Raw genomic sequence first — 222506 nt, forward strand, 5'->3', positions numbered from 1 at the left:
CAGGACGTGTTCGGCGCCACCACCGTCCAGGCGACCGGCGACGTGAACGTGACCGTTTGCCACGGCATCGACCACGGCCTGTGCCGGCGCTCGCCGGGTGCCCGGATGGACGGGCCGAACTCGCGGGGGCACCCAGCTCGTGGTCAACCAGCTCGCCGGGAACGGCACGGTCTGCCACACCAACACCAACGGCGCGCTGCCCGGCACGACCGTCACCAACACGATCCACCACTACAAGAGCAACACGTGGCTGACCGGCGTGCCCGTGGTCGCGGCTGCTCCCGCGACTTCGTCGCCTGCACCAGGGTCACCGCCAACGCCGCGCACAACTCCTTCCTGATCGAGGCGAACGACCAGAGCGTGGGCGCCGCCTTCGTGCTCTGAGTCAGCCCATCGGGCGGCCGGTCCACCGGTTGCCGGGGACCTCCGGGTCGGTGCTGGTCCAGAAGCCCCGCAGGCGCCGACGAACTCCGCCGGGGTGAGGTGGCCGTCGGCGTCGGTGTTGGCCAGGAAGGCTTCCGCCAGCGCGCCGATGGTTTCGCGCGCGGCCCGCGGATCGTCGGCCAGCGAACCGGTGGAGGCGACGAACTGCTCCCGTGTGATGGCGTCGCCACCCCCGGGGAGGTGCGGCTGGTGCAGCTCGCGTCGGATGCGGAATTTGATCTTGACTTGGAGCAGCTCGCTGAGCGCCACAAATTCCTCCGTGCACTGGGAAACCGGCCGTCAGCGGAAGATCGCCAGCGCCCACATCTTGAGCATGCCGTCCTCCTCGTCCCACGCCTCGACCTTGCCGAGCACGCGGGCCGGGAACGGCGCCTTGCCCTCCGGCAGCGCGTCCTGCTCGCGCAGCCAGCCTCGGCTGATCTTGACGCGGACGTGGGCTTCGCCGGACGGGTAGGGCGCACGCAGGCGCAGGTAGTGCTCGTCCGAGCCGTCGAGTTCCTCGTACTCGTGGAAGTACCCGTCCACCGACAGGAACATCCGGCTGTCGCTGAGCTTGGCGTGCCCGGCGGCGGCACCGGCCAGGCTGCGGTGCGCGTGCACCTGGCCCTGGTGGAAGTCCGCGTACACGATGGCGTCGGCCTTCTCCAGTGCCCGCACCACCCGGCGGATCGCGGTGATCGGCCGTTCCTCGGCGTCGTACGCCTCCGACTTCGCGCCTTCCCGCAGCCTCGCCCCGGCGAAGCCGAACCAGCGGGCCTTCACCTCACCGCGCCCTTCCGCGGTTTCCCTGGTGTACTCCTCGACCCGCCGCTTGAGCGCGGTCACGTCACCCCGGTACTGGAGGATGTCCATCACCAGGCTTTCGTTGAGGTAGACCAGGACTTCGTGGTCACCGATGAGCGCGGGTTCGTCGCGGCGCCTGCCCCGCAGGTACCGCACCAGCGCGGCGGCGGCGAGCAGCACGCCGGTCCCCATCAGGACCCAGAACCAGGGATTATCGACAGCCACGGATCTCCTTGAACGCCTCGGACAGCGAGGTCGCGTTCGCGTCCACCATGCGGCCGCCGGTGGCGCTCGCGGCCTGGCTCAGCTCGGCGGGATCGGCCTCGCCGAAGCGGATGGTGTAGGTGTGCACGGCTTTCGCCGCGGGTGGCAGGGCCGCGTGCGCGCTCAGGAACTCCGGCAGCCCGAGGCCGGCGTTGTTCTCGCCGTCGGTCATCAGCATGATGGTGACCGGCTGCCCGGGGTCGTCGCGGGTGAGCGCCGCGGCCTTGTCGTAGGCGGCGTCCAGCGCGGACCACACCCCGGTGGCCTGGGCGGCCGGTTCGGTGGCCAGGTGGTCGCGGATGGCGTCGAGCACGGGCTGCCCGGTGATGGTGAAGTCCCGCTCGTCCAGCACCGCACCGCCGAACCGCAGGATGGACAGCCGTTCCCCCTGGTAGAACCGCAGGAACTTGCCCGCTGGGGAGGTGTCCGCGCCGCCGAACCCGGCGAAGGCCGAGCGCAGGTCGCTGATCCGCTGCCCCCGCATCGACGCGGAGAAGTCCAGCACGAAGATCAGGTGCGCGGGCCGGTGCGACCGCGGATCGGCGTATTCGGCGGTGAGCCGGTCGACGGTTTCCTTGCGTTCCGGGAAGTACAGCGTGTTCGTGCCGAAGTCGGCGAACCGCGGGTCGCGCGGCACCTCGGCGGACAACGGCCGGCGCAGCGTCCGTTCCATCAGCTTGCGTTGCGCGGGCTCGGACTTGAACCAGTTCAGCACGGTGTCGAAGCTGTCGCGCTTCGCCGGGTCGAGCATCAGCAACGGGTAGTCGGCGAGCACGATGCCGTCGCGCGGGTACAGGACCTCCAGCGGCTCGGCCAGTTTTCCGCCGGCGTTCAGCGAAAGCAGCACGGACTCGTAGTTGATCAGGGCGTCCGCGCCGTCCTGCCGGGCGGCGTAGGAATCGGCGAGCAGCTGGGAGGTGTTCCCGGTGAGCGTGCGCCCGGCGAAGAAACCGCGGAGGCGGTCGCAGGTGATGTCCTGCTCGCGCAGGGCGCCGCCGGTGCCCGCGGCCGCGGTGGCGACGCCGATCAACGCGGACAGGCCGCTGCCGGCGTGCCGCGGATCGGCCATGCCGAAGCGCACCTGGCCCGCCGCCGAGCGATCGGCCAGATCCGCCCAGGACAGCTGCTGGTCCGCGGTGGCGCTCCGGAGCAGCTGCGCCACCCGCGGTTTCACGCCGATGGCCAGCGGCGAGAACATGAACCGGCCGCTGATCGGCCGTTCCCCGGTGTACCCCTGCTGCTTCAGCTTCAGCTCGAAGAACCGGTCGGTGGACAGCCAGGCGAGGTCGTGCTGGTAGCGCCCCGGTTCCAGGGCGTTGGTCGCGTCGATCGTGCCACGCAGGTCCAGCACCAGTTCGATGCCGGTCTCGCGGCGCAGGTCCGCCAGCAGCGGCTGCATGTCGGCGAGTTCGTCGGAAGCGAGCACCCGCAGGGTGGTGTGCGGTGGCGGCGGCTCCGGGGTGCAGGCCGCGAGCAGGCCCAGCACCACGCAGAGCACGGCGAGCTTCCCGGCACCGGAGCGCATCACGCGCAACCGCCGATCGTGGTGATCAGCTGCTCGAACAGGTCGACCTGCGGCAGGTAGGCGCGGGTGTGGTCGTTGTCCGGTGACGGCGCCTCGAGCTGCCGGTCGGTGAGCAGGCGGCTCAGCTGCGGGCTCGCGGTGTCCTGCTCGGCGTCGAGCACCCGGAACCCGAGTTCCACCGCCCGCGTCCGCAGTTCCGGATCGGTGCGCAGCAACTGGGCCAGCTTGCGGCCGGTGTCGTTGAGCGCGATGAACGCGGGCTGGGTTTCGAAGTGGTCGGCGGGGTAGAGCAGCACCCGCTCCTCGTCCGGCCGCCCCGGCGGCTGCCGCAGCTGGTGGGCCAGGTACTGGTGCTCGTAGATGACCACGATGGGAGCGATCCGCCTGCCCTCCGGGGACAGGTAGTAGGGCACCCGGTCGGGGGTGGGCGCACCCTGGGCCCGGTACAGCGGTTTCAGCGTGCCGGCGAGCGCGGCCACCTCGCCGTCGGTGGCCGGGATCCGGCTGTCGTTCCTGGCGTAGGCGATCAGGCCCTGGTAGGTGCCGCCGGAGTTGGACAGGCACACGTCGGAGGTGTGGGCCAGCACCAGGTTGTTGTTCTGGATGCCGTGCTCGCCGATGCCGATGTCGTTCCAGCGCTTGCCCTGTTCGGTGAGCCCGACGAACTTGCTGATGTCGACCTCGTAGTACAGCGGGTTCGCGCGATCGGCGTTCATCGGCGTGGCGATACCGGCGTCGCGCAGGGCGAGCGCGTACGGGCGGTAGGTGGCGAGCACGATCGGGCTGACGAACGGGACGTAGGCCTGGGCCTCCTTGCCGCTGTTCAGCCTGCTGGACATGATCAGGTCCGCGGCGGGCTGGCCGGAGGGGAACACGAAGTCGTAGCGGTCGATGTCGTGCGTGGCGACCTCACGGGAGCCGGAGTTGTCCACCACCACGTCGAACTGCTTGCGCCGCAGGATTTCCTGGACCTTCGGATCGCGGAAGTAGTCGACCTTGGAGCCCATCTTGCCGCGCACCACGGTGAGCACCGGCGCCGGTGGCGCCGAGCGCACCAGCATCGGCGTGAGCACCAGCACCAGCAACCCGGCCAGGCCGAGGGCCAGCACCGGGGTCAGCGGCGCCCTGGCCGGCGGTTGCCTGATCTGCAGAAGCGGCTCCGCGGCCACGTCCCCTCCCGTTCCCCCACGGTGTGCGAGTCCACGGTTACGCCTGCCCGGTGAACGGCACCGGACAGCGGGGTAACGCTTCTGGTTCAGTGCGTTACCCGCTGGGGTGCTTCCGCCGCCGACGACGGCCTGGCCGCGAGCACAGCGAGCACGACCATGGCCAGGACCACCGAGGTGACCCACTCACCCGGCAGCTCGGTCATCGGCTCGCCGTTCTGGGGGAAGCTGTCGTAGCCGGGCATCGCGGTCAGCTGCGAGAGCAGGGCCGCGATCAGCGCGGCGGCCCAGCCGGCGAGCACCTTGGCCGCGGTCTTGCCCGGGGCGAGCAGCGTGACCACGGCGACCAGGCCGGTCAGCACCCAGCGCCGCCGCAGCGGCCCGCGCACGACCCGGATCGCGGCGATCACCGCGGCCGTGGTCCGCTGCGGTCCCGGCAGGCACAACGGGATTCCGGCGACGAGCACCAAGGCGGCCACCAGGCCGGTGAGCAACGGGGCCAGGGAGAGGAAGCCCAATGGGCAGAACACCCCGGAGACGGTTCGGCGAGCATGTCCGGCAGCAGCTGCCCGACCTCGGGCCCGGCGTGCACGGGGGCGGGTGGCGGTTCGGCCAGCACGGCGGCCAGGGCGGCGCGGACCGGCCCTGGATCTGCTCGGGTGCCGTGCAGGCGGGGGAGAACCGACCGCCCGACGCGGTGGACGCCGAATCGCCGTCGAGGCGGGCGCAGCCCCGGGCCGGCCGCCTCCGACGGCGACAACGGCCCTTCCCCGGCGATCCGGTCCCGCGCCGGAGTGGTTGAGGCGCGCGGCCGGCCTCGCCTCGCGCGGCACCGCCGCCCGCGTTTCCGGCTGGGTGTCGAGCGATGGCGGGAGGCTGACCTCCTTGATCGCGACGAACCGGTCGAGCATCTCCTTCAGCACGAACCGATCGCCGACCCGTCGCGGGGTCCCCGCACGCCCTCCCCCGAGAACCGAAGTCAGCCGGAACGCCACCGCCCGTTCCGACGCGCCGTCACCCACCCGGCTCTGGTGCGCGCCCGGCGATGCCGCGGTGGACGAAGTCGGTGAGCAGGTCGATCGCCTCGTCGTCGGCGATGCCCTCGCCTCCCCCGGTCACCAGCCAGTCGTAGGCGAACTGGTCCATCAGCGCGGTCATCACCGAGGTGACCAGTTCCGGCCTGCCCGGCAGGTCCGCGAGGTGCGCCAGGTGCCCGACGAGGTGCCGCTGATCGGCGGCGGTCAGCTGCCGCAGCCGCTTGCCCAGCTCGGCGTTGACCATGGCGGCCTGGCGCAGCGCCACCATCTCCGGCAGGTGCGCGCGGTAGAACCGCCAGAAGCTCGCCACGTGCCAGCGCACCGCGGACCGCTTGGAGAAGTCCGGGTCGTGCCCCGGCGCGGTCACGTCCTCGTCCGCTTCGGCGAACATGTCCACCAGCAGCGCTTCGAGCAGTTCCTCCTTGCCCGCGAAGTGGTTGTAGAACGAGCCCGCGGCGCGTCCCGCCTCGGCGGTGATGTCGGTGATCTTGGTGTTCAGGTAACCCCGCCTGGCGAACACGCGCCGCGCGGCGGCCTTGAGCGCCGCCTCGGTTTCCGCCGCCTTCTGCTTGCGGCTGCTCACACCGGTCACCGCCACCTCCTCGTCCCTCGAACGCTAGCAGCGGCACCGCCCCGATCCGGTGACCGGCCGGATTGCCGCGGGCCCGGTGGTGCGGGATGGTGCCCATCGGAGGTCCACATGCGCACACCCGCCCACCGCCCGAGGCTGTTCAGCCGGGGGTCCTGGCCCGAAACGCAGCGGATCACCGACATCCTGCGCAAGGAGACCATCGGCGGCGCACTGCTGCTGGCGGCCGCGGTGGTCGGCGTGGCGCTGGCCAACTCCCCGCTCCACCAGCGCTACGAAGACGTCCGCGGCTTCACCGTCGGACCGGCCGCGCTGCACCTGGACCTGCCGCTGTCGGCCTGGGCGGCCGACGGCCTGCTGGCGATCTTCTTCTTCGTCGCCGGGCTCGAGCTCAAACGCGAGTTCGTCGCCGGTGACCTGCGCGAGCCCCGGCGGGCGGTGGTGCCGGTGGCCGCCGCCTGCGGTGGTGTGGCGCTGCCCGCGCTGATCTTCACGGTGGTCAACGCCGGTGACCCCGAGGCGGTGCGGGGCTGGGCGATCCCGACGGCCACCGACATCGCCTTCGCCCTCGCCGTGCTGGCCGTGGTCGGGCGGTGCCTGCCCTCGGCGTTGCGCACCTTCCTGCTCACCCTCGCCGTGGTCGACGACCTGCTCGCCATCCTGATCATCGCCTTGTGCTACACCGACGAACTGCGGTTGCTGCCGCTGTTGCTGGCGCTGGTTCCGCTGGCGGTGTTCACCGTGCTGGTCCAGCGGCGGGTGCGCTCGTGGTACCTGCTGCTGCCGCTGGCGCTGCTGACCTGGGTGCTGGTCCACCGCTCCGGGGTGCACGCCACCGTCGCCGGGGTGCTGCTGGCGTTCGCGGTGCCGGTGGTGCGCAGCGAACAGGCGGGCGGCCCGGCGGCCGGGCCGGGACTGGCCGAGCACTTCGAACACCGGTTCCGGCCGCTGTCCGCCGCCGTGGCCGTGCCGGTGTTCGCCCTGCTCGCCACCGGGGTGCCGCTGGGCGGCTGGACCGGGCTGACCAGCGCGCTCACCGACCCCGTCGCCCTCGGCATCATCGGCGGGCTGGTGGTGGGCAAAACCGCGGGCATCTTCGGTGCCACCTGGCTGGTGGCCCGCTTCACCAGGGCGGACCTCGACGAAGGTCTCGCCTGGGTCGACGTGCTGGGCCTGGCGATGCTCGGGGGCATCGGCTTCACCGTCTCGCTGCTCATCGGCGAACTGGCCTTCGGTGCCGGCACCACCGAAGGCGACCACGCCAGGGTCGCCATCCTCGCCGGCTCGGTGCTCGCCGCGCTGCTGGCCACCACCGTGCTGCGCGCGCGGAACCGGACCCACCGCCGGATCCACGCCACCGAATCCACCGACACCGACGCCGACGGCGTCCCGGACGTCTACCAGTGATCGAGGCCGGACTCGGCACCGGGCCGCCGACGGGGCCGCCGCCCGCGATGAGTACCGGGACGTCTTTGACGGTCACGCGGTCCAGCCTGCAAGCCCGGCCTTGAGCCGCTCGCGGGAACCGCTGGTCAGACCTCGCGGGTGCACTCCCAGGTGACGTGCGCTTCGAACACCAGGACCACCTTTTTCCGTCTCCGCGCACTGCTGGTGGGTGAAGCCGTCGGCCAGTGCCTGCTGGTAGGCGTGTCCCCGGGCGTAGTGGTAGGCGAAACCGCGGTCCGCGGGAGGAAAAATGAGCGAGGCCGCGCCCGTCGTCCTGGTACCCGGGTTCTGGCACGGCAGCTGGTGCCCGGTGGCCGAGCACCTCGCCGCCCGCGGGATCCGGTCGGTGGCGCTCGACCTCGACGGGCACGGGCTGCGGGGCGCCACCCCGCGGACCCGCTGGGCGCGGCCGTTCGACGCGGGGGCGTTCGCCACCGTACCGTCACCGGTCGCGGACGTCACCGCTTCGTCCGCGGCCTCCGGGCTCGCCGATCGGATCCGCGCGATCGCCGATGGCCCGTGCCTGGTGGTCGCGCACAGCATGGGTGGCGTGGTCGCGACCGCGCTGGCCGAACACGCGCCGGAACTCGTCGGCGGGCTGCTCTACGTGGCCGCGTACGCTCCGGTGAGCGGGCGGCCGGGCATCTTCTACAGCACGTGCCCGGAGAACGCCGGTGAGAAACTGCTGCGGCTGCTGGTCGCCGACCCGGCGACGATCGGCGCGAGCAGGTCAAGGAGACCTTCTACGCCGACGACGAGGAGCTCACCGTGACCCGGCAGCGCTACGGTCGCGTCCCGCACTGGTACGTGACCTGCACCCGGGACCACGCCGTGCCGCCCGCGCTGCAACACCGCTTCACCCGGGAGATCGACGCGGTCTCGGCGGCCGGGACCACGGTGGCCGAACTCCCGTCCTCGCACTCGCCGTTCCTGTCCCGGCCCGCCGCGCTCGCCGGAATGATCGCCGAGGCCGCGGGGGGTGTTCGAGGACAACGCGATCCGATCGCACATTTCACTGGCACGAATTCTCACGCGCTCGGGGGACCACGAATCGGATACTGCTTTTCTGGGGCCCATTTGTTGCATCGCCGTTCGCGACCGTTTTCACCGCGGCTGTGCTGGTGCCCGGAATCGCTTCGGCGCAGGGCGGCACCACTGGCGGGGAGATGGCGGCAACGCGGGATCGGTGGCCCGGCCGGCCGACGGCCGCAGCCTGAGCACGGCCGCCGGCCAGAAAGCCGCGCTCGACTCCTGGACATCGGAGAGGATGCGGGCGTCCGTTTCCGCCGACCAGCCCGACGGCTACGGGCTCGGGTTCAAGTCCCTCCACGACTTGGCGGAGGCGAATGCCGGATCCCGGCCGTGGTGGGGCGGGCCGCCTTGCCGGGGGCAGGAGCGGGTTCGCCGGGCTACCGTGCCCGCCACCACCGCGCGGATCACCGTCACCCTGTTCGACGCGGCCGGCCGGGTGGTGACCCGGGGCACGGTGGAGGCGGCACCCGCACCGGCGGCGGCGGGCTGCTCGGCCGGTGGACGGCAGCGCTCCGTCGCGGTGACCGCTTCCGGCGTGGCCGTGGTGTGCCACGGCCGCGACTCACAAACCGCCCACCTGCACCGGGAACTTGTCGATGGTGGCGACCACCGTGTCCGGGTCGTCCGGCAGGACCAGTTCGACCGGGTTCTTCAGCTGGAGGACATCGCCGTCCGGCGGGAACTTGGCCACGGTTCCGGTCAGCGTCATCGGGTTCTTGGTGACCAGCACCAGCGGCTGCGCGCGGCTCGCCGGCCGGTCGACGGTCACCTTGAGGTTGAGCACCATGGTCTGGTCGAACTTCGGCGGCACGGACTTGGTCAGCTTCAGCAGGCTCTCGGCATCGGAGTCGTCGGGTTCGATGGTGATCCTGCCGCCCTGCCGGGACGGCAGATCGGCGGTCAGCAGGGTGTTGATCGTGCGCAGCCGCACGGAGTTCGCCGGATCGTCGGGGTTGTTTTCCACCCGGACCGTGGATTTGCCGCGGAACTCCGCTTCGACCGGCTGGGCTTCGATGGTCATCGAGGCGCCTTTGACGACCAGGTCGGCGGTGACCTCGGAACCGGCGGCAGGCAGGCTGAGCTGCCTGGTGGCCTCGGCGGGCAGGGTGCTGAGCAGGCCGCTGACCACCAGGCCGGCGACCGCCGCGGCAGCACCTTTCAGAAACCTCCGGCGCTGGGCACCGGTGTGCACTTCATCCGCATTCATCGCTTTCCTCCGATTTGCTGGGGTCCTTCGAAATTAAGGCGATGATCACGAAGCGAGGAAGAGCGGGCGGCGTCAGTCCACTCGCCCGGGCGAGCGGTCGCCCCCGTTCGTGCCCGCAGAATTGCGGAACGGGGGAAGTTGTGCGCCACCGACGCCGATTTCATTGCGTCGGGGGTTTTCCGGCGGTGAATTGACCGCCGTCAGCTCCCCGTGGCACGGGAAAGCGTGACGGCGTGCCGGGAGGTCCCGCTGCGGGCCAGCGGCAGGCAGAGCTGGTCGGCGGTGCCGCGCCGCACTTCCCGGTGAACGGCGGTGGCCCGCCGGGCCCCGCGTACGGGAACGCGGGAACCGGCCGCAGATACCGATTACCCCGTTCTGTGCCACCCCGGCTCCCGCCGCCTGGCGACCGCTCTTTCCCGGCGCAGCCCACAACAAGGAAGGAAATCCACTGCGATCGCCTCCTCCGCCGCGCTGCTGACCGCGACCGCCGGCACCGGGCAGGCTTCCGGCTGGGCGGGTTCGGACAACCTGGACGGCACCTTCGCGCCCGGCGGCTGGAGCTTCACCCACAGCGGCGACGGCACCGGCGGCTTCTCGAACCTGCAGACGCACTCGGGCAACCGCTCGCTCTTCCTGGACATGCGCGGTCCCGGCTTCTCGTCGGCGGCCAAGCAGGTGCACCTGCAGCCGGTCGGCACCGGGCACGTGGCCGACCGCGCCATGTCCATCCGGATCAATCCCAGCCCGGGCGCCCGCGATCAACGTCGAAGTGATCAACCCGGCCGACGTGCTGACGCGGGTGTCGATCGCCGGTCCGGCAGGCACCCCGCACGCCTCGGCCTGGATCGACGACCTCGGTTACCCTGCTCCTTCCAGGAGCGTGCTCCCGGCCGGAATCGAAGCTACGCTGTTCCATGAACCTGTGGAAGGTAGGTCGATGAGCCGAGCGGACGCCGAGCAGTTGCAGTCCACCCTGTTCGAGGAGCTGGCCCGGGTGGCCAAGGCACTGGGCAACGGCAAGCGCCTGGCCATCATCGACCTGCTGGTGCAGCGGCCGCGCGGGGTGGTGGAGCTGGCCGAGGCGGCCAAGCTCAACGTCACCACCGCCTCGGCCCACCTCCAGGTCCTCAAGCAGGTCGGGCTGGTCACCACCGAGCGCGACGGCACCACGGTGCGCCACCACATCGGCAGCGAGGACGTCGCCGCGCTGTACAGCCAGCTGCTCGCGGTGGGCGCCGCCCAGTCGGCCGGGGTGGACACCGCGGCCCGGCGGGCGCTGGGCGCGGACGACGTCGGCGAGATCGACCGCGCGGAGCTGCAACGGCGGGTCGACGCCGGGCAGGCCGTCGTGGTCGATGTGCGCCCCGAGGTGGAGTTCCGCGCGGGCCACATCCCCGGCGCGGTGTCCATCCCGATGGACGAGCTGCCCCGGCGGCTCGGCGAGCTGCCCGGCGAACACGAGATCGTGGTGTACTGCCGCGGCGCGTACTGCGGCTTCTCCCACGACGCCGTCCGGTTGCTGACCTCCCGCGGCTACCGGGCCGTCCGGCTCGTCGACGGCATCCTCGAATGGCGGGTGGCCGGCGAACCGCTGTCCGTGGGTGCTTAGCCACCGCGGTTCACGAAGCAGCCGGTTTCCAGCCGGGGTCGCGGCCGAGGAAGGCCATCAGCTTGTCCTGCGCGGGAGCGTCGTCGGCCACGGGCATCGCGGCCCCGAACTGCCCGCTCCCGCGCAGCACCTCCTCCATCGGCGTCATACCGGCCAGCGCGGCGGCGCTGCGCTCCTCGCCGAGTTCGGGTTCGCGGCCGAGCGCCTTGGCCAGGTCCCAGGAGTGCAGCCAGACGTCCGCGGTGTAGAACCGGTCGATCGCCTCGTCGACCGGGTTGTCACCGGTGTGCGGATTGCGGTGCACCCGCCCGGCGGGGTCGTCGAGAACGGCCTGGATGTCGGCGACGTGCTGCTTCCAGGCCGCGACCGGATCGGCTGCGACGTCCAGGGCCGGGAGTTCGATCCCGGCACCGGTGAGGAATTCGCGCGGCCATTCGACCAGGTGCTGCACCACGTCGAGGGCCGTCCACTCGGCGACCGGGCTGGGCCGCGCCCAGTCGCCCGGCGAAGCCGATTCGACCAGTTCGGTGAACCGGGCCGCGTCGAAGGCGTGCTGCTGGGCCGGGCCCTTGGGGTCGAGCGACATCTTCAGTTCCCCTTCGCGAGCAGCTCGTCGAGTTTGGCGTAACCCTCGTTGACCCCGACGTCCATGCCGCTGGCCAGCATTCCGTCGCGCGTCTCGAAGTCCTTGACCACGCTCAGGATCTTCAGGCGCGTGCGCCCGCCGCCGAGCTCCTCGAAGGTCAGCGTTTCCAGCGCCACCGAGTCGGGCTCGCCTTCGTAGGTGAAGGTCCACACGATCCGCTCGTCCGGGCGCACGTCGTGGAAGCTGCCGTAGAAGGAGGCGATCTCCTCGCCGTCGCGGTCGTTGGCGAAGGCCCACTCGCCGCCCGTGCGGGCGTCCCACCGGAGCACCCGCGTGGTCACCGAGCGCGGCCCGATCCACTGCACGTACAGGTCGGGGTCGACGTGCGCGCGGAACACCCGGGCGGGCGCCGCGTCGAACTCTCGGGTGATTTCGATCGTGGGGACCTTCTCGTCGGCCACGATGCTGGTCTCGGTCATGATGCGTCCTTCTTCCGGGGTCCGGTCTGCTCTTCGGTCTCCGCCATGCGGCCGAGCAGGGCGTCGAGGCGCTGGTAGCGCTCCTCGGCCTGCCGCCGGTAGCGCTCGATCCACTTGGTCATCAGGTCGAACACCTCCGCGTCCAGGTGGACCGGCCGGCGCTGGGCGTCCTTGCTGCGGGTGACCAGCCCGGCGTCCTCCAGCACCTTCACGTGCTTGGAGATCGCCTGCAGGCTCATCTCGTACGGTTCCGCCAGCTCGCCGACGGTCGCGTCCGCGGTGGCCAGCCTGGCCACCAGGTCGCGCCGGGTCGGGTCGGCCAGTGCCGCGAACACCCGGTTCAGCCGCTCCGCGCTCTCATCCATCGGCTTCCTCAACTCTTTGGTTGAATAAGAGCCTAGAGCGCCTTCTTCCGCTTTGTCAACCAACTAGTTGAGAACGAAGTTGACCGTTTCACCGGGCGGCGCCCGGCCGGTTCGGGCGTCGCCCACCTCGGGGTCCCCGTAGCCGATCGACAGGCCGCAGAACAGGACCAGCCCGCCCGGGGGCGACCACTGGGGTCCGCCTCCGCCGCCAGGTCCGGTGGCGCCCGGTGCACCGCATACGCCGACACCCGCGGGTACAGCTCGCGGTAGATCGCGCTTCCGCTGCGCCGGGCTCCTACCTAGTACTGTCGCGGGCCCCGCGATTCTTGCGTCGCGGCGGTGGGCAGTACCTCTTCGGAGATCGCGAGCACCTTTTCCAGTGCCGGGTCGGCCTCGCCGGTTCGCCACAGGAGGTAGCCGTGGATGGGCGGCAGGGGGTCTTCGACGGGCACCACCCGTACCCCGTCGAGGGGCAGCTGGTCCAGGGCCGAGTCGGTGGTGAAGTGGAGGCCGACGCCGGCCGCGACCAGGGCGATGCAGGTCCACGTGTCCGGAGCGGTCTGCACGATCTCCGGCGTGAACCCGGCCGCGTGGCAGCGGGCGACGAACTGGGCCCGCACCACCGAGCCGAACGCCTCCGGCAGGGTGATGAACGGTTCGTGCCGCAGCTCGGCCACGGAGACCCCGGCCGCGGCCGGGTGGTCCGAAGGCACGGCGAGCACCCCGCGTTCACGGACCAGGGCACGGCTGCGCACCCCCGCCGGTGGGTGTTCGAACCGCGCGATGGCCAGGTCCGTTTCGCCGTCGAGCAGCTCGCGCACCGCGACCGGGCCGTACCGGCCGGGCCGCACGGCCAGGTCGATGCGCTGGTGCCGCTCCCGCACCGTCCGCGCCAGCCGGGCCACCATGGCCTGCGAGGACGGGCCGGCGAAGCTGAACCGGACGCGCCCGCTGTCCCCGCGGTGCGCGGCCTCGACCTCCGCCCGCGCCCGCTCCCCCGCCCGCAGGATCGCCGCCGCCGGTTCCCGCAGCGCCCGTCCCGCCGGGGTCAGCTCGACCCGCCGGGTGGTCCGGTCGAACAACGGCGCGCCCAGCTCCGCTTCCAGCGCCCGGATGGTCCGGCTGAGGTACGGCTGCGCCAGGTGCAGGCGCTTCGCGGCGCGGCCGAAGTGCAGCTCGTCGGCCACCGCGAGGAAGACCTCGAGCTGGGTGAAGTCCACGCCGGGATTATATCGTCAGGCGAAACAAATCGGCTGCTATTGGTATTGGACACGCATCAGCGGAAGGATCGAGAATCCATGGCCATGAGCGACAAGGTCGGTGACGAGGACTTCGCGGACATCCTGGCCCAGGTCCGCCGCTTCGTCCGCGACGACGTCGTGCCGCGGGAGAACGAGATCATGGCCGCCGATCGCATCCCCGACGACCTGCGTGCCACCGCCGCCGGAATGGGCCTGTTCGGCTACGCCATCCCCGCCGAATGGGGCGGGCTCGGGCTGGACCTGCGGCAGGACGTCGAACTGGCGATGGAGTTCGGCTACACCACGCTGGCGCTGCGGTCGATGTTCGGCACCAACAACGGCATCGCCGGGCAGGTGCTGGTCAACTTCGGCACCGACGGGCAGAAGCGGCAGTGGCTGGAGCGCATCGCCTCCGGTGACGTGGTCGCCTCCTTCGCGCTCACCGAACCCGGTGCCGGTTCGAATCCGGCCGGGCTGCGCACCCGCGCCCGCCGCGTCGGCGACGACTGGGTGCTCGACGGGCAGAAGCGCTTCATCACCAACGCCCCGGTGGCCGATCTGTTCCTGGTGTTCGCGCGCACCCGCGAGGCGGAGCCGAAGGACCCGGGCATCGCCGTGTTCCTGGTGCCCGCCGACGCACCGGGGGTGAGCGTCGGCCCGAAGGACGCCAAGATGGGCCAGGAGGGCGCCTGGACCGCCGACGTGCACTTCGACTCGGTGCGGGTGCCGGAGGCCGCGCTGGTCGGCGGTTCCGAACAGGTCGGCTACCGCGCCGCGATGACCTCGCTGGCCCGCGGCCGGGTGCACATCGCGGCTCTCGCGGTCGGCAGTGCCCAGCGCGCGCTGGACGAATCCGTCGCCTACGCGGCCACCAGCACCCAGGGCGGTGTGCCCGTCGGTGACCACCAGCTGGTGCAGGCGATGCTCGCCGACCAGTACACCGGCGTCGCCGCCGGCCGCGCGCTCGTCCGCGAAGCCGCGGCGGCCTACGACAGCGGCGAGGACCGGCGGATCGCGCCGTCGGCGGTGAAGCTGTTCTGCACCGAGATGGCCGGGCGGGTGGCCGATCTGGCGGTGCAGGTGCACGGCGGCACCGGCTACATGCGTGAGGTGCCGGTCGAGCGGATCTACCGCGAGGTCCGGCTGCTGCGCCTCTACGAGGGCACCAGCGAAATCCAGCGGCTGATCATCGGCGGTGCGCTGGTCAAGGCCGCGAAGCCCCGGTGATCGCGGTGGTGGTCCGCCCGCGCCGCGGAGCAGCCAGGCGTCGATCACCCCGGACAACGGGGCCGGCCCGGGCCACCAGCTGGCGAGAGCGTCACGCCGCTCAGCCTGGGAAGCACGGGATCAGGAGTAGCTGACCGAGAAGTTGCTGGTGCGGAAGTCCAGGCCACCACTCGACGAGGTGATCTCGTAGCCGAACTGGACCCGGCTCAGCGTCACGTCACCGAACCAGCCACGCGCCCGGATCCAGTTCATCACCGCCAGGACGTCGATCGTGCCGGAGTTGGTGTTCGACCGGCGGAGGAACGAGAACACCTGCGCCGAGCCGTTGGACCCGCGGTAGACCGCCCAGTCGTGCCCGCCGACGGCCGCGTTGGCCTGGAAGGAGCCGATCGGGCCGACCGGGCCGGTCTGGTTCACCCACAGCATGATCTCGTAGGCGTGGTCGTCGGCCCAGATGTCGTAGGTGCTGGTGTGGGCACCGCTGCCGGGCACGGTGACGTCGAAGCTGCTGGACACGCCGGCCAGCGAGCTGAGCCGCCGGTTCACCTGCCGGGTGGCGTTCGGGTACGACTTCACCCCGCCGGTGTCGGGGTGGTTCGCCCACACCCCCCAGTTCCGGTACGAGTCGGCCCAGATGGTCTGCGGGCCACCACCCTGCCCCCAGACGTTGTTGTAGAGCGTGTAACCGCCGTTCTCCCACGTCCCCCAGCGGTCGGCCGAGCTCCAGGCGGCGGCCAGCGCGGGGGCCGGGACGGCGCTGAGCCCCAGTGCCAGTACCAGTGCCGGGATCGCGGTGCGCACGAAGCTGAACATGGCCGAACTCCTTTGCCGCGGCGGGCCGTCGACGGTAGTGGCCGGCGGTGCCGCGGCAAAGGTCAGAGGCGCAGTTCGGCGGCGGTGTAGTCGTACAACCGGCAGCCCCGGCGGCGCTTGGCGTCCAGCGTGCCGTACCCGTAGGACAACTGCGCGATGCCCTTGGCCGGAGCCAGCTCGGCCGGCTGGTAGAACATGCAGGAGAAGTAGCCGTAGTCCGAATTCGGCTCCCCGTAGGCGGTTCCGGTGAGCATCACCGTCCACTCGGGACCGTCCTGGATGAACAGGCTGTAGCTGACCAGCCGGTCGCCGTCGTGCACGGTGAAGATCGTGATGTCCTCGGGGGCGACGTGCTCGCGGATCATGTCGATGATCGCCGCCTGCGCGGCCTCGTTGACCGACCCGTCGTACTTCGCGATGAGCCGGCACCGCAGGTCCAGCAGTTCGGGCTCGTCGTCGGCTAGCCCCACCCGGGTGCCGGTGACCAGGCCGCGCTCACGCATCCGGTTCAGCTCGCGCTTGACCTCGTCACGATGCTTCTTGGGCAGCGACTTCAGATAACCCGGGAAGTCCGCCCAGGTCACCGGCATGTCGCAGCGCTGCCCCATGTGCGCGGTGGCGAAACCGGCCTCGCCCAGCGCGGCGACCAGCGGATCGGCGTTCGGCATCAGGTACAGCGCGGTGATCGAGGCGACGCCTTCGGCTTTCGCCCAGGCCACCAGCTGCTCGGTGTACTCCCGCAACGCACCCGGCTCGGCGGCTTCCGCGCCGACCGGGAACGCGCCGTAGTACGGGTACATCAGCATCAGGCACGGGTAGACCGCGCCCGGGTCCAGCTCCCGCGGCCACGGGTGGTCGTCCGGGGTGAACAGGCCGAGGTCGGTGGTGCGGCCGGTGAGGATGTGCCACGGGTCCCGCCTCGGCACCTCGGCCGGGGCGGGCAGCACGGCACCGCCCATCGCGACCCGGCACCTGCCGTCCGCGTCCCGCAGCGCGAAGGTGTGGTACGGCCCGGGGAACCACGACTGGCCGAAGTTGATCCACCGGGCCCGGCCGATCGCCGGGGCGTTCCCGGCCGCGGTGTCCCAGTCCCCGGGCAGGCCGGGGGTGACCTCGAAACCCATCAGGCGTTCACCACGTACGCGCTCAGGTCCTGCGGCACCAGGCCGTGGCGCATCTTGAACTCGCCGTTGCGCCTGCCCGCCTCCAGCACGGGCATGCCGAGTTCGTAGCCGAGGCGCATGAACGAGCCCCACATCAGGTAGTACGGGCTGAACGACAGCTTGGTCTCGCGGTCGTAACCGAGGGCCCACGCGTGCAGCCGGGTCGAGTCGGTGAACAGGATGGCGAAGCCGAGCAGCTTGTCTTCCAGGGTGATCTCGATGATCCGCGCGTTCGGCGTCTCGGCGAGGAACTTGGCCAGCTTCTCGGCGTCGTAGTAGCCCGCCGAACCGACCCGCACCATGGTGACCTCGAGCAGGTTCAGCTTCTCGACGTCCTCGTTCGGTGAAGCCATCCGGTGCACGATCTTCACGCCCGCCTCGGTGGCGCGGCGCCAGTGCCGGTTGTACTCCCGCCGGTCGGCGGACTTGATCGAATCGAGCACCCCCTGCTCGCTGCCGTACTTGGCCAGGTCGAGCCAGTACCGCGTGTCCAGGTGGACGCCTTCGACCCCGGCCGCGGTCAGCGCCTCGGCGCTGGGGGAACCGTTGGCCACGTTGATGAACCCCGTGCGGCTGAGGTTCAGCGAGCGCGCCACCTCCCGCATCGCGTCGAGCAGTTCGGTGGCGATCTCCGGCGTCACCTGCTTCGCCGCCAGCCGGGCGTCGGAGCAGTGCCAGACGTTGCTCAGCAGGGCGAACTCGCCCTTGGGCAGGCCGAGCGCACCCAGCGGGTCGCCCTGGACGAAGCAGGGCGCGAACGCCACCACCTCGTCGTCCCCGTCGAGCAGTTCGATGTAGTGGCAACCGTGCACCGGCTGGATCGGGAACCGCTCGTAGGCGCGCATGAACTCGATCGAGTAGTTCACGTTCGCCCCGGAGGCCGCCACCACGGCCTCGGTGCCCGCGCTCAGGTCGTCGACGCTGCGCACGACCCGCCGTCGGTAGCGGTCAGAAGGTGCCGAAGTACTCACGGTGCTCCCATTCGGTTACCACGTCTTCCTGGGTGGGTTCCACCTTAGCCAGCCACTGCACGAAGCGTGTCCACTCGCTCGCTTTCAGCGCCAGCAGGCAGCGGTGCAGTTCCGGGCCGAGCGCGGAACGGTAGAACTCGCTGTCGGCGAAGGCCGCCATCGCCTCGCCGAGATCGGCCGGGAGGGCGTCGGCGGCGGGGCCGTGCGGGTCGGCCGCCCGCGGGCCGGGGTCGAGGCCGCGGTCGAGGCCGTCGATCCCCGCGCTCACCTGCGCGGTCAGGTAGAGGTACGGATTGGCCGTCGGTTCCCCGATGCGGTTCTCGATGTGGCTGCCCGGATCGCCGGGGGCGCCGAGCACCCGCAGGAAGGCACCGCGGTTCTCGGTGCACCAGGCGACGCGGTCCGGGGAGAGCGAGAAGCCGTCCTGCATGCGCCGGTAACCGTTGACCGTCGGCACGCACAGCAGGCTGGCCGCCTTGGCGTGGTCGAGCAGGCCGCCCAGGTAGGCCATGCCCGACGGCGAAAGCGGGGCACCACCCGGTTCGGCGGCGAACAGGTTCTCCCCGGTGGAGCGCCGGGCGAGCGACTGGTGCAGGTGCCAGCCGCTGGGGTCGAACCCGGGCAGCGCGGGCAGCGCCATGAACGAGGCGTGGTAACCCGCGCGGGCCAGCACCTGCTTGGTGACCGTGCGCAGCAGCAGCATCGCGTCGGCGGCGGCGAGGCCGGGCATCGGGTTCAGGGTCAGCTCGATCTGCCCCGGGCCCGACTCGTGTTCGATCCCGCGCAGCGGCAGGCCCAGCGCGGACAGCGCGCCGAGGACCGGGTCGAGCACCGGCATCACCGAGTCCAGCAGGAAGTCGGAGTTGAACTGGTAGCCGCCGTTGACCGCCTCCACCGTGAACGGCTCGCCCTGGACGCCGAAGCCGCCGACCCGCACCGGCCTGCCGCCGTCGGCGTGCCGGGTCAGGTACCACTCGACCTCCAGGCCGACCACGAACTCCAGGTCCCTGGCGGCCAGCGCGTCGAGTTGCCGTCGCAGCGCGGCCCGGCTCGACAGCGGGTGCGGGGTGCCGTCGCGCAGGTACTCGTCCCCGATCACCCAGCCGGTCGGCCTGCCGGTGTGCGGCAGCACCCGGAAGGTCGCCGGGTCGGGCACCACGATGAAGTCACCGGCCCCGGTCAGCTCGCCGACCCCGATGCCACCGCCCTCGGCGAAGAAGTCGATCGCCACCGCGTGCCCGGTGTCGAAGACGAACGGGCCGGGGCTGAAGTCCATGCCGTTGCGCAGCACCGAGGCGAACGCCGCGGCGCTGAGCACCTTGGACCGGGTGATGCCGTGCGGGTCGCCGTAGACCACCCGCACGAACTCCAGGTTCTTCAGCAGGGCCAGCACCTCGGCCGCGGCGGCGCGCTGGTCGTCGGTCCACAGGCCGTGGCGCTCGACGAAGTCGGCGCTACCGGTTGTCGAATTCACCAGTGTTTCGGTCACCGTCGCACCGCGTCCTTTCGGGGGCCACGGTCCCGCCATGGCCGGGTTTGCTCGAACAGTTCGGCCACGCGCAGCAGTTCGCCGTCGGCACCGTGCCGCGCGACGAGCTGCAGCCCGACCGGGTACCCCGCCGTCGTGGTGCCCGCCGGCACGGAGACCGCCGGGTGCCCGGTGAGGTTGAACGGGTAGGCGGCCCGGCACCAGGCCAGCCAGCCCAGGTCGTCACCGCCGGGATCGGGCCGCCACGCGTCGACGGGGAACGGCTCGATCCACACCGTGGGCATGGCCAGCACGTCGTACTCGGCGAACAACGCGTCGATCGCCTGGCGCAGCAGGGCCCGCCGGGACAACGCCGCCGCGAGCTCGGCCGCGGTCAGCGACCGGCCGTGCTCGACCACGCGCAACCGGTGCGGGTCGGACAACGCGTCGTCCGCGGGCGCCTGGCCCGCGTCGAACGCGGCGAGGATGGTGACCAGGTCCGGGTACGGATCGGCGAACGGTATGTCCACTTCGGACACGTCACCGAGGGCGGCGGCCGCCGCCCTGGCCACGCCCTCGGGTTCGGTGCCGCCGTCCGGCCAGCGCAGCCACGCCACCCTCGGCCGGTCCCCGAACGCGGGGCACGGCGGCAGGGGGGCCGACAGCGGGTCGGCCGGGTGCGGGCCGCTGATCACCTCGGCCACCAGGCGCGCCGTGGCCACGTCCCGGGTGATCGGCCCGATGTGCGACAGGCCCTCGGGGCTGACGGGGGCGTACGGCGCGCGGCCGAAGGTCGGCTTGAACCCGGCCACCCCGCAGAAGGCGGCCGGGACGCGGATCGAGCCCGCGCCGTCGGTGCCCAGCGCGGCGACGCCGATCCCGGCGGCGATCGAGGCCGCCGCTCCCCCGCTGGACCCACCGGCGCTGCGCCCGGGGTCCCACGGGTTGGCCGCGGGCGGCCCGAGCGGGTTGACCGTGCCCGCGCTCCAGCCGCCCTCGGAGGTCGTCGTCTTGCCGATCAGCACCGCACCCGCGCCCCGCAGCCGGGCGACCGCGGGAGCGTCCACCTCGGGCACCCAGTCCGCGGTGCGGACCGAACCGCGGGTGGTGCGCACCCCCGCCGTCGGCGTCAGGTCCTTGACCGACACGGGTACCCCGAGCAGCGGGCAGCCGTCCCAGGCGGCCGCGCCGAACTCGCGGATGCGGCGCTCGGCCGCGCGGGCCCGGTCCATGGCCAGCTCGGCGGTGACGGTCACGAACGCGTGCAACGACGCCGATTCCGCCTGCAACGCCAGCGTCGCCTCGGTGAACTCCGTCGGCCGGAGTTCACCTGTGGCGTACCACGCCCTGATCTCGGCCGCCGTGGCCCGCCGCAGCACCTCATCCATAGACGCGCCGGTACCAGTCCCTGCCGAAGTCGGTCACCACGGGCTCGTGGACCGACATGGCCTGGTAGAAACCACGCAGCACCTCACCGGCGGCGATGGCGCGGCGCAGGTCCGCCACGGTGAAGGTCGGCGCGCTGGCCCGCAGCAACCGCAGGTCGTAGATCCCGGGCAGCGCGCGGCCGTCGTAGGTGATGCCGAACGGGACGCGGATGGCGTAGCGCACGCCGAAGGCCACGTGCCCGGTGTGGTGCTGGTCCGACCACTGGGTCACGTCCGGCATCGTCGGGGCGAAGAACCAGTCGTCGCGGCCGGGTTCCCGCTCCACGATGCCGAGCGTGTGCGGCAGGTAGTGCCAGGTGTTGAACCGCATCCTGGCGCTGTAGGCGGCCAGCGTCTTCGACAGGTCCGCCGGCTCGTCGGTGAACCGGTCGACGAACGCCTTGCGCGGGGTGACGCAGCAGTAGAAGTCGCCGGTGCCGAGGTCGAGCGGGTCGGCGGAGCCGTGGTCGATCCGCAGCGGGTCGAACCGCTCGGGGCCGCGGCTCATCGACACGTCGGCGTAGAACGCCTCCGCGATCGCGGTGAGCAGCGCGTGCAGCGCGCCCTCGAACGCCGTGGTGTACGGCTCCGTGGCCGGGGCACCGAGCAGGCCCGACGCGTACTCCGTCCACAGTGGAGCGAGTTCGTCGATGTGCTCGGGCAGCTCGGCGCCGAGCACGTCGGCGAGGTGGCCGCGCAACCCGCGCGGCACGTCGGTGAGCAGCACCGGGGCCTCGGTCAGGTGCTCCACCTTGTGCAGGTTCAGCCCGTTGATCACGCGGTACGGCCGCAGGCCCGCGCTGGTCGCCTTGTCCCGCAGCCGCTGGCACTCCTGGGCCCGCGACTCCAGTTCCGCCAGGCTCGCCGCCGGCGCCTCCGGCACCGCCCCGCCGTAGGCCGCGATCCGCGAGGACAGGAAGTGGTCCACTGTGGATGGCGTGAGCTGGGCGCCGTTGAACTCCTCGGCGCGCACCGGCGGCCCGGAGGAGAGCACCGCGGTCAGGCACGCGACGAAGCAGGCGTCCTCCGGGGACCACTCGGCCACCTCGGTGGCGCGCAACTGGTTCAGCAGCGACTTCGGGTGCCCCGCGCCCATGGACTTGCCGGGCAGGTTGCCCTTGCCGAGGTTGGAGTACACCCGGTCGTTGGCGTGGATCAGCACGGGCGCCATGTGCAGCAGGCAGTACTCGATGTGGTCGACGCGTTCGAGCACCTGTTCCCGCGGCAGCGCCACGAGTTCGCGGTGCAGGCGGGCCAGGTCGGCGGCCGTGGCCGCGGCTTCGGCCGCCACCGCGGCCTTCACCCCGGCCTCGTCGACCCCGTCCCACCGCAGCGCACCGAGCCGGTGCAGGTCCACGGGGTGGGTGAGGCCGTCGAGCCGCACGGTCACCCGGCCGGTGCCGGTCAGCACCACCCGGTCCGGGCCGTCGGCGCCGACGTCCACGGTCAGCGATCCGGCGCGCACCAGGTCGAGCACGATCCGGTCGGCCGGGGTGACCGCCAGCAGCCCGACGTTCTCCTCGACTCGGCCGTCCAGGGTGAGGGCGGCTTCGACGAGCTTGCTGCCGTCGTTCGCCATGCGCGCGCGGTCGGCGGCGTCGGCGACGAGATCGGCGAATCCTTCGGATCTCAGGGAGGGCATGGGAGTCCTCTCGAAAGGGGGGTAGGGGAGGTGCGGATCAGCCGGGGTTGCCGCCGACCCGGGTGAGGAAGGAGATCCCGGCGACGGCGCGCTGGGCCGCCGCCAGCGCTTCGTCGGCGTTGCCCGCGGTGCACCGCGCGGACGCGGGCCGCGAATAGGAACTGATCAGGCCGTCGAACACCGTTCCGGGCTGGACGGCGATGCCGATCACGGCCCCGGTGTCCGGCGGCTGGGTGACCTCCACCAGTTCGCCACCCGGCGGCGGGGTGGCGAACCAGATCGCCGCGGCCTTCCCCGGCCGCGGCTCGGCCAGGGTGGACCGGACGCCCGGCAGCACCTTCTGGCCGATGGACTGGCGCAGCTGGACGTCGATCAGGTCGACGCCGACCGCTTCGTGGACGAGCTCCCAGATCTCGTCCCCGCCCATCCGCACGTGGGTTTCCACGACCCGCGGGCCGTCCCCGGTGAGGATGAGTTCGGTGTGCGTCGCCCCGGTCCGCACGCCGATCGCGTCGAGCACCCGCACGGTGAGTTCGGCGCACCGCCGCCGGACGTCCTCGGGCAGCGGGGCCGGGACCACGTGCCCGAGTTCGACGCGGGTGACCGGATCGGTGACCTTGGCGGTCACCGCGAGCACCACGTGCTCGCCGTCCTCGGACAGCGCCTCGACGCTGTACTCGGGGCCGTCCAGGTACGCCTCGGCGAACACCCCGAGGCGGCGCAGCCACCCGTGCTCGGAGGCGGTGTCCGCCCGGGTGAACGCGGCCTCGAGCCCGGCTTCTTCGTGCACGACGGTCACCCCGAAGCTGGCCAGGCCGCCGACCGGCTTGACCACGACCGGGAAGCCGTGCCGCTTGGCGAAGTTCAGCAGCGCGTCGACGTCCGGCACCACTTCCGCGGGGGTTTCGTCGATCCCCGCCTCGGCCAGGCGGCGGCGCATCGCGTCCTTGTGGTGGGCCAGCCGCACGGTTTCCACGCTGTGCGTGGCCACGCCCAGCGCCTCGCCGACGGCCGCCGCCCGGTCCTGGTCGTGCTCGCCGAGGGTGGCGATGTGGGTGACCGGGTCGGCGCGGTGCACCACCTCGGCCAGCCCCACGCACTCCTCGGTGCTCAGCTCGGCACCGAGCACCAGCAGGCGGGTGTGGTGCTCCGGCTCGACGAGCCGGTGCAGGTGGTCGGGCCGGCACACCAGCGTGGTGCGCACCCCTTCTTCGAGGGCGCGGATGCGGCCGGGCAGATCGCCGTTCCCGCTGCCGAAAACCATGACGTGCTTGGTCATGCCGGTGCCTTCTCGTCTTCCGGTTGGTGGGCGTACCCGCGTACCGCGACCGACGTGGCCACGGCCGCCAGGACGAACAGCGCGGTGATCACCAGCACGCCCGGCAGCCCCCACGGCAGCACGAGCGCGGTCATCAGCACCGGGCCCGCGATCTGCTGGCCGGTGTAGCCGAGGCTGAACAGGCTCAGGTACTGAGCGCGCTTCTCGGGGTCGGACAACAGGAACGACAGCTCCCAGCCGGCGACCGCGTGCAGGTTCTCGCCCACGGTCAGCAGCACCACCGCGGCGGCGAGCAGGGCGATCAGCTGCCACTTGGCGCCGTCGTCGGCGACGCCGAGCAGCACGCCGGCGACCGCCAGCGCCACCACCGACCACCGCAGCATCCGCATCGCGCTGCGCACGCCCCTGACGTACTTGGACACGTGCACCTGCAGCAGCACGGTGATCACGGTGTTGAGCACCAGCAGGATGGAGCTGGCCGTCGGGGAGAGCCCGGCTCGCTTGACCACCCACAGCGGGATGAGGATGAACAACATCGAGTCGTGCATCATCAGCACCGCGTTGGCCACCGCGACGGTGATGAAGCGCCCGTCCCGGTACACCGACTTGGCGCGCTTCTCCCGGACCGGGGCCGCGGCGTCCTTGTTCACCGCTCCCCTGGTCGCGCGGACGGTGACCACGGCGGCGAGGGCGAAAGCCGCCCCGCAGACCACGAACAGCGCCAGGTACCCGGCCTGCTTCTGCAGCAGCTGCACCACGCTGGCGACCAGGAAGCCCAGCGCCAGGCCGATGTTGTTCACCGTCCGCATCGACGCCATGGTCCGGGTGCGGTCCTGCTCGCCCTCCAGCTGCCCGATCAGCACCTGCAGCAGCGGCAGCGCGGCCCGGCTGGCCATGGTGAACACGCAGGTGACCACCAGGTAGCGCCAGTAGCCGTCGGCCAGCGCGTAGGCGGCCACCCCCGCACCGCGCACGGCGAGCAGCACGATGTACACCCGCGTCACGCCGAGCCGCCGCGTCAGCCGCGCCACCGGCATCGGGACCAGCAGCCCGCACACGTTCGCGACCGCCAGCGCCACCCCGACCGAGGTCTCCGGGATGTGGATGTACTGGACGAAGTACAGCGTCGCGACCGCCAGGTACACCCCGGTGGCCACGGCGTCGATGAGCGCGCCCAGCGCCAGCACCCGGCCGCGGTGGCTGTGCGGCAGCAGCGCCTTCAGCATCGCGCACCGGCCGCGTGGACGAAGGCTTTGAACAATGCCGAATCCTCGCCCGCCTCGGGGTGCCACTGCACGCCGACGACGAACTCGTGCCCTTCGTGCAGCAGGCTCTCCACGCCGCCGTCGCGGCACCAGCCGGTGGCGGTCAGGCCCGCACCCAGCCGGTCGACGCCCTGGTGGTGGTAGCAGCGCACCTCGGCCGAGCCGCCCAGCACGCTGCCGGGCAGCCGCTCCGGGTCCAGCTCGACCGGCACCGGGCCGAACCGGCTGCCCTCTGGCTGGTGCTCGGCGCGGCCGATGTCCTGCTGCAGGGTGCCGCCGCAGACCACGTTCAGCAGCTGCATCCCCCGGCAGACGCCGAGGAAGGGCACCTCGGCTTCGAGCGCGGCACGGGTCAGCGCGATCTCCCACTCGTCACGGCGGGGTTCCGCCTCCCCGGCACCCGCCCGGCCGGCCCCGTAGTGCGCCGGGTCGATGTCCGGGCCGCCGACCAGCAGCAGGCCGTCGAGCCACGCCACGAGGTCGCGGGCCTCGGCTTCGCCGCCGTCGGGCGGCAGCAGCACCGGGAGCCCGCCCGCGACCGCGATCGGGTCGAGGAAACCCCGCGGCACCAGGGAAGCGCGCCGGTGCCACCCGCGCCAGGAAGCCTGCTCCTGGTAGGTGGTGACGCCGATCCGCGGGGCCCGCCGGGCCGGTACTCCGGCGCTCATCGGATCAGCGCGTCCAGGGTCCAGGCGGAGTTGTGCTGGGTGAACCCGATGTGCGGGTAGTAGTCCACCGCCGCGGGCGCCGAGAGCAGCACGAGCTTGGCACGCGGGTGGGCGTGCCGGGTGGCCTCGATCAGGTCCCGGCCGATGCCCTGCCGCTGGAACTCCACGTCCACCGCGATGTCCGAGAGGTAGGTGACGTACGCGCCGTCGGTGATCGACCTGGCGATGCCGACCATCCGGTCCTCGACCCTGGCCACCACCACGAGGTTGGCGTTGCGGACCATGTCGGTGAACCGCTCGGTGTCCTCGATCGGCCGGCGCTCGCCGAGGGTGGACGCCCGGTAGAGCGCGGTCACCTCGTCGACGTCGAGGGTTTTGCCGTCGACGATTTCACACTTCCACATCGAACTTCTTCTCCAATCGTTCCCGCAGCAGGTGCGCCCGGGTGAGGAACCGTTCCGGCCGGAACTGGTCGTCGGTGGTGGGCACGGCACGGGCGGCGAGCGTCTCGCGCAGGTGCGTGCCGGTCTCGGCGGTCTCGGTCGCGGCGGCCTGCACCACGCGGTACGCCTGCTCCCGGTCCATTCCGCCTTCGACGAGGTCGAGCAGGACGTCGGCGCTGTAGATCAGCCCCCGCGTGGATTCGAGGTTGGCCAGCATCCGGTCCGGGTGCACGACCAGGCCGTCGACGATCTCCGCGGCCTTGGTCACCTGGTAGTGCGCGATGGTGAACGCGTCCGGGAACACCACGCGCTCGACCGGTGAATGCGCCAGGTCCCGTTCGTGCCAGAGGGCCACGCTTTCGTAAGCGGCGTCGGCGTAGGCACGCAGCAGCCGGGCCAGGCCGCAGATCCGTTCGCTGGAGGTCGGATTGCGCTTGTGCGGCATCGCGCTCGACCCCTGGTACGCACTCGTCCTCGGCTCCTCGACCTCACGGACTTCGGTGCGCTGCAGCAACCTCAGTTCCAGGCCGAGTTGTTCGACCACCGCACCGAGCACGGCGAGCGCGCTGAGCAGTTCGGCGTGCCGGTCCCTGGCCACCACCTGGCTGGGGATCGGCTCGATGCCCAGGCCCAGTTCGGCGCACACCATCTCCTCGACCCGGGGATCGATCTTGGAGTAGGTGCCGACGGGCCCGGAGATCGTGCCCACCGCCACCGAGGCACGGGCCGCGGTCAGCCGGGTCAGGCACCGGTCCACCGCACTGGCGTGCAGGGCCAGCTTCTGGCCGAAGGTGGTCGGCTCGGCGTGGATGCCGTGCGTGCGCGCGACGCACACCGAGTCCCAGTGCTCCGCCGACCGGCGGACCAGCGCGTCCCGCAGGCCCGTCGCGGCTTCGAGCACCAGGTCGCACGACCGGGCCATGGTGTGCCCGAGCGCGGTGTCGACCAGGTCGTAACTGGTCATCCCGTGGTGCACCCACCGGCCGTGCCCGCCGGGGATGGTTTCGGTGTAGGCCTCCAGGAACGCCAGGATCTCGTGGTCCCTGGTCGCTTCGCACTCGCGCACCCGCTCCGGGGTGGGCACGGTGCCCTGTTCGATGGCGGCGAGCGCCTCGCGCGGCACCACGCCGATGGCGGCCTGCGCGCGGCTCGCCAGGACCTCCACGTGCACCCACGAGGCGAACTTGGCCTCGTCGGTCCACAGGTCCCGCATCGGGGGCAGGCTGTAGCGCTCGATCATTCGGGTCGACGCCCCCACAGCACCAGGCTGCGCAGGTTCCCGGTCAGCGGGCCGCGGGCCAGGTCGGCGTCGAGCGCGGCGAGACCGGAGGTGAATTCCTCGTCGCTGATCAGGTGCAGGCAGGAATAGGACTTGTCCCGGAACCGGCTCGATTCAGTCAATTCGTATTCGCTTTCGACGACCCGCTCGTAGAGGTCGGCGAACCCGGCCAGGGCGAGATCACCCGCCAGTCGCGGGATCGGGTGGTAGCGGCCCGCTTCCGCGTCGATGATGCCGGGGAAGTACTTGGCGATCGGGAACCGGTTCCGGATGATCCAGTCGGAATCGGTCACCGTGACGAAGTAACCCCCCGGCTTGAGCGCGGTGAACGCGCGCTTGAAGTATTCGAGCGGTTCGGTGACGTAGTGGATCATGTCCACGGACATCACCAGGTCGAAGGTGCCCGCCGGGAAATCCAGTTCCTGCGCGTACCCCTGGCGCAGGTCCAGGTTCGCGGGCTGGGTCCTGGCCACCGCCAGCATCTCCTCCGACGGCTCCACGCCGTGGCCCCGCGCGCCGGTCTGGCGGCAGAGCTCGGTGATGTGGTTCGCGGTCCCACAGCCCACTTCCAGCACCGAGTGGTCGGCGGTGACGCCCGCGCGGTGCACGATGTGCTCGACCAGACCGGGGTAGGTGCGGCGGTGGCGCGCGTACTCGGTCGCGAGGTCGTCGTAGTTGAGCGTGGTCACGAGTCCTTCTTTCCGGTTGAAACGCCGTCTGACAGAACAGTTCGTGCTTGTTCGACGTACCAGCACACGTAGGTGAACGTGGCCAGCCAGGCCTGCGGGGTGCGCAGGGAGCGCGGGTACTTGAGCCACCCCAGCAGCGCGGAGGCGGCACCGAGGAGGAGCCGGGCGGTGGTGCGGGTCCGCGGCTCGGGGTGCGGGAGGTCGCGCAGCATCCGCTCGGTGAGCGCGCGCACGTTTTCCGGCAGGGACAGGGGAAGGCGCAGCGAGGTCAGGTCGAGCACCCCGCCGGCGGGCCGGATTCCGGCGTCCACCAGCGTTTCCGTGGTCCCGGTTTCGAGGGCGCGCAGGATCGCGGCCATCGGGAACACCCCGTGCAGCAGGGTGGAGAAGTCGTACACCGGGTCGCCGTAACCGACGTCGGGCCGGTCCCGGTCCTCCCACACCGTGCGCGGGTCGATCAGCAGCGGGCTGCCGTCGGCCCGCAGGAGCATGTTGGCGGCGTAGATGTCGCCGTGCACGGCGCTTCCGCCGCCGGGCAGCAGGTCCGGGACGTGGCGGTCCAGCCAGGACACCGCGGCGTCGAACCCGGGCAGCCGCGTGCCGTCCGGCAGGTCGATCGCGGCGGCGAGCACGTCGGCCAGCGGCACCTCCGGGAACAGCGCGCCGAAGGTGCCGGTGAAGTCGGCCCGCTCACGCAGCACGTGGTACCGCTCGCGGTAGAGGTAGTCGGCCACGGTCGGCCGCTGCGTCTTGGCGGTCAGCCGGTACCAGGCGCTCACCTGGTCCAGGTGCGGTTCGAGCAGGTCGAGCGCCTTCGCGTCCAGGGTGGTCCTGGCGTCGTCGGTGAACAGCGAGGCCAGCGGCATCGGCGTGCCCGCCTCCATCAGGCTCACCGCCTGCGTGCCCTCCCGGTGCAGCCCGAGCACTTCGGGGAACAGGGCGCGCCTGCCTTCCCCGGCCAGCAAGGCGTTCACCGAGCAGGCGAAGTCGACCTCCCCCGTGATCGCCGCCGCGTCACCGATCTTGGCGACCACCTCGGCACCGTCCACAGTGAACTGGACGACACCGCGTGAGTCCGACCCCGGTTTGTGCATGGTGGTGAATTCGGGACGTGCCACGGCTCCCGACCACTCGCGCAGGCGCGACTGCTCCACCCGGGTGAGGACCACGGCCACGTGCTCCGCCGGATTCCCGTTGAGCGGCAACCAGGTGCCGTGCGCGCTTCCACCGAGCAGCAGCGTCCCGGTGCCGGTGGCGTGGTCGCGGACCAGCACCGCGCAGCCGAAGCGGCGCAGGCGTTCGGCCTGCTCGGGCGCGGGTTCGACACCGCGGAAAACCACCGCCGGGACCGCGGGGTCCAGTTCGGGCTCGGTTCTCGCGAGTTCCGCGTACACCTCGGCCAGTTCACCGGCACCGAGCCGGCGTGAATGAGCGCGCACTTCACCTTCGACGATTGTCATGGACCCCAGTAACTCCCGACCCCGGCGGCCGCCCGCCCTGCTCGTGCGCCCGCCTCCAGGCACGGGCGCGCCAGTGCCGTTCATCGGCACTTAACCCCAGTGTCGCCAGTATGACGTTTTCAGTTACGCCAACGGACCAAGTTCCACCGAATCGCCCTGCACATGACTCCGATCGGCCGTACCGGATTCGCGTGGTTCCCCCGAACGGATTACGGTACGAGTGCGGATGGGCCGAATTCGGACATGATGTTCGAACTGGACCTGCTCTACCGTACAGCGGTCGAATGCGAAAGCTCTGATCGTATGAAATCGATCAAAGGGGCGATTTTCAGCCGCGTGCCTCCGGAAGACCCCGCTCCGCCCAGACCGCTTTCGTAGGCGAAAATGACCAACTGTGCCCTCGAACGCGGTCGAAGCCAGTGCTGGTACCGGGCCCGGTCGGCGTCCAGCGGTTCCGGCTCCTCCGCGGCCACCGCGGTGAGCAGGTCGCGGACCGCCGCCACCGCGTCCGGCGTGACCCACCGCGGCACCCCGGCTCGGAGGCGGGCTCGTGCCACCGCGGCCGCGGCGCATCGATCCGGTCCGCGGCCAGGGCGAGGTACCTGGCGAAGGAAGCCCCGTCCGCCAGCCCGCGGAGCATCGACGGCCAGGACCACCGGTTGGCCGGCCGGTAGCGGTTCAGCAGCCCGAGGCTGCCGAACGGCCGGGCCCCGGCCGGCGACCAGGCGTTGACCGGGATCCGGCCGAACAGCTCGTCGCCGCCGAAACCGGTCAGGTGCACGGTGGCGCCCTCGGCCACCGCCCGGCGGGCGAGGTCGTGGACGTGGGCGAGACCGCCGGCGGCCTGGTAGCCGAAGCCGAACAGGGTCTCCCCGCGGTCCGTGGGCAGGGTGTGGTGCCCGGCTCCGGGGAGGTGCGCGGCAGCCCGGTGCGCCCACGCGGTGTCCTCGTTGGCCGCGTCCGGTGGAGCCGCGTGGCGGGTGACGAGATCGGCTCCGGTGGCCGCGGCGAGGAAGCACAGGCCGGTGGAGTCCAGGCCGCCGGACAGGCCGCGCCCAGCGTCCGGCCGGGTCCGCCCCGGGTGGCCAGCGACTCGGCGAGCGCAGACCGCAGGGCCGCCGCTCCTTCGGCCGGCGAACGGGTTTCCGGCGGGAGTTCCCACCAGCGCACCCGGTTCGCCCGGCCGTCGGCGGTCGGGCGGAGCCAGTACCCGGTCCGCAGCGGGGTGATGCCCCGGCGCACCGGGAGCTCGGCGTCAGGGCCGCAGCCCGCATCCCCCTCGAGATCGGCGACGCCTCCGGATTCAAGTCCTCCGGCCACCTCGCCGCCTACGCCGGCATCGCTCCGGTCACTGACCGTTCCGGCACCTCGATCAAGGGCGAGCACCCCGCACGCACCGGCAACCGGAAACTCGAACGCGTTCTTCCTCGCCGCGCTCGCCGCCCTGCACGACCCCACCAGCCACACCTACTACGACCGCGAACGAACCGAAGGCAAGGAGCACCACGCCGCCCTCATTGACAAGATCCAGGCCCCCCGCCACCCGCCCGCCGGGACCGTGGCCGCCGAGGCCGTTGCGGACCGGCGGCGGAGGCTCTACGGTAGGCAAAACTAGAACAGGTTGCAGTTTTGCCCGGCGGGCCGGATCGAGGAGCGCAGATGGCGAAGAGGGCACCGCGCGGCGTCGAGGCCGACTACCTGGTCGTCGGGTCCGGCAGCTCGGGAGCGGCGATCGCGGGCCGCCTGGCGCAGTCGGGGGCGACCGTCATCGTGCTCGAAGCCGGCCGCACCGATGAGAAGCTGATGGTCCGCAAGCCGGGGCTGGTCGGCCCCATGCACGCGGTGCCCCAGCTCAAGAAACCCTTCGACTGGGGCTTCTACTCGGTCCCGCAGAAGCACGCGCTGGACCGGAGGATGCCGGTGCCGCGCGGCAGGGTGGTCGGCGGCTCCAGCTCGATCAACGGCATGGTCTACGTCCGCGGCAACCGGGCCAACTTCGACTCCTGGGCCGCCGAGGGCAACGCCGGCTGGGACGCCGACAGCGTCAACGCCGCGTACAAGCGGATGGAGGACTTCGAGGACGGCGAGAACGCGTTCCGGGGCGCGGGCGGGCCGATCCGGATCACCCGGAACAAGGCCCCGCAGGAGGGTTCGCTGCGCTTCGTGCAGGCCACCGCGGACACCATCGGCTGCCGGGTCCTCGACGACTACAACGCCGAGTCGCAGGAGGGCGTCAGCCGGATGCAGCAGAACGCCGCCGGCGGCCTGCGCTACAGCGCGTCACGCGGGTACCTCCACCACCTCGCTCCCCCGACGCTGGAACTGCAGTCCGGGGTGCTGGTGCGGAAGGTGCTCATCGAGCACGGGCGCGCGGCCGGGGTCGAGGTGACCGACGCCGACGGCACCCGGCGGACGCTGCGGGCGGGCAAGGAGGTCATCCTCTCCGCCGGATTCGTCGGTTCCGCGCAGCTGCTCATGCTGTCCGGCATCGGCCACGCCGAGCACCTGCGGGGCCACGGCATCGACGTGGTCGCGGACCTGCCGGTCGGCGACAACCTGCACGACCACATGTTCCACGCGCTGACCTTCCACGCCACCTCCAGCCGCAACACCGGCACGCCGCCGTACTTCGCCCGCGGCCTGGCCAGGGAACTGCTCCGGCCCGGCACCACCTTCCTGGCGAACTCGGTGTTCGAGGCGGTCGCCTTCCTCCGCACCTCCCAGGCCGGCGCGGTGCCCGACCTGCAACTGCACCTGCTGCCGTGGGCCTACGTCTCCCCCAACCAGGACGCGCCGATCCGGCACGACGTGGACAAGCGGACCGCGCTCACCGTGCTGGCCACGCTGATCTACCCGAAGAGCCGCGGCACGCTGCGGCTCGCCTCGGCGGACCCGGCGGCGCCCCCGCTGATCGACCCGCAGTACCTGGCCGATCCGGCCGACCTCGAGGTGCTCGCCGAGGGCTCGGAGATGGTGCGCGAGATCTTCGCCTCCGGTGCGTTCGGGGGCACGATCAAGGAGGAGATCCACCCGGGTGAGCGCCTGCGCGGCCAGGACCTGCGCGACGCCATCCTCAACCGCGCCACCTCGGTGTACCACGGCGTCGGCACCTGCCGGATGGGCGTGGACGAACTCGCCGTCGTCGGCCCCGACCTGAAGGTCCGCGGCGTCGAGGGGCTGCGGGTCTGCGACGCCTCGATCATGCCGTCGATCACCGGCGGCAACACCAACGCGCCCTGCATCATGATCGGCGAGATGGGCGCGCAGCTCGTGCTCGCCGGCGACCACTGACCGGGAGAGGACCATGACCGCCACCCCGCTCGCGCTCACCCGCCCGGCGTCGGCCACCGAAGCGCTGCTGCGGCAACTCGTCGCCAGGGTGCCCGGTTCGACCGGGGCCACCTGGCAGCTCACCGAGGTCTACACCGGTGAAACGCTGGTCGAGCTGCCGCAGTCGGCACCGGCCGACATCGAGCAGGCGTTCACCGTGGCGCGGGCCGCGCAGCGGAAGTGGGCGGCCACCCCGCTCAAGCAGCGGCTGGCGGTGTTCAAGCGGGCCCACGGGCTCTTCGTCGACCGCGCGCCGGTCGTGGCCGACCTCATCCAGGTCGAGAGCGGCAAGAACCGGCGGATGGCCATCGAGGAGACCTGCGACCCGGCCATGGTGATGAGCCACTACCTGCGCCGGGCGGCCAAGCTGCTGGCCCCGGTCCGGCGCGGCGGGCCGGTGCCGCTGCTGACCAGCTCGACCGAGATCCGGCAGCCCAAGGGCGTGGTCGGCATCATCGCGCCGTGGAACTTCCCGTTCGCCACCGGCATCTCCGACGCGGTGCCCGCGTTGATGGCAGGCAACGCGGTCGTGCTCAAACCCGACAACAAGACCGCGCTGTCCCCGCTCTACGGCATCGAGCTGCTGGAAGAGGCCGGGCTGCCGGGGGGTCTGTTCCAGGTGGTCTGCGGGGAGGGCCCGGATGTCGGCCCGACGCTGATCGACCAGGCCGACTACGTGATGTTCACCGGGTCCACCGCCACCGGCCGGGTGATCGGCGAACGCGCGGGCCGCAACCTCATCGGCTGCTGCCTCGAACTCGGCGGCAAGAACCCGATGATCGTGCTCGACGACGCCGATCTGGCCGAAGCGGTGGAGGGCGCCGTTTTCGGGGCGTTCGGCAACACCGGGCAGATCTGCATGCACATCGAGCGGATCTATCTGCCGGAATCGCGGTACGACGAGTTCAAAAACGCGTTCGTGGCCCGAACCCGCTCGCTCGACGTGCGTGCCGCGTATGATTTCGGGCCGGATATGGGTTCACTGGTTTCGGTCGACCACCTGAACCGCGTCAGATCACACGTCGAGGACGCCGTCGCCCGGGGCGCCACGGTGCTCTGCGGGGGCAAAGCCCGGCCCGACCTCGGCCCGGCTTTTTTCGAACCGACCATTCTCGAAGGCGTCACGAAGGACATGCTCTGCGGGGTCACCGAAACGTTCGGGCCGGTGGTCGCCCTGCACGGGTACCGGACCGTCGACGAGGCGATCGAGTTGGCCAACGACACCGACTACGGCCTCAACGCCTCGGTGTGGAGCGGTGATCTGCGCGCCGCCTCCGCCGTCGCCGACCGGCTGGAATCCGGCAACGTCAACATCAACGACATCCTGGCCACCGCCTACGCCGCCAAGGGCACCCCGTCGGGTGGGGTGAAGAACTCCGGCGTCGGTGCCCGGCACGGTGACCAGGGCCTGCTGAAGTACACCGACGTGCAGAACCGGGCGGTGCTCAAGAAGCAGGTGATGGGCGCGAAACCGGGACAGGACTACGAAAAGTACGTCAAGGGCATGCTGTCGGGGTTGAAGCTGATGCGGAAACTGCGCGTTCGCTGAGCACCGGTGCGATACTGGCGCCCGTGACCTGGTCGGCTTTCGGCGGCTTCCTGCTCGCGATCACCGTGGGCGCGATGGTGCCCGGCCCCACGACCGCGCTGGTGATCCGGCGCGCGGCCATCGGCGGGGCCCGCGCCGTGCTCCCGGTGGTGCTCGGCATCGAAGCGGGCCTGCTGGCCTGGGCGCTGGCCGCCGCCGCGGGCGTGGCCGCGCTGGTGGCGGCCAGTGAAGCCGCGTACACCGTGCTGCGGGTCGCCGGGGCCGTCGTGCTGCTGGTGCTGGGGGTGCAGGCCTGGCTGGCCTCCCGGCGCACCGCCGGCGCCCTGCCGGTGGACGAGGCCGCGGTACGGCAGGACTGGCGCCGGGCCGCGGTTTCGGGGCTGCTGACCAATCTGGTGAACCCGAAGGTCGCGGTGTTCATGTTCGCCTTCTACCCGCAGTTCATCCCGCCCGGTGCCGACGTGCTGGCGGCGACGCTGCCGCTGGCCCTGCTCCAGGTCCTCATCGACGGTGGGTGGTACCTGCTGATCGCCACCTTCGTGGGCATGGCGCGGAAGTTCTTCGCCCGTGACCGGGTGCGGCGGAACCTGGAACGGGTGACCGGCACCGTCCTCATCGCGTTGGGCCTGCGCCTGGCCTTCGAACGAGCCTGACCCCGAGCGGCGTTCACCCCGGCCGGCGACTCGCCCTCGGCGAACCCCTCCAGCCAGGCACGGCGCGGTCCGGTCGGCAGCGAAGCCGAACGGCCCCGTGACACTCAGCGGAAAGCCGGTTCCACCAGCCGAACCGGCGCCCCGCCCACCATCCGCGCCACCCCCGCCGGGCTCGGGTCCTCCAGCAACCGTTCCACGTCGACCCGAACACCGAATTGCCGTTCCGTCCCAGCCAGCAGCGCCGCCAGCGCCAGCGAATCACCGCCCTCGGCGAAGAAGTCCGAATCGGCCTTCACCGCGGCGGCCGGAACCCGCAGGCACTCGGCGAAGAGGTGGATCAGCCAGTCGACCGCATCCGTGGATTCGACCGGCCGCGCCGGGGCAACGGTCTCCGCGGCGGACCGGTCGAATCGCCGCTTGCCGGTGCCGGTGCGCGGGAGTTCGGCGACCACGGTGAGCCGGGCGGGCACCATGGCCGAGTGCAGGTGCGCGGCCAGGTGTTCCCGCACCGCCCGCTCGGTGAAGTCGTGGCCGGCCGGGACGACCAGCGCCGCCAGGCGGCCGTCTTCGGCGATCACCACGGCCTCGGCCACCCCGGGCGCGGCACCCAGCGTCCGCTCGATCTCGTCCAGTTCCACGCGCTGGCCCCGGATCTTCACCTGCCGGTCGGTCCGGCCGAGGAACTCCAGCGAGCCCGACGGCTGCCACCGCCCGACGTCACCGGTCCGGTAGAGCAGTTCACCCGGCCGCCCGAACGGGTCCGGCGCGAACTTGGCCTCCATCAGCTCGGGACGGGACAGGTACCGGCCCACGCCGGCCCCGCCGACGCAGATCTCCCCCGGCACGCCGACGCCGACCGGCCGCAGCCGCTCGTCGAGCACGTAGACGCGCTTGTTCGGGATCGGCCGCCCGATCGGCGGCGTCTCGCCGGGCACGCATTCGTGCCAGGTCGCCCACACCGCGGTCTCGGCGGGACCGTAGAGGTTCAGGAACCGGCGGCCCGGCCGGTGCCAGCGGGTGACCGTGGCGGCGGGCAGCCGCTCCCCCGCGGCCATCGCCAGCCGCAGGTGCGGCAGGTCGGCGCCGGGCAGCGCGGCCCACACCGACGGGGTCAGCTGCACCGCGGTGATCTGGCGGTCGCGCAGCAGCCGGAGCAGCGGTGGCCCCACGGTCAGTTCGGGTCCGCGTGCCAATTCCAGGGTGGCGCCGGCGGTCAGCGCCATCACCAGGTCGGACACGCAGCCGTCGAAGTTGGGCGAGAAGAACTGCAGCAGCCGGTCGGCCGGGGTCAGGCGCAGCACCCGCCGCTGGGCCAGGTGCAGGTTGACCACGGCCAGGTGCGGGATCAGGATGCCCTTCGGCCGCCCGGTGGTGCCGCTGGTGAACACGGCGTACGCGGTGTTGCCACCGGTGGTGCCGGTGACCGGGGGCAGCGGGGACCGCCCGGTGGTGTCCGGGACCAGCACCGGCGTGGACAGCCCGGCCCCGTGCAACCGGGTGGCCGTCCGCGCGTCGGCGAGCACCAGTTCCGCCGAGGCCTCGTGCAGCGTGTGCCGCAGCCGCTCGATCGGCGAATCGGGGGCGGCGAGCAGGAAGGCGCCACCCGCCTTGGCCACCGCCAGCACCGAGACGACGAACCCGGCCGAGCGCTCCATCACCACCGCGACCACGGACTCCGGCTGCACGTGGTGCGTGCGCAGGGTCCTGGCCAGCGCGTTGGCCCGCTCGTCCAGTTCGGCGTAACCGCACTCGCCGTCGCTGTCGCGCACGGCGACCGCGTTCGGCGTGGTCCGGGCCCACCGCTCGACGGGCTGGTGCCAGCAAGCGAACTCGCTCGCCGGGGTTTCGTTGTCGTCGACGCGTGCCAACAGCAGCGTGCTGTCCACTTCGGACTGTTCCGGGCGCTCGCCGGAGGACACGCGCAGGCGCACCTTCGACGGCGCCCTGGTGTTGGCGTGCGTGCCCCACACCACCGCGTCGGGCCCCGGCGCGGTTTCGTAGTGCGGATAGCGCTCCAGGAAGCCGAGGACGGCCCAGCGGGCGGCCTGCTCGGCGTACGGCGCGCCGGCGCAGTAGTGCCTGCCGAAACCGAAGCCGAGGTGCCGCGCACCGCGGCGGGTGATGTCCAGGGTGTGCGGCTCGTCGAACACCGCCGGGTCGAGGTTCGCCGCGCCCAGGTGCACCAGCACGCTCTGGCCCGCCCGCAGCCGCGCTCCGGCCAGTTCGACGTCGGCGGTGACCTGCCGGGCGACGTACTGGCTGGACCCGTCGAGCCGCATGAACTCGTCGATCGCCGAATCGATCAGCCCGGGGTCCTCGCGCAGGGCCCGCTGCTGCTCGGGATACCGCTCCAGCAGCAGGAGGCCGCCTGCCACCAGCTGGGTCAGCGTCTGGTAACCACCACCGGCCAGCACCACGCAGTTCGCCGCCAGGACGTGCAGCCGCCGGTCGAGTTCGGCGTCGTCGAGGTCGAGGCCCGCCAGCGGTCCGGCCAGTGCGCCGATCAGGTCGTCGGCAGGCTCGGCCAGCCGGGCCCGGAGCTGCGCGGTGAACACCGCCATCGCTTCCCGCAGCACCGGCACCACCGCGCCGTCGCGGACGTCGGGCAGCGAGGACAGGCTGCCCAGCAGGCGTTCGTAGCCTTCGGCCCACTGCCCGAGCCGTTCCCGCTCCCCCGGCAGGCCGAGCAGGTGGGCCACCAGCGCCGCGGGCAGCGGGCCGGCCAGCCCGGCGACCAGGTCGATCTCCCCCTGCTCCGGCAACTGGCCGAGGATGCCGTGCACCAGCTCGCGGACCTCGTCGTCGCGGGCGCGGACCTTGGCCGCGGTGAACTGCTCGCGCAGCGGTGCACGCAGTCCGGTGTGCGAGGGCGGATCGGCGAACAGCATCTGCTCGGCGACCATGGCCGCGAGTTCGGCACCCGGCCCGAGGCCGCGTTCGGCGAGTTCACCGCGCTGCCGCCCGCGCGCGGAGGAAAAATGCCGGAAATCGCCGAGTATCTGCGCGGCCTCGCGATAACCGGAACACACCCAGAGCTGACCCACTTCGTCGAAGAAGAGCGGACCGAGTTCGCGGATCGCCTCAACGTACCCGCGTGGATCGGCGATCGTTGCGGGCCGGTCGAGCTGGTGGATTCCGTGCCTTCTCCGGTCGTAGTCGCTCATCGGCTCGCTGGTCCTCCTGGTTCCGGCGCGTGGTGGGGCGGAAGGGAGTTCCGGGACCGGCAACGCTGACAGGAGCGGCACGGATCAGCGGCCGTGATGCCAAAGGGGCAAACCGAAATTCGTCCCCAGCTGCTGTCCCCCCGGACGGCCGCGGCCGCCGCTTCCCCCTGATCGACCTGCGGTGCCCAGTCTAGGCGACGGCCACCGCAAAATGTCAACCTCGGAATACAATTGTCCCGGAAACGCTCCGCGAATATTCGACGATTCCACATCGGCCGAACCCGCCATTCCGCCGAAAGTAGCCCGAGTGCGACTTTTTTCGCGCCTCACCACCCGGCGGAGTGCTCCACCGGGCGGAGCACCGCGCTGGCGTAGGTGCCTCCCCAACCGGCGGCGGTCACCAGCACCGACCGGGTGGCCGCGTCCGTCCCCGGTTCGAGATAGCCCGTCACCTCGGGCAGCGGATCGCACAGGCCGGTCAGCCGCGGCACCCAGCCGGTCCGGACGGTCTCCAGCGCGCAGATCGCGGACAGCACCGCCGTGGTGCTGTGCAGGTGACCGGCCTGCGCGCCGACGTTGGCCAGGGTGACCTCGCCGGGCCGCCACACCCGCCCCAGCGCCCGCGCTTCGGCCAGGTCGAGCACCGCGGTGCCCCGCGCGTCGCCGTAGACCGCGGTGATGTCGGCGAGAGCGAGCCCGCCGTCCGCCACGGCCCGGCGGAAGCTTTCCGACCACGCCTGCCCGTCCGGCTCGTTGCCCGCCACCCGGTGCGCGTCCGAGGTCACCGCGTGGCCGGCGACCTCGGCGAGGGCGGTCGCGCCCCGGGCGCGCGCGTGGTCCAGGCTTTCCAGCACCAGCGCCGCGCCGGCGGCACCGAGCACGCAGCCGGTGCTCTCCCGTTCGTAGGGACGAGCGGCGCCGGTGGCGAGCAGGCCGAGCCGGTCGTAGCCGAAGCGCAGCATCGGGGTGAGCTCGTCGGCGCTCACCGCGAGCACGACGTCGGCTTCACCCCGGCGGATCAGGTCGGTGGCGTAACCGAGGCCGAGCACCCCGGCGGCGCAGCCGGTGGCCAGGGTCGACAGCGGGCCCTTGAGCTGCAGGCTCAGGCAGGCGTGCCCGGCCGCGGCGTTCGCCACCGAATTCGGGAACAGCCGGGGGTGGACCCGGTGCGGACCTTCCCGACCGATGGTCTCGGTCAGCTTGGCCACCGTCTCCAGCGGGCCGGTGCCGGTGCCGAAGACCAGGCCGACCCGCTCGTTGTTCGCCCTGGTGACGGTGAACCCGCTGTCCCGCAACGCCATTCGCGTCGCGGACAGCACCAGCAGGCCGAGCTGGTCGAGCCGGCGGGCGTAGGCGGGGTCGACGTGGTGGCGGAAGCGGACGGTGTCCACGGCCCCGGTGCCCACGGCTCCGGACCGGATGGCGGCGACGAACTCCCGTTGCCCGATGCCCAACGGCGACACCACCCCGGCGCCGGTGACGACCACCCGGCGGTGCGCCAGCTCGGGCACGGGACCGGCAGCGCGGCCCAGCACCAGCGCGCAGTTGTTGCCGCCGAACGCGGAGGAGTTCGACAGGATCACCTCCGGCTCCGCCGCGCGGGCGGCCGACGGCACGAGATCGCGGTCCACCGGCACCGCCGGGTCCACGCCGACCGTCGGCGGCAGCAACCGGTCGCGCAACGCCAGCACGCACACCGCGGCCTCGACCGCACCCGCGGCCCCGAGCAGGTGTCCCACCTGCGACTTGGTGCTGCTCATCGGCGGCGGAACCGAGCCGAACAACGCGTCGACCGCCTTGCTTTCGGCGGCGTCCTCGGCCGGGACGCCGGAGCCGTGGCCGTTGACGTAGTCGACGTCGCCCGGCTCCAGTCCGCACCGCGCCAGCGCCTCGGCCATGGCCCGGCGCATGCCGTCACCGACCGGATCGGGGGCCGTGGCGTGGTGGGCGTCGCTGGTCAGCGCGTACCCGCGGAGGTAACCCAGCACGGCGGCACCGCGTCCGGCCGCCACGCTCTCCGCCTCCAGCACGAGTATGGCGGCGCCTTCACCGAGGTTGAGCCCCGAACCACGCGAAAACGGCGCACACGGCTGGGCATCGAGCGCCTTGAGGCTGTGAAACCCCGCGAACGAAACGATGTCGAGCAGGTCGACCCCACCGGCCAGCATCACGTCGGCCCGGCCCGCGCGGACCACGTCGGCCGCGTACCCGATGGCGTTCGCGCCCGCGGCACCGGCGTTGGCGAACACCGCCTTCGGCCCCTTCAGCCCGAAGGTCGCGCTGACCGCGTCCGCCGCGGTGTGGGGCGGGCAGACCAGCAGGTGGTGCCGCCGCGCGGCCTCCGGCCCGTCGTGCAGCAGCTGCCAGTGGAACCGCTCGCCCTCCGCCAGCCCACCGGCCGAGGTGCCGAGCGCGATCCCCACCCGGTACGGGTCGGCTTCCGCCGGGTGCAGGCCGGCCTGCCCGATCGCCTCCGCCGCCGTGGTGAGCGCCAGTTCGCTCGCCCGGTCCAGCCTGCCCTTCGGCCGCCGCACCGGGGCGGGCACCACGCCGAGTTCACCGGCGCGGTGGCAGGACAGCGTCGACACGTCGAGGCGCCGGACCGGCCGGATCCCGCTGTCGCCACGGACGATCGCCCGCCACACCTGATCGGTGTGCGCGCCGAGGGCGCAGTTGAGCGCCACCCCGGTGATCACGACCCGCTCTGGCCGCCGTGCCATTCACGTGCTCCTCGTCAGCCGACCGGAACGCCGGAACTCGTGGGCACCAGGAACGGCGCCGAGGTGGTGCGGATGCGGTGCCCCGGCCCGCCGAGCGCGAAGTCCAGGCCGGACGCGGCCACCGCCCGGTCCACCCGCGCGACGCCGATGGCCAGCCCGAGCGACGGCGAGAACACCGCGTGCACCACGGTTCCGACCTCGTGCTCGCCGATCCGCACCGGTGTGCCCGCCGCGGGCACGGCGGTCAGTTCCTGCCGCGCCACCCAGCACACCGGCCGCCGCAGGGTGGCCTCGGCACGCCGGGTCAGCAGCGCGGCCTTGCCGACGAAGGTCCGGTCGAAGTCGACCATCCACTGCAGACCCAGTTCGAGCGGATCGCTGCCCTCGCCGGACGCCTCGCGCTCGAGGTTGGCGGAGCGGTTCTCCATCCGGCAGATGTCCAGTGCCGCGCTGCCGCACGGCACCGCGCCGGAGTCGGCCAGCCGCTGCCGCACCTCGTCCGCCGCGTCGGCGGGCACGTGCAGGACGCAGCCGTGTTCGCCGGTGACCCCGCTCCGGCGGGCCACCACCGTCCCGGCCGGGAACGGCCCGGACTTCTGCGTGACGAGAGGGGTTTCCGGGCCTTCCAGCGCGAACACGCGGTACCGGTCGCTGACGTCGGTGAGCACCACGTCGTCGCGTGCCGAGGCCAGTCCGGCGAGGTGCTCGCGCACGGCACCGGCCTGCGCGGGCCACACCTCGACCAGGTACCCCTCACCCGTGGCGTGGATCAGCACCTCCGCGACCACGGTGGCGTCCTCGCGCAGCAGCAACGCCGCGCAGACCCGGCCGTCCTGCAGGAAGTCCACGCTCCGGGTGGCGGTGTGGCCGAGGAACGCGGTCGCGCCGGGACCGGCCGCGGTGAACAGGCCCGCGCCCGCGTGGTCCAGCAGCCCGCAGCCGCCGCGCAGCGCCCAGTACTCCGGCGCCGTGCCGGTGTGCACCTTCTCCATCAACGGTTTTCCTTCTCCCGCGCGATGTGGTCGACGAGCCGGTTGAGCGAGAGCAGGCTCCCGGTGTCGCCGTCGGTGATCACCACCCCGTACCGCTCCTCGACGGCCATCGCCAGTTCGAGGGTGTCGATGGCGTCCAGCTCCAGCCCCCCGCCGAGCAACGGCTGGTCGTCCCCGATCAGTTCGGGCTCGACGTCGAGTTCGAGCCGTTCCACCAGCAACCGCTTCACCTCGTCGCACAGCCGTTGCCTGGCTTCGGCGGCGGCGCGGGTTTCGGCCGGGGTCAGCACCTCCGCCTCACCCGCACAGCGCGTCGCCGGGCGTCCGGCGGCGGAGTTCGTCGGCGAACCCGGCCCAGCCCTCGGCGCACTCGTTCGCCAGTTCGGCGGTGAGCGCGGTGCAGTGCAGGGGCACCGCGCCGACGAGGGCGTCCCACCGGTCGATCTCGGTCGTGTGCGCGGACAGCCAGCGCTGCAGCGCCCGGCCCTCCTCGGTGAAGCCGAGAGCCGGGCTCCGCCCCAGCGTCCGCCGGATCCCGGCCCGGTCCCGCACCCCGCGCTCGACCACCCGGCGGACCGCGGCGCCGCAGTCCGCGCCGTCCGTGCGCAGCTTCAGCGGCACCGGGTCCTGCCCGCGCCGCACCCGGTCGCGGACGTCCCGCGCGGTGCCGGTCGACAGGCCCGTGCGCCCGGCGATCCGCCGCGGTGAGGCGTCCGGCTCGCTCTCCACGATCTTCGCCGCCGCCCGGCGGCCGTCGATCGTGCTGAACGGGCGCACGCGGCCCGCCAAGGCCGCCCGCGCGAGCTTCGCCTCCACGACCAGCGCGCCGGAAACGCACGCCGCGAATCCACGCACCTTCCGCCGCAGCGACGCGGCGCCCCGGTTCACCGCGTCGATGAACCGGGTGGTGCGGCGGTGGACCAGGACCATCGAGATCAGCGCCACGGCAACTCCCCCTGCACTGGTGTTCCGTGGTACCGACCTTCGCAGGACCCCCTTGCAGTTCCCTTACAACTGGGCCGGTCGTGGCATTCGCGCGCCCACCCTGCCACCCCGTTGAAGCGTCGCTGCGGCATTACGCCAGGCGTGTAACGTGACAGTCACGGTGAATACCGGTTCGAGAGTGCCAGGAGCCGCAGTGGAGTTTCGGATTCTCGGCCCCGTCGAGGTGCACGGCGCGACCGCGCGAGCCCGGCTGGGCGGCGCCAAGCAACTGGCGCTGCTGGCCACGCTCACCGTGCACGCCAACCACCTGACCACCACCGAGCAGCTGATCGACTCCATCTGGGCGGACGCGCCGCCGTCGGGCGCGGTGGCCGCCGTGCACACCTACGTCTCCCGGCTCCGGCGCTCCTTCGACGCGGTGGAACAGGACGGCGGCAAGCGGATCGTGACCCGGCCGACCGGGTACGCGCTCAACCTGGCGCCCGGCGAACTCGACCTGGAGAAGTTCCGCGAGCACGTGAACCGCGGACGGCACGCGGCCGACGCCGGCCGGTTCACCGACGCCTCCGCCGAACTCGGGGTGGCGCTGGCGCTGTGGCGCGGACCGGCACTGGTCGACGTCTCCTCCGAGGTGCTGCAACGCGTCGAGGTGCCGCGGCTGACCGAGGAGTGGCACAGCGCGGTGGAACGCCGGGTCGCCGCGGACCTGGAACTGGGCAGGCACGCCGATCTGATCGGGGAACTCCGCGCGCTGACCTCCGCGCACCCGCTGCGCGACCAGTACTGGCGCCAGCTGATGCTCGCGCTGTACCGCAGCAACCGGCAGGCCGAGGCGCTGGCCGTCTACGAAGAGGTCCGGAAGCTGCACGCCGAGGAGATCGGCATCGATCCCGGGCACGAACTCCAGCAACTGCACGTGGCGATCCTCGCCGACGCCCCGTCGCTGAGCGAACCCGCCGCTCCTGCCCCGCCGCCCGCTCCCGCGCCGCGGAAGCTGCCGACCCCGGCCCAGCTGCCCGCCGACATCGCCGGGCTGATCGGGCGTGAATCCGTCGCGGAAAGCGTTTCGGCGTTGCTCAAGGCGGGACCGGAACGGCACGCGACCCCGATCGCGGTGCTGGCCGGCTTACCGGGGGTCGGCAAGACCGCGCTGGCCACCCACGTCGCGCACCGGCTGCGGCCGCGGTTCCCCGACGGGCAGCTGTACGTCAACCTGCGTGGGTACGCGCTCGCCGAGCCGGTGCTGCCCGCCGACGTGCTGGCCAGGTTCCTGCGTGCGCTCGGCCTGCCGTCGGACCTGGTGCCGCTGGACACCGACGAGCGGGTGGCGATGTACCGCTCCCTGCTGGCGGACAAGCGGGTGCTGATCGTGCTGGACAACGCCAACGCGGCCGAGCAGGTGCGCCCGCTGCTGCCCGCGGAACCGGGCTGCGCGGTGCTGATCACCAGCCGGGACCTGCTGTCCGGGCTGACCGCGCGCGACGGCGCCGACCGGTTCACCCTCGACGTGCTCACCCCGGCCGACGCGATGTCGTTGCTGGGCACCGTGCTCGGTGAGGCCCAGGTGCGCGCCGAGCCCGAAGCCGCCGGGGAACTCGCCGAACTGTGCGGGTACCTGCCGCTGGCGCTGCGGATCGCCGCGGCCAACCTGTCCACCCGCCGCCACAGCGGGGTGCGCGAGTACGTGGAGCGGCTGCGCGCGGGCAACCGGCTGGCCGCGCTGGCGGTGGAGAACGACGAGCAGACCGGGGTGCGGGCCGCGTTCAACCTGTCCTACGCGTCGCTGACCACCGACGCGGCACGGCTGTTCCGCAGCCTGGCGCTGGTGCCGGGCCCGGACTTCGACACCTACGCCGCGGCCGCCCTGCTGAACACCGACCTGCCCCGCGCCGGGCAGCTGCTCGGCGCGCTCGCCGACGCCAGCCTGGTCCAGGACGCCGGTCCCGGCCGCCACCAGCTGCACGACCTGGTGCGGCAGTACGCGCTGTACCGCGGCCGGTTCGAGGACGACGCGGCGATCCGCGACAGCACCCTTGGCCGCCTCTACTCCTATTACTTCCAGACCACCAAGGCGGCGTCCGGGCTGATCGAACCGACGCGCGAGCCGCCGGAGCCCCCCGAGCACCTGCCGCGGGTCCGGGTGCCGGAGTTCGCCGACCGCGCGGCGGCGGCCGCCTGGTTCGACCAGGAGGACCCCAACCTGCGGGCCGCGGTGAACCACGCCGCCGAGCACGGCCCCCGGCCCTACGCCTGGTACCTGGCCGACGCGATGACCTCACCGCTGGCGCTGGCCCCCCGGTTCGCCGACTGGGTGACCGTGGCCCAGATCGGGCACCGGGCCGCGGCCGCGGCGGGTGACCTGGCGGGTGAGGCGATCATGCTGCTCAGCCTCGGCCACGCCTACAACACCACCGGCAGGCTGGTGCTGGCCATCGACGCGCTCCGGCGGGCGCTGGAGCTGTACCGGCAGCTGGACCGCTCGATCTACCAGATCCCCTGCCACCACACGCTCGGGGTGTCCCTGCTGTGGACCGGGCAGCTGACCGAGGCCGTCGAGCACCTGACCACCACGCTGGAGCTGTGCGAGCAGAACCCCTTCCCGAACCACGACGGGTACGCGGGTGGCGCGCGGCACGGACTCGGCGTGGCCTACCGCTACCTCGGCAGGCTGCCCGAATCGCTGGAGCTGCTGACCCGCTGCTGCGAAACCCTGCCCGAGGGCGTCAGCCGGTACGTGCTGGCGTCGTGGCGCTTCAGCCTCGCCCTGACCTACCGCGACCTCGGCCGGTTCGACGAGGCCATCGGCGAACTGACCGAAACGCTGGAGGTCTACGAGCAGCTGGGCAACGCGTTCGGCATCAGCCGCTGCCTGGTGGCGCTGGCCAGCACCTACGCCCAGACCGGGCAGCACAGCGCCGCGGCCAGCAGCTGCACGCGCGGGCTTTCCCTGGCCCGGCAGGTGAAGCACCGCCGGACCGAGGTCGACGCGCTCAACGTGCTGGGCAGGCTCTTCGAGGAAGAGGGCGACCTGGGCAAGGCGGCCACGCACCACGCGCGGGCGCAGAGCATCGCCGACGGCATGGGGCCGTACCTGTTCGGCCGGATCGAAGCCAAGATCGGGCTGGCCTCGGTGGCCGAACGCGAGGGGGACACCCACACCGCGCGGCTGCACGCGGAGGCCGCGCTGGACTCGATCCGGGACACCGGTTTCCTGTTGCACGAGCCCCCCGCCCGGCTGGTGCTGGCCAGGATCGACCGGGCGGCGGGGGACGAGCCAGCCGCCGCCCGCCACGGCAACCTGGCCCTCGCCGCGGCCCGCCGGGCCGGGCAGCGCGCCTGGGAAACCCGGGCCACGCGCCAGCTCCACCGCTTCGCCCACCGGATCCTCGCCGGCGAGCAGCCCGCGAACGACTGGATCGGAGATCCATGAGCACGGACACCGTCGCGCTGGACGGCGAGTACCTCCAGGACCGGCACGCACTGTACGAGCGGTTGCGGCAGGAGCGGCCGGTCTGCCCGGCGGTGCTGCCGGACGGGTTGCGGGTGTGGCTGGTGACCCGGTACGCCGACGCCCGTGAGGCGCTGGCGAGTCCGTTGCTGAGCAAGGATTCCCGGCGGGCCGCACCGCTGCACGACCAGCAGGAGCAGGAGGGCGTGCGGCGCACCTTCCTGGCCGAGGTGCTCCAGTCGCACATGCTGAACCTGGACCCGCCCGAGCACACCCGGCTGCGCAAGCTGCTCAGCGGGGAGTTCACCCCGCGCCGCGTGGAGTTGCTGCGCCCGTGGGTCGAAGAGGTGGTGGACGGGCTGCTGGACCGGATGGCCGGCCGCGAGCGGGTGGAGCTGCTGACCGACTTCGCCTTCCCGCTGACCGTGACCGTGATCGGCGAGCTGTTCGGGGTGCCCGCCGCCGAACGCGACCGGTTCCGGGAGATGTCCAACGGCATCGCCTTCGCCACCAGCCCGGAGTCCGCCGGGCGGGCTTCGGCGGAGATGGCGGGCTACCTGGCCGACCTGGTCGGGCGCAAGCGCACCGGGGACGACACCGACCTGCTGGCCGACCTCGCCCGCGGCGGCCGGCTCGACGAGGTCGAACTGGTGTCCATGGCCTTCCTGATGCTGACCGCCGGCTACGAGTCGACCGGCCACCTGATCGGCAACGGCATCGTCAACCTGCTGGCCAATCCCGAGCAGCTGGCGGCCCTGCGGCGCGATCCCGAGCTGCTGCCCTCGGTGGTCGAGGAGCTGCTCCGCTACGACGGCACCGCCGCGACCACCACGCTGCGCTTCACCACCGCCCCGCTGCGCCTGGGCGACGTGGAGATCCCGCAGGGCGAGTTCGTGCTGGTGATGCTCGGTTCGGTGAACCGGGACCCGGACCAGTTCGCCGAACCGGACCGGCTGGACGTGACCAGGAAACCCAACCGGCACCTGGCTTTCGGCTACGGCGTGCACCACTGCCTCGGTGCGCCGCTGGCCCGGCTGGAGGGTCAGGTCGCGATCGGCAGGCTGCTGGCGCGGTTCCCGGAGCTGACGCTGGCCGTGGCACCGGAAGAGTTGCGCTGGCGGGAAAACCTCCTGTTCCGGGGGCTGGAATTGGTGCCGTTGCACCCTTCCCCGTCCGGTCACGACGAGTAGCCTGGACCGCACCAAGCGTCCGGCCGCAGTGGAGGAGTCCCGTGAGCACGCCCCTGACCCCGGATGAGCGATTCGCGAAGGCGGCCACGGCGGAGGCGGTCGACCGCGCCGCGGAAGCCGCGCGGGCGAACGGCCTGACCGTCGAAATCGCCGCCACCGTGCCCGACGCGCGGAAACTGGTGACCGGATTGCTTCCGCCGGGCAGAACCGTCTTCACCACCGGGAGCGAAACCCTGCGCCTGTCCGGCATCGCCGAGGACATCGACGAATCCGGCCGGTTCGACTCGCTGCGGGCCCGGCTCGCCGAGGAGAACGTGCTGCTCGACCCGGAACAGGCGCGGCTGCGCACCACCACCCCGGACGTGGTGGTCGGCAGCGTGCACGCGGTCACCGAGCACGGCCAGTTGCTCACCGCCTCGGCCAGCGGCAGCCAGCTGAGCCCGTACGCCTTCGGCGCGGCCCAGGTGATCTGGGTGGCGGGGGCGCAGAAGGTGGTGCCGGACCTGGAAACCGGGCTCCAGCGGATCCGGGCCTACGCGTATCCGCTGGAGCACGAACGCTGCATGAGGGTCTACGGGCAGCCCAGTTTCCTGTCCAAGATCCTCATCCTGGAACGGGAGGTCTTCCCCGGCCGGGGGACGCTGGTGCTGATCCGCGAACCCATCGGCTTCTGATTCAGGAGAGGTGCTCCCGGCCCGCCGGTGCCGACCAGTCGAGGTCCGGACCCAGCGGCACCAGCCCGGACGGGTTGATCCAGGTGTGCGTCAGGAAGTAGTGCCGTTTCGTCTGCGCCAGATCAGTGGTCCCCCGGAACTCCTCCCGCTGGTAGAGATCCCGGGTGTACCCCCACAGGTTCGGATAGTCCACGAGACGCCGCAAACCGGCTTTGAAGTGCACGGCGTAGACCGAGTCGAAACGCACCAACGTCACCCAAAGCCGGATGTCGGCATCGGTGAGCCGGGCGCCGAACAGGTAGCGCCGGGTCGACAGCCGCTCCTCCAGTTCGTCCAGCGCCCCGAACAACGAGCGCACCTCCCGCTCGTAGTCCGCCTGCGCCGGCGCGAAACCGCACCGGTAGGGTCCATTGTGGACCCGCTCGAAGAGGAACTCGTTGAGCTCGTCGATCTGCGGGCGAAGCCGCTGCGGGTACAGGTCGATGTCCTTGGTGGCCCACTCGTCGAACGCCGTGCCGACGTCGGTGCTCAGGTGCCGGAAGTCGTTGCTGGCGATCTTGCCCCCGGCCTTGTCCCACAGCACCGGAGCCGAGTAGTGCCCCTCGAAACCGGGCTTGGTCGCCTGGTACGCCTCGCTGAGCAACGCGAACCCGTTCACCTCGTCCACGCCGTGCCCCTCGCCTTCGCGGAAGGCCCAGCCCCGGCCGTCCCGCATCGGGTCCAGGTACGACACCGAGATGACCTCCTCCAGCCCCTTCAACGCCCGGGTGATCGTCACCCGGTGGCAGAACGGGCAGGGTTTGGCGGCGTACAGGTGGTAACGCCCCGGCTCGGCCCGGTAGCCGCTGGAGCCGTCGGCGGTGATCCGGTTCGGGAACACGGGACCCGGCCGCGCGGGCTTCTCCCCGGGCGGGGTTTTCGGGGGTTTCGGCGCGTACGGGCCGTACGCCTCGAAGTCCACCGGGCTGGCGACTCGCGGTTCGCTGCTCATGTGGGGTCGGATTCCTTCCGGGGGAACAGGGGCATCGCGGACAGCAGTGCCCGGGTGTGGGGGTGGCTCGGGGCGACCAGTACCTCGTCCGCGGGCCCGGTTTCGACGATACGGCCCGCACGCAGCACGGCCACCCGATCGGCGACCTGGCGGATCACCCCGAGGTCGTGCGAGATGAACAGCATGCTCAGCCCCAGTTCCTCCTGCAGCCCGGCCAGCAGGCGCAGCACCTGCGCCTGCACCGAGACGTCCAGCGAGGAGGCCGGTTCGTCGCAGACCAGCAGGTCCGGCCGCGGGCCGAGGGCCCTGGCGATCGCCACCCGCTGGCACTGACCGCCGGACAGCTCACCGGGGCGCCGCCGGAGCAGCGCCGAGGGCAGCGCCACCTGGTCCATCAGCTCCCGCACCCGGGCCGCCCGGTCGCCGATGCCGAACGCCCGCAGCGGCTCGGCGATCAGCTCGGCCGTGGTGAACCGGGGATCGAGGCAGCTGAACGGGTCCTGGAAGACCAATTGGACCCGCCGCCGGAACCGCCGCAGCCCGGTTCCCCGCAACGCGGCGAGATCGGTGCCGTCGAACAGGATCCGGCCCGCCGTCGGGGTGAGCAGCCGGACGAGCAGGCCGCCGACGGTGGACTTGCCCGCCCCGGATTCCCCGACCAGGCCGAGGGTTTCCCCGCGGCCGACGGAGAAGCTGAGCTCGTCCACGGCGACCGTGCGCCGGCCGCGGGACCGGAAGACCTTGGTCAGGCCGTCGACCTCCAGCAGGGGCCGCACCGGAGCGACCCGGGGGGCGAGCAGGCGCCCGGTGTGCGCGGCGGACACCAGTGCCGCGGTCCGCGGGTGCGCCGGCGCGCCGAGGAGCCGCCGGGGCGGGCCCTGCTCGGCCACCTTCCCGTCGGCCAGCACGACCACGTGCCCGGCGCGTTCGGCGACGATGCCGAGGTCGTGGGTGATCAGCACCAGCGCGGTGCCCGTCCGTTCGGTGAGCGCGGTGAAGTGGTCGAGGATCCGCGCCTGCACGGTGGCGTCGAGCGCGCTCGTCGGTTCGTCGGCGATGACCAGTTCCGGCCGCCCGGCCAGGGCCGCCGCGATGAGCACGCGTTGCCGCATCCCGCCGGACAGCTCGTGCGGGTACTGCCGGAAGCACCGGCCGGCCTCGGGCAGTCCGGCGGTCTCCAGCAGCTCGACCGCCCGCCGCCGGGCTCCGGCGCGCCCGGCGAGTCCGTGGATGCGCAGCGTCTCGGCCACCTGCACGCCGATCGGCACCACCGGGTTCAACGCGGCCATCGGGTCCTGGGGCACCAGCGCGATCGACCGGCCGCGCAGCGCCCGCAGCTCCCGCTCCCCCAGGCCGAGCAGTGACCTGCCCGCGAAGTCGATCCGCCCGCGCACCACCGCCGACGCGGGCAGCAGGCCGGTGATCGCCCGGGCCAGCGTGCTCTTGCCCGAGCCGGACTCACCGACCACCGCGACCGTCTGCCCGTGTTCGACGGTCAGCTCCGCCCCCGCCAGGGCGGGCACCTCACCGGTCCGCCCGGCGTAGGCGACGTGGAGGTCGCGCACCGACAGCACCGGGCTCACCGCCGCGCCCGGTACAGGGCGGTGACCGCCAGGACGGTGCACACCACGGCGAGGCCGGGGAAGGTGGTCAGCCACCACGCGGTGCCGACGTGGTCCCGGCCGGCGGCGGCCAGCGTGCCCCAGTCCGCCGCCGGTGGCCGCGGCCCGAAGCCGAGGAAGCTCAGCGAGGACGAGACCAGCATGGCCACCCCGAGTCCCATCAGGCAGAGCAGCAGCACGGGCCCGGCCGCGTTCGGGACGACGTGCCGGAACAGGGTGGTCACCGGGCGGACACCGCTCACCGTGGCCGCGGCGACGAACGGCCGCGCCCGCACGTGCAGCACCTGGGCCCGCACCACCCGGCACAGCGGGGCGGTGCTGGAGATCGCCACGGCAATGGTCACGTTGACCACCGATCCGCCGAGGATCCCGATGACGGCCAGGGCGAGCAGCAGCGACGGAAAGGCCAGCAGCACGTCGACCACCCGCATCAGCACCGCGTCGAGCCAGCCGCCGAAGTACCCCGCGGTCAGCCCGACCACCGACGCGACCAGCAGCGACGCCGTCACGCCGAGCAACGCGACCAGCACCGACGGGCGGGCGCTGTGCACCACCCGGCTGAACACGTCCCGGCCGAGCTGGTCGGTGCCGAAGAGGTGACCGGTGCTCGGCGGCAGCAGCACGTGTTCCGGATCGACGGCGTCCGGGGCCACCGAGGTGACCAGCCCGGGCGCCAGCACGCACACCGCGATGGCGACCAGCACCACCGTCGCGAGGACGGGCCCGACCCGGACGCGCATGGCTCAGTCCCTCCGCCGCTGCAGGCTGACCCGGGGGTCGACGCCCACGTAGACCAGGTCCACCACCAGGTTCACCACGACGTAGAGCAGCCCGAGCAGTCCGACCATGCCCTGGAGCACGGGGAGGTCGTGGCTGGTGATCGCGGAGACCGTCAGCCGCCCGAGCCCCGGCCTGCCGAACACCGTCTCGGCGACCACGGCGGCGGCCACCAGGTTCCCGACGGTGGTGCCGACCACGGTGATCGTCGGGATGGACGCGTTGCGCAGCGCGTGCCGCAGCTGCACCCGCCGGGGACCGGCGCCCTTGGCCCGGGCGGTGACGATGTAGCTCTCCGCGCGAGCCGCGGCCAGGCCGTCCCCGAGCACCTGCCCGATCACCCCCGCCGCCGGCAGCGCCATCGCGAAGGCGGGCAGGACCAGGTGTTCGAAACCGTCGTCGCCGGTGGCCGGGAACAGGCCGAGGCGGAACGAGAACACCTCGATCAGCAGCAGGCCGACCCAGTAACCCGGCATCGACATGCCCAGCACCGGCAGCGCGTTGCACACCGCGCGCAGCGGCGCGAACCGCGTCACGCTGCCCAGCAGGGCGACGCCGACCCCCAGCGCCAGGCCGAACACCAGTGCGACACCCGCCAGCCCGGCACTGGGTGGCACGGCCGCGCCGATCACCTCGGTGACGGGTTCCCCGGTCTGGATCGACCGGCCGAAGTCACCGGTCAGCGCGTCACCGAGAAAGCCCAGGTACTGCTCGGGCAGGGGCCGGTCCAGGCCCAGTTCGTGGCGCAGCGCCGCTTCCTGCTCCGGCGTCGGCGGTGCACCCGCCCCGGACAGCAGCAGCTGCACCGGGTCGCCCGGCACCAGCTGCACCATGGCGAAGGCCAGGGTGAGCACGACCAGCAGCACCGGCAGCGCCGCCAGGAACCGCCGGAGGACGAACCCGCGTACCCGGCCGATCAGCGCACGACCCACGTTTCGTGGAACGACGGCAGGCCCTGGGGGTCGAAGGCCAGCCCGTGCACGGCCTGGTCCGCGGCCAGCAGGTAGGTCGGGTCGTACACCGGGACGGAGGTGGCCCCGTCGACGATCAGCCGCTGGGCCCGCTCGTAGTTGGCCGCGCGCTTGACGTCGTCGACGGTGGCCGCCGCCTCCGAGAGCAGGGCGGGCACCTCGGGCACCACCGCGGCCGGGGTGCCGCCCCTCGGCGCGGTGAGCACCGTGCGCAGCACGTCGCCGTCGGCCCGGACGAAGCTGATGTCGGACAGCTGCCAGTCACCCCTGGCCGTGCGGCTGAGCACCTCCCCCAGCGGCAGCGGGGTCAGCTTCACTTCGATGCCGACCGCGCCGAGCTGCTGCTGGACCAGCTGCGCGAGCAGGTCCCGCTGCTCGCGGGCGGGTGAGACGTACACCCATTCCAGGCTCAGCCGCTGACCGTCCTTGCTCCGCGCGCCGGTGCCGTCTCTGGGCCAGCCGGCCTGGTCGAGCAGCCGCTCGGCGGCGGCCACGTCGAACTGGCCGGTGCCGAGCACCGGGGCGTGGCCTGGGGTGGCCGGGGTGAGCACGCTCGTGGCCCGCGGGTACTTGCCCTGGTACAGGGTGTTCACCAGCTGCTCGGTGTCCACCGCCTTGGCGATCGCCTGGCGCAGGGTCACGTCGGTCAGCGGCGCCCGGCTGCCGTTGAGGTTGATCGAGTAGGCGATGCCCGGCTGCGACTTGGTGAGCAGCTGGAACTCCGATTTCAGCCCGTCGGCCTCCTTCGGCGGCACGTTGGCGATCGCGTCCACCTGGTGGCTGCGCAGGCTGCCCATCCGCACGCCGTTCTCCGGTACGACGTCGATCCGCACCGCGTCGAGGTAGGCGGTGCCGCGGTGCTTGGCGGCCTCGCTCCCCCAGTTGTACCCGTCCCGCCTGGCCAGCGTGATCTTCTGGTTGGCCACCCGTTCCGAGACCACGAACGGCCCGCTGCCGACCGGTTTCTGGCACAGCGCCTGCGGTCCGCCCGCGAACGCCGCGGGTGACTGCATGCCGAGGAAGGCGGTGCTCACCGCCTGCAGGAAGGCGGCGTTGGGCGCGGAGAACGCCACGGTGACCGTCTTCGGGTCGACCACGGTGGTGCCGGTGTAACCCGCCATCAGGCTCGCCGCGAGCAGCGACTTGGTCGCCGGGTCGACGATGCGGTCGAAGTTGGCCTTGACCGCGTCGGCGGTCAGCGGGGTGCCGTCGCTGAAGCTCACGCCGTCGCGCAGCACGAAGGTGAACCCGGTGGCGTCCGGGGTCACCTGCCAGGATTCGGCCAGCCACGGCCGGATGGTCAGGTTCTGCGGGTCCTGGGCGACCAGCGAGTCCACCACGCCCCGGCTGACCAGCTGGGAGGCCGCGGTCGGCGACTGGTGCGGGTCGAGGCAGCCGGGATCCGCGTCGGTGGCGAACTTCAGCTCACCACCGGCCCTCGGCTGCTCGCCGGTGCCCGGCCCGGGATCGGCCCCCGGTCCGCCGCACGCCGCCGTGCCGAAGGCGACGGCCAGTGCCAGTGCCAGAACCCGTCTCGCGTTCATCGTTCTCCCCGTGTGGTCGCGCCGGTTTCGCGCAGCAGCGCGGCTTCGCGCGAACTGATCGGTGGTGCGGCGTTCGTCAGGCCGCCGCGCCGGGTGGCGAGCACCTTCAGCGCCGTGCCGGGTCGCAGCAGGCCGGACAGCGGTGCGCTGAGGGTGTAGGCGTCCAGCAGTGCGGTGGCCACCTCGGGCCGCACCGCCGCGGCCCGGCCGACCCGGTCGGCGTACCAGGTGCGGACCGCGCTCAACCGGCCGGCCGGGGGCGCGGCGGTGGCCGGGTACCGGGTGTCCTGGCCGACCGACAGCGCCCACGCGTCGGCGGTGGCCCGGCCGACCGCCCGGCCGACGGCTTTGGCGAGACCGGCCCCCAGCCCACGGCGGCGCAGTTCGCCGCGCAACGCCAGCGCGTGCACCGCCGCCACGCTCATGCCGTGCCCGTAGACCGGGTTCAGCACGCAGACCGCGTCACCGAGCGCCACGAATCCCTCGGGTAGCCGGGGAAACCGGCGCAGGCGGTCCGGCGGCGCCGCGAAACCGCGGATCGGGTCCAGCGGCTCGGCGGTGTTGATCAGGTCGGCGATCAGCCGGTGCCGCAGCCCGGCCGCGAAGGCGAGGAAATCCGGTTCACCGGTCGGCGGCACGTGACCGCGCATCCCGGCGAGGCTGACGATCCACGAGCCGTCCTCGGTGGGCAGCAGCACGCCGCCGTGCCCGGCACCGGCCGGATCGGGCTGCACGCACACGGCCGGGAAGGCCCCCGCGAGGTCGGCGGGCGGGCGGTAGGTCCGGGTGGCGTAGCGGATCCCGCCGTCGACGACCTGCTCGCGCACGGCGGGCACGCCCAGCTCGGACAGCCACCGGTCCGCCCGCGAGCCCGCGCCGGTCGCGTCGACGACCAGGTCGCCGTCGATCCGCCTCGGCTGCCGGGAACCCCGTTCGCGGACCAGCACCGAAGTGACCCGGGCCGGGCCGCCCGCGAGGCCGGCGGCTTCGGTGCCCGCCCGGACGGTGATCCGGGCGTGACGCAGAACCCGTTGGCGCAGCACCGTTTCCAGCAGCGTGCGGCGGCAGCTGATCAGGTACTGGGTGTGGTCGACGCGGGGCAGCCAGCCGAACGGGGTGAACGTCATGAGGTCGCCGGGCATGCCGAGCCGGTGCGCGCCCTCGGCCAGCAGCGCGTCGACGGTGCCGGGCACCAGTTCGTCGATCGCCTCGGCGCCGCGGGCGAGCAGCAGGTGCGCGTGGCGTGCCTGGGGCACACCCCCGCGCGGCCCGCCGCCGTCGAAGCGATCGCGCTCGACCACGGTGACCGCGTCGGCCGCACCGGCGAGCGCGGCGGCGGCGAGCAGCCCCGCCACACCGCCGCCGAGCACCACACCGTGCGTTCCCACGTCAGACCTTCCGCCAGGCACGGACACCTTCGGCGGCGAACTGCCGCCGGAGCAGCACCAGGTAAACCACGTCCAGCACCAGTTCGGCAACGACCATCTGCAGCAACAACCACCGGTCGGGGTACAGGGCGATGAGCCCGACCCCGCCCGCCGCGTCGACCACCGTCTTCAGCAGCGCGATGTACATCGTCTGCCCGGCTGTGGACCGGCGGGCCCGCAGCATCACGATGAACAGGGCTTCCATCAGCACCACCACAAAAACCGTGGTGTACACGCCGAGGCGGTCGTCGAATTCGCGGGTGGCGAGCAGGAGGAACGAGAAGGCGAAGACGAACCAGCCGCCCACCATCCAGCCGAAGCCAGCCCGCGAGAGGTCGCGGAAGTCCTTGCGGCCGTAGCGGATCGCCTGGAACAGCAGCACCAGGTTCAGCGGCAACCAGCAGTACAGGACGATCCGCAGCGGGTATTCGACGGGGTAGAGGAAGGCGTAGATGAACTCCCAGGACACGTTCGCGCAGGCGGCGAACACCGGCAGCGTGGAGTACCCGTCCAGGAACCCGCGGCGGATGGCCATCAGGTAGATGACGAAGGTGACCACCCCGACCACCGCGGACGCGGTGGCGGGCAGGGCCGCCGGAACGGACGCCCGCTCATCCAGCACGGGAGGAGTCACCCAACCACCTCCCCGCGGCAACGGCGCACTGGCGACCAGCACACCCGACACCGGAGGACTCATCGAACCGCCTTCCCGACGCCACGCGACCAAACCGCGCCGGCCAACACACCAGCGCGCCACACCGCCGAAGCTGAAATCCGCGCACCCAGCACCGGAGGAATCACCGAACCGCCTCCCCGGCCGCGCCAGCGGGCCACACCACCGAAACAAAAGCCCGCTCATCCGACACGTGAGGACTTGCCGAACCGCCTCCGCCACACCGCGCCAACGACCAACACCGCCGAACCGAAGCCCACTCACCCAGCAACGGAGGAGTCACCCAGCCACCTCCCCGACGCCACGCCACCGAACCGCGCCACCCAACACGGCCGGCACACCAGCTGGCCGCAGCGCCGAAACCAAAGCCCGCGCACCGAACACCGGAGAAGTCATCGGACCGCCTCCTCCACATCCCGTCGCCGGAGGGCGTCCTTCACCTGGACCGCACCGGCCAGACCCAGGTACAGCAGGAAAACCAGCACGCACGCCCACACCGACCCGGTCATCCCGTGCTCGATCCCGGCCGTGACGAGCAGGCCCAGCACCGCGAAGATGCCGGTGGACGCGGCGTGCACGGTGCCGAGCAGGGCGGTGGTGGTCGCCCGCTCCGGGGCCTCCGCCGAAGGCGGATCGCCGAGCACCCGCCGGCACAGCAGGTACCCGACCGGCGCGGTGAGCACCAGCGCCACCCCGGCGGGCACCGGCAGCACCCCCGCCGCGGTCACCCCGACCACGATCAGGTAAGCCGCCGCGTGCAGTCCGGCCACCAGCAGCCCGGCCCGCCGCGGCCCCAGCCGATTCGGCAGGGTGTGCTTGCCCGCCAGCAGGTCCGAGTCGCGGTCGCAGAAGTTCATCACCGTCATCCGCGCGGTCATGCACAGCAACAGCGGCACGCAGACCGCGGCCAGCAGCGGCGACACCGCACCGGACAGGGAGAAGCTCATCAGCAGCGGGCACAGCACGGTCAGCGAAGCAGCCGTGGTCACCTCACCGAGGGCCCGGTAGTTCAGCCGCACCGGCGGCGCGGTGTAGAACCAGGCGAGCGCGATGGCGACCACGGCGATCACCCGCTGCGGGGTCTGTGGCATCAGCATGGCCAGCGACACCACCACGAACAGCAACACGAACGCCGCCGCCAGGCTCACCTCCGGCCGCAGCGCGCCCCGCACCAGCACCTGGCTGCCGCCGGTCCACCGGTTCGGCGCGGTGTGCGCGCTGTCGGCCTCCAGGTCGAAGTACTCGTTGCAGTAGTGGGTCATCAGGTGGGTCAGCACGATGGTCGACTGCACCAGCACCCACGTGCCCAGCTGGAACTCGTGGCCGAGGTGCACCGCCGCGGTCAGTCCGAGCGTGGCCGTGAGCAGGCTCTCGACCAGGAACCTCGGCCTGCTCAACCGCACGAACGCGAGCACCGGTTCCCGCATCCGGCACCTACCGGTTCCGCCACGGCGATTCGGGCTGGTACAGCCGCGTCGGGGTGTCCCGCTCGAACGGGGCGCCGGGCGGCAGGTTGATCAGCTCCAGCTGCATGCCCCACGGGGTGAGGAAGTACACCCACCGGTCCCCCGCGATCGGCCCGTCCTCGATGGTTTCCGGCTCGCCGAGCACCCGCACCCCCGGCTGCCCGGCCAGGTAGGCGGCCGCGGCGTCCACGTCGTCCACGTGGATCGCCAGGTGGTGCCCGCCCCAGTCGCTGTTGCGCGGCAGGGTCCGGCGCTGGTCCGGGGCCGAGTACTCGAACAGCTCCAGATTGGTCACCGGGCCCAGCCGCAGCATGGCGATCCGCGCCGAGGCCGCGGCGTCCACGCCGAGCTTGCGCGTCATCCAGTCACCGCCGGGGTCCTCGACCGGGCCCAGCCGGTAGGCCAGTTCCGCGCCGAGCACGTCGACGAAGAACGCCACCGCCTGGTCGAGGTCGGGCACGGTGTAGGCGACGTGGTGCACGGCCCGCGCACCGGGGATACCGCTCATCGACGCTCCGCCTTTCCGGCGTATGCCTGGTTCGGGATCGCGCTCATCAGCATCAGCCCGCCGTCGATCGGCACCGACACGCCGGTCAGGTAGGCCGCCTCGGCGCTGGCCAGGTGCGCGATCAACGCGGCCACCTCACCGGCCCGGCCCGGACGGCCCACCGGGATCATCGGCCGGTCGAGTTCCGCGGCGTCCACACCGTCCGGCACGTGGTTCATCGGGGTCGCCGTCTCGCCGGGGCTGACCGCGTTGACGGTGATCCCGTACCCGGCCAGTTCGAGCGCCATCACCTTGGTCAGCATCAGCAGCCCGCCCTTGGCCGCGCAGTAGGCGGCGCCGCCGTCGATCGGGATCTGGTCGTGCACCGAGCTGACGTTGACGATCCGGCCGCCGCGCCCCTGCGCCACCATCAGCCGCGCCACCGCCTGGGCGCAGGCGAACGGCCCGGTCAGGTCGACCGCGAGCAGCCGTTCCCAGTCGGCCAGCGATTCGGTGAGGAACTCGCCGCGGCGGTTGACCCCGGCGTTGTTCACGAAGACGTCCACCCCGCCCAGTTCCCCGGCCGCGCGCTCGACCGCGGCGGCCGCCCCGGCGGGGTCGGCGTGGTCCAGCCGGAACGGCAGCGCGTCCCCGCAGGCCGACGCCACCCGCCGCGCACCGTCCTCATCGGACCGGTAGCCGACGGCCACGGCGAAGCCCTGCTCGGCCAGCAGCAGCGCGGTGGCCTTGCCGATGCCCGAACTGGCCCCGGTGACGATGGCGGTGCGCCTGCCCATCAGTTGCCACCGCCGAGTTCGTAGCCCGCCTCGGCCAGGCTGCTCGCGCCGAGGTAACCGTAGAGCGCGGTGGTGATCGTGCCCGGATCGGTGCGGAAGCCGTGCCACTCACCCGCCGGGATCTGCACCAGGTCCCCCGGTCCCAGCCGGACCGGCCGCGGTGCGGTCAGGTGGTAACCGCCGCCTTCGAGCACGAAGAAGAACTCGTCCGCGTTCGGGTGCCGGTGCTCACCGTGGTGCCCGGCGGGCTCGAAGATCGAGGTGGCCACCACGATCCCGGTGCTGCCCACGGTGTCGGCGGTGGCGAGCCAGCGCACGCCCATGCCGGTGAAGCCGCCGGTGGTCGCCAGCGGGCCGTCCGTGCCCGGGCCCGCCACCTCGAACTGCCAGGCAGTGGCTTTTCCCGCCACGGCACGGTGTTCGCTGTGCAGCACGAGCAGCTCGGCGTCGACGACGGTGGTGAGGCGGCAGGCGCCGTACACGCCGTCGCCCCGGTACAGGTCGCCGCCGTCCCAGCGCACGGCACCGCGCAGGACCACCACGGCCCGCTCTCGGCCCGTGTGGTCCTCGGGAAGGACGTCGCCCGTCTGCAGCGAAACCCGTTCGATCGTGCCGGTCATGCCACTCCCAGTTCGAGGATCACCTTCGGTCGCCCAGCACGCCCGTGTGCCACCAGCTCGAACGCCCGCGCGGCCTCCGCCACCGGCACCACCTCCGCGACCAGGCATTCGCCGTTCAGCACGCCCTCGGCGAACAGGCGCACGGTCTGCTCGTAGTGGTCCAGCCCGTGCCGGATGCCGTGCACGGTGATCCCCCGCAGCGCGAGGTCACCCGGGACCAGTCCGCCGTCGGGGTCGTTCGACACCCCGACCAGCGCCACCCGGCCACCGTCCTCGGCCAGCCCGACCGCGCTCGTCAGCGTCCCGGCCGCCCCGGACGCCTCCACCACCAGCGAGTAGCCGCCGAGCGGGGCGGCACCGGCGAGGTGGGTGGCTCCGGCACCGAGCCGGGCCGCGAGTTCGAGCCCGCCGGGGTCCACGCCGATCGCCTCGACCCGGCCGGCCTGCCGCCGGGCGAGCTGGACGGCGAGCAGGCCGATCGTTCCGGTGCCGAGCACGGCCACCCGGTCGCCGAGCCCGCACCCCGCGCGCCGCAACGCTTCCACCACGGTCACCGCGGGTTCGACGAGCACCGCCCACGGCACCGCCAGCGACGCGGGCAGCCGGGTCAGCGCGGACGCGGGCAGCCGGACGTACTCGGCGGCGGCCCCCTGCTGGTGGTACAGCCCGACCTCGGTCAGGCGGCGGCACAACTGCCTGCGGCCACGGCGGCAGGCCGAGCACAGTCCACAAGGGACCATCGTGTGCCCGACCACCGGTTCGCCCACCGCGAAGTCCGGGCTGCCGGTGGCGACCACCTCGCCCCACCACTCGTGCCCGAACACGTGCGGGTGGCGTGCCCGGCCGTCGCGGAAGTAGGCCGCCGTGCCGTGCAGCAGTTCCAGGTCGGTGCCGCAGATCCCGACGTAGCGGGGCCGCACCAGCACCTGGCCGGGAGCGGGCCCGGGAATCGGCAGTTCGCCGTGCACCAGCCGGTGCGGCCCGGCGATCATCACCGCCTTCATCGTGCCGGACGGCCAGCCGGCCGCCACGGCGTGCTGGGCCCGGACGGCCGTCACGGCGCGACTGGCTTCCGCACGGGCAGCACCCGCGACACCTCGGCGGGCAGCACCTGGACCCACAGCAGCACCAGGCCACCGGAGCCGGCCCGGAACCGCGCCGGAGCAGCGGCGGGCGCCAGCACCAGCGCGCCGGGCGAAAGCGGCGTACCGGCGTCGACCAGGACCCCGTCGCCGCCGAGCACGAACCACGCCGACTCGGTGCCTTCGACGCCGCCCGGGGCGAATTCCTCGTGCGCGGGGACCGACACGTGGTCGATGGCTTCGCACTCGCTGTGCAACATGCCGCGGCGGGCCAGGCACCGCCAGGACACCGGCGTCCGGCCGGCTTCGACCGTCCGGGATGGACTCTCGGTGGTGGTGACGATCATCCGGCCCCCCGGTCCGGCACGTCCAGCTCGACCAGGAAGTACTCGACCCCGTCCGGCCCCGCGGCCAGGCGCAGCGCGGTGCCCAGCGGGGCGGTCACCGAAACCCCTTCCCGCAACGGGACTTCGGTCGAATCGGTGCTCGCGGTGCCCTCACCGGAGAGCACGAAGAAGCTGAACTCGGCACCGTTCGCCGTCAGCGCGACGACTTCACCGGGATCGAGCCGCACCCGCCGGATCCCGGTCAGCGGGCCGGTGAACACCGAGCTCGGATCGACCTCGCCGGGCTCACCGAGCCGGAACACCGCGGCGTTCGGCCCTTCGCGCCCGGTCATGCGCCCACCCCGCGCAACACCGCCGCGGTCGCCGGAGCGGAGACCTCGATCACCAGCCACGTCACCCCTTCGTCGGGAGCGGCCCGCAGGCCGTGCTTGGCGCCGAGGCCGGTCAGCACCACGTCACCGGGACCGATCGGGGTGGCCACCCCGTCGAGCAGCATCTCGCCGTGGCCGGACAGGATGAAGTAGACCTCCTCCGTGCGGCTGTGCACGTGTTCCCCGCTCACCCCGCCGGGCGGGACGCGGGCCCATTCCACGGCTTCCCAATCGCCCCGGAGCCCGGCTCGCCGGGCGAAGCACTTCCATTCCGAACTGCCCGCCGCGCCGTGCACGCCCCGCACCACCGATGGCGCTCGCGTGTCCCCGACGATCAGGCCGGCCATCACAACTCCCCGAGTTCCTTGGCGGCCAGCACCAGTTCCCCGTCGGTCACGTCGTGGTGGAACTCGACCGAGCCGATACCGGTCAGCAGCGGCATCCGCTGCTTGCCACCGCGGTGCCGGGTGGTCTCGGCGAGCGCTTCCCGCAGCACCGAGGGGGTCAGCAGTTCGTGCTCGGTCGGCAGGCCGAGGTCACGCATCAGCCGCACGACGCGGTTCCGGTCCTCGGTGCGCAGCAGGCCGCGGCGGCAGGAAACCGTGGCGAACAACGCCATGTCGATGGCGACCGCCTCACCGTGCAGCAACTGCGGCAGCGCACGCATTTCGATGGCCGGGCTGATCGAGTGGCCGAAGTCGACGCGCCGTTCCAGCTGCTTCTCCCGCAGGTTCGGGCCGAGTTCGGCGAGCATTCCGGTGACCGCGCGCTCGAGCACCTCGGCGCCGCCGTGCTGGAACCGGTCACGCACCAGCTCGGGGCCGGTGCCGTCGAGCAGTTCGAACAGTTCGGGGTCGAGCACCAGTGCGATCTTCAGGATCTCCGCGATGCCGTCGGCCACCCGCCGTTCGGGCAGGGTGGCCAGCAGCCGCCGGTCCAGCAGCGCGGCCACCGGCGGGTGGTAGGCACCCAGCCGGTTCTTGTGCCGCCCGTGGTTGACCGCCGTCTTCACCCCGACGCCCGCGTCGACCAGGCCGACCAGCGTGGTGGGCACCCGGAGGTACGGCGTGCTGCGGCGGTAGATGCCCGCGGTCACGCCCACCACGTCCAGCAGCACCCCGCCGCCGATGGCGATGACCGGTTCGTGGCGGTCGAGGCCGAATTCGTCGATCGCGTCGACCAGCCGCAGGACCGTGTCCATGGTCTTGCGCTCCTCCGACACCGCGACCGGCACCACCCGGGGTTCGATCCCGTGGCCCTCGAAGTAGCCGCGGATGCGCTCGCCATAGAGGCGGTCCACGGTGCCGTCGACAAAAACCAGCCGGCGCACCGCCGGATCGGCGGCGCCCGCGGCGAACCGGGCCAGCGCCGGATTCCCGCCGTCGAAGACGTCGTCGACCAGCACGACCTCGTACCGGTCCTCGCAGTCCGCCGAAACAGCCCAGCGTCGCAGGCCGAGCCCGCGGCTTTCACGCATCCGTTCCCCCCGGTTCGGATTCGCCGGGCGAAGGGCGGATCCAGGAGCCCGACAGGTGTTGGCGAGCCTAACCAGGGCCACCGGGGCGGGAAACGGCCAAACGGGTGGTCAAACGATCAATCCACGGCGGTGGAGTTCAGGAAAGGGAATCGAGCAGCGCCAGGTCGGGTGGCACCAGCGTGGTGGACAGGATCAGCTCGCGGAGCAGGTTGTCGTTGAGCGTGTTGCCCACCGGTTCCCCGACCTCCTCCCGCAGCAGGCCGTGCACCCCGGCCGCGGACAGGCGCAGGCGGACGTCGGAAACCAGGTGCTCCACCCGTTTCACGCTCCAGTTCGCCTCCGGCTGCAGTTCGGCGAGCAGCAGGGCGGCCTGCTGGCGGGAGATCGGCTGCGGATTGGCGTCGTGGTACAGGTAGCGCTGGCCGAGCACCACCAGCAGCAACCGCTCGTCGGGGCTCAGCGGCCACTGCCGGGGCTGGTGGGTGACCGCGTCGTAGCGGGCCGCGGGCTGGCCGCCCTCCTCACCGGAGATGTAGAGCTCGACCAGGTGCTCGCGGTCGCGGGAACCGCGGATGAACATCGGGGTGTACCCGGTGGGCAGCGGAACCGGTTGCTCACCGGGGAACAGCCACTTCGTCTCCGGCAGCCGGATGGGCAGCCGCCCGGTGTTGCTGACCCACCAGTGGTCCTCCCGCCGCACCAGCAGCCCGTGCCTGCGGCTGACCCGGGGATCGGTCTCGCCGACCGACAGGTCGACCTCGGTGCGGTTGCGGCCGAAGCGGATGGTGCGCCCCTCCACCGGACCGGCGGTGATCCGGCCGGTGACGGTCAGCGCGACGACGGTGCTCGCGGCGGACGGGGGAATGCCGCGAGCGAGGCTTTCGTGGCCCATGGCTGCCTCCTTGCTTCGGCCGTGCGAGCTGAGTATGAACGGTGTTCGCGGGACCCCTCCCGGTCACCGGGGCAACCGGGACGCCGCCGCCTCGGCGAGCTCGACCGCCCGCGGGCAGTACTGGGCATCCGGGCGGGGTCCGGCGACGGTGAGCATCAGCACGTCGATCGTGGGCCCGGACGGCCTGCCGGGTGGCCGGTGCACCACGTGCACGGTGCACTTCTCGGCCTTGGGATCGATGTGGGCTTCGTGGTTTCCGAAGGCGATCCGCTCGCCTTCGATCGGCGAGGTGCTGGAGTGCTGGTCGTACCGCACCTGGACGTCGATCTGGTCGGCGGTGCCGAACCACCGGCAGCGCCAGCCGCCGTAACCGCGGGCGCCGGCGGTGGCGTCGATCGAGGGGTAGACGGCCAGCGCGGCGGCGTCGAGCAGGCCGCAGGCGTCCACGTGCGCCAGCGAACCGGGGGGCAGCGGTTCCTCGCGGCGCGGGATCGGGCCGTGCTCCAGCACGGCGCGCACCTGCTCCACGGCCACGTCGGCGGTGGCGCAGAGCCGGTCCTGGGGGTGTGCCCCCTTCGCCGCCACCTGGATGCCGTAGCGGTCGTCCAGCAGCACCGGCCGGGCGCATTCGTCGTCCTCCTGCGGCCCCTCGTCCTCGAACAGCTGGCCGACCACGGGGTGCTGCTTGAGCCGGAGCAACTGCACCTCGACGTCCACCGCGATCGCCGGATCCGCGCCGGGGGACAGGATGACGTCGCAGCGGTTGAAGTTGCCCATCGCCCGGTGCAGTCGCGCGGGTACCCCGAAGTGCGCGCCGAGGGCGCCGGGATCGAGCAGGGCGCACGGCGACGCGGTGTGCTCGTCCCCCACCGGGTCCGCGACCGGATCGGCGTGCCACAGCACCGGCACCAGAACCGCGGCGGCCACGACCACCACGAGCCCGGCCGCGAGCAGGACCGGGCGGCGACGCGAACGCACGCGCTCGGCGGTGGCGGCGGACGGGACCGGCCGGTCGGGTCCGGCGATCTCCTCCAGCCGCTGCCGAGCCTGGTCGACGCCCGGCCGCCGCTCGGGCCGCACCGCCATCATCTCGCCGAGCAGCGGCGCCAGCGCGCCCGTGCCGGACAGGTCCGGAATTTCCCCCCGCCGGGCGCGGTCGAGCACGTCGACCGGTTCACCGGTGCCGAACGGCGGCGTTCCGGTCAGCGCGGTGTAGAGCGTCGCGCCGAGGGAGAACACGTCCGCGGCTTCCGAGGCGGGGTGCCCGGCGGCCACCTCGGGTGCGACGTAGGCGGGGGTGCCGCTGATCGTGCCGTCGTGGGTCCAGGTCTGCTCCCGCCACACGGAGATGCCGAAGTCGGTCAGCTTGGCCAGACCGTCTTCGGTGACCAGCACGTTGCCCGGCTTCACGTCGCGGTGCACGATCCCGCGTTCGTGCAGGGCGGCCAGTGCGGCCGCGATCTGCGCCCCCACCCCGGCCACCCACCGGACCGGGCGCGGCCCGCGTTCGGCCAGCACCCGGTCCAGGCTGTCGGCGGGCAGGTACTCCATCACCAGCCAGCACCCGTCCGCTTCGACGGTGTCGAAGATGGCGATGGTGTTGGGGTGGTGCACCTGGGCGGCCGTTTCGGCTTCGCGGTGGAACTGGATGCGGTCGGCCTCGCTGACCATCGCGTGGGGGCGCTTGAGCGCCACCTTGCGCTTGAGCTTGCGGTCGAAGGCCGTCCAGACCAGCCCACCGGCCCCGCCGCCGGTCACGTCCTCCAGCTGGTAACGCCCGTCGACCACATCTCCCGTGCGCACGGGACGTAGTGTATCCAGGCCGTTTGCGCTACCTCACCGATGCGTCACGGTCAGCCCGTGGATCACCACCTCGCCGTAGTTGCCCGCCTCGCAGGGCGTGGACCGCTGGCAGTTGGCCTGGGTGTAGGCCCCGGCCTTGAAGTAGGCGCCGGGGAAGGTGGCGGGCAGCGTCACCTTGTGCACCCCGTTGTAGTAGGCGTCGATCCGCCCCTCGTGCACCTCGAACTTGGCTTCGAAGCGGGTCCCGAGCACGTAGTCGTCGTCGATCAGCGCGTAGTTCGGGTCGTCCCCGTTGGTGACGTAGAGCTTCGACCCCTCCAGCCGGAACACGGTGACGTCGTCGCTGCCGTCGTGGATCTGGCCGGCCACCACGTGCGGTTTGTCGTTGGGCAGGTGGGTGATCGCCTGGTCGATGACCATGGTGTGGGTGCCCGAGTCCGGCGGCCAGCTGATGTGCTCGGTGCCCCCGCGGGTCATCTCGTGCAGTTCGGACCGCGGGTAGCTGCTGTTGGGCGTGGTCACCCCGGTCACCGCGCTGCGGAAGCGCACCCCGTCGCAGTCCGCCGTCGGCACGAACCACGGGTCCACGCGGTATCCGCGCAGCCGGGGCTGGCGCACCTCCAGCGGTTGCGGGCCCGCCTGGGCCGGGTCGTCGACCGGCAGGGTGATCTTCCAGTTCCGCAGGTCGAGCACCTGCGCGGGCCGCGTGCACCGGCCGGGGTCCCCGTCCGCGGCCAGCGCGCCGGGGACCACCACCATTCCCAGTGAGAACGCGCAGGCGGCTACGCCTGCGGTCAGTCTGATCGGCCGCATCCTTCTCCCATCAGGTCGGAGTTCGCCCCGGAAGCCTGCCGAGCCGCCGCGGGGACCGGTCCCCCGGTGCTGCGCCACCTTGGTCGCATGGCGGCTGAGAAAACACCGGTCAACCTAAGTGAGGTCCGATGAGACGAACTCTTGGCGTGGTGCTGGCCGTGGTGGTGGCCGGGGTGCCCGGCGCGTTCACCGCCGCCGGCGCGACCACCGCCGCGGCGGGGCCCCCGCTCCAGGTGGCGGGGGTGTCGGCCAGCCCGGACGACGGCAACGTGCCTGCCAACACCCTCGACGGCGACCTGAACACCCGGTGGTCCTCCGAGGGCGACGGGGCGTGGATCCGGTACGACCTCGGCACCGCGCAGACCGTCGGCTCGGTGTCGCTGGCCTGGCACAAGGGGGACACCCGCAAGGACACCTTCGACGTCCAGCTCTCCGCCGACGGCTCCTCGTGGCAGACCGTGCTGGCGGGCAGGACCACCAGCGGCACCACGCTCGCGGCGCAGAACTTCGACTTCGCCGACGCCTCCGCCAGGTACCTGCGCGTGGTCGGGCACGGCAACACGGTCAACGAGTGGACCAGCATCGCCGAAACGACCGTCCACGGGGCCGACGGCGGCGGTGGCGGTGGCGGTGACTGCACCCATCCGGCGGACGTGCTGGACCTGCGGAACTTCTACCTCGGGTTGCCGATCGGCGAGGAGGAGAAGCCGAAGAACGTCAAGCAGCCCGAACTCGCCACGTACTCGATCGACCCGTGGTTCACCACCACGCCGGGGTGCGACGGGGTGCGGTTCCGCGCCGCGGTCAACGGGGTGACCACGAGCGGCTCGAACTACCCGCGGTCGGAACTGCGGGAGATGACCGACAACGGCCAGGAGAACGCGGCCTGGTCGGCCACCAAGGGCACGCACACGATGACCATCGACCAGGCCATCACCGCGGTCCCGAACGACAAGCCGCACGTCGTGGCCGGGCAGATCCACGACAGCAGCGACGACGTCTCGGTGTTCCGCCTGGAGGGCAGCAAGCTCTACGTCACCGACGGCGACACCTCGGACCACCAGCTGGTCGACGGCGACTACCAGCTCGGCGAGCGGTTCCAGGCGAAGTTCGTGGTGAGCGGCGGGAAGATCAAGGCCTACTACAACGGGGTGCTCAAGACCACGCTCTCGGCGGACTTCTCCGGCGGGTACTTCAAGGCGGGTGCCTACACGCAGGCCAACTGCGGCAAGTCGAAGCCGTGCTCCGGCGACAACTACGGTGAAGTGGAGATCTACGGCCTCCAGATCACCCACGGCTAGCGCAGGAAGGAGCCACCCGGGCCCGGGTGGCTCCTTCCTGCGCGGCTCAGACGAACGCGCTGCGCCCGGTGATCGCCTTGCCGACGATCAGGGTGTTCATCTCCCGGGTGCCCTCGAAGGAGTAGATCGCCTCGGCGTCGGCGAAGAAGCGGGCGATGTCGTTGTCCAGCAGGATCCCGTTGCCGCCGAAGATCTCGCGGCCCCAGGCGACGACCTCGCGCATCCGCGAGGTGACGAACGCCTTGGCCAGCGACGAGTGCTCGTCGCGGAAGACACCGGCGTCCTGCAGCCTGGCCAGCTGCACCAGCATGCCCCACGACGCGGTGATGTTGCCGAGGCTCTTCACCAGCAGGTCCTGCACCAGCTGGAAGCCCGCGATGGGACGGCCGAACTGCTCGCGCCGCCCGGCGTAGTCCAGCGCGGCCTCGTAGGCGCCGATCATCACGCCGAGCGCCTGCCAGGCGACACCCCCGCGGGTGGCCCGCAGGATCTCCGCGACATCGCGGAAGGAATTGATGTTCTGCAACCGGTTCGCCTCCGGCACCCGGACGCCGGTCAGGGTGATCTCGGCGTTCTCCACGATCCGGAAGGCGATCTTGCCCTCGATCTTCACCGGCTCGAACCCCGGCGTGCCCTTCTCCACGACAAAACCCTTGACGTGGTTGTCGTCGACGTCACGCGCCCACACCACGACGTAGTCGGCGAAGGTCGCGTTGCCGATCCACTTCTTGGCGCCGTCGAGGACCCAGGTGCCGCCTTCGCGCCGGGCGGTGGTGCGCATACCGCCCGCGACGTCGGACCCGCCGAGCGGTTCGGTCATCGCGAACGCGCCGATCTTGTCCATCGCCGCCATGGCGGGCAGCCACCGGTCCCGCTGCTCCTGGCTGCCACCGGAGTGGATGGAGTACATCGCGAGTCCGTTGTGGACACCGAAGAAGGTGGCCACCGAGGCGTCGACGCGGGTCATCTCCATCGCCAGCATGCCGTTGAGCAGGTGGCTGACCGCACCCGGGTGCTCGCCGTAGCCCTCGTAGGGCAGCCCGGCGAGACCGCTTTCGCGGAACCGGCCGATCAGCTCCTCCGGGAACTCACCCCGGCCCCAGTTCTCGTTCACCAGCGGCTTGACCTCGCGGCGCAGGAACTCCCTGGCCTGGCGGAGGATCTTGTGCTCGTCCTCCGGCAGCAGCGCTTCGTAGCCGTAGAAGTCGGCGGTCAGCTGGTCTTCGACCTTTTCGTCGTGCATCTTCCCTACTCCTTCCCCGTACCGTCCAAAGCGGACAGCACGGCGAGCTGCCTGCGGTCGCGCGCCTCGGCCAGTTCCGAGTACGCGGCGGAGCCGTAAGCCCGTTCCACGGCTTCGATGAGCCGTTCCTGTTCCCGTTCGTCCTGCGACGGCCTGCCGAGATCGGCCCACATCCGCTTCATCGACCGGCCGATGTGCTCGGCCAGGTGCCGGTAACCCCCCGGCCCGCCGCCCAGGTGCGAGCCGAGGAACGGCCCGACGGCGGCCCAGCGCAGGCCGAGCGAGTTCGTCACCACCCGGTCCAGTTCCTCCGGCGTCACCACGCCCTGCTCGACCAGGTAGATCGCTTCGCGGCTGAGGGCGTTCTGCAGGCGGTTGCCGACGAAACCGGGGATCTCCTTGCGTTCCACCACCGGGGTGCGCCCCACGCGGGTGTAGAACTCCACCGCGTCGCGCACCGACTCCTCGCTCGTGCGCTCCCCGGGCACCACTTCGACCAGCGGCATCAGGTGGGGCGGGTTGAACGGGTGCCCGATCAGCACGCGCCCCGCCTCGTCGAGGTCGCCGGTGAAGGCGCTCGACGGAATGGCCGAGGACGAACTCAGCAGCAGCGCGTGCGCCGGTGCCTCGCGGACCAGGGTGGCGAACAGGTCCTTCTTGAACTCGACGTCCTCGGGTCCGTTCTCCTGCACCACGTCCGCGTCGCGGACGGCCGCGGCGGCGGCGTCGTCGGCGTCGTCGGCGAGCTGCACCCGGTCCGCCAGCCCATCGGTGTCCAGCCCCTGCGCGGCCAGGTGCGGGGTGAACGCCTCCAGTGCGGCGGCCACGGCTTCGGCGAGGTCGGGGCGCGGATCGCTGACCCGCACGGTCAGGCCGTGCCCGGCGAACAACGCCGTCCACGAAAGTCCGATGGTGCCCGCGCCGATCACCGCGGCGGTGCGGAATTCCCGGCTCATCACCGTTCTCCTTCCAGGTAGTCGAAGACCGGCGTGACCGGGGCCAGCGTCAGGTCGGTCCGGATGTGGCTGGCCTCGACCACCTCGAGCACCGGCAGGTCGGCCAGCGGCGCGAGCACGTGCTGGAACAGCTGCAGCCGCGCGGGCCCGGTGTGGGCCTCCTTGACCACCACGTCGGTGATCTGCGTGCGGACCAGCTCCTGCACCCGTGGGGTGCCGTCGTAGCCCGGGATGGTCTTGAGCATGAACGTCGGCACGGTGATCTGCGCCTCGGCGGCCGCGGGCTCGAGTTCGCGGTGCTTGTAACCCATGGTCGCGGTGGCCACCCGCAGCGTGCCGTAGTCGAGGGTGCCCACCAGCACGCCGTGCTCGACGTGCAGCGCGGGCGAGCCCACGGTCTTCGGGTACGCGCTGACCTCGCGGCCGGACGCGGTCGCCGGGAAGTTGTCGAGGTACATCGCGTGCAGGTACTCCCCCCGCTCGCCCTCGAAGCTGACCGGGATCGCCTGGCCCGCCTCGGTGTACGGGCCGTAACCGCTGACGTCGCCCATCTTCATCACTTCGAACCGCACCAGCGGCTCGTCGATCCGCAGCGGCTCCGGGACCACCGCGCGCAGCGCGTCGGCGTCGGTGCGGTAGACGATGTTGAGGTACTCGCGGTCGGTGAACCTGGGCACCACCGGCGCGAACGCCGGGCTGGTCAGCGGCGTGGTGACCCGGCGCCGCACTTCGTCGATCTTCATCTCACTCCCCCGTCCACCGCGGGGCGCGGCGTTCGGCGAACGCCGTCATGCCCTCGCGGACGTCTGCCGAAGCCATCAGCTCGCCCAGCACCTCGCGTTGCGTGGCGAACGCTTCGGGTTCGGGCAGGTCACCGGCCGCCCGCACGCCCTTCTTCACCGCGGCGAGGGCGAGCGGCGCGTGCTCCGCCAGCCGCTCGGCCAGCTGCAGCGCGACGGCGGCGGCCTCACCGGCGGCGGTGACCCGGTTGACCAGGCCCAGCTCACCGGCCCGCCGGCCGGTGACCGGCTCGCCGAGCAGCAGCAACTCCATCGCGATGTGGTGCGGGATCCGCCGGGGCAACCGGATCACCCCGCCGCCCGCGGCGATCAGGCCGCGCCGGACCTCGGGCAGGCCGAACTCCGCGTTCTCGGCGGCGACGACCAGGTCGCAGGCCAGCGCCAGTTCGAACCCGCCACCCATGGCCCAGCCCTCCACCGCGGCGATCAGCGGTTTCGACGGCGGGGCCTCGGTCAGCCCGCCGAACCCGCGCCCGGCGATCTGGGGCGACTCGCCGCGCAGCGCGGCCTTGAAGTCCATGCCGGCGCTGAAGCTGCCCTCGGCGCCGGTCAGCACCCCGGCCCGGAGCGCGGGACCGGCGTCGAGCTCGTCCAGCGCGGCGGCCAGGCCGGTGGCGACCGCGGCGTTCACCGCGTTGCGCGCCGCCGGGCGGTCGATGGTGATCAGCAGGGTGCTGCCGATCCGTTCCGTGCGCACGCTCATGGCTTCCTCCTCAGCGGGTGGCCAGCTCGGCGAGGACCTCGTCGGTGTCCTGGCCGGGCACCGGGGCCAGGCGGCGGATCGAGCCGGGGGTGGCGGAGAACCGCACCGGGATGCCGACCGTGCGGATCGGGCCCTCGGTGGGGTGCTCGACGGTGTCGAGCAGGTGGCCGTCCCGGACGTAGTCGTCCTCGGCGGCGTGGTCGAGTTCCAGCACCGGGGCCATCGGAATGCTGTGCTCGGCGCACACCTCGGTCCATTCGGCCGTGGTCAGCGCCGGGGCGCATTCGTCGATCAGCTCCGCGAGCGCCTCGTGGTCGTCGCCGTCGATGGCTTCGCCGTTGACGCGCGGGTCCTCGGCCAGGTCGGGCCGCCCGGCGGCGGCGAAGAAGTCGCGGAAGTTGCGCGGGTTGTACGGGATCACGCAGGCCAGGCCGTCGGCCGTGCGCACCGCCCGGTGCCCCTTGTTCATCGACAGGCCGAAGCCGGTCGCCCAACCGGCGGGCTCGTACACGTGCCCGGCCAGGTGCTCGACCAGGTTGAACGCGAGCAGCGTGTCGGTCATCGGGATCTCGACCAGCTGACCCCGCCGGGTGCGCTCGCGGTGCAGCAGCGCGGCGAGCACGCTGTAGACGATGGTCAGCGAGGAGACCTTGTCGCCGAGGATGGTCGGCAGGTAGGCCGGGGTGCCCAGCGCCCGGTTGGTGATGTCGACCAGGCCGGACGCGGCCTGCACGGTCTCGTCGTAGGCGGCGTGGCCCGCGCGGTCCGAATCACCGCGGAAGCCCTGGGCGTGGGCGTAGACCAGGCCGGGATTGGTTCCGGCGAGGTCGTCGTAGGTCAGGCCGAGGCGTTCGAGCGCGCCGGGGCGCATGTTGGTGATCAGCACGTCCGCGGTGCCGACCAGCTCGAGCGCCCGCTCGCGCTCGGCCGGGTCCTTCAGGTTCAGCGCCACACTGCGCTTGTTGCGGTTGACGTTGAGGTTCAGCGGGGTCATGCCCGGCGTGGTCCGGTACCTGCCCACCCGCACGGTGTCCGCGGGCGACTCGATCTTGATCACGTCGGCGCCCAGGTCACCGAGGATCTGGGCGGCGTAGGGGCCCATCACCACGGTCGAGAGATCGATCACCCGGATCCCGTCCAGCGGGCCGTTCGACTGCGTCATCTCCAGTCCTTTCGCGCCTCGTTCCGAATTGCTCCACCCACCAAGCTAGGCGCGTTCGACCAGAATGGGAATGATCAAATCGAGAACAATGGTATGACCGCAGCGGTCATACCATTTTATGGGGTCAACGACAGAGAATTCCGTCGAAGACACCCCTGGCCGCGGCGACCAGTTCGCCCAGGTCACCGCCGACCGCGCGGTCACGGAGCCAGACCAGGCCGGTGTCCAGCCGAGGCTGGAAATCGGTGAACGGCAGCACGGTCACGTTCTCCAGCCGGTAACCGCTCATCGGGCTTTCCGGCGCCAGCATGGAAATGGAGAATGCCGATCCGCTGGAAATTATTTCGGATGCACCACCGTAACCGGTGTCGGCCAGTTTGATGCGTTTACGGATACCGCGTTCGCGCAGTTCCCGGTCGAGCTGGTCGAAATAGGCCGGGGTGATCTCCGCCGGGGTGGCGACGTAGGACAGGTCGGCGAGTTCGGCCAGCGCGACCGCGTCCCGGCCGGCGAACTGGTCCGCCGGGACCACCGCGCCGAGCCGTTCCGACATCACCGTCACCTGGTCGAGCGCCGGATCACCGACCGGCAGCCGGGCCAGTGCCAGCGCCAGCTTGCCCTCGCGCACCGCGGCGACCAGCGCCTGGGTGGTGCCGGGCCAGCGCTTCAGCTCGATCCGCTCGCGCACGCGCTCGGCCAGCTCGTTGACCCGCGCCCGCAGGTCCGGGTGCACCCCGGCGGGCATGCCGAGGAACATCGTGGCGCGCCGCCCGCCGGTGGCCTCGCGCAGCCGCCACGGAATGGAGTTGACCCGGTCCAGCACGTCACGGGCGATCGGCAGCAGCGCCGCCCCGGCTGGGGTGAGCGTGACGTGGTGCGTGCTGCGGTCGAACAGCCGCTCGCCCAGCTCGTGCTCGAGGTCCTTGATCCGCTGGCTGAGCGGCGACGGCGCCAGGTGCAGGCGCCGGGCCGCGGCGGAGAAGTTCAGCTCCTCGGCCACCGCGACGAAGTAACGCAGGTGCAGCATCTCCACCGGAACGACCCTACGCGCGGGTGTAGCGGAGGATGCGGTACCGCAGGCCGGTCGCCGAAGTCCGCCAGCCGGGGTCCTCGGCGACCCGCCAGTCCGCGTCCGGGGTGGGGGCGTAGGTGTCGCCGTCCACCGCCGAGTCCACCTCGGTCACCGACAACGTGGTGGCGTGCGCCAGGGCGGCGCGGTAGATCTCCCCGCCGCCGATCACCCACACCGAACCGGCGTCACCGGCCAGCCGCAGGGCCTCGGGCACGGACCCGGCCCGGTCCGCCCCTCCGGCGCTCCACCCCGGGTTCCGCGTCACCACGATGTTGCGCCTGCCGGGCAGCGGGCGGAACCGCGGCGGCAGCGAATCCCAGGTCCGCCTGCCCATCACCACCGGGTGCCCGAGCGTGGTCGCCTTGAAGTGCGCCACGTCCTCGGGCAGCCGCCACGGGATCCCGTTGTCCGCGCCGATCACCCCGTTGCGGGCCTGCGCCCAGATCAGGCCGACGTTCACACCGCCACCGGGGCCTTGATGGCCGGGTGGTGCCGGTAGTCCAGCACCGCCACGTCGCCGTAGGCGTAGTCGAACAGCGAATCGGCCCGGCGCAGGTCCAGCCGGGGGAACTCGAACGGGGTGCGCGAGAGCTGCTCGGTCACCTGCTCGACGTGGTTGTCGTAGATGTGGCAGTCGCCACCGGTCCAGACGAAGTCACCCGGCGCCAGCCCGGCCTGCTGCGCCACCATGTGCGTGAGCAGGGCGTACCCGGCGATGTTGAACGGGACGCCGAGGAACAGGTCGGCGCTGCGCTGGTACAGCTGGCAGGACAGCCTGCCGTCGGCGACGTAGAACTGGAACAGCGCGTGGCACGGCGCCAGCGCCATGTTCTCCAGCTCGGAGACGTTCCAGGCGGACACGATCATCCGGCGCGAGTCCGGGTCGCTGCGCAGGGTGTCGAGCACCGCGCTGATCTGGTCGACGTGCCTGCCGTCCGGGGTCGGCCACGAGCGCCACTGCGCGCCGTAGACCGGGCCGAGGTCGCCGTTGGCGTCGGCCCACTCGTCCCAGATGGTGACCCCGTGCTCGTTCAGCCAGCCGACGTTCGAGTCACCGCGCAGGAACCACAGCAGTTCGTAGACGATGGACTTCAGGTGCACCTTCTTGGTGGTGACCAAGGGGAAACCCCGCGAGAGGTCGTAACGCAGCTGGTGCCCGAAAACACTCCGGGTGCCGGTGCCCGTCCGGTCGGCCTTGGCCGTCCCCTTCGTGAGCACCAGCCGCAACAGGTCTTCGTACTGGGTGTCCGCCACGGCCGCCGAGCTTACTGGCCGGTCCGGCACGGGCGAGCGCCCCCGTCGTACCGGTTCCCGAAGCTGCGGAGGACGACCGGACGTTCCGGGTGATGGGCCGGCGACGGGGATCACCGGGCGGCTCGCCGGTCCCACCCGGACACTGGAGGGATGAGCACGCCGCTGATCTCCCCCACCCGCATCTACGTGGAGCCCGCCGCCGCGGAGCTGCCACGGGGTCGCGACGTGCTCGCGCGGTTCCCGGACGCGGAGCGCGTCGAAGTGGACAGCCACTGGCGCATCCCCGAGCTGCACGGTGACGAGGCCAACGCCAAGCGCTGGGTGCGCATCAAGCGGGAGGCGCTGGTGCTGGGGGTGAAGAAGTCGCTGAGCGCCAGGATCAACGGGCGCTCGGCCCACTTCATCGCGCCGTCCACCGCCAACGGCTGCGCGATGGCCTGCGCCTACTGCTACGTGCCGCGGCGCAAGGGCTACTCCAACCCGATCACCGTGTTCGCCAACATCGACCGGATCACCGGCTACCTGGCCCGGCACGCCGCCCGCCAGGGGCCGATGACCGAGCCGGGGCAGATCGACGACCGGGCGTGGGTCTACGACATCGGGGAGAACTCCGACTGCTCGGTGGACGCCCTGGTCAGCGACAACGTGCGGGACCTGGTCGAGCTGTTCGGCGGCCTGCCGAACGCCAAGGCCTCGTTCGCCACCAAGTACGTCAACCGCGACCTGCTGGACTGGGACCCGCGGGGCGGCACGCGGGTGCGGTTCTCGCTGATGCCCGAGCGCACCGCGAAGCTGCTCGACATCCGCACCAGCCCGATCAGCGAACGCCTGGCCGTCCTGGACGAGTTCCACGCCGCCGGGTACGAGGTGCACGTCAACCTCAGCCCGGTCGTCGTGCACGAGGGCTGGCTGGACGACTGGCGCGAACTGCTGGACGCCCTCGGTGACGCGACCTCCGCCGCCACCAAGGACCAGCTGGCCGCCGAGGTGATCATGCTCACCCACAACCGCGCGCTGCACGACGTGAACCTGCGCTGGCACCCCCGTGCCGAAGAACTGCTGTGGCGCCCCGGCCTGCAGGAGGTCAAGCGCAGCCAGGGCGGCGGGGTGAACGTCCGCTACCGGCACGGCCTCAAGCGCGAACTGCTGGACGAGCTGCTGAACCTCATCCACGCGCACGCCCCCTACCTGCGTGTGCGCTACGCCTTCTGACGCCTCCAGCCGGCGAGTGGTCAGCAGGTCGGCCCAGTTCGCCGGCGCGGCCTGTGCCGTGGATCGGCGACCGCCACCCCGTCGCGGCTGGCGTACCGGCTCCGCCGGCGGCGCCCTCCCAGAACCCGGCCACTCAATCCAGCCCGATCGGCTGCGGCACCGCGGCGGCGGCCGAACCGGACAGCTCCTCGAATTCGACGATGCCGTCGAGGTCCTGGCCCATCGCGATGTTGCCGAAGGCCAGGTCGACCTGGTAGTCCATGGCGAACGCGCGCTGGGCCTGGCGGATCAGCCCGAGGTAGGAGTTGTTCACCAGCACGTGGCTGCAGGGCAGGTGGAACCGGGCGCCGACGGCGAGTTCCTCGATCATGAACTGGAAGTCGTAGTCGCCGGACAAGGCGACCACGGTGGCCTCCGGCTCGGCCACGCACACGCCCAGCGTGGCGGGCACCGTCCAGCCCAGCGGCCCGGCCTGCCCGCAGTTGAGCCAGTGCCGCGGGTGGTAGACGCGCAGGAACCGCCCGCCGGCGATCTGCGACAGCCCGATCGTGGACACATACCGCACATCGCGCCCGAAGACCGCGTTCATCTCGCGGTAGACCCGCTGCGGTTTGACCGGCACCTCGGCGAAGCCCGTCCGGCGGGGCAGGGTGCGCTTGCGGTCACCGCAGGCCCCGGCCCAGTCCGCCCACGGCGGCAGCTTCCCGGCCGCACGACGATCACCGGCCGCCGCCTGTAGCTGTTCGAGCGCCGCCTTGGCGTCCGAGACGGCACCGTAGTCCGGCGCGAACACCCGGCCGATCTGCGTCGGCTCGATGTCGATGTGCACGAACCGCCGTCCGGCGGTGTAGGTGTCCAGGCCACCGGTGTGCCGGTTCGCCCAGCGGTTGCCGATGCCCAGCACGAAGTCCGAGGCGAGCAGGGTGGCGTTGCCGTGGCGGTGCGCGGTCTGCAACCCGGCCATGCCCGCCATCAGCCGGTGGTCGTCCGGGATCGAGCCCCAGCCCATCAGCGCCGGGATCACCGGCACGCCGAGCAGTTCGGCCAGCTGGACCAGTTCCGCGCCGGCGTCGGCGTCGATGACCCCGCCACCGGCGACGATGAGCCGGCGTTCGGCGGTGACCAGCAGGTCGAGCACGCTGCTGTCCCCCGTCCTGCCGCCGGGTTGCCGGTTCACGCCCAGTTGCAGCGCCTACGCCCAGCAGGCGCTCACCCGGCACGGCGCCGTCCGCGGCAGCTACCTCGCCCTGCGACGGCTCACCCGGTGCCGCCCGCACGGCCGGTCCGGCAGCGACCCGGTGCCCGAGGTCTTCACCTGGCGGCACCGCGGAGCGCAGTAGCTCCCGCCAGTCGCCGAGATGGGTTTCGCGTTCGTACAGGTCCACCTCGACCCCGCGTTCGACGAGGCCGGCCGCCGCCGGGTGGCGGATCCGGCGGCGGCCGTGGCTCAGTCTTCGACGGCGGGCCGGATCGTGCCGGTGACTTCACCGAAGCCGATTCGGCCGCCGTTCGGGGAGGGGGCTGTGGCGGTGATGGTGACCTCGTCGCCGTCGAGGAGGAAGGTGCGGTCTTCGCCCTTGACGGTGACCGGTTCGCGACCGCCCCAGCTGAGTTCGATGAACGCTCCGCGCTGGTGCTTCTCCGGCCCGGAGATGGTGCCCGAGGCGAACAGGTCACCGGTGCGCGCCGAGGCGCCGTTGACGGTCAGGTGCGCCAGCATCTGCGCGGGCGACCAGTACATCTCCCGGTACGGCGGGCGGCTGACCGTCTCCCCGTTCCACACCACGGCCAAGTCGATGTCCAGGCCCCAGTCCGCGCCCCGCAGGTACGGCAGCGGTTCCGGGTCCTGGCCGGGCAGCGGCACGCGGGCGGCGTCGAGCGCGGCCAGCGGGACCACCCACGGCGAGATCGAGGTGGCGAAGCTCTTGCCCAGGTGCGGGCCGAGCGGCACGTACTCCCACGCCTGCAGGTCACGGGCGGACCAGTCGTTCACCAGCACCGCGCCGAATACGTGCTCGTCGAACTCCTCGACGCCGACGCGGGCACCGAGCGGGGAACCGGTGCCGACGACAAAACCCAGCTCGGCTTCGATGTCCAGCCGCCGGCTCGGGCCGTACGTCGGGGCGGGCTCGTCCGGCGCCTTGCGCTGGCCGCACGGCCGGACGACGTCGGTGCCGGAGACCACCACGGTGCCCGCCCGGCCGTGGTACCCGACCGGCAGGTGCTTCCAGTTCGGCATCAGCGGCTCGGAATCCGGCCGGAACAGCCTGCCGAGATTGCTGGCGTGGTGCTCGCAGGCGTAGAAGTCCACGTAGTCCGCGACCTCGAACGGCAGGTGCAGCTCCACCTCACCGACCGGGTGGACCGCGGCGTCGGGCACGTCGCCCGCCAGCAGCTCACCGATCCGGGCACGGACCTCGGTCCACCGGGCCCGGCCCTGGGCGAGGAACGGGTTGAGCGATCCGGTGGCGAACACGTCGTCGCCGAGCAGGGGCGCCAGGTCCACCACACGGTCGCCGAGCCGGACGCCGACGCGCCGCGAAGACGCCGGTTCGCCCGCGCGGGAGAACACCCCGTACGGCAGGTTGTCGTGGCCGAACGGCGAATCGTCCGGGATCTCGATGACGGTCATGCGGTTGTTCCTTCCGTACCGGCGCCGGATCGCGGCGCGGTGACCAGGCCCAGCTCCACCAGTTCGGTGAGCGGGTCGGTGATGCTGCAGGTGCCGAACGAGGTGAAGGCCGCGCGGGCCGCGGCGGTGCGCTGCGGGCCGAGCGCGGTGAGCGTACCGGCGATCTTGGCGCCGTCGCGCTCGGCCAGCGCCGCGGCGGCCGCTTCGGCCGGCCCGCCGGTGAGCAGGACGTCCGTGGCGAGCAGCAGGTTGAGGAAACCGTGCTGCTCGAAGCCGGTCTCCGGGTCGGTGTTGCGGATGGCGTGGTGCAGCCCGGCGGTGGCCTTGAACGGCACCCCCGCCGCGACCACCGCGGCGATCGCATCGGCCAGTTCGGTCTCGTCGGGGTACAGGTCCGCCCGCACTCCCCCGGTCCGGAACTTCGCCCGGAACCGCCCGGCGATCGCGGCGACGATCTCGGCCCGGCGTTCGTCACGCGGGATCTCGACGTACACCTCCACCTCGGGCACGTCGCTGAGCTGGGCCAGCAGTTGCTCGCCGGACATGCCGCCGGGTACCGCGACCTCGATCGACCGCAGCTCGACCGGCAGCCGGTCGAGCGCCGCCAGCGCACCGGGCAACCCGGCCGGGCCCTCGGGCAGGGTCATCGACAGCGGCAGCCGCGCGCCGTCGCCGGGCAGGAGCGCGCCGAGTTCGGGCAACGCCGAAGCCGCCAGCACGAGCGGGCCGACCAGGTCCACGTACCAGGCATCGGCCCGGTCGCGGTAGGCGCGGACCGCGTCCGGCAGCGGGGCGAGCCCCGGCGGGAACACCGCGGCGTCGTCGCAGAGACGGGTGACCAAAGCGGGGATCTGGCCGCTCATACCGGTTTCCTTCCTGCCCCGCTCGGTTGCGGGGACCCACTGTAGCGAGGTGAGCCGAGTGCCCGCCGGAGCGCGGCACCGAGCTCGGCGGGGTCGGTGAGCACGGCGGCGATGTGGGCGTCCGGGCGGATCAGCCACAGCTCGTCGGGCCGGGCGCCCAGGGCAGCGGTGAGCGCACCGCCGGGATCGATCTCGTCCAGCCGGAGCACCGGGACCCCGGCCACGGGATCGGTGACGGAACCGGCCAGCACCAGGAACCCGTCCCTGGCCAGGGCCCGCACCCGCGTCCGGCCGATTCCCGGCACCTCCACGGGTGCGTCCGGCAGCAGCACCCCGGGCGCGGCGGGCGGTACCTCTCCGCGGGGCGGCCGTCCGGCGAACGGACGGCGTGGATCCGGGGTGGTCAACGGGGAATCGACGTACCAGAACGGTTCGGCCAGCCGTCCGGAGTCGACCTCCGCCCGGGCGGCCGGGTCGGTGGCCGCCCGGGCCAGCACCTCGTCCCGCCGCCTGGCCCGGGTTTCGTCCGGTGACACCAGGAAATCCATCGTCGCGGTGGTGACGGCGATGTTCTCCAGCGCCGCCGCGTGCCGTTCGTCGTGGTAGCTCTCGAGCAGTTCCGCCGGCGCCCAGCCGTACCCGGCATACGCGAGCTTCCACGCCGCGTTCTCCGCGTCACCGACCCCGGAGTTCAATCCACGCGCACCGAACGGCGAGACCAGGTGCGCGGCGTCCCCGGCGAGCAGCACGCGGCCGAGGCGCATCCGGTCGGCCACGCGTGCTTGGAAGCGGTACACCGACTTCCAGACGATTTCGTACGGGTGGTCGCCGATGATCCGGCGGATCCGGGCGTCCAGCGCACCGGAGGCGGCTTCGGCGTCGAGGTCGTAGTCTGCGGCCACCTGCCAGTCGATCCGGAAGGTCGAATCCGGGCACGGGTGGATGAGCACCTGGCGCCCGGGGTTCCACTCCGGGTCGAAGTGGAACCGCCGTTCGGTGGCCCAGCCGGGCAGGTCCGTGCGGATGTCGCAGATCAGGAACCGGTCGTCGAAGGACTGGCCGTCGAAGCGCACACCGAGCCACCGCCGCAGTTCGTCGCTGCGTGCCCCGGTGCAGGCGACCAGGTACGACCCGGCCAGCGACCGGCCGCCGGTCAGGCGCACCGACACCCCGTCCGCGTCCTGGTCGACCCCGGTCACCTCGTGCCCCCAGCGCAGGTCGGCCAGCGGTTCGGCGGCGATCCGCTCGTCGAGCACGGCTTCGGTGCGGGTCTGCGAGACGTTCACGAACGGCGGGAACGCCGGCTCTCCCGGTTCGGCGAACTCGTAGCTGAACAGTTCGGTGCCGCGGTGGAAGGTGCGGGCGGTGGTCCAGGTGACGCCCTCCTCGGCGATCCGGCGGCCCGCGCCGACCGCCTCCCACACGTCGAGCACGTCACGCTGCTGGCAGATCGCCTTGGAGCCGACCGGATCACGGGCGGGCCGCCGGTCGAGCACGATCGACGGCACGCCCCACCGCGCCAGCAGCAGGGCCGTGGTCTGGCCGACCGGACCCGCGCCGAGCACGAGCACCGGGGCGTGCGGCCATGGTTCGGTGGACATGGGACTCCCCTCCGCTCAGCCCTGCAACTGCGCCCACACTTCGCGATCGCGCTCGGCGGTCCAGATGACCGGCCGCTCGACGCCGGACAACTCGTCCCACAGGCGGGACACGTCGAAGGGCAGGCAGTGCTCGAAGATCGGCCAGTGGCCGTAGTCTCCGGCCAGCGCGGCGTGCGTGGCCTCGAACGCCTCCTTGAGCGTGCCGCCGCGTTCCCGCACGGCGCCGACCTCGCGGATCATCACCCGCAGGAAGCCGCGTGTCTGCTCGATCGCGGCGTCGACGGCCTCGCGGCCCCGGCTGACCGCGCCGCGCCCGCCGACCAGTTGCTCGGCACCGAGCGCCTGGACCGCGTCCAGGGTGCCGCTCGCCCATTCGCGGTGGAACGCGTCGCCGGTGTACAACGCGGCTTCGGCTTCCACCAGGTCACCGGCGAACAGGATCCGGTGCCGCGGCAGCCACGCGGTGATGTCGCCTTCGGTGTGCCCGCGGCCGTGCCACCGCAGCACGAGTTCACCGCGGTCACCGCCGAGGTCGATGGTGAGGCGGTCGGCGAAGGTGAGCGTGGGCCAGGTCAGGCCGGGCACCGAGTCGGCGGCCTCGGCCAGCCGTGGCATGCGCGCGAACTCGCTCTCCCAGTCCTGCTCCCCCCGCTCGGCGATCAACGCGGCGGTGTTCTCGTGCGCGACGACCGTCTGGGCGCCGAACGCGCTGGCACCGAGCACCCGCACGGCGTGGTAGTGGCTCAGCACCAGGTAGCGCACCGGTTTGTCGGTGTGCTCGCGCAGCCTCGCCAGCCACTTGCGGGCGGCCACCGGTGTGGCGAGCGCCTCGAAACAGACGACGAAGTCCTCGCCTTCGATCGCGCCGATGTTCGGGTCGCCCTCGGCGGTCAGCGCGTAGACGCCGTCGGCGAGCACCTCCAGGGTCTGCTCCTTCGCCTCGGTGTCGGCGGACGAGGCGAACGGCTTGGCCATGTGCTTTTCCCTTCTGCGGTAGGAAGTTATCCATCGGTCGCCAGGACGAACGCCTCCCGCTCGGCGGCGGGTCGTTCCCGCAGGGCGAGCACGGCGGCGAGGGTCACCAGGCAGGCGAGCATCATGTACGCCGACACCGACAAAGACGAACCGGTGACGCCGATCAGCCAGGTCCCGGCCAACGGCGCGAACCCACCCCCGAGAATGGCACCGAAGGCGTAGGCGAAGGAAACCCCGCTGTAGCGGACCGAGGCCGGGAACAGCTCGGCGTACGCCGCGGCCTGCGGTCCGTAGGTCAGGCCGAGCCCGAACGCCAGCACGACCACCGAAAGCAGCATCAGCGGCATCGACCCGGTGTCGAAGAGCAGGAAGAACGGGAAGGTCCACGCCGCCATCGCCAGCGTGCCGGCCAGATAGGTGCGGCGGCGGCCCCAGCGGTCGGACCACCGTCCGGAAAGGACGGTGAACACGCCCCACGCGACGGCCCCGGCCATGCCGACGAGCAGCATCGACGAACTCGGCAGGTGCAGGGTGCGGGTGCCGTAGGAGTTGATGAACGCGATCAGGAGGTAACCGACCATGTTGTTGGCGATGAACAGCCCGATCGCGACCACCAGCTCGCGGCGGCTGCCGCGGAAGAGCTGCCGCAGCGGTGCCGACCGCCGGGCCCGCCGATCACGCAGCTCGGTGAACACCGGGCTCTCGGAAACCTTGGCGCGCACGAAGAACCCGACGCCGATGAGCACCACCGAGAGCAGGAACGGGATGCGCCACCCCCACGCCTGGAACTGCGCGTCGTTGGTGGCGGACGAAACGGTGAAGAAGACCAGGTTCGCCAGCAGCAGCCCGACCGGCACGCCGATCTGCGGGAACGAGCCGAAGAAACCACGCCGCCCCGGTGGTGCGTGCTCCACCGACATCAGCGCCGCCCCGCCCCATTCCCCACCGGCCGAAAGCCCCTGCAGGAGCCGGAGAACGACGAGCAGCACCGGTGCGGCGACGCCGATTTCGGCGTAGGGGGGCAGCACGCCTACACCGACGGTGGAGATGCCCATCAGCAACAGAGTCGCCACCAGCACGGCCTTGCGCCCGTACCGGTCCCCGAGGTGGCCGGCGACGATGCCGCCGATGGGCCGGGCGACGAAGCTGACGCCGAGCGTGGCGAACGAGGCCAGCAGCGCCGCCGTGCCGTCCAGCGCGGGGAAGAACTGCGTGCCGAACACCAGACCGGCGGCGGAGGCGTAGATGAAGAAGTCGTACCACTCGATGGTGGTGCCGACCAGGCTCGCACCGACGACGCGCCGCAGTTGTGCGGTGCCGGCGGAACCGGCGAGCGGAGGGCTGTGCGTCATCGGCAGTCCCTTTCCCCGGCGAAGAGGTAATCAAAGGTTTGATTACCGGGGAACGTACGGGACGCGGATCGCTGACGCCAGTGAGCCAGGTCACAAAACTCAGAACCGCAGGTTGACCCAGTCCTCGGTGTGCGCGGCGGTGGCGAGCTTGGTCAGGATGCGGTTGAGCGCCTCGAGTTCGGCGGGTTCGAGCAGCCCGGCCCACGCCGCTTCGCGCTGGTTGTGGCGGCGGAAGGTCTCCTCCAGGCGCTCCCGGCCGGGGTCGGTGAGGGCCAGCAGCACCGTGCGGCGGTCCCGCTCGTCGGGCACCCGGTCGAGCACCCCGGCGGTGGTCAGCGTCTTGGCCAGGCTGGACACCGCGGCCCGGCTCATCCCGGTCAGCTCGGCGGCGCGACTGGGTTCCTGCGGGCCGGACACCCACAGCGTGAACACCAGCCGGAAGGCCGACCAGCTCCACCCGGCCGGCCGGTGCACGGTCGACTCGAGGTCGTAGACGAGCGCGTTCGCCACCCGGTGGGTCAGCAGCACCATCGACATCGCCGCGCGATCGGTCCCGGGCAGCCGATCCCGGGTCCGGTCCAGCGCGACCTCCACAAAGGACAGGAAGTCGGACCGGGGGTCGAGGGGCTCTGCCACGGGTCGATGGTAGGCCGTCACGTCGGTCCCGCCGAGATCGAGTCGAGGGCGCGCTGGATGAGCACGGGCAGTTCGCCACCGTGGGTGACCCAGTCGTCGAGCGAGATGCGGACCGCGGCCATGCCGAGAGCCGCGAGCAACCGCGGTCGGGGATCGGGTTCGGCGAGGTCGCTGAACCGCGGGGTGAGCAGTTCGGCGATGACCTCTTCGTAGCGCTGGTACGCCCGCACGGTCCAGGCGGCCAGAGCCGGTGACGAGCGGGTGAGGCGGGCGAGTTCGCAGATCTGGTCGCGGTGCGCCGGGAACTGCCCGGCGAGCCCGCCGAAGGCCGCCACCAGCGCGTCCCAGGCGGGCAGGTGCGCCGGCTGGTTCGCCAGCGCCTCGGTGACCAGGGTGAGCCACGGGCCGGTGATGCCCTCGGCGACCGCGCTCTCCTTGGTGTCGAAGTAGCGGAAGAAGGTGGCCCGCGCGACCTCGGCGTCGGCCGCGATCCGGTCCACCGTGGTGCCGCCGACCCCCTGCGCACCGGCGAGCCGGGCGGCCGAAGCGGCGATCCGGGCCCGCGTCGCCCGCCTCTTGCGGACGGCCAGGCTGTCCGGTTCACTCTGAGACACAGTCTCATTCTGGATTGTGTCTCACCGAAAGGCCAACGCATGGGTACGAACCAGCGCGCACAGGTGGTGATGTCCGGCGAGGAGGTCACCGAGTTCCTGGTGCAGCAGCGCGTCGCGACGCTGGCCACGGTGGGCCCGTCGGGCCAGCCCCACCTCACCGCCATGTGGTACGCGGTGCTCGGCGGCGTGCTGTGGTTCGAGACCAAGGCGAAGTCGCAGAAGGCGGTGAACCTGCGGCGCGACGGCCGGGTGACGGTGATGGTCGAGACCGGCCACACCTACGACCAGCTGCGCGGGGTGGCGCTGGAGGGCCACGCCACGATCGTGGACGACCCGGACGCGCTGTGGGCGGTCGGGGTCAGCGTGTGGGAGCGCTACCACGGGCCCTACAGCGAAGAGGTCCGGCCGATGGTGGAGTTCATGCTCGCCAAGCGGGTCGCGGTGCGGCTCGACGTGACGCGGACCCGGTCGTGGGACCACCGCAAGCTCGGCCTGCCCGAGCTGCCGCTCGGGGGCAGCACCGCCGCCTACCTCTGAGCCGGTCGGATGCCCGGCCACCGGCCTTCGGCAGCCAGTTCCCCGGTCACCTCGACGATGCCCTCGCGCACCGCGGCGACGGTGTCCCGCGGCTCGTACAGTTCGGCCGACGCGCGCAGCGCGACGTGCCGCCGCAGCACCGGGTCGACGATCCGCCGCACCCCCAGCTCGGCGTGGGCGCCGTGGCCGGCGACCACGGACAGCGGCAGGATCGTGCACGCCTCGCCGCCCCCGGCGCTGCGCACCATGGTGCCCAGCGATTCGACGTCGGCGACGACCGTCGGCACGAGCCCGCGCGCGGCGAAGGCGCGGTCGATCAGCGTGCGCAGATTGCTGCGGCCACCCGGGGTGACCAGCGGCACCGCACGCAGGTCGGCCAGGGACACCTCGGCGGCGGACGGCGGCCGCGGTTCCGGTTGGCCGGCCAGGTAGAGCTCCTCGGAGTACAGCGGGGTCTCCCCCGGCCGCGGCCGGTCCTGTTCCGGGTAGACCACCGCCAGGTCGAGCCGTCCGACCAGCAGCAGTTCGTGCAGGTACCCGCTCATCGACTCGAACAGCTGCAGGTGGATCCCCGGGTGCCGGGACCTGGCCCAGGAGAACAACGCGGGCGCCAGCTGGGTGGCCACCGTCGTCGGCAGGCCGACCGCGACCGGGCCGTGCAGGTGGTGGCTGCCCTTGGCGGCGGTCTCGGCGAGCCGGTCGAACTGCCGGACGAGTTCCTGGGCGTCGCGGTAGAGGGCGCGGCCCGCCGTGGTCGGCACCACGCCGCGCGGGCCGCGGTCCAGCAGGCGCACCCCGAGGTGGGCTTCGAGCTGGGCCATCCGCTGGCTGCTCGCCGGTTGCGAGACGTGCAGCCGGCCGGCGGCGCGGGACGGGCTGCCCGACTCGACCACGGCGATCAGGTCGCGCAGGTGGGCAGGGCCAGCACGGCCATCCGCGACCCCCTTTCAGGCCCGGCCCGCCTCCCGGGTGATCCGCCGGGCGCGTTCGACGACCGGGCGATCGATCATCTCACCGTCCACCGCCGACGCACCGCCGTGGTCGGCGGCCAGCACCCGCCGGGCCCAGTCCACTTCGGCCGCCGTCGGCGCGAAAGCCGCGTGGACCAGCGGAACCTGCACCGGGTGGAGGCACAGCTTGCCGCCGAAGCCCCAGCCCTTCGCCCGCGCGGCGTCCCGGCTGACCGCCTCGGTGTCGCGGATGGCCGTGCTGACCCCGTCCACCGGGGCGGGCAGCGAACGCACCACCGACCAGCGCACCAGGTCGCTCCGGGACGCGTCCAGCGCCGCGTCCGCGGTCACCCCGAGGTCGAGGGCCAGGTCGATGCTGCCGAACAGCAGCCGCACCACCGGTTCGGCGGCGGCGATCCCGGCCAGGTTCACCAGGCCCCGCGCCGACTCGACCAACGGCAGCACCGGGACCCCGGCCGCGTCCGCCGCAGCCCGGACGCCGGCGGCCGTTTCCGCCTTGGGCAGCACCACGGCGGCCGGTGACAGCGCCCGGCACGCGGCCAAGTCCTCCTCGGCTTCGGCCGTGCCGATGGCGTTGACGCGCACCACCACCGGCACCGGGGAATCGGCGGGCCAGGCGTCGCGCAGGGCTTCGCGCGCGCTCGCCTTGTCCTCGGCGGCCACGGCGTCTTCGAGATCGATGATCACCACGTCGGCGCCGCTGCCGGTGGCCTTGGTGAACCGCTCCGGCCGGGTGGCCGGGACGAACAGCCAGCTGACCGCGTTCGCCGGGGTCATGCCACGCCCTCCGCCACCAGTTCGTCGATTTCGCCGCCGCTCAGCCCCAGTTCACCCAGGATGGCGCGGGTGTGCTCGCCGAGTTCCGGTACCGGGTCCATCCGCGGCTGCCCGGTCACCAGGCCCGGCAGCGCCAGCGACGGGACCGGACCCGCCGGGGTGCCGACCTCGTGCCAGCGGTCCCGTGCGGCGAGCTGCGGGTGGTGCCAGACCTCGGCCATCGTGTTGACCCTGGCGTGCGCGACCGGGATCGCGGCGAGCAGTTCCATCGCCTCGGCGGCGGTCAACGCGGCGAACCGCGCCGAGATGAGCGCGCCGAGCGCCTCGCGGTGGGTGTTCCGGCCGGCGTTGGTGGCGTAGTCGGGATCGGCCGCCAGTTCGGGACGGCCGAGGAACTCCTCGCAGAACGCGTGCCACTCGCGTTCGTTCTGGATGCTCATCATCACCACGTTCCCGTCCCCGGCCTCGAACGGGCCGTACGGGTAGATCGTCGCGTGCGCCGCCCCCGCGCGCACCGGCGGCGGCGCGCCGTCATAGGCGTAGTAGAGCGGAAAACCCATCCACTCCACGGTGGCTTCCAGCATCGAGACGTCGATGTGCGTGCCTTCGCCGGTCCGCCCGCGTTCGAGCAGCGCGGCGAGGACGGAGCTGTAGGCGTACATGCCCGCGGCGATGTCGGACACCGAAATGCCCGCCTTGGCCAGGTCGTCACCGGTACCGGTGACCGAGAGCAGTCCGGCTTCGCTCTGCACCATCAGGTCGTACGCCTTCATCGTCTCGTACGGACCCGGGGTGCCGTAGCCGGAGATGTCGCAGACGATCAGCCGCGGGTGCGCGGCCCGCAGTTCGGCGGCACCGAGTCCGGCGCGGGCCGCGGCACCCGGAGCGAGGTTCTGGATGAACACGTCGGCGTCGGCCAGCAGCCGCCGCAGTATCTCCTTCCCCCGCGCCTCCTTGATGTCGAGGGTGAGCGATTCCTTGTTCCGGTTCACCCAGACGAAGTGCGAGCTCAGGCCATTGACCCGCGTGTCGTAGGCACGCGCGAAGTCGCCGGCGCCCGGGCGTTCGACCTTGATCACCCTGGCGCCGAGATCGGCGAGGTGGCGGCTGGCGTAGGGAGCGGCGATCGCCTGCTCCAGGGAAACGACGGTCACTCCGCGGAGGGGCTGCATATCCTTCTTTCCTGTCCGGACGGTGGTCACACCACGAAGCTGAGGGCCGAAACGAGCACCAGGGAACCACCGAAGCCCGCGCCGTGACGAAGGTGAGCGCCTTCAGCGCCCCCCGGGTGGTCACCCCGAGCAGGCTGTGGAACATCCAGAAGAAGTTGCTGTTCACGCGCAGCGCGAACAACGCCCCGGAGCCGATGGCCAGGCCGAGCACGGCGGGCGGCACGTCGAGCCCGCCCATGATCGGCACCAGGATGCCCGCCGCGGTGATCGCGGCCACCGAGATCGAGCCGATGGCCAGGTGCAGCACGGCGGCGACCAGCCAGGCCAGCAGGATCGTCACCACCACCGGCACCCCGGCGTCGGCGGCGAAGAAGCCGCCGAGCACGTCCGCCAGGCCGGTTTTGCCGATGACCGCGCCCAGCGAGCCGCCCACCCCGGTGATCAGCAGCAGGAGCTGGCCGGTGGAGTTGAACCCCTTGGCCATCGACTCGCCGGTGCGTTCCCGGCCGAGCACGCGGCGGGCCAGCAGGTAGACCCAGGATGAGCAGCACCACCACGGCGATGGCGACCGCCGTGTGCAACACGATCAACTTCCGGAGTCCTTCCCCGCCCGGCCGGGCCCGCACCGTTGCGGACGGGGCCGTGCTCCCGGAGCAGAACACAGCGGGCAGCACGCCGGTAGGCGGCGGTTCCCAAGACCGCCATAAGGGGAGCTGACAGCTCAGGGCTCGACCATCCGGCCGACCGCGTCGGTGGTGGTCTCGATCAGCCGCCGCATCGCCCTGGCCGCCGCGGTGGGCTTGCGGCCGCGCACGGCGAGCAGCACCGCGCGGTGCAGCGGCAGCGTGGCCGCCACCCCGCCGGGGGCGTGCGAACTGGCCGCCAGCCCGTGCCGCAGGCTGGTTTCCAGCAGGCGGCCGAGCTGCTCGATGAGCTGGTTCCCGCTGGCCCGCAACAGGGTCAGGTGGAAGGTCAGGTCGGCGTCTACAAAGGACTGTTCGTGCGCGGGCAGGCCGGGTGCGAACTCGGCCATCGCGGCGTAGGCGGCTTCGAGCGCGGCCAGCTGTTCCCCGGTGGCGCGCTCGGCGGCCAGCTGGGCCGCTCCCGGCTCCACCATCAGGCGCAGCTCCAGCAGGTCGTCCAGGAACTCCGGCGCGGCGACCTGGCCGTGCCAGTCGATCACCTCGCGGTCCATCAGGTTCCACTCGCTGCGCGGGCGCACCCGGGTGCCGATCCGGGGCCGCGCGTCGACCATTCCCTTGGCAGCCAGGGCTTTCACCGCTTCGCGCACGCCACCGCGGCTCACCTTGAGCTGGGCGGCGAGCTCGGCTTCGTTCGGCAGCCTGCTGCCGTCGGACAGCTCACCGGAGACGATGCGCCGCCCGATCCACTCCACCACCTGCCCGTGAATGGTCCGGTGCCTGCCCAGTGGACCGGCCGCTGAACTGCTGCTCTCCACGCCAAGGATCATCGGCGGGGCCGCTGCCGAAGTCAAACCGGCAGCCCTTGACTCCACCGGCGAATCATCGAATGATTCACCCAATGCCGCCGAGACGGATGCGGGGTCGAACGTTGAGGTTCGAAAATTCCGACAGGCCGGAACAGGGCACCACCTCGCGCCGGAGGGCGTTGAGCTACCTGGGCGCCGGTGGTGGGGTGCTGGCCGCCGGCGCGCTGCTGTCCGCGTGCACCGGGGTCCAGGAAGGCCAGGACGAAGGCGGCGGGGCCGGCAGCTTCCCGGACACACCGGACTGGCGCTTCGTTTTTGTCAACCACGTCACCACGAACTCCTTCTTCGTGCCGACCCGCACCGGGCTGGCCGACGCCGCCGCCCTGCTCGGCCTGCCCGAACCGCAGTGGACCGGTTCGGAGAACGGCAACGTGGCGCAGATGGCCAGTGCGATGGAGACCGCGATCACCAGCAAGGCCGACGGGATCGCGGTGGCGCTGACCGACAACAACGCCTTCGTCGAGCCGACCAAGCGGGCACTGGCCGCGGGCATCCCGGTGCTCGCCTACAACGCGAACGCGGCGGGCAACTACCCGCTCACCTACGTCGGCCAGGACCTCTACCTGTCCGGGTTCCGGATGGGCGAGCGCATCGCCACCGAGGTGACCTCCGGCGAAATCCTGGTCGGCATCTCCCAGCCGGGCGGCAACAACGTGCAACCTCGGCTCGACGGCATCATCGACGCGCTCAAGCAGGCCGCGCCCGGGGTGACCGTGCGGTCGGTGAACACCGGCGCCGAGCAGGCGGGCGAACTCAACGCGATGACCGCCGCCTACACCGGGAATCCCGGTGTTCAAGGCATCTACGCCGTCGACGCGGGCAGCACGGCGGCCTGCGCGCGGGTGATCACCGAGCGGGGCCTGCAGGGCAAGCTCGGCGGGGGCGGGTTCGACCTGCTCGACGACACCGTGCAGGGGGTGAGCAGCGGCGCGCTGGACTTCACCATCGACCAGTCGCCGTACCTGCAGGGCTTCCTGTCCGTGCTCTACCTCTACCTGTACCGGCTCTCCGGCACGCTGGTCGCGCCGCCGGTCACCGACACCGGGCTGACCTTCGTGACCAAGGAGAACGTCGGCCCGTACGCGTCGGCGGGCAGCAAGTTCGAGGGCGGGCCGAACAACGCGCTGGTCCAGATGCCGCCGTCGATCCCGCTGCCGCCGCCCTCGGTGCTGACCCGGTGACCGGACGGGCCGCCCTGCTCGGCGTGCTGCGGATCAGGGAACTGAGCATCCTCCTGGTCACCATCGCCGCCGCGGGCTACTTCACCGCCACCACCGACGCGTTCAACTCCGCGGAGAACTACCAGACGATCGCGCAGTACGTGGCGCCGTGGGCGATCATCGCCGCCGGGCAGGTGATGCTGCTCATCTGCGGGGAGATAGACCTGTCCGCCGGGTTCGTGTTCACCCTGGCGCCGTTCGTGCTGGTGCTGTTCTCGGTCAACGGTGCGCCGCTGTGGCTGGCGCTGCTCGGCGCGGTGCTGGTGAGCACGCTGATCGGGGTGGTCAACGGACTGATCCGGACCGTGCTGAACCTCCCGTCGTTCATCACCACCCTCGGCATGGCGTTCCTGCTCCAGGGCCTGGTGCTGATCATCTCCGAGGCCCGCCCGGTCGCCGCCCCGCGCGACGGCTGGCTGGTGGCGGTGTTCGGCGGGGCGCGGTGGTCGGAGTTCGCCTGGGCGCTGGTGGTCGTCGCGGTGGTGCAGACGGTGCTGTCGGCGACCCGGTTCGGCATCCACACCCGGGCGGCGGGCGGCAACCCGGTCGGTGCCGCGGAATCCGGCATCCCGGTGCCGCGGATCAAGGTGGTCAACTTCGCGGTGACCAGCACGCTGGCCGGGCTGGCCGGCATCCTGCAGGGCACCAGGGTCGGCTCCTACGACCCGACCAACGGCGGGTTCACCATGATGTTCTTCGCGGTCGCCTCCGCGGTCATCGGCGGCACGGCGCTGCTCGGCGGCTCCGGCACGGTGGTCGGCGCCTTCCTCGGCGCCCTGCTGCTGGGCATCGTGTTCGACGGGTTCAACCTGACCGGGGTCAGCGCGAACGCGTTCAACGTGGTGCTCGGCGCGGCCATCCTGATCGCCATGGTGCTCAACGTGTCGTTGTTGCTGCTGCGCGAACGCCTCGGGACACGGGAGCCGGCATGAGCGAAGTGATCAGAGCCGAGCACGTCAGCAAGCGGTTCGGGCCGGTGAGCGCGCTGACCGGCGTCAACCTGCACGTGCGCCGGGGCGAGATCCTCGGGCTGATCGGGGACAACGGCGCGGGCAAGTCCACCCTGCTCAAGATCCTCACCGGTTACCACCAGCCGGACGGCGGGCGCCTGCTGTTCGACGGCGAGCCGGTCACGCTGAAGTCGGTGGTGCACGCGCGCTCGCTGGGCATCGAAACGGTGTTCCAGGACCTCGCCATGGTCAACGACCTGCCGGTCTACCTCAACCTGCACCTGAACAAGGAACTGGTGCACCGGCCGTTCCCGTTCCTGCGGCGCCGGGAGATGCGGCGGCGGGCCAGGGAGGCGCTGGATTCGATCGGCATCAGCATCCCGTCGGTCACCGCCGAGGTCGGCATGCTTTCGGGCGGGCAACGGCAGGCCATCGCCGTGGCGCGCTCGGTGTACTCCAACGCGAAACTGCTGCTGCTCGACGAACCGCTCGCCGCCATGGGCGCCAAGGAAAGCGGCTTGATCCTGCGGCTGCTGAACGACCTGAAGCAACGCGGCGACCTGGCGATCATCCTGATCGCGCACAACTACGGCCAGGTCGTCGACGTCTGCGACCGGGTGAACCTGCTGCAGCACGGGGAAATCACCTTCGACCGCCCCTCCGCCGAGACCTCGGTGGCCGAACTGCTGGACCTGGTCCACGCCGACTACCGCCTACCCCGCTCCTGAACTCACCGCCGGAAGGGTTTGCCAGCCGGTCGGGGTGACGGTGCACGGGCCGCCTTGGTGGGCGTACAGGCGGCCGGCGGCCAGGTCGAGGCTGAGCGTGGCCAGGCTTTCCCAGCGCAGGTGGGCGGGCCGGGTGAAATCGGGGTGGGCGCACAGCGGGGCGCCTTCGCCCGAATGGGAGTGCAGGGCCCGCGCGCGCTCGGTGCGGTCCTCGGTGTCCAGTGCCGCGACCCGCTCCCGCAGGCCGGGCAGCCGGTCGAAGGTGCTCGACACGGCGTTCGTGGTCTGCTCCCCCTCGGCCAGCTCCGCGTCGAGGAAGTGGTTGGTGTGCAACAGCACCCCGTCGGCGCCCACCGGCAGTTCACCGACCCGCCGCGGGCAGAGCTCGAGGCTGACGGCATCACCGCGCGAGCCGTCGTAGGTGACCACGGTGAGCACCGTGGACGCCGACAGCCGCGCCGACCGGGCCAGCGCCACGGCCTCGGCGACGGTGCTCGCCTCGTCCAGGATCCGGCGGGCGACCACGTGCACCGGCACCCCGATGCCCTGGTGGTCCGAAGCGTGCCGCAGCACGTTGAAGTGCAGGCCGAGGCCGTCGCTGTTGACCCCGATCTTGCCGACCACCCCGAATTCGGTGAACGTCCGCACCCGGCGGCCCGGCCGCGGTTCCAGCGACCACAGCAGCATGCCGTCGCGGAAGGTGTCGTGCCAGTCCCAGGTCTGCACGGTCCGCGGCGCCCCGGACGGGGGCAGCAGGACCGCCGCCGAGCACTCCCCTTCCCCGGTGACCGCCAGCGCGGCCAGGATTTCGGTGCGGCCGTTCAAGGCCCCCAGCTGCCACGGTTCGAGACCGGCACCTTCGGCCATGCCGGTCATCTCGGCGGCCAGCCCCGGCGCCCAGTCCGCCGTTTCCGCCAGCGCCCGCGCACCCCATTCCGCCACCTGCCCCGGTTCCCCGCCTTCCGCCTGGAAAAGCTCGGCGTAGCGGGCGAAGGAGGCGTGCAGTTCGGCACGCCGGGCCCGGCCCAGTGCCCGGCCGCGTGCGGCCGGTTCGGATTCCGGCGAGTGGTGGGTGGCGATCGGCATCCTCACCCCGTCACGGTAACCGCCCCGGCGAGCAGTTCGTACGAACGCCGCCGATCCGCGTGGTGGAACACCGGCGTGGTGATCATCAGTTCGCTCGTCCCGGTTTCGGCCACGATCGCCCGCAGCCGGCCGGCCACCGTGTCCGGGCTCCCGACGACCACGGCACCCACTTCCGCGGCGATCGCGGCGCGGTCGCCGTCGGTCCAGGGGTAGACCGCCGCGTCTTCCGGACTGGGCAATTGGATCCGCTTCCCCCGAAGCCGGCTGAGCACCTTCAGCCGGGTGGATCCGGCCAGCCATTCGGCGCGTGCGTCGGTCTCGGCCACGATGACGGACACGCTGACCAGCAGCTCCGGCGTCGCGGCCCGGTCACGGTAGACCCGCGTGGCGGCGGCAGCCCGAGCGGGGTTGAGGTGGTGCGCGAAGGCGTAGGGCAGCCCGAGTTCCGCGGCGAGCCCGGCGCTGTCGGCCGACGACCCGAGCAACCACACCGGCGGGCGTTGCCGCCGAGCACGGGGATCGCCTTGACCGGGGCGTCCCCGGCCGGATCGAGGTACGCCAGCAGTTCGCCGAGCTGCTGCCGGAACGGCCGCTCGGCCCGGCCGCCCCGCACGACGTCCGCAACGGACGGTGGACCGCCGGGAGCCCGCCCGATGCCGAGATCGATCCGCCCGGGGTGGAGGGCGGCGAGCGTGCCGAACTGCTCGGCCACCACCAGCGGGGCGTGGTTGGGCAGCAGCACCCCGCCCGCACCGAGGCGGAGGCGGCGCGTCAGCCCCGCGAGGTGGCCGATGAGCACGGCGGGCGCGGAACTGGCGACCCCGCGCATGTTGTGGTGCTCGGGCACCCAGTACCGGTGGTAACCCAGCTCGTCGGCCAGCAGCGCCAGGTCGGCCGTCTGGTGCAGCGCCCGCCTCGGGGTCGACCCCCGCACGATCGGCGAGGTGTCCAGCACGGACAGGCGCAGCACGTCAGCTCAGCCCGGCGAGCAGCCCGATGGTCAGCGCGGTGCGGTGCGGGATGTGCTCCGCCAGCACGTGTTCGTGGCGCGCGTGGGCCCCGCCGCCGACCGCACCCATGCCGTCCAGCACCGGACGGCCCAGCGCCGACACGAAGTTCCCGTCGCTGGCGCCGCCGACGGTGGCCTCCTCCAGGGACCAGCCGAGGTCCTGGGCCACCGAACGCGCCCGCGCGAACAGCGCCCGCGACGGCTCGTTCGGCGTCATCGGCGGGCGGTTCCACTCCCCCGCCACCGACACGGTCACCCGCGGATCGCTGGCGCGCAAGGCCGCGAAGCTCTCGTCGATCCGCTTCATTTCGGCCGCTTCGGCGACACGCACGTCGATCCCGCAGACCGCTTGCCCCGCCGTGACGTTGCGACCCGTGCCGCCGCTGATCGTGCCGACGTTCACCGTGGTCCCGTGCTCCCGCGAACCGGTGGCGGCGATCTGCGTGACCACCTCGGCCAGTCCGTGGACGGCACTGGCGCCCTTGTCCGGGTCGAGGCCCGCGTGCGCCTCGACACCGGTGACGGTCACGTCGAACAGGCCGACGCCCTTGCGCGCCGTTTTGACCTTGCCGTCCAGTGACGCCTCGAAGACCAGGTTCGCCAGGGTGCCGTCACTGGCGGCTTCGATGAGCGGCCGGGAGAACGGGCTGCCGATCTCCTCGTCGCCGTTGAACAGGTACTTCACCGACGGGTGCGGCAGGCCCAGTTCCCGCAGCCCGCGCAGCGCCCACACCGACTGCACCAGCCCGAGCTTCATGTCGAACGCACCCGGCCCGCTGATCCGCCCGTCCTCGATGGTGAACGGCCAGCCGTCGAGCGTGCCGGTCGGCCACACGGTGTCGTAGTGGCTCATCAGCAGCACCTCGCCCGGAGCGGTGCCCTCGTAGGTCAGTTCGAGCACGTCGCCGCGCACCGCGTCGGTGTGCCGCACCTCGTGGCGCGGTTCGCCGAGCCGCTCGCCGATCCAGGTGCGGATGGTGTCGAGGCCGCGGTCGAGCATGGCCTTGTCGTAGCTGTGGGTCTCCAGTTCGACGATCGCCTTGAGGTCGTCGAGCATCGCGGGCAGGGCCTGCTTCGACCAGGGGGAGGGGGACACGGGAATCCTTTCTAGCGGACGGGCGCGCCGGGGCCGAGCGGGATGCCGAACACCCAGAACACGAAGAACAGCAGCGTCCACACGACCAGCAGGGTCAGCGACAACGGGATCGTCATGGACAGCAGCGTGCCGATGCCCGCCGAGCGGCGGTACCGCTGGAGGAAGCCCAGCGCCATGACGAAGTACGGGCTCATCGGCGTGATGGCGTTGGTGCAGGAGTCGGCGATGCGGTAGAGCGCCTGGGTGGTCTCCGGCGGGATGTCCAGCAGCATCAGCATCGGCACGAACACCGGGCCGACCAGCGCCCACTGCGCCGAACCGCTGGTCACCACCAGGTTGATCACGGTGACCACGAGCAGGATGCCGAGCAGGATCACCGGCCCGGACACCCCGGCCGACTTGAGCGCCTCGGCGCCGTGGATGGCGGTGATCTCACCGATGCCGGTCCACTTGAAGTAGGCCAGGAACTGGGAAATGGCGAAGAACAGCACCAGGATCGGCGCCATCTCCCGGAACCCGTGCGCCATGAACCCCGGGATGTCCCGGCTGCCGGTCACCGTGCCCGCCGCCTTGCCGTAGGCCCAGCCCGCGGCCAGGAAGCCCAGTGCGAGGAAGATCGCGATCGAGGTGAGCAGCGGCGACTCCACGATGCTGCCGCCTTCGCCGCGCAGCGGTGAGGAACCGGGCAGCACCGCCAGCACCAGCGCGACGAGGAACACCGCCAGCGCGATGAGCGCCGCCCGCAGGCCGCGCTTCTCCGGCGTGCTCAGCTTCAGCGAGCCGAGGTCGTCCTGCCCGGCGGCCGCGTCGTCCACCGGCATCGACTCCGCGCGCTTGGCCAGCACCTTCTCCGTCACCAGGGTGATCACCGCGGCCAGCACGACCGAGGACGCCAGCGAGAAGAAGTAGTTGGCCAGCGGGGTGACCACGTACGAGGGGTCGATCGTGTGCGCCGCCGCGGTGGTCAGCCCGGAGAGGATGGCGTCGGACGGGGTGATCAGCGGGCTGGCGTCGTAACCGGCCGAGATGGACACGAACGCCACCACGATGCCGAGGATCGGGCTGCGGCCGACGGCGCGGAAAGCCATCGCGCCCAGCGGGATCAGCACCACGTAGGCGGCGTCGGAGGCGACGTGGGCGACCATGCCGGTGAACGCCAGCGCGAAGGTCACCCAGCGCGGGGACACCTTCGAGACCCCGGAGCGGAGCACCGCGGCGAGCAACCCGGACCGCTCGGCGACGGCCACCCCGAGCATCACCACCAGGATCGTGCCCAGCGGCGGGAACGACGTGTAGTTCTTCACCACGTCTTCGACCATCATCCGCACGCCGTCGGCGGAGAGCAGGTTCTTCGCGACCACGGTCTTGTCCGTCGCCGGGTTCACCGCCGAAGCACCGGCCGCGGACAGACCCCAGCTGGCCAGCGCCAGCACCCCGCTGAGGAGGACGAACAGCCAGAACGGGTGCGGCAGCTTGTTGCCGAGGCGCTCGACGCCGTCCAGGGCGCGCAGCAGCACGTTCAGCAACCGCGACGCCGGCTTGGCTTCCCTGGTGCTCATCGGCCCATTACAAGCGCAAGTGGCCGAATAGTGCAAGCACAAACCGTGAATCGCAGGATTCAGTCACCAATGAGGTCGATCTGGGTGATACAGTCAGCCGGTGCTGACCGAGGCCGATCTCGACCTGGTGGCCGCCCTGCAGGTGGCCCCGCGCGCGTCCGTGGCCGTGCTGGCCGACGCGCTCGGCCGGTCCGCCAGCACGGTGGGGCGCCACCTGGCCCGTCTGGAGGAACAGCGGATCCTGCGGGTGATCGGGCAGGTCGAGTGGTCGGCTCGGGCCGACGGTCACCCCCGGCACGTCTGGGTGACCACGCAGCCGGGGGCCGCGGGGCGGGTGGCGCGGGCGCTGGCGCGGCTGCCGGAGGCGCAGCTGGTCGCGGAAACCTCCGGCCGGTCCGACGTCTACCTGGCCGTGCACCAGACCGATCGCACGCAGGCCCGCGAGCTGCTGACCGAGCGCATCCCCGGCGTGCCTGGCGTCGCCGGTACCCACTCCGAACTGGTGCTGCGGGCGCTGACCAGGGCGGATTCCTGGCGTCTCCACCGGCTCGGCGAGGCCCAGCTGGCCGCGCTGTCGCAGCCGGAGGAACCCGTCGAACCACCGGCGGGTGCGCCCGGTGAAGACGAGCAGCGGGTGATCGGGCTGCTGCGGGAGAACGGGCGCGTCACCGCCGCGGAAGCCGGGCGGGTGCTGGACCTGAGCCAGTCCACCGCCTACCGGCTGATCCAGTCGGTCCTGCGGCGCGGGGTGATCCGGCCGCGGGTCGAGGTGGAACCCGCGTTGCTCGGGTACGGCCTGGAGGTGGTCATCGCGCTGACCATCTCCCCCGGCGCCATCCAGGCGGTCGCCGAGGAACTGGCCCGCCACCCGTCCGCCCGCTACGTCTCGATCGTCGCGGGCACGACCTCGGTCATCCACCAGGGCGTGTTCCGGAACGAGGACGAGATGGCCGACTTCCTCACCCGCGACCTGGCGCCGCTGCCCGGGATCAACGCCCTGCAGGTCTCCGTGGTGCTGCGGATGCTGCGGCGGTACTGGCTCCACCGCGAGGACGGCCGCTTCGCCTGATCACCGCTCCCGGCAGCGGACCTCCGGAGTCGCGAGGGTTGCGTCCGGCGCGGTCACCGTCATGCCCACTTCGACGGCCGCCCCGGCGGGGATCGAGGCGTTGTAGTCGGCGTTGGTGACGGTCACCGCGTCGCCGTCCTGGGCGAACCGGCCGTTCCACAGGTTGGCGATCCGGTGGCCGCCGGGCAGGGTCCAGCTCAGCTCCCAGCCGGTGACCTGCCGCGTGCTCCCGTTGCGCACGGCCACCTCGGCCTGGTAGCCACCCGGCCAGGCGCCGGACACGGTGAACCGCGCCGTGCAGGACGGCGCTGCCGCGGACGAGGTGGGCGCCGCGATCGGCGCACCGGCCGAGTCGGGCCCGTTGATCAGCACGCCGACCACCACCCCGGCCGCCACCAGCGCGGCACCGGCCACCCCGGCGGCGACGGTCCGCCGGGACAGCCACCGCCGGGCGGGCAGCAGCAGCGTCGGCGTCCGCGGTGACGGCGGCGCCACCGGGCGGCCCGCCGCGGCCGCCGCCAGCACCTCCCGCGCGGCCCGCATCGACGGGCGCGCGTCCGGGTCCCGGTGCAGCAGCCACAGCAGCGCGCCGGTCAGCTCCCCCGCCCGGCGCGGCGGTTCCACCGTGCCGCCGGCGACCTTGTGCAGCATCGCGATGGCGTTGTCTTCGACACCGAACGGCGGACCGCCTTCGAGCACCGCGTAGAGCGTCGCGCCGAGCGAGTACACGTCCGAGCGGCTGTCGGCTGCTGCACCGCGTGCCACTTCCGGTGCCAGGTAGGCGGGAGTGCCCGCCAGCACGCCGGTCGCGGTCACCGAGGCGTCGCCGATCGCCCGTGAGATGCCGAAGTCGGTGATCTTCGCCGTGCCGTCTTCGGTGAGCAGCACGTTGTCGGGCTTGATGTCGCGGTGCACGATGCCGGCTTCGTGGGCCGCTGCCAGCGCGTCCGCCAGCTGCGCGCCGATCGCGGCCACTTCGCGCGGTGCCAGGCCCACGGCGGTGGCCAGGCTCTTCGACGGCAGGTACTCCAGGACCAGGCAGGGGCGGCCGTCGTGCTCGACCACGTCGTGCACCGCGACCGCGTTCGGGTGCCGCAGCCGCCCGGCGTTGCGGCCTTCGCGCACGGCCCGTGCCTTGGCGTCTTCGGAGTCCAGCACCAGCTGCTTGACCGCGACGCGGCGGTCCAGGCGGTCGTCGTGCGCCAGCCACACCACGCCCATGGCCCCACGGCCGATCAACGAAACCAGCCGGTACCGACCGGCGACCACCTCACCCGGTTCCACCGCACAACCCTAGTCGAGCGCCTCGGCGGCGGAGCGCAGCCGCAGCGTGCCGCCCGGGTGCACGGCCTGGCTGAGGATCCGGTTGTGCCGGTCGACGACCTGCTCGGCGGTCAGTCCGGCGCCGGGATCGCCCTCGGCGCCCGGCGCGTGCCCGTCGCTGACGAGCACCACGTCGAAACCGTGGCTCTGCGCGGATCTCGCGGTCGCGTCGACGCAGAAGTCGGTGGCGACCCCGGTCAGCACCACGGTGTCGATTCCCCAGCCGGTCAGCAACGCCGCGAGTTCGGTGCGGTAGAACGCGTCGGTCGCCGTCTTGCGGATGACCACGTCGGGCGGTTCCAGTTCCAGCAGTGCACTGAGCTGGGCTCCGGGTGACTCCGGGTCGAACGGGGTGCCGGCGGCGCCGACCTGCCGCACCGCGACCACCGGGGTGCCCGCCTCCCGGCACCTGCGGGCGAGCGCGGCGATCCGGCCCGCCAGTTCCGGCCCGCGCCAGACCAGCGGGACCAGCATCTCCTGCACGTCGACGATCACCAGGGCGGCCTTCACACCGATGCAGGCTAGCGTGTCGGCCATGCGGACGGATGAGGAAATCGCGGTGGTCACCGGGGTCGGCGGCATGGGGCTGGCGATCGCGCGGCGGGTGGGCAGCGGGCGGAAACTGGTGCTGGCCGACGTGGACGGAACCAGGCTCGGCGAAGCCGCCGAACTGTTGCGCGGCGAGGGACACGACGTGGTCGAGCAGGTCACCGATGTCGCCGATGCCGACGCGGTGACCTCACTCGCGAACACCGCCGACGGACTCGGCCGCGTCACGCACCTCGCGCACACCGCGGGGCTTTCGCCCGCGCAGGCTTCGACGGAGGCGATCCTGCGGGTCGACCTGCTGGGCGTGGCCGTGGTGCTGGACCGGTTCGCCGGGGTCGTCGCCGCCGGCGGGGCCGGGGTGGTCATCGCCAGCATGGCCGGGCACCTGCCGAACGGGCTCACCGAGGCACAGGAACAGGCGCTCGCCACCACGCCCGTGGCCGAACTGCTCGCGTTGCCGTTCCTGGCGCCCGCGAACCCGGGTACCGCTTACAGCATCGCCAAGCGCGCCAACGCGTTGCGCGTGCGCGCCGCGGCCGCCGGTGCCTGGGGTGACCGCGGTGCCCGGGTCAACTCGATCAGCCCCGGCATCATCTCGACCTCGATGGCACAACAGGAACTCGCCGCCGAGGGTGGCGAGCAGATGCGGGCGATGGTGGCCATGTCACCGGCGCGCCGCCTGGGCACCCCGGACGACGTCGCCGCCGCCGCGGCCTTCCTGCTCGACCCGGCGGCCGGCTTCGTCACCGGCACCGACCTCCTGGTCGACGGCGGTGTCGTCGCCGCCGTGCACGCGGCTTCCACCGGGTGATGACGCGGTCGCGCGACACGCCGCACCGGCAAGGTTCTGCGGCCTGAACTTTCTTTCCCCGTGCCATCACCGGCATCGATCCGGGCGGTGGATCCCAGCCGACCGCTTCATCAGCGCGTCTTCATATGTGATTGCCGTCTTCACATGTGAACAACCAAGGTTTAGGCTGCCCCCGTGTCGAAGCCCGAGTCCCATCGCGTACGGGAAGTGCGCATCACCCCGGTGGCCTTCGCTGACTTGCCGTTGCTCAACGCGGTCGGGGTGCACGAGCCGTTCGCGTTGCGGGCGGTCGTCGAGGTGGTCACCGACTCGGGAATGACCGGGCTCGGCGAGACCTACGGCGACGCCGGGCACCTCGACCGGCTCCGGCGCGTTGCGGCCGAGTTGACCGGGGTGGACGTCTGGCACACCCAGGAGATCGCCCGCCGGGTTCGGGGGGTGCTCGCCGCGGACCGCGGGACCGGTGGCCACGGGATGAGCGGCATGGTCACCGGCAGCAGCACCGCCGACCGCGTGCTCTCCCCGTGCGAGGTGGCCTGCCTCGACCTGCGGGGCAAGGTCATCGGCCGCCCGGTCAGCGACCTGCTCGGCGGCGCGGTGCGCGAACGCGTCGACTACAGCGCCTACCTCTTCTACAAGTGGCCCGGGCACCCCGGTGCCGATGACGACGCCTGGGGCCCGGCGCTCGACCCCGGCCAGCTGGTCGCCCAGGCCCAGCGGATGATCGGCGAGTTCGGCTTCGGCGCGATCAAGCTCAAGGCCGGGGTGTTCGCCCCGGACGCCGAGGTCGAGGCGATCCGGGAACTGCGCGGGGCCTTCCCCGATCATCCACTGAGGATCGATCCGAACGGCGCGTGGAGCGTGCCGACCTCGATCCGGGTCGGCCGCGAACTCGACGGCTTGCTCGAATACCTGGAGGACCCGACCACCGGTATCGACGGCATGGCGGCGGTGGCGCGGGAGGTGCCGATGCCGCTGGCCACCAACATGTGCGTGGTCGCCTTCGACCAGGTCAAGCCCGCCGTGAAGGCGGACGCGGTGCAGGTCGTCCTGTCCGACCACCACTTCTGGGGCGGCCTGGACCGGTCCCGCACGCTGGCTGGGCTGTGCGACACCTTCGGCCTCGGGCTGTCCATGCACTCCAACTCCCACCTCGGCATCAGCCTCGCCGCGATGACCCACCTCGCCGCGGCCACGCCGAACCTGACCTACGCCTGCGACACGCACTGGCCGTGGAAGGACCCGGCGGACGACGTCGTCGTGCCCGGTGCGCTCGCCTTCGAGAACGGGTCGGTCGCGGTGCCCACCGGACCCGGCCTCGGCGTCGAACTGGACCGCGACGCGCTGGCGCGCCTGCACGAGCAATACCTGTCCTGCGGCATCCGGGAGCGCGACGACACCGGCTACTTCCGCCGCTTCGAGCCGGGTTTCGACCCGGCCGCACCGCGCTGGTGACACACCGTCCTCAGTGGACGTACGGCCAACCGGCGGCGTCCCAGCCCAGCCAGTTGATGCCGAGCAGGGCCGCGCCGCTGTTCGAGTAGTAGTGGTACACCAGGAGGTCGTGGTCCGAATCGGCCAGCACCGCCGGGTGGCCGGGGCCGTGCACGGAACCGTGCCCGGCGAGTATTTCCGTGCCACCGCCCGAAGTCATCGCGACGCCCGCGCGATCGGTGAACGGCCCGGTCGGGCCGGCCGACCGCCCCACCAGCACGCGGTAGGTGCTCGCCGCGCCCTGGCAGCACCGGTCGAACGAAACGAAGAGGTAGTAGAGCGAACCACGCTGGAACACCACCGGTGCCTCGATCGCACCACCACCGCGGCCGGCGACGTGCCGCAGCACCGCGTCCGACCGCTTGCCGGTCGCCGGATCGAGCGCGACCACCTTGATCCCCGACCAGAACGAGCCGAAGCTGAGCCACCAGCGCCCCTGCCCGTCCACCAGCAGGCTGGGGTCGATGGCGTTGAAGTCGTCCGAGGTCCGCGATTCGACCACCAGCCCCTGGTGCACCCAGCTGCCGGAGGCACCGGTGGTACTGGTGGCCAGGAAGATCGCCGAACGGTTGGCGCCGAAGGTCGAAGCCGAGTAGTACAGGTGGTAGCGGCCGTTGTGGTGGGAGATGTCCGGCGCCCACAGGTTCCGGCTGCCGCCGGTGTACGCGGTGGTCCACGGGGCACCACCGGGAAACGCGGAGCCTTCGTCGCGGAAGGCGACGCGATCGGCCGAGGACTTGAGCGCGACGCCGTCGCCGGTGTGCGCGACCAGGTAACCACCACCCGGCCGCTTCACCACCGACGGATCGTGCACGCCGACGTCCCCGGTGACCGGACCGGGATCCGGATAGGCCGCCACCGCGGTCGGGGCGGTGGCGATCAGCACGGCGAGCACGGCGAACACGATCTTCCGCAAGGCAGGCAAGGGAATCCCCGATCCGGAGTCGACGGGAGCGTTCCGGGAGAAGCTAGCCCCGCGGCCTGCCGGACCACAAGACGGGTGCTGAGCGACCGGCGATCCTGCCGTTAGCGTTAACAGCTTCTCACCCGTGCAGCGTCGCAGGGAGGAACCACGCGCAGGCTCGCCCTCGTCCTCGCCGTGCTCGTCGTCCTGCTCGGCGGCGGGGTCACCGCACCCCGTCCGGCCACGGCCGCGACGGTGTCCCCGAACGCCACGTATGTGCTGGTGAACCGGCACAGCGGCAAGGCGCTCGACGTCTACGACCTGGCCACCCACGACGGCGCCCGGATCGCCCAGTGGACCCGCAACGACGGGGCGTGGCAGCAGTGGCAGTTCGTCGACTCCGGCGGCGGCTACTACCGGCTCAGGTCGCGGCACAGCGGGAAGGTGCTCGACTTCGCCGGCTCCTCGATGTCCGACGGAGCGGACCTCGTGCAGTGGGCGGACGAAAACCGCCCCAGTCAGCAGTTCCGGCTCGCCGACTCGCCCGACGGCCACGTGCGGCTGCTCAACCGCAACAGCGGCAAGGCGCTCGACGTCCACGACTTCTCCACCGAGAACGGTGCCAGGGTGGTGCAGTGGCCCGATCTCGGTGGCACCAACCAGCAGTGGCAGCTGGTCGAACTGGGCGCGGGCACGTTCACCAATCCGGTCAAGGCCAACGGCCCGGACCCGTGGCTGGTCTTCCACGACGGTTACCACCACCTGGCGACCACCACCTGGACCTCGAAGATCACCATGCGCCGGTCCCGCACGCTGGCCGGGCTGGCGAACGCGCCGGAGACCGTGGTGTTCGACCTGGCAGGCCGCCCGAACGGCTGCTGCAACCTGTGGGCGCCGGAGTTCCACCTGCTCGACGGGCGCTGGTACCTCTACTACGTGGCCGGGCAGGATGTGGCCGACTACGTGCCCACGCAACGGCTGCACGTGCTCGAAAGCGACGGCACCGACCCGATGGGCCCGTACCACTTCAAGGCCGATCTCGGGAACACCTGGGAACTCGACCCGAGCGTGCTGCAAGCGGGCGGGAAGCTGTACCTGCTCGGCAGCGCGATGGACGGCACGCAGAGCCTGACCATCACCCCGCTGTCCAATCCGTACACGATCAGCGGCGCGCGCCGGACGATCAGCCAGCCCACCCTGCCGTGGGAACAGCAGACCGCTCCGGTGAACGAAGGCGCGGAACCGCTGTACCACAACGGGAAGACCATGATCGTGTACTCGGCCAGCGCGTGCTGGGGACCGGACTGCAAACTGGGCCTGCTCACCTTCACCGGCACCGACCCGCTCAACCGCGCGCACTGGACGAAGGCGCCGGACCCGGTGTTCCAGCGCAACGACGCCCACGGGGTGTTCGCACCGGGGCACAACGGCTTCTTCAAGTCACCGGACGGCACCGAGGACTGGATCGTCTACCACGCGAACAACTCGGCGAGCGGTGGCTGCGACATGAACCGGTCCGCACGGGCGCAGAAGTTCACCTGGAACCCCGACGGCACCCCGGACTTCCGCACCCCCGTGCCACTCGGCGTCCAACTGCCCGCGCCCTCGGGGGAAGCCGACACCCACCTGGCCGAACTGGACCCGGTGGACCGGGTGCGCAACCGCTAGCGCAGCAGTGACCGGGTCCTGGCCGGGGCCGTCGGCGGAATCCCGGCCAGGATGTCGGCGAGGCTGACCCCGGCCAGGCTGCCGCGCCACGCTTCGTGCGCCTCGGCCATCTTCGCCGCCAGGATGCAGGTGTCGCGGCAGTCCTCGGCGGGCAGGGCACCACGGCCCCGCTGGCGGATCTCCCGGCATTCGTACGGCGGCGAGGTGCCGTCGACCGCCTCGACCACTTGGAGCATCGAGATCTCGGCGGCCGGGCGGGCGAGGCGGAAGCCCCCGCGCGGCCCGGTGGTCGCGGACAGCACGCCCGCGCGGACGAGCGCCTGCAGCTGCTTGGCCAGGTACGGCGCCGGCAGGTCGTAGTACTGAGCCAGCTGGGCCGTCGAAGCCGAGGTCCCCGGGTCCAGCTGCGCCAGCGTGGTGGCGCAGTGCAGGACCCATTCGGTGCTCGCGGGCAGTTTCACGGGGGCCAGTCTATCTTAGATATTGCGGATCTGTTTAGTCTGCAATAGGTTGGCCGCACCCGCCCAGAGAGGAAGATCGTCATGCGGATCGCCATCGCCGGGGCCACCGGCAACATCGGCGCGCTCACCAGCGCGGCCCTCCTCCGGAACGGGCACGAGGTGGTGCCCATCAGCCGCGAGCAAGGCGTCGACCTGACCACCGGCGACGGCCTGGACGACGCGCTGACCGGGGTCGACGCGGTCGTCGACGTCACGAACGCCCCGCCCGCCGGCGAAGCCGAAACGGTGGCCTACTTCGGCACCACCACGCGGAACCTGCTCGCGGCCGAAGCGAGAGCCGGGGTGCGGCACCACGTGCTGCTGTCGATCGTCGGCATCGACCGGGTCGGCGGCAACGCGCACTACGCCGGCAAGCGGGAGCAGGAACGGCTGGTCAGCGCGGGTCCGGTGCCGTGGACGATCGTGCCGGCCACCCAGTTCCACGACTTCGCCGAGATGGTCGCGGGCTGGACCGAACAGGACGGGGTCGCCACCATCGCGCCGCTGCTCGTGCAGCCGATCGCGCCCGCCGACGTGGCCGCGGTCCTCGCCGGCCTCGTCACGGGTGAACCGCGTGGCCGCCACGCCGACCTGGCCGGGCCGGAACCGCAGGACCTGGTCGACCTGGCACGCCGCACGCACCAGGCCCGTGGGCGCACGGTGAAACTGGTGCCCACGTGGTCGGGCGTCTTCGGCCCCGCCATGGCAGGCGACGTCCTCCTCCCCGGCGACGGCGCCCACCTCGCCCCCACCACCTTCGACGAGTGGCTGGCGAACCTGTCCCGCTGACCAGGAGGCGCGACTGCCTCAACAGCTCGTGCCCCCGTAGTCCCAGGCGTGGTTGGGATATCCGGGTGAATGCGGGGATCCGCGCTCCTTCGCTACGGCCAGATCACCGAGGAGGCGAGGGGAACCCACTGGTCGCGCAGGCTCAGTCGCAGACCACCGGAGTGACCGGGCCGGGATCGCGGAGTCGGCGGTGGACCTGGCCGACGGCGTGTCCGACGATTCCTGGGCACCCCGCGAAACGGCGTACCGATCGACTTCTTCGGCCGCCGGGTGCTTGCCGGGGCGGTGGCCCACGCTTCGACGAAACCCGGCGGCTAATCCTCTTCGTCGCGGGGGCGGGAAGCACGCAGCGAACCCGGGTGGGCCTTGGCCCCCGGGTCCCGCTTCGTCTTCAGCAGGCTGGCCACGGTGACCACCAGCAGGATGCCGATGATCACGCCGAGGCTGAGGGGGGTCGGGATCTCCGGCACGCTTTCGTCGATGTCCACGTGCGCCCAGTGCAGGATCAGCTTCACCCCGATGAACGCCAGGATCAGCGCCAGCCCGGCGGACAGGTACACCAGCCGGTCCAGCAGGCCCTTCACCAGGAAGAACAACGCCCGCAACCCCAGCAGGGCGAAGGCGTTGGCGGCGAAGACGACGTAGGGCTCCTCGGTCACGCCGAACACCGCCGGGATGGAGTCCAGGGCGAACAGCAGGTCGACACCGCCGATGGCCACCAGCACCACGAACAGCGGGGTGACCATCCGGCGGCCGTCCACCTTCGTGACGAGCTTGCCGCCGACGTACTGGTCGGTGGTCGGCAGCAGCCGCCGCGCGGCCCTGACCACGACGTTGCTCTCCACGTCCGGGTCCTCGTCGCGGTGCCGGAACAGCTGCACCGCGGTGAAGATCAGGATCAGCCCGAAGACCAGGAACATGAACGAGAACAGCGAGAGCAGCGTCGCGCCGACGGCGATGAACAGCGCCCGCATCAGCAGCGCCAGCACGATGCCGAAGGTGAGCACCTTGTGCTGGTGCTCCTCCGGCACGGCGAAGGTGGTCATGATGATCACGAAGACGAACAGGTTGTCGACCGACAGGCTCTTCTCGACGATGTAGCCGGCGAAGTACTCGGTCCCGGCCTCACCGCCATAGGCCAGCATGAACCAGACGCCGAAGCCGATCGCAACCAGCACGTAGAACACCGACCACGCGGTCGCTTCGGCGAACCCGACCCGGTGCGGGCGCACGGCGGCCAGCACCAGGTCGACCGCCAGCAGGGCGAGCACCAGGCCCACGGTCACCAGCCAGGTGGCAACGCTGATCTCGAGCATGACTACACCCTACGGGCCGATCCGCACTCCGCCACTCAGTCCACTGCGGACGGTCCGCGGTAGTCGAAGGCCAGCCGCCCGGCCAGTTCACGCAGGCACTGCTCGAAGACCGGTTCGAGGTCCGAGTACGCGGAATCCAGCTGGTGCAGCACTTCCATGCACGGCAGGCCGTAGAGCCGGATCCAGCAGTCCAGGAAGACGTAGGCCGCCCCGGGGGGCAGGAGTCCGCCGAGCCCCGCGGCGCAGGCGCTGACCTGAGCACGCAGCGAGGCGGGCAACTCGGCCAGGCCGGGCACGGGGAACGGCCGCTCGGCCCACAGTTCGGCGGTCAACTCCAGCAGCACCCGTTCGAACCGGTCCCCCGCCTCGTGCCGCACCGAATCCGGCTGCCGGTCCGGCGGGGCGATCGGGCTGGCGAAGATCCAGCCGAACTCGGCGCGGTGGGTCACCGCCCAGCCGCGCAGCGCCCGGCAGGCGGCCAGCAGCCGGGCACCGGCCGGGTCGGCGTCCCTCGCCGCCTCCAGCACCGCGGTGACCTCGCGGAAGAAGCCGGTGGTGACCGCGCCGACGAGTTCCTCGTGACCGGCGTAGCAGTGGTACAGCGCCGGGCCGCTCATACCCATTTTCCTGGCCACCGCGTTGATCGCCACCGCGGCGGGGCCCTTGTCCACCAGCAGCCGCCGCACCGTCGCGTGGATCTCCGCCAGCGTCGCCTGCCGCTGCTTCTCCCGTCGCCCCGCCATCCGGGCTCACCGCGGCCGTGGCCTTCCACCAGCGCGGCTGGACCGTGGAGGTGCTCGAACGGACCCCGGAGTCCACCGAGGCGGGGGCCGGGCTGGCGATCCAGCCCAACGGCCTGCACGCACTGGACCCGCTGGGACTGGGCACCGCCCTGCGCACGGACACCGCGGGCGGACCGCCGGAGGGCGTCCGGAGCCGGAGCGGCCGGTGGCTGATCCGCAACGACGTCGCCGACCTGAGGCAGCGGTTCGGGCAGTGGGTGACCGTGCACCGCGCGGACCTGGTGGACCTGTTGCGCGCCGCCGTTCCCCGGGACTCGCTGCGGCCGGGGACCGACGTGCACGAGGTGCGGGCCGCGGTGCTCGGCCTGCGCGGACAGGTGTTCCTGGCGCTGGTGCCGCTCACCCTGCGGGAAAGGCGACCTTCGTGAGTTCCTCGGACCTCCGCCACAGTTCCTCCTGCAGTTCCACGTCGTGCGCCCGGGCACTGGCCCGGACCCGGTCCGGGAAGCCGCGGATCTCGAAGAGGCCGTCGGGTCCGAAGTAGTCACCACCCCGGACGGCGGGATCGGTGGCGGCCCGCAGGGTGGGCAGCGCACCCAACGCCGGTGTCCGGCCGAAGAGGCGGGCGATGGCCAGGTTCGCCCAGCGGAAAGCCGGCGACGAGTACCGGAACACCTCGGTGCCGGCACCGCCCGGATGCGCCGCCACGGCGATGGTGCCCGCGTTCGCCCGGTCCAGACGGCGTTGCAGCGCGAAGGTGAACAGCAGATTGGCCAGTTTGGACTTCGCGTAGGCGCCGCCGCGGTCGAGCCGCCCGAACCGGTGCCCGATGCTCGACACCGTGACCACCCGCGAGCCGTCCGGCATCCGGTCGAGCAGCAAGCCGGTGAACGCGAAGTGGCCCAGGTGGTTGATGCCGAACTGGATCTCGAAGCCGTCCTCCGTGTGCCCGGACAACCCGGTCACCCCGGCGTTGTTCACCAGGAGGCCGACGGATTCGTGGCGGGCGCGGATCTCGTCGGCCGCCGCCCGCACCGAGGCGAGCGAGGCGAGGTCCAGCCGCACCACCTCGGTGGCGCCGTCGATCCGGTCGGCCGCCGCCTCGGCCCGATCCGGGTCACGGCAGGCGAGCACCACCACCGCGCCGTGCTCGGCCAGCGCCCTGGCCGTCTCGAAGCCGAGGCCGGTGTTGGCGCCGGTGACCACCGCCACCCGGCCCCGCTGGTCGGGAATGTCCACTTCGGACCAGTTGCTCATCTCCGCGCTCCTAACCTGAACCGTGCGTTCATGTTGTATTATGAACCACAGGTTCAGGTTTTCCGCGAGGAAGGAGCTGCCGTTGGCCACCCAGAAGGGGTTGCGCGCGGACGCGGCCCGCAACCGGGCGGCGATCCTCGCCGCCGCCCGCACGCTGATCGCCGCCCGGGGCACCGAAGCGGGCATGGACCAGATCGCCGCCGAGGCCGGGGTCGCGGTCGGCACGCTCTACCGGCACTTCCCCACCAAGGACGACCTGGTGCGGGCGATCGTGGCCGACCTGGGCGCCACCATCACCGGCACGCTCGACGCGGCCCTGGCGCGGGTGGAAGACGGGCACAGCACGGCCCTCGGCGAGATCCGGGGGCTGCTGCACCGCGTTGTGGTGACCATGGGCCAGGAACGACTGCTGCGCGATGCCCTCGCCGGGGCCGACGGGACTTCGTTGCGCGCGGTGCAGGAGGGCGCCAGGGATTCGCTGGGTCGCCTGGTCGCGGCGGCACACCGGGACCGGGCGCTGCGACCGGACGTCACGGTGGAGGACGTCGCGTTGCTGCTGGCCACTTCTCCGGGGGAACAGGTGCCCCGGGCGGCGCGGGAGCGGTGGGTGGAACTGGCCCAGCACGCCCTCGTTCCGTAGCCCACCGGGAACCAACAGCCACCGGAACCACCTCGCCGCTGCCAGTTCGCGGGCGGGGTCGTCGCGGGATCAGCTCGGGTTCCGGTCCAGCGCGCGGCCGATGACCCGGGTGGCGTCCGGGAAGCGGCCGGGGTCGGGGCCGGTGTAGTTCAGGCGGATGTAGCGGCCGGACGGCTCGGCGGGGAACCACTCCCCGCCCGCCCCGATCAGCACGCCGTCGGACTCGCAGTCCCGGACGAGGTGGTCGAGGTTCGTTTCGTCGGGGAGGCGGGCCCACAGGTGCAGGCCGCCGCGGGGCAGGTGCTCCAGGTGCGCCTGCGGGACGTGCTCGGCCAGGCAACCGGCCAGCAGGTCCCGCCGCGCCCGGAGTTGCTGGCGCAGGCCGCGCAGGTGCGTGCGCCAGCCCGGCTGGGTGACCACGTCCAGCGCGGCGGCCTGCAGCAGGCCGCTGACGTACATCGATTCCGCACCCCGGTCGGCCAGGATCCGGTCGCGGATGGGCCCGCGTGCGATAACCGCCGCCACCCGCACCGACGGCGACACGCTCTTGGTCAGCGACCGCAGGTAGACCACGTGACCGGCGTCGTCGTGCGCGGCCAGCGGGCGGGCCGTGGTGTCGATGCCGAAGTCGTGGGCCCAGTCGTCCTCGACCAGGAAGGCCCCACGCGCCCGCACCAGGTCGAGGATCTGCTCACCGCGTTCGGCCGGCCACTGCGCCCCGGTGGGATTGGCGAAGTTCGGCTGCGCGTAGAACACCCGGGCCCCGGTTTCGTCGAACGCCCGCGCCAGTTCGCCGGGGTCGGGGCCGGCGGGACCGCTGGGCACCGGCACCACGTGCGTCCCGGCCTGCGCGGCGGCGAGGATGGCACCCCAGTAGGTCGGCGATTCGAGCAGCACCGGCTGCCCGAAACCGACCAGCGCGCGGAAGATCGAGCTCAGGCCGCTCTGGCTGCCGGGCAGGACCACCACGTCGCGGGCGGTCGGCGGGGTGTGCCCGGCGGGGGTGACCTCGGCGAGTTCCTGGGCGAACCAGGCCCGCAGCGCGGGCAGTCCGGCGGTGTACGGGCGGGCCACCGCCGATTCGTCCCTGGCCGCGCGGCCCAGCGCCGCCCGCACCAGCCGTTCCGGGAGCAGTGCCCGGTCGGGATAACCGGCGTGCAGGCCGATCGCGTCGGGTGCGCTGCTGCGCAACGGTGTCGACAGCGCGGGGATGCGTGCCTGCGGCGAGCGCAGGGCGGCGGTCTGCCAGCCGAAGTCGAGCGGCCGGGCGGTGCGCACGGTCCGCACGAACGTGCCGACCCCGGGACGGCTCTCGATCAGCCCGAGCGCACCGAGCGCCCGCATCGCCTTCTGCACGGTGATCGGGCTGGCGCCGTACTCGGCCACCAGCGCCCGGTTGGACGGTACGCGCGCCCCCGGCGGGGCTTGGGCGATCCACGCACGCAGGCCGTCCACGATGCGAGCGGTGCTATCGTTGACCATGTCGGGACAGAGTAGCGTTATCCAGAATCCGGTTGCAACGTTATCGTCGCGGGCCGGGCTGGCCTGGGGCTTGCTGGGGGTGGCGGCGTTTTCGCTGACGGTGCCGTTCACCCGCGTGGCCGTCGGTGGCCTCTCGCCGTTGTTCATCGGCGCGGCCAGGGCGGTCGTCGCCGCGCTGCTCGCCGTCGCCGCGCTGGCCTGGACCAGGCAGCGCCTGCCACGCGGGCGGCAGTGGCTCCGGCTGGCCGTGGTCGCCGGTGGCGTGGTGGTCGGCTTCCCGATGCTGACCTCGTACGCGCTGACCACCGCCCCGGCCAGTCACGGCGCCGTGGTGATCGCGCTGCTCCCCGCGGCGACCGCCGTGCTGGCCGTGCTCCGCGGCAAGGAACGCCCACCGCGGTCGTTCTGGGTGATGGCCGGCATCGGTGCGCTGGCGGCGCTGGGGTTCGCTTCCCTGCAGGGCGGCGGTTTCGGCCGGTTGCACTGGTCGGACCTGCTGCTCTTCGGCGCGGTGCTGGCCGCCGCCGCGGGGTACGCCGAGGGCGGCCTGCTCGCCCGCGAACTCGGTTCCTGGCAGACGGTCTCGTGGGCGCTGGTGGTGGCTTCACCGCTGATGCTGGCGCTGACCGCCGTTTCGCTGACCCAGCAGGCGCAGACGGGCACGGCGGTGCACTGGGCCGCCTTCGCCTACCTCGCCGCGGTCAGCATGTTCCTCGGCTTCTTCGCCTGGTACCGCGGGCTGGCCATCGGCCCGATGGCGCAGGTCAGCCAGGTGCAGCTGGTCCAGCCGGTGCTGACCATCGGCTGGGCGGCACTGCTGCTCGGCGAGGACCTGACCTGGCCCACCGTGCTCGGCGGCCTCGCCGTCCTCGTCTGCGCCGGGATCGCCGTGCGCATCCGTCTCGACCGCACCGCCAACTAGGAGGAATTCCGTTGTTCACCGGACTCAGCGCCTTCCCGCTCACCCCGCTCACCGACGACGGGATCGACGAAGACGCTTATGAACGCCTGGTCGGGCGGCTCGCGGACGCCGGTGCCGACTCCATCGGCGCACTCGGCTCGACCGGCAGCTACGCCTACCTGGACCGGGGTGAACGGGCGCGGGCGGTCCGGCTGGCCGTGCGCGCCGCCGGTGCGGTGCCGGTGATCGCCGGGGTCGGCGCGCTGCGCACGCGTGACGTGCTCGCCCACGTCGAAGACGCCCAGGAAGCGGGTGCCGCCGCCGTGCTGCTCGCCCCGATGACCTACCAGCCCCTCACCGACGACGAGGTGTTCGGGTTGTACGAGGAGGTCACGGCGGAGCTGTCGGTGCCGCTGGTGGTCTACGACAACCCGGGCACGACGCACGTCACGTTCACCGACGAACTGCACGGCCGCATCGCGCACCTGCCCCGGGTCGCGTCGATCAAGCTCCCACCCGGAGCCCAGGCCGGGGTGGGCGGGCTGCGCCGGCTCATCCCGGACACCGTCACCCTCGGCATCAGCGGTGACCCGGTCGCCGCCGACGGCCTGCTGGCGGGCTGCGACGCCTGGTACAGCGTGCTCGGCGGGCTGTTCCCGGAACCGTGCCTCGCCGTCCTCGCGGCCGCCGCCTCCGGTGACGCCGCCCGCGCCCACGCCCTGAGCGCGCAGTTGCAGCCGTTGTGGGACCTGTTCGCGCGCTACGGCAGCTACCGCGTGGTTTCGGCCATCGCCGTCGAACTCGGCCTGCTCCGGGAACCGAACCTCCCCCGGCCCGTCCGGCCCCTCGGCGAGACGGGCCGGGAAGAAGCACGCAAGGCCGTCGTGGCGGCGGGGCTCTCCCTACACTGAGGCGTCGTGACGAATCCGCTGACCGGCTCCCACATCGAAGCCCGCCTGCCCGCGCAGGACCTCGACCGCGCCCGCCGCTGGTACGCCGGGAAACTCGGCCTCGAACCCGCCGAGGAACGCGAAGGCGGCTTGCGGTACGTCGGCGCGTCCGGCGTGTTCTGCCTGTTCGCCTCCGCCGGCGCATCCGACGGCTCGTTCACGCAACTGAGCTTCTACGTCGAGGACCTGGAAGCCGCGGTGACCGAGTTGCAGGCCCGCGGGGTGCGGTTCGAGGAGTACGGGATCGTCGACATCGACGGCAACTACCCCAGCAAGGGCCGCGGGGAACGGGCCGCCTGGTTCCGCGACAGCGAGGGCAACCTGCTCGGCATCGGGCAGGTCCTGCCCTGAGCGCGGTGTAGCTGGCTACACCCCGGTTCCGGGGTCGCGCGTCACTGTGCCCGGGCGTGCACGCCCATAGCGTCGTTCCCGACGGAGATCGGAAAGGGAACGACGATGACGACGACAGTCGCGGACGGCCTCACCAGTGCGGTGCGGTTGGAATCGGTCAGCAAGACCTACGGCAGCGGGGCGGCGGCCGTGCGCGCACTGGACGGGGTGAGCATCAGCCTGCGGCCGGGCAGCTTCACCGCGCTGATGGGGCCGTCCGGTTCGGGCAAGAGCACCTTCCTGCACTGCGCCGCCGGACTGGACCGGCCGACCTCGGGCCGGGTGCTGCTCGGCGGCACCGAGCTGACCGGGCAGCGGGAGGCCGCGCTCACCGAACTGCGCCGTTCGCGGATCGGTTTTGTGTTCCAGGCGTACAACCTGATGGACGCGCTGACCGTGGCGGAGAACATCCTGCTGCCGCTGCGCCTGTCCGGGCGGGCGGTGGAGCCGGGGTTCCTCGCCGAGGTGGTGCGCTCGGTGGAGCTGGACGTGCCGCTGGACCGGCGGCCCAGCAAGCTTTCCGGCGGCCAGCAGCAGCGGGTGGCGATCGCCCGCGCGCTGGTCACCCGGCCCGACGTGATGTTCCTCGACGAGCCGACGGGCGCGCTGGACACCCGGACCGCCCGCCAGGTGCTGGCCACCCTGCGCCAGGCGGTGGACCGCTGGGGCCAGACCGCGCTGATGGTCACCCACGACCCGGTCGCCGCCTCCTACGCCGACGCGGTGGTGTTCCTGGCCGACGGGCGGATCGCCGGCGAGCTGGCGCACACCACCCCGGACCGGATCGCCGAGCGCATGACCCACCTCGGGGAGTGGTGAGATGTTCGCCCTTGCCCGCAAGACGATCCGGGCGCGGCGCGGTTCCTTCGCCGCCGCGTTCGTCGCGGTGTTCTTCGGTTCCGCGTTGATCACCGCCAGCGGCGTGCTGCTCGAATCCGGGTTGCGCGCGGGGGTGCCGCCCCAGCGCTACGCCACCGCGCCGGTGGTGGTGACCGCCGAGCAGTCGGTGCCCACCCCGGACGGGCTGAGCCAGCGGTTCACCGAACGCGTCCCGCTCCGGGACGAACTCGTCGACACCGTCGCCCGGGTGCCGGGGGTGCGGGCAGCGGTGGGTGACGTCACCGTCCGGACCGCGCTGCGCACCAGCGGCGGTACCGTCCCGCTGCTCGCGCACGGCTGGTCCTCGGCCCAGCTGGGCCCGGTCACCCTCCAGAGTGGACGGTTCCCCACCGCGGCGGACGAGGTGGTGCTCGACGGTGCGCTGGGGTTGCGCCCCGGCGACCGGGCCGAACTGGAGATCGGTGCGGTCGGCACCGCTCACCGGGTGGTCGGCACCACCGCCACCACACCGGGGCAGCCCGCCGCGTTCCTCACCGACGAGCGGGCGCGGCTGCTGTCCGGCCGCCCGGACCAGGTCGACGCGGTGGCCGTGCTCGCCGAACCCGGGACCGGCGCCGGCGAACTCGCCACCCGCATCCGGCAGGCGGTGCCCGGGGTGGTCACCGCCGTCGGCGACGACCGCGCGGAGGCGGAGTTCCTCGACGTCGGGGCCGCGCGGCAGTTCCTGGTGGTGCTGGCCGGCGCGTTCGGCGGCACCATGCTGATGATCGTGCTGCTGGTGGTGGCCAGCACGCTGGGCCTGTCGATCCAGCAGCGGCGGCGGGAGTTCGCCCTGCTGCGGGCGGTCGCGGCCACCCCGCGGCAGGTCTACCGGCTGATCGCCGCCGAATCGGTGCTGGTGGCCGCGGTGGCCGCGGTGCTCGGCACGCTGCCGGGCTTCGCGCTGAGCTGGTGGCTGCGTGACGCACTGGCCGGGTACGGCGCCGTGCCAGCCGAGTTCCAGTTCGTCACCGGGCCGCTGCCCGCGGTGGCCTCGGTGCTGACCTGCCTGCTGACCGCACTGGGCGCGGGGTTGATCGCGGGCCGCCGGGCCGCGCGGATCAGCCCGGCCGCGGCACTGGGTGAGGCCGCGGCCGAACCACCGCGCCTGAGCCGTGGCCGCCTGGTCACCGGCTGGGCGCTGGCCGCGGCCGGGGTGAGCGCCGCGCTGGCGCTGCCGGTGGCGGTCTCCGGTGAAGCGGCGCTCGCGGGTTCGGCCAGTTCGGCCCTGCTGCTGGTGATCGCCGTGGCACTGCTCGGGCCGAAGCTGCTCACCGCCACCGCCGCCGTGCTCGGCAAGCTCGGCCTGCACCGGTCGGCCCCCGGTTACCTGGCGGGCGCCAACACCCGGGCGCGGTCGCGGCGGCTCGCCTCGGCGGCCACACCGCTGATCATGGGCGTCGCGCTGGCGTCGGTGCAGATCTTCACCGCCACCACCACGGCCGCCGCGGCGAAGGAGCAGGCGGAGCAGGGCATCCGCGCCGACCACGTGGTCGTGGCGAGCGGTGGCATCGCGCCCGCCGTCGTGGACGAGGTGCGGCAGCTCCCCGGGGTCGAATCGGTGACGCCGGTGGCCCGCACCTCGGTGCTGGTGAGCTACCGGGAACTCGCGGAGACGGTGACGAAGTCCTTCCCGGCGCAGGGCGTCGGTGCGGACCGGCTCGGTGCGGTGATGGACCTCGACGTCCGTGCCGGTGACCTGGCCGGGCTCACCGGGAACACCGTGGCGTTGAGCCAGACCGCCGCGGACGGCTTCGGCGTCGCCGTCGGCTCGCCGCTGACCATGCGGCTCGGCGACGGCACGTCCCACACGGCTCAGGTGGTCGCGGTGTACGGCAGCGGGCTGGGCTTCGGCGACGTGACGCTGCCGAACGACGTGGTGCTCGCGCACACCAGCAGCCGGCTGAACGACGAACTGCTGCTCGCCACCGCACCCGGCACCGATCCGGCGGCCCTGCGGGAAGCGCTGCGGCCCGGGTTGGAACTGTCGTCGTCCACCGCGGCGGAGCACACCGAAGCGGCCGCGCAGTCGGCGGTCAACCTGCTGCCGAACCTGCTGCTGCTCGGCTTCATCGCGATCGCCGTGGTGAACATCCTGGTGCTGGCCACCGCGGCGCGGGTGCGGGAGTTCGCGCTGCTGCGGCTGGTCGGCGCGAAACCCCGGCAGGTGCGGTCGATGGTGCGCGGGGAGGCGGCGGTGGTCGTGCTGGCCGCCGTGGTGCTCGGTTCGCTGGCCGCGCTGCCGCCGCTGGCCGGGTTCAGCCTCGGCCTGACCGGTTCCGTGGTGCCGACCGTGCCGCCGCTGGTCTACCTGGGCGTGGTCGCCGCCGCGGCGGCGTTCGGCTGGGGCTCGATCGCCCTCCCGGCCCGGATCGCCATGCGCCCGGCCCCGGCCGCCGCGATGCGCGTGGCGGACTGAGCTGAGCACCCATCGCGGGCCCCCTCCCTGTGCCCGCGATGGGTGTCTTCATCTCAGTTGACGAAGCGCGGGCAAGCATAAGCAGAAATGGGATACCGGTCAATCGCCTACACTGCGCGCCATGGCGGGAGACGGGGGCGCCCTGGCGGCGAAGGTGGACCACCTCTTCCGCACCGTGCGCCCGCGCGAAGGCGGCGAGTACACCTTCGAGGAGGTCGCCGAAGCGCTGCGCGCCCGCGGTGGGCCGACCATTTCGGCGACCTATCTCTGGCAGCTGCGCAAGGGCATCCGCGACAACCCGACCAAGCGCCACCTCGAAGCGCTCGCCGGTTTCTTCGGGGTGCCCGCCGCGTACTTCTTCGACGACGCGGAAACCCGGCGCATCGACGCCGAACTCGCGTTGCTCACCGCGTTGCGCGACGCGCCGGTGCGGCAGATCGCCCTGCGGGCCAGCGGCCTGTCGCCGAAGAGCCTGGAAGCCATCGCGGAGGTGGTCGACCGGGTGCGGGAGCTGGAAGGGCTGCCGCACCCGGACCCGCCGGCCACCGAGCCGTGAGCCGGGTGCGCCGGCGGCACGCCGCCCTGCTGCGCGAACTGCCGCTGCCCGTGCCGTTCGACGTCCAGGTGCTGTGCGAGCAGGTGGCCGCGCGCCGCGGCAGGCCGATCCGGCTGCTGCCGGTGCGCGGGCTGACCGGGGTCTGCGGCCTCTGGATCGCCACCGACCGGGCCGACCTGATCTTCCACGAGAGCGAAACCACGCCCCCGCACCGCGAGCACATCGTCCTGCACGAACTGGCGCACCTGCTGCGCGACCACTACCCGGTTTCGCTGGACCCCGCCGAGCGGGCCGGGCTGCTGCTGCCCGGCCTGGACCCGGCGGTGGTGCGCCGGGTGCTGGGGCGGGCCGGGTACTCCTCCGCCGAGGAACGCGAAGCCGAACTGCTCGCTTCCCTGATCCGGCAACGGGCCGCGCCCGGCCCGACCCTCACCGGACGGCTGCGCGACGCGCTGGACGGCGATGGCTGAGGCACTGCGGGAATGGGGTCCGGCGCTGCTCGCCTGGGCGGTGCTGCTCGGCCGCGGCCGCGGTGGCGGGGTGGCCCGCCGCCGGGTCCGGTGGGTGCTGCTCGGCCTGGCCTGCTCGCTGACCGCCCAGCTCCCGGTGGTCTACGCGGCACTGGGCGACGGTCACCTGGCCCGCCTGCTCAGCCACACCGGCATGGTGTTCGCCGCGTGGGCCGGGCAGGAACTCATGGCCGGGCTGACCGGGCGGCCGCGTGGGGCGCGGTGGCAGGCGTGGTGGGCCGGGAGCGCGTTCGCGTCGATGTGCCTGCTGTTCGCGCTGCTGCCGGACATCCGCCCGGAATCGCCGTGGGTGATGGAGTACTGCCTCGTCTACGCCGCCGCGCAGCTGCCCGCCCTGGGCACGGTGATCCGGCTCGGCTCGCGCCACGCCCGCGAAACCGGCGACGCGGTGCTCCGGACCGCACTGCGGCTGGTCGTGGCCGGCACCGCGCTGAGCCTGCTCTACCTGCTGAACAAGTCGATCCTGGCGGTGGTGCCCCGGCTGGACACCAGCTTCCCCTTCGGCCGGACGGTGCTGCCGAGCAAGGTCCTGCCGACCTCGGCGTACCTGCTGGTGCTCGCCGGCGCGGTGCTGCCCGCCGTCACCGGGTGGCACCGCCGCCGCCTGCTGTTCCGCCGCCTTGGTCCACTGTGGACGGCGCTGTACCGGGCCGATCCGGCCATCGCGCTCGACCCGCCGAGGGTGCCGGACGCACTGGTCGTGCGCGACCTGCGGCTGCGGCTCTACCGCCGGGTGATCGAGGTCCGCGACGGCTTGCTGACCCTGCAGCCGTACCGGGATCCCGCGAGCACCACGGGCACCGCGGCGGGTGAAGCCGCCGTGGTGGCCGCGGCCCTGCGGGCCAGGGAGGCGGGCGACGAACCCGGGCACCGGCACGCCGGTGTCCCCGGCGGGACGGACCTCGCCGAGGACACCGCCTTCCTGGCCGAGGTGTCCGACGCCTACCGGCGGCTCAGCCGAAGCGCTCGACCAGGTCGGTGATCAGCAGGAACAGGAACAACGCCGACGCCGCGCCGAGCAGGGTGTTCGACAGCCAGCCGGACCGGCCGTCGCGGGCGATGCGCCGGGAGTTCAGCAGCAGCATCAGCGTGATGGCCAGGAACGGCATGAACACCGAGCCCAGCACGCCGTAGACCAGGGTGAGCCCGAACGGCTTGTCCAGGAACAGCAGGATCATCGGCGGGAAGGTCAGCCACAGCAGGTAACCGCGGAACGGCAGCGACTTCTCCACCGCGGTGGCGCGGTAGGCGGTTTCCGCCGCGGGCTGCTCCTCACCGGGCACCACGGCCGCGACCGGTTCGGCGCGGCGGCCGTGCGGCAGCCGGATGCTGCGGGTCCAGTCGGCGAACAGCAGGCTGACCCCGTTCCACACCCCGAGCAGCGAGGTGCTGGTCACCGCGAGGAAGCCGATCAGGAACATGATCCTGGCCCACTGCCCGTACCGCTCCCCCAGTTCGTTGCCGAGGACCAGCAGGCCGCTGTCGGACTGGGTCAGCTTCTGCCCGAACAGGATGGTCGAGCCGACGATCAGCATGGCCACCACGAAAACGCCGGTCATCAGGTAGCCGACCGCGTTGTCCAGCCGCATCATCGACAGCCAGCCGGTGCCCTTCCAGCCCTTGGCGAACATCCAGTAGCCGTAGGCGGCCATGGTGATGGTGCCGCCGACCCCGCCGATCAGGCCGAGCACGTACACCATGGACCCGGCGGGCAGCTGGAAGGTCAGGCCCTCGGCCAGCGCGGCCAGGTCGGGGGTGACCAGCACCGCCACCGCGACCACGGTGGCGAACTTGATCAGCACCAGCACGGTCATGAACTTCTCGAAGAAGTGGTAGCGCTGCGCCCACACCAGCGCCAGCCCGACCACGCCGGCGATCATCGCCCAGCCGCGCACCGGCAGCCCGCCGAACAAGGCGTTGAGCGGCAGGCCCACCGCCGACATCGCGGTGGCGCCGTAGACGAAGCCCCAGATCACGATGTAGAGCCCGAAGAAGCCGGTGGCCCAGCGGCCGAGCCGGCGCCACCCGTCGAGCAGGGTGGTGCCCGAGGCCAGGTGCCAGCGGCCGACGCCCTCCCCCAGCGCCAGCTTGAGCACGGTGCCGACGAGCGCCGCCCACAGCAGCAGGGTGCCGTACTGGGCGCCGGCGACCATGGTGGCGACGAGGTCGCCCGCCCCGACCCCGGTGGCCGCGGCCAGCAGGCCCGGACCCAGTCCGCGGAAGCGCGCCCGGCCCGTCGGCGGGGTCGGCTGGGGTTCGGTCTCGGTGGCGGAAGTGCTCATGGCTCCTGCTCCTCGTTGCGCCGGAGATGTGTGCCGACGACCGTAGGAACGCGGACCGGCCCCGGCCGCCCGTCTTCACCGTTTCTTAGGACGATTACCGGTAACGAATCGGACTCGCCTACTCGCCCAGCCGGTAGCCGAACCCCCGCACGGTGCTCAGCAGGCCGGGCCGGTTCAGCTTGCCGCGCAGGGTCACCACGTGCGCGTCGAGCGAACGGGAGGCGGTGGCCGCGCCCCACACCCGCTCGGTCAGCGCCTGCCTGCTCACCGCGGTGCCCGCCGCCGCGGCGAGCACCGCGAGGATGTCGAACTCCTTGGCGGTCAGGGCGAGCTCGGTGCCACCGGCGGTGACCCGGCCCGCCGCCAGGTCGATCCGGACGTCCCCGAGTTCGACCACTTCGGGGGCCGACCTGGCGCGGGGCCGCCGGCGCGCGACCGCGTCGATGCGCGCCAGCAGCTCGGGCAGCCGGACCGGTTTGACGAGGTAGTCGTCGGCGCCGAGGCGCAGGGTCCGCACCACGTCCCGTTCCGCCGAGCGGGCCGTCACCACCAGCACCGGGAGGTCACCGGCGCGGCGGAGGTCCCGGAGCACGGCCAGCCCGTCGGCGTCGGGCAGGCCGAGGTCGAGCAGCACCAGGTCGGCGTCCTGGCGCAGGTGCGGCACCTCGGCGGCGAGGCGGGCGCGCACCGCCCCGTGCCCGGCGGTGACCAGGGCGTCGACCACGGCCGCGGCCACACCGTCGTCGTCCTCGACCACCAGGATGCGCACCGGCCGAGCTTACGACGCCTGCTTGGTCGGCATGATCGTCAGCTGCTGGAAGTTCACGCGGGCGGGCTGCCCGGCCAGGAAGCCGACCGCCTCGGCGATGTCCTCGGGGGCCAGCCAGTCGATCTCCGCCTTCGACCCGTCCAGCCATTCCCGCGCGCCGTCGTCGGTGACGTGGCTCTGCAGCTCGGTGCCGACGATGCCCGGCTCGATGGCGCTGACGCGCACGCCCTTGGCCCCGAGTTCCGCGCGCAGGGTGCGCGAAAGGTGGGTCACGTACGCTTTCGTGCCGGAGTACACCGCGAAGTTCGGGAAGATGTTCCGCGCGGCGATCGACGAGGTGTTGACCAGGTCGGCCACCCCGCGGTCCGCCGCCGACTCGATCAGCTGGGGCACGAACGCGCCGATCGCGTTCATCAGCCCGGTCACGTTGAGGTCGATCTGGCGCCGCCACTGCTCGAACGGCAGTTCGTCGACCGGCGCGGGCAGCATCACCCCGGCGTTGTTGAACAGCAGGCAGGCCGGGCCCAGTTCGGCGCGGACCCGCTCGGCGGCGGTGCCGACGGCCGCCGGGTCGGTCACGTCCACGGCCAGCGCCAGCGCCGTGCCACCGGCCTGCTCGATCCCCTTGGCCAGCCGCTCCAGCCGGTCGGCCCGGCGGGCGAGGACGGCGACCTTCGCGCCGGAGGCCGCCAGCCGCTGGGCGGTGGCCTCGCCGATCCCGCTCGACGCACCGGTCACCACGGCGACGCGGCCGGTCAGTTCGGCGGAGTTGTGGTCGGTCATCGGTTCGCTCTCCTTCGTCACGTTCACGGCGGTTCCGCCGCGAGTTCGAGACAACCACCGGAAAAGGGCGCTGTGCGGGCCGAATCGCGCCCCCTCGAACCCCGGTCCGCCGAACCTGGGTCCAGCAGACCGAGGTTCGGCCGCCACACCGCGGGCGGTTCGCGCAAGACTGTTCCGGTGAGCCACAACGCCGAGCTGAAGGAGTTCCTGCGCACGCGCCGCGCGCGCCTGAGCATCGCCGACGTCGAGATCGGCGGGACCGGTGGGGTGCGGCGGGTGCCCGGACTGCGCCGGGAGGAGGTCGCCCAGCTCGCCGGGGTGAGCGTGGACTACTACAGCAGGCTGGAGCAGGGCCGCCACCTCAACGTCTCCGACGAGGTGCTCGACGCGATCGCCAGGGCGCTGCGCCTGGACGAGGTGGAACGGTCCTACCTGTTCCAGATCGCGCGCGGCGGGTCCCGGCGCCCGCGCCGCCGGTCACCGGCCAGGGTGCAGCGGGTCCGGCCGGGCGTGCGCCGCCTGCTGGAGACCCTCGACGACGTCACCCCGGCGTTCGTCTTCGGCAGGCGGATGGACGTGCTCGCGGCCAACCGGCTGGCCGCGGCGCTGATGACCGACTTCGAGTCGCTGCCACCGCGTGATCGCAATATGCTCCGCTACACCTTCCTCGACGAGTCCTCTCGCGAGCTGTACACCGACTGGGAAGAGGTGGCCAGGGACAACGTGGCGATCCTCCGACTCGACGCCGGCCGTCACCCGGACGACCCGCTGCTCGCCGACCTCGTCGGTGAGCTGGCGGTGAAGAGCCCGGAGTTCCGCCGCTGGTGGGCCGACCACCACGTCCGCGAACGCAGCCACGGCACCAAGCGCTACCACCACCCGCTGGTCGGCGCGCTCACCCTCGACTACGAATGCGTGGTGCTGCCCGGCGACGCCGACCAGACGCTGTGCGTCTACACCGCCGAGGCCGGCTCCCCCGCCGAGCACGCGGTGCGCCTGCTGGCGGGGAGCGCGGCGCAGTTTGTGTAGTGATCAGCCGCCGTGGGCACCCCCGGGCGGTCTGTCGAGTGTGGAGGTTCGCCGGTGGCACGAGCCGCGCCGATCGATTTCGCCCGTGCCGAACTCGACGCCGCCGGGATCACCGGCTCCGGGCTGCGCCACGCCTACCGCCGGTGCCGCGAGCTGAACGCCCGCCACGGCCGCACCTACTTCCTCGCCACGCGCCTGCTCCGGGCGGGCAGGCGCCCGGCGGTGCACGCGCTCTACGGCTTCGCGCGCTGGGTCGACGACCTGGTCGACGAGCCCGCCCCCGGAACCACCACCGCGGCCCTGACCGCACGGCTCGATCGGGTGGAAGCCGGGTTCACCGAGGCGCTGGCGGGTGGCCGGGCCACCGAGCCGGTGCTGGTCGCGGTGGCCGACACGATCCGGCGGCTGGCGCTGGACCCGGCGTTGTTCACCGCCTTCCTCCGGTCGATGCGGATGGACCTCACCGTCCGGGGTTATCCCACCCGGGCCGAACTGGCGGTCTACGTCCACGGTTCGGCGGAGGTGATCGGCCTGCAGATGCTGCCGGTGCTGGGCACGGTCACCGGGCGGGAGGAGGCCGCCGGGCCCGCGGCCGCGCTCGGCCGGGCCTTCCAGCTGACCAACTTCCTGCGTGACGTCGCCGAAGACCTCGATCGCGGCCGCGTGTACCTGCCGGCCGACGAACTCGCCGCCACCGGGGTGGACCGCGACCGGCTGTCCTGGTGCGTGCGGCAGCGGCGCACCGACGCGGCGGTGCGCGACGCGCTGGCGGCGCAGGTCGCGCACACCCGGGGCGTCTACCGCGAAGCGTGGCCCGGCGTGGCCATGCTGCAACCGGCTTCGAGGCCGTGCATCACCACGGCCTTCGACCTCTACTCCCGCATCCTGGACGAGATCGAGGCCGCGGACTACAACGTGTTCGCCCGGCGCGCCACGGTTTCGCGCCCGCGGCGGGCGGCGGTGGCGAGCGCGGCGGTGGCCAAGGTGGCGCGGGTGCGCCTGCGGGAGGCGCTGCCGGGAGGGCGGCGATGAGCCAGTTCGACTACCTCGCCGTGCTCGGCGCGTGCCTGCTCGTCACGCTGCCGCTGGAGTGGCTCGGGCCCCCGGTCTACCGCCGCCCGGTCCGGCTGGCGCGGGCGGTGCTGCCGGTGGCCGCGGTGTTCCTGGTGTGGGACCTGATCGCCATCGCGGGCGGGGTCTGGGGCTTCAACCCCGAGTTCACCACCGGCGTGGTGCTGCCGTTCTCCCTGCCCGTCGAGGAGTTGCTGTTCTTCCTGGTGATCCCGGTCTGCGGACTGCTCACCTTCGAGGCGGTCACGGGCACGCTCGCCTGGGTCCGCCGCCGGAGACGCCGATGATGGGCTACACCGTGCCCGCCGTGCTGTCGGTCCCCGTGGTGGTGGCGCTGGAACTGCTGGTGCTGCGGACCGGGTTGTTCCGGCGGCCCGCCTACTGGCTGACGATGGCGATCGTGACCGGGTTCCAGATCCCGGTGGACGGCTGGCTGACCAAGCTCAGCGCGCCGATCGTGACCTACGCACCCGAGCACTTCAGCGGGCTGCGGTTCCCGTGGGACATCCCGGTGGAGGACTTCCTCTTCGGTTTCTCCCTGGTGACCGCGGTGCTGCTGCTCTGGGTGCGGCAACAGCGGAAGGAGACGACGTGAAGGTGGGTCCCCGGGGGCTGGCGCGGGCGAAGGTGCCCGCCGCGTTCGACCGCGGCGCCGCGGCCTACGACCGGCTGGTCGGCGCCAATCCCGGCTACCACGAGCACCTGCGGTTGTCGGCGCGGCGGATGCGGCTGCCGGACGGCGGGGCCGGGCTGACCCTGCTGGACGCGGGGTGCGGTACCGGGGCGTCGACGGCGGCCCTGCTCTCGGTGGCGCCGAAGGCGAGCATCGTGGCCATCGACGCGTCCGCGGAAATGCTGCGCCAGGCCCGTGCGAAGGCGTGGCCCGCGTCGGTCCGCTTCGTGCACACGCGGGTCGAAGAGCTGGACGAAGGCCCGTTCGACGGCGTCCTCGCCGCCTACCTGCTGCGCAACCTCGACGATCCCGACGCGCAGTTGCGGCGGTTCGCCGAGTTGCTGCGGCCGGGCGCCCCGCTGGCCGTGCACGAGTACTCGGTGGCGGATTCGCTCCGGGCCCGGCTCGTCTGGCACGCCGTGTGCTGGTCGATCATCATCCCGGCCGGCCGGCTGGCCACCGGGGACGCCACGCTCTACCGCCACCTGTGGCACAGCGTGCGCACCTTCGACGGGGCGAACGCGTTCGAGGACCGGTTGCGGCGCAACGGTTTCACCCGGGTGCACCGGGAAACCGTGCCGGGCTGGCAGAACGGGGTGGTGCACACCTTCCTCGGTGACGCCGCATGACCGACCGGCGGCGGGCCGAGTACCCAGCGCCCCCCGGGCTCGACGACGCCGGGGCGTTGCAGCACCGGCCCCGGGCGGCGGTGGTCGGCGGCGGGATCGCCGGGCTGACCGCCGCGACCGCGCTCGCCGAACGCGGGGTTTCCGTGGACCTCTACGAGCGCGAGCCCCATCTCGGCGGTCGCGCGGGCGGCTGGGCGACCAGTCTGCCGGACGGCACACCCGTCACCATGAGCCGCGGTTTCCACGCCTTCTTCCGCCAGTACTACAACCTGCGCGCCCTGCTGCGGCGGGCCGATCCCGGGCTCGACCGGCTCACCCCGGTCGCGGACTACCCGCTGCTCGACGCGGCCGGGCGCACCGACTCCTTCCGCGGCCTGCCCCGCACCCCGCTGCTGAACGCGCTGGTGTTCGCCTTGCGCAGCCCGACCTTCCGGCTGCGCGACCTCACCCGGCTGAAGCCGGCACCCGCCCTGCCGCTGGCCACCGTGCGGGTGCCCGACGTCTACGAACAACTCGACGAGACCGACGCGGCCACCTACCTCGACCGGCTCGGCTTCCCGCCCGAGGCGCGGCACCTGGCGTTCGAGGTGTTCTCCCGCAGCTTCTTCGCCGCGCCGTCGGAGCTGTCGGCCGCCGAGCTGGCGACGATGTTCCACCTGTACTTCCTCGGTTCCTCCGAGGGGCTCGTCTTCGACGTGCCGACCGGCACCCATCCGGCCGCGCTGTGGCAGCCGCTCGCCGAGTACCTGCGTGGCCTCGGCGTGCGCCTCCACCTGGGCACGCCGATCGAGTCGGTGGGTCCCGGCTTCCGGCTCGCCGCTTCCGCCGGGGCCGCGGATTCCACGGTGGACGCGGTGGTGCTGGCGCTGGACGTGCCGGGCTTGAAGTCCGTGGTCGCGGCCTCCCCGGACCTGGGCACCCGAGCCTGGCGTGACCGGATTTCCGGGCTGCGGGTGGCCCCGCCGTTCCACGTGCGCCGCCTCTGGCTGGACCGGCCGGTGCGGGCGGACCGGCCCGCGTTCCTCGGCACCGGCAGCCTGCCCCCGCTGGACAACATCAGCGTGCTCGACCGGTTCGAGGACGAAGCCGGGGCCTGGGCGGCGCGGACCGGCGGCTCGGTGGTGGAACTGCACGCCTACGCCGTCGAAGGCGGCACCGGGGACCTCCCGCGGCGGCTGCTGGCCCGGTTGCACGAGGTCTACCCGGAGACCGCCGACGCCGTGGTGCTCGGGGACCTCGGTGAATGGCGGCAGGACTGCCCGCTGCCCGGCCTCGGTGACTTCGCCCGGCGCCCCGGGGTCGAGACGCCGGTGCCCGGCCTGGTGCTGGCCGGGGACGGGATCCGGGTCGACCTGCCGGTGGCGCTGATGGAACGCGCCGCCACCACCGGCTGGCACGCGGCCAACCGGTTGCTCGCCGGGTGGGGCTTGCGCGGGCACCCGACCTGGTCCGTGCCGAACGAGGGCCGCCTGGCGGTGTTCCGCGCCCTGGCCCGTCAACGCAGGAAGGACGTGACCCCGTGGGGTTGACCTGGCCGAGCCACTGGCCGCTGCAGCCCATCCCGCCCGAGCGGTGGGCCGCCCAGCAGCCCACCTTCGCCGACGCCAGGGCGACGGTGATCGAATCGGCGCTCAGCCGGGCGCTGGACCGGCCGTCCGGGAACTGGTTCGTGCTGGCGGCCAGCCGGTCGGTCCGCGCCGACCGGCCGTTCGGCGCCACCGTGGCCGGGCGGGAACTGGTGGCGTGGCGGGACCCCACCGGAACCGTCCACATCGGACCGGGCGCCTGCCCGCACCTCGGCGCGCCGCTGAGCGACGCCCGGCTGGACTGCGGGGCGCTGGTGTGCCGCTGGCACGGGCTGAAGGTGCCCGGCGAGGGCGGTTACGGCTGGCGGCCGTACCCCGCCTTCGACGACGGGGTGCTGACCTGGGTCCGGCTGGACGACCTCGGCGGTGAAGAGCCGCTGGACCGTCCCGTGCTGCCCGAACGCCCCGCGGACGGCCTTGACGCCGTGGCCGTGCTGGAAGGCGTGTGCGAGCCGGAGGACATCGTGGCCAACCGCCTCGACCCGTGGCACGGCGCGTGGTTCCACCCGTACTCGTTCGCCCGGCTCACCGTGGTCGGGACCCCGCGGGCCGACGACGACCGCTTCCTGGTCGACGTGACCTTCCGCGTCGCAGGCCGGCTGGGCGTGCCGGTGCGGGCGGAGTTCACCTGCCCGGAGCCGCGCACCGTGGTGATGCGCATCGTCGACGGGGAAGGCGAGGGCAGCGTGGTGGAGACCCACGCCACCCCGCTGGGCCCGGGCCCGGACGGCCGTCCCCGCACGGCGGTGGTCGAAGCGACCGTGGCCGGTTCGCCGCGGCCGGGGTTCGCCTTCGCCCACAAGGCCGCTCCGGTGGTGCGGCCGCTGATGAAGTGGACCGCGGCCAGGCTCTGGCGGGACGACCTCGCCTACGCCGAACGCCGCTACGCCATCCGCACCCGGGCGGTCGAATTCCCGCCGCCCCGACCGGCGACGCGCACCGACTGACGGGGTTGAGGCCGGCAACTGCGGCAGCACCGTGGTGGTGAACGCCGGGCCGGGCGCAGCGCGGTCCCGCCGCTGCTGGTGGCGGGCAGCGCGAAGTTCGGCCGCTTCGCCCGTACCGGGTGCTGCGGCTGGACGAGATCGACCGGATCATCACCGACGACGGGCTCGACGACGAGGCGGCCGAGCAGATCGCCGGCACGGGCACGTCGTCGGTGCGGGCGGGTGGTTCAGACACGGCTTGAGAGCACCGCGCTCACCGCGGCCGAAGCGTCGAGCAGCGCCCGCGACCGGGCGGTGATCGCCGCTTCCCTCGCGACGAGCGCGGTTTTGACGTCCTCGGCCCGGTTCCCGGCACGCACGTGCGGCATCAGGGCCCGCAGTGCGCCGATGCGGTGGCCGGCCCCGCGCAGCTGGTGCACGATCCGCGCGTCCCGGACCTGGACGGGCGAGTACCGGCGCCGCGCTCCCCTGGCCTCGTCGCGGTCCGGCACGACCAGGCCCTCGGCGTCCCAGTGCCGCAGGGTCGACGGGCGGACGCCCAGCGCGGTGGCGAGTTCGGACACGCTCATCGAATCCGCCGGAGCCACGTCGTGGATCGGCTCGGCGGAGATCGCTTCGGCGGCCCGTTCGGCGAGGCGGAGATCGGTGCGCTCGGTGTGCAGGTGCGCGTGGGCCGCGTCGAGCATCGCCAGCGCCCGCGACGGCGGCCCGTCGTTGACCGCCCGCATGATCCGCTTGGCCTCCACCGGGCCGGTTCCGGCGGCCAGTGCCCGGTAGGCCAGAGCGCACTGCACGTGCACCTCGCCGTAGACCCGGTAGCCCGAGGCGGTGCGCTCCGCCGGGGGCAGCACGCCGTCCCGTTCGAGGTTGCGCACCTGCTGCACCGAGTACCCGGCACGCCGGGCCACTTCGGCGGTTTTGAGGGTTGGCACCTGTCGACCTTACGTTCAGCGGCTCGAAGTCTCCACAAGCACTTCAATGAAACGCTGGAACACATGCAGACAGAGGAGATCATCGGCGTGGTGGACGGCCTCGACGGCGTGCTGACCGTGCGACCCGGCCCCGGTGACGGTTCACCGGAGTTGACCTGGGGCGACACGTTCTTCTTCTACGCCCCCGACGGCGTCATGCCGACGAACACCCAGCCGTTCGCCACCATCGTGACCAAGAACTACCCCGAAGACGAGAAGTCGCGTTTGGACCGTCCGGACACCTTCCGGGTCAACGTGAACGCGGGCAAGGAAAACTTCCGCAAGTGGGCGGGCCACGCCCCGCGCGAGGCACCCGCCGAGGAGGTCGACCACAGCGCCGCCGACACGCTGTTCGCGCACCCGGTCTACGGTGCGGTCGGCTGGCTCGCCGTGGTGAACCCCGGCCCGCGGACCGAGGCCGTGCTCCGGGAACTGCTGCACACCGCCTACGAACAGGCCAGGTCCCGGTACGAACGCCGCGCGGGCTGACCGGCGTTAGGCTCGGTCCGTGCCGAAGGATGCCATCGACCAGATGGTCGACGAGTGGACCGCTCACGAAACCGGGCTCGACGTCAGCGCGCTGCACGTGGTCGGCAGGCTGTTCCGCTGCGCCGGCCACGGGCAGGCCGCGGTGGTGGCCGCGCTGCGCCCGCTCGGGCTGAGCTACGGCGATTTCGACGTGCTGAACACGCTCCGCCGGCGCGCCGATCCCGAGGGCACGCATCCGCGGGAACTGGCCGAAACCGCGTTGATCACCTCCGGCGCGATGACCGCGCGCCTGGACCGGCTGGAGCGCGCCGGCCTGGTGGCCCGCGACCCCGACCCGGACGACCGGCGCGCGGTGCGCATCCGGCTCACCGGGGCCGGGGCCGAACTGGCGGCGAAGGCACTCGACGCGGTGCTGGCCGCCGATGCGGAGTTCCTCGCCCCACTCGGTGCGGCACAACGGGAAACGCTGGCCGCGCTGCTCAAGGAACTCCTGCTGCACGCGGAGGCGGCCCGCTGATCAGGCGTGCTCGGCGTCGAACTCCGCCTTGAACGCGGCGGCTCGTTCGATCGAGTCGAACGGCCAGCTGACCAAGCTCACCGGCACCCGCCCGGCGAGCGCCGCGGACACGTCGCGCGCGGCGGTCAGCGACGCCCCGCCGCAGACCTCGATCAGCTCCGCGCCGCGGTCCGCCAGTTCCCGCGCGACCGCGACGGCGGTGGCGGCATCCGGCGCCGCGACCGCGGTGGTCCGCCTGCCGCCGCCGTGCTCGCGGACCACGCGGTGCACGGCCGGATCGGCGCTGGGGTGGCCGACGAAGACGGTGACCGTGTCGGCGACCGGCCCGGTGGGCGCACCGCCGAGGCCGAACCCGGCCACGCCGACCGCCGCACGGCCGTCCACCGCCTCGATCACCTCCGCGGCTTCCGCCAGGCCGAAGCCGCGGTACAGCTCGATCAGCTTCACCCCGGCCGCCGCCTGCTCGGCGGCCACCCGCGCGGCGGCGGCCCCGTCCGGCACCCAGACCAGCAGCGACTCGCTGTCCCCGAAGTTCTGGACCAGCCGGTCGTGCTCGGGATCGGTGCCGGGTTCGAGGAAGAGGAACATCTCGTTCATCGCGGGCCTCCAATTAGCTTGCCATTGAACTACTTGATGCCAAGCTTAACCGGGACGGGTGCCCGGGTATTCCCGCGTGCGTTGCCGGGTAGCCGGGCGGCATGAACCTCCCAGCACCGACAGCGGCCGACACGGCCCAGCCCCGCACCGCGATCGTCACCGGCTCGGACTCCGGGATCGGCCGGGCCATCGCGGTCGCCCTGGCCGGCGGTGGCCTCGACGTCGGCATCACCTACCACTCCGATGCCGGCGGCGCTGAGGACACCGCCTCGGAAGTGCGTTCGCACGGCGTCACCGCGCACGTCCGGCAGCTGGACCTGACCCGGCTGCCCGGTGAGGCCGACGTCATCGACGCGCTCGCGCAGGACCTCGGCGGGGTCGACGTCCTGGTCAACTGCTCCGGCACGGGCAGCACCGAACTCGCCGTCGACATGGACTTCGCCAAGTGGCGCGAAGTGGTCGCGGTCGACCTCGACGGGCCGTTCGCCTGCTCCCAGCGGGCGGCCAGGCACATGATCGCCGCCGGGCGCGGCGGCCGGATCATCACCATCACCAGCGTGCACGAGCACGCCCCGCGGGTCGGCGCGGCACCCTACTGCGCGGCGAAGGCGGGTGCGGGCGCGCTCACCAAGGTGCTGGCCATCGAACTCGCGCGGCACGGCATCACGGTGAACTCGGTGGCGCCGGGTGAGATCTCCACCCCGATGACCGGCCAGACCGATGTGGACCCGCGCGCGCAGGAACGCCCCGGCGTACCACTCGGCCGCACCGGCGACGCCCGCGAGGTCGCCGCCGCCGTCGCCTTCCTGGCCACGCCCGCCGCCGCCTACATCACCGGTGCCTCCCTGGTGGTCGACGGCGGCATGCTGCTGATGGGCCCGCAGGCGTCGAGCGAACTGGGCTCACACGACTGGCGGGCGCCCTGACTCACCGGCGGAACCGGCGCACCGCCGCTTCGACGGAGTCCACCCGCGTCCTGAGCCGGTTGACCGCCCGGCGCACCCGCTGCCGGGCGGCTTCGCCGTTGTGCTGCTCGGGGCTCACGGCCGGGGTGGGGATTTCGGGGTGCTCCGGGCTGACGGCCTGGTGGGGCACCTCCACTTCAGGCCGCGCATGTGCGGGTCGGCTGGCGCTTTCCTCCTGACGGGGAGCGGCCTGCGTGACCGGCAACGCTTCGTCCGCAGCGGACGGCTCTTGCCGCTGGGGAGCAACCTCGGCGAAGGACTCCTCCTGTTGGGGCGCGACCCCGGCGAACGGCTCCTCTCGCTGAGGCGTCACTTCGGCACGCGACCCCTCCCGCTGGGGCGCGGCCTCAGCAAACGGCTCCTCCCGCTGAGGCGAGGCAGCGGAAAGTGGCTCCTCCCGCTGAGACGCCACCCCAGCAAGCGACCCCTCCCGCGAGGACGCGACCCCAGCAAACGGCTCCTCCCGCTGAGGCGAGGCAGCGGAAAGTGGCTCCTCCCGCTGAGACGCCACCCCAGCGAACGACTCCTCCCGCTGGGGCGCGGTTTCAGCGACGGCGATCGGCTCGCGCTGAGGCATGACCTCGGTAGCGGCGAACGACTCCCGCTGAGGCACATCAGCCACCGGCAGCGACTCCCCGCGCTGGGATGCTCCGATGCTCTCGGCCCCAGCGGTGGGCGGCTCCCATTGGGCCGCAGCCCCACCAACGGGAAGCGAATCCTCCCGCTGAGGCGCGGCCTCAGCCGCCGCAAGCGGCTCCTCACGTGGAGGCGCGACCTCGGCAGCGGCAAGCGACTCCCGCTGGGGCGCATCAGCAACGGGAAGCGGCTCCTCGCGGTTCGGCCGGGTGGAGGCGGGGTCCGCGACTTCGCCCTGGGGTGGCTGGGCGAGTTCTTCCCAGCTCAACTGGGCCGCCTGCGGAACCGGCTGTTCGGTGGCCGTGTGCTGCCCACTGGTCCACGGGTTCACCGGACCGGCCTGCCCGTGGGTCGACGGCCCGGCACCCGACCACGCCTGCGCAGCTGCCGGCTCTGCCTGATCCGACTGCGCGGGAACTGTCGGCTCCGCGGCGAAATCCGCCCCGGCGGGCGCACTCGACCACTCGTCGGCCGGGATGCGTTCTTCCTGCGCTCCCAAGGGTTCCGTCTCGGCGGGTTGGGGGGCGCTCGACCAGGTGCCGACCGAAGGTCCAGCCGGGGCCGGGCCCGCCAGGGCCGGTTCCTCCCAGGCCGAGCGCGCGGGAGCCGCGGGCTCAACCGCCGAGCCCGCTCGAACCGGCTCTTCCCAAGCCGCCGGCTCCGGCTGCACTCCCGCCGGCTCCCGTTCCCGGCCATCCGCCTGGACCGGGATCTCCACGTCCTCCACCGGCCCCGCCATGCTCACCGGGCGCCGGGAGAACTCGTCCTGGTAGGCGGGGATGTCTTCGGCCACCGGCGAGACATCGTCCTCGTGAACCGGGACGTAGCGCGCCGATTCGTACGCCCGTGCGTTCTGCTCCCGGCTCACCGTCCGGACGGGCACATCGTCGACCGAACGCCGGTGCCTGCCTTCGGTGCTTTCCACCCCACCCCGCGCCGCCAGGGAGGCTTCGGCGCTGACCGGCAGGTCCGGCTGCCGCATCGGCTGGGTGGGCACCAGGTTCACGCCCGAACCGTCGTGCGGCGCCACCCCCTCCGCCACCTCGTCCGCCTTGACCGGCAGGTCCTCCTGCCGTAGCGGCTGGGTGTGCAGCAGCACCCCACCCGGGTCCTGGTCGTCGAGGTTGCCTTCGAACACGCCGGTCGCGGTCTTCTTCTCCGCCCGCGGCACCTGGTCCGGCGACAGCCCCGCCATCTCCGGGGTGATCACCGGCAGCATCAGCGGCGTGTGCGCGTTGTCGGCGTTCGGCACGCAGCGTTCCTTCGCGAACGGGTACTCCGCCAGCGGATCGGCGGCGTTCCGGGCCGGCGGCCGACGGCGTCCCCGCGCCAAGCCAGCCAAACCCACCAAACCCAGCAGCCCACCGAGCCCCGCGAGTCCCCACCAAAGCGCGTTCATCTTTCACCACTCTCCTCGTCCGTCGACCACGACCGGCGTACCCGGACCGGGGTGGACTACCGCACCTGCCCCCGAACGTGTGACACCCGGCCCGGAAAAATCCCCCGTTGGTGAGGCATGGATCGCGATCTGCCGGGAAGCCGGAGGGGACAGCCGCTCGCGAGGAGGACCGGATGATCACCGCCGAGGACGTGCGCCGACTGCGCGAGGCCGAACTGGACGATCCGGTCCTGGTGGTGCTCGAAGGCCGTGCGCTGGTGCTCTCCCGCGACGAACTCGACCACGACCGCTACCACGGCGCCGTTTCCCTGCTGGCCAAAGCCGACCTCGAGGACGAGCTGACCCACCGGGGAATCGACGAGATCGCCGCCGAACTCGACGTCCGGCTGCGCACGCTCGGCGGCTGATCCACCCGCGGAAGGAGACCACCATGGCCCAGCACCGGAAGTCCGACGACCGCCAGGACGAGGACGAAGCCAGGGAACGCGAGGTGCTCCGCGGGGAGCAGGGCACCTCGGGCGACCCGCACGACGACACCGACCCGCAGTCCGGTTGACGAGGAGGCCATCGTGACCCCACCCGACCACCCCGCGCTCCGGCAGATCGAACAGAGCCTGCGTGACGAGGACCCCCGGTTCGCCGCGAAACTGCGTGCCGGGCACGCGGCGCAGGCGAAGCGGTGGCGGCTGATCCTCACCCTGACCGACGTCACCGTGCTGCTGATGCTGGTCGTCGGCCTGGTCAGCAACAGCGCCGCGCTGCTGCTGTGGGGGCTGCTCGGCCTGGCCGGCGTCGCCTGCGTGCACTGGACCCGGCGCCGGGAAACCGTCACCGAAAGCTAGCGTTTCACCCGTACGGGCGCGGGTTACTCCCCGGTCGTGATCAGAATGTGGTTGCTCAACCGGCTCCGGCCGCAGCGGGACGACACCGCCGTCACCATGGAACTGGCCTGCGGCGGGCGGATCCGCCTCCGGCCGAACGACCGGGGCTCCAGCATCGAGCTGACCAGCGCGCCGGACGGCCAGCTCGGCCCGTCCACCACGCGGCTGGAGCTGTCCGTCGCCGAGACCTTCGAACTGCGGGCGGCGCTCAACGCCACGGCACCGGAGCAGCCGGTCAGCGCCTGAGCACGGGAATTCGCTTGGCGCGCCCCATTAGGGTGACCGTATGACGTCGGTCAAGCAGGTCCAGGTCACCTTCGACTGCGCGGAGCCCGAACGCCTCGCCCGGTTCTGGTGCGAAGTGCTCGGATACGTCGTGCCGCCGGCCCCGAGGGGGTTCGCCACCTGGGACGAGTTCGATCGCTCGCTGCCGCCGGAGGACCAGGGGCGCTCGTTCGCCTGCGTCGATCCCAACGGGGTCGGCCCGCGCCTGTACTTCCAGCGCGTGCCCGAGGGCAAGGTGGTCAAGAACCGGGTGCACCTCTGCGTGCGGGCGGGCACCGGCCTCGTCGGGGACGAGCGGCTCGCCACGCTCAAGGCCGAGAGCGAACGGCTGATCGCGCTCGGTGCGGTGTGCGAGCGGGTGATGGTCGCCGACGAGCACAACGAGTCGTGCATCGTCATGCAGGACATCGAGGGCAACGAGTTCTGCCTCGACTGACCCCGGAGGGATCAGCAGGCCGCGGGCAACGCCTCCGGCGGGTCGAACGGCGCATTCATGGCCTTGGCCAGCATCGGCAGTGAACGGTGCAGTTCCCGTTCCCAGTACGGCCAGGTGTGCGTACCGGGCCCGTACCGGCACGTGGTCACCTTCGCCCCGGCCTTGACCAGCCGCGCCGCCGTCGCGGCGGTCTGCTCGCCCAGGGCCTGCTCGGTCGCGTCGAACGGGGCGCCCGGCGGGTCCAGCGGCCCGGGCTGCCCGTTGCCCGAGGCCAGGTACACCGGCAGCCCGCGCAGCCGCCAGGCCAGGTCGTACGGGTTGTGCGCGGCCCAGATCCGGGCCTGCTCCACCGGATCACCCCACAGCGCCAGCGGATCCTCCCCGAAGGAGGCGATCAGCTCCAGCAGGCCCGCGGCGAAGGCCCCGTCCCCGTGGGTGGGGTGCACCACGCCGCTGTAGGAAGCAGCCGCCCGGAACATGCCGGGGTGCCGTCCCGCGTAGGACAGCGCGCCGAAGCCGCCCATGGACAGGCCCGCGACCGCGCGTTCGTGGCCGGAGCGGTACCGGTGCTCCAGCAGGCGCCGCAATTCGGTGAGGTGGAAGGTTTCCCACGCCGGGCCGGACAGCCAGTTCGAGTAGAAACCGACGTCACCGGCTTCCGGCATGACGATCAGCGCGCCGAGGTCCTGGGTGTGGGCCTCGACGTCGGTGTGGGTGGTCCATTCGAGCTGCCCTTCGCCAGCCGAGCAGCAGCCGTGCAGCAGGTAGAGCGCCGGCCACCGCTTGCCCGGCTCGGCGTCGAAGCCCTCGGGCAGCAGCAGGCGCACCCCGACGTCCGCCCGCAACGCCGGCGAGCGGACCTTCAGTTCCACCAGCCGTCCGCTGAGCTGCCGCTCCTCGAGCACCACCGCCCGGCCCGGCTGGGCCACCGCCGGTGCCGCCACCGCCAGGCCGGCCAGCGTCAGCAACAGGATCAGCGCTTTCCTCAGCATGGCGGGCCTTCGCGGTCGGTCGTCAGGCGGGCACCTTCAGCTTCTCGCCTGCCACCGAGCCAGGTCAAGCAACAGTGGAATAGGCCGCCGCCCTCGCGGGTTGAGGCGGAGATGAGCGACTTCAACACCCAGGTGATCGACGAGTTCCGCGCCAACGAGGGCCGCGTCGGCGGGCCCTTCGCCGGCGCGCCGCTCCTGCTGCTGCACCACACCGGCGCCCGCAGCGGCCGCGAGCAGATCAGTCCGCTGATGTACCTCCCGGACGGCGAGCGCCGCCTGATCTTCGCCTCGAACGGCGGCGCCGACCGGCACCCGGCCTGGTACCACAACGTCAAGGCCAATCCGGACACCAAGATCGAGGTCGGCACGGAAACCGTCGCGGTGCGCGCCGTCGAGATCACCGGCGCCGAGCGCGACGAGCTGTACGCCCGTCAAGCCGAGCTGTACCTCGGCTTCGCGAAGTACCAGGAGGGCACCAGCCGGGTGATCCCGGTGGTCGCGCTGGTGCCCGCCCAGGACGCGTGACCCGCGGCGCTCACGGCGCGGGTTCCAGGTGCACCACCTTCACCTGCGTCATCTCGTCGAGCAGTTCCGGGCCGTAACCGAAGCCGGAGCCGCTGGCGCCCCGCGGTTCGGCCGCGCCACCCGGGGCGCCACCGAACACCGAGTTCACCTTCACCGTGCCCGCGGGCAGTTCCCGCCAGGCCCGCTGGGCGTTGGCCATCGACCGGGTCAGCACGGTGGCCGCGAGGCCGTACTCGCCGGTGGCCGCTTCCGCCATGCCCTCGTCGAAGTCGCGGACCACCTGCACCGGCGCGACCGGCCCGAAGGTCTCCTCCCGCATCACCAGCAGCTCGCCGGTGCAGCCGGTGAGCACGGTCGCCGGGTACTGCGGACCGGCGGGCGCCTCCCCACCGGCGACCAGCTGCGCGCCGTTCGCCAGCGCCTCACGCACGTGCGCGTCCACCTTGTCCCGCTGCCGGTTGTCCACCAGCGGCAGCAGACCGCGGGACCGCGCCTCCACGGCGAGGGCGGCGACGAACGGCTCGGCGATCGCCTCGTGCACGTAGATGCGCTCGACCGCGACGCAGATCTGCCCCGAGTTGGCGAAGGCACCGAGTGCGGCCTGCCCGGCCGCCCAGGCCGGGTCCACGTCGCCGTCGACCACGAGCGGGTCGTTGCCGCCGTTCTCCAGCAACGCCTTCGCCCCGCTGCGGGCGCAGGCCAGCGCGATCGACCGGCCCGCCTCCACGCTGCCGACGTGCGCGACCAGGTCGACCCCGCGGTGCCCGGCCAGTTCCGCGCCGACCAGGCCGTCCCCGGGCACCGTCTGCAGCACCCCGTCCGGCAGGCACTCCGCCAGGACCTCCCCGAGCAGCGCGCCGGTCATCGGAGCGCGCTCGCTCGGCTTGTGCACCACCGCGTTGCCGGTGACCAGTGCCGCGCCGAGCAGGCCGCAGGCCACCGCCACCGGGTCGTTCCACGGGGTCAACGCGACCACCACGCCCCGGGGTTCGGCCACCATGAAGTCGGTGGCCGAGATGTTCCCGTGCAGCGTGCGCCCGCGGTGCAGCGGGCCGAGCTCGGCGTACTGCTCCAGCGTGCCCGCTCCGGCGAGCACGCCTTCGGCGGCTTCGGCCTCGACGCGGCCGGTGTCGGATTCGTTGGCCTTGGCCAGTTCCTCGACCCGCTCGCGCAACGCGGCCGCCGCCCGTCGCAGCGCGGCACCGCGTTCGGTGGCCGGGGTGGCGGCCCAGGCGCGCTGGGCCTGCCTGGCCGTGGTGATCGTCGCGGCCGTGTCGGGCATGGGGACCTCCTATCGGGTCGGGATGCCGATGCCCCGGCACGAAAAGCCGTGCCGGGCCAGTGCGTCGGCGTCGAGCAGGTTCCGGGTGTCCACCACCGCCGCCCGGTCGGCGAGCTGGGCCAGCTGCGCCCAGTCGAGCTCGCGGAACTCGGGCCACTCGGTGAGCACCACCAGCACCGCGGCGTCCTTGGCCACCAGCAGCGGGTCGTCGACCACGTGCACGTGCTCGACGGCCCCGCCCTTGGCCGCGGGCACCGCCGGGTCGTACCCGGTCAGCACCGCCCCGCGGGCGGCGAGCCGGGCGGCGATGGCCAGCGCGGGCGAATCCCGCAGGTCGTCCGTGCCCGCCTTGAAGGTCAGCCCGAGCAGGCCGATCCGCTGACCGGCAGGCGAGCCGTAGGGCGAGCCGGTCAGCACCTCCTGGATCTTCCGCACCACGCGTTCGTGCTGCCCGCTGTTCGTGCGCTCGGCCGCGCCCAGCAGGTCGAACCGCAGGCCGCGGTCGCGGGCGGAGCGCCGCAGCGCGGCGACGTCCTTCGGCAGGCACGAGCCGCCCCAGCCGGGGCCGGGCCGCAGGAACGCCGGGCCGATCCGGTCGTCCAGGCCCATCGTCCTGGTCACCTGCCGCACGTCGGCGCCGACCTGTTCGCACAGTTCGGCGATTTCGTTGGCGTAGGACAACTTCACCGCCAGGAAGGCGTTGCAGGCGTACTTGCCCAGTTCCGCGCTCGCGGTGCCGGTGCGCAGGACCGGGGCGCCGAGCGCCGAGTACAGCTGCTCCACCCGGTCCGCGCCCGCGTCACCGCCGATCACGATCCGGTCCGGTTCGAGGAAGTCGCGCACGGCGAAGCCCTCCCGCAGGAACTCGGGGTTGCTCACCGCGGGCAGGTCGTCCCGGCCGGTCAGCTCGGGCACGCGGGCGGTGGTGCCCACCGGCACGGTGGACTTCAGCACCAGCACGGTGCCCGGGTCGAGCAGCGCACCCAGTTCACGCAGGACCGATTCCAGGGCCCGCAGATCGGCCTGGCCCCGGTCCCCCATCGGCGTGGCCACGCAGACGAAGACCACGTCCGCGTCGCGGAGTTCGGCGGACGACGTGGTGAACCGCAGGCGTCCGGTGGCCAGCCCTTCGGCGACCAGTTCCGGCAGCCGCGGTTCGCTGATCGGCACCTCGCCGCGGCGCAGACCGTCCACCTTGGCCTCGTCGATGTCGGCGCAGACCACCCGGTGCCCGAGGTGGGCCAGGCAGGCTGCGGTGGTCAGGCCGACGTAACCGGCGCCGACCACCCCGACCGCGGGGTCAGCCATCGCGTTCACCTCCCAGTACGAGCCGTGTCGCGGAGAGCACTTCGGGCACGCCGATCCGCAGCAGGCCGGGGTCCGGCCGGTCGGCGAACGGGTCGCCGGTGGTGCCCGACCACAGCACGACGTGCCGGTCCTGATCGGACGGCGGTCCCCAGCGGGCAGGCGGGGTCGGCCCGAACAACAGCACCGAAGCGGTTCCGCAGGCCGACGCCAGGTGCGCCACGCCGGTGTCCCCGCAGACCACCAGCGCGGCTTCGGCGACCAGCGCGGTGAGCGCGGCGAGCCCGGTCTGCCCGGCGAGGACGGCGCCGGCGCCGAGTCCGGCACCCGCCGCCACCTCGCGGGCCAGTTCCCGTTCCGCGGCCGAACCGGTGATCACCACCCGGTGCCCGGCGGCAGCCAGTTCCCTGGCCACGGTGGAAAACCGCCGTGGTGGCCAGCGCCGGGCACCGAAGGCCGCGCCGGGGTGCACCACCACCGCGCCCGGTGCCGGGCTGGGTTCTTCCGGACGCCCGATGCGCAGCTCGCCGGGATCGGCTTCGATCCCGTAGTAGGCCAGCAACCGGCACCAGCGCACCCGCTCCGGCAGGTCTTCGGTCCACTGTGGACCAGGGTACTGCGGGAAATCGGGGTGGGCGTGGGTCATCACCGGTGCGCCGTCCGCGACCGCGGCGAGGTCGGCGAGGCTTTCCGGGCCGCTGCCGTGCAGGTTGACCAGCAGCGTCGGCCGTTCCGGCGGCGCGCGGAGGTCCCCGAGGCCGGTGGTGGGGGCCAGCTCGTCCACCGCGTCCAGCAGCGGCAGCAGTTCGCGGAACGGCTCGGGCGCGGCGAGCGTGATCCGCTCGTCGCCGAACGCGCGCCGCAGCCCGCGCAGCGCGGGCACGGCGACCAGCAGGTCACCGAGCCCGAGCGCACGCAGGACCAGGATGCCGCTCATGGCCAGGAGGACTCTTCGTCCGAGCAGACCACGAGTTCACGCACCTGCGACCCGGCGGGCTGGCTGAGCGCGAACAACACGGTCCGCGCCACGTCCTCCGGGCGGTTCAGCTTCGCGTCGGCCGGTGGTTTGTACCGGTCCTCGCGGGTGTCGAAGAAGGCCGTGTGCATGCCGCCGGGGATCAGCAGGGTCACCCCGATCCGCCCGGCGGTCTCCGCGGCCAGTGCCCTGGTGAAGCCGACCACGCCGAACTTCGCGGCGCAGTAGGCGGTGGCGTCGCTGACCGCCTTGATGCCCAGCGTCGAAGCGACGGTGACCACCGTGCCGCGGCTGGCCTCCAGGTGCGGCAGCGCCGCCCGGACCACCGCGGCGGTGCCGAACAGGTTCACCCGGACCACGTTCTCCCACGTCTGGGCGGGCACCGAATCGAGCGTGCCCGGCACGTCCATGCCCGCCGCGGCGAACACCGCGTCGAGCCCGCCCGCTTCCTCGGCCAGCTGGTTCACCGCGCGGGTGGTGGCTTCGGTGTCGGTGACGTCGACCTGGACGTGCGGCACCCCGTCGGCGGGGCGGTTGCGGTCGAGCACCAGCGGATTGCCGCCTGCCTCCCGCACGGCCGCCACGGTGGCGGCGCCGAGTCCGGACGCCCCGCCGGAGATCAGCACGTTGCCCAGTTCTGTCATGGTCCTCCTCCTCATCGGGTGACCAGCCGGGTGGTCGAATAGCCGTCGAGCACCGGCACCAGCACGACTTCACCGCCGTGCCGCCGGACGACCGGGGCCTCCGGCAGGTCCGCTTCGGCGTAGTCACCGCCCTTGACCCACACGTCCGGGGCGAGCCGGTCGAGCAGCCGTTCCGGGGTCTCCTCGTCGAAGACCACCACCGCGTCCACCGCGGCCAGTCCGTTCAGCAGCCGGGCCCGGTCGGGGGCGCTGAGGATCGGCCTGCTCTCGCCCTTGAGCCGCCGGACGGACTCGTCGGAGTTCAGGCAGACCACCAGTGCGTCGCCCATCGAGCGGGCCTGTTCCAGCAGCGTCAGGTGACCGGGGTGGAGCAGGTCGAAGCAGCCGCCGGTGGCCACCAGCCTGCCGCCCCGGGCCTTGACCTTCGCCGCCAGCGCGAAGGCCGACGGCTCACGCCGCGGCGACGGCACCGCGGTCGGGGCCTCCGAAAGCGAGCTGGCCGCGCCCGCCGCCACGAACCGGGCGGCGGACTCCACCGCCAGTTCCACCGCTTCGGCGGTGTTCGCGCCGTCGTAGAGCGCCGCGGCGGCCGCGCTGGAGAACCGGTCGCCCGCCCCGCAGGTGTCCGGGCGCACCCCGGCCGCCACGCGGCAGCCGTCGGGCACCACGGCCATCCGGGTCTGCTCGGCGTCGGCGAGCACCGCGCCGTCCGCGCCGAGCGTCACCGCCACGGCGTCGCTGCCCCACGCCACGCGCAGGGCCCGCGCCAGTTCGTCCGGCGAGCGGCGCTCACCGGCGAACCGGAGGGCTTCGGCGTCGTTGGGCGTGGCCAGCCGGCACCCGCGCACCGGCTGCGAGCCACGCGGATGGGGATCCCAGACCACCGGCACCCGTGGCGCGGCTTCGGTGAGCAGGCGCCGGATCATGCCGTTGGCCGTGACCCCGCGGCCGTAGTCGGCGACCAGCACCGCCCCGGCCCCGCGCAGCAGGTCGGTGACGCCGCGGTGCGACCGCAGGTCGGCCATCCGCCCGTCACCCTGGTCGAGCCGGGTGATCGGCTGCCCGCCGGCGCGGATGCGCTTCTTGCTCGGCGTGCCACCGTCCAGCGGCAGCGCGAAGACCTCGACCTCACCGCGCAGCAGGGCCTGCAGCCGCTCCCCCGCCTCGTCGTCCCCGAGCGCGGTGAGCAGCACGACCTCCGGGGCGGACCGCGCGGCGAGCTTGGCGGCCAGGCCGGCGCCCCCGGCGCGGTGCCATTCGCGCACCACGTCCACCACCGGCACCGGCGCTTCGGGGCACAGCCGTTCGGCGGTGCCGTCCACGTCGATGTCCAGCAGGGAATCCCCGACGACGACCAGCGGGCCCCGGTTCACGCGACCATGCCTTCCACGCCGATGGCGCGGTCGAAGGCGGCACACAGGGTGTGCACGATCGCCAGGTGCGCCTCCTGCACGGTGGCCGTGGACCCGGCCTCCACCGCGATCGCGTCGTCGCACAGCGCGGCCAGGCTGTTGGGCCGCGGGCCGGTCAGCGCCCAGGTGGTCAGGCCCTCGTCGTGCGCGGTCTTGGCCGCGGCGCAGACGTTCTGGCTGCGGCCGCTGGTGGACAGCAGCACCAGCACGTCACCGGGACGGCCGTGCGCGCGCACCTGGCGGGCGAACAGCTCCTGCTCGCCGTAGTCGTTGACGATCGCCGTGCCCGCCGAGGTGTCGGCGTGCAGCGCGATGGCCGAGAACGGCGGCCGGTCGTGCAGGTAGCGGCCGACCAGCTCGCCGGTCAGGTGCTGGGCCTCGGCCGCGCTGCCGCCGTTGCCCGCGGCCAGCAGGCGGCCGCCCGAGGTGAGCACCGTGGCCAGGTGCCGCCCCCACCGGTCGATGGTCGGGGCCGCCGAAGTCAGCCGCCCCAGCGCTTCAGCCAGCGCCGTGAAATGTTCCGTGATCACGCTGCACCTCCCGTGTGCTCCAGCTCTTTCGTTCCAGCCAACTTCCGCACCGCGTCGAGCACCTCCCGGGCAACCACCCCGTTCAGGCACGGGTGTCCCGGCACCGGGCAATGCCGCGCCCGGCTGTCCCGGCAGGCCGCCCGCTGGTCGCCGAGCAGCACCACCGGCACGCCGTAGGGCGCCCACCGGGCCGCGGGCACCACCGGGGCGAACAGCGACACCACCGGCGTGCGCACCGCGGCGGCGAGGTGGGCGGGCCCGGTGTTGGGCGCCACCACCACGTCGGCCCCGGCGAGCACCGCGGCCAGGCCGCTGAGATCGGTCCGGCCGGTCAGGTCCAGCGCACCGGGGCAGCTGATCCGCCGCACCAGGTCGCGGTCGCCGGGCGCGCCGGTGAGCACCACCCGGTGGCCGTGCTCGGTCAGCAGCCGCACCGCCGCCGCGGTCTGCGCCACGCCCCATTCGCGGGCGGGCGCGGTGGCGGCGGGGTGCACCACGACGTAACCGGGTCCGCCGGTCAGCTCGGCGACGTCGGGCAGCGGGCCGCGGATCGCGAGCTTGCCGTCGTCACCGGGCGGCAGGCGGTAACCGGCTGCCTCGGCCAGCGAAAGCGCGCGTTCGGCCTCCGGCGGGTCCCCGTCGACGCGGTGGCGCAGGTCGAGCAGCGCCCCCGGGTAGTCCTCGCTGATGGCGCCGATCCACGGCACCCCCGCCTCCCGCAGCGCCAGCGCCATCGGCAACGGCGACTGGTGGAAGGAGGTCAGGATCAGCGCCCGGTCCGGCCGCACCCCGCGGATCCGGTCGCGGAACTCCGCCATGCCCGCCGCGGTGACCGCCGGGGGTTCCGGGTCGATCCACGGCGCGCACCAGTCGAGCACGCGGTCCACGCCGGGCAGCAGTTCGGCCGCCGCCCGGCCCCGCGGGCCCGCCAGGAAGGTGACCTCCTCGGCGGACGCGGCCACCGCTCGGACGGCCGGCCCGGCGAGCAGCACGTCACCGAGGTTGTCCGAGCGGACGACGAGCACGCGTGCGCTCACGGCCGGACACCCGAGAAAGCCATGACCACGGCGTCGTCCAGGGTTTCCGCCACCCGCGCGTACCGGCGGGCGTGCTCGACCTCTTCGGGCTTGGTCTTCTCGGTGGGCACCAGGATCGCCTGTGCCCCGGCGCGGAGCGCCGCCCGGACGTCGGAGCCGATGTCCCCGATGACCACGCACTGCTCGACCGGCACGCCCAGGTCGCGTGCGGCCTGTTCGACCAGTCCCGGCTGGGGTTTGCGGCAGCCGCAGCCGTCGGCGTCGCGGTGCACGCAGACCTGCCAGGTGTCGAACGGGCCGAGCAGCTCGTCCACCCTGGCGTTGACCTCGGCCAGCTGTTCCGGGCTGATCAGGCCGTGCGCCACCCCGGACTGGTTGCTCACCACGCCGACCCGCACCCCGCGGGAACGCAGGCGCCGCAGGGCTTCCTCCACCCCGGGCATGGGCTTGACCTGGTCGGCGTCGGCCAGGTAGGGCACGTCGGTGATCAGCGTGTCGTCGCGGTCGAACAACACCGCGGCGGGCACCCGGCCGGTGCGGACGCGGACCTCACCCGCCAGTCGGTGCGCACAGGCCACCGGCGGGATGAGCGCGCTGGTCACCAGCATCCGCGCGATCTCCCCGGGCGTGCGCGGGCCGGGCAGGATCCGGCGCGCGGCGAACTCCGCGGTCAGCCCGAGCCAGGCTCCGGCGGCGAACTTGGCCCACGGGCGCCGGGTCGCGGCGAGGCCGATCGTCGCGGCGGCACACGCGGTGGTCAGGGCGTGCCGGCCGAGCCTGCCGGGCCCCTCCCCGGTGTCCTTGCGCCAGTTGCGGCCGAACTTGGCCCGCATCAGGGCGTTGTCGGCGTTCCCGCGTTGCGCGCGGACGCTGGCGAAGAAGTCGGCTCGGCGGGCGGGGTGGATGGTGACGCGATCACCGCGCACCAGCCGGTAACCCGCGCGTTCGGCCCGCAGCGCGATGTCCGCGTCTTCCCGGAAGGCACGGGGGAAGCGCTCGTCGAAACCGCCGATCGCGACCAGCACTTCGCGGCGGTAGGCCATGTCGGCGGTGATCCACCGGGCGGTGGCCAGCCCCGCCGTGCCGCGCTCGTCGTCGGTGGGACGGCGGTCCGGCGGCAGCGGCACCTCGATCCGGCCCTGGGACGCGTCGGCTTCCACGGTCAGGTCTTCGGCGAGCCGGCGACGCCAGTCGGCGGGCACCCGCACGTCGTCGTCGAGGAAGGCGATCCACTCGGTGCTCGCGGCCTGCCAGCCGAGGTTCCGCGCACCCGCCGGACCGCGCCCGCCGGTGCGCAGCACGCGCACCGGCAGCTCCAGCTCCGGCAACCGCAGTTCGTCGCCCTCGGGCCGGTCGTCGACCACGATGACCTCCGCGGGCGCCGGGCCGTCGCCGTGGTCCAGTCCACTGAGGAGGGTGTTCAGCGCAGGCCGGCCGGTGGTCGGGATCACCACGGTGTAGTCGGGGTTCACACCGGCCTCCGCACCACGAACGGGCCGATGGCCAGCACGTCGACCGGACTGGAGCCGAAGCATTCGAGCGCGTCGCGGGGATCGTCCACCATCGGCCGCCCCGCGGTGTTCAGGCTGGTGTTGACCACCACCGGCAGGCCGGTCCGGTCGGCGAAGGAGGCCAGCATCCTGGCCAGCAACGGTTTTTCGGCGGCGTCCACGGTCTGGATGCGTGCCGTGCCGTCCACGTGGGTCACCGCGGGCAGGCGCTCGGCCCACTCCGGCGCGACCTGGTGCACGAACAGCATGTACGGACTCGGCAACGGCCCGCCGCTGAAGATCTCGGCGGCCCGGTCGGCCAGCACCATCGGCGCGACCGGGCGGAACTGCTCGCGGCCCTTCACGTCGTTGAGCCGTTCCAGATTGGCCTTGTGCCCGGGGTGCGCCATCAGCGAGCGGTGCCCCAGTGCCCGCGGCCCGAATTCGGCACGCCCCTGGAACCAGGCGACGATGCGGTCTTCGGCCAGCGCTTCGGCGACGGCTTCGGCCACGTCGTCCGGCTCTTCGTACTTGACCCCGGCGCGCTCGAGCCAGCCCCGCAGCTCGTCGTCGCTCCAGCCGCGGCCCAGATCGGCCCCGGACATGGGTTCGAGCCGCTCCCCCGCCTCGGCGGCCAGGTGCAGCGCCGCGCCGAGCGCGGTGCCCGAGTCACCGGAAGCCGGTTGCACCCACACCTCGTCGAACGGGCCTTCGGCGTACACGCGGCTGTTCGCCACGCAGTTGAGCGCGATGCCGCCCGCCAGCGTCAGCCGGGTCTGCCCGGTCTGCCCGTGCAGCCAGTGAGCCAGTTCCAGCAGCACGTCTTCGAGTCGCTTTTGGACGGTCGAGGCCAGATCGGCGTGCACCTGCTCGAAATCCCCGGTGCGCCGCGGCGCGAAGGAAGCCCAGTCGATCGGCTCGGTCCGGAAACCGCCGTCGCCGGTGGTGTACACGAGTTCGCGGAACTCCGGCTCGAAGCGCGGCTTGCCGTAGGAAGCCAGCGCCATCACCTTGTACTCGTCGCTGGACCGGGCGAAGCCGAGGTGCTCGGTCAGGTCCTCGTACAGCAGGCCCAGCGAGTGGGGCAGCGACTGGGTCGCCCATTCCACCAGCTTGCCGTCGCGGTATTCACCGGCGAGGTAGGAGATGTTCTCCCCGCGGCCATCGGCGACCAGCACCGCCGAATCCCCGAACGGAGCAGCGAGCCCGGTCGAAGCCGCGTGAGCCACGTGGTGCCGGACGAACCGCACGATATCCGGATCGAGACCGGGCAGAACGGTCTTCAGGAACTTGGGTACGCGCTGCGCATAGGTGGTGCGCAACTCTTCCCACGCCGGATCGAGGCCGCCGAGGCTGTGGTCGACCACGGCCGGGTCGTAGGAGTACCCGATCGCGTCCAGCTGCGTTTCGTCGATCCCGCCCTGCTCCAGGCACCAGCGGATGGCCTGTTCGGGCAGCTCCCACGCGGCGAACGGCACGGCGGGCTTGCCGTGCTTGCGACGGCTGAAGCGCTCCTCCTCGGCCGCGGCCACCACTTTGCCGTCGACCACGAGTGCTGCCGCGGGGTCGTGGAACACGGCGTTGATTCCGAGTATCCGCACCCGGTCACCTCCATCATCGACGGCCGCTCTCTCCTGTGTCGCTACCCGTTGAAGCGGCTCTCAAACGATTTCCTGCTCTTTCTCGCTGTCCGGGCGTACAGTCGGTAACGCCTTGAAGCGACTCTCCGGCGCGTGGAAAGCCGGGCCGTCCGGCGGGAGCGGGACCGGCCGCACCGGGAATCCGGGGTCAGTTGTCCGAACCCGCCAGCATGGCGGCCGGGGCGTTGACCGAGAGCACGTTCGAGTACACGCGCAGGGTGTCCGCGGCGATGCGGTCCCACGAATAACGGGCGTTCGCCCGATCGGACCCCGCCGCGCCGTACGCCTCCCGGGTCACCGGATCGGCCAGCAGCTCGCGGATCTTCGCCGCCAGCGGCCCCGGCTGGCGGGGCGGCACCAGTGCGCCGGTGAACCCGTCGACCACGGTGTCGGTCAGCCCGCCGACCGCGGAGGCCACCACCGGCACCCCGCAGGCCATCGCTTCCAGCGGCACGATGCCGAACGGCTCGTACCACGGCGTGCAGAGCACCAGGTCGGCCGAGCGCATCAGGGCGGGCATGTCGTCACGGGACACCGCACCACGCAGGTGCACCCGGTCGGCCACGCCCATGCGCTCGGCGAACCAGCGCAGGCGGTTCGCTTCCTCGTCCTGGTCGTCCGAACCGCCCGCGATCACCAGTTCGGTGTCGGGCACCGCCCGCAGCGCCGCGATCGCGGTGGAGAAACCCTTGCGGGGCACCAGCCTGCCCACCGCGAGCAGGCGCCGCTGCGCGCCCTTGGCCTCGGCCGGGCCGGTGGGCGTGAACCGCGTCAGGTCCACCCCGCACGGCACCACCGAGATCGCCGACCGCGGCACGCCCATCCGGATCAGCTCGAACACCTCGTCCGAACAGGTCGCCGCGATCCGCGCGGCGTGCTTGCCCACCATGCGCTCGATGCGGTTGCGGTCGGGCGGGCTGGTGTCGGCGTCGCCCTGGTGCCGCCGCTTGACCACGCCGAGGGCGTGGAAGGTGTGCACCACCGGCACCCCCGCCGACTTCGCCGCGAGCACCGAGGCCAGCCCGGACATCCAGAAGTGCGAGTGCACCACGTCCGGTGGCTCGGCCAGCCAGTCCTGTTCCAGCCGCAGCGCGAATTCGTTCATGTACGGCAGCAGGTCGTCCTTCGGCACCGTGCGCACCGGCCCCGCGGTGAGGTGGCGCACGGTGACCCCGGCGGCGGTGACCACTTCGTCCGGTTGGTCCGGATCGTCGCGTCGCGTGTAGACCGTCACCCGATGGCCCGCTCTCGCCAGCGCGGCCGAAAGCTCGGCCACGTGCAGGTTCTGCCCGCCGGCGTCCACCCCGCCCAGTGCCGCCAGCGGGTTGGCGTGCTCCGAGACCATCGCGATCTTCATCGGCTACCTCCAGCGAACTCGTTCATGCGATAACCCGGCCGAACAGCGTGTCCCAGTTGTGCAGGAACTCGCCGAGACCGTGGTGCGCCAGCGCGTGTTCCCGCGCGGCCTTCCCGGCGGACCGGGCCCGGTCGGGGTCCGCGACGAACTCGCGGACCACCGTGGTGAGCTTTCCGACGTCGGTGGCGGCCAGCCCGGCTTCGGGGGGCACGGTCACCGCCGCCTCGGTGGTCGCCAGCGCGACCACCGGCATGCCCAGGTGCATGGCTTCGATCAGGGACAACCCGAGCGAGGTCCACCGGGCGGTGTGCACGTAGACCCGCCGCGCGGCCAGTTCCCGGTGCAGTTCGCCCAGCGGCAGGTCGCCGATCGGCCGCAGCCGGTCCGCGTCCACCCCGACGTGCTCGTTCAGCCCGTCGAGACCCATGCCGAAGACGTCCACCGGAGCCGCGCGGCAGAACGCGGGCAGCAGGTCGGTCCCGGTCCGCCTGCCCCGGCGGATCGGCTCGTTGACCACCACGGCCGCGCGTTCCTCGACCCCGGTGTAGAGCTCCCCCGGGTCCGGCACGCCGTGCGGGATGACCATCACCGGCGCGTCCCCGGAGTCCCAGATCAGCTGGTTGAAGTGGGTCACGTGGACGATCGGGATCTCCTGCTGGTCCGCCAGCGGGTGCCGGGTGTCCGGCACGTTCCCGAGCGGGGTGTTGTGCTCGACGTAGACCGCGGGCACGTCCCGCCCCGGCCGCCGCCCGAGCAGCTCCTCGGCGCGGTCGAGCTCTTCCGGCCGCTGGAGCACCACCACGTCCACCGGGGTGTCGGCCAGTTCCGCCGCGCCCACTTCGACGACGTTGTCGCCCCACGGGCGGCCCGCCCGGCCGAGGCCCCACGGGCCCCCTTCGGCCAGTGTCGGCAGGAGGTAGCGGTGCCCCCCGCGGACGAAGGCGTTCATCCACGAGCCGTGCACATGCCAGGCAAGCACTTCCATGGTTGAAGTAGTTTCCCGGCAGAAGTGGCCTAAACACGAGATCGCCAACTACGTGTGCGCGGCCGCCGCCGGGGTATCCGGGGCCGGTCCCGACCACCGGTTCGATCGAGGAGCGCGCTTTGCTGATCCGCAGTGACGTCCACGGGCCCGGCCTCCGGCGGGTCCGGCGCGGCCGCGGCTTCAGCTACCTGACCCCGGAGGGTGACAAGCTCGACGACCCCGACGTGCTCGCCAGGATCAAGGGGCTGGTCATCCCGCCCGCCTGGCGCGAGGTGTGGATCTGCCCGGACCACCAGGGGCACATCCAGGCCGTCGGGGTGGACGACGCCGGTCGCCGCCAGTACCTCTACCACGAGGAGTGGCGCCGTGAACGGGACGCGGAGAAGCACGACCGCGTGCTCGACCTGGCCCGCAGGCTGCCGCGCTGGCGGCGCGCGGTGACCGAGGACCTCGGCTCACCGGGGCTCGGCCGGGAGCGGGTGCTGGGCACCGCGCTGCGGCTGCTCGACCGCGGTATCTTCCGCACCGGCGGTGAGGAGTACAAGGAGGAGAACGGCACGCACGGCGTGGCCACGCTGCTGCGCGAGCACGTCCGGCTCAGCGGTGACGAACTGCGGTTCCGCTACGTCGCGAAGGGCGGTATCAACCGGGCCATCTCGGTGCGCGACGAGCTGCTGGCGAAGTCGGTGAAAGCGTTGCGGCGCAACGACTCCGGTAGTGACCGGCTACTGGTCTACCGCAACGGCAGGGCGAGCTGGCACGAAGTGCGCGCCGAGGACATCAACGAGCGGTTCAAGGAACTGGCCGGTGAGGAGTTCACCGCGAAGGACCTGCGCACCTGGAACGCCACCGTGCTGGCGGCCGCCGCGTTCGGCCGCAACGCCGACCGGGTGTCGAAGCGCACGGTGACCGCGGTGATGAAGGAAGTCGCCGAGGCACTGGGCAACACGCCCGCCGTGGCCAGGGACTCCTATGTGGACCCGCGCCTGGTGCGGGCGTTCGAAGAGGGCGAGACCATCGAGCGGGCGGTCCGGCGGGCCAGGGACCTCGACGACGAGCGACGCCGGGAAACGCTGGAACGCGCGGTGGTGCGGTTGCTGAAAGGGAGGACCGAATGACAGCAGAGCCACGTCGGGTGCGGATGGTGCCGGGCGGTCCGGTGCTGGTGGAGGGCCCGGTGGAGATCGAGCTGCCCGACGGCACGACGGAGTGCTCGGACCGGTTCGTGGTCGCGCTGTGCGCCTGCCGCCGGAGCAAGCGGTTCCCGTTCTGCGACACCAGCCACCGCGCCAGGAAGCGCTGAGGAGTACCCGGCGGCGGGGTGGGGTATGCACCGGTATGCGTTCCGCACCGAGCATTCGAGCCAGGGCCCTGATCGCCTCGATGCGGCTCATGCGCCGCAAGCAGGTGTTCGCCGATCCGGAGAAACTGCGCGAAAGCGTGCAGAGCGGGCGTCGCCACGACCGCGAGGAGCCACCCTCGCTGATCCACCGCGGCACCCGCGTCACCTGCACCGATGTGGACGGGACGGCGTGCCACACGATCCGCCCGCACGCCCCGACCAGCACGCGGCACGTGCTGTACTTCCACGGCGGTGCCTACGTGCACGAGATCCAGCGCGACCACTGGGAGTTCGCGCGGCGGCTGGCGCTGCACACCGGTGGTGCGGTGACCGTGCCGGTCTACCCGCTCGCCCCCGATTCGACCTGTGCCGAAACCGTGCCGCTGGTCAAGCGGATCCACGACCGCGTCCTCGGTGACACCGACCCGCACAGCCGGGTGCTGATGGGCGACTCCGCCGGTGGGGCGCTGTCGCTGGTGCTCGCCGAGCAGCTGCGGGACAACGGTGAGGACCAGCCCAAGGAGATCGTGCTGCTCTCCCCGTGGCTCGACGCCACGATGAGCCACCCGAGCCTGGCGGCACTGGATCCGCTGGACCCGTACCTGAGCGTGCCGGGCCTGGTGGAGGCGGCTCGCCTGTACTCCGGCGGCCTGCCCGCCGACGACCCGTGGCTGAGCCCGATCAACGGCAAGCTGACCGGCCTGGGGCGGCTGAGCCTGTTCGTCGGCACCAGGGACGTCCTGCTCGCCGATGCCCGCCGGCTGCGCACCCTGACCGCCGAGCGCGGGGTCGACCTGGAGTACTGGGAGTACGAGGGCATGTTCCACGCGTGGATGCTGACCACCTTGCCGGAAGCCAGGGACGCCACGCGCCGGATCGTGCACACCGTCCTGCGCTGACCCCCGACTGCGAGGTCGCGCCGGTCACTGGAGTGTGGCGCGCCGGGCCGCCCGCGGCACGGTGTGCCACTCCAGTGACCGGCTCAAAAGCGACCTCGCCGCCTCGCCGGAGGCGAGGCAGACTACTCAGAAAACTCGAAGTGCAGGGCTTCGACCACCGCGTCGAACTTCTGCTCCATCTCCTTCTCGGTGGCCGCGCCGATCACCATGTCGGCGAGTTCGAAGCTGTAGCTGTCCTGGGCGGGCAGGTCGGACAACCGGGTGCCCTCCTGGGCCACCAGCTCGATCTGCACGCCGGGGATCCTGCGCTCGATCTCGGCGATCTCCTCCGGCGTCGGCACGCGTTCGACCACCCCGTCCTCGAAGCGGCGGTGGTACCACTTGGCCGAGATCGACCACTTCCCGCGCCGCGACGGGGCCGCCGGGTCCTTGCCGAGGCCCAGTTGCACCACGCGGTAGTGGTTCGGCACCCCGTCGACGTCCTCGAAGATCTCCGCGTGCGACTGCGAGTGCCGCGGGTTGATCTCCAGCACGGACACCTGGTTGCTCTCCGGGTGCACGAAGTACTCGATGCTGAACGTGCCGTGGTCCAGGCCCACCTGCTTGATCACCCGCTTGGCGATCTCAGTCATCCGCTCCTGCGCCTCGTCGGGCAGCTGCGAGGGGTACTGGTGCCGCAGGAACGACGTCGTGCCCGGGTAGTTGATCGAATCGAGCGCGCCGTAGACGACCACCTCGCCGTTGTAGGCGTAACCCTCCACCGCGGCCTGGACCCCGGTCAGCGCACCTTCGGCCAGGCACGCCTCACCACCGATTTCCGCGATCTCCCGCGGCAGTTCGAGCTGGTCCATCACGAACTGGAACGGCTTGCCCACCCGGCCGATGCCGTCGCAGATCTCCTTGACCGCCTGGTCGAACTCCGTCTGGTCCCCGACGTGGAAGGCCAGTTCCGAGGAGAACGACTTGACCGGTTTGAGCCACATCGGATAGTCGATCTTCTCCGGTTTCTCCGGTTGCCCGGCCAGGTCCACGATCGCGAACTCGGGGTACTCGTCGATCACCTTGGCCTGTTCCAGCCGGGACCAGTACTTGTGCTCGCACTTGACGATGGCCTCCAGCGGGGCCGATGGCAGGCCGTACCGCCGGCACAGGATCGGCACCATGGTGCTCACCGGGAAGTCCCAGTAGCCCACGATGGCCCCGATCTCACCGTCGAACGCGTCCAGTTGGCGCTGCGCCTTCTCCAGCAGGTCCTCGATCGGGATCTCGCCGTGCTGGATGTCCTCGATGGTCAGCACGCCGTGGAAGCGGTAGTCCTCCGCACCGGGGATCCTCCGCAGGGTGCGTTCGTTCGCTTCGTCCAATCCCAAGACAAAAATATCGATCGCCATGCAAGAGCGGTACCCGGTGGGAAATTTCCCGAAACTGCACCCGGTCAGCCGACGTACCGGCGGGCCACCGAATTCCGCTGCGACTGCTCCAATTCGACCAGACCGGCTTCGACCACCTCGGGTACCACCCGCCGCGACCGGAGTACCCAGGGCAGGCCGCGCAAAGCTTCCACCACCGCACCGGCGGTGAACCGGTCCCGCGGGGCCGAGCCGAGCACGCTCACCGTGCGCCGCCACGCACTGCGCACGGGCCGTCGCAGCCACAGCGTCCACAGCGTGTTGCGGATGCCCAGCTGCCGCCGTCGGCGCGCGTCCCTGGCCTTCGACGGGGCGTGGTGGATCACCACGTCCTCGGCCCAGCACATCCACCAGCCCGCCGCCGCGAGGTCGAGCGCCAGCAGTTCCTCCTCGCCGCCGAACCACATCTGCCGCGAGAAGCCGCCGACGCCTTCGAAGGCGCTCACCCGGAACATCGACAGCCCCGCCATCACGCCGAGCAACGCCGGTCCGGGCAGCCAGTCCGGCCCGCGTACCGGCGAGTACCGCAGTTCCGGGGTGATCGGGTCCTCGACCAGGTCCGGTTCGACCAGGCAGCGGCCGGTGACCGAACCCAGGCCGGGGTGCGCGTCCAGCAGGTCCGCCGCCCTGGTCAGCGCCCCGGGCTGCCAGCGCGTGTCGTCGTCGCAGAACGCCACGTACGGCGTGGTGACGCGGCTGACCGCGACGTTGCGGCCGAGCGCGCCGAGGTTCCGTTCGGCCCGGATCAGCTCGACCCCCGGGTACCGCGTCCGGACCGCCTCGGCGGTGCCGTCGCTGGATCCGTTGTCCACCACCACGATCGGCGCGGCGTCCGGCAGCGCGGTCATGCACGCCAGCGTGTGCATCAGTTCCCCGCACCGGTCCCTGGTGATGATCACCACGGTCGTCCTCATGCGCTTCCCTCCAGCAGCCGCACCCGGGCTTCCACCGCCCGCGGCAGCCGTCGTCGTTGCCGCAGCACCTTCGGCAACCGGCGGACCGCGCCGGCCAGCGCCCGCGGCGAAGCCGTGACCGCCGCGGTGACGCAGTCCTTCGGTGCCCGCCGCAGCCAGGTGATCAGCAGGTTGTTGCGGGCTTCGAGCCGCCGCCTGCGGGCGGCGGGCAGGCGCACCGCCGACGGGTGGTGGTGCGCCACGATGTCTTCGACGTAGCAGAGTTGCCAGCCGCAGGCGGCGAGGTCGTAGGAGAGCAGTTTCTCCTCCGCGCCGAAGTGCAGCAGCGGGTCGAAGCCCCCGCAGTCGGCGTAGGCCGTCCTGCGGACGATCGCCGAGCAGGCGAGGAAGCCCAGCACGGCCGGGCCGGGGGTGCCCGCGTCCCGCCCGAGCGGGCTGCCCGCCATCAGCTCGACCACCGGGTCCGGCCGGTTTTCCGGGCCCACCAGGGTTTTCCCGGCGATCAGGCCGAGCCGGGGGTGGCGGTCGAAGAGCAGTTCGGCCTTGGCCAGCGCGTCCGGTGCCCACCACGAGTCGTCGTCGCTGAACGCCACGTACGGCGTGCGGGCGGCTTCCACCCCGACGTTCCGCGCGGTGGCACCCAGGTTCTGGGGCAGGGACAGCAGTTCGGCACCCGCCGCGGTGGCCACGTCCGCGGTGTGGTCGGTGGAAGCGTTGTCCACCACGATGATCGGCGGCCGCGGCCGCAACGCCGAGAGCTCGCGCAGGGTGCGCGCGAGTTCACCGGCCCGGTTCCTGGTCGCGATGACCACCGTCGTCTTCATCGGTACCCCCGCAGTCCGGCCAAGAGTTCGTCGAGCATGGGCTGGTCGGACGGCGCCTCGTGGACCACCGCGCTCACCCGTCCCCGTGCGGACAGGCACCACGCCCACCAGTGGTCGAAGGCACCCGGCACCACCGCCGTTCCCGCGTCGACCAGCGCCGGCCAGCCCAGGGCACGGGCCTGCGCGGTCACCTTGCCGCCGCCTTCCACCGGATCGATGGCGAGCACCGGCACCCCGGCCCGCAGGCCGAGCACCAGTCCGTGCAACCGGGTGGTGACCAGTGCGTCCAGCCGGGTCAGCAGCGAGGTGAACTGGTCCGGCGTCGCGCAGTTGCGCCAGTCGCGGGTGTCGAGCCGGGTGTCCACCGGCACCCGGGCGCAGTCGAGGGTGTTCAGCCAGTCGTCCAGCGCGGCGTGCACGGCGTCGTGGCGCCGCCTGTCGCCGTACTCGCGCTGGCCGGGAGCCAGTGCGACGCCGATCACCGGGGTGCGGGTGGTGCCGGCGCAGCAGGCCAGGTCCGGGCGGGCGCGGCCGGGTTCGTCCCTGGCGAGCACCTGGTGGAAGCCGGTCACCGCCGGATCGGCCGGGTCGATCACCGACACCCCGGCCGCGATGCGGTGGCAGTCCGCGAACCGCTCGTGCAGCCGCCGGACCTGCTCCCCGTGTGCCGGGCCGCAGACGAAGACCAGGTGCGAGTACCGCGTGGAGTCGGCGTCCTCCAGCCGCAGCGCCCCGGGCTGGAAGGCGGGGCTCCACGCGGTGTCGTGGTCGATCCCGGCCGAGGTCAGCGCCGTGCGCACCGAGCGGAGGCTCAGCACGTCCCCCGCGGTCGCTTCGCCGTCGAGAAAACTGGGCCAGCCGGTCAGCAGCACGCGCATGCCCCCGCATACCCGGTTGATCGCCGGGTACACCCTCCGGCATGGACTGGAACTTCACCCGGGCGGTGGTCACCGGTGGCGCCGGCTTCGTCGGCTCGCACGTGTGCGCCCGCCTGCTGAGCTTGGGCACGCAGGTGATCTGCGTGGACAACTTCGCCACCGGCGTGCGCGACAACCTCCGCGAGCTGCTGGACCAGCCCGGCTTCAGCCTGGTGGAGGCGGACATCACCACGGCGCCGCCCGATCCGCCCGGTGCGCTCGACCTGGTCCTGCACCTGGCCTGCCCCGCTTCCCCGCGGGACTACCTGCGGCTGCCGTTCGAGACGCTGGCCGTCGGCGCCGCGGGCACCGCGTGGGCGCTCGGCCTGGCCCACCGCCACGGGGCGCGGTTCCTGCTCACTTCCACCAGCGAGGTCTACGGCGACCCCGAACGGCACCCGCAGCGCGAGGACTACTGGGGCAACGTCAACCCCATCGGCCCGCGCAGCGTCTACGACGAGGCCAAGCGCTACGCCGAGGCGTACACCGCCGCCGCGCGGCGCGAGTGGGGCGCGAACACCGCCATCGCCCGCATCTTCAACACCTACGGGCCGAACATGCGGGCCGGTGACGGCCGGATGATCCCGGCGTTCGTCAGCCAGGCGCTGCGGGGTGAACCGCTGACCGTGGCCGGAACGGGGCAGCAGACCCGGTCCATCTGCTACGTCGACGACACGGTGACCGGCTTGCTCGCGCTGGCGGCCAGCGGGCACCCCGGGCCGATGAACATCGGCAACCCGCACGAGCTGACCGTGCTGGAGATCGCCGAGGAGGTGCGCAGGCTGACCGGCAGCGAGTCGCCGATCACCCACATCGAAGCCGCCGAGGACGACCCGCGCCGCCGTTGCCCGGACATCGGCCTGGCGAAGGCCGAACTCGGCTGGGAGCCGGAGACCCCACCGGCCGAGGGGCTGCGGCACACGATCAAGTGGTTCGCGGAAACAAACCAACCGGATGCTTGAACACTGAGCAATATCCGATACGACCGGACCCGGTGCCACCCGGTAACTTCGTGCTGACGCCTGGTCAGCACGGTGCCGGAGGAGAGTCCCCATGTTGCTCGCGGACAAGATCGCAGTCGTATACGGGGCCGGCGGCGCACTCGGCCGGGCGGTGGCGCGGGCCTTCGCCGCCGACGGCGCCACCGTCCACCTCGCCGGGCGCACCGCCGGACCACTCGAAGCGGTGGCCGCCGAGATCACCGCGGCGGGCGGCGTGGCCTGCACCGCCGTGGTCGACGCGCTCGACGAGCGGGCCGTGGAGAACCACCTCGACGACATCGGGCCGGTCGACGTGTCGTTCAACCTCATCTCACACGGTGACGTGCACGGGGTGCCGCTGCTCGACATCGAGGTGGAGGACTTCGTCCGGCCCATCCACACCGCCGTGGTGGGCAACTTCCACACCATGCGCGCGGCCGCCCGGCACATGGTCAAGCAGCAGTCGGGGGTGATCCTGACGCTGACCTCACCGCCCGCCAAACTGGTCGGCCCGCTGATGGGCGGCACGGCCGTGGCCGAGGCCGCCATCGAAACCTTCACCCGGGGCCTGGCCGCCGAAATCGGCCTGCACGGTGTGCGGGTGCTCGGCCTGCGGTCGGAGGGCATTCCCGGGGCGTGGGCGGAAGACTGGCACACCAACGTGTTCGACACCCCGGTCGAAGCCACCGACGGCCTCGACCCCGAAGGCCACGCGAACGTGCTCGCCGAGCGGACGATGTTGCAGCGCACGCCGACGGTGGCCGAGATGACCGCCGTCGCGGTTTTCCTCGCCTCCGACCGCGCCGCCGCGATGACCGGCACGATCACCAACATGACCTGCGGTTCGGTGCCCGACTGAGAATTGCACGGGAAAGCGGCGGCCCGTTCCCGGGTCGCCGTTTCCTCATTCGTCCACTTTGTGCAGCAACGCGACCCCGGTTTCCCCGAACCGGCGGATGCGCGCGGTGGATTTGGTGGCGGAGAGGTAATCGTGCACGGCTCGGCTGCAACCGTCCCAGGCGTCGTAGTCGTCGAGGATGATGATCCCGTCGGCGCGCACGTGCGGGTAGAGGTGTTCCAGGCACACCATGGTCGAGTCGTACCAGTCCCCGTCGAGCCGGAGCACCGCGATCGGTTCACCGTCGTACCCCGGCACGGTGTCGGCGAACCAGCCCTCGTGCACGTGGACCGACGGGAAGCCCGCTTCGGCGACCAGCGCCCGGAAATCCTCGGCCTCGGTGCGCAGGTTGTCGAAGTACAGCGGGTCGTCGGTGGCCGCCTGCCAGGTCATCGCGTCCTCGCCGTCGGTGGGTGTGGCCTGCGGCAGGCCGTCCGAGAACGAGTCGTAGAAGTGGTAGTCGCGGTCCGGGCCGCCGATCCGCATCATCGCCGCGGCCATGCCACCCTTCCAGGTGCCGCACTCCACCACCGCGCCGCCGAGGTCGCGCAGCCGTTCCCGCACCAGGGCGAGGTTGTCGCAGAAGAGGTCCTCGGTGATCAGGCTGTACGCGGAAAATCGGCGGAACAATTCCTGGTGCTCGGCGTGTTCGGCCGCGTTTTCCCCGGCGGAAAAGCGCCGGAGTTTGCGCAGGAAACGCTGCGATTCATACCATGGTGTCATGCCATCAGATTATCAATTCCTGCCCCGCTTCCTCTTCTCCTGGAACAACCGACGAGGTCGCCGATCGCGGCAGCCAGTTCGCCGGCGTGCCGAACCTGGGGGTACTGGTGCGGCGCGTCGGCCAATCGGCGGTGTTCCCCGCGCGGCACCGAGGCGGCCATTGCCGCGTGCATCGCGAACAGCCCTTCGTGCAACCGCCGTTCGAGGTCTTCGTCGGCGAACTGCGCCCAGTACGGGTTGCGGCCCGTCGCGGTGAACACGATCATCGGCACGTCGGGCAGTTCTCCCCCGGCCCGCAGTTCGCCGTACAGCTCGCTTTCGAAATTGGCCGTCTCCGCCAACCCAGTCCGCCAAAGCGCCAGGCGGTTCTCGATCAGCGGTTCCCGCACCGCGTCCGGCCATTCGGCGTACAACTCGGCGAGCGCCACCCGCGACTGCGCCAGTTGCTCCGCGGTCAGCTCGGGGATCTCCTGCTCGTTCATCTGCTCGTTCAGCGCGACCGCTTCGGCGGGCAGGTAGTCGAAGATGTCCTCGTGCCCGGGGTCGAGCAAGAGCAGGCCGGCCACCTCCGCCGGGAACAACTGCGCGTACCGGCGGGCGTAGAACGCGCCGAGCGAATGCCCGGCCAGCACGTACGGCGCCGGAACCCCGGCGGTGCGCAGCAGTTCGCGAAGTTCTTCGGCCACCTCGGCAGCACTGCGGGGCAGGGCGATCTCGTCGCTCCAGCCGGTGCCGCCGCGGTCGTAGAGCACGCTGGTGGTCAGTTCGGCGGCGCGCTCGTGCACGTTGAGGAATTCCAGCCCGACCAGGCCCGCGCCGGGCAGGAAGACCACGGCGGGGCCGCCTTCGCCGGAGCGGTGCAACGCCAGCCGTCTTCCGCCGACCTCGTGGTGCCGCCCGAGCGGCGGTGTTCCGCGTGCCATGACCCTCCACCTTTCGCACTTTTTGAGAACGGTAGCACGATGTGAGATCGTTGCGGGGTGGACACCTTGGAACTGCTGGTGCACCCGGTGCGGCTGCGGATCGTGCACGCCCTGTCCGGGGATCGGGCGCTGACCACCGCCGAACTGTGCGAGCGCACCCCGGACGTGTCGAAGGCGACGGTCTACCGGCACGTCGGCCTGCTCGCCGACGCCGGGGTGCTGCGGGTCGACGGTGAGCAGCGGGTGCGTGGCGCGGTCGAACGGCGGTACCGGCTGAGCCGCGAACGCGCGGTGATCGACGCCGAAGCGGTCGCCTCGATCTCCCCGGAGGACCACCGCCGGGGTTTCGCCGTCGCGATGACCATCCTGATCGCCGAATTCGGCGCCTACCTCGACGGCGACCACCCCGACCCGGTCGGCGATTCCGTCGGCTACCGCCAGCACGCCCTCTGGCTCAGCCCGGCCGAACTCGCCGGCCTGATCGGCGGCCTGCGTGCCGCGATCGTCCCGCACCTGGCGAACCCGCCGACCGCGGAGCGCACCCAGTACCTGCTCAGCCCGATTCTGTTCCCGTTGGAGAAACCGGGTACCGACCACTGACTCCCTTCGCCGCGCTCCTCCACCGAACGGTCCATTCGCCGTCACGCCGGCGTTCAACGAACTGTTCTTCCGCACCGGCAGCCCGGCGATGGGCACCATCGTCGGCTCCGCCACCTTCGGCGGCGTGTCCAAATCGGACTGCTGTCCGGCACCGCGGCATTCCTGCCGGTCGAGCAGCTCGGCCGGTGAACCGTGCTCGCCTGGGCTCCACGCCCGCCTCCGGGTCGCCGAGTGCCCGGTGTTCCAGGCGATGGCCGCGAAGCAGGCCACCGTTTCCCTGCCGATGATCGCCGTGCAGCCCGCGTGTGCACCACACGGGATTCGCCACGTCGCGGGAGATCGGCGCGGCGGGCTCTCCCCGCTGATCGCCGCCCCGCCGGTCGTCCAGGCCGGCGGGAAGGGCGGGCTGGACGATCTTCACCGCGGTGGTGTCGTTCCACCTCGCCGCGGGGGCAAGGACGCGGACATCGCTCAGGGGCAGCTCTCGCCCTGGCCCCCGCCGCTGTCGATCGCGGCGGTCAGCGCGGCGACCCTGGCTCGCAGGTCCTTCAGTTCGGCCACCGGCATACCGGTGGCACCGGCGATCCGCCGCGGCACGTCGGCCGCGCGTGCACGCAACGCCTCCCCCGCCGCGGTGAGGTGGATCTCCACCGAGCGCTCGTCCTGTTCGCTGCGCAACCGGCGGATCAGCCCGGCGCCCTCCAGCCGCTTGAGCAACGGCGAGAGCGTGCCGGAATCCAGCCGCAGCCGCGCGCCGATCTCCTTGACCGAAACGCCGTCGGACTCCCACAGCACCAGCAGCACCAGGTACTGCGGATAGGTCAGATCCAGCTCGCGCAACGCCGTGCGGTACAGCGTGCCGAACGCGCGGGAGGCCGCGTGCAGCGCGAAGCAGATCTGGTTGTCCAGGCGCAACAGCTCCGCCGCCGTCACGGCGGGCGCCTGGGGGTGGCTCTCGGTCATGCCCCCAGCCTACATTAGGTTGCGCACAACTCAATTGCGTGCAACACTTCTGGGGCACCCACGACGGAAGGACTCCCCATGGCGCTCTACACCGCGGCGGCGACCGCCAACGGCCGCGACGGCAAGGCGGTCAGCTCCGACGGCCAGCTGGACCTGACCCTGGCCATGCCGCCCGCGCTCGGCGGCACCGGCAAGGGCACCAATCCCGAGCAGCTGTTCGCCGCCGGGTACGCCGCCTGCTTCGCCAGCGCGCTCGGCCTGGTCGGCAGGCAGGCCAAGGTGGACACCAAGGACATCTCGGTGACCGCCGAGGTGGGCATCGACAAGGACGACACCAGCTTCGCGCTCGCGGTCACCCTGCGCGTGGAGCTGCCCGCCGAGATCGACGAGGAGACCGGCCGCCGATTGGCCGAGCAGGCGCACCAGGTCTGCCCGTACTCGAAGGCCACCCGCGGCAACATCCCGGTCGAGCTCGTCGTCGAATAGCACCGCGTGGCGCGGGCGCCAGCCCGGCTCGCGCAGCGCCCGCGCCACCGCACTGCTCAGGACCCGGATGCCGCGGACCGCACCGGGGGCGACGCCGGTCAGTTCGCGGATCCGCCCGAGCCGGTAGTCCAGCGTCCGCGGGTGGATGTGCAACGCCAGCGCGGTGCCGAGCCGGTTCATGTCGTTGCGGTAGTAGGCGCCCAGGGTGACCACCAGCTCCGGCCCGTTCGCCAGCCGCCGCACCGGGTCGCCGAGCCACTCCTCCACCTCCGGCACCTGGTCACCCCGAGTTCCGCAAAACCTCGGGAATGCCGTACAGCGCACGCGGAACGCGCTCGCGTGGCGCCACCTGCGCCACCCTGGTGGCCACCGAACTGCGGACGACCAACGCGACGTATTCCCCGTGCACCGCGACGCCGAGGCTCCTGGCGATTTCCCCGGCGGTGGCGGCGTTCGCCAGCAGTGATCCGGCCAGGTTGCGCACCCGCTGCGCCAGTTTCACGCGCCACGCCTGTTCGTCCAGGTAGCCGCGCAGGTAGGCGGCCGTGCCACGCAGTCCCTGCGCGCCGAACCAGGCGGTCAGCTGAAGCGTTCGGTCAGGTCCTCGCTGCCGTTCGCCGCGTCGTGGATTTCGTGCGGCATCAGGTTGGCGTGCAGCACCAGCGCCGCTTCGTCCAGCTGGCGGTTTCCCTGGTCATTTCGACGGTGCGGCGGCGGAACCAGATGGCGTGGTCGAGCATGTCGCGTGCCCGCGCGGATCGGCGGCTTCCCGCCGGTAGTCCGGTATTTCCCCGGCGTAGGCGACCAGCTCCGCCCGCGCGCTGGCTTCGGCCCGTTTGTCCAGCGATCCGAACAGGTCGCTCACACCGGCTCCCCTCGAATCGAGGTCTCGCCGGATCGTAGTGAAGCGGCGGGGCTCGGGGGAAGGCGCGATTCCGCTCGCCAGCAGCGGGACGAGCCGAAAACGGGGTGCCGGGGGCGGCCGGGTGTGTTCTGATGATGTTGTGGAGCTGTCCGTACTGCTGGCGTTCGTCGCCGCCGCACTGGTCATCAGCCTGGTCCCGGGACCGGACATGCTGTTCATCGTCGCCAACGGCATCGCCAGGGGCAGGCGGGCCGGGGTGGTGGCCGCGCTCGGCATGTCCACCGGCCTCGCCGTGCACACCGTCGCCGCCGCGCTCGGCCTCGGCGCGCTGCTGCAGGCGGTCCCGGCCGTGCTGGACGCCATCCGGATCACCGGGGCGGCCTTCCTGGTCTACCTGGCGGTGACCACGCTGCGCTCGTCGAAGGAAGCGCTGGTCAACACCGATCCCGAGCCGGTGCCGGACCGCGGCCTGCGGCGCACCTACGTGCTGGCGGTGCTGACCAACCTGGCCAATCCGAAGGTGATCCTGTTCTTCCTCGCCTTCTTCCCGCAGTTCCTGAACCCGGCGGGCAGCTGGCCGATGTGGGTGCAGTTCCTGGTGCTGGGCGCGGTGTTCATCGCGGTGGGGCTGTCGGTGGACGGTTCGGTCGGCCTGACCGCCGGTGCGCTGGCGGCCCTGCTGCTGCGCCGCCCGTCGATCCGGCGCTGGCTCAACCGGGTCTCCGCGGCGATCTTCGGCGCGCTCGCCGTGCGCCTGGTCGCCGACCGCGGCGTCACCTAGACGAGCAAGTCCGAAGTGCTCGGTGGCCGTAGGCCACCAGCGATCGGGTGGCTCCCCCGGCGGCGGCTGATCTTGGACACCCCGTCCACGCCTGGACACCACCTGTCGTCAGGACTTGCTCGTCCGGGAACTGGCGGGCCGCCCGCGGGTGCCCCTCCTGCGGGCGGCCCACCTCCTGGTGGCACCGGGGCCGAAGCGGCGTGACCGCCCCGGCCCCGACCGGAGTCGTGCTCGCGTGCCGAAGGGTCAGCTGACGTAGATGTTCGAGTTGCCGCTGCTCTGGTAGCCCTCGGTCGCCATGATCATGTAGTAATTGAAGTTGCCCAGGTTCATCCCCTTGCTCCTCCAGGCGTCGAAGTGGGCGCCGGTGTTGATGGAGCCGCCGACCCGCTTCGACTGCCGGGTGCTCCAGAACTGCGGGAAGGTCTTGGTGCCCTCGACCGACGGGGCGTTGTACCGCATGGTGTGGTAGATGTCGTAGTTGCCGCCGTCGCTGTAGACCGTGCCCCGGTGCTCACCGGTCGGCCGGTAGTTGCCCCAGCTCTCGACGATGTAGTACTCGACGAGCGGGTTCGAGGTCCAGCCGTAGAGGCACAGGTAGCCGTTGCCGGAGGGGTTGAAGCTGCCCGAGTAGTTGACCGTCCGGCGTGAGCCGTTGCTCCAGCCCTTGCCGCAGACGAAGTTGCCGGTGTTGCTCCAGTTGGTCCGGTAGTTGCCACCGTTGCTCAGGGTCATCGAGACCGATCCGCCGCCGTCGGTCCAGAAGGAGTAGTAGTACCCGTTGTGCGTACCGGTCTGGTTGGTGGTGATCGTGGTATCGGCGCCCGCGGTGCCGGGCAGCACCAGTGCGGACGTGGTGGCCAGCGCCAGCGCACCGGTGCCGCCGAGAAACAACCGGCGGTTCATCGGGCGGGGCTGGACGGGCTCCATCGACATGTTTCCTCCTCGTTGAGGCCGGCGGGAGACCACTTCGAGTGTTGGTCCGCCACAACAAGGCTGTCAATAAGTTTCGAACTTATTTCGGAAACATGTCGAAACCTTTAACCCCAGGCTGAGCCTTCGCTTCAACCGACTGTCCAGCCGAATCCGCCGCCAATCGAGCCGGTCGAAGCCGAGGGTTTCGAAAATTTCGGTTACGCGGTGCCCCGCCGCTCCCAGCCCTCCTTGAACAGGTCGAAGAAGGCACCGGTGGACGGGTGCTCGCCGATGAACTCCGGGTCCAGCTCCACCCCGAGGCCCGGCGCGTCCGGCAGCGCGAAGTAGCCGTCGACGACCTCCGGCAGGCCGGGCGCCGCCTGCTTCACGTGCTCGTCGGCGAAGTCGTTGAAGTGCTCCTGGATCTTGAAGTTCGGCGTGCACGCGGCCAGGTGCAGGTTCGCCGCGGTGAGCACCGGGCCGCCGACGTTGTGCGGCGCGATCAGCGTGTAGTGCGCCTCGGCCGTGGCCGCCAGCTTGCGCGTCTCGGCGATGCCGCCGAGGTGCCCGATGTCGGGCTGGATCACGTCCACCGCCCCGGATTCGAACAGTTCGCGGAACTCCACCCGGTCGTGGATGCGCTCGCCGGTGGCCACCGGCGCGTTGACCTTGGCCGCCACCGTGGCCAGCGCCTTGAGGTTGGCGGGCGGCACCGGTTCCTCGATCCACGCCGGGTCGTACGGCTCCAGCATCCGCGCGATCCGGATGGCCTCGGCGGGCGCGAACCGGCCGTGCATCTCCACCAGCAGTTCGATGTCCGGGCCGACCGCGTCACGCACCGCTTCGACCAGCGACACGCACCGCCGGCGCTCGGCCGGGTCCAGTTCCCACTGCCCCGGCCCGAACGGGTCGAACTTCATCGCCAGGTACCCGCGCTCCACCACCTTCTTCGCCGCGGCGGCGAATTCGGCCGGCGTGCGCTCCACTGTGTACCAGCCGTTGGCGTAGGCCTTGATCCGGTCGCGGACCTTGCCACCGAGCAGCCGCCACACCGGCTGGCCGAGCGCCTTGCCGATGATGTCCCAGCAGGCCATCTCCACGCACGCGATGCCGGACATGACGATCTCACCCGCACGCCCGTAGTCGCCGTACTTCATCCGCTGCACCAGCGCTTCGGTGTCGAACGGGTCGTGCCCGACCACGTACCGCGGTGCCGCTTCGGCGAGATAGCCCAGCAGCGCCCTGGTGTGCCCGAGCATGCGGGTCTCCCCCACCCCGGTCAGGCCGTCGTCGGTGGTGACGCGGACGAAGGTGAGGTCGCGCCACGGCGTGCCCAGCACGAAGGTGTCGACCGCGGTGATCTTCATCGGGCAGCTCCCTGGTTCAGCGGTTCCGGCAGTGCGATTCCCTCGGCTCCCAGCTCGGACCTCTCCGCGTCCGGCATCAGCTCGGCGAGCAGGCCGAGGCCGATCTCGGCGCGCCGCACCCGTTCGCGGGCCAGCCGGATGGCCACGTCGGTCAGGTGCGTGCCGCTGGGGTAGATGTTGGGCGAGTTGCGCAGGCCGAACTTGAGGTAGACGGGCGCGGCCACCCGCACGATCTCGGCGATCTCGAAGTGCCGGACGAAACCGCCCTGGTCGTCCGGGGACTCCAGGTAGACGTCCAGCGGCAGGTCGACCGCGGCCCGCACGGCCGCCAGCTGGCCGAGGGTCAGGTCGGTCGGCACGTTGTAGGTGTCCGCGCCGAGCCGTTCCGCCAGCCGGATGGAGACCGGATTGGACAGTCCCATCTGGACACTGATCTTGAACTGGAGGTTCGGCGGCAGCAGGCCGCGGCCGCGCGCGGCGGCGGCCAGTTCCAGGGTGCCGAGATCGGTGATCAGCACGCTGCGCACCCCGGCACCGGCGGACCTGGCGATGTCGGCCAGGTTGTGCACCAGCTGCTCGGTGCCCCTGGCCTGCGCGGCCAGCGCACCCGCGCCGCCTGCCAGTGCGGCGGCGCCGGTGGACCAGCCGGTCAGCGGCCGGGCGAACAGGCTGACCTCCACCCGCGCACCGGCACCGATCTCCGCCATCCGCGTCAGTTCGTCCCCGGTGAGCAGCATTCCCCCGCTGCCCTGGGAAATCCGGTGCACCGGTACCCCGCGGGCACCCGCCTCGGCCAGCACCGCGTCGAACACCTCCGGTCCCTCGACGCTCGGGATCTCCACCCGGTACCGCGCCCCGTCCGGGAAGCGCTTGGCACTGCTGGGCAGCTCGTGATCGGACTCGGCGAACCCGAGTTCGCCGAGCAGGCTGCGGAATCTCTGCACGGGAGGCACCTTTCGTGGGATCAGCCGGCGAAGGTGAGCGCGGGCAGGCCCGCGACCCCCGGCTCGGCGGCGAACACGGCGCCTGCCCGGTGGTCCGGGGCGGCGTCCTGCTGGGAGGTGGTGATGAACAGCCGGGTCAGCCCGGGCCCGCCGAAGGTGCAGGCGGTCACCTGGCTCACCGGCAGGTCGATGACCGCGTCGAGCACGCCGTCGCGGTCGTACCGGCGCACCGCCGAACCACCCCACAGCGCCACCCACACCCCGCCCTCGGCGTCCACGGTGAGGCCGTCGGGTTCACCGGGCGGTTCGACCTCCGCGAACACCCGCCGCCCGGTGAGACCGTCGTGGCTGTCGTAGTCGAAGGCGTCGATCCGGCCGGTGGGTGTGTCCACGTAGTACGCCGTAGCGCCGTCGGGGGCGAAGGCGAATCCGTTGGAAATGGTGACCCCGGTGAGCACCCGCTCCACACCGTGGTCCGGATCGAGGCGGAACAACGCCCCCGCCCCCGCCCTGGTGTCGTAGGCCATCGAGCCGCAGTAGAAGCGGCCGTCGGGATCGCACCCGCCGTCGTTCATCCGGATGCCCTCGTCGATCCACAGCGGACCGAGCGGGGTGATCGGCCCGGCCAGGTCCCCGGCCAGCGCGAACCCGCGTTCGGTGGCCAGCACCCAGCCGCCGGAGCGACGCGGGCGCAACGCGGCCGCCACCGAGCCGACGTGCGTGCGGTCCACCCGGCCGTCCGGGCCGAGGGAGAGCACGTCACCGGCGAGCATGTCCACCCACCGCAGCGTGTCCTGCCACCACACCGGGCCTTCGCCGTGCCAGGCCACGGCCCCGGTCACCGCCTCAACCACGGGCTTCGTCCCGCAACGACGGCGGCAGCAGTTCGCCGGGCAGGTTCTGGTAGGCGACCGGGCGCAGGAACCGCCGGATCGCCGCGGTGCCCACCGAGGTGAAGGTGCCGGTGGCCGCCGGGGCGGGACCGCCGTGGTGCTGGGCGCGGGTGACCGCGACCCCGGTCGGCCAGCTGTTCCAGACCACCCGGCCGGCGAACTCCGCCAGCCTGCGCACCAGCGGGCGGGCCACCTGCTCCCCGGTCTCCCCGTGCACGGTCGCGGTCAGTTCGCCGGTGAACAACCGGGCCGCGGCGAGCAGTTCGTGCTCCCCGTCGTAGGCGACGAGCAGCGAAGTGGGGCCGAAGCACTCGGCCAGCAGCGCGTCACCGGCGGCCCGCAACTCCGGCAGGGTGGTGGCCAGCAGGGCCGCGCGGGTGCCTTCCTCGGTGTGCGTGCCGGGCTGGACCACGCGGACCGCGGGATGGGCGGCGAGTTCCGCCCGCCGGTGGGCGTGTGCCTGAGCGATGCGGTCGTTGAGCAGGGTGGCGGCGGCCTGCCCGCGGATGCGGCCGGCCACCGCCGCTTCGAACTCGGGCAGCGTCGCCGCCGGGTAGAACAGCACCCCGGGCTTGGTGCAGAACTGGCCCGCGCCGAGCAGGTACGAATCGGCGTACCCGGCGGCGATCTCCGCCTGCCGCGCCGCCGCCGCACCCGGGGTCACGAACACCGGGTTGACGCTGCCCATCTCGGCGTAGAACGGGATCGGGTCCGGCCGCGACGCGGCGAGCGCGTACAGCGCCCGGCCACCGGCGGGCGAGCCGGTGAACGCGGCCGCCTTGATCTCCGGCGCCTGCAACGCCGACCGGGCCGCTTCTTCCCCGCGCAGCAACGCGAACGTGCCCTCGGGCGCCCCGGCCCGGCCCAGCGCGCCGGAGACCACGGCGGCGGTCGCCTCGGCCAGTTCCGGGTGCCCGGGGTGGGCCTTGTGGACCACGGGGCACCCGGCGGCCAGCGCCGAAGCGGTGTCACCGCCCGCGACGCTGAAGGCGAACGGGAAGTTGCTCGCGCCGAACACCAGCACCGGGCCGATCGGGCGGTGCACGCGCCGCAGGTCCGGGCGGCCACCGGCGGGCCAGTCCGGGTCCGCCCGGTCCACCACCGGTTCCCGGTACTGCTCGCCGGTGACCTCCTCGGCGAGCAGGCGCAGCTGGAACACCGTGCGCGCGAGTTCGCCGGTCAGCCGGGGCACCGGCAGGTTGCTCTCCCTGACCGCGATCGGCACCAGTTTGTCCTCGGCGGCGGCCAGCGCGTCGGCGACCAGGTTCAGCGCGGTGGCCAGCCGGTCCGGCGGCCAGTCGGCCAGTTCCCTGGCCGCCACCGCGGCGGCGCGGAGCAGTTCGGCGGGCATTCCACCTCCTGTTCGATATTTCGGATGCTGTTCGAAACACTAGACAGCCGCGGTCGCGCCCGTCAACACCCGCCCGAGCCGCCGCGCGCCCGCGACCACCCTGGCGTCCCACTGCGCCGCGGGCACCCGCAGCCAGCACTCACGCGGGACCCGCAAGCCGAGCGCGGCCACCGGTCCCCACCCACCGCGCACCCCGGCGGCGAGGTGCACCGCCTCGTCGGCGATCTCGCGCTCCACCCCGGCGGTGCCGGACAGCACCCGGCCGAGCACCCCGGTGCCGGTGGCGGGCGAGCCGGAGCAGGCGACCACCCGCACCCGTTCCCCGGCGGGCACCGCGATCGCCACCTCGTGGCCGTACCAGGCCGCGAGCGCCTTGGCGAGCGGCTCGCCGTCCCCCTCCAGGCGCTGCCGGACCGCCCACGCCTCCCCGAGCCTGCCGACGCCCGGCCCGAGCGTGTACGCGGCGCGTTTGGCGGGGCGGGCCAGATAGCCGCGCTCGGCCAGGGTGGCGAGCAGTTCGTGCGCGGTGGTTCTCGGCACGCCGAGCCGGTCGGTGACCTGACCCGCGCTCACCCGCCCTTCGGCGAGGACGAACTCCAGCACGTCGAGCGCGCGTGCCACCGCGGGAACCTCACGGACCACAACCGCCTCCCTTTGACCCGGCGGGGCGGCGCCGGATAGCGTTCGGACATCGAAATACCGGCACCTGTTCGAAATACCACGAGGAGTTCCGATGCCCGATGTGCCGCCCGACGCCGCCGGACAGCTCGCCGAGATCGGCTGGGGCGAAGACCGGGCGGTGATCGGCTCGGTGGCGGCCACGCTGCTGTCGTGGCGGACCGGTGACACGGAACTGCTGCTCACCCACGACCCGGCCGAACTCGGCGACAGCCACCAGGGCAAGGCCATCGCGCCGTGGCCCAACCGGATCGCCGGTGGGCGCTACACCTTCGACGGTCAGGAGTACCAGGTCGCGCTGACCGAACCGGCGCGCAACGCCGCCCTGCACGGCCTGCTCACCTGGGTCGACTGGGCGATCACCGAACAGGGCGCGCACGCGGTCACCCTGGAGCACCGGCTCCGCCCGCAGTACGGCTATCCGTTCAGCCTCCACTTGCGACTGACCTACGAACTGGGTGAGCACGGCTTGCGCTGCACGCTCGACGCGACCAACACCGGCACCGGGCCCGCCCCGTTCGGCGCCGCCTACCACCCCTACGTCCGGATCAGCGACACCGTCGACGAACTGGTCGTCGACCTGCCCGCGGACACCTATTACCCGACCGACGAGAACCTGATCCCCACCGGCCGCGCCGCGGTCGAGGGCACCGCGTACGACTTCCGCGGTGGCAGGCGGCTCGGCTCGACCGCGCTCGACACCGCCTACACCGGACTGACCACCGGCGATGACGGCACCACCCGGGTCCGGCTGACCGCGCCGTCCGGTCGCACGGTCACCGTGTGGGCCGACGGCAGCCACCGCTACCTGCAGGTCTACACCGACGACACGCCGGGTACCGGGCGCCCGGCCCGCCGGGGCATCACGGTGGAGCCGATGACCTGCGCGCCCAACGCCTTCAACACCGGTGACGGCCTGCTCACCCTGGCCCCCGGGCAGACCTTCACCGGCAGCTGGGGACTGTCGCATTCGGACTGATCCGCCGGTTCAGGCGTGCCGGGAAAGGTCCACCGGACCGTCGGGCACCGGCACGCCGAAGTCCGGGACACCGTCCGCGGTGAACCGCAGCCGCTGCACGCGGGTGTGCCGGTTGGGGTCGTACAGCGGGTCGCCGGTGATCTGCTCGTACTGGCGCGCGTGGTAGACCAGCACGTCGGCCCCGTCCTCGGCGGTGGTGAAGCTGTTGTGGCCGGGGCCGAACTGGCTGTTCGCCCGGCTGGTGGCGAACACCGGCTGCGGTGACTTGTGCCAGGACGCCGGGTCGAGCAGGTTCGCCGACTCGTTCGCGGTGAGCAGGCCCAGGCAGTAGTTCGCGTCGGTGGCGCTGGCGGAGAAGGTGAGGAACACGCGGCCGTTGCGGATCAGCGCGGCGGCGCCTTCGTTGACCCGGTGCCCGCGGGTTTCCCAGTCGTACGTGGGAGTCGACAACTTCACCGGCGTGCCGGTGATCGCCGTGGGTGAGGACATCTGGGCCAGGTAGAGGCTGGTGCCGGGGCCGAGGGCCGGGTCGTGCTGCGCCCAGCACAGGTACCGCTTGCCGCGGTGGGCGAAGGTGGTGGCGTCCAGGGAGAAGGTGTCCAGCGGCAGGTGGATGCGCCCGGCCACCGTCCACGGGCCGAGGCGGGGGTCGTCGGCGGGGGTGGTCAGCACGTACGGGCGGATGCGGAAGACGTCGTCGGAATTGCCCGCGGCGAAGTAGATGTACCAGCGGCCGTCGATGCGGTGCAGTTCGGGCGCCCAGATGTGGCCGCCCATCACCCCGCCGGCCGGGCGGCGCCACACGGTGGTTTCCGCGGCGTTCGCCAGCCCGCCGATGGTGGTGGCCGAGCGGATGACCACGCGGTCGTACTCGGGGACCGAAGCGGTGAAGTGGTAGCGGCCGCGGTCGCGGACGATGAACGGGTCGGCGCGCTGCCGGATCAACGGGTTCACCACCTGGCGGGTGCCACCGGCCGAGACGGGCGCGGCGGGCGCGGTACCGGCGAGCACCCCGGCGGTGGCCAGTGCCGCTCCGGTGCGCAGGGCACCACGCCGGCTGAAAACGACGGAGGGATGACGGTTCGGCATGGAACGGTCCCTTCGAAAGTGTTTCGAGGCTCCTCAACTGTGAGCGCTAACACCTCGACCGTCAAGGGTCCGTTGAGACGCCGGAGGGCCGGAGACGGTGGTCTCATCGAAGCGGCTCGTGCACCGGCCGGGTGCAGCTAGTCCCCGGTGGCCGGGGCACCCAGCGCCCGGGAGAGGCGTTGTGCGCCTTCGCGGGCCCAGTCGTCCCACTGCGAGCCCGGTACGGAGGTCCAGCGGTGCACCGGGACCGACAGGCTGAGCGCGGCGACCATCGCGCCGGTGCGGTCGCGGACGGGCGCCGCCACGCAGCTGACCGCGTCGTTCGATTCGCAGAATTCGTGTGCGAGCTCGTCCGTGCGCACCCGGTCCAGCGCCTGCCACAGCTCGGCGGGGGTGCCGAGGCTGCGTGCGGTCATCTTGGCCAGCTGGCGCCCCGGCGGGTAGAGCACGTCGAATTCGGGGCGGGACAGGGCGGACAGCAGCATCTTGCCGACCGCGGTGCAGTGCGCGGGCAGCCGCCTGCCCACCGCCGAGACCATGCGCACCGAGTGGGTGCTGTCGGTTTTGGCCACGTACAGCACTTCGTCGCCGTCGCGCACCGCCACGTGCACGGTTTCCTGGCTGCGCGCGGAAATCGCCGCCGCCGCGACGGTGCCCTCGCGCGCCAGGTCCAGCCGGGACTCGTAGGCCCCGCCGAGTTCGAACAACCGCACCCCGAGCCGGTACCGCGTGCCCTCGTCACCGAGCCGGTGCAGGTACCCGCGGTCCGCCAGGGTGTTCAGCAGCTCGTGCACGGTGGTGCGCGGCAGCCCGAGCTTGGCCACGATCTGCGGCGCGCCCAGCTCCTCCTCGGTGCGGAACAACTCGAGGATGTCCAGTGCGCGGCTGACCGCCGGAACCGCCCGGCTCATGGCACCTCCGACTACGACGGGTATCCCGGCACTGTACCCGCCTGCGTCCGAAATACCGAACAACGGTCAAGGGGCCAGCAGGACCTTCACCGCCTTGTGCCGTTCCTCGGTCAGGATCCGGAAGGCTTCGTGCGCGTCGTCCAGGGCGACCTCGTGCGTCACCAGCAGCCCCGGGTCCAGCGCCCCCGAAGCGAAGGCGCGCACCGCGTGCGTCCAGGCCCGCGGCGGTGCCCCGAAGACGGTGTGCACGGTGATCTCGTTGAGCACCAGGGCGACCGGGTCGATCGGCCGGTCCTCGGTGCCGGGAATGCCGGTCAGCGCCACCCGCCCGCCCCGCCGCGTCAGCGCCACGGCGCCGGAAGCCGTTCCGGGCGCTCCCGCGGCCTCCAGCACGGCGTCGAACGCACCGGCCAGCGAATCCAGTTGCGCGGGCAGCACCAGCGAGTCGGCCCCGCACTGCGCCGCCAGCGCCGCCCGGTCCCGCCGCGTGTGCACCACGACGATCTCCCCCGCCCCCGCCGCCCGCAGCAACTGCACGGCCAGCAGGCCGAGCATCCCGGCGCCGACCACCGCGCACCGCTCCCCCGGTTGCACCGCGAGCTTCAGGCAGGCCGCCGCCACGCACGCCGCCGGTTCCAGGCCCGCCGCCGCACGCAGGTCCGCGGTCTCCGGGAGCCGGTGCAGCAGGCGCGCCGGGACCAGCACGTGGTCCGACCAGGCACCCGGCTGGGTGAACCCGGTCTCCTCGTACGGGCCGTCGCAGAGATTGGTGTCCCCTCGGCGGCAGGCCGCGCACACCTGGCACGAGCGGATGCCCTCGCCCACCACCGGCGCGCCGACCAGCGCGGAGTCCACCCCGGTACCGACCGCCGCCACCCGGCCCGACCACTCGTGCCCCGGCACCACCGGGTACCGCACGTACTCCGCCGGCCGCGTGCCCTGCATGACCTCCCGGTCGGACCCGCAGATCCCGGACCACGCGACCCGCACCAGCGCCTCCCCCGGCCCCGGTTCGGCGGGCTCACCGGCACGCACCACCAGCTCCCCCGGCCGGTCGACCCAGACCGACCGGTTCACCGGGCACGACCCGCGATGAGCCGCTGCAGCAGGATGAACACCAGCAGCAGGACCCCGATCACGATCTTCGTCCACCACGAACTCAGTGTGCCCTCAAAGGTGATGAGCGTCTGGATGACGCCGAGCACCAGCACCCCCAGCACGGTCCCGGCCAGGTAACCGGAGCCGCCGGTGAGGATGGTGCCGCCGATGACCACGGCCGCGATCGCGTCCAGCTCCATGCCCACCGCGTGCAGGGAGTTGCCGGACAGCGTGTAGAAGGTCAGCAGGATGCCGCCGAGCGCCGAGCAGAACCCGCTGATCGTGTACACGCCGACCCGGGTGCGCGCCACCGGCAGGCCCATCAGCAGCGCCGACCGGTTGCTGCCGCCGATCGCGTACACCGTGCGCCCGAGCCGGGTGTGGTGCAGCACGTACCCGGCCACCACCAGCACCACGACGGCGATCAGCACGCTGATCGACACGTGCAGGCCGCCGGGCAGCTCCACCGGCGTCTGCGCGACCGCGACGAACAGGGGGTCGTCCAGCGAAACCGACTCGGTGCTCAGCGTGTAGCTCAGCCCGCGCGCCAGGAACATGCCCGCCAGGGTGACGATGAACGGCTGGATCTCGAAGTAGTGGATGATCGTGCCCATGCCGAGGCCGAGCACCGCGCCGACGGCCAGCACCGCCACCAGCACCGCCGGCGCGGGCACCCCGGCCCGCAGCAGTTCCGCGCAGAGCACGGTGGACAGGGCGACCACCGAGCCGACCGAGAGGTCGATGCCGCCGGTGAGGATGACGAAGGTCATCCCGGTGGCGACCACCAGCAGGAAGGCGTTGTCGATCAGGATGTTCAGCACGACCTGGCCGTCGCCGAAGGCCGGGTACCGGGTCGCGCCGAAGCCGTAGGCCACGGCGAGCAGCAGCAGCGACGCCGCGATCGGCAGGTACCGGACCTGCCGCCGGCTGCCGCGGACGGGGGTGGCGATCGCGCTCATGCGGGCACCTCCACCTTCGGCTCGGCCTCGGCGGGCGCCGGTGCCGGTGGCTTTCGCCGCCGCCGCAACCGCGCCCGGAACGCCGGGGACTGGACCAGGCAGACCACGGTCACCACCAGCGCCTTGACCAGCAGGGTCGACTCCGGTGGCACCCCGACGGTGTAGACGGTGGTGGACAGGGTCTGGATGAGCAGCGCGCCGAGCACCGTGCCGCCGAGCGAGAACCGCCCGCCGGAGAGCAGCGTGCCGCCGATGACCACGGCCAGGATGGCGTCCAGCTCGATCCACAGCCCGGCGTTGTTGCCGTCGGCGCTGGAGACGTTCGAACTGATCATCAGCCCGGCGAGCCCGGCGCACAGCCCGCAGAACACGTAGACCAGCACCAGGAGCCCGTGGGCCCGGACCCCGGCGAGCCTGCTCGCCTCCGGGTTGCCGCCGACCGACTCGACCAGCAGGCCGAGCGCGGAGCGCCGCACCACCAGCGCGGTGGCCGCGACCACCCCCAGCGCGACCAGGATCGGCGCGGGCAGGCCGAGCCAGTAACCGCCGCCGAGCACGCGGAACGGGTCGGAGTCCACGGTGATGATCTGGCCGCCGGTGACCAGCTGCGCCAGGCCGCGGCCGGCCACCATCAGGATCAGCGTGGCGATGATCGGCTGGATCCCGATCACCGCCACCAGGAAACCGTTGCACAGCCCCAGCAACAGGCACAGCGCCAGCGAGGTGCCGAGGGCGCCGAGCACCCCGCCCGCGGCGTTCTGGTCGGGCAGGGTGCTGATCTGCGCGCAGGCCACCGCCGCGCCGATGGCGACCACCGAGCCGACCGAGAGGTCGATGCCGCCGGTGGCCACCACCAGCGTCATGCCCAGCGCGACCAGGATCAGCGGTGCGCCGAAGCGCAGGATGTCGACCAGGGTGCCGTAGAGGTGGCCGTCGCGGACCTGGATGGCGAAGAACGACGGCGAGAGCACGAGGTTGACCAGCAGCAGCGCGACCAGCGCGGCCGCGGGCCAGAACAGCCGGTACCGGCTCATGACGGCGCTCCTTCGGCGATCGTGCGCATGATGGTTTCCGGGGTCAGCCCGGAGTTCGGCAGGCAGTCGACCATCCGGTGGTCGCGCAGCACCGCCACCTGGTGGCTCAACCGCAGCACCTCCTCCAGTTCGGCGGAGACGAACAACACGGCCATGCCGCCGTCGGCCAGTTCGGCCACCAGCTTCTGGATCTCGGCCTTCGCGCCGACGTCGATGCCACGGGTGGGCTCGTCCAGGATGAGCAGCCGCGGTTCGGTGATCAGCCAGCGGGCGAGCAGCACCTTCTGCTGGTTGCCGCCGGAGAGCGTGCCCACCGGCGCGTCCGGGGCGGCGGGCCGGATGCCCAGTGCGGTGATGTACTTCCCGGCCAGCTCGTCCTGGCGGCGCCGCGAGATCGGCCGGGTCCAGCCGCGGCTCGCCTGCAGCGCCAGGATGATGTTCTCCCGCACGGTGAGCTCTTCGATGAGCCCTTCGGCCTTGCGGTTCTCCGAGCAGAACGCCACGCCCGCGGCCATCGCCGCCCGCGGGGTGCGCAGCGTGGTCTTCCGGCCGGCCAGTTCCAGCGTGCCCTGGTCGCTGTGGTCGGCACCGAAGAACAGCCGGGCGAGTTCGGTGCGGCCGGAGCCGAGCAGCCCCGCCAGGCCGACCACCTCGCCTTCGCGGATGGTCAGCGAGAACGGCTCGATCGCGCCCTTGCGGCCCAGCCCGGTCGCGGTGGCGAACGGCTTCTTCTCCGCCGGGTCCCAGTCGCGGCGCGGCTCCTCCAGTTCCTCGAGGGTGCCCAGCTCACGGCCGATCATCCTGGTCACCAGCGCCACCGGGGTGATTTCGCCGGCCAGGTACTCCCCGACCAGCTTTCCGTTGCGCAGCACGGTCATCCGGTCGGCGATGGCGAAGACCTGGTCGATGAAGTGGGAGACGAACAGGATCGCCATGCCGTCCGCCCGCAGCGACCGCAGCACGCCGAGCAGCTGGTCCACCTCGCCGGTGTCCAAACTGGACGTCGGCTCGTCGAGCACCAGCACCCGCGCGGACACCGCCATCGCCCTGGCGATCGCCACCAGCTGCTGCACCGCGAGCGAATGCCCGCCCAGTTCGCTGGTCACGTCGAGGTCGAGGTCGAGCCGCCGGACCAGCTCCGCCGCCCGCCTGCGCAGCGGCCCCCACTGGATGCGGCCGAAGCGCCGCGGTTCCCGGCCGAGGAAGATGTTCTCCGCCACCGACAGGTTCGGGCAGAGGTTCACCTCCTGGTACACCGTGCTGATGCCGTGGCGCTGCGCCTGGGCGGGGCCGCTGAAGGCGACCGGCTCGCCGCCCAGTTCGATGGCGCCGCCGTCGATCTCGTGCACGCCGGTGAGCACCTTGATCAGCGTGGACTTGCCCGCGCCGTTCTCCCCCATCAACGCGTGCACCTCACCGGGGAACAGGCGGAAACCGACGTCGTCGAGCGCGACGACCCCGGGGAACTGCTTGCGGATGCCGGTCATGGTCAGGATCGGACCGTCCATGCTGCTGCCCCTCGTTCTCGGGAGTGGTTCCCGGCGCCGGACGGCGGCCGGCGCCGGGGGGTTCGCCTCAGTACTTGCGCTCGGGCAGCGCGGCCTTGGCGGCCGCCTGGTCGAACACGGTTTCCTGGGTCTCCACCCGCGGCGGCACGGCCTCACCGGCGGCCACCTTCTTGGCCAGGTCCATCAGCTGGGTGCCGAGCAGCGGATTGCACTCGACCACGAAGTTGATCCGGCCGTCGGCCAGCGCCTGCAGCGCGTCGCGCACCCCGTCCACGGAGACGATCTTGATGTCGGTGCCCGGCTTGAGCCCGGCGCCCTCGATGGCCTCGATCGCACCGAGCGCCATGTCGTCGTTGTGCGCGTAGAGCACGTCGATCTCGCCCTGCGACTTCAGGAAGGCCTCCATCACCTCCTTGCCCTTGGACCGGGTGAACTCCCCGGTCTGCGAGGCGACCACCTGGAACTTCGGGTCCTTGGCGATCACCTCGGCGAACCCGGCCTTGCGGTCGTTCGCCGGGGCGGAACCGGTGGTGCCCTGCAGCTCGACGATGCGCACCGGCCCGGTGGCGGCGGCGAACTCCTTGGTCAGCCACTCACCGGACTTGCGGCCCTCGGCGACGAAGTCCGAGCCGAGGAAGGTCTTGTAGAGCGTGGTGTCGGCCGAGTCCACCGCGCGGTCGGTGAGGATGACCGGGATGCCGGCCGTCTTGGCCTCCTTCAACACGTTGTCCCAGCCCGATTCGACCACCGGCGAGAAGGCGATCACGTCCACCCGCTGCTGGATGAACGAGCGGATCGCCCTGATCTGGTTCTCCTGCTTCTGCTGGGCGTCGGAGAACTTCAGGTCCACCCCGGCGGCGGCCGCGGCCTCCTGGATCGACTGGGTGTTCGCGGTCCGCCAGCCGCTCTCCGCGCCCACCTGGGAGAAGCCCATGGTCAGCTGCCCGTCGCCCCCGGCCTGGCCGCCACCCCCGGACGCGCAGCCGGCCAGCACGCTCAGCCCCACCATCGCCGCCGCCACCACGGCCTGCGTCCTTCGCTTCACGGCACTCACTCCTCGATCCACACTGATACGGGAACTGTTATCGCTAACATGAAGTCGCGGCCGCCCGGGTCAGCCTCCTGCCCCGGATGGACTACGCGCCGGTGCTCTCGCGGACCACCAGTTCCGCCGGCACCAGGGAGCGCGCCGGTGCGGCGCCCCCTTCGATCTGTTGCTGCAGGAGCCCGAAGGTGCGCCTGCCCACCTCGATGAAGTCCTGCCGCACGGTGGTCAGCGGCGGGCTGAAGAAGGCGGCTTCGGGTACGTCGTCGAACCCGGCCACGTGCACCTCGCCCGGCACCGAGCGGCCCGCCTCGGAGAACGCCCGCAGCAACCCCAGCGCCATCTGGTCGTTGGCGACGAAAACCGCGGTCAGCCGGCGCTCGGCCAGCAACTGCCTGCCCGCCTCGTACCCGGAACGCGGGCTCCAGTCCCCGCGCAGCACGGGCGGCGGTTCGGCGCCGTGGCGCTTGAGCGCACGCCGCCACGCCTGCTCGCGGGCCCGCGCCTCCAGCCAGTCCGCCGGGCCCGCCACGTGCCAGACCGTGCGGTGCCCTAGGCCGAGCAGGTGCTCGGTGACCTGCCGGGCCCCGTCGCGCTGGTCCACCGCCACCACCGGGATGGCGGCCCGGTCGGTGTCGGCCACCGCGACCAGCGGGATGCCCGGCGGCGCCGCCCGCAGCGCCGGTTTGGCCGCCACGTGCGGTGCGATCACCACCACGCCCTCGACCGCCTGCCGTCGCAGGTTGTCCACCGCCCGCGCGATGGAATCCCGCCGGGGGTCGCTGACACTGGCGATGGCGATGCCGTAACCGGCCTCGCGGGCCGCGTTCTCCACCCCGAACAGGGTGCTGGCCGGGCCGAACAGGGTGGAGTCCAGTGCGACCACGCCGAGGTTGCGGGAGCGGCCGGTGGCCAGCGCGCGGGCGGTGGAGTTGGGCTGGTAACCCAGCTCCTCGATGGCCGCCAGCACCTTCTCCCTGGTTTCCGCGCGGACCGGGCCGGTCTCGTTGATCACCCGGGAGACGGTCATGTGCGAAACGCCTGCCAGCGAGGCCACGTCGGTGAGCGCGGGCAATCGCACGGCGGGCGCGGGTTCCCGCGCTTCGCTCCGCTTGGCCACCGGCGCCACCTCCAGATCCCGGACCGCTGCCATCCGGGAGCACCCTACTCGACACCGGCCAGTGTTAGCGATAACACTAGGCGCGTCAAGTCTCGGATCCATCACCGTGCCACGCTGCCGAGGGGATCACCGATGCGGCCGGCCCGCCTGCCGCTCTGCCTGTCCGTCCTGTTAGGACTCGTCCCCGGTGCGTCACCCGGTTGCCTGTTCGTGTACTTCACCGGCGAAGGCACCGCCGACGGCGAGCAGGTCTACTTCGCCGCCGGCCGGGGCAACGACCCGCTGGCCTGGGACGAGCTCAACGGTGGCCGCCCCGTGCTCACCTCCACGCTGGGCGATCGGGGGGTGCGGGACCCGTTCCTGCTGCGCTCGGCCGACGGCCGCCGGTTCTACCTGCTGGCCACCGATCTGCGCATGCACGGCAACGGCGACTGGGACCAGGCGCAGCGCACTGGGAGCCGGTCGATCGTGGTGTGGGAGCCGGCCGCGCTGGTGCACTGGTCGGCGCAGCGCTCGGTGCTGGTTTCCCCGCCGACAGCCGGGAACACCTGGGCGCCGGAGGCGTATTGGAACGCGGCGACCGGTTCGTACGTGGTTTTCTTGGCGTCGAAGCTGTACGCCCCTGACGACCCGCAGCACCTCGGTGACGGGGTGTACCACCGGTTCACCAAGGACGAGCGGTCCCCGTCGTCGTCCACGCCGTGCGGCAAGTTCGTCGTGCAGGAGAGTTCGGCGGACCTGCTGGCGCCGTCGTGGGACTTCACCGCCGACTGCATCGGGAAGGGCACCGTCAGCCGGGGTGAAGGCCCCACCGCCTTCAAGGCGAACACCGGTGACAAGTGGTACCTGTTCATCGACGAATTCGGCGGCCGTGGTCACGTCCCGTTCGGAACCACCGACCTGGCTTCGGGCCGGTGGACCGCCTCCCCGTCCTGCGACCTGCCTTCCTCCCCACGCCACGGCACGGTCCTGCCCCTGACCCCCGCCGAACACCACCGCCGGCAGCGCGCCCTCACCTGACCCAGCCCCGTGGAGCGCGGTCGCGCTGCCACACAGACACAAACGCAAGACGGGCACCCCAACCCACCCACCCAGTCCCACCGGGGTCGCCCCACCAGCATCACGCCAGCCGAGGCACCCCACCCCGCGCCGCCAGCCAGTCCAGCGCCTCCCGAATCGCCTCCAGTGAGCTGTACCGAGGCTGGAAACCCAGCAACGACCGGGCCTTCTCGATGCTCGCGTTCGGGCTGTGCGCGATGTGGTCCCAGGTCAACTCCGCCGCCTCCGCAGCAACGGTTTCCCGCCACTGCTCCCACCCCAGGTAGGACAACCGCGCCTCCTGCCCGTACCAGCCCGCGACCGCCTCCGCGTAACCGCGCAGGGTCAGCGCCGCCGGGGAGACCACGTGGAAGCTCTCCCCCACCGCAGCGCCGCGGCGGGCCATCGCGGCGGTGAAGGACTGCGCCACGTCGTCGGCGTGCACGTGGTGCAGCGTTTCCATGCCGAGGTTGGGCAGCACCAGCTCCTCACCGGCGGCGAGCTTGGCGAACACCCCGGTGTCCAGGTTCCCGGCGGGGTTCACCGGCGCCCAGCCGGGGCCGACGATGTGGCCGGGGTGCAGCAGGGTCGCCGGGAACCCGTGCCGCCGCGCCTGGTCGAGCAGGTAGCTCTCGATCTCCGCCTTGGCGACGCCGTACGGGCCGAACGGCCGCCGCGGCAGGTCCTCGGTGGCGGGCACCCGGGTGCTCGCGCCGTGCACCCAGATCGTGCCGCAGTGCAGGAAGTGCTGGACGCGGCCGTGCAGCGCCTCGACCAGCTGCCGGGCGCTGGCGGGTTCGAAGCAGATCAGGTCGATCACCACGTCCGGCGCGAGCTGGCGGACCCGGGTGCCGAAGGTGCCAGCCTCCTCCTCGGCACCGCGGTCCGCGCCGACCGCGGTGACCGAGCGCCAGGCGGCGTGCGGCCGGTACGGCTCGGCCTTGCCCCGGCTCAGCACCACCACGTCGTGCCCGGCCTCGACCAGCCGCGGGACCAGGTAACCGCCGATGTGCCCGGTGCCGCCCAGCACCACTACGCGTGTCATGCCGACATCGTAGGAAGCCGCACCGACGACTTCCCCGCCCGCCACCGGTCTACCCGTCGACGAAAGGAGCGGGCGGATGGACGAGTTGCAGGAGCTGCTGGACACCCACGTCGCGAACGGCACGGTCCCCGGTGCGGTGGCACTGGTGGCCCGCGGCGATCACCTCGAGGTGCGGACCGCGGGCTTCGCCGACGTGGAGAGCGCCGAGCCGATGACCGGGGACTCGATCTTCCGGATCGCGTCGCTCACCAAACCGATCGTCGCCGCCGCGGTGCTGGTGCTGGTCGAAGACGGCGTGCTCGCCCTCGGCGACCCGGTCTCCCGGTGGCTGCCGGAACTGGCGTCGCCCGTGGTGGTGCGCACGCCGGACGGGCCGGTCGACGACGTCGTGCCCGCGGTCCGGCCGATCACCGTGGCCCACCTGCTCACCTCGACCGCGGGTTACGGCTTCTCCTCCGACTTCTCCCTGCCCGCGGTGCAGGCCCTGTTCGGCGTGCAGCCGGACGGACGCGAGCCCCGGCTCTTCCCGCCCGCCGATGACTGGCTGGCCGCGCTGGCGAAGGTGCCGCTGGTGCACCAGCCGGGCGACGCCTGGCTGTACCACACCTGCTCCGACCTGCAGGGGGTGCTGATCGCGCGGGCGAGCGGGCGCCCGCTGCCGGAGTTCCTCGCCGAGCGGGTCTTCGAGCCCCTGGGCATGACCGACACCGCCTTCGTGGTGCCGGAAGCCAAGCGGCACCGGTTCACCACCTACTACCGCGCCGGCTTCGAGCGGGCCGACGGTCCCGACGGGCAGTGGAGCAGCCCGCCCGCCTTCCCGTCCGGGGCGGGCGGGCTGGTCTCCACCGCCGCCGACTGGCTGCGGTTCGCCCGCATGTTGCTGGCGGGCGGCGGGAACGTGCTCTCGCCGGACTCGGTGCGGCAGCTGATGAGCGATCAGCTCACCCCGGAGCAGCGCCGGGGCAGCGACCTGTTCCTGGAGGGCCAGAGCTGGGGTTGCGGCGGTTCGGTGGACGTCGACCCGGTGCACCCGTGGACCGTGCCGGGCCGCTACGGCTGGGTCGGCGGCACCGGGACCGCGGCGCACGTGGTCCCGTCGACCGGCACGGTGACCGTCCTGCTCACCCAGCTCGGCGCGGACGGCCCCGGTGCCCCGCCGCTGATGGCGGATTTCTGGACGCTCACCAGCGAACGGCGGAATCGGGCTTGATCGAGTTGACCCGCCGGGGACCGGGCCTAGGGTGGGGCCATGACGTGCAGCGGACTGCCGGAGCAGGCGTCCCGGTGGACCGAGGACGAACAGGAACGCGCCGCCGGGGTGCTGGGCGGGCAGGCCACCGTGGTGAACGTGCGCAAGAACGGGCCGCACCGCCGTCTGGTGCCGTGGCTGGCCGAAGCCGGGCTGCTGACCTACATCGGCCACGCCGGGGCCCGGCACGACTGGCCCGAATCGGATTTCGCCAGCCCGTTCGTCGCCGAGGCCAGGACCGACCGGGCGCTGGCGGCGCGGTTGTACGAGGAATGGCTGGACCGGCAGCCGGACCTGCTGCGGCGGCTGGGCCTCGGCGAGTTGCGCGGCCGCGCGCTGGGCTGCTGGTGCGCGCCCGCGTTGTGCCACGGCGACGTGCTCGCCAGGCGGCACCGGGGGCCGTTGATCTCGATCAGGTAACGGCAACGGGAGCCGTGCTCGTCCTGTCCGATTTGGACTCCTACCTGGACCGCTCGCACGTGGGCACCGGCCGGCGGCGGCGGCGTACATCAGACAGCCGGGCGGCCGCGGTACGCCTAGCATGGGTCCGTGGCCGCACTCGGAGTTCTGCTCGTCGTACTGGGCGTCGCGACCCTGCTGTTCCGGGACGCCGACGTGCTCGGCATCCCGGCCACCGGTTTCGGCATCGGGCTGGCGGTGCTCGGGGCCGCGGTGTTCGCGGGCGGCCTGCGGTGGCGCGCGGCGAAGCGCCGACGCCGGATCGCCGCGGGTGAACCGGTGCCGGTGGGCAACCCCGTCGAACGCCTCAAGGCGCTGCCCCGGCTGTTCCGGGCACGCCGCGAGGGGTACACCGGGCTGCCGAAGAGCCGGATGGCGCTGTGGGCGCTCGCGCTGGTGTACCTGGTGTCGCCGATCGACGTGGTGCCCGAACTGCTGCCGATCCTCGGGGTCACCGACGACGCCGGTGTGCTGGTCTGGCTGCTCTCCAGCATTTCCGGGGCGTCCGGCCTGTTCCTGCGCTGGGAACGCGACCGCGTCCAGCCGAAACCCTAGGCGCTGTGCCGGGCCCGGGGCACCAGCGCCGGGCGCACCCGGTCCAGCACGGTTTCCCGGCCGATGATCACCTCGGCGACGTCGTCGCGGCTCGGCACCTCGTACATCACCGGCAGCAGCACCTCTTCGAGCACCGCCCGCGCCGCCCTGGCACCGGTACCCCGCAGCAACGCCTGTTCCGCGACCGCCTCGACCGCCTCGGGCGTGAACCGCAGTTCGACGCCGTCGAGCGCGAGCAGCTTGCGGTACTGCTTGAGCAGCGCGTTCCGCGGTTCGGTGAGGATCCGCGCCAGCGTCGGGACGTCGAGCGGGCGCAGCGCCGACACGATCGGCAGCCTGCCGGTGAACTCCGGGATCAGGCCGTACCGCACCAGGTCCTCGGGCAGCACGCGGAACGGGTTCGCGGCCACCGGCCGGACCTCCACGCCGAACCCCAGCCCGCGCCTGCCCGCCCGGTCACCGACCACCCGGTCGAGGCCGTCGAACGCCCCGGCCGCGATGAACAGCACGTTCGTCGTGTCGAACCGCAGTCCCTCTTCGTGCGGGTGCTTGCGCCCACCCCGCGGTGGCACCGAGACCGTGCTGCCTTCGAGGATCTTGAGCAGCGCCTGCTGCACGCCCTCACCGGAAACGTCCCTGGTCAGCGAAGGGGTCTCCGACCTGCGGGCCAGTTTGTCCACCTCGTCGAGGTAGACGATGCCGGTCTCGGCGCGGGCCAGGTCGTGGTCGGCCGCCTGGATCAGCTTGAGCAGGACGTTCTCCACGTCCTCCCCCACGTAACCCGCTTCGGTCAGCGCCGTGGCGTCGGCGATGGCGAACGGCACGTCGAGCAGCTTCGCCAGCGTGCGGGCCAGGTGGGTCTTGCCGCAACCGGTCGGGCCGAGCAGCAGGACGTTGGACTTGCCCAGCTCGACGGCATCGTCCCCGTCGTCCTTCGCGTGCCTGCCGCCGCGCTCGATCCGCTTGTAGTGGTTGTAGACCGCCACCGACAGCGCCCGCTTCGCCTCGTCCTGGCCGACGACGTACCGGTCCAGGTGCGCGCGGATCTCCTGTGGCCGCGGCAGTTCCGCGAGTTCGCCGATCGGTTCGGCGGTCTCGCCGACCAGTTCGTTGCACTCGCCGACGCACTCGTCGCAGATGTGCACCCCGGACGGGCCGGCGATCAACCGCCGCACCAGGTGCTGGGTGCGCCCGCAGAAGGAGCACCGCGGTGCCTGTTCACCGGCTGCCATCCGGAAGTACTCCCCGCAGTTCAAATGTTCACATCATCTCGATGATGACAGTATGCCGGATCGGCTGCGCTCGGCAAGGCGCTCACCCCGCGAAGGCGGTCAGGAACCGGTCGCGGAACTCGTCCATCGGCCAGACCGGCGCCTGCGGAGCGGGTCGCAGGCCCTCGGACCAGCCCCAGGCGGCCACCCGGTCGAGCAAGGCGGGATCCCGCGCGACGACGGTGATCGGCACATCCCAGTCGGCGCCGTCGCCGGTGACCACGGTCGACGGCTGGTGGTCGCCGAGGAACACCAGCACCAGGTCGCCGTCGCCGTGGTTCTCCACATAGGACAGCAGCGAGGCGAGCGAGTACCGCACGGTTTCGGCGTAGGCACCGCGGATCAGCGCCGGGTCCGACCACATGCCCTCGGCCGGGGGGCGGGTCAGCGAGTGGTAGACCGAACCGTCGCCGACGGCGGCCCAGTCGAGCACCGGGGGCGGTGGCGCCCAGGGCCAGTGGCTCGACACCAGATCGAGCTCCGCCATCACCGGTGCGTGCGGGACCGCCCGTTCGGCGCGGTGGAAGGCGGACAGGGTGTACTGGTCGGGCATGGTCACGTAGGAGGCGGACGGGCCCCGGTACCCGACGTTGCGGGCGTCGTAGTACCGGTCGTGGCCGTAGAACCCGCCCTCCGGCCAGTCCGTGGTGTGCGCCGGGACGACCCCGGCGGTGTGCCAGCCCGCGCGCCGGAACGCGCCGCCGAGGGTGAGCCGGTCGGTGGTCAGCAGGCTGGCGTACCGCTGCTCGTTCCCGATCCACAACCCGGACTGCAGCGTCGAATGCGCCAGCCGGCTGCCACCACCGGTGGTCGGCGAGGTGAGGTACGCGCTGCGGGCGCCGAAACCCGCCGCCCGCAACCGGTTCGTGCCCTCGTCGAGCAGCGGGCCGATCCGCTGCGCCACGTCCGAACCGTGGACGGCGAACCGGCCGTAGCTCTCGACGAAGGTGAGCAGCACGTCCTTGCCGCGCAAGGCGGTCAGCAACTGCTCGCCGGGCACGGCGGCGAACGGATCGGGCGCGGCGAGCTCGTCGGCGAAGACCTCCCGGTCGAGCAGGTCCGCCCGCACCTGGCGCAGGTCCTCGTAGGCGAAGGCGACCGCGCTGCTGGCGGCGACCGGCTCACCCGGCACGAACTGCACGCCGAACACCGCGCAGCCGAGCCAGGCCACCCCCAGCACCGACACCACCCGGGTCGACGCGGTGCGGTGCCCGGCCACCAGCCCGGCCAGCCGCACCGCCGAAAACGCGAGCAGCACCACCAGGCCGAGCGCGAGCAGCACGGTGCCGCCGGCCGCGAGCACCGCGCCCACCCCACCCATCGACGCGACGAGCAGGTCCAGCGCCGGACCGAACAGACCCCAGTCGAACACCGGGTTGAACGAGCGGTCGAGGGCGACCCGGAAGCCGAGGTCGATCAGCTTGCGCACGGTCAGCAGGCCGAGCACCGCCCCGGCCAGCGCGGCGAGCACGCGGCGCGGGCGCGCCGGCAGCACCAGCACCAGCGCCACCCCGGCCAGCGCCTCCACCGGGAGCCGGGCGAACGCGCCGGGGGTCAGCCGGTCCGGTTCGGCGGGCACCACGAGCGCGGCCAGCACCAGCAAGGCGGCCGGCACCAGGGCGGCCCGCGCCAGCAACCGGCGCACCCGGCCGCCCCCGGCGGCGGAATCCTCGTCCACGGCAAGCCCTTCGTCGGCGGAGCACTGACCGGTTACACGGGGCGGGCCGGCGGGTGGTTCACGCCGGAGCCGATGTGTACAGTCGTACGCATCGATCCCGGACGGAGCCGCATGACCCCGCAACCCGCCCGCCGCAGGCGGTTCGACCCCGAACGGCGCGAGCGCATCATCGAAGCCGCGATCGGCGTGATCGCCGAACGCGGGGTCGCCGGCACCTCGCACCGGTCGGTGGCCGAAGCCGCCGACGTGCCGCTCGGCTCGCTCACCTACCACTTCGACGGCCTCGACGAACTGCTGCGGCTCGCCTTCACCCGGCTCGCCGAACGGGTGCACGGCCGGTTCGACGCCGCGCTCGCCGCCGTCCCGCCCGGCGGGGACGGCTGCGAGGGCGTGGTCCGGATCATCTGCGACGAGGGGCTCGGCTTCGACCGCGACCTGCTCCTGATGGTCGAGTTGTACGTACTGGCCATGCGCAAACCGGAGTTCCGCCGGTTGATCCAGGACTGGATGGACAACAGCCGCCGGTCGCTGGCCCGGCACTTCCCCGCCGACACCGCACCCGAGATCGACGCCCTGATCGAGGGCATGGTGCTGCACAGCCACCTGTCCACCGAGCCGTTCGACCCCGACCGGGTGCGGCGCGCGGTGCACCGGATCACCGCCCGGTGACGGCGCCACGGCTGCGGCGGTGGCGGGCCGCCCTGTTCGCGATGTTCCTGCTCACCGGCATCACCTTCGCGTCGTGGGTGACCAGGACCCCGGCCATCCGCGACGCGGTCGGTGCTTCGACCGCGCAGCTGGGCGTGATCATCGCCGGGCTGTCGGTCGGTTCGCTGCTGGGCATCGCGGTCGCCGGGCGGCTGGTGGTGGCCAGGGGCGGCCGGTTCGTCATCGCGCTCGGCGCGGTGGCCATGGTCGCCGGGCTGGGGCTGATCGCGTTCGGCGCCGCGGCGGGCGCGGGCTGGCTGGTCTGCGGCGGGCTGGCGTTCTTCGGCCTGGGCATGGGAGCTTCCGAAGTCGCGCAGAACGTCGAGGGCGCGGAGGCCGAGCGGGCGCTGGGTGCCTCGGTGCTGCCCGCCATGCACGGCTGCTTCAGCATCGGCACCTTCGCCGGGGCGCTCGCCGGGATCGCGCTCAACGCGCTGGCCGTGCCGGTGGCGTGGCACGTGGGCACCTCCGCCGCGTTGCTGGCGGCGGTGTCGAGCTGGGCGGTGCCCGGCATTCCCGCGCACTCCGCGGCCGGCGAGCACAGCGGACGCGGGCGGGCGCCGAAGGTCTGGCGGGAACCACGCGTGGTGCTCATCGGCGTGATCGTGCTCGGCATGGCGCTGGCGGAGGGCTCGGCCAACGACTGGCTGCCGCTGATCACCGTCGACGGTTTCGGTGCCACGGCGACGACCGGCTCGGTCGCCTACGCCCTGTTCGGCCTGGCGATGGCGGCGGGGCGGTTCAGCGGCAGCCGGGTGCTCGACCGGTTCGGCCGCACCGCGGCGATGCGCGGCAGCGCGGTGCTCGCCACCGCCGGTGTCGCGCTGGTGGTGCTCGCCCCCGGCATCGGGCTCGCCGCGGCGGGCGTGGTGCTCTGGGGGCTCGGCACCTCGCTGGGATTCCCGGTGGCGCTTTCCGCGGCGGGTGACGACCCCGAGCACGCCGCCGCCCGGGTCAGCGCGGTGGCGACGATCGGTTACCTGGCCTTCCTCGTCGGGCCGCCGCTGCTGGGTGTGCTCGGGGAGTTCGCCGGGCTGCGCAACGCACTGGTGGTGGTGCTGGTGCTGCTGCTGGTGGCCGGGGCCTGCGCCCCGGCCGTGCGGGTCAGGGATCGCGCAACAGCGTCTCGCCCTTGATCAGCCACGCCACGCCGAAGGCGAAGATGGCCGCGGATTCCAGCCACAGCACGGGGTGCAGCGGCGCGAGCGCTTCGGCCAGCCACAGGCCCTCCGCCACGATGAGCACCAGGCAGATCAGCATCGCCGCGCCGCAGGTGCGGTAGACGCGGTTGCGCCGCGTCTTCTGCAAGGTGGGCGGCCCGTCGCACTTGGTGAACAGGAACAGGCAGAACACCGACAGCGTCACGAAGAACACCGCGGCGCAGCCGACGTGCACGAACTCCACCAGCCGCGCGGCTTCCGACGGCGCGGGCCCGGCGACCGGGAACAACCCGACCCCGATCGCGGCCACCGCGGCGATGTCCCCGCACAGGTCGTCGATCCGGTCGTGCCCGCGGTAGGACAGCAGGAAGGTGCCGACCGCGCACATGCTGCCGACGAAGACCCCGCGCATCCCGCTGTGGTAGTACCCGCTGATCGAGGACAGCAGGCCCCCGCCGTCCAGCGCCAGCTTCCCCAGGATGAGCACCAGCGGCAGCGCCAGGCCGATCAACCCCACCGCGCGCCGCAGGTAGAGGTAGGAGTGCACCAAGTTCGCCTGGGACGTCCGGACCGCCGTCTGCATGCAGGTCAGTGAAACACCGGCAGGTGGACGCGACGGGGACCGAACACGAATCGTTGCCGAACGAACACCCTCAGTGCAACGGGTGGGACTGCGCCTGCATCTCGGTCAGCCTCCCGGCCACTTCGGTGAGCTTGACGTTGAGCCGCTGGGAAGCGTGGCGCAACGCGGTGAACGCCTCGTCGGCGGTGAGCCCGCGCCGCTCCATCAGGATGCCCTTGGCCTGGCCGATCACGTCCCGGCTGTCGATCGCCCGGCGCAGCTGGACGACTTCGAGTTCGGCGCGGGTGATCGCTTCGGTGCGCGCCAGCGCCAGCGACGCGTGGGTCGCCAGCAGCAGCGCGGTGTACTGGGCTTCGGCGCCGAACCCGCCGGGCCGGGCGCGGTAGATGTTGAGCGCACCGGACTGCCGTGGGGGCCGGGCGTCCGGCAGCACGGCCGTGGACAGCACCGAGTGGTACCCGTGCCGGGCGGCGGCGGGCCCGAACCGCGGCCAGGCGGGGTCCTCGGCGAGTTCGTCGCTGCGCGCGTAGGCGGGTCCTTCGGCGCGTGCCGCGTCCACGCACGGGCCTTCCCCGGTGTCGTACTGCACCTGGTCGAGGTCCAGTGCGACCGGGTCGGTTTCGACCGGGGTGTAGAAGTGGCCGTCCGGGGACCGGAGCGTGATCGAGACCAGCTCGGCACCCGGCACCACCCGGTAGGCGGCGTCGACCACCCGCTGCAGCACCCCCGCGGTGGTGTCCGCGTCGATCAGCAGCGTGGTCAGGCGGGTGAACTCCGCGACCAGGTCGGGTCTTCCACTTGAACCATCGTCGTCAGCCATCAGGCCACCGACTCTAGCGCCAGCCCCAGACCCGCCGGACCTCCTCGGCCACCGATCCGGCTTGGGCGTGGCCCGCTTCGGCGGCGGGGGCCCGGCTCGCCGGGTCGAGCACGTTGCGGCCGATGGCTTCCAGTGCCGCCCGATCGGGGGAGACCAGCGCCACCGGCGACTGCGCGCGCAACGCTTCGACCTGCTTGCCCACTCCGGTCAGCGGGCCGATCCCGCGCAGCAGCGGCGCCAGCACCACCACCCGGTCGGCTCCGGCGGCCAGGTCCGCGTTGGCGCCCGACCGGACCCCGCCGTCGATGTACCGGCGCCCGCCGATGGTCACCGGCGGCCACACCCCGGGCACCGCGCAGCTCGCCGCCACCGCGTGCACCAGCGGGACGCCGTCGTGCCGGTCGAAGGCGCGGAACCGGCCCGTGGCCGCGTCCACCGCGGTGATCAGCAACTGGCGCTCCGGCCACTCGCGGGTCGGCAGGCGGGATTCGATGACCGCGATCCGGTCCGCTTCGGACGCCGGCGTGCGGGTCCGCAACGCGATCCGGCCGATGCGGGCCCGGAACCGCTGCGCCGAGGGGGCGCCGAGCATCGCCAGGGCGAACCGCAGCACCACGCCGCGGCCGAGGGACGCCGCCAGTTCGTCGTCGGGTGGTTCGAGCTGGGCCCGGTAGCGGGCCGCCGGGTCGGTGCCGGCGGCGACCTGTGCGCCGACCACCGATCCCGCCGAGGTGCCGATCACCAGCTCCGCCCCGGTCAGGTCGATCCCGGCTTCGGCCAGCCCGGCCAGCATCCCCCACTCCCAGGCGATGCCGGTGATGCCCCCGCCGCCGAGAACCAGTGCACGCCGTGTCATCGCCCCATCATGCCGGGCCCGGCTGGATCTCGCCCCCACCGGGCGGCGGCTCAAGCCAGGCAGCCGACCGACGGCAGCACCGGGTTGTCGTTGAGCACCCCGGCGACCAGGCCGAAGCCGGCGCTGCCGTCCGCGTTCACCACGCCGTTCCAGTCCTGGTTGGTCACCGTGACCTCGGTGCCGTGCTGCTGGAGTTCGCCGTGCCACAGGGTGTTGATGTGGTGCCCGGCGGCTGCGCCCAGTACACCGTCCAGCCGTGGATCGGGCCGGGCTCGACGTTGTGCACGGTCACCGCGTGGGGGTGCCGCAGGCGGGCCGCGACGCGTGCCTCGCGCATCGCACGGGGATCCGCGCTCCCCAGCTGCTTGACGGCGACCACCCGGCCCAGTCGCTCGTCCCTGGCGCGCCACACCGCGCCCATCGCACCTGCTCCGACCCGGTCCGCCAGCCGGTAGCGCCCCGCGATCACCACTCCGCTGTCCGTCACGCGGGGCACACGGATGAACCGGGGTGGTGGTTCAACCCGATTTTTCAGTGCCCGGACCACCTCGGCTCTTCCCGAACACCGTGGCGACCACGTCCTCGTCCGGCACCAGCAGCCGGCGGGTGATCTCCTTGGCCGCCCACTGCGTCAGCGGCGCAGCCTGGAACGGCGCCTGCGACTGGTGCGCGGTCCCGGGCCGCTGCCCGGTCTCGCCGGTGGCGAAGTACCGCCCGGCCTCCCGCACCGCGAGCGAAACCCCGGACTCCAGCGGGGAAACGTCCACGTGCTGGCCTTCGCCGCTCCGCCATCGGGGGGTCGCCGGTCACCGACATCGGGCCGGCTGTGACACCTGCTTTTTTGTCGGGGGTGTCGGCTAGCGTCTGATCCGTGCTCAGAACCCTGGCCGTGGAGAACTACCGCTCCCTGCGCGAGCTGGTGCTGCCGTTGTCCGCGCTGACGGTGGTCACCGGCGCCAACGGCACCGGCAAGTCCAGTTTGTACCGCGCGCTGCGCCTGCTCGCCGACGCCGCGCGCAACGGTGCCGTGGCCGCGCTGGCGCGCGAGGGCGGGCTGCCGTCCACGCTGTGGGCGGGTCCCGAGGTGCACGGCAGAGCGGTCCGCGAGGGGCGGGCCCCGGTGCAGGGCACGCGGCGCGGCAAGCCGGTCGGGCTGCGGCTCGGCTTCGCCGGTGACGAGTTCGGTTACGCGCTCGACCTCGGCCTGCCGGTGCCGGGGCGGACGGCGTTCAACCTGGATCCGGAGTTCAAGCGGGAAGCCGTCTGGCACGGCCCGGTGCTGCGCCCGGCCACGCTGCTGGCCGACCGCGCCGGGCCGCTGGTGCGCACCCGCGACCCGGGCGGTGGCTGGGCCGAGAGCGGGCACCGGATCGGGCTGACCGACAGCGTGCTCAGCGAGTTCGCCGATCCGCGGGCCTGCCCCGAGTTGCTGGTGGTGCGCGAGCGGATCCGGTCGTGGCGGTTCTACGACCACTTCCGCACCGACGCCGGCGCCCCGGCGCGGCAACCGCGCATCGGCACGCGAACCCCGGTGCTCGACCACGACGGCGGTGACCTGGCCGCCGCGCTGCGCACCATCCAGGAGTCCGGTGATGGCGACGCACTGGCCACCGCCGTCGACGACGCGTTCCCGCGGTCGGAGCTGACCGTGGTCAACACCGACGGGCGGTTCGAGCTGCGTTTCCAGCAGCACGGGCTGCTGCGGCCGCTCAGCGCGGCCGAACTGTCCGACGGCACACTGCGTTACCTGTTCTGGGTGGCCGCCCTGCTCAGCCCGCGGCCACCGGAGTTGCTGGTGCTCAACGAACCCGAGACCAGCCTCCACCCCGAGTTGCTGCCCGCGCTCGCCGCGCTGATCGCCACGGCCGCGAAACAGGCGCAGATCGTGGTCGTCTCCCACGCCCAGCCGCTGGTGCGGGCCCTGGAGCAGATCTCCGGCGACGCGGTTTCACTGGAACTGGAGAAGGAACTCGGTGCCACCGTCGTGTCCGGGCAGGGCAAGCTGGACCGTCCGCCCTGGCACTGGCCGAAGCGATGAGGTCAGTCATTGGGGTTGCGCTGGAACTTGATCGACGAGGCCAGGTCGTTGAACCAGGGCAGCATGTCGGCGATGATCATCGACTGGCCGGCGTTGATCTGCCGCCAGGTGCCGGCACTGGGGTTGAGGTGGGAGTTATTGAACAGGGTCACGTCGTTGCACCAGCTCATGCCCTTGAACGGCGAAGCCTTGTTCTGCATCCCGGTGCGGATCCAGCCGACGCGGTAACCCTCCTTGTCGCAGGGGCCGCTGTCGCCGAAATGCCGGAGGTCGCCGCTTCCCTGGTGTCCGCGCACTCGCGGGCGACGATGCGCGAAGCCTCGCCCGGCTTGCCCTTGGCCAGCCGGGTGGCACAGTACTTGCCGTCCTCGAGCGGCGCGGTGTGGCTCGCGGCGGCGGCCCCGCTGCTGAACAGGGTGGTGGCCGCCGCGGCCACACCGAGGGCGAGGGGAACCGATCTGCGTCTGCGCACGGTGCTTTCCTTTCGCTGGTCATTTCACCGTGGCACACCGCAAATCACCGCACCGAACATCCAGCCGACGCTGAAGGGGAGAACTGTGGGACCGCAGGAAGTGCGCAGGCACGCGCTGTCGCTGAACGGCGTCGTGGAAGACCACCCGTTCGGCCCGGACACCGACGTCTACAAGGTGGCAGGCAAGATCTTCGCCATTCTGTCCACAACAGACACTCCACCCCGGCTCTCCCTGAAGTGCGACCCCGAGCGCGCCGTGCACCTGCGGCACGTGCACCCGGCCATCACCGCCGGTTACCACCTGAACAAACGGCACTGGAACACCATCGTGCTCGGCGGTTCGGTGCCGGCCGAGGAACTGCTGGACCTGATCGAGCACTCCTGGGAGCGCGTGGTCGCCGGTCTGCCCGAAGCCACCCGCCTCCGCCTCGGCTGACTACCACCCTCGGCAGGCGAGGATGATCTCGGCGCGTGGGGTGGCTCGTGTGGCGGACCACTCGCGCATCCGGTCTTCCACGGCCCACAGCGTCCGGGCGGTGACCACGCCACCGCCCACGCCTTGCCCGGTGCGCGACCACCAGCCGCGCACCAGGCGTCCGCGCGATCACCCGCCCGTCACGTGAAGTACCGCAGCCAGACGTACCCCCAGGCCATCACCGTGCTCAGCACCGTGACCACGATGCCGTACTTGGTGAACTGCCAGAAGCTGATCCGGTGCCCCGTGCGCGCGGCGATGCCGATCGCCACCACGTTCGCGCTCGCCGCGACCGCTGTGCCGTTGCCCCCGAAGTCGGCGCCGAGGGCGAAGGCCCACCACAGCGCCTGCCCGGTCTCCGGATCCGGCACCTCCGCCACCACCCCCTCGACGATCGGCGTCATCGTGGCCACATAGGGGATGTTGTCGAAGAACGCACCGAGCGCACTGGAACCGAACAGCAACGCCGTCGCCGCGGCGAAGTAGTTGTCGCCGAGGGCGGCCACCGCCCAGGTGCCGATCGCCGAGATGACCCCGGTGTGCGTCAGGCCCGCGACCATCACGAACAGGCCCATGAAGAACACCAGCGTCGGCCATTCGACCTCGCGCAGCGCGTCGCCGACGTCGGCGCGTGAGACCAGCAGCATCACCCCGGCGCCGACCAGCGCCACGATCGGGGGTTCCACGTGCACCACCGCGTGCACGGCGAACCCGGCCACCACCCCGGCCAGCACCACCAGGCAGCGCACCAGCAGCTTCGGATCGGTGATCGCCCGGCGTTCCTGCAGCGCCATCACCTCGGCCACCCGCTCCGGGTGGTACTCGAAGGAGCGCCGGAACAGCACCCTGGTCAGCAGCACGAACACGGCGAAGACGACCACCACGATCGGCGCCATGTGCACCAGGAAGTCGTTGAAGCTCAACCCGGCACGGCTGCCGATGATGATGTTCGGCGGGTCGCCGATCAGCGTGGCCGCGCCGCCGATGTTCGAGGCCAGCACCTCGGCGATCAGGTACGGCTGGGCGGCGATGCGCAGCCGGTTGCAGACCACCACGGTGACCGGGGCGACCAGCATGATCGTGGTGACGTTGTCCAGGAACGGCGAGGCCACCGCGGTGATGCCCATCAGCATCACCATCAGCCGGTACGGCTTGCCCTTCGACCGCTTCGCCGCCCAGATGCCGAGGTAGTCGAACAGGCCGGTCTGCTTGATCACCCCGACGATGACCATCATGCCGAGCAGCAGGAAGATGACGTTCCAGTCGATGCCCTCGTGCTCGGAGAAGAACACCTCGGAGCCGGGGATCAGGCCGAGCACGGCCATCGCGCCCGCCGCGGTGAGCACCACCGCGACCTTGCCGACCTTTTCGGTGGCGATCAGGAAGAAGGCGACGCCGAAGATCGCCAGTGCCAGGATCGGGCCCAAGGTCACTCACCGGGTCCGGACAGCGCGAGGCTGGTCAGCAGCCGGTCGAGGGTGATCGCGCCGGACAGCGTGCCGTCGCGGCCGAGCACCGCCAGCAGCGGGCTGTGCAGCCGGGCCATCAGCGCCGCGGCCTCCAGCAGCGTGCCGTTCTCCGGCACGGTGACCAGCTTGACCGGCTGGCGCGGCAGGCAGTCCCCGACGGTCAGGTTGCCCAGTTCCTGCCAGAACCGGTCGGCGTGGTCCTCGTCCACCGCCCTGGCCAGCGCCGGGTCCTCCTGGTAGCTGCCCGGCACGGCGAGCCGCAGCACCTGGGTGCCCGGCAGCACGATCCGGGGGCGCCCGTGGTTGTCGGCCACCACCAGTCCGGGCAGGCGGGCCACCGCCATCACCCGGACCGCCTTCGCCACGGGGTCGGCCACGGTGACCGTCGGCACGTGCACAGCGATGTCCTTGACCTGCATACCGCAAGTTTTCGCTGGTCAGCGCCCGGAGAACATCGGGCTGAACACCCATTCGGGGCAAATCGGGCGCGGGTCCGCCTCCCCCGAATGGGTGCTGACTCCCATGGACAGGGCGGTGGTGGCGGGCGAGGGTGAGGGGATGATCGACCGCGGTGTGGCTGCCGGCGCAGCCCTGCGCCCCACGCAGGCGTTGTTCCGGCGGCTGCTCGTGATCAACGGGCTGCTGTTCACCGCGGGCACGCTGGTGCTCGCGCTCTCCCCCGCCACGGTGTCCGCGCCGGTGCGGATCACCGAAGTGCCGGTGCTGGTGGCCGGCCTGCTGCTGATCCTGGCCGCGAACGCGGTGCTGGTGCGGAGCAGCCTGGCGCCGCTGGACGCGCTGGCCACCCTGATGCAGCGGGTGGACCTGCTGCGGAGCAGCGACCGGCTCACCGAACGCGGGCACGGCGACGTGACGCACCTGGTGCACACCTTCAACACCATGCTCGACCGGCTGGAGGCCGAGCGCAGCGAGAGCAGTGCGCACGCGCTCGCCGCGCAGGAAGCCGAACGCCAGCGCATCGCCCGCGAGCTGCACGACGAGATCGGGCAGAGCCTGACCGTGGTGCTGCTCGGGCTCAAGCGGGCCGTCGACCGCGCGCCCGCCGAACTGCGGGAGGAACTGCACGCCGTGCAGGAGACCGTTCGGGACAGCCTGGACGAGGTGCGCCAGGTCGCCCGCAGGCTGCGGCCCGGTGTGCTGGCCGATCTCGGCCTGCAGAGCGCCCTGCACGCGCTGAGCAGCGAATTCGGCGAGCTGCGGGTGAACCGGTGGGTGGACAACGACCTGCCGGAGCTGAGCCCGGACGTCGAGCTGGTGCTGTACCGGATCGCCCAGGAGAGCCTGACCAACGTGGCGCGGCACGCGGGGGCGTCCGAAGTGGACCTTTCGCTGACCGCCCGGCACGGCGAACTCACCCTGCGGGTGACCGACAACGGCACCGGCGGCATCGACCACGAAGGGGCCGGGATCCGCGGGATGCGGGAACGAGCGCTGCTGATCGGCGCGAAACTCACCGTGGAGTCCACAGTGGACGGCACCGACGTCTGCCTGCGGGTGCCGCGGTGAGCACCCGCATCCTGCTCGCCGACGACCACGCACTGGTGCGGCGCGGGCTCCGGCTCATCCTCGACGCCGAACCCGACCTGACCGTGGTGGCCGAGGCCGCCGACGGGGCCGAGGCGATCGACGCCGCCGTGCCCGGCGAGGTCGACCTGGCCATCCTCGACATCGCCATGCCGCGGCTGACCGGCATCCAGGCGGCCCGCGAGATCTCCCGCCGGGCCCCGGAGATCCGCATCCTGATGCTGTCGATGTACGACAACGAGCGGTACTTCTTCGAGGCGCTGAAGGCGGGTGCCTCCGGCTACGTGCTCAAGTCGGTGGCCGACCAGGATCTGATGGACGCCTGCCGGGCGGCCATGCGCGGTGAGCCGTTCCTCTACCAGGGCGCGGTGACCGCGCTGGTGCGCGACTACCTGCGCCGCGACCGCCAGGGCGACCGGCTGCCCAACAGCATCCTCACCCCGCGCGAGGAGGAGATCGTCAAGTTGATCGCCGAGGGCCACTCCGCCAAGGAGATCGCCGAGATCCTGGTGATCAGCATCAAGACGGTCGACCGGCACCGCGCGAACATCCTGCAGAAGCTCGGTATGCGGGACCGCGTGGCGCTGACCCGGTACGCGATCCGCGCGGGGCTGGTGGAGCTGTGACGGAACGGCGCTACCGGCCCGAGTTGCAGGGGCTGCGGGCGATCGCCGTGGTGCTGGTGGTCGTCTACCACGTCTGGTTCGGCCGGATCTCCGGTGGCGTGGACGTGTTCTTCCTGATTTCGGGCTTCCTGCTGACCGGGCAGCTGGTGCGGGCGGGCGGGCGCGGGCCGATCGGCTTCCCGCGGTTCTGGGGCAAGGTGGCCAAGCGGCTGCTCCCGGCGGCGCTGACCGTGCTGCTGGCGGTGATCGCCGCTTCGGTGGTGCTGCTGCCGGAGAGCCGCTGGTTCCAGACCATCCGGGAGGTCTTCGCCTCGGCGTTGTTCCTGGAGAACTGGCGCCTGGCGGTGGATTCGGCCGACTACTTCACCCAGCACGACCAGGCCAGCGTGGTGCAGCACTTCTGGTCGCTGTCCGTCCAGGGGCAGTTCTACCTGGTGTGGCCGCTGCTGATCGCGCTGGTCGCACGGCGCTTCCTGACCGGCGCGCTGCTCGCGGTGTTCGCGGGCTCGCTGGCGTTCTCGGTGGTGCTCACCGCGGCCGACCAGCCGCTGGCCTACTTCCACTCGCTGACCCGGGTCTGGGAGTTCGCCCTGGGCGGGCTGCTGGCGCTGGTCATCGACCGGGTGCCGCGGCACCGGCTGGTCCGGGTGCTGCTGGGCTGGCTGGGCATCGCGGGCCTGGTCTCCTGCGGCCTGGTGCTCACCGTCGGCGAGCAGTTCCCCGGTTACGCGGCGCTGTGGCCGCTGCTGTCGGCGGCGTGCGTGCTGCTGGCCGGGGCGAGCGGCAGCGCGTTCGGCGCCGACCGGTTCCTCGGCACGCGCCCGATGCGGTACGTCGGCGACCTCAGCTACGCGCTCTACCTCTGGCACTGGCCGATCCTGGTGTTCTACCTGATCACCCGCGGGCGCACGGAGATCGGGCTGCTCGGCGGCGTGGCGATCATCGGGCTGTCCGTGGTGCTCGCCGCGCTGACCCACCACTTCGTCGAGGACCCGGCCCGCCGGGTGCGGGTGCGGGCCCACCGGTTCGCCGCGATCGCCATGGTGCCGGTGCTGCTGGCCACCGGCGGCTGGCAGGTCGCGGCCCGCTGGAGGGCCGACGCGTACGCGCAGGCGGCCGGCGACCCCGACCACCCCGGCGCCCGCGCGCGCACCCCGGGCTTCGAGTACCGGGGCGAGCCCGATCCGCCGCTGGTCCCGTCCTTGGTGTCCCTGCCCGAGGAGTACGCCGACACCGGCGACTGCTCGGTGGCCGAGCGGCACGCGGAACTGACCGTCTGCTCGATCGGGTTCACCGAGCCGCCGTCGAAGCGGATCGTGCTCGCCGGCGACTCCCACGCCCAGCAGTTCCTCGCCGCGCTGCGGCCGGTGGCGGAGCAGAAGAACTGGCAGCTCATCTCGATGCTGCGCGGGGGCTGCCCGTTCTCCACCGATTCCGACACCGTGCCCGGCGATCAGCCGTGCATCGACTGGAACGCCGCGGTGGCCGACGAGATCCTGGCGCTCGCACCGGACGCGGTGTTCACCATCGGCACCAGGGACGCGCGGCCCGGCCTGGTCGAACGCACGCCGCCCGGGTACGTGGCGCAGTGGCGCAAGATCGCCGCCGCCGGCATCCCGGTGCTGGCCGCCCGCGACAACCCGAGGTACGACTTCGCGCCGTCGGCCTGCGTGGACGCCAACGGCCCGCACGCACCGGAGTGCAGCACCCCGCGTGCCGAACTGCTGGCCCCGGAACCGCCGTACCTCGGCCTCGACGTGCCGCCGGAGGTGTCGTTCCTGGACTTCAGCGACTACTACTGCGAGCCGGAGCTGTGCCCACCGGTGATCGGCAACGTGCTGCTCTACCTCGACGACAACCACGTCACCGCCACCTACCTGCGGACCATGGCGCCGATCGTGGAGGAGGCGGTGGAGAACGCACTGGGCTGGCGGGCCCACGACGCCCCCGCCTAGCAGGCGGCGGCGGCGATCGCCGCGGTGTCCCGGTAGAACGGGCGGACCTCGGTGATCCGGCCGTTCTCGACGGTGATCGCCTGCAGGATGGGGAACTCCAGTTCACGCCCGGTCGCCCTGGCGGTGGCCCGCACCCCGGTCAGCACCACGAGCGGGCTGGTGGTGACCAGGTACTCCTGCTCGACCAGGTCGAAGGCGGCCCAGGTGCGGCTCATCTCGCGGAAGAAGCGCGCCAGGCCGTGGTGCCCGCGCCAGGTCCCGCCGTAGGGCAGGGCGCCGGCCTGGTGCAGCACCACGTCTTCGGCGAAGAACGGGGCGAGCGGCGCGAACGAGGATTGCCCGCCGGCCAGGTACTCGGCCTCCGCCGCGTACCTGCCTTCGAGCACGGAGACCGGGTCGGTGGTGGTCTTCATGCCGACGACTCTGGCGGCCCGCCCTCCGCGGTGCTGGCGGAAATCGGCCCTCGCGGCATGACAACCGGATCGGCGCGGGTGTGAGCCTGTTCGGAAGTGGCCCCCGCGACGAGCTGGACGCGGCGTTCGAGGACTTCGCCGCCGCGTGCTCGGCTCGGCTGCTGCGGTGGCAGGCGGCGGCGAAGCAGCTCGAAGCCTGCGCCCGGCGGGTGCTGGTCAACCTCTCGCGTGGTGGTGGAACCGGCCGTGCCGCCCACCGCTCCCCGGTGCTGGACCGGGTGGTCCCGCAGGCGAGGATCGCCTTCGACGCCGCGGACGGCTCGCTCGTGCACATCACCGGCGGAGGCGGCCAGTCCTGGCTCCTGCGGTCCGAGCTGCACCTGCGCACCCCGCGGTCACGGCGTCGGTCAGCTGGCCCACCCCTCGATGCCGCCGGGCACGTTCGACGGTCCGCCGACCTGGCGCGGCTGCGCGCGACCGAGGAGAACCGGCGGCTGCTCACCACGAGGTGCCACCCGGTTTCGTGCCGACGGGCTATTGACGACCCGCCAGTCGGCAGCTCCGGCACTGTGACACGATGTGCCCGACTGACTATCCTCGGTGCCATTGCCGACCAGCGGTGAGGAGTGCGAACACCATGTCTGCCGAGTCGACCGAAACCGGCGTTGTCATCCTCGACGACGGCGTGCCGACCGCCGCCCGCGTGTACGACGTGATGCTCGACGGCAAGGACCACTACGAGATCGACCGCCGGGTGGCGCACGCCAGCCTGGCGGTGATGCCCGAGCTCAAGGAGATCGCCGCGCACAACCGCGCGATGCTGCACCGGGTGGTCACCCACCTGGCCGCCGACCAGGGCGTCACCCAGTTCCTCGACCTCGGCTCCGGCCTGCCGACCGCGCGCAACACCCACGAGGTCGCGCAGGCGGTCGACCCCGGCAACAAGGTCGTCTACGTCGACATCGACCCGATCGTGCTGGCGCACGGCCGGGCGCTGCTGCAGGACAACGACAACACCCGGGTGGTCACCGCCGACCTGCGCAGGCCGCGGGAGGTGCTGGAGCACCCCGAGGTCAGCGCGATGATCGACTTCTCGAAGCCGGTCTGCGTGATGCTGGTGGGCATCCTGCACCACCTGCTGGACGAGGAGGACCCGGCGGGCATCGTGCGCACGCTGCGCGACGCCGTCGCCCCCGGCTCGTACTTCTTCATCACCAACTTCACCCGGCTCAGCGACTCGCCGGAGAGCGCGCAGCTGGAGGAGGTGCTGCTTTCGCAGCTGGGCACCGGCCGCGTGCGCACCCCGGCCGAGCTGGCCGCCTACTTCGACGGCCTGGACCTGCTCCCGCCGGGCATCGTGCCGCTGCCGCTGTGGCGCCCCGACACCATCGTCACCGACGCCACCACGATCGGCGTGCGGTTCATGACCGGGGGCGTGGCCCGCAAGAACTGAGGGGCTGCTGGACCCGCCAGTGGGGTTCGGCGGGTCCAGCAGCGGTGCGACCGGAGACCAGTGCCCGGGCCAGGAGGTCTCGGACGCGGGGTCCACAGTAATCACCGGATGGGGTGATTTCGACCCGGGCGGAAATTCCCGGTCCGGCTCAGCCCCACTGCGCGGTCTCCGGGTCCACGCCGTGCGCCCGGGCGTTGGCGCAGATCACCTCGCGCAGCCACGTGGCCAGCCCGGGGGCGAAGCCGTCGTAGAAGGACCGGAACCCGGGGTCGTCGGTGAAGGTGCGGCCCAGGCAGACGTGCATCGCGTGCGTGCAGTCGAAGTACTCCGACTGCTGCGCCCGGTGCCGTTCCGCGAGGGCGTCCGCCTCGGCGGAACCGGGCTCGACCCCGGCTCGCCGGGCCGCGGCCAGGTCCGCGTGCAAGGCGTCGGCCGCGGCCGCGATCCGCTTCCAGTCCTGCGGTGACCTCGCCGCGGCCCGCTCGGCGTACTGCTGCCACTGCGCGGTCTCCCCCCACCGCTGCTCGGCTTCCCCCACCCACGACGGCTGCCACCGGTCGCCGAAGATCTCCACCTGTTCCTCGGCGGTCAGCCGCATCCCGGTTTCCGACGCGGCCAGCATCCGGTCCACCGCGCTGACCATCTGCCGCAGCCGGTCGATGCGCCCGGCCAGTTCCGCGCGCTGGCGTCGCAGGTGGTCCCGCGCGTCGGCGTGCGGATCGTCGAGCAGGCGGCCGATCTCGGCGAGCGGCAGGCCGATCTCCCGGTAGACCAGCACGCGGTGGATGCGGGCCACGTCGTCGGCCGAGTACACCCGGTACCCGGCCAGGGTGCGCCCGCTCGGGCGGACCAGGCCGATGCCGTCCCAGTGGTGCAGGGTCTTCACGCTGACCCCGACGAGCGCGGCCGCCCGGCCGACGGTGAGGCCGGGCGGTTCCGGCGCCGGATCGATCACCAGCCCAGTCTCGCGCAGGCCGGCGGTGCTCATCCGCGTGGTACTTCGATGCCCAGTGCGCGGACGTTCTCCGCCTCCTGGCTGTCCGGGTCGAACACCCGGGCGGCGGTCATCACCACCCGGGTGTGCTCGGGCGTGAGGACGGTCAGTTCCATCGAGTTCCACGGCTGGACCACCGGGCCGGTGGTGCAACCCGGCCGGAGTTCCTCGCAGCGCGCGGCGATCGGCTCGATCTGGTCGAGCACGCACGCGAAACTGGTGCTCAGCGCGCTCGGCTCGGCCGCCGGCTCACCGGGCACCAGCAGCACGTCCTGGAACGCCCAGCGCCGCAGGTGCACGACCACGCCGGGTGCGGTGAACAGGTCGATGAAACCGAGCCCGCGGATCCAGAACTCCTTGGACGCCTCCAGGTCGCCGGTGGGCACGGTGATGAACATGGGCATGGGGTAGATCTCCCGGTGGACCTCCGGCGCGGGCTCGCCGGGCAGCGGAACGGGACTCGGGTAGGTGCTCATGGCGAGGATCGTCAAGCCTCCTGCCGGGTCAGGGTCAAGCCGGAGTGGCATGGTGGGGGCCACGGAGCCGACCATCCGGGCGTTCACCCCGCCGGCCAGGACGCGGTCACCGCCTTGGCGCTGCGGGCGTGGGCGCCGGTGTTCGCCTCGCTCGAGCAGGCGCTCGGCGGGCTGTTCCGGACCATGCACCCGGACTGGCGTGCCGGCCAGCGGCGGGCGGTGGAGGCCGCCTGCCGGGACGCGCAGCTGACCGCCTGGGTCGCCGAAGCGGACTCGGTGGTGGCCGGTTTCGCCGCCGCCCGGCTGGACCGGGCGGAGCGGATGGGCGAGATCCACCTGATCGCCGTGGACCCCGCCCACCACCGCGCGGGTATCGCGTCGGCGCTCACCGAGCACGCCGTGCGGTGGTGCACCGACCAGGGCATGAAGCCGGCCATGGTGGAGACCGGCGGCGACCCCGGCCGCGCACCGGCGCGCTGCAACTGCGAACGCGCCGGTTTCACCCCAGCTCCCGATCGCCCGCTACTTCCGGGAGCTGTAGCCGTCCAGACCCCGCACCAGCCGGTCGAACTCGGTGCGTTCGGCGGCCGTGAACGCCTTCGCGTAGCCCCTCGCTTCGAGGCGGTCGGTGATCGCTTCGGCTTCCTCGTGCCGGGGTACCAGCGTCGAGCAGTCCGGCAGTTCACCCGTCCAGCCGAAGAACCGCGCCTGCGCGGCACCCTCGTTGGTCAGGATCGCCTCCAGCGGCGACAACTCCACCGCCGTGGTGCCGACCAGGTGCAGGGCACCACGCCACTCACGCAGTACGAAGATCAGCTGCGCCAGGCGCCCGGGGATCGAGGCGGCGCGCCGTTCCGCCCGCCAGCCGGCGAACAACGGCAGGCCCGCCCCCTCCACCGCGGCCACCAGGCGTTCCGCCAGCACCACCAGCCGCTCGGCGCCGCCGACGCCGCCGAGGTTCCGCTCACCCCAGTCCGCCAGCAGCCCGCCGTAGCGCCGGGCCGCCGCCGCGGCGCCCGCCACCGCCACCCCGCGTTCCCAGTTCTGCCGGACGGTTCCCGGCTCCCACCAGCCGAACGCGGCGGTGACCACCTCGGCGTCCACGTCGCCGAGCACCCCGCCCCGGCCGGCGAAGTAGAAGGCGAGCGGATCCGGGTAACCGGCTTCGGCCGCACCGGTGGCCATGCCCTCGTCCAGCATCGCCGCGCTGCCCACGGCGTGGATCACCCGGTGCCTCATGACCCGCTGCCCAGGAAGTGCTCGGCGAAGGCCCGGACCTGCTCCTCGCTGCCCGGGTCCTCGAAGCCGACCACGAGTTCCTGCACCCCGGCTCCGGCGTAGGCGGCGATGCGGTCGCGAACCGTGTCGAGGGTGCCGATCAGGCCGTAGTCGGCGAGTCGACCTGGATAGGCGAACTCGATGCCCGGGGGCACCAGGGCGCGTGCTTCCTCGTCGGTGTCCCGGATGATGCACACCGTGGTGGCCGTGCGGGTCATCTCGTCGTAGTCGCGGCCGACGGCGGCGCAGTGCTCGCGGAGGACGGCGTACTTGTGCCGCAGGGTCTCCGGGGAGTCCATCACGTTGCAGGCGTCCGCGTACTCGGCCACGATCTTCAGCGTCACCTTTTCCCCCGCCCCGGCGACCATCATCGGCAAGTGCGGGCGCTGCACGCCCTTCGGCTGGTTGACCGCCCCCCGGATCCGGTAGTGCGCGCCTTCGAAGGTGGCCTCGTCCTCGGTCCACAACGCGTGGATCACCTGGACCGCTTCACGCAGCTTGGCCAGCCGTTCCCCGGCGGTGCCGAACTCGTAGCCGTAGCCGGTGCAGTCCGGTTCCCACCAGCCGGCGCCGATGCCGAAGGTGAGCCTGCCGCCGGAGATCACGTCCACCGTGGACGCCATCTTGGCCTGCAGCGCCGGGTTGCGGCAGCCGTTGCCGGTGACCAGGTGGCCCAGCCGGACACGGCTGGTCTCCCTGGTCAGGGCGGTCAGCACCGACCAGGATTCGAAGACGAACTCCTGCGACGGCGGGACCGTGGTGAAGTGGTCCGGGGCCCAGAGCGCGTGGTAGCCGGTCTCGTCGGCCGCCTTCGCGACCGCGGTGATGGTGGCGAAGGCGGCCACCGGGTCGGCGACGCCGGCGAACTCCTGCCCGAACCCGGTGGGCAGGAAGATGCTGAATCTCACGATGGTTCCTCTCGGGATTGCTCGCTGCTGCCGGTGGAGACCGCGCGCCGGGCGGAAAGGAATCGGCGGCCGCGCTAGAGTCGCCGCCCGTGGAACCGATGATCGCCGTCCCGCCGGGCCGGGTGACCCTGGCCGACCGCCGGACCCGGCGCAGCTGGCCGGTGGAGCTGGGGGCCTACCGCATCGCGGCGGTGCCGGTGACCCAGGGGCTGTACGCGGCGGTGACCGGCCGGTGGCCGGCTGCCGCCCGCGGGGAGCGGCTGCCGGTGGAAAGCGTGTCGTGGCTGGACGCGGTGCGGTTCTGCAACGCGCTCTCCCAGCGCGAGGGCGTCACGCCGGTGTACCGGCTGGAGGCCGACGCCGAGGACGTCGAGTGGGACACCACCGCGAACGGCTACCGGCTGCCGACCGAGGCCGAGTGGGAGCACGCCTGCCGCGCGGGCAGCACCGCCGCCCGGTACGGCCCGATCGACCAGATCGCCTGGTACCGCGGCAATTCCGGGGAACGCAGCCACGAGGTCGGCGGCAAGCGCCCGAACGCCTGGGGCCTGTACGACACGCTGGGCAACGTCTGGGAGTGGTGCTGGGACGTCTACGACGCGGAGGTCTACGGCACCTACCGGGTGCTCCGCGGCGGCGGCTGGTTCGACGAGCACTGGAGCTGCCGGGCCTCGGTCCGGCGCCGCAGCCACCCCACGTTCACCGTGGACGACGTCGGTTTCCGGCTCGCCCGGTCGCACTGACGGCGCCTGTCCGGGGGATTGCTTCGCCACCTTGGCCACCGGATCGTTGAAGGCTTTCCTCACCATGCCACCAGCACGGAGAGGTCGATCACGGCGACGGGCAGACGCCGGTTCCTCATCGGTTCAGCGGGCCTGCTCGGCACGGCGCTCGGGACGCGCCCGGCCGCGGCGGCCACCTGGGAGACCGTGCTCAACGGCAGTTTCTCCGGTTGCCCCGCACTGGAATCCGCGTGGAACCACGGTTATGCCGCCTGCCGGGTCGCGGTTTCGGACCACAACGGCACCGCCCGGGCGTACGGCAGCGCGGCCGACCACAACCACGTCTGCCTGGAGGGTCCGGGCGTGCTGGTGCTGCGGGCCAGCCGTACCTGCCGATCCGCTACCACTCCGGTGCGCTGCACGCCAAGCAGCAGGTGGTCAGCGACCAGTTCCCGCAGTGGGAGGCGCGCGGCGAGTTCCAGGCCCCAGCGCCACCGGCGCGGACATCCACTACTACCTCGACGGCAACCGGGTCGGCGAACTTCGTGCACAAGCCGATGTGGCTCATCCTGAACCTGCAGGTGGAGGGTTCGCCGGGGGCGTCCGGCGACACCCCCTACCGGGCACGCAGCGTCTACGCCGGCCGTTCGCGCGCCTGGTCATTCGCAGGCGACGCCGTCGTCGTCGCGGTCGAGCTTGGAGCTGTAGCCGGGTTCGCCCCGGAGCAGCGGGGCGGCTCCGGCTGCGCGGGCGGCGTCGCAGTTCTTGTAGAAGGCTTCTTCCGTGGCCTTGGTCGTGGTGGTCGTGGCCGGAGCGGGCTGCTTGGCGGGCGGGGCTTTCGGCGCGGGCTGGGGTGCGAGTTGCGGCTGCGCGGGTACGCGGGTGATCACCCCGCCGCACGGTTGTGCCCACAGCCCGGCCCCGGCGGCCCTGGCGGTGGCCTCGGCGGTCCGGAGCCCGGCCGACGCGGTGCCGAGCGCGGTGTCGGCGAGGTACTTCGCGTGGCCGGTCTGGAGTGCCTGGGTCACGTAGTCGGTGCCGTCCGCGAGCACCAGGGACACCACGACCTGCCGGGTCTCGTCCAGCACCGCCGTCACCTTCTTGCCGTGGAGCACCAGGTTGGCCCACTCGTAGGCTTCGGTGCGGTAGCAGCTCTCGCCGGTCGGCGGCGGGGTTTCCAGGCCGAGCACCCGCGCGGACCGGGTTCCGCCCAGGGTCACCGTGTTGCCGTTGCTCACCCCGGTGACCACGTATTCGGCCGGCTGCGGGACCTTGCTCGCGGGTGAGACCGTGATCGTCGGCGCCGCGGCCGGTGGCGGTTCCCCCTCCCGCGAATCACCGAAGATGAGCGCGAGCACGAACAGAACTCCGAAAACCGAAAGCGTGATCTTGAGCCATTTCGGCATGCGTGCCCGGGTGGTGTCCATCGGAATCGTCCCTCGAAGATCGGTGCATTCTGTGCTCCGTTTCCTCGCCCGGCGCCGCTTCGTCGTTACGCTCCGAACCGATCTTGCCCTCAGTTCACTCTTTTGCTCGGGCTTAATGCATGGTTTCTGCACTCAGTTCCGTTTGTTTGCGTCGATCGCGTGATGGGCGCGGAGAACCGTCACGTTCTCCGGCGGCGGCCGACCTTGCCAGTGGAAGGCGGTGAGCACGATGTGCGAACTGGTGAAGCCGATCGGCCTGCGGCGCTCCGGCCGGTTCCCGGCCGACGGCGCGGGCTTCACCGCGCTGATGTTCACCACGGCCGGTTCGCCTGCGCGGCTCACCGAACTGGCCGCGGTCCGGCTGGGCACCGGCGGCACCGTGCTCGACCAGCTGTACACCGCGGTCGACACCGCGGCGATGCCGGATGAGCTGGCGGGCCGGTTCGTGGCGCTGGCGCGGGGCAGCGTGCTGATCGTCCCGGACCCCCGCGGTGCGCGTTCGCTGGTCGCCGCGCTGACCAAGGCGGGCGTGCCGATGCCCATGCTGCCGGGCGTGCACCCCTTCGACTACCCGGTGCCGACCACCGGCACCGCACTGGACCGGGCGCGCCTCGTCGGCCGCCTGGTCACCATCTCGATCGAGACCCGCGGTTTGCGGTTCACCGAGCAACCGCGCTTTCGCCGGCTGCCCGTGGTCCCGCTGGCCCCTCACCTCACCAGCGGTCAACCACCCCGGGCGAGGCAGACCCACGCCCTCCGCCCGGCTCACCCGCCGCCCCACGCCACTACCGAGCCGCGAGCCGCGTCCCGGCCAGGCCGGCCACCGGCCCGCACCACAACCAACCCGCCGATCGCGTCCCAGCGGGACCAGCCACCGGCCCACGCGACCGACCCGCGCGCACCCCGGGCGGAACAGTCCCCAGCCAACGCCGCAACCACCGCCCACCCACCGACCGCGTCCCAGCCGGACCAGCCGCCGCCCCGGCCTGCGAGTGCTGCCCACCCGTCGGCCACGGGCCGGGTGGATCACCCAACCCGAGACGCGACCGCTATCCACCCACCAGCCGCATCCCCGGCAGGCCAACCGTCAGCCGCGGCCGCCGATCACCCGCCAGCCGCACTTCGAGCCGACCAGCGACCAGCCCGAGGCCCGACCTCCGCCCACTCACCGGCAACGCCCCGAGCGAACCAGCCACCAAATCACGCCACCCACCCGTGGGCCGCTTGGCTGGCGATGAGCACCGGCGTGTGCCTGGTGCTTTTCACCGTCGTTGCGTTGTTCGGGGGTGCGTCCGCGGGGTTCGGGGTGCTGTTCGGCGCGGTCGGCGTCGGGGCGTTGCTGGCCGGGTGGCGCCACGCGGTCCGCTATGGAGCCCGGTCGAACCGGGAGCGGGCGGATTCGATCTCCTCCAGGTAGCGCCGCGTCCAGGCGCACACGCCGTTGATCGTGCCGCGCAGGGCTTGGCCCGCCTCGGTCACGGAGTACTCGACCCGCGGCGGCACCGTCGGATGGACCCGCCGCCGCACCAGGCCGTCCCGTTCCAGCCCCCGCAGGGTCTGCGTGAGCACCTTGTGGCTGACCCCCGCCGCCCCCGCGTGCACCTCGCTGTAGCGCAGCGTCCGCTCGCCGAGCAGGTTCAGCACCGGCAGCGCCCACTTCCCCGACACCCCGGCGAAGATCTCGTGCGCCAGCGCGTCCACCTCGGTTCCCACCGGGCACCCCTCTCACCGGAAAGTGCGTTCTTCCGCCACCGCGACCGGCTGCCTACCGTGCGAACGGTGAACATCAGGAAGACCTACGCCCGCCTGTGGACCGACCGGCTCGACGACGCCCTGCCACTCCTGCGCGAACTTACCGGCACCGAACCCGATCTCCGCCTCGCGTTCCACGCCGTGGAACTCGCGGCCATCGGTGACTTCCTGGTCATCGCCGGCCCCGCGGAGGAACGCGCGAAGTACGCCCACGCCTCCGCCACCGTGGTCGTCGAGGACCTCGACCGTCTGCAAAGGACACTCGCGGCGGCGGGCGCCACCATCACCACCCCGGAAACCCCCGGCCCGACCGGGCGGTTCCTCTACGCCCGGCACCGCGACGGCGCCGAAGTCGAATACGTCGAGTGGCGCCCCGGACTGGTGACCCGCAGCTGAAACGAAGGGGGCTCCCTGCCCCGGGAGCCCCCTTCGCCCGCCGCCGTGGCTCGCGGGTCAGCCCAGCGGCTCGATCCACAGGTTCCGGAAGCGCGGGTTCTCCCCCGCGTCCCCGTGGTCCTGCAGCAGCACCGATTCCGCGCTCGGCCCCTCCGGCAGGCTGTTGCCGCCGGTGATGCCGTCGATCTCCACGTCGTCGTGCACCACGACCCCGTTCCACACCACCGTCACCCGCGCGTTGGCGATCTTGTTGCCCGCGCCGTCGAACCGGGCCGCGCGGAAGGTGATGTCGTAGGTCTGCCAGGTGTTCGGTGCGGTCGCCTGGTTGCTGTCCGGGGCGCGCTTGGCGTAGATCGCCCCGGCTTCGTCCGCCGCGAGCGTGGTGTCACCGTGGGAGTCGAGCACCTGCACCTCGTACCGCTCCTGCAGGAACACCCCGCTGTTGCCACGCGCCTGCCCGGTGACCTGCGGCGGGTACTGCGGTTCCAGCCATTCGGCGTGCAGCTTGAAGTCGCCGAACTTCTGCTTGGTGCGGATGTCCCCACCCAGCGATTCCATCGACCCACCGGAAACCGGCCAGCTCGCCGCCCCGCCGGACCGCGCTTCCCAGGCACCCAGTCCCGATCCGTCGAACAACGACACGCGCTGCACCGGGGTCACGCTGATCTTGTCCAGGTTGACGTTCCCGTCGTCCCCGCTGTCGAACTTGTAGGTCACCGTGTTGTTCCCGGCGTTCAGCCTGAGCGCTTCGGTGTGCGTGGCCCAGGTGTCCCAGTCGACGGTGCTCGCCAGCCGCGTCTGCCGCACCTTCGTGCCGTTGACGTAGACGCTCACCGTTTTGCTGCCGGAGAACGGGTCGGGACCGTTCGAGTAGCGCAGCCCGAGGTTGTGGTCACCGGCCGACGGCACGTTCACGGTGAACGCGGCGGACGCACCCGCGTTCCAGTACCCGTCCACAAAACCGGTGCCCGAGTAGCCGGGGTGGTTGGTGTTGACCGCGGCGCCCCCGCTCAACCCGGCCGTCTCCGCCTCGTACTCGGTCGCCTGCGCGGTGCCGACCAGCGAGTTCAGCGTGTACCAGGCTTCGGTGCTCCACAGCGGGGCTCCCGATTCCGCGGCGAACGGCCGGGGTGAGCGGACGTGCACCACGTGCCCGGCCTTGAGCCCCGGCACCCGCAGGGTCACCTTCTTGCGGTCGGCCGACAACGCGGCCGAGGACACCGTGAGCGTCTGCTCGTCGACCTTCGGGCCGCCGTAGGCCGCGGTCGGCACGTACCGCCACTGCGTGGCCTGGTACTTCGCCGCCAGGTTCTGCGCGGTTTCGGCCGACAGCGGTTGCGTGTACTCCAGTTCGAACCCGCCTTCGACCGCGCGCATGGCGAGGATGTCGAAGGCGCCGGTCCCGTTGGGCGTCAGCTTCTGCAGGCCGTGGCTGAGCTTGCCCGGCTGGCCCCAGTTGCCGCCCGCGCCGATGCCGCCGGTGTAGATGGCACCGTCCGGGCCGAGGCTGATCCGGCTGACCCCGGCCTCCAGCCCCTGCGTCATCCGGAACACCGCGCCCTGGTACTCGCCGCCGACCTTCTCCAGGTACGCCCGCTGCAGGCCGCCGTAGGTCACGTCACCGAAGACCAGCTGCCCGGCGAACGGCCCGTTCGGCAGCTGGATCGGGTTGCTCGGCGAGTTGGCGATCTCGTTCTGCGGCAGCCAGAGCACCGGGGCGGTGACCGCGCGGTCGTCGAACGGGCCGTCGGGGTTCATGTAGTGGTTGAAGAACCGGTCCTGCTTGACGTGCAGCAGTTTCGACGAGGGCAGCCAGCCGCCCTGGTTGTCGGTGACGAAGATGCCGCCGTCCGGGCCCCAGCCGATGCCGTGCGGGGTCCGCAGCCCACCGGCCAGGTAGGACACCTCGCCGGTCGCCTTGCTCACCTTGATCGTGGTGCCGCGGTCCGGTGCCGGTTGCGGATCGGTGGTGGCCCCGCCGTAGTCGATCGCCACCGACAGGTTCAGGTAGAAGAACCCGTCCCGGTAGAGCAGGCCGAAGGCGAACTCGTGGAAGTTGCCGCCGAACGGCCAGGTCGCCACCCTGCGGTAGTCGTCGGTCACGCCGTCGCCGTTGGTGTCGTTCAGCTCGGTCAGGCCGTCCTTCTCGGACACGTACAGCTTGCCGTCGACGTGCTTGATGCCCATCGGCTCCTTGAGCCCCTCGGCGATCTTCTGCGTCCGCACCTTCGACGGATCGGTGTTGCCGGAGACGCCGCTGAGCAGGTGCACTTCACCGAGTTCGTGGTCCGTACCGCCCCAGGTGGCGATCGCCAGCCTGCCGTCCGGCAGCCAGTCCATGGCGCTGACCTGCGGTTCGAAGCCGTCGGGCCGCAGGTTCGCCAGCGTGTAACCGGGGTGCAGGCCGGTCAGCGGCAGGCCGTCGCCCGGCGAGTCGGTGCCGGCTTCGCACTCCTTGCGGCCGGGGGCGGTCACCCGGACCACGTCGGCGTCGGTGCTCAGCGCGGAGTTCGGTACCACGGTGAACCCACTGGCGCCGGGTGGCTGCCACTCCAGCTTGACCACCTGGTCGACGGTGGCGTCGAAGTGGTCGATGCGCAGGGCGTGGTAGCCGGCGGTGAGCTGGGCCGAGCCGTCCTTGCCGGTCGGCTCGTGCAGGCCGTCGTGGTTGATCACCACGTTGCCGTCCAGCTTCAGCCGGGAGCCGTCGTCGCTGGTCAACCGGAAGTTGTAGGTGCCGTCTGCGGGCACGTTCAGGTTGCCGATCACCTCGGAGACGAAGTTGTCGGCGATGCCGAACTGCTCCGTGGTGGACCAGTCGATCGTCGGCATCAGCTTGTCGACGTTGGGTGTCTGCCCGGCTTTGAGCGTGCAGAGCTTGTTCAGGCCGACCTGCACGTCGTACACGCGCAGGGTCACCCCGGGTTCCTGGGGTGGTATCTGCGCTGCCGCCGGTTCGGGCACCAGCAACGGCCCCGAACCGGCGACGAGCAACGCGGCGAACAACACGGGCAGGCGCATGTTCTCTCCCAGGGGACCGGGTTGTTACTCAGGTCACAAGACCCTAGGGAGATCTTTCGTCATAAGTCAACGAAAGTGTGTACTGAACCGGTGAAAGTGCGCCGAACGGCGGTGTGCCGCTGGCCTGTTCAGACCGGCGTGCCGCCCTGCACGATCAGGCGGAACCGCTCGGGCGAGGCCAGCACCCCGATGTCGGCCAGCGGGTCGCCGTCGAGCACCAGCAGATCGGCGTGCGCCCCCGGCCGCAGCGTGCCGATCTCGCCGGTCAGCCCGGTCAGTTCGGCGGCGACCGAGGTGGCCGACCGCAGCACGTCGAGCGGGCGCTGCACCTCGGCCCGCAGCCGGAACTCGTGGTTCTGGTGCCGGTGCATGCCGCCGAGCAGGTCCGAGCCGTAGACGATCTTCACCCCGCCGCGGGCCGCCCGCTCCAGCGCGGCGAGCCCGGCGCCGAGCACCTCGTCGACCTTGCGCCAGCTCGACTCCGGCAGGCCGAACTCGCGGCCCTCCTCCTTGAGCGCCCAGTAGGTCACCAGGGTGGGCACCAGGAAGGCGTCGTGCTCGCGGAACAGCTCCACGCTGCGGTCGTCGAGCAGGTTGCCGTGCTCGATCGACCGCACGCCCAGCTCCAGCGCCCGGTTCACCGCCCGCGCGGTGTAGGCGTGCGCAGCGACGTAGCGGTTGGCGCCTTCGGCCTCTTCCACGATGGCGCGGAGTTCGTCGGCGGAGTACTGCACGGAGTCGATCCGGTCGGTCGGCGAGGCCACCCCGCCCGAGGCCATCACCTTGATGTGGTGGGCTCCCTTGCGCAGTTCGTCGCGGGCGGCGGCGCGGACCGCGTCCACCCCGTCGGCGATGCGGCCGAGCCCGGCGCAGCACGGGTGGTCGTCGTGGCGGTGCGTGCCGCGGCCGCGGCTGTCGCCGTGCCCGCCGGTCTGGCTCAGCGCCCGGCCGCAGAACAGCAGGCGCGGGCCGCGGAACAGGCCCTCGGCCTGCGCGTCGGCGAGGCCGTAGTCGGCTCCCGAGGCGTCGCGCACGGTGGTGAACCCGCGGTCGAGCATGCGGCTCATCGTGTTCATGCTGTGCGCGGCCACGTAGGACGGTGACTGCGCGGGCAGCGAACCCAGGTCCGCGGTCGACGCGGTGACGTGCACGTGGGCGTCGACCAGGCCCGGTACGACCACGGCACCACGCAGGTCGATCGTCCGGACGCCGGGAGCCGTCAGCGACGGCCCGGTCTCGGCGATCCGGCCGTCGGCGCAGCGCAGGTCGCCTTCGACGTACTCCCCCGCCTCGGGATCGAGCAGGCGGGCATTGCGCAGCAGCAGCGAACCCCCGGTCACCGGACCACCTCGGCCCGCAGCGCGGACACGGCCAGCGGCGCCAGCGACACCGCCGTCTCCACCGAACGCCGGTCGTACCTGCCTTCGGCGTCGAGGAGGTTGAGCACCCCGAGCGTCCGGCCCCCGTCGACCACCGGCACGTTGATCACCGCACCGCAGCCGAGTCCGGCGATCAGCTCGTGGTCGGCGAAGATCCGCCGCACCGCTTCGGCGTCCGGGCCGAAGTACGGGCGCTGGGCGGTGATGCAGTCGTCGAGCCAGCCGCGCGCCACCTCGACGGTCTTCTCGCCACCGACCGGGTACTGCTCGGGGTGGCTGCTGTGCACCCGGCGCAGCGCCTGCCGCTCGGGCACCCACGCCAGCACGGTGAACAGCTCCACCCCCACCGCCTCCCGGACCCGATCCTCCACTGTGGACAGCGTGGTCACTTCGTCATCTCCTCCGCTTTGGACACGGCGGCGCCGTGCTCGGTCAGTTCTTCCAGCGAGCGCCCCGCGGTGGACAGGCCGAACACCAGCACGCACAGCACCCCGGCCCCGAGCACCGCGGTGGTCAGGCCGAAGACCCCGCCGAAGCCCAGGCTCGCCGCGGACAGCCCGATGATGGTCGGCGCCAGGATGCTGCCGACCCGGCCGAAGGCGCTGGACAGGCCGGTGCCGGTGGCCCGGATCCAGGTCGGGAACACCTCGGGGGTGTAGGAGTAGACCCCGGCGTAGGTGCCGTTGAGGAAGAACGACAGCACCGCGCCCGCCAGGGTGATCGCCCACGGCGCGTCCATCTGGCTCAGCCAGAACGCGCTGATCGCCGAGCCGGTCAGGTACAGCGCGATGGTCTGCTTGCGGTCGAGCCGCTCGGACAGCCAGGCCGCGGAGAAGTACCCGGGGATCTGCGCCAGGTAGATGATGATGGAGAACTCGAAGCTCTTGGTCACCGTGATGCCGCGGTCCACCAGCAGCGTGGGGATCCAGGAGAAGAAGCCGTAGTAGGAGAAGGTGATGACGAACCAGACGGTCCAGATCACCGCCGTCCGCCGTCGCATCGCCCCGCTCCACAGGAACCGCAGCGCGGTGCCCAGGTTGACCTTCGGCGTTTCGGTGGCGGGCCGCAGTTCGGTGGGCTCCGCCGGCGGCAGCGGCCGCCCGGTCGCGCGTTCGACGTCCCGCTCCAGCTTGGCGACCACCTGCTCGGCTTCCGCCTCCCGCCCCTGGATCACCAGGAACCGCGGTGATTCCGGCAGGGACCGCCGCCACCACAGCAGCATCACGATCGGCAGCGCGGTGATCAGCTGGGCGATCCGCCAGCCCTCCGGTGAGGCCGACACCACGAACCGGCCGATCAGCGCGGCGGCGACAAAACCGAACGAGAAGAACCCGGCGAGCGCGCCGACGAACCAGCCGCGCCGCTTCGCCGGCACGAACTCCGACAGGAACGGCGCGATGATGGCGCTTTCCGCGCCCGCGCCCATCCCGGCCAGCACCCGGGCGCCGAGGAAGACCTCGTAGTTCGGCGAGAACGCCGCGATCACCGAGAACACCGCGTAGAAGGCGAGCGCGTACATCATCACCTTCTTGCGGCCGATGCGGTCGCCGAGCAGGCCGGCCGCGATCGCGCCGAAGAGGAAGCCGAACGGCGTGGCCGAGCCGATCAGCCCGAGCTGGCCGTTGCTGAGGTCCCAGACCTCCTTGACCGAGGGCAGCAGGAAGGCGACCACGGCCGAGTCCATGCCGTCGAAGGTGTAGCCGAGCCCGCCGATCAGCAGCAGCTTGTAGTGGGGACGGCTCAGCGGGAGCCGGTCGAGTCGTGCCAGGAGCGTCATACCGCGCCCTTCGTGTCCGAGGTGCCGACAAGCTATACTGCATATCTCGATATTTGCAATACTTGTTGCAAGCAGAATCCGGTGCGTTACCGTGAACGCCGTGACGGAGGCGGAGACCGGCGACGGCCTGGAGAGCTGGCTGCGCGGCCGGATGCCGGAACGCGGCCTGCGACCGCGTTCGGCGGCGGTGCTGGAGTTGCTGGTGTCCCAGCCGCGGCGGGCGTCGTTCGGCTCGACCGGCGAACTGGCGCAGCTCGCCGGGGTGAACGTGGCCACGGTGACCAGAACGGCGCAGGCGCTCGGCTTCGCCGGCTGGCCCGCGCTGCAACAGGAATTGCGGGCGCGTTACCTGTCCTCGCTCAGCGCGCCGCAGGTCGCCGAGGAGCACAACGGCGTCGGCTCCCCCGCTTCGGCTTCCCTGCGCCGCGACCTGGACAGCCTCGCCCTGCTCAACCGCCGCTTCGACGAGGACGCGATCCGGGCCACCGCCGAAGCGGTCGCCGAGGCCCGGCGGACGGTGGTGATCGCCGACGGCAGTTACGCCGCGGTCGGCATCGCCTTCGCCCACAACGCCCGCCTCGCCGGTTACGACGTGCAGGCGGTGACCGCCGGCGACGCCGAACTGGCCAACCACACCGCCAAGCTGACCGCCGACGACGTGCTGGTCGCGATCAGCTTCTGGCGCCTGTACGAGAGCACCGTGCTCGCCGCGGAGGAGGCGCGCCGCCGCGGCGCCCGGGTGTTCGCGGTGACCGACGCGGCGAGCCCGGCGCTGGCGGACGCGGCCGAGCGGGTGCTGATGGTGCCCGCGGAGGGCGTCACCTTCTTCCCGTCGCTGACCGCGGGCATGGCGCTGGTCCAAGCCGTCGTCGCGCAACTCGCGGCCGTCGACCCGGTGCGCACCGGCGAGTCGATCGAAGCGGCGGAAGCCATGTGGTCCCGGTTCGACCTGCTGCACCGGCGGCCCAGCGGGGGCTAGTCCCGGCGGAGTCCCGCGAGCGCCCGGATCACCTCGGCGGCCAGCACCGCCTGACCGGCGCCGGCGAAGTGGATGCCGTCGGCGCTGAGCAGGTCCGGCCGGTCGTTGATCGGGTGCGCCCACATGTCGACCACCACCACGTCGTGCTCGGCGGCCACGGAGCGGATCACCTCGTTCAGCGCCAGCACCCGCTCCGGGAAGTCCGGGAACTGCGGCACGGCGAACGCCCGGCCGAGGGTGAAGGTGGTCATCCGCGCGCCGGTCCCCGTGATCAGGGCGCACAGCCGCCGCAGGTTCGCTTCGATGAGCCGGTAGTCCGGGACGGGGTGCCAGAGGTCGTTGGCGCCGCAGGACAGGTGCACCAGATCGGGTTCGAAGGCGAGCAGGCCGTCGACCTGCTTCGCCAGCGTCCGGCTGGTGGTCGCGGCGATGGCACCGGTGTTGCGGTAGGCCAGGTCCGGCTGGACCTCGCGCAGTGCGGCGGCCACGCGGTCCGCCCAGGGCAGCGGGGCGTAACCGGGACTCGGGTCGCCGGTGCCCGCGGCCAGGCTGTCGCCGAGCACGGCGAACCGGCGCCAGGGCGCACCGTCGAGCAGGCGGATCGCCGTTCGCGGGGACAGGCAGTACGGGTCGGTGGCTTCGGTGAGGGTCGTCACCAACTGACCATACGACCGTTCGTATTGTTTTTTCAAGGACTGTGCCAGGATGGACCGGTGACCACCTCCGACGGACGGCTCCTCCGCGGCGCCCGCACCCGGCAGTCGATCACCCGCCACGCGGTGGACGTGGCCTCGGTGGAGGGGCTCAACGGCCTGAGCATCGGGCGGCTCGCCACCGATCTCGGGATGAGCAAGAGCGGGGTGCAGGCGCTGTTCGGCACCAAGGAGAACCTGCAGGTGGCGGCGGTCGACGCGGCCAGGGAGGTGTTCATCGACGCGGTGGTCCGCCCGACCGCGGACGTGTCCCGCGGGGTGGCCCGGCTGCGTGCGCTGGTCGACCGGTGGCTGGCCTACGTGACCGAACCGCTGCTCCCCGGCGGCTGCTTCCGGGCGGCGAACGCCGCCGAATTCGACAGCCGCCCGGGCCCGGTCCGCGACGCGCTCTTCCGCGACCAGCGCGACTGGCAGGCTCTGCTCGCCGCGGAACTGCGGCGCGCGGTCGCGGCCGGTGAGATCGAGGCCCTCGATCCCGAGCTGGCCGCGTTCCAGCTCGACGCCGTGCTGTGCGCGGCGAACACCGCACTGCGCCTCGGCGACGAAAGCATCTTGAGCAAGGTCGCCCGCACCGTCGACGGCCTGCTGCGGGTGCCTAAACTGGACACCCGTTGATCCTGGGGGTGTGACGTGGGTGTACGCGGTGAACAGTTCCAGCGCATGGTGGACGAGCTGGCCGAAGTGCAGCGCGCGAAAGGCAGCGAGTACACGTCGTACAGCGTGCGGGGCAAGCGGTTCGGCTACTACTGGCCGCGTACGCAGACCGTCGGGCTGAAGCAGACGCTCTCCGAGCAGCAGGCCCTGGTCGCCGAACGCCCGGACGTCTTCGAGGTGCAGTTCACCGCCGGCGGTTTCGGCTGGGTCGTGGTCCACCTCTCCGGCATCGACGCCGACGAACTGGCGGAACTGACCTACGAAGCCTGGCGCCTGTCCGCCCCCGAGGAGCTGGCCGCCGCCGCCCCCTGGCCCACCGCCACCGCCGGCTGACCGCCGAACCGGCGTTCGGGCAGCCGAGCCCCCGCGTTCGCGAGCCCGCGCCCGAACGCGGAGTTCAGCCGGCTTTCACAGGTCGAGTGCGGCGCGCAGCGCGATGTCGATGCGTTCCTGCACGTCCAACCCGATTTCGGCGACGCGTTCGTCCAGCCAGGGACGGTAGAGCCGGGTCAGGTTGAGCGTGGAGATCCAGTACCGCCCGTCCACGGCGACGCCGAGAATGTCCTGGGGGTCGCGGTCGAGCAGTTCGGTGCCGAGCAGCCACGGGCGCTCGGAGTCGTTCACGCCGTCCGAGGACAGCAGCAGGACGTTTCGCTGACGAGCCGGTTCGGTCGGGGGGTGGTACGTCCAGACTTCACCCCTCCGCACGCAGGTCCTCCTCCGCACGGGCGCGCTCCAGCTCGTCGGCCAGCGCCAGTGCCTCGGCTTGCTTGGGTTCCCGGTGCGGGGTGTACCCGGTGCGGACGGCCTCCCGGCGGGCGGCCTTGGACAACCAGGACGAAACGGAGATGCCGTGGGCTTTCGCGGCCCGTTCGGCGAACTCGAGCGCCCCGGCGTCCAGCGAGAGTGTGACCTTGCGCGTTGCCATACCTTTTATCGTACCAGCCGCCCGGCCGCGCTCAGAGCGTCGGCGAGCGGCCCTCGAACGGGGTGGACAGCACCACGGTGGTCCGCGTGGACACCTTCGCCGCCTCGCGGATCCGGCGCAGCAGGTCCTCCAGCCCCAGCGGCGAGGCCACCCGCACCAGCAGGATGTACGACTCGTCCCCGGCCACCGAGTAGCACGACTCGATCTCGGTGATGTGCTGCAGCCGCGTCGGGTAGTCGTCCGGCGCGGCCGGGTCGTTCGGGGTGAGCGAGATCAACGCGGTCAGCGGCAGCCCGATCTGCTCGCCGTCCAGCCGCGCCGAGTACCCGCGGATCACCCCGCGCTGCTCCAGCCGCTTGACCCGCTGGTGCACCGCGGACACCGAAAGCCCGACCCGCTCGGCGAGGTCGGTGAAGCTGCACCGGCCGTCGGCGGCCAGTTCCCGCGCGATCGCCTGGTCGAGCGGCTCCAGCGGGGTGGTCAAAGCGAGACCAGCTCGTGCGGCCGGTTGTTCACCGCCTCCACCCCGGTTTCGGTGACCACCACGATGTCCTCGATCCGCGCGCCCCAGCGGCCCGCCTGGTAGATGCCCGGCTCCACGCTGAACGCCATGCCCGGCTCCAGGGTGAGCCCGTTGCCCCGCACGATGTACGGCTCCTCGTGCACGTCGAGGCCGATGCCGTGGCCGGTGCGGTGGATGAAGTACTCGCCGAAACCGGCGTCGGCGATCACGTCGCGGGCGGCCGCGTCGATCGACTCGGCGCTCACGCCGGGGCGCACCGCCTCGACCGCCGCCCGCTGGGCGCGCTCCAGCACCGCGTAGGTTTCGGCGACGTCCGCGTCACGCGGCTCGCCGAGCACGTAGGTGCGGGTGGAGTCGGAGTTGTAGCCGTCGGGCAGGGGACCGCCGATGTCGACGACCACCACGTCCCCGTCCTCGATGACCTTGTCGGAGACGTCGTGGTGCGGGCTGGCACCGTTCTGGCCGGAGCCGACGATGACGAATGCCGCCTCGCTGTGCCCCTCGGCCACGATCGCCGCGGCGATGTCGGCGCCGACCTCGGCCTCGGTGCGGCCGGGCCGGAGCCACTCGGCCACCCTGGCGTGCACCCGGTCGATGGCCGCGCCCGCCTGGCGCAGCGACTCGATCTCGGCGGCGTCCTTGCGCATCCGCAGCTCGCGGATGATCGGCCCGGCCAGCGTCTGCTCGGCCCCGGCGATGGCCTCGCGCAGGCCCAGCACGTGCAGGGCCGGGGCGAAGTCGCTGACCGCCACCCGGCCCGGCTTGCCGAGCAGCCCGGCGACCAGCCGGTAGGCGTCCTCGCCGTCGACCCAGGTGTGCAGTTCGACGCCGAGCGCGTCGGTGGGCACGTCGGCGTAACCGGGGGCCTCCAGCTTCGGCAGCACCAGCGCCGGGGTGCCGTCCGCGGGCACCACCAGCGCGGTGAGCCGCTCGAACGAGCCGCCCGCCTGGCCGAGCAGGTACCGCAGGTCCGATCCGGGCGCGATCACCAGCGCGTCGGTCCCCGCGGCGGCCGCGGCCTGCTTCGCGCGGTCGAGACGGGCGCGGAGGGCGGTGGCGTCGGGGGCTGGTGTGTGCAGGGATCGGCGTGCCATGCCCGGATCTTATCCCGCGCCGTGCCGCCTCAGCCCGCCGACAGGGCCACCCGCGGTGGCGCGTCGAGCTGGCGCCACACCCGGAACAGCAGCGGGCACAAGGTGATCAGCAGGTAGGCCCCGCCGAGCGCGAGCACCGCGGTCCGCAGCCCGGTGGTGTCCAGGAGCACCCCGGCCACCACGCTGCCCAGCGGCATCGCGGCCAGCGCCACCGAGCTGATCGCGCCGAACACCCGGCCCCGCAGCGCCGGCTCGACCCGGTCGAACTTCACCGCCGCGAGCAGCGGGTTGAGCGGGCCGTTCGCCAGCGCGGTCAGCCCGATCGCGGGCACCAGCACCACGGGTGGCGGATCCGCGGCGAGCAGGGCGAACGCGGGTGGGCCGCAGAGCAGGAAGCAGGCGGTGAAGGTCGGCCACCGGCGCCAGCGCGAGCCGAGCCAGCCGAAGAGCAGCGAGCCGAGCACACCACCGGCCCCGCCGGCGGCGATGACCAGGCCCACCAGCGTGCTGTCGTGCCACACCAGCGTGCCGTAGGCGGGCAGCAGCACGCTGAACCACCCGGCGCCGAGCGCGTTGGTCCCGGCGCACATCAGGCACACGGCGAGCAGCAGCCGGTCACGCCGCAGGGCCACCGCGGATTCCCGCAGCTCACGCAGGTAGCCCGGCCCGCGCCGGTGCCCCGGCCGTCCTTCCGGGACACACCAGCCGACCAGCGCGGCCGCGACGGCCAGCGTGGCGGCGTCGAGCAGGAGCACCGGTGGCGGGCCCAGCACCGCGATCAGCAGGCCGCCCACCGGCGCGCCCAGCAGGTCACCGAGCCGCTGCACCGCTTCCTGCGCGCTCGCCGCGCGCCCGATCGGCGCCCCGGTCTCCGGCAGCAGCACCTGCTTCGCCGAACGCGACGGCGCCCGGCCCGCCCCGATCGCCAGCGACAGCACCAGCAGCACCGGCAACGACAAGCCGGTCGTGTGGTGCACCAGCGGGATCGCCGCCACCGCGGTGGCGGTCCACAGATCGGCCAGCACGCTCATCCGGCGCGCGCCGTGCCGGTCGACCAGCGGACCGGCCAGCGCCACCGAGCACAGCAGGCCCAGCGCCTCGGCGGCGGCGACCAGCCCGGTCTGCGCACCGCTGCCGGTGGTGTGCAGCACGAACCACGGCACGGCGACCAGGGTCATCGCCGCGCCCGTCGAGGAGATCGCGGTCGAAGCGACCAGCGCGGCGAGCGGGCACCTCACGGCTGTTCCGGGCGGCGGTCGCGCGGGAACGCCGCCCAGTGCGCGACCACCGGGGTGTCGCCGTCCCGCGGCTCGCGGCGGTAGCGGGCGACCACCGCGTCCACCTCGGCGGACATCGCCAGCACCTCCTGCGGGGTGAGCGAGAGGTGGTAGTCGTTGAACGTCGGCGCGTCACCCCACGACTCGTTCCACTTCTCGGCTTCGCCGAAGAACTGGGTTTCCCGTTCGTACCGGCGTTCGACCGAACTCAGCAGGTAGCTGGTCAGCGGACCGGCGAGCTCGGGGTCGTCGGCGAACCGGGTGGCGTTGAGGCTGTAGCTGTCGTGGACCGCGCGCCACCAGCGCTCGCGCCGGTTGCCGCGCTCGGTGTCCTCCTCGACGAACCCGTGTTCGGCGAGTTGGCGCAGGTGCCAGCTGGTGGTGCCCGAGCTTTCGCCCAGCCGCTTGCCCAGGCCGGACGCGGTGGCGGAGCCGTCCCGGCGCAGCAGTTCCAGCAGGCGCATCCGGAGGGGGTGCGCCAGCGCACGCAGCATCCGGGCGTCCAGTTCGACGGTCTTCCGGGCCATGCGTCCAGGCTAAACCGCAGAGGGTGCTTTGCAAAGAGTTCTCTGCAATCTACCTCGCAATCCGGGAGAAACCCGAAGCCGGTTTCGTGGCAGGCTGTGGCGGGTGACCGCACCTCTGGCCCTGCTGGACTCCGCCAGCCTCTACTTCCGCGCCTTCTACGGCGTTCCCGAGTCGATGACCGCGCCGGACGGCACCCCGGTGAACGCCGTGCGCGGGTTCACCGACACCGTCGCGCGCATCCTCACCGAGCGGAAGCCGTCCCGGCTGGTCGCCTGCCTCGACGCCGACTGGCGGCCGCAGTTCCGGGTGGACCTGCTGCCCACCTACAAGACGCACCGGGTGGCCGACGCGGAGGTCAACGCCGAGGAGGTCCCGGACACGCTCAGCCCGCAGGTGCCGATCATCCTCGACCTGCTGGAGGCCGTCGGCCTGGCCACCGCCGAGGCGGCTGGCTACGAGGCCGACGACGTGATCGGCGCGCTGACCGTGCACGAAAGCCGGTCGCCGGTCGAGGTGATCACCGGTGACCGCGACCTGTTCCAGCTGGTGCGCGACGAACCGACGCCGGCGAAGGTGATCTACGTGGGCCGCGGCTGGATGAAGAAGGAAGTGCTCGACCCGGCGGCGCTGGCGGCGAAGTACAACGTGCCGGTGGAGAACGCGGGCGCGGCCTACGCCGACATGGCCGCGCTGCGCGGCGACCCCTCGGACGGGCTGCCCGGCG

At 72.2% G+C, this 222506-nt stretch carries 227 protein-coding genes and 8 pseudogenes (2 of these 235 only partly in view); 82 read left to right on the forward strand and 153 right to left on the reverse strand.

The features are described 5' to 3' along the window. Positions 1–384, forward strand: the 3' portion of a protein-coding gene (locus AC07EG_RS05955) for a hypothetical protein (protein ID WP_478251893.1). The gene continues 153 nt to the left of window position 1, outside the view; the window shows 384 of its 537 coding nt (coding positions 154–537); its start codon lies beyond the left edge, outside the window; the stop codon is at positions 382–384. 339 nt (positions 385–723) lie between these two features. Here the strand turns inward: AC07EG_RS05955 and AC07EG_RS05960 are convergent, their stop codons facing one another. The 5 genes from AC07EG_RS05960 to AC07EG_RS05980 form a co-directional block, all read right to left on the reverse strand. After that, complete coding sequence (locus AC07EG_RS05960; protein WP_478251894.1) at positions 724–1452, reverse strand: hypothetical protein; 729 nt, start codon at positions 1450–1452, stop codon at positions 724–726. Next, the gene (locus AC07EG_RS05965) at positions 1439–3016 is read right to left on the reverse strand and encodes a substrate-binding domain-containing protein (RefSeq protein WP_478252154.1); all 1578 of its coding nucleotides are present in this window, start codon (positions 3014–3016) and stop codon (positions 1439–1441) included. The genes AC07EG_RS05960 and AC07EG_RS05965 overlap by 14 nt, the downstream gene beginning before the upstream one ends. Then, the gene (locus tag AC07EG_RS05970; protein WP_478251895.1) at positions 3016–4185 is read right to left on the reverse strand and encodes a hypothetical protein; all 1170 of its coding nucleotides are present in this window, start codon (positions 4183–4185) and stop codon (positions 3016–3018) included. The genes AC07EG_RS05965 and AC07EG_RS05970 overlap by 1 nt, the downstream gene beginning before the upstream one ends. 86 nt (positions 4186–4271) lie before the next feature. After that, positions 4272–4712, reverse strand: a complete 441-nt coding sequence (locus tag AC07EG_RS05975; protein ID WP_478251896.1) for a hypothetical protein — start codon at positions 4710–4712, stop codon at positions 4272–4274. Positions 4713–5196: 484 nt separating this feature from the next. Beyond that, positions 5197–5811 (reverse strand): TetR/AcrR family transcriptional regulator, encoded by a 615-nt coding sequence (locus AC07EG_RS05980; protein ID WP_478251897.1) that lies wholly within the window; start codon positions 5809–5811, stop codon positions 5197–5199. Positions 5812–5919: 108 nt separating this feature from the next. Here AC07EG_RS05980 and nhaA point away from each other — a divergent pair, with 108 nt between their 5' ends. Both nhaA and AC07EG_RS05990 read left to right on the forward strand, forming a co-directional pair. Further along, positions 5920–7215: a Na+/H+ antiporter NhaA gene (nhaA, locus tag AC07EG_RS05985; RefSeq protein WP_478251898.1), complete on the forward strand. Its 1296-nt coding sequence runs from the start codon at positions 5920–5922 to the stop codon at positions 7213–7215. Between the two features lie 289 nt (positions 7216–7504). Continuing rightward, positions 7505–8026, forward strand: coding sequence for an alpha/beta hydrolase (locus AC07EG_RS05990; protein WP_478251899.1), 522 nt, complete (start codon positions 7505–7507; stop codon positions 8024–8026). An 822-nt stretch (positions 8027–8848) separates the two neighbouring features. Here the strand turns inward: AC07EG_RS05990 and AC07EG_RS05995 are convergent. Next, entirely contained in the window at positions 8849–9493 is a 645-nt protein-coding gene (locus AC07EG_RS05995; RefSeq protein ID WP_478251900.1) for a twin-arginine translocation signal domain-containing protein, read from the reverse strand. Positions 9494–9805: 312 nt separating this feature from the next. Here AC07EG_RS05995 and AC07EG_RS06000 point away from each other — a divergent pair, with 312 nt between their 5' ends. Both AC07EG_RS06000 and AC07EG_RS06005 read left to right on the forward strand, forming a co-directional pair. Further along, the gene (locus tag AC07EG_RS06000; protein ID WP_478251901.1) at positions 9806–10411 is read left to right on the forward strand and encodes a hypothetical protein; all 606 of its coding nucleotides are present in this window, start codon (positions 9806–9808) and stop codon (positions 10409–10411) included. 19 nt (positions 10412–10430) lie between these two features. Continuing rightward, entirely contained in the window at positions 10431–11102 is a 672-nt protein-coding gene (locus tag AC07EG_RS06005) for an ArsR/SmtB family transcription factor (RefSeq protein WP_478251902.1), read from the forward strand. 10 nt (positions 11103–11112) lie between these two features. On the opposite strand, the gene AC07EG_RS06010 is transcribed toward AC07EG_RS06005, so the two are convergent. From AC07EG_RS06010 to AC07EG_RS06025, 4 genes are all read right to left on the reverse strand, one after another. Next, positions 11113–11688, reverse strand: coding sequence for a maleylpyruvate isomerase family mycothiol-dependent enzyme (locus AC07EG_RS06010; RefSeq protein ID WP_478251903.1), 576 nt, complete (start codon positions 11686–11688; stop codon positions 11113–11115). A 2-nt stretch (positions 11689–11690) separates the two neighbouring features. Continuing rightward, on the reverse strand, positions 11691–12167 hold the full coding sequence (locus AC07EG_RS06015) for an SRPBCC family protein (RefSeq protein ID WP_478251904.1): 477 nt from the start codon (positions 12165–12167) through the stop codon (positions 11691–11693). After that, the gene (locus AC07EG_RS06020) at positions 12164–12532 is read right to left on the reverse strand and encodes an ArsR/SmtB family transcription factor (protein WP_478251905.1); all 369 of its coding nucleotides are present in this window, start codon (positions 12530–12532) and stop codon (positions 12164–12166) included. Before AC07EG_RS06020 ends, AC07EG_RS06015 begins: the two co-directional genes overlap by 4 nt. 299 nt (positions 12533–12831) lie before the next feature. Then, a complete protein-coding gene (locus AC07EG_RS06025) occupies positions 12832–13752 on the reverse strand; it encodes a LysR substrate-binding domain-containing protein (protein WP_478251906.1) in 921 nt (306 codons plus the stop codon). An 84-nt stretch (positions 13753–13836) separates the two neighbouring features. Here AC07EG_RS06025 and AC07EG_RS06030 point away from each other — a divergent pair, with 84 nt between their 5' ends. Further along, positions 13837–15000, forward strand: a complete 1164-nt coding sequence (locus tag AC07EG_RS06030) for an acyl-CoA dehydrogenase family protein (protein WP_478251907.1) — start codon at positions 13837–13839, stop codon at positions 14998–15000. Positions 15001–15120: 120 nt separating this feature from the next. On the opposite strand, the gene AC07EG_RS06035 is transcribed toward AC07EG_RS06030, so the two are convergent. The 14 genes from AC07EG_RS06035 to AC07EG_RS06100 form a co-directional block, all read right to left on the reverse strand. Continuing rightward, positions 15121–15813, reverse strand: a complete 693-nt coding sequence (locus AC07EG_RS06035; RefSeq protein ID WP_478251908.1) for a GH12 family glycosyl hydrolase domain-containing protein — start codon at positions 15811–15813, stop codon at positions 15121–15123. Positions 15814–15875: 62 nt separating this feature from the next. Continuing rightward, positions 15876–16937 (reverse strand): GNAT family N-acetyltransferase, encoded by a 1062-nt coding sequence (locus AC07EG_RS06040; protein ID WP_478251909.1) that lies wholly within the window; start codon positions 16935–16937, stop codon positions 15876–15878. Then, a complete protein-coding gene (locus AC07EG_RS06045; protein ID WP_478251910.1) occupies positions 16937–17905 on the reverse strand; it encodes a GNAT family N-acetyltransferase in 969 nt (322 codons plus the stop codon). Before AC07EG_RS06045 ends, AC07EG_RS06040 begins: the two co-directional genes overlap by 1 nt. 19 nt (positions 17906–17924) lie before the next feature. Next, entirely contained in the window at positions 17925–19436 is a 1512-nt protein-coding gene (locus AC07EG_RS06050) for a glutamine synthetase family protein (protein ID WP_478251911.1), read from the reverse strand. Continuing rightward, positions 19433–20803: an amidase gene (locus tag AC07EG_RS06055; RefSeq protein ID WP_478251912.1), complete on the reverse strand. Its 1371-nt coding sequence runs from the start codon at positions 20801–20803 to the stop codon at positions 19433–19435. The genes AC07EG_RS06050 and AC07EG_RS06055 overlap by 4 nt, the downstream gene beginning before the upstream one ends. After that, positions 20796–22484, reverse strand: coding sequence for a YceB family lipoprotein (locus tag AC07EG_RS06060; RefSeq protein ID WP_478251913.1), 1689 nt, complete (start codon positions 22482–22484; stop codon positions 20796–20798). The genes AC07EG_RS06055 and AC07EG_RS06060 overlap by 8 nt, the downstream gene beginning before the upstream one ends. Positions 22485–22521: 37 nt before the next feature. Then, positions 22522–23763, reverse strand: coding sequence for an ATP-grasp domain-containing protein (locus AC07EG_RS06065; RefSeq protein ID WP_478251914.1), 1242 nt, complete (start codon positions 23761–23763; stop codon positions 22522–22524). Continuing rightward, positions 23760–24989, reverse strand: a complete 1230-nt coding sequence (locus AC07EG_RS06070; RefSeq protein WP_478251915.1) for an MFS transporter — start codon at positions 24987–24989, stop codon at positions 23760–23762. Before AC07EG_RS06070 ends, AC07EG_RS06065 begins: the two co-directional genes overlap by 4 nt. Further along, the gene (locus AC07EG_RS06075) at positions 24983–25696 is read right to left on the reverse strand and encodes a gamma-glutamyl-gamma-aminobutyrate hydrolase family protein (RefSeq protein WP_478251916.1); all 714 of its coding nucleotides are present in this window, start codon (positions 25694–25696) and stop codon (positions 24983–24985) included. Before AC07EG_RS06075 ends, AC07EG_RS06070 begins: the two co-directional genes overlap by 7 nt. Then, positions 25693–26100 carry a GNAT family N-acetyltransferase gene (locus tag AC07EG_RS06080; protein ID WP_478251917.1) on the reverse strand — a complete coding sequence of 136 codons (408 nt, stop codon included), beginning with the start codon at positions 26098–26100 and terminating at the stop codon, positions 25693–25695. Before AC07EG_RS06080 ends, AC07EG_RS06075 begins: the two co-directional genes overlap by 4 nt. Next, the gene (purB, locus tag AC07EG_RS06085; protein ID WP_478251918.1) at positions 26087–27352 is read right to left on the reverse strand and encodes an adenylosuccinate lyase; all 1266 of its coding nucleotides are present in this window, start codon (positions 27350–27352) and stop codon (positions 26087–26089) included. The genes AC07EG_RS06080 and purB overlap by 14 nt, the downstream gene beginning before the upstream one ends. 23 nt (positions 27353–27375) lie before the next feature. After that, the gene (locus AC07EG_RS06090) at positions 27376–28107 is read right to left on the reverse strand and encodes a class I SAM-dependent methyltransferase (RefSeq protein WP_478251919.1); all 732 of its coding nucleotides are present in this window, start codon (positions 28105–28107) and stop codon (positions 27376–27378) included. Next, positions 28104–29567 carry a phosphotransferase family protein gene (locus tag AC07EG_RS06095; RefSeq protein ID WP_478251920.1) on the reverse strand — a complete coding sequence of 488 codons (1464 nt, stop codon included), beginning with the start codon at positions 29565–29567 and terminating at the stop codon, positions 28104–28106. Before AC07EG_RS06095 ends, AC07EG_RS06090 begins: the two co-directional genes overlap by 4 nt. Positions 29568–29895: 328 nt before the next feature. Next, a complete protein-coding gene (locus tag AC07EG_RS06100; protein ID WP_478251921.1) occupies positions 29896–30729 on the reverse strand; it encodes an asparagine synthase-related protein in 834 nt (277 codons plus the stop codon). Between the two features lie 86 nt (positions 30730–30815). On the opposite strand from AC07EG_RS06100, the pseudogene AC07EG_RS06105 reads away from it, so the two are divergent. From AC07EG_RS06105 to AC07EG_RS06120, 4 genes and pseudogenes are all read left to right on the forward strand, one after another. After that, positions 30816–31086 (forward strand): annotated as a pseudogene (locus AC07EG_RS06105) (transposase); the annotation flags it as partial. Positions 31087–31226: 140 nt separating this feature from the next. Continuing rightward, positions 31227–32858, forward strand: a complete 1632-nt coding sequence (locus AC07EG_RS06110) for a GMC family oxidoreductase (RefSeq protein ID WP_478251922.1) — start codon at positions 31227–31229, stop codon at positions 32856–32858. A 13-nt stretch (positions 32859–32871) separates the two neighbouring features. Continuing rightward, positions 32872–34446, forward strand: coding sequence for a succinic semialdehyde dehydrogenase (locus AC07EG_RS06115; RefSeq protein ID WP_478251923.1), 1575 nt, complete (start codon positions 32872–32874; stop codon positions 34444–34446). Positions 34447–34469: 23 nt separating this feature from the next. Further along, a complete protein-coding gene (locus AC07EG_RS06120) occupies positions 34470–35099 on the forward strand; it encodes a LysE family translocator (protein ID WP_478251924.1) in 630 nt (209 codons plus the stop codon). A gap of 104 nt (positions 35100–35203) precedes the next feature. Here the strand turns inward: AC07EG_RS06120 and AC07EG_RS06125 are convergent, their stop codons facing one another. The 5 genes from AC07EG_RS06125 to AC07EG_RS06145 form a co-directional block, all read right to left on the reverse strand. After that, entirely contained in the window at positions 35204–38263 is a 3060-nt protein-coding gene (locus AC07EG_RS06125) for an amino acid adenylation domain-containing protein (protein ID WP_478251925.1), read from the reverse strand. 326 nt (positions 38264–38589) lie between these two features. Next, on the reverse strand, positions 38590–40983 hold the full coding sequence (locus AC07EG_RS06130; protein ID WP_478251926.1) for a beta-ketoacyl-[acyl-carrier-protein] synthase family protein: 2394 nt from the start codon (positions 40981–40983) through the stop codon (positions 38590–38592). Between the two features lie 14 nt (positions 40984–40997). Further along, on the reverse strand, positions 40998–41975 hold the full coding sequence (locus AC07EG_RS06135; protein ID WP_478251927.1) for a glycine cleavage T C-terminal barrel domain-containing protein: 978 nt from the start codon (positions 41973–41975) through the stop codon (positions 40998–41000). Then, positions 41975–42265: a phosphopantetheine-binding protein gene (locus AC07EG_RS06140; RefSeq protein WP_478251928.1), complete on the reverse strand. Its 291-nt coding sequence runs from the start codon at positions 42263–42265 to the stop codon at positions 41975–41977. Before AC07EG_RS06140 ends, AC07EG_RS06135 begins: the two co-directional genes overlap by 1 nt. Before the next feature lie 7 nt (positions 42266–42272). Further along, positions 42273–42920 carry a hypothetical protein gene (locus AC07EG_RS06145; protein WP_478251929.1) on the reverse strand — a complete coding sequence of 216 codons (648 nt, stop codon included), beginning with the start codon at positions 42918–42920 and terminating at the stop codon, positions 42273–42275. A gap of 193 nt (positions 42921–43113) precedes the next feature. Here AC07EG_RS06145 and AC07EG_RS06150 point away from each other — a divergent pair, with 193 nt between their 5' ends. From AC07EG_RS06150 to AC07EG_RS06160, 3 genes are read left to right on the forward strand one after another with little or no spacing between them, the layout of a single operon-like run. Continuing rightward, positions 43114–46350 carry an AfsR/SARP family transcriptional regulator gene (locus AC07EG_RS06150; RefSeq protein ID WP_478251930.1) on the forward strand — a complete coding sequence of 1079 codons (3237 nt, stop codon included), beginning with the start codon at positions 43114–43116 and terminating at the stop codon, positions 46348–46350. Then, a complete protein-coding gene (locus tag AC07EG_RS06155) occupies positions 46347–47558 on the forward strand; it encodes a cytochrome P450 family protein (RefSeq protein WP_478251931.1) in 1212 nt (403 codons plus the stop codon). Before AC07EG_RS06150 ends, AC07EG_RS06155 begins: the two co-directional genes overlap by 4 nt. Positions 47559–47599: 41 nt before the next feature. Next, positions 47600–48232, forward strand: a complete 633-nt coding sequence (locus AC07EG_RS06160; protein ID WP_478251932.1) for an LUD domain-containing protein — start codon at positions 47600–47602, stop codon at positions 48230–48232. Between the two features lies 1 nt (position 48233). Here the strand turns inward: AC07EG_RS06160 and AC07EG_RS06165 are convergent, their stop codons facing one another. The 19 genes from AC07EG_RS06165 to AC07EG_RS06255 all read right to left on the reverse strand — a co-directional run bounded on the left by AC07EG_RS06165 (position 48234) and on the right by AC07EG_RS06255 (position 66392). Then, complete coding sequence (locus AC07EG_RS06165; RefSeq protein ID WP_478251933.1) at positions 48234–49223, reverse strand: glutathione S-transferase family protein; 990 nt, start codon at positions 49221–49223, stop codon at positions 48234–48236. Continuing rightward, positions 49220–50806 carry a dipeptide ABC transporter ATP-binding protein gene (locus AC07EG_RS06170; RefSeq protein ID WP_478251934.1) on the reverse strand — a complete coding sequence of 529 codons (1587 nt, stop codon included), beginning with the start codon at positions 50804–50806 and terminating at the stop codon, positions 49220–49222. Before AC07EG_RS06170 ends, AC07EG_RS06165 begins: the two co-directional genes overlap by 4 nt. Next, a complete protein-coding gene (locus AC07EG_RS06175) occupies positions 50803–51585 on the reverse strand; it encodes an ABC transporter permease (RefSeq protein ID WP_478251935.1) in 783 nt (260 codons plus the stop codon). Before AC07EG_RS06175 ends, AC07EG_RS06170 begins: the two co-directional genes overlap by 4 nt. A gap of 3 nt (positions 51586–51588) precedes the next feature. Continuing rightward, a complete protein-coding gene (locus AC07EG_RS06180; RefSeq protein ID WP_478251936.1) occupies positions 51589–52554 on the reverse strand; it encodes an ABC transporter permease in 966 nt (321 codons plus the stop codon). Next, complete coding sequence (locus tag AC07EG_RS06185; RefSeq protein ID WP_478251937.1) at positions 52539–54137, reverse strand: ABC transporter substrate-binding protein; 1599 nt, start codon at positions 54135–54137, stop codon at positions 52539–52541. Before AC07EG_RS06185 ends, AC07EG_RS06180 begins: the two co-directional genes overlap by 16 nt. After that, a complete protein-coding gene (locus AC07EG_RS06190) occupies positions 54134–55525 on the reverse strand; it encodes an FAD-dependent oxidoreductase (protein WP_478251938.1) in 1392 nt (463 codons plus the stop codon). The genes AC07EG_RS06185 and AC07EG_RS06190 overlap by 4 nt, the downstream gene beginning before the upstream one ends. Position 55526: 1 nt before the next feature. After that, positions 55527–56198 carry a transmembrane-type terpene cyclase gene (locus tag AC07EG_RS06195; protein ID WP_478251939.1) on the reverse strand — a complete coding sequence of 224 codons (672 nt, stop codon included), beginning with the start codon at positions 56196–56198 and terminating at the stop codon, positions 55527–55529. Between the two features lie 431 nt (positions 56199–56629). Continuing rightward, a complete protein-coding gene (locus tag AC07EG_RS06200) occupies positions 56630–57664 on the reverse strand; it encodes a prenyltransferase (RefSeq protein ID WP_478251940.1) in 1035 nt (344 codons plus the stop codon). 7 nt (positions 57665–57671) lie between these two features. Then, a complete protein-coding gene (locus tag AC07EG_RS06205; protein ID WP_478251941.1) occupies positions 57672–58211 on the reverse strand; it encodes a VOC family protein in 540 nt (179 codons plus the stop codon). Further along, a complete protein-coding gene (locus AC07EG_RS06210) occupies positions 58208–58987 on the reverse strand; it encodes an SDR family oxidoreductase (protein ID WP_478251942.1) in 780 nt (259 codons plus the stop codon). Before AC07EG_RS06210 ends, AC07EG_RS06205 begins: the two co-directional genes overlap by 4 nt. Beyond that, entirely contained in the window at positions 58987–59607 is a 621-nt protein-coding gene (locus tag AC07EG_RS06215) for a cupin domain-containing protein (RefSeq protein ID WP_478251943.1), read from the reverse strand. The genes AC07EG_RS06210 and AC07EG_RS06215 overlap by 1 nt, the downstream gene beginning before the upstream one ends. Continuing rightward, positions 59604–60665: a zinc-dependent alcohol dehydrogenase gene (locus AC07EG_RS06220; protein ID WP_478251944.1), complete on the reverse strand. Its 1062-nt coding sequence runs from the start codon at positions 60663–60665 to the stop codon at positions 59604–59606. Before AC07EG_RS06220 ends, AC07EG_RS06215 begins: the two co-directional genes overlap by 4 nt. Beyond that, positions 60662–61036, reverse strand: coding sequence for a cupin domain-containing protein (locus AC07EG_RS06225; RefSeq protein ID WP_478251945.1), 375 nt, complete (start codon positions 61034–61036; stop codon positions 60662–60664). The genes AC07EG_RS06220 and AC07EG_RS06225 overlap by 4 nt, the downstream gene beginning before the upstream one ends. Further along, on the reverse strand, positions 61033–61368 hold the full coding sequence (locus AC07EG_RS06230; RefSeq protein WP_478251946.1) for a cupin domain-containing protein: 336 nt from the start codon (positions 61366–61368) through the stop codon (positions 61033–61035). Before AC07EG_RS06230 ends, AC07EG_RS06225 begins: the two co-directional genes overlap by 4 nt. Further along, a complete protein-coding gene (locus AC07EG_RS06235) occupies positions 61365–61754 on the reverse strand; it encodes a cupin domain-containing protein (protein WP_478251947.1) in 390 nt (129 codons plus the stop codon). Before AC07EG_RS06235 ends, AC07EG_RS06230 begins: the two co-directional genes overlap by 4 nt. Next, entirely contained in the window at positions 61754–62884 is a 1131-nt protein-coding gene (locus AC07EG_RS06240; RefSeq protein ID WP_478251948.1) for a sedoheptulose 7-phosphate cyclase, read from the reverse strand. The genes AC07EG_RS06235 and AC07EG_RS06240 overlap by 1 nt, the downstream gene beginning before the upstream one ends. Positions 62885–63020: 136 nt before the next feature. Further along, positions 63021–63776, reverse strand: coding sequence for an FHA domain-containing protein (locus tag AC07EG_RS06245; protein ID WP_478251949.1), 756 nt, complete (start codon positions 63774–63776; stop codon positions 63021–63023). 63 nt (positions 63777–63839) lie between these two features. Continuing rightward, complete coding sequence (locus AC07EG_RS06250) at positions 63840–65579, reverse strand: serine/threonine-protein kinase (RefSeq protein WP_478251950.1); 1740 nt, start codon at positions 65577–65579, stop codon at positions 63840–63842. 33 nt (positions 65580–65612) lie between these two features. Beyond that, a complete protein-coding gene (locus AC07EG_RS06255) occupies positions 65613–66392 on the reverse strand; it encodes a polysaccharide lyase family 7 protein (RefSeq protein ID WP_478251951.1) in 780 nt (259 codons plus the stop codon). Positions 66393–66520: 128 nt separating this feature from the next. Here AC07EG_RS06255 and AC07EG_RS06260 point away from each other — a divergent pair, with 128 nt between their 5' ends. Continuing rightward, positions 66521–67693 (forward strand): polysaccharide lyase family 7 protein, encoded by a 1173-nt coding sequence (locus tag AC07EG_RS06260; protein WP_478251952.1) that lies wholly within the window; start codon positions 66521–66523, stop codon positions 67691–67693. 46 nt (positions 67694–67739) lie between these two features. On the opposite strand, the gene AC07EG_RS06265 is transcribed toward AC07EG_RS06260, so the two are convergent. The 8 genes from AC07EG_RS06265 to AC07EG_RS06300 form a co-directional block, all read right to left on the reverse strand. Continuing rightward, on the reverse strand, positions 67740–68936 hold the full coding sequence (locus AC07EG_RS06265; RefSeq protein WP_478251953.1) for an acyl-CoA dehydrogenase family protein: 1197 nt from the start codon (positions 68934–68936) through the stop codon (positions 67740–67742). A 5-nt stretch (positions 68937–68941) separates the two neighbouring features. Continuing rightward, positions 68942–69892, reverse strand: coding sequence for a 3-hydroxyacyl-CoA dehydrogenase NAD-binding domain-containing protein (locus tag AC07EG_RS06270; RefSeq protein WP_478251954.1), 951 nt, complete (start codon positions 69890–69892; stop codon positions 68942–68944). Further along, on the reverse strand, positions 69892–70635 hold the full coding sequence (locus AC07EG_RS06275; RefSeq protein ID WP_478251955.1) for an acetoacetate decarboxylase: 744 nt from the start codon (positions 70633–70635) through the stop codon (positions 69892–69894). The genes AC07EG_RS06270 and AC07EG_RS06275 overlap by 1 nt, the downstream gene beginning before the upstream one ends. A gap of 1 nt (position 70636) precedes the next feature. Next, entirely contained in the window at positions 70637–71395 is a 759-nt protein-coding gene (locus tag AC07EG_RS06280) for a crotonase/enoyl-CoA hydratase family protein (protein WP_478251956.1), read from the reverse strand. Between the two features lie 10 nt (positions 71396–71405). Beyond that, a complete protein-coding gene (locus AC07EG_RS06285) occupies positions 71406–72557 on the reverse strand; it encodes a CaiB/BaiF CoA transferase family protein (protein ID WP_478251957.1) in 1152 nt (383 codons plus the stop codon). A gap of 124 nt (positions 72558–72681) precedes the next feature. Beyond that, the gene (locus AC07EG_RS06290) at positions 72682–73590 is read right to left on the reverse strand and encodes a LysR family transcriptional regulator (RefSeq protein ID WP_478251958.1); all 909 of its coding nucleotides are present in this window, start codon (positions 73588–73590) and stop codon (positions 72682–72684) included. Positions 73591–73600: 10 nt separating this feature from the next. Beyond that, positions 73601–74089, reverse strand: a complete 489-nt coding sequence (locus tag AC07EG_RS06295) for a dihydrofolate reductase (protein WP_478251959.1) — start codon at positions 74087–74089, stop codon at positions 73601–73603. Continuing rightward, positions 74086–74883 (reverse strand): thymidylate synthase, encoded by a 798-nt coding sequence (locus tag AC07EG_RS06300; protein ID WP_478251960.1) that lies wholly within the window; start codon positions 74881–74883, stop codon positions 74086–74088. Before AC07EG_RS06300 ends, AC07EG_RS06295 begins: the two co-directional genes overlap by 4 nt. A gap of 150 nt (positions 74884–75033) precedes the next feature. Between AC07EG_RS06300 and AC07EG_RS06305 the strand changes: the two genes are divergently transcribed. Further along, positions 75034–76095, forward strand: coding sequence for a spore photoproduct lyase family protein (locus AC07EG_RS06305; protein ID WP_478251961.1), 1062 nt, complete (start codon positions 75034–75036; stop codon positions 76093–76095). 226 nt (positions 76096–76321) lie between these two features. On the opposite strand, the pseudogene AC07EG_RS06310 reads toward AC07EG_RS06305, so the two are convergent. Continuing rightward, a pseudogene (locus tag AC07EG_RS06310) lies at positions 76322–77221 on the reverse strand (thiamine pyrophosphate-dependent enzyme); the annotation flags it as partial. Here AC07EG_RS06310 and yidD point away from each other — a divergent pair. After that, the gene (gene yidD, locus AC07EG_RS06315; RefSeq protein WP_478251962.1) at positions 77196–77435 is read left to right on the forward strand and encodes a membrane protein insertion efficiency factor YidD; all 240 of its coding nucleotides are present in this window, start codon (positions 77196–77198) and stop codon (positions 77433–77435) included. The pseudogene AC07EG_RS06310 and the gene yidD sit on opposite strands and share 26 nt — an antisense overlap. Positions 77436–77542: 107 nt before the next feature. Here yidD and fahA read toward each other — a convergent pair whose 3' ends face one another. The 7 genes from fahA to AC07EG_RS06350 all read right to left on the reverse strand — a co-directional run bounded on the left by fahA (position 77543) and on the right by AC07EG_RS06350 (position 84768). Further along, positions 77543–78727 (reverse strand): fumarylacetoacetase, encoded by a 1185-nt coding sequence (gene fahA / locus AC07EG_RS06320; RefSeq protein ID WP_478251963.1) that lies wholly within the window; start codon positions 78725–78727, stop codon positions 77543–77545. Further along, on the reverse strand, positions 78724–79590 hold the full coding sequence (locus AC07EG_RS06325) for a hypothetical protein (protein ID WP_478251964.1): 867 nt from the start codon (positions 79588–79590) through the stop codon (positions 78724–78726). Before AC07EG_RS06325 ends, fahA begins: the two co-directional genes overlap by 4 nt. Continuing rightward, entirely contained in the window at positions 79587–81191 is a 1605-nt protein-coding gene (locus AC07EG_RS06330; protein ID WP_478251965.1) for an FAD-dependent monooxygenase, read from the reverse strand. Before AC07EG_RS06330 ends, AC07EG_RS06325 begins: the two co-directional genes overlap by 4 nt. A 15-nt stretch (positions 81192–81206) precedes the next feature. Continuing rightward, complete coding sequence (locus AC07EG_RS06335; protein WP_478251966.1) at positions 81207–82166, reverse strand: MBL fold metallo-hydrolase; 960 nt, start codon at positions 82164–82166, stop codon at positions 81207–81209. A 26-nt stretch (positions 82167–82192) separates the two neighbouring features. Then, positions 82193–83518: an MFS transporter gene (locus tag AC07EG_RS06340; RefSeq protein ID WP_478251967.1), complete on the reverse strand. Its 1326-nt coding sequence runs from the start codon at positions 83516–83518 to the stop codon at positions 82193–82195. Between the two features lie 99 nt (positions 83519–83617). Next, on the reverse strand, positions 83618–84154 hold the full coding sequence (locus AC07EG_RS06345; RefSeq protein ID WP_478251968.1) for a MarR family winged helix-turn-helix transcriptional regulator: 537 nt from the start codon (positions 84152–84154) through the stop codon (positions 83618–83620). 17 nt (positions 84155–84171) lie between these two features. Then, positions 84172–84768: an acyl-CoA-like ligand-binding transcription factor gene (locus tag AC07EG_RS06350; RefSeq protein ID WP_478251969.1), complete on the reverse strand. Its 597-nt coding sequence runs from the start codon at positions 84766–84768 to the stop codon at positions 84172–84174. A 39-nt stretch (positions 84769–84807) separates the two neighbouring features. On the opposite strand from AC07EG_RS06350, the gene AC07EG_RS06355 reads away from it, so the two are divergent. Then, positions 84808–85305: a pyridoxamine 5'-phosphate oxidase family protein gene (locus AC07EG_RS06355; RefSeq protein ID WP_478251970.1), complete on the forward strand. Its 498-nt coding sequence runs from the start codon at positions 84808–84810 to the stop codon at positions 85303–85305. On the opposite strand, the gene AC07EG_RS06360 is transcribed toward AC07EG_RS06355, so the two are convergent. The 5 genes and pseudogenes from AC07EG_RS06360 to AC07EG_RS06380 form a co-directional block, all read right to left on the reverse strand. After that, positions 85296–86216 carry a LysR substrate-binding domain-containing protein gene (locus AC07EG_RS06360; protein WP_478252155.1) on the reverse strand — a complete coding sequence of 307 codons (921 nt, stop codon included), beginning with the start codon at positions 86214–86216 and terminating at the stop codon, positions 85296–85298. The genes AC07EG_RS06355 and AC07EG_RS06360 overlap by 10 nt on opposite strands. 36 nt (positions 86217–86252) lie before the next feature. Then, the gene (locus AC07EG_RS06365; protein WP_478251971.1) at positions 86253–87053 is read right to left on the reverse strand and encodes an HpcH/HpaI aldolase/citrate lyase family protein; all 801 of its coding nucleotides are present in this window, start codon (positions 87051–87053) and stop codon (positions 86253–86255) included. After that, positions 87050–88225, reverse strand: a complete 1176-nt coding sequence (locus AC07EG_RS06370) for a CaiB/BaiF CoA transferase family protein (protein ID WP_478251972.1) — start codon at positions 88223–88225, stop codon at positions 87050–87052. Before AC07EG_RS06370 ends, AC07EG_RS06365 begins: the two co-directional genes overlap by 4 nt. Before the next feature lie 124 nt (positions 88226–88349). Next, a pseudogene (locus tag AC07EG_RS06375) lies at positions 88350–88709 on the reverse strand (GntT/GntP/DsdX family permease); the annotation flags it as partial. Positions 88710–88946: 237 nt separating this feature from the next. Next, the gene (locus AC07EG_RS06380; protein WP_478251973.1) at positions 88947–89684 is read right to left on the reverse strand and encodes a FadR/GntR family transcriptional regulator; all 738 of its coding nucleotides are present in this window, start codon (positions 89682–89684) and stop codon (positions 88947–88949) included. Between the two features lie 170 nt (positions 89685–89854). Here AC07EG_RS06380 and AC07EG_RS06385 point away from each other — a divergent pair, with 170 nt between their 5' ends. The 3 genes from AC07EG_RS06385 to AC07EG_RS06395 are packed head-to-tail and all read left to right on the forward strand — an operon-like array spanning position 89855 to position 92633. Continuing rightward, positions 89855–90916, forward strand: coding sequence for a substrate-binding domain-containing protein (locus AC07EG_RS06385; RefSeq protein WP_478251974.1), 1062 nt, complete (start codon positions 89855–89857; stop codon positions 90914–90916). Further along, positions 90913–91887: an ABC transporter permease gene (locus AC07EG_RS06390; protein WP_478251975.1), complete on the forward strand. Its 975-nt coding sequence runs from the start codon at positions 90913–90915 to the stop codon at positions 91885–91887. The genes AC07EG_RS06385 and AC07EG_RS06390 overlap by 4 nt, the downstream gene beginning before the upstream one ends. Then, positions 91884–92633: an ATP-binding cassette domain-containing protein gene (locus AC07EG_RS06395; RefSeq protein ID WP_478251976.1), complete on the forward strand. Its 750-nt coding sequence runs from the start codon at positions 91884–91886 to the stop codon at positions 92631–92633. The genes AC07EG_RS06390 and AC07EG_RS06395 overlap by 4 nt, the downstream gene beginning before the upstream one ends. On the opposite strand, the gene AC07EG_RS06400 is transcribed toward AC07EG_RS06395, so the two are convergent. From AC07EG_RS06400 to AC07EG_RS06415, 4 genes and pseudogenes are all read right to left on the reverse strand, one after another. Further along, entirely contained in the window at positions 92619–93719 is a 1101-nt protein-coding gene (locus tag AC07EG_RS06400) for a C45 family autoproteolytic acyltransferase/hydolase (protein WP_478252156.1), read from the reverse strand. The genes AC07EG_RS06395 and AC07EG_RS06400 overlap by 15 nt on opposite strands. A 2-nt stretch (positions 93720–93721) precedes the next feature. Further along, positions 93722–94686, reverse strand: a pseudogene (locus AC07EG_RS06405) (LLM class flavin-dependent oxidoreductase). 4 nt (positions 94687–94690) lie between these two features. Further along, positions 94691–95785 carry a M20 family metallopeptidase gene (locus AC07EG_RS06410; RefSeq protein ID WP_478252157.1) on the reverse strand — a complete coding sequence of 365 codons (1095 nt, stop codon included), beginning with the start codon at positions 95783–95785 and terminating at the stop codon, positions 94691–94693. Positions 95786–95835: 50 nt separating this feature from the next. After that, the gene (locus AC07EG_RS06415) at positions 95836–97383 is read right to left on the reverse strand and encodes an AbgT family transporter (RefSeq protein WP_478251977.1); all 1548 of its coding nucleotides are present in this window, start codon (positions 97381–97383) and stop codon (positions 95836–95838) included. Positions 97384–97483: 100 nt separating this feature from the next. On the opposite strand from AC07EG_RS06415, the gene AC07EG_RS06420 reads away from it, so the two are divergent. After that, the gene (locus AC07EG_RS06420; protein ID WP_478251978.1) at positions 97484–98452 is read left to right on the forward strand and encodes an Lrp/AsnC family transcriptional regulator; all 969 of its coding nucleotides are present in this window, start codon (positions 97484–97486) and stop codon (positions 98450–98452) included. On the opposite strand, the gene AC07EG_RS06425 is transcribed toward AC07EG_RS06420, so the two are convergent. Both AC07EG_RS06425 and AC07EG_RS06430 read right to left on the reverse strand, forming a co-directional pair. Then, positions 98453–99736 carry a serine/threonine-protein kinase gene (locus AC07EG_RS06425; protein ID WP_478251979.1) on the reverse strand — a complete coding sequence of 428 codons (1284 nt, stop codon included), beginning with the start codon at positions 99734–99736 and terminating at the stop codon, positions 98453–98455. 9 nt (positions 99737–99745) lie between these two features. Next, complete coding sequence (locus AC07EG_RS06430) at positions 99746–100312, reverse strand: isochorismatase family protein (RefSeq protein ID WP_478251980.1); 567 nt, start codon at positions 100310–100312, stop codon at positions 99746–99748. Here AC07EG_RS06430 and AC07EG_RS06435 point away from each other — a divergent pair. Continuing rightward, positions 100311–101135 (forward strand): SDR family oxidoreductase, encoded by an 825-nt coding sequence (locus tag AC07EG_RS06435; protein WP_478251981.1) that lies wholly within the window; start codon positions 100311–100313, stop codon positions 101133–101135. The two genes, AC07EG_RS06430 and AC07EG_RS06435, sit on opposite strands and share 2 nt — an antisense overlap. A gap of 174 nt (positions 101136–101309) precedes the next feature. After that, on the forward strand, positions 101310–102590 hold the full coding sequence (locus AC07EG_RS06440) for a glucarate dehydratase family protein (RefSeq protein WP_478251982.1): 1281 nt from the start codon (positions 101310–101312) through the stop codon (positions 102588–102590). Between the two features lie 10 nt (positions 102591–102600). Here AC07EG_RS06440 and AC07EG_RS06445 read toward each other — a convergent pair whose 3' ends face one another. Continuing rightward, positions 102601–103545: an arabinan endo-1,5-alpha-L-arabinosidase gene (locus AC07EG_RS06445; RefSeq protein WP_478251983.1), complete on the reverse strand. Its 945-nt coding sequence runs from the start codon at positions 103543–103545 to the stop codon at positions 102601–102603. Between the two features lie 183 nt (positions 103546–103728). Between AC07EG_RS06445 and AC07EG_RS06450 the strand changes: the two genes are divergently transcribed. Next, on the forward strand, positions 103729–105201 hold the full coding sequence (locus tag AC07EG_RS06450; protein ID WP_478251984.1) for a family 43 glycosylhydrolase: 1473 nt from the start codon (positions 103729–103731) through the stop codon (positions 105199–105201). On the opposite strand, the gene AC07EG_RS06455 is transcribed toward AC07EG_RS06450, so the two are convergent. Then, on the reverse strand, positions 105198–105662 hold the full coding sequence (locus AC07EG_RS06455; RefSeq protein ID WP_478251985.1) for an RrF2 family transcriptional regulator: 465 nt from the start codon (positions 105660–105662) through the stop codon (positions 105198–105200). The two genes, AC07EG_RS06450 and AC07EG_RS06455, sit on opposite strands and share 4 nt — an antisense overlap. Before the next feature lie 81 nt (positions 105663–105743). Here AC07EG_RS06455 and AC07EG_RS06460 point away from each other — a divergent pair, with 81 nt between their 5' ends. Next, positions 105744–106490: an SDR family oxidoreductase gene (locus tag AC07EG_RS06460; protein WP_478251986.1), complete on the forward strand. Its 747-nt coding sequence runs from the start codon at positions 105744–105746 to the stop codon at positions 106488–106490. 314 nt (positions 106491–106804) lie between these two features. Here the strand turns inward: AC07EG_RS06460 and AC07EG_RS06465 are convergent, their stop codons facing one another. Then, the gene (locus tag AC07EG_RS06465) at positions 106805–107806 is read right to left on the reverse strand and encodes a TerC family protein (RefSeq protein WP_478251987.1); all 1002 of its coding nucleotides are present in this window, start codon (positions 107804–107806) and stop codon (positions 106805–106807) included. Between the two features lie 35 nt (positions 107807–107841). After that, positions 107842–108549: a TetR/AcrR family transcriptional regulator gene (locus AC07EG_RS06470; RefSeq protein WP_478251988.1), complete on the reverse strand. Its 708-nt coding sequence runs from the start codon at positions 108547–108549 to the stop codon at positions 107842–107844. A gap of 17 nt (positions 108550–108566) precedes the next feature. Here AC07EG_RS06470 and AC07EG_RS06475 point away from each other — a divergent pair, with 17 nt between their 5' ends. After that, entirely contained in the window at positions 108567–108977 is a 411-nt protein-coding gene (locus AC07EG_RS06475) for a hypothetical protein (protein WP_478251989.1), read from the forward strand. On the opposite strand, the gene AC07EG_RS06480 is transcribed toward AC07EG_RS06475, so the two are convergent. Further along, positions 108949–109806 (reverse strand): oxidoreductase, encoded by an 858-nt coding sequence (locus tag AC07EG_RS06480; protein WP_478251990.1) that lies wholly within the window; start codon positions 109804–109806, stop codon positions 108949–108951. The genes AC07EG_RS06475 and AC07EG_RS06480 overlap by 29 nt on opposite strands. A gap of 82 nt (positions 109807–109888) precedes the next feature. Here AC07EG_RS06480 and AC07EG_RS06485 point away from each other — a divergent pair, with 82 nt between their 5' ends. Further along, positions 109889–110446 carry a TetR/AcrR family transcriptional regulator gene (locus AC07EG_RS06485; RefSeq protein WP_478251991.1) on the forward strand — a complete coding sequence of 186 codons (558 nt, stop codon included), beginning with the start codon at positions 109889–109891 and terminating at the stop codon, positions 110444–110446. A gap of 69 nt (positions 110447–110515) precedes the next feature. Here AC07EG_RS06485 and AC07EG_RS06490 read toward each other — a convergent pair whose 3' ends face one another. Then, entirely contained in the window at positions 110516–111928 is a 1413-nt protein-coding gene (locus tag AC07EG_RS06490; protein WP_478251992.1) for an aminotransferase-like domain-containing protein, read from the reverse strand. On the opposite strand from AC07EG_RS06490, the gene AC07EG_RS06495 reads away from it, so the two are divergent. From AC07EG_RS06495 to AC07EG_RS06530, 8 genes are all read left to right on the forward strand, one after another. Beyond that, on the forward strand, positions 111927–112850 hold the full coding sequence (locus AC07EG_RS06495) for a DMT family transporter (protein ID WP_478251993.1): 924 nt from the start codon (positions 111927–111929) through the stop codon (positions 112848–112850). The two genes, AC07EG_RS06490 and AC07EG_RS06495, sit on opposite strands and share 2 nt — an antisense overlap. Positions 112851–112861: 11 nt before the next feature. Then, positions 112862–113740, forward strand: coding sequence for a dihydrodipicolinate synthase family protein (locus AC07EG_RS06500; RefSeq protein ID WP_478251994.1), 879 nt, complete (start codon positions 112862–112864; stop codon positions 113738–113740). 6 nt (positions 113741–113746) lie between these two features. Beyond that, positions 113747–114130, forward strand: coding sequence for a VOC family protein (locus AC07EG_RS06505; RefSeq protein WP_478251995.1), 384 nt, complete (start codon positions 113747–113749; stop codon positions 114128–114130). A gap of 105 nt (positions 114131–114235) precedes the next feature. Beyond that, positions 114236–114988, forward strand: coding sequence for an ABC transporter ATP-binding protein (locus tag AC07EG_RS06510; RefSeq protein ID WP_478251996.1), 753 nt, complete (start codon positions 114236–114238; stop codon positions 114986–114988). 1 nt (position 114989) lies between these two features. Beyond that, positions 114990–117467 (forward strand): ABC transporter permease, encoded by a 2478-nt coding sequence (locus AC07EG_RS06515; RefSeq protein ID WP_478251997.1) that lies wholly within the window; start codon positions 114990–114992, stop codon positions 117465–117467. A 121-nt stretch (positions 117468–117588) separates the two neighbouring features. Beyond that, positions 117589–118023, forward strand: a complete 435-nt coding sequence (locus AC07EG_RS06520; protein ID WP_478251998.1) for a helix-turn-helix domain-containing protein — start codon at positions 117589–117591, stop codon at positions 118021–118023. After that, a complete protein-coding gene (locus AC07EG_RS06525; RefSeq protein ID WP_478251999.1) occupies positions 118020–118493 on the forward strand; it encodes a hypothetical protein in 474 nt (157 codons plus the stop codon). Before AC07EG_RS06520 ends, AC07EG_RS06525 begins: the two co-directional genes overlap by 4 nt. Then, complete coding sequence (locus tag AC07EG_RS06530; protein ID WP_478252000.1) at positions 118486–119535, forward strand: MAB_1171c family putative transporter; 1050 nt, start codon at positions 118486–118488, stop codon at positions 119533–119535. Before AC07EG_RS06525 ends, AC07EG_RS06530 begins: the two co-directional genes overlap by 8 nt. Here AC07EG_RS06530 and AC07EG_RS06535 read toward each other — a convergent pair. The 3 genes from AC07EG_RS06535 to AC07EG_RS06545 form a co-directional block, all read right to left on the reverse strand. Further along, entirely contained in the window at positions 119507–120835 is a 1329-nt protein-coding gene (locus tag AC07EG_RS06535; protein WP_478252001.1) for an Nramp family divalent metal transporter, read from the reverse strand. The two genes, AC07EG_RS06530 and AC07EG_RS06535, sit on opposite strands and share 29 nt — an antisense overlap. A 118-nt stretch (positions 120836–120953) precedes the next feature. Next, entirely contained in the window at positions 120954–121604 is a 651-nt protein-coding gene (locus AC07EG_RS06540; RefSeq protein WP_478252002.1) for a response regulator transcription factor, read from the reverse strand. A gap of 9 nt (positions 121605–121613) precedes the next feature. Then, the gene (locus tag AC07EG_RS06545) at positions 121614–122387 is read right to left on the reverse strand and encodes an SDR family oxidoreductase (RefSeq protein ID WP_478252003.1); all 774 of its coding nucleotides are present in this window, start codon (positions 122385–122387) and stop codon (positions 121614–121616) included. 177 nt (positions 122388–122564) lie between these two features. Here AC07EG_RS06545 and AC07EG_RS06550 point away from each other — a divergent pair, with 177 nt between their 5' ends. The 8 genes from AC07EG_RS06550 to AC07EG_RS06585 all read left to right on the forward strand — a co-directional run bounded on the left by AC07EG_RS06550 (position 122565) and on the right by AC07EG_RS06585 (position 128564). Then, positions 122565–123416 (forward strand): helix-turn-helix transcriptional regulator, encoded by an 852-nt coding sequence (locus AC07EG_RS06550; protein ID WP_478252004.1) that lies wholly within the window; start codon positions 122565–122567, stop codon positions 123414–123416. Positions 123417–123470: 54 nt separating this feature from the next. Beyond that, positions 123471–124448, forward strand: a complete 978-nt coding sequence (locus AC07EG_RS06555; protein WP_478252005.1) for a phytoene/squalene synthase family protein — start codon at positions 123471–123473, stop codon at positions 124446–124448. Then, positions 124445–124774: a lycopene cyclase domain-containing protein gene (locus AC07EG_RS06560; protein WP_478252006.1), complete on the forward strand. Its 330-nt coding sequence runs from the start codon at positions 124445–124447 to the stop codon at positions 124772–124774. Before AC07EG_RS06555 ends, AC07EG_RS06560 begins: the two co-directional genes overlap by 4 nt. Continuing rightward, positions 124771–125082, forward strand: coding sequence for a lycopene cyclase domain-containing protein (locus AC07EG_RS06565; RefSeq protein WP_478252007.1), 312 nt, complete (start codon positions 124771–124773; stop codon positions 125080–125082). The genes AC07EG_RS06560 and AC07EG_RS06565 overlap by 4 nt, the downstream gene beginning before the upstream one ends. Continuing rightward, the gene (locus tag AC07EG_RS06570) at positions 125079–125789 is read left to right on the forward strand and encodes a class I SAM-dependent methyltransferase (RefSeq protein WP_478252008.1); all 711 of its coding nucleotides are present in this window, start codon (positions 125079–125081) and stop codon (positions 125787–125789) included. The genes AC07EG_RS06565 and AC07EG_RS06570 overlap by 4 nt, the downstream gene beginning before the upstream one ends. Beyond that, on the forward strand, positions 125786–127318 hold the full coding sequence (locus AC07EG_RS06575) for an FAD-dependent oxidoreductase (RefSeq protein WP_478252009.1): 1533 nt from the start codon (positions 125786–125788) through the stop codon (positions 127316–127318). The genes AC07EG_RS06570 and AC07EG_RS06575 overlap by 4 nt, the downstream gene beginning before the upstream one ends. Next, positions 127309–128322: a Rieske (2Fe-2S) protein gene (locus tag AC07EG_RS06580; RefSeq protein WP_478252010.1), complete on the forward strand. Its 1014-nt coding sequence runs from the start codon at positions 127309–127311 to the stop codon at positions 128320–128322. Before AC07EG_RS06575 ends, AC07EG_RS06580 begins: the two co-directional genes overlap by 10 nt. A 119-nt stretch (positions 128323–128441) precedes the next feature. Then, the gene (locus AC07EG_RS06585; RefSeq protein ID WP_478252011.1) at positions 128442–128564 is read left to right on the forward strand and encodes a hypothetical protein; all 123 of its coding nucleotides are present in this window, start codon (positions 128442–128444) and stop codon (positions 128562–128564) included. Here the strand turns inward: AC07EG_RS06585 and AC07EG_RS06590 are convergent. Then, positions 128550–129254: a MerR family transcriptional regulator gene (locus AC07EG_RS06590; protein ID WP_478252012.1), complete on the reverse strand. Its 705-nt coding sequence runs from the start codon at positions 129252–129254 to the stop codon at positions 128550–128552. The genes AC07EG_RS06585 and AC07EG_RS06590 overlap by 15 nt on opposite strands. 63 nt (positions 129255–129317) lie before the next feature. On the opposite strand from AC07EG_RS06590, the gene AC07EG_RS06595 reads away from it, so the two are divergent. Both AC07EG_RS06595 and AC07EG_RS06600 read left to right on the forward strand, forming a co-directional pair. Beyond that, positions 129318–129782 carry a DUF6194 family protein gene (locus tag AC07EG_RS06595; protein ID WP_478252013.1) on the forward strand — a complete coding sequence of 155 codons (465 nt, stop codon included), beginning with the start codon at positions 129318–129320 and terminating at the stop codon, positions 129780–129782. Positions 129783–129801: 19 nt separating this feature from the next. Continuing rightward, a complete protein-coding gene (locus AC07EG_RS06600; RefSeq protein ID WP_478252014.1) occupies positions 129802–130299 on the forward strand; it encodes a MarR family winged helix-turn-helix transcriptional regulator in 498 nt (165 codons plus the stop codon). Here the strand turns inward: AC07EG_RS06600 and AC07EG_RS06605 are convergent, their stop codons facing one another. Continuing rightward, a complete protein-coding gene (locus AC07EG_RS06605) occupies positions 130300–130896 on the reverse strand; it encodes a DUF6506 family protein (protein ID WP_478252015.1) in 597 nt (198 codons plus the stop codon). A 101-nt stretch (positions 130897–130997) separates the two neighbouring features. On the opposite strand from AC07EG_RS06605, the gene AC07EG_RS06610 reads away from it, so the two are divergent. Next, positions 130998–131822 carry an SDR family oxidoreductase gene (locus AC07EG_RS06610; protein WP_478252016.1) on the forward strand — a complete coding sequence of 275 codons (825 nt, stop codon included), beginning with the start codon at positions 130998–131000 and terminating at the stop codon, positions 131820–131822. Between the two features lies 1 nt (position 131823). On the opposite strand, the gene AC07EG_RS06615 is transcribed toward AC07EG_RS06610, so the two are convergent. After that, positions 131824–133896 (reverse strand): hypothetical protein, encoded by a 2073-nt coding sequence (locus tag AC07EG_RS06615; RefSeq protein ID WP_478252017.1) that lies wholly within the window; start codon positions 133894–133896, stop codon positions 131824–131826. 173 nt (positions 133897–134069) lie between these two features. On the opposite strand from AC07EG_RS06615, the gene AC07EG_RS06620 reads away from it, so the two are divergent. The 5 genes from AC07EG_RS06620 to AC07EG_RS06640 are packed head-to-tail and all read left to right on the forward strand — an operon-like array spanning position 134070 to position 135498. Further along, positions 134070–134303 carry a hypothetical protein gene (locus AC07EG_RS06620; RefSeq protein WP_478252018.1) on the forward strand — a complete coding sequence of 78 codons (234 nt, stop codon included), beginning with the start codon at positions 134070–134072 and terminating at the stop codon, positions 134301–134303. Positions 134304–134326: 23 nt separating this feature from the next. Then, positions 134327–134452 carry a hypothetical protein gene (locus AC07EG_RS06625; RefSeq protein WP_478252019.1) on the forward strand — a complete coding sequence of 42 codons (126 nt, stop codon included), beginning with the start codon at positions 134327–134329 and terminating at the stop codon, positions 134450–134452. Positions 134453–134465: 13 nt separating this feature from the next. Next, a complete protein-coding gene (locus AC07EG_RS06630; RefSeq protein ID WP_478252020.1) occupies positions 134466–134738 on the forward strand; it encodes a DUF3040 domain-containing protein in 273 nt (90 codons plus the stop codon). A gap of 36 nt (positions 134739–134774) precedes the next feature. Next, positions 134775–135023 (forward strand): hypothetical protein, encoded by a 249-nt coding sequence (locus tag AC07EG_RS06635; RefSeq protein ID WP_478252021.1) that lies wholly within the window; start codon positions 134775–134777, stop codon positions 135021–135023. A 40-nt stretch (positions 135024–135063) separates the two neighbouring features. After that, positions 135064–135498, forward strand: coding sequence for a VOC family protein (locus tag AC07EG_RS06640; RefSeq protein ID WP_478252022.1), 435 nt, complete (start codon positions 135064–135066; stop codon positions 135496–135498). Between the two features lie 11 nt (positions 135499–135509). Here AC07EG_RS06640 and AC07EG_RS06645 read toward each other — a convergent pair whose 3' ends face one another. Continuing rightward, complete coding sequence (locus AC07EG_RS06645) at positions 135510–136490, reverse strand: alpha/beta hydrolase (protein ID WP_478252023.1); 981 nt, start codon at positions 136488–136490, stop codon at positions 135510–135512. A gap of 111 nt (positions 136491–136601) precedes the next feature. On the opposite strand from AC07EG_RS06645, the gene AC07EG_RS06650 reads away from it, so the two are divergent. Beyond that, positions 136602–137015: a nitroreductase family deazaflavin-dependent oxidoreductase gene (locus AC07EG_RS06650; RefSeq protein WP_478252024.1), complete on the forward strand. Its 414-nt coding sequence runs from the start codon at positions 136602–136604 to the stop codon at positions 137013–137015. Between the two features lie 10 nt (positions 137016–137025). Here AC07EG_RS06650 and AC07EG_RS06655 read toward each other — a convergent pair whose 3' ends face one another. The 11 genes from AC07EG_RS06655 to AC07EG_RS06705 form a co-directional block, all read right to left on the reverse strand. Further along, positions 137026–138297, reverse strand: coding sequence for an aldehyde dehydrogenase family protein (locus tag AC07EG_RS06655; RefSeq protein WP_478252025.1), 1272 nt, complete (start codon positions 138295–138297; stop codon positions 137026–137028). A 9-nt stretch (positions 138298–138306) separates the two neighbouring features. Beyond that, the gene (locus AC07EG_RS06660) at positions 138307–139605 is read right to left on the reverse strand and encodes a UDP-glucose dehydrogenase family protein (RefSeq protein WP_478252026.1); all 1299 of its coding nucleotides are present in this window, start codon (positions 139603–139605) and stop codon (positions 138307–138309) included. Then, on the reverse strand, positions 139598–140539 hold the full coding sequence (locus AC07EG_RS06665) for a glycosyltransferase family 9 protein (RefSeq protein ID WP_478252027.1): 942 nt from the start codon (positions 140537–140539) through the stop codon (positions 139598–139600). The genes AC07EG_RS06660 and AC07EG_RS06665 overlap by 8 nt, the downstream gene beginning before the upstream one ends. After that, the gene (locus tag AC07EG_RS06670; protein ID WP_478252028.1) at positions 140536–141222 is read right to left on the reverse strand and encodes an SDR family oxidoreductase; all 687 of its coding nucleotides are present in this window, start codon (positions 141220–141222) and stop codon (positions 140536–140538) included. The genes AC07EG_RS06665 and AC07EG_RS06670 overlap by 4 nt, the downstream gene beginning before the upstream one ends. Before the next feature lie 11 nt (positions 141223–141233). Beyond that, positions 141234–142595, reverse strand: a complete 1362-nt coding sequence (gene rfaE2 / locus AC07EG_RS06675; protein ID WP_478252029.1) for a D-glycero-beta-D-manno-heptose 1-phosphate adenylyltransferase — start codon at positions 142593–142595, stop codon at positions 141234–141236. Beyond that, positions 142592–143164, reverse strand: a complete 573-nt coding sequence (locus tag AC07EG_RS06680; RefSeq protein WP_478252030.1) for a D-sedoheptulose-7-phosphate isomerase — start codon at positions 143162–143164, stop codon at positions 142592–142594. The genes rfaE2 and AC07EG_RS06680 overlap by 4 nt, the downstream gene beginning before the upstream one ends. Next, entirely contained in the window at positions 143161–144201 is a 1041-nt protein-coding gene (locus AC07EG_RS06685) for a glycosyltransferase family 9 protein (RefSeq protein WP_478252031.1), read from the reverse strand. The genes AC07EG_RS06680 and AC07EG_RS06685 overlap by 4 nt, the downstream gene beginning before the upstream one ends. Continuing rightward, positions 144198–145673, reverse strand: coding sequence for an HAD-IIIA family hydrolase (locus AC07EG_RS06690; protein WP_478252032.1), 1476 nt, complete (start codon positions 145671–145673; stop codon positions 144198–144200). Before AC07EG_RS06690 ends, AC07EG_RS06685 begins: the two co-directional genes overlap by 4 nt. Then, the gene (locus tag AC07EG_RS06695) at positions 145670–147292 is read right to left on the reverse strand and encodes a carbamoyltransferase family protein (RefSeq protein WP_478252033.1); all 1623 of its coding nucleotides are present in this window, start codon (positions 147290–147292) and stop codon (positions 145670–145672) included. Before AC07EG_RS06695 ends, AC07EG_RS06690 begins: the two co-directional genes overlap by 4 nt. Before the next feature lie 187 nt (positions 147293–147479). Beyond that, entirely contained in the window at positions 147480–148688 is a 1209-nt protein-coding gene (locus AC07EG_RS06700; RefSeq protein WP_478252034.1) for a glycosyltransferase, read from the reverse strand. A 22-nt stretch (positions 148689–148710) separates the two neighbouring features. After that, positions 148711–149673: a glycosyltransferase gene (locus AC07EG_RS06705; RefSeq protein ID WP_478252035.1), complete on the reverse strand. Its 963-nt coding sequence runs from the start codon at positions 149671–149673 to the stop codon at positions 148711–148713. Positions 149674–149792: 119 nt separating this feature from the next. Here AC07EG_RS06705 and AC07EG_RS06710 point away from each other — a divergent pair, with 119 nt between their 5' ends. From AC07EG_RS06710 to AC07EG_RS06720, 3 genes are read left to right on the forward strand one after another with little or no spacing between them, the layout of a single operon-like run. Continuing rightward, positions 149793–150791 carry a DNA topoisomerase IB gene (locus AC07EG_RS06710; RefSeq protein ID WP_478252036.1) on the forward strand — a complete coding sequence of 333 codons (999 nt, stop codon included), beginning with the start codon at positions 149793–149795 and terminating at the stop codon, positions 150789–150791. Then, entirely contained in the window at positions 150788–150976 is a 189-nt protein-coding gene (locus AC07EG_RS06715; protein WP_478252038.1) for a CDGSH iron-sulfur domain-containing protein, read from the forward strand. Before AC07EG_RS06710 ends, AC07EG_RS06715 begins: the two co-directional genes overlap by 4 nt. 35 nt (positions 150977–151011) lie before the next feature. After that, the gene (locus AC07EG_RS06720; protein ID WP_478252039.1) at positions 151012–151914 is read left to right on the forward strand and encodes an alpha/beta hydrolase fold domain-containing protein; all 903 of its coding nucleotides are present in this window, start codon (positions 151012–151014) and stop codon (positions 151912–151914) included. A 122-nt stretch (positions 151915–152036) separates the two neighbouring features. Here AC07EG_RS06720 and AC07EG_RS06725 read toward each other — a convergent pair whose 3' ends face one another. The 4 genes from AC07EG_RS06725 to AC07EG_RS06740 are packed head-to-tail and all read right to left on the reverse strand — an operon-like array spanning position 152037 to position 155939. After that, the gene (locus AC07EG_RS06725) at positions 152037–153305 is read right to left on the reverse strand and encodes an ATP-grasp domain-containing protein (protein WP_478252040.1); all 1269 of its coding nucleotides are present in this window, start codon (positions 153303–153305) and stop codon (positions 152037–152039) included. Between the two features lie 44 nt (positions 153306–153349). Then, complete coding sequence (locus AC07EG_RS06730; protein ID WP_478252041.1) at positions 153350–154237, reverse strand: glycosyltransferase family 2 protein; 888 nt, start codon at positions 154235–154237, stop codon at positions 153350–153352. After that, a complete protein-coding gene (locus AC07EG_RS06735) occupies positions 154234–155061 on the reverse strand; it encodes a glycosyltransferase family 2 protein (RefSeq protein WP_478252042.1) in 828 nt (275 codons plus the stop codon). Before AC07EG_RS06735 ends, AC07EG_RS06730 begins: the two co-directional genes overlap by 4 nt. Next, complete coding sequence (locus AC07EG_RS06740) at positions 155058–155939, reverse strand: polysaccharide pyruvyl transferase family protein (protein WP_478252043.1); 882 nt, start codon at positions 155937–155939, stop codon at positions 155058–155060. Before AC07EG_RS06740 ends, AC07EG_RS06735 begins: the two co-directional genes overlap by 4 nt. A gap of 41 nt (positions 155940–155980) precedes the next feature. Here AC07EG_RS06740 and AC07EG_RS06745 point away from each other — a divergent pair, with 41 nt between their 5' ends. Then, positions 155981–156940 carry an NAD-dependent epimerase/dehydratase family protein gene (locus AC07EG_RS06745; RefSeq protein WP_478252044.1) on the forward strand — a complete coding sequence of 320 codons (960 nt, stop codon included), beginning with the start codon at positions 155981–155983 and terminating at the stop codon, positions 156938–156940. A gap of 91 nt (positions 156941–157031) precedes the next feature. Beyond that, the gene (locus AC07EG_RS06750; RefSeq protein WP_478252045.1) at positions 157032–157817 is read left to right on the forward strand and encodes an SDR family NAD(P)-dependent oxidoreductase; all 786 of its coding nucleotides are present in this window, start codon (positions 157032–157034) and stop codon (positions 157815–157817) included. A 45-nt stretch (positions 157818–157862) separates the two neighbouring features. On the opposite strand, the gene AC07EG_RS06755 is transcribed toward AC07EG_RS06750, so the two are convergent. Both AC07EG_RS06755 and AC07EG_RS06760 read right to left on the reverse strand, forming a co-directional pair. Next, on the reverse strand, positions 157863–158579 hold the full coding sequence (locus tag AC07EG_RS06755; protein WP_478252046.1) for a TylF/MycF/NovP-related O-methyltransferase: 717 nt from the start codon (positions 158577–158579) through the stop codon (positions 157863–157865). Beyond that, positions 158576–159502, reverse strand: a complete 927-nt coding sequence (locus tag AC07EG_RS06760) for an alpha/beta hydrolase (protein ID WP_478252047.1) — start codon at positions 159500–159502, stop codon at positions 158576–158578. The genes AC07EG_RS06755 and AC07EG_RS06760 overlap by 4 nt, the downstream gene beginning before the upstream one ends. Positions 159503–159559: 57 nt before the next feature. Between AC07EG_RS06760 and AC07EG_RS06765 the strand changes: the two genes are divergently transcribed. Then, positions 159560–160102 (forward strand): helix-turn-helix domain-containing protein, encoded by a 543-nt coding sequence (locus AC07EG_RS06765; RefSeq protein ID WP_478252048.1) that lies wholly within the window; start codon positions 159560–159562, stop codon positions 160100–160102. 471 nt (positions 160103–160573) lie between these two features. Here AC07EG_RS06765 and AC07EG_RS06770 read toward each other — a convergent pair whose 3' ends face one another. After that, positions 160574–161065: a MarR family winged helix-turn-helix transcriptional regulator gene (locus AC07EG_RS06770; protein ID WP_478252049.1), complete on the reverse strand. Its 492-nt coding sequence runs from the start codon at positions 161063–161065 to the stop codon at positions 160574–160576. Positions 161066–161143: 78 nt separating this feature from the next. Between AC07EG_RS06770 and AC07EG_RS06775 the strand changes: the two genes are divergently transcribed. Further along, entirely contained in the window at positions 161144–161551 is a 408-nt protein-coding gene (locus AC07EG_RS06775) for an organic hydroperoxide resistance protein (RefSeq protein ID WP_478252050.1), read from the forward strand. A 117-nt stretch (positions 161552–161668) separates the two neighbouring features. Here the strand turns inward: AC07EG_RS06775 and AC07EG_RS06780 are convergent. The 3 genes and pseudogenes from AC07EG_RS06780 to AC07EG_RS06790 form a co-directional block, all read right to left on the reverse strand. Then, positions 161669–161731, reverse strand: a pseudogene (locus AC07EG_RS06780) (hypothetical protein); the annotation flags it as partial. Between the two features lie 100 nt (positions 161732–161831). Continuing rightward, a complete protein-coding gene (locus tag AC07EG_RS06785) occupies positions 161832–162053 on the reverse strand; it encodes a hypothetical protein (RefSeq protein WP_478252051.1) in 222 nt (73 codons plus the stop codon). Positions 162054–162245: 192 nt separating this feature from the next. Beyond that, positions 162246–162416 carry a hypothetical protein gene (locus AC07EG_RS06790; protein WP_478252052.1) on the reverse strand — a complete coding sequence of 57 codons (171 nt, stop codon included), beginning with the start codon at positions 162414–162416 and terminating at the stop codon, positions 162246–162248. Between the two features lie 139 nt (positions 162417–162555). On the opposite strand from AC07EG_RS06790, the gene AC07EG_RS06795 reads away from it, so the two are divergent. Next, complete coding sequence (locus AC07EG_RS06795; protein WP_478252053.1) at positions 162556–163197, forward strand: LysE family translocator; 642 nt, start codon at positions 162556–162558, stop codon at positions 163195–163197. A 246-nt stretch (positions 163198–163443) separates the two neighbouring features. Here the strand turns inward: AC07EG_RS06795 and AC07EG_RS06800 are convergent, their stop codons facing one another. The 6 genes from AC07EG_RS06800 to AC07EG_RS06825 all read right to left on the reverse strand — a co-directional run bounded on the left by AC07EG_RS06800 (position 163444) and on the right by AC07EG_RS06825 (position 169309). Next, a complete protein-coding gene (locus AC07EG_RS06800; RefSeq protein WP_478252054.1) occupies positions 163444–164133 on the reverse strand; it encodes a glycoside hydrolase family 11 protein in 690 nt (229 codons plus the stop codon). Positions 164134–164330: 197 nt separating this feature from the next. Next, on the reverse strand, positions 164331–165479 hold the full coding sequence (locus AC07EG_RS06805) for a mandelate racemase/muconate lactonizing enzyme family protein (RefSeq protein WP_478252055.1): 1149 nt from the start codon (positions 165477–165479) through the stop codon (positions 164331–164333). Next, positions 165476–166423 (reverse strand): U32 family peptidase, encoded by a 948-nt coding sequence (locus AC07EG_RS06810; RefSeq protein WP_478252056.1) that lies wholly within the window; start codon positions 166421–166423, stop codon positions 165476–165478. The genes AC07EG_RS06805 and AC07EG_RS06810 overlap by 4 nt, the downstream gene beginning before the upstream one ends. 20 nt (positions 166424–166443) lie before the next feature. Then, complete coding sequence (locus AC07EG_RS06815; RefSeq protein ID WP_478252057.1) at positions 166444–167265, reverse strand: SMP-30/gluconolactonase/LRE family protein; 822 nt, start codon at positions 167263–167265, stop codon at positions 166444–166446. Positions 167266–167269: 4 nt separating this feature from the next. Continuing rightward, positions 167270–168667: an aldehyde dehydrogenase (NADP(+)) gene (locus tag AC07EG_RS06820; protein WP_478252058.1), complete on the reverse strand. Its 1398-nt coding sequence runs from the start codon at positions 168665–168667 to the stop codon at positions 167270–167272. Positions 168668–168706: 39 nt separating this feature from the next. Then, the gene (locus AC07EG_RS06825) at positions 168707–169309 is read right to left on the reverse strand and encodes a helix-turn-helix domain-containing protein (protein ID WP_478252059.1); all 603 of its coding nucleotides are present in this window, start codon (positions 169307–169309) and stop codon (positions 168707–168709) included. A 91-nt stretch (positions 169310–169400) separates the two neighbouring features. Here AC07EG_RS06825 and AC07EG_RS06830 point away from each other — a divergent pair, with 91 nt between their 5' ends. Further along, a complete protein-coding gene (locus AC07EG_RS06830; RefSeq protein WP_478252060.1) occupies positions 169401–170324 on the forward strand; it encodes an aldose 1-epimerase family protein in 924 nt (307 codons plus the stop codon). Positions 170325–170333: 9 nt separating this feature from the next. On the opposite strand, the gene AC07EG_RS06835 is transcribed toward AC07EG_RS06830, so the two are convergent. The 8 genes from AC07EG_RS06835 to AC07EG_RS06870 all read right to left on the reverse strand — a co-directional run bounded on the left by AC07EG_RS06835 (position 170334) and on the right by AC07EG_RS06870 (position 179121). Continuing rightward, positions 170334–171413 carry a glycoside hydrolase family 43 protein gene (locus tag AC07EG_RS06835; RefSeq protein ID WP_478252061.1) on the reverse strand — a complete coding sequence of 360 codons (1080 nt, stop codon included), beginning with the start codon at positions 171411–171413 and terminating at the stop codon, positions 170334–170336. Between the two features lie 137 nt (positions 171414–171550). Next, on the reverse strand, positions 171551–172324 hold the full coding sequence (locus tag AC07EG_RS06840; RefSeq protein ID WP_478252062.1) for an IclR family transcriptional regulator: 774 nt from the start codon (positions 172322–172324) through the stop codon (positions 171551–171553). 66 nt (positions 172325–172390) lie between these two features. Continuing rightward, complete coding sequence (locus AC07EG_RS06845) at positions 172391–173401, reverse strand: zinc-dependent alcohol dehydrogenase (RefSeq protein WP_478252063.1); 1011 nt, start codon at positions 173399–173401, stop codon at positions 172391–172393. Next, positions 173398–174381, reverse strand: coding sequence for a galactofuranose ABC transporter, permease protein YjfF (gene yjfF, locus AC07EG_RS06850; RefSeq protein ID WP_478252064.1), 984 nt, complete (start codon positions 174379–174381; stop codon positions 173398–173400). Before yjfF ends, AC07EG_RS06845 begins: the two co-directional genes overlap by 4 nt. Then, positions 174378–175415: an ABC transporter permease gene (locus tag AC07EG_RS06855; protein WP_478252065.1), complete on the reverse strand. Its 1038-nt coding sequence runs from the start codon at positions 175413–175415 to the stop codon at positions 174378–174380. Before AC07EG_RS06855 ends, yjfF begins: the two co-directional genes overlap by 4 nt. After that, positions 175412–176923, reverse strand: a complete 1512-nt coding sequence (locus AC07EG_RS06860) for a sugar ABC transporter ATP-binding protein (protein ID WP_478252066.1) — start codon at positions 176921–176923, stop codon at positions 175412–175414. The genes AC07EG_RS06855 and AC07EG_RS06860 overlap by 4 nt, the downstream gene beginning before the upstream one ends. Positions 176924–176990: 67 nt before the next feature. After that, on the reverse strand, positions 176991–177932 hold the full coding sequence (locus tag AC07EG_RS06865; RefSeq protein WP_478252158.1) for an ABC transporter substrate-binding protein: 942 nt from the start codon (positions 177930–177932) through the stop codon (positions 176991–176993). Positions 177933–178059: 127 nt separating this feature from the next. Continuing rightward, complete coding sequence (locus AC07EG_RS06870) at positions 178060–179121, reverse strand: LacI family DNA-binding transcriptional regulator (protein WP_478252067.1); 1062 nt, start codon at positions 179119–179121, stop codon at positions 178060–178062. Between the two features lie 99 nt (positions 179122–179220). Between AC07EG_RS06870 and AC07EG_RS06875 the strand changes: the two genes are divergently transcribed. Then, positions 179221–180108, forward strand: a complete 888-nt coding sequence (locus AC07EG_RS06875; RefSeq protein ID WP_478252068.1) for a glycoside hydrolase family 43 protein — start codon at positions 179221–179223, stop codon at positions 180106–180108. Positions 180109–180208: 100 nt separating this feature from the next. Here AC07EG_RS06875 and AC07EG_RS06880 read toward each other — a convergent pair whose 3' ends face one another. Next, positions 180209–181171 (reverse strand): NAD-dependent epimerase/dehydratase family protein, encoded by a 963-nt coding sequence (locus AC07EG_RS06880; RefSeq protein ID WP_478252069.1) that lies wholly within the window; start codon positions 181169–181171, stop codon positions 180209–180211. Between the two features lie 76 nt (positions 181172–181247). On the opposite strand from AC07EG_RS06880, the gene AC07EG_RS06885 reads away from it, so the two are divergent. The 3 genes from AC07EG_RS06885 (at position 181248) to AC07EG_RS06895 (ending at position 183434) form a co-directional block, all read left to right on the forward strand. Continuing rightward, entirely contained in the window at positions 181248–182381 is a 1134-nt protein-coding gene (locus tag AC07EG_RS06885; RefSeq protein ID WP_478252070.1) for a serine hydrolase domain-containing protein, read from the forward strand. A gap of 39 nt (positions 182382–182420) precedes the next feature. Continuing rightward, on the forward strand, positions 182421–182840 hold the full coding sequence (locus AC07EG_RS06890; RefSeq protein WP_478252071.1) for a DUF4326 domain-containing protein: 420 nt from the start codon (positions 182421–182423) through the stop codon (positions 182838–182840). A 129-nt stretch (positions 182841–182969) separates the two neighbouring features. Next, a complete protein-coding gene (locus AC07EG_RS06895) occupies positions 182970–183434 on the forward strand; it encodes a YkvA family protein (RefSeq protein ID WP_478252072.1) in 465 nt (154 codons plus the stop codon). On the opposite strand, the gene clpX is transcribed toward AC07EG_RS06895, so the two are convergent. Both clpX and AC07EG_RS06905 read right to left on the reverse strand, forming a co-directional pair. Beyond that, positions 183431–184666 carry an ATP-dependent Clp protease ATP-binding subunit ClpX gene (clpX, locus tag AC07EG_RS06900; protein ID WP_478252073.1) on the reverse strand — a complete coding sequence of 412 codons (1236 nt, stop codon included), beginning with the start codon at positions 184664–184666 and terminating at the stop codon, positions 183431–183433. The genes AC07EG_RS06895 and clpX overlap by 4 nt on opposite strands. 82 nt (positions 184667–184748) lie before the next feature. Next, positions 184749–186383 carry a sulfatase-like hydrolase/transferase gene (locus AC07EG_RS06905; protein WP_478252074.1) on the reverse strand — a complete coding sequence of 545 codons (1635 nt, stop codon included), beginning with the start codon at positions 186381–186383 and terminating at the stop codon, positions 184749–184751. A 111-nt stretch (positions 186384–186494) separates the two neighbouring features. Between AC07EG_RS06905 and AC07EG_RS06910 the strand changes: the two genes are divergently transcribed. Further along, entirely contained in the window at positions 186495–187052 is a 558-nt protein-coding gene (locus AC07EG_RS06910; RefSeq protein ID WP_478252075.1) for a TetR/AcrR family transcriptional regulator, read from the forward strand. Beyond that, positions 187049–188227 (forward strand): MFS transporter, encoded by a 1179-nt coding sequence (locus AC07EG_RS06915; protein ID WP_478252076.1) that lies wholly within the window; start codon positions 187049–187051, stop codon positions 188225–188227. The genes AC07EG_RS06910 and AC07EG_RS06915 overlap by 4 nt, the downstream gene beginning before the upstream one ends. Here the strand turns inward: AC07EG_RS06915 and AC07EG_RS06920 are convergent. From AC07EG_RS06920 to AC07EG_RS06945, 6 genes and pseudogenes are all read right to left on the reverse strand, one after another. Continuing rightward, positions 188196–188834, reverse strand: a complete 639-nt coding sequence (locus AC07EG_RS06920) for a DUF998 domain-containing protein (protein ID WP_478252077.1) — start codon at positions 188832–188834, stop codon at positions 188196–188198. The two genes, AC07EG_RS06915 and AC07EG_RS06920, sit on opposite strands and share 32 nt — an antisense overlap. A 70-nt stretch (positions 188835–188904) precedes the next feature. After that, a complete protein-coding gene (locus tag AC07EG_RS06925) occupies positions 188905–189654 on the reverse strand; it encodes an ANTAR domain-containing protein (protein ID WP_478252078.1) in 750 nt (249 codons plus the stop codon). 13 nt (positions 189655–189667) lie between these two features. Next, positions 189668–190510 (reverse strand): patatin-like phospholipase family protein, encoded by an 843-nt coding sequence (locus tag AC07EG_RS06930; RefSeq protein ID WP_478252079.1) that lies wholly within the window; start codon positions 190508–190510, stop codon positions 189668–189670. 50 nt (positions 190511–190560) lie between these two features. After that, positions 190561–190764, reverse strand: a complete 204-nt coding sequence (locus tag AC07EG_RS06935; protein ID WP_478252159.1) for a cellulose binding domain-containing protein — start codon at positions 190762–190764, stop codon at positions 190561–190563. Between the two features lie 20 nt (positions 190765–190784). Then, positions 190785–190997: pseudogene (locus tag AC07EG_RS06940) on the reverse strand (serine/threonine protein kinase); the annotation flags it as partial. Positions 190998–191028: 31 nt separating this feature from the next. Beyond that, positions 191029–191289, reverse strand: a pseudogene (locus AC07EG_RS06945) (hypothetical protein); the annotation flags it as partial. Positions 191290–191381: 92 nt separating this feature from the next. Between AC07EG_RS06945 and AC07EG_RS06950 the strand changes: the two are divergent. Continuing rightward, positions 191382–192548 (forward strand): AAA family ATPase, encoded by a 1167-nt coding sequence (locus AC07EG_RS06950; RefSeq protein WP_478252080.1) that lies wholly within the window; start codon positions 191382–191384, stop codon positions 192546–192548. A gap of 2 nt (positions 192549–192550) precedes the next feature. Here the strand turns inward: AC07EG_RS06950 and AC07EG_RS06955 are convergent, their stop codons facing one another. Continuing rightward, positions 192551–192844 (reverse strand): hypothetical protein, encoded by a 294-nt coding sequence (locus tag AC07EG_RS06955; protein WP_478252081.1) that lies wholly within the window; start codon positions 192842–192844, stop codon positions 192551–192553. A 261-nt stretch (positions 192845–193105) separates the two neighbouring features. Here AC07EG_RS06955 and AC07EG_RS06960 point away from each other — a divergent pair, with 261 nt between their 5' ends. Beyond that, positions 193106–193456 carry an MmcQ/YjbR family DNA-binding protein gene (locus tag AC07EG_RS06960; RefSeq protein WP_478252082.1) on the forward strand — a complete coding sequence of 117 codons (351 nt, stop codon included), beginning with the start codon at positions 193106–193108 and terminating at the stop codon, positions 193454–193456. Positions 193457–193635: 179 nt separating this feature from the next. Here AC07EG_RS06960 and AC07EG_RS06965 read toward each other — a convergent pair whose 3' ends face one another. Together AC07EG_RS06965 and AC07EG_RS06970 are read right to left on the reverse strand one after the other, a co-directional pair. Beyond that, positions 193636–194922, reverse strand: coding sequence for an ArsB/NhaD family transporter (locus AC07EG_RS06965; protein WP_478252160.1), 1287 nt, complete (start codon positions 194920–194922; stop codon positions 193636–193638). 2 nt (positions 194923–194924) lie between these two features. After that, entirely contained in the window at positions 194925–195383 is a 459-nt protein-coding gene (locus tag AC07EG_RS06970) for a CBS domain-containing protein (RefSeq protein ID WP_478252083.1), read from the reverse strand. 103 nt (positions 195384–195486) lie between these two features. Here AC07EG_RS06970 and AC07EG_RS06975 point away from each other — a divergent pair, with 103 nt between their 5' ends. The 3 genes from AC07EG_RS06975 to AC07EG_RS06985 are packed head-to-tail and all read left to right on the forward strand — an operon-like array spanning position 195487 to position 199090. Next, on the forward strand, positions 195487–196491 hold the full coding sequence (locus AC07EG_RS06975) for a HAMP domain-containing sensor histidine kinase (RefSeq protein ID WP_478252084.1): 1005 nt from the start codon (positions 195487–195489) through the stop codon (positions 196489–196491). After that, positions 196488–197135 carry a response regulator gene (locus tag AC07EG_RS06980; RefSeq protein ID WP_478252085.1) on the forward strand — a complete coding sequence of 216 codons (648 nt, stop codon included), beginning with the start codon at positions 196488–196490 and terminating at the stop codon, positions 197133–197135. Before AC07EG_RS06975 ends, AC07EG_RS06980 begins: the two co-directional genes overlap by 4 nt. Beyond that, positions 197132–199090 carry an acyltransferase family protein gene (locus AC07EG_RS06985; RefSeq protein ID WP_478252086.1) on the forward strand — a complete coding sequence of 653 codons (1959 nt, stop codon included), beginning with the start codon at positions 197132–197134 and terminating at the stop codon, positions 199088–199090. Before AC07EG_RS06980 ends, AC07EG_RS06985 begins: the two co-directional genes overlap by 4 nt. On the opposite strand, the gene AC07EG_RS06990 is transcribed toward AC07EG_RS06985, so the two are convergent. After that, complete coding sequence (locus AC07EG_RS06990) at positions 199087–199503, reverse strand: nuclear transport factor 2 family protein (protein WP_478252087.1); 417 nt, start codon at positions 199501–199503, stop codon at positions 199087–199089. The genes AC07EG_RS06985 and AC07EG_RS06990 overlap by 4 nt on opposite strands. An 80-nt stretch (positions 199504–199583) precedes the next feature. On the opposite strand from AC07EG_RS06990, the gene AC07EG_RS06995 reads away from it, so the two are divergent. Both AC07EG_RS06995 and AC07EG_RS07000 read left to right on the forward strand, forming a co-directional pair. Continuing rightward, complete coding sequence (locus AC07EG_RS06995) at positions 199584–200126, forward strand: hypothetical protein (RefSeq protein ID WP_478252088.1); 543 nt, start codon at positions 199584–199586, stop codon at positions 200124–200126. A 14-nt stretch (positions 200127–200140) separates the two neighbouring features. Next, complete coding sequence (locus AC07EG_RS07000) at positions 200141–200956, forward strand: SAM-dependent methyltransferase (protein WP_478252089.1); 816 nt, start codon at positions 200141–200143, stop codon at positions 200954–200956. 148 nt (positions 200957–201104) lie between these two features. Here AC07EG_RS07000 and AC07EG_RS07005 read toward each other — a convergent pair whose 3' ends face one another. Next, positions 201105–201944 (reverse strand): MerR family transcriptional regulator, encoded by an 840-nt coding sequence (locus tag AC07EG_RS07005; RefSeq protein ID WP_478252090.1) that lies wholly within the window; start codon positions 201942–201944, stop codon positions 201105–201107. Beyond that, entirely contained in the window at positions 201941–202426 is a 486-nt protein-coding gene (locus AC07EG_RS07010) for a VOC family protein (RefSeq protein WP_478252091.1), read from the reverse strand. Before AC07EG_RS07010 ends, AC07EG_RS07005 begins: the two co-directional genes overlap by 4 nt. Before the next feature lie 183 nt (positions 202427–202609). Here AC07EG_RS07010 and AC07EG_RS07015 point away from each other — a divergent pair. Next, a pseudogene (locus tag AC07EG_RS07015) lies at positions 202610–202813 on the forward strand (GNAT family N-acetyltransferase); the annotation flags it as partial. Positions 202814–202948: 135 nt separating this feature from the next. Here AC07EG_RS07015 and AC07EG_RS07020 read toward each other — a convergent pair. Both AC07EG_RS07020 and AC07EG_RS07025 read right to left on the reverse strand, forming a co-directional pair. Continuing rightward, positions 202949–203665: an SCO6745 family protein gene (locus AC07EG_RS07020; RefSeq protein ID WP_478252092.1), complete on the reverse strand. Its 717-nt coding sequence runs from the start codon at positions 203663–203665 to the stop codon at positions 202949–202951. Further along, entirely contained in the window at positions 203662–204612 is a 951-nt protein-coding gene (locus AC07EG_RS07025) for an LLM class F420-dependent oxidoreductase (RefSeq protein WP_478252093.1), read from the reverse strand. Before AC07EG_RS07025 ends, AC07EG_RS07020 begins: the two co-directional genes overlap by 4 nt. A 98-nt stretch (positions 204613–204710) precedes the next feature. On the opposite strand from AC07EG_RS07025, the gene AC07EG_RS07030 reads away from it, so the two are divergent. Next, complete coding sequence (locus AC07EG_RS07030; protein ID WP_478252161.1) at positions 204711–205355, forward strand: formylglycine-generating enzyme family protein; 645 nt, start codon at positions 204711–204713, stop codon at positions 205353–205355. A gap of 638 nt (positions 205356–205993) precedes the next feature. Here the strand turns inward: AC07EG_RS07030 and AC07EG_RS07035 are convergent. Then, positions 205994–206761, reverse strand: coding sequence for an excalibur calcium-binding domain-containing protein (locus AC07EG_RS07035; protein ID WP_478252094.1), 768 nt, complete (start codon positions 206759–206761; stop codon positions 205994–205996). 229 nt (positions 206762–206990) lie between these two features. Here AC07EG_RS07035 and AC07EG_RS07040 point away from each other — a divergent pair, with 229 nt between their 5' ends. Next, positions 206991–208178, forward strand: coding sequence for a hypothetical protein (locus tag AC07EG_RS07040; RefSeq protein WP_478252095.1), 1188 nt, complete (start codon positions 206991–206993; stop codon positions 208176–208178). Here AC07EG_RS07040 and AC07EG_RS07045 read toward each other — a convergent pair. Then, positions 208127–208474: a winged helix-turn-helix transcriptional regulator gene (locus AC07EG_RS07045; protein WP_478252096.1), complete on the reverse strand. Its 348-nt coding sequence runs from the start codon at positions 208472–208474 to the stop codon at positions 208127–208129. The two genes, AC07EG_RS07040 and AC07EG_RS07045, sit on opposite strands and share 52 nt — an antisense overlap. 66 nt (positions 208475–208540) lie before the next feature. Here AC07EG_RS07045 and AC07EG_RS07050 point away from each other — a divergent pair, with 66 nt between their 5' ends. Then, entirely contained in the window at positions 208541–208909 is a 369-nt protein-coding gene (locus AC07EG_RS07050) for a VOC family protein (RefSeq protein WP_478252097.1), read from the forward strand. 57 nt (positions 208910–208966) lie between these two features. Here the strand turns inward: AC07EG_RS07050 and AC07EG_RS07055 are convergent, their stop codons facing one another. The 4 genes from AC07EG_RS07055 to AC07EG_RS07070 form a co-directional block, all read right to left on the reverse strand. Beyond that, on the reverse strand, positions 208967–211930 hold the full coding sequence (locus AC07EG_RS07055) for a 3-keto-alpha-glucoside-1,2-lyase-like domain-containing protein (protein WP_478252098.1): 2964 nt from the start codon (positions 211928–211930) through the stop codon (positions 208967–208969). Between the two features lie 128 nt (positions 211931–212058). After that, positions 212059–213270, reverse strand: a complete 1212-nt coding sequence (locus tag AC07EG_RS07060; protein ID WP_478252099.1) for a metal-dependent hydrolase family protein — start codon at positions 213268–213270, stop codon at positions 212059–212061. Further along, positions 213267–213698 carry a GAF domain-containing protein gene (locus AC07EG_RS07065; protein ID WP_478252100.1) on the reverse strand — a complete coding sequence of 144 codons (432 nt, stop codon included), beginning with the start codon at positions 213696–213698 and terminating at the stop codon, positions 213267–213269. The genes AC07EG_RS07060 and AC07EG_RS07065 overlap by 4 nt, the downstream gene beginning before the upstream one ends. Beyond that, positions 213695–215086 carry an MFS transporter gene (locus AC07EG_RS07070; RefSeq protein ID WP_478252101.1) on the reverse strand — a complete coding sequence of 464 codons (1392 nt, stop codon included), beginning with the start codon at positions 215084–215086 and terminating at the stop codon, positions 213695–213697. The genes AC07EG_RS07065 and AC07EG_RS07070 overlap by 4 nt, the downstream gene beginning before the upstream one ends. A gap of 151 nt (positions 215087–215237) precedes the next feature. Between AC07EG_RS07070 and AC07EG_RS07075 the strand changes: the two genes are divergently transcribed. Next, positions 215238–216065: a MurR/RpiR family transcriptional regulator gene (locus AC07EG_RS07075; RefSeq protein WP_478252162.1), complete on the forward strand. Its 828-nt coding sequence runs from the start codon at positions 215238–215240 to the stop codon at positions 216063–216065. Here AC07EG_RS07075 and AC07EG_RS07080 read toward each other — a convergent pair. Beyond that, on the reverse strand, positions 216062–216721 hold the full coding sequence (locus tag AC07EG_RS07080) for an SGNH/GDSL hydrolase family protein (RefSeq protein ID WP_478252102.1): 660 nt from the start codon (positions 216719–216721) through the stop codon (positions 216062–216064). The two genes, AC07EG_RS07075 and AC07EG_RS07080, sit on opposite strands and share 4 nt — an antisense overlap. Positions 216722–216778: 57 nt before the next feature. Between AC07EG_RS07080 and AC07EG_RS07085 the strand changes: the two genes are divergently transcribed. Further along, entirely contained in the window at positions 216779–217393 is a 615-nt protein-coding gene (locus tag AC07EG_RS07085; protein WP_478252103.1) for a TetR/AcrR family transcriptional regulator, read from the forward strand. A 45-nt stretch (positions 217394–217438) separates the two neighbouring features. Further along, complete coding sequence (locus AC07EG_RS07090) at positions 217439–217765, forward strand: MmcQ/YjbR family DNA-binding protein (RefSeq protein ID WP_478252163.1); 327 nt, start codon at positions 217439–217441, stop codon at positions 217763–217765. A gap of 75 nt (positions 217766–217840) precedes the next feature. Here AC07EG_RS07090 and AC07EG_RS07095 read toward each other — a convergent pair whose 3' ends face one another. Genes AC07EG_RS07095 through AC07EG_RS07120 form a run of 6 tightly spaced genes read right to left on the reverse strand, consistent with a single transcriptional unit; the run spans position 217841 to position 221781 of the window. Next, positions 217841–218140, reverse strand: coding sequence for a hypothetical protein (locus AC07EG_RS07095; protein ID WP_478252104.1), 300 nt, complete (start codon positions 218138–218140; stop codon positions 217841–217843). After that, positions 218127–218360, reverse strand: a complete 234-nt coding sequence (locus tag AC07EG_RS07100; RefSeq protein ID WP_478252105.1) for a hypothetical protein — start codon at positions 218358–218360, stop codon at positions 218127–218129. The genes AC07EG_RS07095 and AC07EG_RS07100 overlap by 14 nt, the downstream gene beginning before the upstream one ends. A gap of 31 nt (positions 218361–218391) precedes the next feature. Then, a complete protein-coding gene (locus AC07EG_RS07105) occupies positions 218392–218844 on the reverse strand; it encodes an Lrp/AsnC family transcriptional regulator (RefSeq protein WP_478252106.1) in 453 nt (150 codons plus the stop codon). Further along, positions 218841–219977 (reverse strand): M24 family metallopeptidase, encoded by a 1137-nt coding sequence (locus tag AC07EG_RS07110; RefSeq protein ID WP_478252107.1) that lies wholly within the window; start codon positions 219975–219977, stop codon positions 218841–218843. The genes AC07EG_RS07105 and AC07EG_RS07110 overlap by 4 nt, the downstream gene beginning before the upstream one ends. Before the next feature lie 29 nt (positions 219978–220006). Beyond that, entirely contained in the window at positions 220007–221215 is a 1209-nt protein-coding gene (locus AC07EG_RS07115; protein WP_478252108.1) for an MFS transporter, read from the reverse strand. Next, positions 221212–221781 carry a helix-turn-helix domain-containing protein gene (locus AC07EG_RS07120; protein ID WP_478252109.1) on the reverse strand — a complete coding sequence of 190 codons (570 nt, stop codon included), beginning with the start codon at positions 221779–221781 and terminating at the stop codon, positions 221212–221214. The genes AC07EG_RS07115 and AC07EG_RS07120 overlap by 4 nt, the downstream gene beginning before the upstream one ends. A 103-nt stretch (positions 221782–221884) precedes the next feature. On the opposite strand from AC07EG_RS07120, the gene AC07EG_RS07125 reads away from it, so the two are divergent. Further along, positions 221885–222506, forward strand: partial view of a 5'-3' exonuclease gene (locus AC07EG_RS07125; protein ID WP_478252110.1) — the 5' portion only. It continues 326 nt past the right edge of the window; 622 of the gene's 948 nt are visible here — the first part of the coding sequence; its start codon is at positions 221885–221887; its stop codon lies off the right edge, out of view.

The sequence above is a fragment of the Amycolatopsis sp. NPDC045836 genome, from assembly GCF_056431745.1.

Bases quoted from the DNA above. Each gene is read 5' to 3' on its own strand.
- AC07EG_RS06035 (WP_478251908.1), bottom strand. From the start codon at position 15,813: ATGTTCAGCTTCGTGCGCACCGCGATCCCGGCACTGGTACTGGCACTG.
- AC07EG_RS06460 (WP_478251986.1), top strand. From the start codon at position 105,744: ATGCGGATCGCCATCGCCGGGGCCACCGGCAACATCGGCGCGCTCACC.
- AC07EG_RS06745 (WP_478252044.1), top strand. From the start codon at position 155,981: ATGGACTGGAACTTCACCCGGGCGGTGGTCACCGGTGGCGCCGGCTTC.
- AC07EG_RS06820 (WP_478252058.1), bottom strand. From the start codon at position 168,667: ATGCCCGCCGAACTGCTCCGCGCCGCCGCGGTGGCGGCCAGGGAACTG.
- AC07EG_RS06265 (WP_478251953.1), bottom strand. From the start codon at position 68,936: ATGCACGACGAAAAGGTCGAAGACCAGCTGACCGCCGACTTCTACGGC.
- AC07EG_RS06760 (WP_478252047.1), bottom strand. From the start codon at position 159,502: ATGGCACGCGGAACACCGCCGCTCGGGCGGCACCACGAGGTCGGCGGA.
- AC07EG_RS06910 (WP_478252075.1), top strand. From the start codon at position 186,495: ATGACCCCGCAACCCGCCCGCCGCAGGCGGTTCGACCCCGAACGGCGC.
- AC07EG_RS06870 (WP_478252067.1), bottom strand. From the start codon at position 179,121: ATGGCAGCGGTCCGGGATCTGGAGGTGGCGCCGGTGGCCAAGCGGAGC.
- AC07EG_RS06235 (WP_478251947.1), bottom strand. From the start codon at position 61,754: ATGGCCGGCCTGATCGTCGGGGACACGCGAGCGCCATCGGTGGTGCGG.
- AC07EG_RS06575 (WP_478252009.1), top strand. From the start codon at position 125,786: ATGACCGACCGGCGGCGGGCCGAGTACCCAGCGCCCCCCGGGCTCGAC.
- AC07EG_RS06725 (WP_478252040.1), bottom strand. From the start codon at position 153,305: ATGGCGATCGATATTTTTGTCTTGGGATTGGACGAAGCGAACGAACGC.
- AC07EG_RS06255 (WP_478251951.1), bottom strand. From the start codon at position 66,392: ATGCGGCCGATCAGACTGACCGCAGGCGTAGCCGCCTGCGCGTTCTCA.
- AC07EG_RS06840 (WP_478252062.1), bottom strand. From the start codon at position 172,324: ATGAGCCGGGCGGTTCCGGCGGTCAGCCGCGCACTGGACATCCTCGAG.
- AC07EG_RS06520 (WP_478251998.1), top strand. From the start codon at position 117,589: ATGGCGGGAGACGGGGGCGCCCTGGCGGCGAAGGTGGACCACCTCTTC.
- AC07EG_RS06890 (WP_478252071.1), top strand. From the start codon at position 182,421: ATGACGTGCAGCGGACTGCCGGAGCAGGCGTCCCGGTGGACCGAGGAC.
- AC07EG_RS06130 (WP_478251926.1), bottom strand. From the start codon at position 40,983: ATGGCACGGCGGCCAGAGCGGGTCGTGATCACCGGGGTGGCGCTCAAC.
- AC07EG_RS06705 (WP_478252035.1), bottom strand. From the start codon at position 149,673: ATGGAAGTGCTTGCCTGGCATGTGCACGGCTCGTGGATGAACGCCTTC.
- AC07EG_RS06365 (WP_478251971.1), bottom strand. From the start codon at position 87,053: ATGACCCCGGCGAACGCGGTCAGCTGGCTGTTCGTCCCGGCCACCCGG.
- AC07EG_RS05995 (WP_478251900.1), bottom strand. From the start codon at position 9,493: ATGAATGCGGATGAAGTGCACACCGGTGCCCAGCGCCGGAGGTTTCTG.
- AC07EG_RS06835 (WP_478252061.1), bottom strand. From the start codon at position 171,413: ATGCCGAACCGTCATCCCTCCGTCGTTTTCAGCCGGCGTGGTGCCCTG.
- AC07EG_RS06700 (WP_478252034.1), bottom strand. From the start codon at position 148,688: ATGAAGATCGCGATGGTCTCGGAGCACGCCAACCCGCTGGCGGCACTG.
- AC07EG_RS06155 (WP_478251931.1), top strand. From the start codon at position 46,347: ATGAGCACGGACACCGTCGCGCTGGACGGCGAGTACCTCCAGGACCGG.
- AC07EG_RS06610 (WP_478252016.1), top strand. From the start codon at position 130,998: ATGAACCTCCCAGCACCGACAGCGGCCGACACGGCCCAGCCCCGCACC.
- AC07EG_RS06830 (WP_478252060.1), top strand. From the start codon at position 169,401: ATGCCCGATGTGCCGCCCGACGCCGCCGGACAGCTCGCCGAGATCGGC.
- AC07EG_RS06330 (WP_478251965.1), bottom strand. From the start codon at position 81,191: ATGTCCACCGAACCATGGCCGCACGCCCCGGTGCTCGTGCTCGGCGCG.
- AC07EG_RS06885 (WP_478252070.1), top strand. From the start codon at position 181,248: ATGGACGAGTTGCAGGAGCTGCTGGACACCCACGTCGCGAACGGCACG.
- AC07EG_RS06605 (WP_478252015.1), bottom strand. From the start codon at position 130,896: ATGAACGAGATGTTCCTCTTCCTCGAACCCGGCACCGATCCCGAGCAC.
- AC07EG_RS06125 (WP_478251925.1), bottom strand. From the start codon at position 38,263: ATGAGCGACTACGACCGGAGAAGGCACGGAATCCACCAGCTCGACCGG.
- AC07EG_RS07055 (WP_478252098.1), bottom strand. From the start codon at position 211,930: ATGCGCCTGCCCGTGTTGTTCGCCGCGTTGCTCGTCGCCGGTTCGGGG.
- AC07EG_RS06560 (WP_478252006.1), top strand. From the start codon at position 124,445: ATGAGCCAGTTCGACTACCTCGCCGTGCTCGGCGCGTGCCTGCTCGTC.
- fahA (WP_478251963.1), bottom strand. From the start codon at position 78,727: ATGACCGTCATCGAGATCCCGGACGATTCGCCGTTCGGCCACGACAAC.
- AC07EG_RS06435 (WP_478251981.1), top strand. From the start codon at position 100,311: ATGCGGACGGATGAGGAAATCGCGGTGGTCACCGGGGTCGGCGGCATG.
- AC07EG_RS06260 (WP_478251952.1), top strand. From the start codon at position 66,521: ATGAGACGAACTCTTGGCGTGGTGCTGGCCGTGGTGGTGGCCGGGGTG.
- AC07EG_RS07090 (WP_478252163.1), top strand. From the start codon at position 217,439: ATGGTGGACGAGCTGGCCGAAGTGCAGCGCGCGAAAGGCAGCGAGTAC.
- AC07EG_RS06135 (WP_478251927.1), bottom strand. From the start codon at position 41,975: ATGGAGAAGGTGCACACCGGCACGGCGCCGGAGTACTGGGCGCTGCGC.
- AC07EG_RS06545 (WP_478252003.1), bottom strand. From the start codon at position 122,387: ATGACCGACCACAACTCCGCCGAACTGACCGGCCGCGTCGCCGTGGTG.
- AC07EG_RS06565 (WP_478252007.1), top strand. From the start codon at position 124,771: ATGATGGGCTACACCGTGCCCGCCGTGCTGTCGGTCCCCGTGGTGGTG.
- AC07EG_RS06530 (WP_478252000.1), top strand. From the start codon at position 118,486: ATGGCTGAGGCACTGCGGGAATGGGGTCCGGCGCTGCTCGCCTGGGCG.
- AC07EG_RS07010 (WP_478252091.1), bottom strand. From the start codon at position 202,426: ATGAGCACCTACCCGAGTCCCGTTCCGCTGCCCGGCGAGCCCGCGCCG.
- AC07EG_RS06670 (WP_478252028.1), bottom strand. From the start codon at position 141,222: ATGACAGAACTGGGCAACGTGCTGATCTCCGGCGGGGCGTCCGGACTC.
- AC07EG_RS06015 (WP_478251904.1), bottom strand. From the start codon at position 12,167: ATGACCGAGACCAGCATCGTGGCCGACGAGAAGGTCCCCACGATCGAA.
- AC07EG_RS06620 (WP_478252018.1), top strand. From the start codon at position 134,070: ATGATCACCGCCGAGGACGTGCGCCGACTGCGCGAGGCCGAACTGGAC.
- AC07EG_RS06020 (WP_478251905.1), bottom strand. From the start codon at position 12,532: ATGGATGAGAGCGCGGAGCGGCTGAACCGGGTGTTCGCGGCACTGGCC.
- AC07EG_RS07070 (WP_478252101.1), bottom strand. From the start codon at position 215,086: ATGACGCTCCTGGCACGACTCGACCGGCTCCCGCTGAGCCGTCCCCAC.
- AC07EG_RS06645 (WP_478252023.1), bottom strand. From the start codon at position 136,490: ATGCTGAGGAAAGCGCTGATCCTGTTGCTGACGCTGGCCGGCCTGGCG.
- AC07EG_RS06640 (WP_478252022.1), top strand. From the start codon at position 135,064: ATGACGTCGGTCAAGCAGGTCCAGGTCACCTTCGACTGCGCGGAGCCC.
- AC07EG_RS07120 (WP_478252109.1), bottom strand. From the start codon at position 221,781: ATGGCCCGGAAGACCGTCGAACTGGACGCCCGGATGCTGCGTGCGCTG.
- AC07EG_RS05965 (WP_478252154.1), bottom strand. From the start codon at position 3,016: ATGCGCTCCGGTGCCGGGAAGCTCGCCGTGCTCTGCGTGGTGCTGGGC.
- AC07EG_RS06230 (WP_478251946.1), bottom strand. From the start codon at position 61,368: ATGACCGGGCGCGAAGGGCCGAACGCCGCGGTGTTCCGGCTCGGTGAG.
- AC07EG_RS06340 (WP_478251967.1), bottom strand. From the start codon at position 83,518: ATGACGCACAGCCCTCCGCTCGCCGGTTCCGCCGGCACCGCACAACTG.
- AC07EG_RS06650 (WP_478252024.1), top strand. From the start codon at position 136,602: ATGAGCGACTTCAACACCCAGGTGATCGACGAGTTCCGCGCCAACGAG.
- AC07EG_RS06040 (WP_478251909.1), bottom strand. From the start codon at position 16,937: ATGGGTTTCGAGGTCACCCCCGGCCTGCCCGGGGACTGGGACACCGCG.
- AC07EG_RS06270 (WP_478251954.1), bottom strand. From the start codon at position 69,892: ATGAGCCGGGAATTCCGCACCGCCGCGGTGATCGGCGCGGGCACCATC.
- AC07EG_RS06800 (WP_478252054.1), bottom strand. From the start codon at position 164,133: ATGTCGATGGAGCCCGTCCAGCCCCGCCCGATGAACCGCCGGTTGTTT.
- AC07EG_RS06415 (WP_478251977.1), bottom strand. From the start codon at position 97,383: ATGAGCACCAGGGAAGCCAAGCCGGCGTCGCGGTTGCTGAACGTGCTG.
- AC07EG_RS06325 (WP_478251964.1), bottom strand. From the start codon at position 79,590: ATGAGCGGCCAGATCCCCGCTTTGGTCACCCGTCTCTGCGACGACGCC.
- AC07EG_RS06335 (WP_478251966.1), bottom strand. From the start codon at position 82,166: ATGGCCAAGCCGTTCGCCTCGTCCGCCGACACCGAGGCGAAGGAGCAG.
- AC07EG_RS06930 (WP_478252079.1), bottom strand. From the start codon at position 190,510: ATGACACGGCGTGCACTGGTTCTCGGCGGCGGGGGCATCACCGGCATC.
- AC07EG_RS06920 (WP_478252077.1), bottom strand. From the start codon at position 188,834: ATGCAGACGGCGGTCCGGACGTCCCAGGCGAACTTGGTGCACTCCTAC.
- AC07EG_RS06200 (WP_478251940.1), bottom strand. From the start codon at position 57,664: ATGCGGGAACCGGTGCTCGCGTTCGTGCGGTTGAGCAGGCCGAGGTTC.
- AC07EG_RS06925 (WP_478252078.1), bottom strand. From the start codon at position 189,654: ATGGCTGACGACGATGGTTCAAGTGGAAGACCCGACCTGGTCGCGGAG.
- AC07EG_RS06860 (WP_478252066.1), bottom strand. From the start codon at position 176,923: ATGGACGGTCCGATCCTGACCATGACCGGCATCCGCAAGCAGTTCCCC.
- AC07EG_RS06395 (WP_478251976.1), top strand. From the start codon at position 91,884: ATGAGCGAAGTGATCAGAGCCGAGCACGTCAGCAAGCGGTTCGGGCCG.
- AC07EG_RS06275 (WP_478251955.1), bottom strand. From the start codon at position 70,635: ATGAAGATCGACGAAGTGCGGCGCCGGGTCACCACGCCGCTGACCAGC.
- purB (WP_478251918.1), bottom strand. From the start codon at position 27,352: ATGCGGGACCTGTGGACCGACGAGGCCAAGTTCGCCTCGTGGGTGCAC.
- AC07EG_RS06005 (WP_478251902.1), top strand. From the start codon at position 10,431: ATGAGCCGAGCGGACGCCGAGCAGTTGCAGTCCACCCTGTTCGAGGAG.
- AC07EG_RS07005 (WP_478252090.1), bottom strand. From the start codon at position 201,944: ATGAGCACCGCCGGCCTGCGCGAGACTGGGCTGGTGATCGATCCGGCG.
- yidD (WP_478251962.1), top strand. From the start codon at position 77,196: ATGAGCCGGCGTTCGGCGGTGACCAGCAGGTCGAGCACGCTGCTGTCC.
- AC07EG_RS06115 (WP_478251923.1), top strand. From the start codon at position 32,872: ATGACCGCCACCCCGCTCGCGCTCACCCGCCCGGCGTCGGCCACCGAA.
- AC07EG_RS06185 (WP_478251937.1), bottom strand. From the start codon at position 54,137: ATGAACGCGAGACGGGTTCTGGCACTGGCACTGGCCGTCGCCTTCGGC.
- AC07EG_RS06880 (WP_478252069.1), bottom strand. From the start codon at position 181,171: ATGACACGCGTAGTGGTGCTGGGCGGCACCGGGCACATCGGCGGTTAC.
- AC07EG_RS06615 (WP_478252017.1), bottom strand. From the start codon at position 133,896: ATGAACGCGCTTTGGTGGGGACTCGCGGGGCTCGGTGGGCTGCTGGGT.
- AC07EG_RS06770 (WP_478252049.1), bottom strand. From the start codon at position 161,065: ATGACCGAGAGCCACCCCCAGGCGCCCGCCGTGACGGCGGCGGAGCTG.
- AC07EG_RS06855 (WP_478252065.1), bottom strand. From the start codon at position 175,415: ATGAGCCGGTACCGGCTGTTCTGGCCCGCGGCCGCGCTGGTCGCGCTG.
- AC07EG_RS06070 (WP_478251915.1), bottom strand. From the start codon at position 24,989: ATGCTGAAGGCGCTGCTGCCGCACAGCCACCGCGGCCGGGTGCTGGCG.
- AC07EG_RS06205 (WP_478251941.1), bottom strand. From the start codon at position 58,211: ATGAGCGGTATCCCCGGTGCGCGGGCCGTGCACCACGTCGCCTACACC.
- AC07EG_RS06665 (WP_478252027.1), bottom strand. From the start codon at position 140,539: ATGAGCGGCATCCTGGTCCTGCGTGCGCTCGGGCTCGGTGACCTGCTG.
- AC07EG_RS06400 (WP_478252156.1), bottom strand. From the start codon at position 93,719: ATGCCGATCGCCACCCACCACTCGCCGGAATCCGAACCGGCCGCACGC.
- AC07EG_RS06430 (WP_478251980.1), bottom strand. From the start codon at position 100,312: ATGGCCGACACGCTAGCCTGCATCGGTGTGAAGGCCGCCCTGGTGATC.
- yjfF (WP_478252064.1), bottom strand. From the start codon at position 174,381: ATGAGCGCGATCGCCACCCCCGTCCGCGGCAGCCGGCGGCAGGTCCGG.
- AC07EG_RS06280 (WP_478251956.1), bottom strand. From the start codon at position 71,395: ATGAGCGTGCGCACGGAACGGATCGGCAGCACCCTGCTGATCACCATC.
- nhaA (WP_478251898.1), top strand. From the start codon at position 5,920: ATGCGCACACCCGCCCACCGCCCGAGGCTGTTCAGCCGGGGGTCCTGG.
- AC07EG_RS06285 (WP_478251957.1), bottom strand. From the start codon at position 72,557: ATGACGCAGTCGAACGGCCCGCTGGACGGGATCCGGGTGATCGATCTC.
- AC07EG_RS06480 (WP_478251990.1), bottom strand. From the start codon at position 109,806: ATGAGCAACTGGTCCGAAGTGGACATTCCCGACCAGCGGGGCCGGGTG.
- AC07EG_RS06510 (WP_478251996.1), top strand. From the start codon at position 114,236: ATGACGACGACAGTCGCGGACGGCCTCACCAGTGCGGTGCGGTTGGAA.
- AC07EG_RS06080 (WP_478251917.1), bottom strand. From the start codon at position 26,100: ATGTGGAAGTGTGAAATCGTCGACGGCAAAACCCTCGACGTCGACGAG.
- AC07EG_RS06720 (WP_478252039.1), top strand. From the start codon at position 151,012: ATGCGTTCCGCACCGAGCATTCGAGCCAGGGCCCTGATCGCCTCGATG.
- AC07EG_RS06975 (WP_478252084.1), top strand. From the start codon at position 195,487: ATGGACAGGGCGGTGGTGGCGGGCGAGGGTGAGGGGATGATCGACCGC.
- AC07EG_RS06595 (WP_478252013.1), top strand. From the start codon at position 129,318: ATGCAGACAGAGGAGATCATCGGCGTGGTGGACGGCCTCGACGGCGTG.
- AC07EG_RS06625 (WP_478252019.1), top strand. From the start codon at position 134,327: ATGGCCCAGCACCGGAAGTCCGACGACCGCCAGGACGAGGACGAAGCC.
- AC07EG_RS06465 (WP_478251987.1), bottom strand. From the start codon at position 107,806: ATGCTCGAGATCAGCGTTGCCACCTGGCTGGTGACCGTGGGCCTGGTG.
- AC07EG_RS06225 (WP_478251945.1), bottom strand. From the start codon at position 61,036: ATGATCGTCACCACCACCGAGAGTCCATCCCGGACGGTCGAAGCCGGC.
- AC07EG_RS06495 (WP_478251993.1), top strand. From the start codon at position 111,927: ATGTCGGGACAGAGTAGCGTTATCCAGAATCCGGTTGCAACGTTATCG.
- AC07EG_RS06970 (WP_478252083.1), bottom strand. From the start codon at position 195,383: ATGCAGGTCAAGGACATCGCTGTGCACGTGCCGACGGTCACCGTGGCC.
- AC07EG_RS06715 (WP_478252038.1), top strand. From the start codon at position 150,788: ATGACAGCAGAGCCACGTCGGGTGCGGATGGTGCCGGGCGGTCCGGTG.
- AC07EG_RS07030 (WP_478252161.1), top strand. From the start codon at position 204,711: ATGATCGCCGTCCCGCCGGGCCGGGTGACCCTGGCCGACCGCCGGACC.
- AC07EG_RS07075 (WP_478252162.1), top strand. From the start codon at position 215,238: ATGCCGGAACGCGGCCTGCGACCGCGTTCGGCGGCGGTGCTGGAGTTG.
- AC07EG_RS06410 (WP_478252157.1), bottom strand. From the start codon at position 95,785: ATGCTCGACGACCTCAAGGCGATCGTCGAACTGGAGACCCACAGCTAC.
- AC07EG_RS06865 (WP_478252158.1), bottom strand. From the start codon at position 177,932: ATGGTGGGGCTGAGCGTGCTGGCCGGCTGCGCGTCCGGGGGTGGCGGC.
- AC07EG_RS06175 (WP_478251935.1), bottom strand. From the start codon at position 51,585: ATGCGCGTCCGGGTCGGGCCCGTCCTCGCGACGGTGGTGCTGGTCGCC.
- AC07EG_RS06660 (WP_478252026.1), bottom strand. From the start codon at position 139,605: ATGGCTGACCCCGCGGTCGGGGTGGTCGGCGCCGGTTACGTCGGCCTG.
- AC07EG_RS06305 (WP_478251961.1), top strand. From the start codon at position 75,034: ATGAGCACGCCGCTGATCTCCCCCACCCGCATCTACGTGGAGCCCGCC.
- AC07EG_RS06730 (WP_478252041.1), bottom strand. From the start codon at position 154,237: ATGAGGACGACCGTGGTGATCATCACCAGGGACCGGTGCGGGGAACTG.
- AC07EG_RS06065 (WP_478251914.1), bottom strand. From the start codon at position 23,763: ATGACCAAGCACGTCATGGTTTTCGGCAGCGGGAACGGCGATCTGCCC.
- AC07EG_RS06075 (WP_478251916.1), bottom strand. From the start codon at position 25,696: ATGAGCGCCGGAGTACCGGCCCGGCGGGCCCCGCGGATCGGCGTCACC.
- AC07EG_RS06735 (WP_478252042.1), bottom strand. From the start codon at position 155,061: ATGAAGACGACGGTGGTCATCGCGACCAGGAACCGGGCCGGTGAACTC.
- AC07EG_RS06990 (WP_478252087.1), bottom strand. From the start codon at position 199,503: ATGAAGACCACCACCGACCCGGTCTCCGTGCTCGAAGGCAGGTACGCG.
- AC07EG_RS07110 (WP_478252107.1), bottom strand. From the start codon at position 219,977: ATGGCACGCCGATCCCTGCACACACCAGCCCCCGACGCCACCGCCCTC.
- AC07EG_RS06245 (WP_478251949.1), bottom strand. From the start codon at position 63,776: ATGGGCCACGAAAGCCTCGCTCGCGGCATTCCCCCGTCCGCCGCGAGC.
- AC07EG_RS06240 (WP_478251948.1), bottom strand. From the start codon at position 62,884: ATGCGTGAAAGCCGCGGGCTCGGCCTGCGACGCTGGGCTGTTTCGGCG.
- AC07EG_RS06490 (WP_478251992.1), bottom strand. From the start codon at position 111,928: ATGGTCAACGATAGCACCGCTCGCATCGTGGACGGCCTGCGTGCGTGG.
- AC07EG_RS06095 (WP_478251920.1), bottom strand. From the start codon at position 29,567: ATGACAATCGTCGAAGGTGAAGTGCGCGCTCATTCACGCCGGCTCGGT.
- AC07EG_RS07100 (WP_478252105.1), bottom strand. From the start codon at position 218,360: ATGGCAACGCGCAAGGTCACACTCTCGCTGGACGCCGGGGCGCTCGAG.
- AC07EG_RS06515 (WP_478251997.1), top strand. From the start codon at position 114,990: ATGTTCGCCCTTGCCCGCAAGACGATCCGGGCGCGGCGCGGTTCCTTC.
- AC07EG_RS06010 (WP_478251903.1), bottom strand. From the start codon at position 11,688: ATGTCGCTCGACCCCAAGGGCCCGGCCCAGCAGCACGCCTTCGACGCG.
- AC07EG_RS06755 (WP_478252046.1), bottom strand. From the start codon at position 158,579: ATGACACCATGGTATGAATCGCAGCGTTTCCTGCGCAAACTCCGGCGC.
- AC07EG_RS07040 (WP_478252095.1), top strand. From the start codon at position 206,991: ATGTGCGAACTGGTGAAGCCGATCGGCCTGCGGCGCTCCGGCCGGTTC.
- AC07EG_RS07000 (WP_478252089.1), top strand. From the start codon at position 200,141: ATGTCTGCCGAGTCGACCGAAACCGGCGTTGTCATCCTCGACGACGGC.
- AC07EG_RS06655 (WP_478252025.1), bottom strand. From the start codon at position 138,297: ATGCCCGACACGGCCGCGACGATCACCACGGCCAGGCAGGCCCAGCGC.
- AC07EG_RS06110 (WP_478251922.1), top strand. From the start codon at position 31,227: ATGGCGAAGAGGGCACCGCGCGGCGTCGAGGCCGACTACCTGGTCGTC.
- AC07EG_RS06165 (WP_478251933.1), bottom strand. From the start codon at position 49,223: ATGAGCAGCGAACCGCGAGTCGCCAGCCCGGTGGACTTCGAGGCGTAC.
- AC07EG_RS06750 (WP_478252045.1), top strand. From the start codon at position 157,032: ATGTTGCTCGCGGACAAGATCGCAGTCGTATACGGGGCCGGCGGCGCA.
- AC07EG_RS06470 (WP_478251988.1), bottom strand. From the start codon at position 108,549: ATGGCGGGGCGACGGGAGAAGCAGCGGCAGGCGACGCTGGCGGAGATC.
- AC07EG_RS07035 (WP_478252094.1), bottom strand. From the start codon at position 206,761: ATGGACACCACCCGGGCACGCATGCCGAAATGGCTCAAGATCACGCTT.
- AC07EG_RS06740 (WP_478252043.1), bottom strand. From the start codon at position 155,939: ATGCGCGTGCTGCTGACCGGCTGGCCCAGTTTTCTCGACGGCGAAGCG.
- AC07EG_RS06875 (WP_478252068.1), top strand. From the start codon at position 179,221: ATGCGGCCGGCCCGCCTGCCGCTCTGCCTGTCCGTCCTGTTAGGACTC.
- AC07EG_RS06215 (WP_478251943.1), bottom strand. From the start codon at position 59,607: ATGACCGGCACGATCGAACGGGTTTCGCTGCAGACGGGCGACGTCCTT.
- clpX (WP_478252073.1), bottom strand. From the start codon at position 184,666: ATGGCAGCCGGTGAACAGGCACCGCGGTGCTCCTTCTGCGGGCGCACC.
- AC07EG_RS06775 (WP_478252050.1), top strand. From the start codon at position 161,144: ATGGCGCTCTACACCGCGGCGGCGACCGCCAACGGCCGCGACGGCAAG.
- AC07EG_RS06370 (WP_478251972.1), bottom strand. From the start codon at position 88,225: ATGCAGCCCCTCCGCGGAGTGACCGTCGTTTCCCTGGAGCAGGCGATC.
- AC07EG_RS06805 (WP_478252055.1), bottom strand. From the start codon at position 165,479: ATGAAGATCACCGCGGTCGACACCTTCGTGCTGGGCACGCCGTGGCGC.
- AC07EG_RS06055 (WP_478251912.1), bottom strand. From the start codon at position 20,803: ATGGATGAGGTGCTGCGGCGGGCCACGGCGGCCGAGATCAGGGCGTGG.
- AC07EG_RS06030 (WP_478251907.1), top strand. From the start codon at position 13,837: ATGAGCGACAAGGTCGGTGACGAGGACTTCGCGGACATCCTGGCCCAG.
- AC07EG_RS06210 (WP_478251942.1), bottom strand. From the start codon at position 58,987: ATGGGCAGGCGCACCGCCATCGTCACCGGGGCCAGTTCGGGCATCGGC.
- AC07EG_RS06535 (WP_478252001.1), bottom strand. From the start codon at position 120,835: ATGAGCACTTCCGCCACCGAGACCGAACCCCAGCCGACCCCGCCGACG.
- AC07EG_RS06355 (WP_478251970.1), top strand. From the start codon at position 84,808: ATGGGTACGAACCAGCGCGCACAGGTGGTGATGTCCGGCGAGGAGGTC.
- AC07EG_RS06060 (WP_478251913.1), bottom strand. From the start codon at position 22,484: ATGCCCTCCCTGAGATCCGAAGGATTCGCCGATCTCGTCGCCGACGCC.
- AC07EG_RS05990 (WP_478251899.1), top strand. From the start codon at position 7,505: ATGAGCGAGGCCGCGCCCGTCGTCCTGGTACCCGGGTTCTGGCACGGC.
- AC07EG_RS07020 (WP_478252092.1), bottom strand. From the start codon at position 203,665: ATGAGGCACCGGGTGATCCACGCCGTGGGCAGCGCGGCGATGCTGGAC.